The 197,667-nt window shown below is 71.2% G+C and carries 185 protein-coding genes, 5 tRNA genes and 4 pseudogenes; 96 read left to right on the top strand and 98 right to left on the bottom strand.

The genetic code is table 11. The features are described from left to right. Positions 1 to 94 precede the first annotated feature (94 nt). Positions 95 to 466: a DUF488 domain-containing protein gene (locus EYQ95_RS27170; RefSeq protein ID WP_132327657.1), complete on the top strand. Its 372-nt coding sequence runs from the start codon at positions 95 to 97 to the stop codon at positions 464 to 466. A gap of 831 nt (positions 467 to 1,297) precedes the next feature. Here EYQ95_RS27170 and EYQ95_RS13120 read toward each other — a convergent pair. The 3 genes from EYQ95_RS13120 to EYQ95_RS13110 all read right to left on the bottom strand — a co-directional run bounded on the left by EYQ95_RS13120 (position 1,298) and on the right by EYQ95_RS13110 (position 3,942). Next, positions 1,298 to 2,107: a hypothetical protein gene (locus EYQ95_RS13120; protein ID WP_132327656.1), complete on the bottom strand. Its 810-nt coding sequence runs from the start codon at positions 2,105 to 2,107 to the stop codon at positions 1,298 to 1,300. A gap of 2 nt (positions 2,108 to 2,109) precedes the next feature. Beyond that, positions 2,110 to 3,033 (bottom strand): hypothetical protein, encoded by a 924-nt coding sequence (locus EYQ95_RS13115; protein WP_132327655.1) that lies wholly within the window; start codon positions 3,031 to 3,033, stop codon positions 2,110 to 2,112. A 183-nt stretch (positions 3,034 to 3,216) separates the two neighbouring features. Continuing rightward, positions 3,217 to 3,942, bottom strand: coding sequence for a transposase (locus EYQ95_RS13110; RefSeq protein WP_132327654.1), 726 nt, complete (start codon positions 3,940 to 3,942; stop codon positions 3,217 to 3,219). A gap of 218 nt (positions 3,943 to 4,160) precedes the next feature. Between EYQ95_RS13110 and EYQ95_RS13105 the strand changes: the two genes are divergently transcribed. Continuing rightward, a complete protein-coding gene (locus EYQ95_RS13105) occupies positions 4,161 to 6,221 on the top strand; it encodes a bifunctional diguanylate cyclase/phosphodiesterase (RefSeq protein ID WP_132327653.1) in 2,061 nt (686 codons plus the stop codon). 153 nt (positions 6,222 to 6,374) lie between these two features. Here EYQ95_RS13105 and EYQ95_RS13100 read toward each other — a convergent pair whose 3' ends face one another. Beyond that, on the bottom strand, positions 6,375 to 7,010 hold the full coding sequence (locus EYQ95_RS13100) for a hypothetical protein (RefSeq protein WP_132327652.1): 636 nt from the start codon (positions 7,008 to 7,010) through the stop codon (positions 6,375 to 6,377). A gap of 300 nt (positions 7,011 to 7,310) precedes the next feature. Between EYQ95_RS13100 and EYQ95_RS13095 the strand changes: the two genes are divergently transcribed. From EYQ95_RS13095 to EYQ95_RS13085, 3 genes are all read left to right on the top strand, one after another. Then, on the top strand, positions 7,311 to 8,165 hold the full coding sequence (locus tag EYQ95_RS13095) for a PA4780 family RIO1-like protein kinase (RefSeq protein WP_132327651.1): 855 nt from the start codon (positions 7,311 to 7,313) through the stop codon (positions 8,163 to 8,165). 988 nt (positions 8,166 to 9,153) lie between these two features. Further along, the gene (locus EYQ95_RS13090; protein ID WP_132327650.1) at positions 9,154 to 9,423 is read left to right on the top strand and encodes a hypothetical protein; all 270 of its coding nucleotides are present in this window, start codon (positions 9,154 to 9,156) and stop codon (positions 9,421 to 9,423) included. A 114-nt stretch (positions 9,424 to 9,537) separates the two neighbouring features. After that, entirely contained in the window at positions 9,538 to 10,248 is a 711-nt protein-coding gene (locus EYQ95_RS13085; RefSeq protein WP_370451243.1) for a hypothetical protein, read from the top strand. An 81-nt stretch (positions 10,249 to 10,329) separates the two neighbouring features. Here the strand turns inward: EYQ95_RS13085 and EYQ95_RS13080 are convergent, their stop codons facing one another. Together EYQ95_RS13080 and EYQ95_RS13075 are read right to left on the bottom strand one after the other, a co-directional pair. Then, complete coding sequence (locus tag EYQ95_RS13080; RefSeq protein ID WP_132327649.1) at positions 10,330 to 11,187, bottom strand: restriction endonuclease; 858 nt, start codon at positions 11,185 to 11,187, stop codon at positions 10,330 to 10,332. A gap of 22 nt (positions 11,188 to 11,209) precedes the next feature. Continuing rightward, positions 11,210 to 12,061 carry a DUF3883 domain-containing protein gene (locus EYQ95_RS13075; protein ID WP_207916416.1) on the bottom strand — a complete coding sequence of 284 codons (852 nt, stop codon included), beginning with the start codon at positions 12,059 to 12,061 and terminating at the stop codon, positions 11,210 to 11,212. A 454-nt stretch (positions 12,062 to 12,515) separates the two neighbouring features. On the opposite strand from EYQ95_RS13075, the gene EYQ95_RS13070 reads away from it, so the two are divergent. From EYQ95_RS13070 to EYQ95_RS13045, 6 genes are all read left to right on the top strand, one after another. Further along, positions 12,516 to 13,382: a helix-turn-helix domain-containing protein gene (locus EYQ95_RS13070; protein WP_165924726.1), complete on the top strand. Its 867-nt coding sequence runs from the start codon at positions 12,516 to 12,518 to the stop codon at positions 13,380 to 13,382. A gap of 160 nt (positions 13,383 to 13,542) precedes the next feature. Next, positions 13,543 to 13,821 carry a hypothetical protein gene (locus EYQ95_RS13065; RefSeq protein ID WP_132327647.1) on the top strand — a complete coding sequence of 93 codons (279 nt, stop codon included), beginning with the start codon at positions 13,543 to 13,545 and terminating at the stop codon, positions 13,819 to 13,821. A gap of 493 nt (positions 13,822 to 14,314) precedes the next feature. Next, positions 14,315 to 15,298 (top strand): GGDEF domain-containing protein, encoded by a 984-nt coding sequence (locus tag EYQ95_RS13060; RefSeq protein WP_132327646.1) that lies wholly within the window; start codon positions 14,315 to 14,317, stop codon positions 15,296 to 15,298. 210 nt (positions 15,299 to 15,508) lie between these two features. Then, a complete protein-coding gene (locus tag EYQ95_RS13055) occupies positions 15,509 to 15,988 on the top strand; it encodes a FecR domain-containing protein (protein WP_132327645.1) in 480 nt (159 codons plus the stop codon). A 3-nt stretch (positions 15,989 to 15,991) separates the two neighbouring features. Further along, a complete protein-coding gene (locus EYQ95_RS13050) occupies positions 15,992 to 16,606 on the top strand; it encodes an OmpA family protein (protein WP_132327644.1) in 615 nt (204 codons plus the stop codon). 55 nt (positions 16,607 to 16,661) lie between these two features. Next, positions 16,662 to 18,719, top strand: a complete 2,058-nt coding sequence (locus EYQ95_RS13045) for a CHASE2 domain-containing protein (protein ID WP_132327643.1) — start codon at positions 16,662 to 16,664, stop codon at positions 18,717 to 18,719. A 158-nt stretch (positions 18,720 to 18,877) separates the two neighbouring features. Here the strand turns inward: EYQ95_RS13045 and EYQ95_RS13040 are convergent, their stop codons facing one another. Further along, on the bottom strand, positions 18,878 to 19,741 hold the full coding sequence (locus EYQ95_RS13040; protein ID WP_243699917.1) for a sensor domain-containing diguanylate cyclase: 864 nt from the start codon (positions 19,739 to 19,741) through the stop codon (positions 18,878 to 18,880). 997 nt (positions 19,742 to 20,738) lie between these two features. Between EYQ95_RS13040 and EYQ95_RS13035 the strand changes: the two genes are divergently transcribed. Beyond that, positions 20,739 to 21,311, top strand: a complete 573-nt coding sequence (locus tag EYQ95_RS13035; RefSeq protein WP_165924725.1) for a hypothetical protein — start codon at positions 20,739 to 20,741, stop codon at positions 21,309 to 21,311. Positions 21,312 to 21,504: 193 nt separating this feature from the next. After that, entirely contained in the window at positions 21,505 to 22,413 is a 909-nt protein-coding gene (locus EYQ95_RS13030; RefSeq protein WP_132327642.1) for an acyltransferase, read from the top strand. A 191-nt stretch (positions 22,414 to 22,604) separates the two neighbouring features. Here EYQ95_RS13030 and EYQ95_RS27085 read toward each other — a convergent pair whose 3' ends face one another. From EYQ95_RS27085 to EYQ95_RS27070, 4 genes and pseudogenes are all read right to left on the bottom strand, one after another. Continuing rightward, a complete protein-coding gene (locus EYQ95_RS27085) occupies positions 22,605 to 22,748 on the bottom strand; it encodes a hypothetical protein (RefSeq protein ID WP_343142195.1) in 144 nt (47 codons plus the stop codon). A gap of 45 nt (positions 22,749 to 22,793) precedes the next feature. Then, positions 22,794 to 23,120 (bottom strand): annotated as a pseudogene (locus EYQ95_RS27080) (TonB-dependent receptor); the annotation flags it as partial. A 286-nt stretch (positions 23,121 to 23,406) separates the two neighbouring features. Further along, positions 23,407 to 25,233: pseudogene (locus tag EYQ95_RS27075) on the bottom strand (TonB-dependent receptor plug domain-containing protein); the annotation flags it as partial. Positions 25,234 to 25,281: 48 nt separating this feature from the next. Continuing rightward, on the bottom strand, positions 25,282 to 25,467 hold the full coding sequence (locus tag EYQ95_RS27070; RefSeq protein WP_343142182.1) for a hypothetical protein: 186 nt from the start codon (positions 25,465 to 25,467) through the stop codon (positions 25,282 to 25,284). A 436-nt stretch (positions 25,468 to 25,903) separates the two neighbouring features. Here EYQ95_RS27070 and EYQ95_RS13020 point away from each other — a divergent pair, with 436 nt between their 5' ends. Both EYQ95_RS13020 and EYQ95_RS13015 read left to right on the top strand, forming a co-directional pair. Continuing rightward, the gene (locus EYQ95_RS13020) at positions 25,904 to 26,281 is read left to right on the top strand and encodes an STAS/SEC14 domain-containing protein (RefSeq protein ID WP_132327641.1); all 378 of its coding nucleotides are present in this window, start codon (positions 25,904 to 25,906) and stop codon (positions 26,279 to 26,281) included. Between the two features lie 75 nt (positions 26,282 to 26,356). Next, the gene (locus EYQ95_RS13015; RefSeq protein ID WP_132327640.1) at positions 26,357 to 27,388 is read left to right on the top strand and encodes an NAD(P)-dependent alcohol dehydrogenase; all 1,032 of its coding nucleotides are present in this window, start codon (positions 26,357 to 26,359) and stop codon (positions 27,386 to 27,388) included. A 6-nt stretch (positions 27,389 to 27,394) separates the two neighbouring features. On the opposite strand, the gene EYQ95_RS26990 is transcribed toward EYQ95_RS13015, so the two are convergent. Genes EYQ95_RS26990 through EYQ95_RS13000 form a run of 4 tightly spaced genes read right to left on the bottom strand, consistent with a single transcriptional unit; the run spans position 27,395 to position 28,924 of the window. Beyond that, complete coding sequence (locus EYQ95_RS26990) at positions 27,395 to 27,526, bottom strand: hypothetical protein (protein ID WP_256432822.1); 132 nt, start codon at positions 27,524 to 27,526, stop codon at positions 27,395 to 27,397. Between the two features lie 11 nt (positions 27,527 to 27,537). Next, a complete protein-coding gene (locus EYQ95_RS13010; RefSeq protein WP_132327639.1) occupies positions 27,538 to 27,771 on the bottom strand; it encodes a hypothetical protein in 234 nt (77 codons plus the stop codon). Beyond that, positions 27,768 to 28,094 (bottom strand): YkgJ family cysteine cluster protein, encoded by a 327-nt coding sequence (locus EYQ95_RS13005; protein ID WP_132327638.1) that lies wholly within the window; start codon positions 28,092 to 28,094, stop codon positions 27,768 to 27,770. The genes EYQ95_RS13010 and EYQ95_RS13005 overlap by 4 nt, the downstream gene beginning before the upstream one ends. Continuing rightward, the gene (locus EYQ95_RS13000) at positions 28,091 to 28,924 is read right to left on the bottom strand and encodes a methyltransferase (protein ID WP_370451242.1); all 834 of its coding nucleotides are present in this window, start codon (positions 28,922 to 28,924) and stop codon (positions 28,091 to 28,093) included. Before EYQ95_RS13000 ends, EYQ95_RS13005 begins: the two co-directional genes overlap by 4 nt. Before the next feature lie 77 nt (positions 28,925 to 29,001). On the opposite strand from EYQ95_RS13000, the gene EYQ95_RS12995 reads away from it, so the two are divergent. After that, entirely contained in the window at positions 29,002 to 29,775 is a 774-nt protein-coding gene (locus EYQ95_RS12995) for a DUF2189 domain-containing protein (RefSeq protein WP_132327637.1), read from the top strand. Positions 29,776 to 29,790: 15 nt separating this feature from the next. Here EYQ95_RS12995 and EYQ95_RS12990 read toward each other — a convergent pair whose 3' ends face one another. Then, positions 29,791 to 30,903 (bottom strand): alkene reductase, encoded by a 1,113-nt coding sequence (locus EYQ95_RS12990; protein WP_132327636.1) that lies wholly within the window; start codon positions 30,901 to 30,903, stop codon positions 29,791 to 29,793. A 178-nt stretch (positions 30,904 to 31,081) separates the two neighbouring features. Between EYQ95_RS12990 and EYQ95_RS12985 the strand changes: the two genes are divergently transcribed. After that, a complete protein-coding gene (locus EYQ95_RS12985) occupies positions 31,082 to 31,639 on the top strand; it encodes a DUF3228 family protein (protein ID WP_132327635.1) in 558 nt (185 codons plus the stop codon). A 6-nt stretch (positions 31,640 to 31,645) separates the two neighbouring features. Here EYQ95_RS12985 and EYQ95_RS12980 read toward each other — a convergent pair whose 3' ends face one another. From EYQ95_RS12980 to EYQ95_RS12970, 3 genes are all read right to left on the bottom strand, one after another. After that, positions 31,646 to 32,263, bottom strand: a complete 618-nt coding sequence (locus EYQ95_RS12980; protein ID WP_132327634.1) for a trimeric intracellular cation channel family protein — start codon at positions 32,261 to 32,263, stop codon at positions 31,646 to 31,648. Positions 32,264 to 32,320: 57 nt separating this feature from the next. Then, the gene (locus EYQ95_RS12975; protein WP_132327633.1) at positions 32,321 to 33,061 is read right to left on the bottom strand and encodes an NAD(P)/FAD-dependent oxidoreductase; all 741 of its coding nucleotides are present in this window, start codon (positions 33,059 to 33,061) and stop codon (positions 32,321 to 32,323) included. A gap of 613 nt (positions 33,062 to 33,674) precedes the next feature. Then, the gene (locus EYQ95_RS12970; RefSeq protein WP_207916419.1) at positions 33,675 to 34,556 is read right to left on the bottom strand and encodes an SAM-dependent methyltransferase; all 882 of its coding nucleotides are present in this window, start codon (positions 34,554 to 34,556) and stop codon (positions 33,675 to 33,677) included. Between the two features lie 67 nt (positions 34,557 to 34,623). On the opposite strand from EYQ95_RS12970, the gene EYQ95_RS12965 reads away from it, so the two are divergent. The 3 genes from EYQ95_RS12965 (at position 34,624) to EYQ95_RS12955 (ending at position 37,178) form a co-directional block, all read left to right on the top strand. Continuing rightward, positions 34,624 to 35,550, top strand: a complete 927-nt coding sequence (locus tag EYQ95_RS12965; RefSeq protein ID WP_132327631.1) for a M14 family metallocarboxypeptidase — start codon at positions 34,624 to 34,626, stop codon at positions 35,548 to 35,550. Between the two features lie 113 nt (positions 35,551 to 35,663). Continuing rightward, positions 35,664 to 36,176, top strand: coding sequence for a hypothetical protein (locus tag EYQ95_RS12960; protein ID WP_132327630.1), 513 nt, complete (start codon positions 35,664 to 35,666; stop codon positions 36,174 to 36,176). Positions 36,177 to 36,260: 84 nt separating this feature from the next. After that, positions 36,261 to 37,178, top strand: a complete 918-nt coding sequence (locus EYQ95_RS12955) for a dienelactone hydrolase family protein (protein ID WP_132327629.1) — start codon at positions 36,261 to 36,263, stop codon at positions 37,176 to 37,178. A gap of 65 nt (positions 37,179 to 37,243) precedes the next feature. Here EYQ95_RS12955 and EYQ95_RS12950 read toward each other — a convergent pair whose 3' ends face one another. Then, entirely contained in the window at positions 37,244 to 37,552 is a 309-nt protein-coding gene (locus EYQ95_RS12950) for a hypothetical protein (RefSeq protein ID WP_132327628.1), read from the bottom strand. Positions 37,553 to 37,864: 312 nt separating this feature from the next. On the opposite strand from EYQ95_RS12950, the gene EYQ95_RS26800 reads away from it, so the two are divergent. The 4 genes and pseudogenes from EYQ95_RS26800 (at position 37,865) to EYQ95_RS12940 (ending at position 40,471) form a co-directional block, all read left to right on the top strand. Continuing rightward, positions 37,865 to 38,128 carry a hypothetical protein gene (locus tag EYQ95_RS26800; RefSeq protein ID WP_243699916.1) on the top strand — a complete coding sequence of 88 codons (264 nt, stop codon included), beginning with the start codon at positions 37,865 to 37,867 and terminating at the stop codon, positions 38,126 to 38,128. 51 nt (positions 38,129 to 38,179) lie between these two features. Next, a pseudogene (locus EYQ95_RS26985) lies at positions 38,180 to 38,539 on the top strand (M13 family metallopeptidase N-terminal domain-containing protein); the annotation flags it as partial. A 56-nt stretch (positions 38,540 to 38,595) separates the two neighbouring features. Then, a complete protein-coding gene (locus tag EYQ95_RS26980; protein WP_256432823.1) occupies positions 38,596 to 40,002 on the top strand; it encodes a M13 family metallopeptidase in 1,407 nt (468 codons plus the stop codon). 130 nt (positions 40,003 to 40,132) lie between these two features. After that, the gene (locus tag EYQ95_RS12940) at positions 40,133 to 40,471 is read left to right on the top strand and encodes a zinc ribbon domain-containing protein YjdM (protein WP_132327627.1); all 339 of its coding nucleotides are present in this window, start codon (positions 40,133 to 40,135) and stop codon (positions 40,469 to 40,471) included. Here EYQ95_RS12940 and EYQ95_RS12935 read toward each other — a convergent pair. Next, a complete protein-coding gene (locus EYQ95_RS12935) occupies positions 40,428 to 41,285 on the bottom strand; it encodes an alpha/beta hydrolase (protein ID WP_132327626.1) in 858 nt (285 codons plus the stop codon). The two genes, EYQ95_RS12940 and EYQ95_RS12935, sit on opposite strands and share 44 nt — an antisense overlap. Here EYQ95_RS12935 and upp point away from each other — a divergent pair. The 5 genes from upp (at position 41,284) to EYQ95_RS12910 (ending at position 44,232) form a co-directional block, all read left to right on the top strand. Further along, positions 41,284 to 41,916: a uracil phosphoribosyltransferase gene (gene upp, locus EYQ95_RS12930; protein ID WP_132327625.1), complete on the top strand. Its 633-nt coding sequence runs from the start codon at positions 41,284 to 41,286 to the stop codon at positions 41,914 to 41,916. The genes EYQ95_RS12935 and upp overlap by 2 nt on opposite strands. A gap of 47 nt (positions 41,917 to 41,963) precedes the next feature. Further along, the gene (locus EYQ95_RS12925) at positions 41,964 to 42,452 is read left to right on the top strand and encodes a YciI family protein (RefSeq protein ID WP_132327624.1); all 489 of its coding nucleotides are present in this window, start codon (positions 41,964 to 41,966) and stop codon (positions 42,450 to 42,452) included. Positions 42,453 to 42,522: 70 nt separating this feature from the next. Beyond that, complete coding sequence (locus EYQ95_RS12920; protein ID WP_132327623.1) at positions 42,523 to 42,723, top strand: hypothetical protein; 201 nt, start codon at positions 42,523 to 42,525, stop codon at positions 42,721 to 42,723. Positions 42,724 to 42,788: 65 nt separating this feature from the next. Next, entirely contained in the window at positions 42,789 to 43,160 is a 372-nt protein-coding gene (locus EYQ95_RS12915; RefSeq protein WP_165924724.1) for a response regulator transcription factor, read from the top strand. A gap of 73 nt (positions 43,161 to 43,233) precedes the next feature. Beyond that, positions 43,234 to 44,232 carry an SDR family oxidoreductase gene (locus EYQ95_RS12910; protein WP_132327621.1) on the top strand — a complete coding sequence of 333 codons (999 nt, stop codon included), beginning with the start codon at positions 43,234 to 43,236 and terminating at the stop codon, positions 44,230 to 44,232. 192 nt (positions 44,233 to 44,424) lie between these two features. Here the strand turns inward: EYQ95_RS12910 and EYQ95_RS12905 are convergent, their stop codons facing one another. Continuing rightward, entirely contained in the window at positions 44,425 to 46,230 is a 1,806-nt protein-coding gene (locus EYQ95_RS12905; RefSeq protein ID WP_132327620.1) for a DUF885 domain-containing protein, read from the bottom strand. Positions 46,231 to 46,437: 207 nt separating this feature from the next. Here EYQ95_RS12905 and EYQ95_RS12900 point away from each other — a divergent pair, with 207 nt between their 5' ends. Continuing rightward, positions 46,438 to 47,154 carry an SOS response-associated peptidase gene (locus EYQ95_RS12900; RefSeq protein WP_132327619.1) on the top strand — a complete coding sequence of 239 codons (717 nt, stop codon included), beginning with the start codon at positions 46,438 to 46,440 and terminating at the stop codon, positions 47,152 to 47,154. Positions 47,155 to 47,202: 48 nt separating this feature from the next. Here the strand turns inward: EYQ95_RS12900 and EYQ95_RS12895 are convergent, their stop codons facing one another. From EYQ95_RS12895 to EYQ95_RS12885, 3 genes are all read right to left on the bottom strand, one after another. Further along, complete coding sequence (locus tag EYQ95_RS12895; protein ID WP_243699915.1) at positions 47,203 to 49,002, bottom strand: DUF4105 domain-containing protein; 1,800 nt, start codon at positions 49,000 to 49,002, stop codon at positions 47,203 to 47,205. A 15-nt stretch (positions 49,003 to 49,017) separates the two neighbouring features. Continuing rightward, positions 49,018 to 49,311 carry a DUF2388 domain-containing protein gene (locus EYQ95_RS12890; RefSeq protein ID WP_370451247.1) on the bottom strand — a complete coding sequence of 98 codons (294 nt, stop codon included), beginning with the start codon at positions 49,309 to 49,311 and terminating at the stop codon, positions 49,018 to 49,020. 88 nt (positions 49,312 to 49,399) lie between these two features. After that, positions 49,400 to 49,696, bottom strand: coding sequence for a hypothetical protein (locus EYQ95_RS12885; RefSeq protein ID WP_132327668.1), 297 nt, complete (start codon positions 49,694 to 49,696; stop codon positions 49,400 to 49,402). A 162-nt stretch (positions 49,697 to 49,858) separates the two neighbouring features. On the opposite strand from EYQ95_RS12885, the gene EYQ95_RS12880 reads away from it, so the two are divergent. Next, positions 49,859 to 50,551, top strand: coding sequence for an ion channel (locus EYQ95_RS12880; RefSeq protein WP_132327617.1), 693 nt, complete (start codon positions 49,859 to 49,861; stop codon positions 50,549 to 50,551). A 212-nt stretch (positions 50,552 to 50,763) separates the two neighbouring features. Next, a complete protein-coding gene (locus EYQ95_RS12875) occupies positions 50,764 to 51,657 on the top strand; it encodes a GGDEF domain-containing protein (RefSeq protein WP_165924723.1) in 894 nt (297 codons plus the stop codon). A 7-nt stretch (positions 51,658 to 51,664) separates the two neighbouring features. On the opposite strand, the gene EYQ95_RS12870 is transcribed toward EYQ95_RS12875, so the two are convergent. Further along, positions 51,665 to 52,777, bottom strand: a complete 1,113-nt coding sequence (locus EYQ95_RS12870; RefSeq protein ID WP_132327667.1) for a DUF1615 domain-containing protein — start codon at positions 52,775 to 52,777, stop codon at positions 51,665 to 51,667. A gap of 67 nt (positions 52,778 to 52,844) precedes the next feature. Further along, positions 52,845 to 54,524, bottom strand: a complete 1,680-nt coding sequence (ybaL, locus tag EYQ95_RS12865) for a YbaL family putative K(+) efflux transporter (RefSeq protein ID WP_132327615.1) — start codon at positions 54,522 to 54,524, stop codon at positions 52,845 to 52,847. A 397-nt stretch (positions 54,525 to 54,921) separates the two neighbouring features. On the opposite strand from ybaL, the gene EYQ95_RS12860 reads away from it, so the two are divergent. Then, positions 54,922 to 55,188 carry a DksA/TraR family C4-type zinc finger protein gene (locus EYQ95_RS12860; protein ID WP_132327614.1) on the top strand — a complete coding sequence of 89 codons (267 nt, stop codon included), beginning with the start codon at positions 54,922 to 54,924 and terminating at the stop codon, positions 55,186 to 55,188. 15 nt (positions 55,189 to 55,203) lie between these two features. Here the strand turns inward: EYQ95_RS12860 and EYQ95_RS12855 are convergent, their stop codons facing one another. From EYQ95_RS12855 to trxA, 17 genes are all read right to left on the bottom strand, one after another. Further along, entirely contained in the window at positions 55,204 to 55,677 is a 474-nt protein-coding gene (locus tag EYQ95_RS12855; RefSeq protein ID WP_132327613.1) for an NUDIX domain-containing protein, read from the bottom strand. A gap of 61 nt (positions 55,678 to 55,738) precedes the next feature. Further along, the gene (locus EYQ95_RS12850) at positions 55,739 to 56,146 is read right to left on the bottom strand and encodes a hypothetical protein (protein ID WP_132327612.1); all 408 of its coding nucleotides are present in this window, start codon (positions 56,144 to 56,146) and stop codon (positions 55,739 to 55,741) included. A 21-nt stretch (positions 56,147 to 56,167) separates the two neighbouring features. Beyond that, positions 56,168 to 56,650, bottom strand: a complete 483-nt coding sequence (locus EYQ95_RS12845; RefSeq protein ID WP_243699914.1) for a YaiI/YqxD family protein — start codon at positions 56,648 to 56,650, stop codon at positions 56,168 to 56,170. After that, positions 56,647 to 58,029: an ATP-dependent RNA helicase DbpA gene (dbpA, locus tag EYQ95_RS12840; RefSeq protein ID WP_132327611.1), complete on the bottom strand. Its 1,383-nt coding sequence runs from the start codon at positions 58,027 to 58,029 to the stop codon at positions 56,647 to 56,649. The genes EYQ95_RS12845 and dbpA overlap by 4 nt, the downstream gene beginning before the upstream one ends. 43 nt (positions 58,030 to 58,072) lie before the next feature. Beyond that, a complete protein-coding gene (locus EYQ95_RS12835; RefSeq protein WP_132327610.1) occupies positions 58,073 to 58,468 on the bottom strand; it encodes a hypothetical protein in 396 nt (131 codons plus the stop codon). Between the two features lie 76 nt (positions 58,469 to 58,544). Next, the gene (locus tag EYQ95_RS12830; RefSeq protein ID WP_207916410.1) at positions 58,545 to 59,447 is read right to left on the bottom strand and encodes an SDR family NAD(P)-dependent oxidoreductase; all 903 of its coding nucleotides are present in this window, start codon (positions 59,445 to 59,447) and stop codon (positions 58,545 to 58,547) included. A gap of 66 nt (positions 59,448 to 59,513) precedes the next feature. Further along, the gene (locus EYQ95_RS12825; protein ID WP_132327608.1) at positions 59,514 to 60,509 is read right to left on the bottom strand and encodes an MBL fold metallo-hydrolase; all 996 of its coding nucleotides are present in this window, start codon (positions 60,507 to 60,509) and stop codon (positions 59,514 to 59,516) included. Between the two features lie 62 nt (positions 60,510 to 60,571). Then, a complete protein-coding gene (locus tag EYQ95_RS12820) occupies positions 60,572 to 61,420 on the bottom strand; it encodes an NAD-dependent protein deacetylase (RefSeq protein WP_165924722.1) in 849 nt (282 codons plus the stop codon). 165 nt (positions 61,421 to 61,585) lie between these two features. Beyond that, entirely contained in the window at positions 61,586 to 62,386 is an 801-nt protein-coding gene (locus EYQ95_RS12815; protein ID WP_132327607.1) for a glucose 1-dehydrogenase, read from the bottom strand. An 18-nt stretch (positions 62,387 to 62,404) separates the two neighbouring features. After that, complete coding sequence (locus tag EYQ95_RS12810; protein ID WP_132327606.1) at positions 62,405 to 62,728, bottom strand: HPF/RaiA family ribosome-associated protein; 324 nt, start codon at positions 62,726 to 62,728, stop codon at positions 62,405 to 62,407. 33 nt (positions 62,729 to 62,761) lie between these two features. After that, entirely contained in the window at positions 62,762 to 63,547 is a 786-nt protein-coding gene (locus EYQ95_RS12805; RefSeq protein WP_132327605.1) for an alpha/beta hydrolase-fold protein, read from the bottom strand. Positions 63,548 to 63,680: 133 nt separating this feature from the next. After that, a complete protein-coding gene (locus tag EYQ95_RS12800) occupies positions 63,681 to 65,480 on the bottom strand; it encodes a DUF885 family protein (RefSeq protein ID WP_243699913.1) in 1,800 nt (599 codons plus the stop codon). Between the two features lie 78 nt (positions 65,481 to 65,558). Then, positions 65,559 to 66,332: a queuosine precursor transporter gene (locus EYQ95_RS12795; RefSeq protein ID WP_165924721.1), complete on the bottom strand. Its 774-nt coding sequence runs from the start codon at positions 66,330 to 66,332 to the stop codon at positions 65,559 to 65,561. Continuing rightward, positions 66,329 to 66,988: a DUF502 domain-containing protein gene (locus EYQ95_RS12790; protein ID WP_132327602.1), complete on the bottom strand. Its 660-nt coding sequence runs from the start codon at positions 66,986 to 66,988 to the stop codon at positions 66,329 to 66,331. The genes EYQ95_RS12795 and EYQ95_RS12790 overlap by 4 nt, the downstream gene beginning before the upstream one ends. Positions 66,989 to 67,018: 30 nt before the next feature. Then, entirely contained in the window at positions 67,019 to 68,989 is a 1,971-nt protein-coding gene (locus EYQ95_RS12785; RefSeq protein ID WP_132327601.1) for a bifunctional serine/threonine-protein kinase/formylglycine-generating enzyme family protein, read from the bottom strand. Between the two features lie 59 nt (positions 68,990 to 69,048). Then, entirely contained in the window at positions 69,049 to 69,504 is a 456-nt protein-coding gene (locus EYQ95_RS12780) for a DUF4442 domain-containing protein (RefSeq protein ID WP_243699912.1), read from the bottom strand. Positions 69,505 to 69,709: 205 nt separating this feature from the next. Continuing rightward, entirely contained in the window at positions 69,710 to 70,576 is an 867-nt protein-coding gene (gene trxA, locus EYQ95_RS12775; protein ID WP_132327599.1) for a thioredoxin, read from the bottom strand. A gap of 74 nt (positions 70,577 to 70,650) precedes the next feature. Between trxA and EYQ95_RS12770 the strand changes: the two genes are divergently transcribed. Further along, on the top strand, positions 70,651 to 71,235 hold the full coding sequence (locus tag EYQ95_RS12770) for a DUF998 domain-containing protein (RefSeq protein WP_132327598.1): 585 nt from the start codon (positions 70,651 to 70,653) through the stop codon (positions 71,233 to 71,235). Here EYQ95_RS12770 and EYQ95_RS12765 read toward each other — a convergent pair. Continuing rightward, the gene (locus EYQ95_RS12765) at positions 71,226 to 71,480 is read right to left on the bottom strand and encodes a SemiSWEET transporter (protein ID WP_132327597.1); all 255 of its coding nucleotides are present in this window, start codon (positions 71,478 to 71,480) and stop codon (positions 71,226 to 71,228) included. The genes EYQ95_RS12770 and EYQ95_RS12765 overlap by 10 nt on opposite strands. Before the next feature lie 124 nt (positions 71,481 to 71,604). Beyond that, positions 71,605 to 72,906, bottom strand: a complete 1,302-nt coding sequence (locus EYQ95_RS12760; protein WP_132327596.1) for an amidohydrolase family protein — start codon at positions 72,904 to 72,906, stop codon at positions 71,605 to 71,607. Positions 72,907 to 73,082: 176 nt separating this feature from the next. On the opposite strand from EYQ95_RS12760, the gene leuS reads away from it, so the two are divergent. The 6 genes and pseudogenes from leuS to rlmH all read left to right on the top strand — a co-directional run bounded on the left by leuS (position 73,083) and on the right by rlmH (position 79,274). Continuing rightward, positions 73,083 to 75,851, top strand: a complete 2,769-nt coding sequence (gene leuS / locus EYQ95_RS12755) for a leucine--tRNA ligase (RefSeq protein WP_132327595.1) — start codon at positions 73,083 to 73,085, stop codon at positions 75,849 to 75,851. A gap of 61 nt (positions 75,852 to 75,912) precedes the next feature. Continuing rightward, on the top strand, positions 75,913 to 76,461 hold the full coding sequence (gene lptE, locus EYQ95_RS12750; RefSeq protein WP_132327594.1) for an LPS assembly lipoprotein LptE: 549 nt from the start codon (positions 75,913 to 75,915) through the stop codon (positions 76,459 to 76,461). A gap of 10 nt (positions 76,462 to 76,471) precedes the next feature. After that, entirely contained in the window at positions 76,472 to 77,557 is a 1,086-nt protein-coding gene (gene holA / locus EYQ95_RS12745) for a DNA polymerase III subunit delta (RefSeq protein WP_132327593.1), read from the top strand. Further along, positions 77,557 to 78,213 carry a nicotinate-nucleotide adenylyltransferase gene (nadD, locus tag EYQ95_RS12740; protein WP_132327592.1) on the top strand — a complete coding sequence of 219 codons (657 nt, stop codon included), beginning with the start codon at positions 77,557 to 77,559 and terminating at the stop codon, positions 78,211 to 78,213. The genes holA and nadD overlap by 1 nt, the downstream gene beginning before the upstream one ends. A gap of 46 nt (positions 78,214 to 78,259) precedes the next feature. Beyond that, a pseudogene (rsfS, locus tag EYQ95_RS12735) lies at positions 78,260 to 78,658 on the top strand (ribosome silencing factor); the annotation flags it as partial. Between the two features lie 145 nt (positions 78,659 to 78,803). Next, complete coding sequence (gene rlmH, locus EYQ95_RS12730) at positions 78,804 to 79,274, top strand: 23S rRNA (pseudouridine(1915)-N(3))-methyltransferase RlmH (RefSeq protein ID WP_132327590.1); 471 nt, start codon at positions 78,804 to 78,806, stop codon at positions 79,272 to 79,274. A gap of 238 nt (positions 79,275 to 79,512) precedes the next feature. Here rlmH and EYQ95_RS12725 read toward each other — a convergent pair whose 3' ends face one another. From EYQ95_RS12725 to EYQ95_RS12715, 3 genes are all read right to left on the bottom strand, one after another. Beyond that, complete coding sequence (locus EYQ95_RS12725) at positions 79,513 to 80,184, bottom strand: energy transducer TonB (RefSeq protein ID WP_132327589.1); 672 nt, start codon at positions 80,182 to 80,184, stop codon at positions 79,513 to 79,515. 148 nt (positions 80,185 to 80,332) lie between these two features. Then, on the bottom strand, positions 80,333 to 80,560 hold the full coding sequence (locus EYQ95_RS12720; RefSeq protein WP_132327588.1) for a hypothetical protein: 228 nt from the start codon (positions 80,558 to 80,560) through the stop codon (positions 80,333 to 80,335). A 3-nt stretch (positions 80,561 to 80,563) separates the two neighbouring features. Beyond that, complete coding sequence (locus EYQ95_RS12715; protein ID WP_132327664.1) at positions 80,564 to 81,313, bottom strand: SIMPL domain-containing protein; 750 nt, start codon at positions 81,311 to 81,313, stop codon at positions 80,564 to 80,566. A 137-nt stretch (positions 81,314 to 81,450) separates the two neighbouring features. Here EYQ95_RS12715 and EYQ95_RS12710 point away from each other — a divergent pair, with 137 nt between their 5' ends. The 4 genes from EYQ95_RS12710 (at position 81,451) to tldD (ending at position 89,016) form a co-directional block, all read left to right on the top strand. Continuing rightward, positions 81,451 to 82,038, top strand: coding sequence for a nucleoside triphosphate pyrophosphatase (locus EYQ95_RS12710; RefSeq protein WP_132327587.1), 588 nt, complete (start codon positions 81,451 to 81,453; stop codon positions 82,036 to 82,038). Continuing rightward, positions 82,035 to 83,525 (top strand): ribonuclease G, encoded by a 1,491-nt coding sequence (gene rng / locus EYQ95_RS12705; RefSeq protein ID WP_132327586.1) that lies wholly within the window; start codon positions 82,035 to 82,037, stop codon positions 83,523 to 83,525. Before EYQ95_RS12710 ends, rng begins: the two co-directional genes overlap by 4 nt. 141 nt (positions 83,526 to 83,666) lie before the next feature. Further along, on the top strand, positions 83,667 to 87,500 hold the full coding sequence (locus tag EYQ95_RS12700; RefSeq protein WP_165924720.1) for a YhdP family protein: 3,834 nt from the start codon (positions 83,667 to 83,669) through the stop codon (positions 87,498 to 87,500). A gap of 61 nt (positions 87,501 to 87,561) precedes the next feature. Continuing rightward, positions 87,562 to 89,016: a metalloprotease TldD gene (gene tldD, locus EYQ95_RS12695; RefSeq protein ID WP_132327584.1), complete on the top strand. Its 1,455-nt coding sequence runs from the start codon at positions 87,562 to 87,564 to the stop codon at positions 89,014 to 89,016. Between the two features lie 65 nt (positions 89,017 to 89,081). On the opposite strand, the gene yjgA is transcribed toward tldD, so the two are convergent. Then, complete coding sequence (gene yjgA, locus EYQ95_RS12690; RefSeq protein ID WP_132327583.1) at positions 89,082 to 89,663, bottom strand: ribosome biogenesis factor YjgA; 582 nt, start codon at positions 89,661 to 89,663, stop codon at positions 89,082 to 89,084. An 82-nt stretch (positions 89,664 to 89,745) separates the two neighbouring features. On the opposite strand from yjgA, the gene pmbA reads away from it, so the two are divergent. Together pmbA and EYQ95_RS12680 are read left to right on the top strand one after the other, a co-directional pair. Beyond that, on the top strand, positions 89,746 to 91,125 hold the full coding sequence (gene pmbA / locus EYQ95_RS12685; RefSeq protein WP_165924719.1) for a metalloprotease PmbA: 1,380 nt from the start codon (positions 89,746 to 89,748) through the stop codon (positions 91,123 to 91,125). Between the two features lie 171 nt (positions 91,126 to 91,296). Further along, positions 91,297 to 91,644 carry a DUF4870 domain-containing protein gene (locus EYQ95_RS12680; protein WP_132327663.1) on the top strand — a complete coding sequence of 116 codons (348 nt, stop codon included), beginning with the start codon at positions 91,297 to 91,299 and terminating at the stop codon, positions 91,642 to 91,644. A gap of 222 nt (positions 91,645 to 91,866) precedes the next feature. On the opposite strand, the gene EYQ95_RS12675 is transcribed toward EYQ95_RS12680, so the two are convergent. From EYQ95_RS12675 to rpsB, 20 genes are all read right to left on the bottom strand, one after another. Next, complete coding sequence (locus tag EYQ95_RS12675; protein ID WP_132327581.1) at positions 91,867 to 92,742, bottom strand: polyprenyl synthetase family protein; 876 nt, start codon at positions 92,740 to 92,742, stop codon at positions 91,867 to 91,869. Beyond that, complete coding sequence (locus EYQ95_RS12670; RefSeq protein ID WP_132327580.1) at positions 92,735 to 92,998, bottom strand: exodeoxyribonuclease VII small subunit; 264 nt, start codon at positions 92,996 to 92,998, stop codon at positions 92,735 to 92,737. Before EYQ95_RS12670 ends, EYQ95_RS12675 begins: the two co-directional genes overlap by 8 nt. Before the next feature lie 32 nt (positions 92,999 to 93,030). Continuing rightward, on the bottom strand, positions 93,031 to 94,386 hold the full coding sequence (gene tilS, locus EYQ95_RS12665; protein ID WP_132327579.1) for a tRNA lysidine(34) synthetase TilS: 1,356 nt from the start codon (positions 94,384 to 94,386) through the stop codon (positions 93,031 to 93,033). Positions 94,387 to 94,414: 28 nt separating this feature from the next. Beyond that, positions 94,415 to 95,374, bottom strand: coding sequence for an acetyl-CoA carboxylase carboxyltransferase subunit alpha (locus tag EYQ95_RS12660; protein WP_132327578.1), 960 nt, complete (start codon positions 95,372 to 95,374; stop codon positions 94,415 to 94,417). 288 nt (positions 95,375 to 95,662) lie between these two features. Continuing rightward, positions 95,663 to 99,187: a DNA polymerase III subunit alpha gene (gene dnaE / locus EYQ95_RS12655; RefSeq protein WP_132327577.1), complete on the bottom strand. Its 3,525-nt coding sequence runs from the start codon at positions 99,185 to 99,187 to the stop codon at positions 95,663 to 95,665. Positions 99,188 to 99,232: 45 nt separating this feature from the next. Beyond that, a complete protein-coding gene (locus EYQ95_RS12650) occupies positions 99,233 to 99,925 on the bottom strand; it encodes a ribonuclease HII (RefSeq protein ID WP_132327576.1) in 693 nt (230 codons plus the stop codon). Then, positions 99,918 to 101,231, bottom strand: a complete 1,314-nt coding sequence (gene lpxB, locus EYQ95_RS12645; RefSeq protein ID WP_132327575.1) for a lipid-A-disaccharide synthase — start codon at positions 101,229 to 101,231, stop codon at positions 99,918 to 99,920. Before lpxB ends, EYQ95_RS12650 begins: the two co-directional genes overlap by 8 nt. Beyond that, positions 101,231 to 102,013 (bottom strand): acyl-ACP--UDP-N-acetylglucosamine O-acyltransferase, encoded by a 783-nt coding sequence (gene lpxA / locus EYQ95_RS12640; protein WP_165924718.1) that lies wholly within the window; start codon positions 102,011 to 102,013, stop codon positions 101,231 to 101,233. Before lpxA ends, lpxB begins: the two co-directional genes overlap by 1 nt. Before the next feature lie 2 nt (positions 102,014 to 102,015). Further along, on the bottom strand, positions 102,016 to 102,483 hold the full coding sequence (gene fabZ / locus EYQ95_RS12635; RefSeq protein WP_132327573.1) for a 3-hydroxyacyl-ACP dehydratase FabZ: 468 nt from the start codon (positions 102,481 to 102,483) through the stop codon (positions 102,016 to 102,018). Positions 102,484 to 102,571: 88 nt separating this feature from the next. Further along, positions 102,572 to 103,591 (bottom strand): UDP-3-O-(3-hydroxymyristoyl)glucosamine N-acyltransferase, encoded by a 1,020-nt coding sequence (gene lpxD / locus EYQ95_RS12630; protein WP_132327572.1) that lies wholly within the window; start codon positions 103,589 to 103,591, stop codon positions 102,572 to 102,574. 7 nt (positions 103,592 to 103,598) lie between these two features. Next, entirely contained in the window at positions 103,599 to 106,064 is a 2,466-nt protein-coding gene (gene bamA, locus EYQ95_RS12625) for an outer membrane protein assembly factor BamA (protein ID WP_132327571.1), read from the bottom strand. Between the two features lie 81 nt (positions 106,065 to 106,145). Continuing rightward, positions 106,146 to 107,504 carry an RIP metalloprotease RseP gene (gene rseP / locus EYQ95_RS12620; RefSeq protein WP_132327570.1) on the bottom strand — a complete coding sequence of 453 codons (1,359 nt, stop codon included), beginning with the start codon at positions 107,502 to 107,504 and terminating at the stop codon, positions 106,146 to 106,148. A gap of 113 nt (positions 107,505 to 107,617) precedes the next feature. Next, positions 107,618 to 108,799 (bottom strand): 1-deoxy-D-xylulose-5-phosphate reductoisomerase, encoded by a 1,182-nt coding sequence (dxr, locus tag EYQ95_RS12615; RefSeq protein ID WP_132327569.1) that lies wholly within the window; start codon positions 108,797 to 108,799, stop codon positions 107,618 to 107,620. After that, positions 108,799 to 109,635 carry a phosphatidate cytidylyltransferase gene (locus EYQ95_RS12610; protein ID WP_132327568.1) on the bottom strand — a complete coding sequence of 279 codons (837 nt, stop codon included), beginning with the start codon at positions 109,633 to 109,635 and terminating at the stop codon, positions 108,799 to 108,801. The genes dxr and EYQ95_RS12610 overlap by 1 nt, the downstream gene beginning before the upstream one ends. Next, positions 109,632 to 110,360: a polyprenyl diphosphate synthase gene (gene uppS / locus EYQ95_RS12605; protein ID WP_132327662.1), complete on the bottom strand. Its 729-nt coding sequence runs from the start codon at positions 110,358 to 110,360 to the stop codon at positions 109,632 to 109,634. Before uppS ends, EYQ95_RS12610 begins: the two co-directional genes overlap by 4 nt. Before the next feature lie 105 nt (positions 110,361 to 110,465). Beyond that, positions 110,466 to 111,023, bottom strand: a complete 558-nt coding sequence (gene frr, locus EYQ95_RS12600; protein ID WP_132327567.1) for a ribosome recycling factor — start codon at positions 111,021 to 111,023, stop codon at positions 110,466 to 110,468. A 60-nt stretch (positions 111,024 to 111,083) separates the two neighbouring features. After that, positions 111,084 to 112,040 carry a cation diffusion facilitator family transporter gene (locus EYQ95_RS12595; protein WP_132327566.1) on the bottom strand — a complete coding sequence of 319 codons (957 nt, stop codon included), beginning with the start codon at positions 112,038 to 112,040 and terminating at the stop codon, positions 111,084 to 111,086. A gap of 6 nt (positions 112,041 to 112,046) precedes the next feature. Then, positions 112,047 to 112,772: a UMP kinase gene (pyrH, locus tag EYQ95_RS12590; RefSeq protein WP_132327565.1), complete on the bottom strand. Its 726-nt coding sequence runs from the start codon at positions 112,770 to 112,772 to the stop codon at positions 112,047 to 112,049. Between the two features lie 120 nt (positions 112,773 to 112,892). Further along, complete coding sequence (gene tsf, locus EYQ95_RS12585) at positions 112,893 to 113,762, bottom strand: translation elongation factor Ts (protein WP_132327564.1); 870 nt, start codon at positions 113,760 to 113,762, stop codon at positions 112,893 to 112,895. A gap of 130 nt (positions 113,763 to 113,892) precedes the next feature. Further along, positions 113,893 to 114,714, bottom strand: a complete 822-nt coding sequence (rpsB, locus tag EYQ95_RS12580) for a 30S ribosomal protein S2 (protein WP_132327563.1) — start codon at positions 114,712 to 114,714, stop codon at positions 113,893 to 113,895. A gap of 487 nt (positions 114,715 to 115,201) precedes the next feature. Between rpsB and map the strand changes: the two genes are divergently transcribed. From map to xth, 6 genes are all read left to right on the top strand, one after another. Beyond that, positions 115,202 to 115,978, top strand: a complete 777-nt coding sequence (gene map, locus EYQ95_RS12575; RefSeq protein ID WP_132327562.1) for a type I methionyl aminopeptidase — start codon at positions 115,202 to 115,204, stop codon at positions 115,976 to 115,978. Then, complete coding sequence (gene glnD / locus EYQ95_RS26785) at positions 115,975 to 118,611, top strand: [protein-PII] uridylyltransferase (RefSeq protein WP_132327561.1); 2,637 nt, start codon at positions 115,975 to 115,977, stop codon at positions 118,609 to 118,611. Before map ends, glnD begins: the two co-directional genes overlap by 4 nt. Then, entirely contained in the window at positions 118,587 to 119,510 is a 924-nt protein-coding gene (gene dapD, locus EYQ95_RS12565; protein WP_370451246.1) for a 2,3,4,5-tetrahydropyridine-2,6-dicarboxylate N-succinyltransferase, read from the top strand. Before glnD ends, dapD begins: the two co-directional genes overlap by 25 nt. Position 119,511: 1 nt before the next feature. Next, a complete protein-coding gene (locus tag EYQ95_RS12560) occupies positions 119,512 to 119,871 on the top strand; it encodes an arsenate reductase (protein WP_132327559.1) in 360 nt (119 codons plus the stop codon). Positions 119,872 to 119,973: 102 nt separating this feature from the next. Beyond that, positions 119,974 to 121,107, top strand: coding sequence for a succinyl-diaminopimelate desuccinylase (gene dapE / locus EYQ95_RS12555; RefSeq protein WP_132327558.1), 1,134 nt, complete (start codon positions 119,974 to 119,976; stop codon positions 121,105 to 121,107). Between the two features lie 41 nt (positions 121,108 to 121,148). Next, positions 121,149 to 122,057, top strand: coding sequence for an exodeoxyribonuclease III (gene xth, locus EYQ95_RS12550; protein WP_132327557.1), 909 nt, complete (start codon positions 121,149 to 121,151; stop codon positions 122,055 to 122,057). 148 nt (positions 122,058 to 122,205) lie between these two features. Here xth and EYQ95_RS12545 read toward each other — a convergent pair whose 3' ends face one another. After that, the gene (locus tag EYQ95_RS12545) at positions 122,206 to 124,434 is read right to left on the bottom strand and encodes a M3 family metallopeptidase (RefSeq protein ID WP_132327556.1); all 2,229 of its coding nucleotides are present in this window, start codon (positions 124,432 to 124,434) and stop codon (positions 122,206 to 122,208) included. 173 nt (positions 124,435 to 124,607) lie between these two features. Here EYQ95_RS12545 and EYQ95_RS12540 point away from each other — a divergent pair, with 173 nt between their 5' ends. Both EYQ95_RS12540 and EYQ95_RS12535 read left to right on the top strand, forming a co-directional pair. Then, positions 124,608 to 125,033, top strand: coding sequence for a CBS domain-containing protein (locus EYQ95_RS12540; RefSeq protein WP_132327555.1), 426 nt, complete (start codon positions 124,608 to 124,610; stop codon positions 125,031 to 125,033). Between the two features lie 143 nt (positions 125,034 to 125,176). Further along, complete coding sequence (locus EYQ95_RS12535; protein ID WP_132327554.1) at positions 125,177 to 127,213, top strand: amidohydrolase family protein; 2,037 nt, start codon at positions 125,177 to 125,179, stop codon at positions 127,211 to 127,213. A gap of 118 nt (positions 127,214 to 127,331) precedes the next feature. Here EYQ95_RS12535 and EYQ95_RS12530 read toward each other — a convergent pair whose 3' ends face one another. The 4 genes from EYQ95_RS12530 to EYQ95_RS12515 form a co-directional block, all read right to left on the bottom strand. Next, a complete protein-coding gene (locus tag EYQ95_RS12530) occupies positions 127,332 to 128,126 on the bottom strand; it encodes a ferredoxin--NADP reductase (protein ID WP_132327553.1) in 795 nt (264 codons plus the stop codon). Positions 128,127 to 128,156: 30 nt separating this feature from the next. Further along, entirely contained in the window at positions 128,157 to 129,416 is a 1,260-nt protein-coding gene (locus tag EYQ95_RS12525) for an App1 family protein (RefSeq protein WP_132327552.1), read from the bottom strand. A gap of 91 nt (positions 129,417 to 129,507) precedes the next feature. Beyond that, the gene (locus EYQ95_RS12520) at positions 129,508 to 130,272 is read right to left on the bottom strand and encodes a murein L,D-transpeptidase catalytic domain family protein (RefSeq protein WP_132327551.1); all 765 of its coding nucleotides are present in this window, start codon (positions 130,270 to 130,272) and stop codon (positions 129,508 to 129,510) included. Between the two features lie 131 nt (positions 130,273 to 130,403). Beyond that, positions 130,404 to 132,092, bottom strand: coding sequence for an AarF/ABC1/UbiB kinase family protein (locus EYQ95_RS12515; RefSeq protein WP_132327550.1), 1,689 nt, complete (start codon positions 132,090 to 132,092; stop codon positions 130,404 to 130,406). A 79-nt stretch (positions 132,093 to 132,171) separates the two neighbouring features. Between EYQ95_RS12515 and EYQ95_RS12510 the strand changes: the two genes are divergently transcribed. Beyond that, positions 132,172 to 132,720 carry a DUF488 family protein gene (locus tag EYQ95_RS12510; protein WP_132327549.1) on the top strand — a complete coding sequence of 183 codons (549 nt, stop codon included), beginning with the start codon at positions 132,172 to 132,174 and terminating at the stop codon, positions 132,718 to 132,720. A gap of 145 nt (positions 132,721 to 132,865) precedes the next feature. Here EYQ95_RS12510 and EYQ95_RS12505 read toward each other — a convergent pair whose 3' ends face one another. The 3 genes from EYQ95_RS12505 to EYQ95_RS12495 all read right to left on the bottom strand — a co-directional run bounded on the left by EYQ95_RS12505 (position 132,866) and on the right by EYQ95_RS12495 (position 138,526). Next, positions 132,866 to 135,211 (bottom strand): Tex family protein, encoded by a 2,346-nt coding sequence (locus EYQ95_RS12505; protein WP_132327548.1) that lies wholly within the window; start codon positions 135,209 to 135,211, stop codon positions 132,866 to 132,868. A gap of 197 nt (positions 135,212 to 135,408) precedes the next feature. Next, positions 135,409 to 136,584: a PQQ-dependent sugar dehydrogenase gene (locus tag EYQ95_RS12500; RefSeq protein ID WP_132327547.1), complete on the bottom strand. Its 1,176-nt coding sequence runs from the start codon at positions 136,582 to 136,584 to the stop codon at positions 135,409 to 135,411. 85 nt (positions 136,585 to 136,669) lie between these two features. Next, positions 136,670 to 138,526, bottom strand: a complete 1,857-nt coding sequence (locus tag EYQ95_RS12495) for an ABC transporter ATP-binding protein (RefSeq protein WP_132327546.1) — start codon at positions 138,524 to 138,526, stop codon at positions 136,670 to 136,672. Between the two features lie 170 nt (positions 138,527 to 138,696). Between EYQ95_RS12495 and EYQ95_RS12490 the strand changes: the two genes are divergently transcribed. Together EYQ95_RS12490 and EYQ95_RS12485 are read left to right on the top strand one after the other, a co-directional pair. Further along, the gene (locus EYQ95_RS12490; RefSeq protein WP_132327545.1) at positions 138,697 to 141,978 is read left to right on the top strand and encodes an EAL domain-containing protein; all 3,282 of its coding nucleotides are present in this window, start codon (positions 138,697 to 138,699) and stop codon (positions 141,976 to 141,978) included. Between the two features lie 117 nt (positions 141,979 to 142,095). Beyond that, positions 142,096 to 143,685: a fumarate hydratase gene (locus tag EYQ95_RS12485; RefSeq protein WP_132327544.1), complete on the top strand. Its 1,590-nt coding sequence runs from the start codon at positions 142,096 to 142,098 to the stop codon at positions 143,683 to 143,685. A 115-nt stretch (positions 143,686 to 143,800) separates the two neighbouring features. Here EYQ95_RS12485 and EYQ95_RS12480 read toward each other — a convergent pair whose 3' ends face one another. The 4 genes from EYQ95_RS12480 to EYQ95_RS12465 all read right to left on the bottom strand — a co-directional run bounded on the left by EYQ95_RS12480 (position 143,801) and on the right by EYQ95_RS12465 (position 147,998). Beyond that, entirely contained in the window at positions 143,801 to 144,757 is a 957-nt protein-coding gene (locus tag EYQ95_RS12480) for a patatin-like phospholipase family protein (protein ID WP_132327543.1), read from the bottom strand. 59 nt (positions 144,758 to 144,816) lie between these two features. Then, positions 144,817 to 146,136 (bottom strand): mechanosensitive ion channel family protein, encoded by a 1,320-nt coding sequence (locus tag EYQ95_RS12475; RefSeq protein ID WP_132327542.1) that lies wholly within the window; start codon positions 146,134 to 146,136, stop codon positions 144,817 to 144,819. A gap of 7 nt (positions 146,137 to 146,143) precedes the next feature. Then, positions 146,144 to 147,409 (bottom strand): phosphatidylserine/phosphatidylglycerophosphate/cardiolipin synthase family protein, encoded by a 1,266-nt coding sequence (locus EYQ95_RS12470; RefSeq protein ID WP_132327541.1) that lies wholly within the window; start codon positions 147,407 to 147,409, stop codon positions 146,144 to 146,146. Positions 147,410 to 147,491: 82 nt separating this feature from the next. Continuing rightward, complete coding sequence (locus EYQ95_RS12465; protein ID WP_132327540.1) at positions 147,492 to 147,998, bottom strand: DUF456 domain-containing protein; 507 nt, start codon at positions 147,996 to 147,998, stop codon at positions 147,492 to 147,494. Between the two features lie 216 nt (positions 147,999 to 148,214). On the opposite strand from EYQ95_RS12465, the gene EYQ95_RS12460 reads away from it, so the two are divergent. Beyond that, positions 148,215 to 148,421, top strand: a complete 207-nt coding sequence (locus EYQ95_RS12460) for a cold-shock protein (protein ID WP_132327539.1) — start codon at positions 148,215 to 148,217, stop codon at positions 148,419 to 148,421. Positions 148,422 to 148,488: 67 nt separating this feature from the next. On the opposite strand, the gene EYQ95_RS12455 is transcribed toward EYQ95_RS12460, so the two are convergent. From EYQ95_RS12455 to EYQ95_RS12445, 3 genes are all read right to left on the bottom strand, one after another. Further along, the gene (locus EYQ95_RS12455; RefSeq protein ID WP_243699910.1) at positions 148,489 to 149,601 is read right to left on the bottom strand and encodes a M35 family metallo-endopeptidase; all 1,113 of its coding nucleotides are present in this window, start codon (positions 149,599 to 149,601) and stop codon (positions 148,489 to 148,491) included. A gap of 161 nt (positions 149,602 to 149,762) precedes the next feature. Beyond that, entirely contained in the window at positions 149,763 to 150,224 is a 462-nt protein-coding gene (locus tag EYQ95_RS12450; RefSeq protein WP_132327538.1) for a glycine zipper 2TM domain-containing protein, read from the bottom strand. A 133-nt stretch (positions 150,225 to 150,357) separates the two neighbouring features. After that, positions 150,358 to 150,813: a hypothetical protein gene (locus EYQ95_RS12445; protein WP_132327537.1), complete on the bottom strand. Its 456-nt coding sequence runs from the start codon at positions 150,811 to 150,813 to the stop codon at positions 150,358 to 150,360. Positions 150,814 to 150,900: 87 nt separating this feature from the next. Here EYQ95_RS12445 and EYQ95_RS12440 point away from each other — a divergent pair, with 87 nt between their 5' ends. Continuing rightward, positions 150,901 to 151,716, top strand: coding sequence for a ThiF family adenylyltransferase (locus EYQ95_RS12440; RefSeq protein ID WP_132327536.1), 816 nt, complete (start codon positions 150,901 to 150,903; stop codon positions 151,714 to 151,716). On the opposite strand, the gene EYQ95_RS12435 is transcribed toward EYQ95_RS12440, so the two are convergent. Together EYQ95_RS12435 and EYQ95_RS12430 are read right to left on the bottom strand one after the other, a co-directional pair. After that, positions 151,700 to 152,500 (bottom strand): TatD family hydrolase, encoded by an 801-nt coding sequence (locus EYQ95_RS12435; RefSeq protein ID WP_132327535.1) that lies wholly within the window; start codon positions 152,498 to 152,500, stop codon positions 151,700 to 151,702. The genes EYQ95_RS12440 and EYQ95_RS12435 overlap by 17 nt on opposite strands. Beyond that, entirely contained in the window at positions 152,497 to 152,706 is a 210-nt protein-coding gene (locus EYQ95_RS12430; RefSeq protein ID WP_132327534.1) for a DUF6116 family protein, read from the bottom strand. The genes EYQ95_RS12435 and EYQ95_RS12430 overlap by 4 nt, the downstream gene beginning before the upstream one ends. A 177-nt stretch (positions 152,707 to 152,883) precedes the next feature. On the opposite strand from EYQ95_RS12430, the gene EYQ95_RS12425 reads away from it, so the two are divergent. The 4 genes from EYQ95_RS12425 to EYQ95_RS12410 all read left to right on the top strand — a co-directional run bounded on the left by EYQ95_RS12425 (position 152,884) and on the right by EYQ95_RS12410 (position 158,034). Further along, complete coding sequence (locus EYQ95_RS12425; RefSeq protein ID WP_132327533.1) at positions 152,884 to 153,723, top strand: glycine zipper 2TM domain-containing protein; 840 nt, start codon at positions 152,884 to 152,886, stop codon at positions 153,721 to 153,723. A gap of 125 nt (positions 153,724 to 153,848) precedes the next feature. Further along, positions 153,849 to 155,012, top strand: coding sequence for an acyl-CoA dehydrogenase family protein (locus EYQ95_RS12420; RefSeq protein ID WP_132327532.1), 1,164 nt, complete (start codon positions 153,849 to 153,851; stop codon positions 155,010 to 155,012). A 140-nt stretch (positions 155,013 to 155,152) separates the two neighbouring features. Beyond that, on the top strand, positions 155,153 to 155,695 hold the full coding sequence (locus tag EYQ95_RS12415) for a GNAT family N-acetyltransferase (RefSeq protein ID WP_132327531.1): 543 nt from the start codon (positions 155,153 to 155,155) through the stop codon (positions 155,693 to 155,695). A gap of 62 nt (positions 155,696 to 155,757) precedes the next feature. After that, positions 155,758 to 158,034 (top strand): thiamine pyrophosphate-dependent enzyme, encoded by a 2,277-nt coding sequence (locus tag EYQ95_RS12410; RefSeq protein ID WP_132327530.1) that lies wholly within the window; start codon positions 155,758 to 155,760, stop codon positions 158,032 to 158,034. Positions 158,035 to 158,040: 6 nt separating this feature from the next. Here EYQ95_RS12410 and EYQ95_RS12405 read toward each other — a convergent pair whose 3' ends face one another. Then, positions 158,041 to 158,889 (bottom strand): folate-binding protein YgfZ, encoded by an 849-nt coding sequence (locus EYQ95_RS12405; protein ID WP_132327529.1) that lies wholly within the window; start codon positions 158,887 to 158,889, stop codon positions 158,041 to 158,043. Between the two features lie 29 nt (positions 158,890 to 158,918). On the opposite strand from EYQ95_RS12405, the gene EYQ95_RS26975 reads away from it, so the two are divergent. The 21 genes from EYQ95_RS26975 (at position 158,919) to EYQ95_RS12300 (ending at position 175,820) form a co-directional block, all read left to right on the top strand. Next, positions 158,919 to 159,089, top strand: coding sequence for a DUF1674 domain-containing protein (locus EYQ95_RS26975; RefSeq protein WP_132327528.1), 171 nt, complete (start codon positions 158,919 to 158,921; stop codon positions 159,087 to 159,089). A gap of 53 nt (positions 159,090 to 159,142) precedes the next feature. Continuing rightward, entirely contained in the window at positions 159,143 to 159,538 is a 396-nt protein-coding gene (gene sdhC / locus EYQ95_RS12395; RefSeq protein ID WP_132327527.1) for a succinate dehydrogenase, cytochrome b556 subunit, read from the top strand. Beyond that, entirely contained in the window at positions 159,535 to 159,942 is a 408-nt protein-coding gene (gene sdhD, locus EYQ95_RS12390) for a succinate dehydrogenase, hydrophobic membrane anchor protein (protein ID WP_132327526.1), read from the top strand. Before sdhC ends, sdhD begins: the two co-directional genes overlap by 4 nt. 19 nt (positions 159,943 to 159,961) lie before the next feature. Continuing rightward, positions 159,962 to 161,755 carry a succinate dehydrogenase flavoprotein subunit gene (gene sdhA / locus EYQ95_RS12385; RefSeq protein ID WP_132327525.1) on the top strand — a complete coding sequence of 598 codons (1,794 nt, stop codon included), beginning with the start codon at positions 159,962 to 159,964 and terminating at the stop codon, positions 161,753 to 161,755. 105 nt (positions 161,756 to 161,860) lie between these two features. After that, positions 161,861 to 162,643 (top strand): succinate dehydrogenase iron-sulfur subunit, encoded by a 783-nt coding sequence (locus EYQ95_RS12380; RefSeq protein WP_132327524.1) that lies wholly within the window; start codon positions 161,861 to 161,863, stop codon positions 162,641 to 162,643. A 19-nt stretch (positions 162,644 to 162,662) separates the two neighbouring features. Continuing rightward, positions 162,663 to 163,088, top strand: coding sequence for an MAPEG family protein (locus EYQ95_RS12375; RefSeq protein ID WP_132327523.1), 426 nt, complete (start codon positions 162,663 to 162,665; stop codon positions 163,086 to 163,088). After that, the gene (locus tag EYQ95_RS12370; RefSeq protein WP_132327522.1) at positions 163,085 to 163,330 is read left to right on the top strand and encodes a succinate dehydrogenase assembly factor 2; all 246 of its coding nucleotides are present in this window, start codon (positions 163,085 to 163,087) and stop codon (positions 163,328 to 163,330) included. The genes EYQ95_RS12375 and EYQ95_RS12370 overlap by 4 nt, the downstream gene beginning before the upstream one ends. Before the next feature lie 16 nt (positions 163,331 to 163,346). Next, complete coding sequence (locus EYQ95_RS12365) at positions 163,347 to 163,727, top strand: hypothetical protein (protein ID WP_132327521.1); 381 nt, start codon at positions 163,347 to 163,349, stop codon at positions 163,725 to 163,727. A 23-nt stretch (positions 163,728 to 163,750) separates the two neighbouring features. Then, complete coding sequence (locus EYQ95_RS12360) at positions 163,751 to 164,995, top strand: lipoprotein-releasing ABC transporter permease subunit (protein ID WP_132327520.1); 1,245 nt, start codon at positions 163,751 to 163,753, stop codon at positions 164,993 to 164,995. After that, entirely contained in the window at positions 164,988 to 165,692 is a 705-nt protein-coding gene (gene lolD, locus EYQ95_RS12355; protein WP_132327519.1) for a lipoprotein-releasing ABC transporter ATP-binding protein LolD, read from the top strand. Before EYQ95_RS12360 ends, lolD begins: the two co-directional genes overlap by 8 nt. 6 nt (positions 165,693 to 165,698) lie before the next feature. Further along, positions 165,699 to 168,035 carry a DNA internalization-related competence protein ComEC/Rec2 gene (locus EYQ95_RS12350; protein ID WP_132327518.1) on the top strand — a complete coding sequence of 779 codons (2,337 nt, stop codon included), beginning with the start codon at positions 165,699 to 165,701 and terminating at the stop codon, positions 168,033 to 168,035. 18 nt (positions 168,036 to 168,053) lie between these two features. After that, positions 168,054 to 168,674 carry a MotA/TolQ/ExbB proton channel family protein gene (locus EYQ95_RS12345; RefSeq protein ID WP_165924717.1) on the top strand — a complete coding sequence of 207 codons (621 nt, stop codon included), beginning with the start codon at positions 168,054 to 168,056 and terminating at the stop codon, positions 168,672 to 168,674. Positions 168,675 to 168,677: 3 nt separating this feature from the next. Beyond that, positions 168,678 to 169,112 carry a biopolymer transporter ExbD gene (locus tag EYQ95_RS12340; RefSeq protein ID WP_132327517.1) on the top strand — a complete coding sequence of 145 codons (435 nt, stop codon included), beginning with the start codon at positions 168,678 to 168,680 and terminating at the stop codon, positions 169,110 to 169,112. Between the two features lie 77 nt (positions 169,113 to 169,189). Beyond that, positions 169,190 to 170,869: a lipid A export permease/ATP-binding protein MsbA gene (gene msbA / locus EYQ95_RS12335; RefSeq protein WP_243699919.1), complete on the top strand. Its 1,680-nt coding sequence runs from the start codon at positions 169,190 to 169,192 to the stop codon at positions 170,867 to 170,869. Beyond that, entirely contained in the window at positions 170,869 to 171,867 is a 999-nt protein-coding gene (gene lpxK / locus EYQ95_RS12330; protein ID WP_132327516.1) for a tetraacyldisaccharide 4'-kinase, read from the top strand. Before msbA ends, lpxK begins: the two co-directional genes overlap by 1 nt. Beyond that, positions 171,864 to 172,628, top strand: a complete 765-nt coding sequence (gene kdsB, locus EYQ95_RS12325) for a 3-deoxy-manno-octulosonate cytidylyltransferase (protein ID WP_132327515.1) — start codon at positions 171,864 to 171,866, stop codon at positions 172,626 to 172,628. Before lpxK ends, kdsB begins: the two co-directional genes overlap by 4 nt. A gap of 120 nt (positions 172,629 to 172,748) precedes the next feature. Further along, on the top strand, positions 172,749 to 174,656 hold the full coding sequence (gene uvrC, locus EYQ95_RS12320) for an excinuclease ABC subunit UvrC (RefSeq protein WP_132327514.1): 1,908 nt from the start codon (positions 172,749 to 172,751) through the stop codon (positions 174,654 to 174,656). A gap of 3 nt (positions 174,657 to 174,659) precedes the next feature. Next, positions 174,660 to 175,256, top strand: a complete 597-nt coding sequence (gene pgsA, locus EYQ95_RS12315) for a CDP-diacylglycerol--glycerol-3-phosphate 3-phosphatidyltransferase (protein WP_132327513.1) — start codon at positions 174,660 to 174,662, stop codon at positions 175,254 to 175,256. Between the two features lie 38 nt (positions 175,257 to 175,294). Further along, positions 175,295 to 175,370: transfer RNA gene (locus tag EYQ95_RS12310), tRNA-Gly, on the top strand. A 103-nt stretch (positions 175,371 to 175,473) separates the two neighbouring features. Then, positions 175,474 to 175,547 (top strand) — tRNA-Cys (locus EYQ95_RS12305). A 186-nt stretch (positions 175,548 to 175,733) separates the two neighbouring features. Continuing rightward, positions 175,734 to 175,820: transfer RNA gene (locus tag EYQ95_RS12300), tRNA-Leu, on the top strand. Between the two features lie 21 nt (positions 175,821 to 175,841). On the opposite strand, the gene EYQ95_RS12295 is transcribed toward EYQ95_RS12300, so the two are convergent. After that, positions 175,842 to 176,192, bottom strand: a complete 351-nt coding sequence (locus tag EYQ95_RS12295) for an ArsC/Spx/MgsR family protein (RefSeq protein WP_132327512.1) — start codon at positions 176,190 to 176,192, stop codon at positions 175,842 to 175,844. A gap of 101 nt (positions 176,193 to 176,293) precedes the next feature. Here EYQ95_RS12295 and EYQ95_RS12290 point away from each other — a divergent pair, with 101 nt between their 5' ends. Both EYQ95_RS12290 and ligD read left to right on the top strand, forming a co-directional pair. Continuing rightward, positions 176,294 to 177,199, top strand: coding sequence for a Ku protein (locus EYQ95_RS12290; RefSeq protein ID WP_132327511.1), 906 nt, complete (start codon positions 176,294 to 176,296; stop codon positions 177,197 to 177,199). A gap of 3 nt (positions 177,200 to 177,202) precedes the next feature. Next, the gene (gene ligD, locus EYQ95_RS12285) at positions 177,203 to 179,896 is read left to right on the top strand and encodes a DNA ligase D (RefSeq protein WP_132327510.1); all 2,694 of its coding nucleotides are present in this window, start codon (positions 177,203 to 177,205) and stop codon (positions 179,894 to 179,896) included. A 66-nt stretch (positions 179,897 to 179,962) separates the two neighbouring features. Here the strand turns inward: ligD and EYQ95_RS12280 are convergent, their stop codons facing one another. Continuing rightward, positions 179,963 to 180,322, bottom strand: coding sequence for a hypothetical protein (locus EYQ95_RS12280; RefSeq protein ID WP_132327509.1), 360 nt, complete (start codon positions 180,320 to 180,322; stop codon positions 179,963 to 179,965). 177 nt (positions 180,323 to 180,499) lie between these two features. Here EYQ95_RS12280 and EYQ95_RS12275 point away from each other — a divergent pair, with 177 nt between their 5' ends. Continuing rightward, positions 180,500 to 182,362 carry a BON domain-containing protein gene (locus EYQ95_RS12275; RefSeq protein WP_132327508.1) on the top strand — a complete coding sequence of 621 codons (1,863 nt, stop codon included), beginning with the start codon at positions 180,500 to 180,502 and terminating at the stop codon, positions 182,360 to 182,362. A gap of 67 nt (positions 182,363 to 182,429) precedes the next feature. Here the strand turns inward: EYQ95_RS12275 and EYQ95_RS12270 are convergent, their stop codons facing one another. Further along, a complete protein-coding gene (locus EYQ95_RS12270; RefSeq protein WP_165924716.1) occupies positions 182,430 to 183,746 on the bottom strand; it encodes a sigma-54 dependent transcriptional regulator in 1,317 nt (438 codons plus the stop codon). Positions 183,747 to 184,237: 491 nt separating this feature from the next. Further along, positions 184,238 to 184,312, bottom strand: a tRNA-Val gene (locus EYQ95_RS12265). A gap of 149 nt (positions 184,313 to 184,461) precedes the next feature. On the opposite strand from EYQ95_RS12265, the gene fabA reads away from it, so the two are divergent. Next, positions 184,462 to 184,977: a 3-hydroxyacyl-[acyl-carrier-protein] dehydratase FabA gene (fabA, locus tag EYQ95_RS12260; RefSeq protein WP_132327506.1), complete on the top strand. Its 516-nt coding sequence runs from the start codon at positions 184,462 to 184,464 to the stop codon at positions 184,975 to 184,977. Positions 184,978 to 184,979: 2 nt separating this feature from the next. Next, positions 184,980 to 186,194, top strand: coding sequence for a beta-ketoacyl-ACP synthase I (gene fabB / locus EYQ95_RS12255; protein ID WP_132327505.1), 1,215 nt, complete (start codon positions 184,980 to 184,982; stop codon positions 186,192 to 186,194). Between the two features lie 3 nt (positions 186,195 to 186,197). On the opposite strand, the gene EYQ95_RS12250 is transcribed toward fabB, so the two are convergent. Both EYQ95_RS12250 and EYQ95_RS12245 read right to left on the bottom strand, forming a co-directional pair. Further along, on the bottom strand, positions 186,198 to 187,145 hold the full coding sequence (locus EYQ95_RS12250; RefSeq protein WP_132327504.1) for a restriction endonuclease: 948 nt from the start codon (positions 187,143 to 187,145) through the stop codon (positions 186,198 to 186,200). 52 nt (positions 187,146 to 187,197) lie between these two features. Beyond that, positions 187,198 to 187,479, bottom strand: coding sequence for a polyhydroxyalkanoic acid system family protein (locus EYQ95_RS12245; RefSeq protein ID WP_132327503.1), 282 nt, complete (start codon positions 187,477 to 187,479; stop codon positions 187,198 to 187,200). 63 nt (positions 187,480 to 187,542) lie between these two features. On the opposite strand from EYQ95_RS12245, the gene EYQ95_RS12240 reads away from it, so the two are divergent. Continuing rightward, on the top strand, positions 187,543 to 188,346 hold the full coding sequence (locus EYQ95_RS12240; RefSeq protein WP_132327502.1) for an FHA domain-containing protein: 804 nt from the start codon (positions 187,543 to 187,545) through the stop codon (positions 188,344 to 188,346). On the opposite strand, the gene msrQ is transcribed toward EYQ95_RS12240, so the two are convergent. Together msrQ and msrP are read right to left on the bottom strand one after the other, a co-directional pair. Then, a complete protein-coding gene (msrQ, locus tag EYQ95_RS12235; RefSeq protein WP_370451245.1) occupies positions 188,315 to 188,935 on the bottom strand; it encodes a protein-methionine-sulfoxide reductase heme-binding subunit MsrQ in 621 nt (206 codons plus the stop codon). The genes EYQ95_RS12240 and msrQ overlap by 32 nt on opposite strands. A gap of 38 nt (positions 188,936 to 188,973) precedes the next feature. After that, a complete protein-coding gene (gene msrP, locus EYQ95_RS12230) occupies positions 188,974 to 189,942 on the bottom strand; it encodes a protein-methionine-sulfoxide reductase catalytic subunit MsrP (protein WP_132327501.1) in 969 nt (322 codons plus the stop codon). A gap of 121 nt (positions 189,943 to 190,063) precedes the next feature. On the opposite strand from msrP, the gene serC reads away from it, so the two are divergent. From serC to aroA, 3 genes are all read left to right on the top strand, one after another. Continuing rightward, entirely contained in the window at positions 190,064 to 191,149 is a 1,086-nt protein-coding gene (serC, locus tag EYQ95_RS12225; RefSeq protein ID WP_132327500.1) for a 3-phosphoserine/phosphohydroxythreonine transaminase, read from the top strand. Positions 191,150 to 191,275: 126 nt separating this feature from the next. Further along, entirely contained in the window at positions 191,276 to 192,406 is a 1,131-nt protein-coding gene (gene hisC, locus EYQ95_RS12220) for a histidinol-phosphate transaminase (RefSeq protein WP_132327499.1), read from the top strand. Then, complete coding sequence (gene aroA, locus EYQ95_RS12215) at positions 192,403 to 193,704, top strand: 3-phosphoshikimate 1-carboxyvinyltransferase (RefSeq protein ID WP_132327498.1); 1,302 nt, start codon at positions 192,403 to 192,405, stop codon at positions 193,702 to 193,704. The genes hisC and aroA overlap by 4 nt, the downstream gene beginning before the upstream one ends. Here aroA and EYQ95_RS12210 read toward each other — a convergent pair whose 3' ends face one another. After that, positions 193,705 to 194,385: an energy transducer TonB gene (locus EYQ95_RS12210; RefSeq protein ID WP_132327497.1), complete on the bottom strand. Its 681-nt coding sequence runs from the start codon at positions 194,383 to 194,385 to the stop codon at positions 193,705 to 193,707. Positions 194,386 to 194,474: 89 nt separating this feature from the next. On the opposite strand from EYQ95_RS12210, the gene serS reads away from it, so the two are divergent. Then, positions 194,475 to 195,755, top strand: a complete 1,281-nt coding sequence (gene serS, locus EYQ95_RS12205; protein ID WP_132327496.1) for a serine--tRNA ligase — start codon at positions 194,475 to 194,477, stop codon at positions 195,753 to 195,755. 6 nt (positions 195,756 to 195,761) lie between these two features. Here the strand turns inward: serS and EYQ95_RS12200 are convergent, their stop codons facing one another. Then, the gene (locus EYQ95_RS12200; protein ID WP_132327495.1) at positions 195,762 to 196,337 is read right to left on the bottom strand and encodes an FMN-dependent NADH-azoreductase; all 576 of its coding nucleotides are present in this window, start codon (positions 196,335 to 196,337) and stop codon (positions 195,762 to 195,764) included. Positions 196,338 to 196,448: 111 nt separating this feature from the next. Between EYQ95_RS12200 and EYQ95_RS12195 the strand changes: the two genes are divergently transcribed. Both EYQ95_RS12195 and EYQ95_RS12190 read left to right on the top strand, forming a co-directional pair. Further along, on the top strand, positions 196,449 to 197,441 hold the full coding sequence (locus EYQ95_RS12195) for a LysR family transcriptional regulator (protein ID WP_132327494.1): 993 nt from the start codon (positions 196,449 to 196,451) through the stop codon (positions 197,439 to 197,441). Positions 197,442 to 197,468: 27 nt separating this feature from the next. After that, positions 197,469 to 197,558 (top strand) — tRNA-Ser (locus EYQ95_RS12190). The last annotated feature ends 109 nt before the right edge of the window (positions 197,559 to 197,667 follow it).

Here is a 197,667-nt window from a genome sequence, read left to right as displayed (position 1 = left end):
AACGACAGCTGCATCGCACTCACCCCGATCACGGTGAGGCATTGTCGCGCAATCGGGCGGAGTTGTTCAGACCTTCCTTAGGCAAAGGCGCGGAATGCGCGGGAGCGCGTACGCATTTCTGAATGCGACTGCGCTCGAGGCCGAATTGGGAAGGCGAGGAATTGCATACCTCCATTTGAAAGAGTTGGCGCCGACCAGTGCCATAAGGGATGCTCAACGAGAAGCCGATCGGACCTCAGGTGCCACGAAGCGAAGCCGCGAGGGTCTTTCGGAGTTGTTCGAAGCGAAGTACATGGCAGAAGTGGTAGCCAGAGCCAGTTTGGAATCCATCCTCGGCAGACTTGCGCGATATGAGCACGTGTGCTTCTTCTGCGTTGAACGGGAAGCTCGCGCGTGTCATCGATCCTTAGTGGCTACTTGGATTTCTGAGCAGATGGGAGTGTCGGTAGTCGATATAGCGGTCTGAATTGACGAGCCAAGGGGGGGGCTTATGGAAGTGCTGATTGTCGGTCGTACACGAATGGCTGGGAATGCGCGCTGCATTGGAGGCATTGCGAGCGACGGAACATCCATACGCCTACTGCGTGCAGATGGGTTGCAATGGGACGCCTCGATAGATTTCCAGGTCGGGCAGGTGTGGGATTTGACATACACGGTTGCCCCGAACCGGGTACCTCCGCATCTCGAGGACGTTGTGGTGACAGGCGGTAGACATTTGCGTGACCTCTCCGATGTTTCCCGACGTCTGTGTGAGGGGATTCAACCTTGGCGTGGAGGAGTGGATCAGCTATTCGATGGGCTAGTTCGATTCACCGGAAACGACAACGGCTATATCTGTCACCGAGTGGGAGTGCCCACTCGCAGCACTTGGTTTTGGGTGCCGGATAGGGATCTCGTTCTTAGGTCGGACGGCAGGCACTACGATTATCCCGTCGGCGTCGGGATGTCACGTGGTCTTGCTTACGTGGGCGAGCCGCCAGCACCTGCCCGACTGCCGGCGGGCACACTTACAAGAGTCTCACTGGCGCGTTGGTGGTCGCCGGAGGACACGGATGTGGAGGAGCGCTGCTATGTGCAGCTTTCCGGATGGTTCTGATCGTCCAGCAACGGGGTCGGGTTGGACTGCCCCATCTTCCACAGACAGGTGGTCAAAAAAAGGGTCAGGTTGGACTGCCCCGCATTCCACAGACAGGTAGTCAGGATACAGGCCTGACTGATAAAGCGGGTCAGGTTTACTTCTGAAAGTGAGCCTGACCCTTTTAATGGGGGAATTGAACCTAACCCGTTTCGTTTCCAGTTAGACCTTTAGCATTTGGCCGCGCGGCGCGCGACTGTTAGCAACAATCGAATCGCGGCCGAACATAATCGCTTGTGTGGTGGTAGGCACTTCAAGAGTCAGCTCGTGCGAGACGGGCGCGAGATCAACCATGACGTCCACCACGTCGTCGGGACTCGACGTGGGGTAGGTGACAAGGTCGCGGTAATCCAATTGCCAGTTGTTCTCAGGCATCCAGACCGCGAAGGCGAGTGGATAGAACTTCATCAGCCAATACGTGGCTTTCCCACCATTGCCAATGTCCAAAGAAACCGCGTCCCGGACCAGCGCCTGCCGGCGATAGGGGTATATCCAGTAATGGAAGTTGACGTTTACCGGGACAGGCAGCGTCTCGTCGAGGAAGAAGTCACGCCATTCCTCTGTGCGCGGTCCCTTCAAGTAACGGTCCACGCCCACCGCCGCCAAGTGTCCCCAGACAGAGCGCATCAAGAGCGCAGGCTTCGTGGGCACTGGCATCGTGCTAGGTAAAACTAAGTCGGAAGCGAGGAAGTCGCTCACGCGCTTGGTGAAGTCGATTAGCACCGGGTCATATCGGCCGCCAAGCAAAGCGTTGTTGCAGCGTGCGCACAGGGAACGGTACTTAACGCCATCGTGGGCTTTCGTCTTGATCGCCTTTTCCGCATCGAGGCGATGTGTGACGTGCTGAAGCTCCATCGCTGTGGGGCGGACACAGCCCTTAGGTGGGGTGTGATCCTCAGTCAGTGGGCCGTCGTTGCCGCAGATGTTGCAGATTCCTGACTTTGCACCTCGAGTGATCATCTGCAGGGGCATCGCTAGGCCTCTTGCTCAGGAAGGTCGCGCAGGAAAAGGTCGAATTGCTTCTCTTCCGCCCGGTTGGTAGCGAAACGCAATAGTTGCGCGATGTTCTGCCGCACCAACAACCGTCTCCCCGCGGCAATGACGGTGCGCAGTCGCTCAAGGTTCGGCTCGAGCTCTCCTGCGACCTTGGACAGTTCACGCAGTTGCTTGTCCGACAGACTGTCAATGTCCGCGTCGGCAAGGGTCGAGAGGAAAGGCTCGATCGCGCCGAGAGCGTCACGGAGTCCATTGCCGGGTGCGAGGGCAGCGAACCCGTCCAATTGACCCACGCGCTCCTCAATGAAGCTGACGTTGCGGCGCATGTGCTCCAGACCCTTCACGTCGGGAGAGGCAGTGGCACGCTCCGCCTCGGTTGCCGCACGCTCAGTCAGCAACACACCGTCACCGCGCCGCATGGCTTTGCGGACCGCATTGACGATGGGAGTCGGGAGCGAGCTGGACATTCCAGTTAGCTGACTGATGCGAGGGTAGATCCACCCGGCACCGTCAGGGGCGGTACGAAGCGCGCTGACCTCCGTCGCAATTGAGGGAAGTCGGCTCTTGAGCTCGGTTAGGAACTCGCGGTTCCGCTGCGCGCGCTCCGCTGCGACGAAGACCTTGCTCAACGCTTGGAAGTCGGTACCGAACTCCCGCTTTCCGCAAACACGTCCAAGATTAGTCTCCCGCCCATCGATCGCGACAACGAGGAACCCGTGCTTATGTGGAGTGCGGCAGTTAGACAGGCCGCATGGAATGTCGAATGGGAAGCTGTATCTGCCGATGATCTCTCTGAGCTTGATGGCTTTCGGGTCGACCACCGGCGCGAAGCCGGGCCGGGACTCGATGTCATCCCATTGATCAATGCGAACAAGACCTTTGTCGGTGTTGAGTGTGATCATGCGCGCCCCGTATCGGCCCCCCCTGCCGCCCCCGGCGACTCTGGCTCACTATTGGGGTTCGCCTGGGCCGACTCAAGGCGAAAATGTCGCCCCATTCCAGTAACCAAAAGCAGGGGTCAGAGTCGAATTTCCGCTTGCCCCGCGGTGGTCGTCGCTTTCCTCGGCCGCCCCGCCTTCTGAGAATCAGGGGTCAGAGTCGAATTGCGCTTGAGCCGCGGTGTTCGTGGCTTTCCTCGGCCGCCCCACCTGCTGCGGCCCGGCCGCCCTCGAAAGCTGCGCCTCGATCATCAAGCGGAACCGGTCCGAGCCCAGCGCGTGCTGGCGCTGCAGGCGTTGGCGGATGAGGGTTAGTTCGTCCTCGGAGATCGCCTGATCCACGGACGTGCGATACGCCTGCTGGCGCGAGGCGGGCGTGTCGCCGAGTGCCAGGTACTGAGGGTGTGGCGTGAGCAGCGGGTCGGGCCGGCCGAGGGCGCTGGCGTGGTAGCTGGAATGCGCGTGATCGGCGGGGGTGGCCACCATGGCCGCGCGCACCGGGTTGAGCTCGATGTAGCGATGGCAGCGCAGCAGGTGCTCGTCGCTCTCGACTGGACACGATTTGTAGCGGCCTTCCCAAAGCGTGCCGGTGCGGCGATAACGGTCGTTGACGTAGCGCACGTAGCGCCGCCCGAGTGCTTGCATCACGTGGCCCACCTGGCCGGCTGCGGTGGGCGTGACCAGCAGGTGCACGTGATTGGTCATCAGCACGTAGGCGTGCACGGCGCAGCCGGCGCGGCGAGTGATCTCGCGCAGGTCGTCGAGGTAGCGCAGCCGGTCGACGGGCTGGAAGAAGCAGGGCTGGCGGTCGTTGCCGCGTTGCACGACGTGCTGCGGCACATGGGGCAGGTCGATTCGCAAGGGGCGTGGCATGGGCGGCTCTCGGAGGCCGCTCCATCGTCGTTTCGCGGCAGCGACCCGCCTGCCCGCCAGCGTCCCGGCGTGATGTCGGGGAAATGCCACTCTGACCCCGGTTTTACCCTGGCGACGCCGGGTGAACGCCGGTTTTTCCAGGCGATTGGCGGCTGACTGGTGGTCAATCGCCTGTGGCATGATCCGCGCGATGAGCCCCGGCAACGCCCCATGGGTGCGTGAACGGCAAGGGGCGGGAGGACGCTACGCAAGCGCTCGAATGGGCCCTTGGTGCAAGCCCGAGTGCGGTTTTCGCCGCCTCTGCGGACGGCTGCATCTCGTATCTCAACGCAGCGGCGCGCGAGCGCTGGCCCGCGGCGGAAGCGGGATCGCCCATCGGGTCGCTGTTTCCGGAAGAAGCGCAGGCTGAACTCGGCTCCATTGTGGCGGCTGTCGTCGCGAACGGCGCGCCCGGACAGTTCGAGTGCGCCCAGTGCGGCGCGGGGGGTGTCCGGGGCTGGGCACGGTTCGTGCTGTCGCCCCTGCGGGAAGCCGGCAGGCCGAACGCGATCCTCTGCATCGCCACCGACCTGACCGAACTGAAGCTTTCCCAGCAGCGCCTGCGGCGCAGCGAGCAGCTGATGGTCGATACCCAGGGGGTGGCGCACCTGGGGACCTGGGAGTCGACCCTCAGCGAGCCGACGGCGGTCTGGTCCGAGGAGCTGTATCGGATCTACGGCCTGACCCCCGAGACCTACACGCCGAGCTACGAGGGCTACCTGGCGATGGTGCACCCCGAAGACCGGCAGCGCGTGATCGACGCGACGAACCGTGTCTTCCACGAGCACGTTCCGTACTCGCACGACGAGCGGATCTTCCGACCCGACGGGTCCGTGCGCTACCTGCACACCTGGGCCCACCCGGTGCTGGACGATGCCGGCAACCTCGTGCGGCTTCTTGGCGTATGCCAGGACATCACCGACCAGAAGCTCGCCGAGATCGAACGGCACCGCATCCAGACCGAGCTTGCGTACCGTGCGGCGCATAACGCGGTCACGGGCCTGGAACTGTACTCCGTGGTCCAGCCGCGGCTGGACCGGATGATTTCCGAATGGGACGGTTCCGCCGCGGTCCTGCTGCTCGACATCGACGGATTCCGCGGCATCAACGAGTCCCTGGGTCACGAATGCGCGGACCGCGTGCTGCGCACGGTCGCGGACCGGTTGCGCTCCTGGAGCAGCGATTCGGTCGAAGTCTCCCACCTGGCCGGGGACGAATTCGCCATCGGCATCGCGGGCTGCGACGAGCCCTCGGCCGTCGCCGTCGCCGAAGCGATGCGGGCGGCCGTCGCGGAGCCGATCGACGAAGGCGGATTCCACCTGGTGCTGTCCGCGACCGTCGGCGTGAGTTGCGCCGGCGCGCATGGCAACAGCTCGACGGAGCTGGTTCGCCGCGCGCAAGCGGCCAAGGAGCGTGGCAAGGTGCTCGGCGGCGACTGCGTCTCGGTCTTCCTCACCGAGCAGATGCAGGACATCGAGGACCGGATGACCCTCGGAGGCGGGCTCCGTTCGGCGGCGCGTGCCGGTGAGTTCGAGTTGCATTACCAGCCGCAGGTCGACGCCAACACCGGCGTGCTGACGGGCTTCGAGGCCCTTCTGCGCTGGAACAGCCCCACGCTCGGCCCGGTCGCGCCCGCGCGTTTCATCCCGGTTGCCGAAAGCCTCGGCCTGATGACGGAAATCGGGACGTGGGTCATCCGCGAGGCCTGCCGCCAGGCAAGGCATTGGCTCGACGCCGGCCATGCCGGATTCATCGTGGCCGTCAACGTATCGGCGCACCAGTTGCATCGGCCCGGTCTCGTGGCGGTGGTGGGGGCGGCGCTGTCGGAATTCCGGATTCCCGCGGGCGTGCTGGAACTCGAGCTCACGGAGTCTTCGCTGCTGGAGAACGTCGCGCGCGTACAGGCGACGCTGGCCGAGCTGAAGGCCTTGGGCGTCCTGCTGGCCCTGGACGATTTCGGTACGGGCTACTCGAGCCTTGCCTACCTGAAGAACTTCTCGCTGGACAAGTTGAAGATCGACCAGAGTTTCGTGTCCGGCTTGCCCGGGCATGCGGATGACGCCGCCATTACGCGCGTCATCGTCGCCATCGGCCACCAGTTCCGCATGTCGGTCGTTGCCGAGGGCGTGGAGTCACCCGAACAGGCCGACTTCCTCCGCCAGATCGGCTGCGATCAGCTGCAGGGCTACCTTTACGGGCATCCGAGCGTTTCGACGATCGCCGCGCGGAAGCTCAGGTGAACCAGGTGAACCAGGGGTCAGAGTCGAATTTCCTCTGTTGCATGGTCGATGCCAGCCTGCGCGGCCTCTCCAGCTTCTGCAGGCCCGCCGCCCTCGACAGCCGCGCTTCGATCATCGCGCGGGACCGGTCCGAACCCACTGACCCTTTCCGCGCTATCTGCCGATGCCCGGCATCACCCCGAATCGGAACCGCGCCGACTGTTCCGTACCGGCGTCGCCCGTCAGCTGCGCCATGCGCATCGTCGACAACAGCGCGAGCCCGGTGCTGAAGTTGAGGCCGTCGACGACGTCGTCCAGCGTCGGCACCAGGTGCACAGTCGCGGCGCGGCCGGCACCGGCGTCTTCACCGGAAGCCATGAGCGCAGGGTGGTGGAACAGGGGTGAGCGTTCCCATGCCGCCAGCAGGGCATCGCTTTCGCCGAGGCGCGACGCCTTGCGCAGCAGGCGCAGCAGGGCTTCGATGTCCGGCGTGTCGGGCCCGGTCAGGAAGCTCTCGATCGCGGTGACCGACAGCCGTTCGACCCACAGCGCGCGCAGATGCCGGTCCACCATCGGGCGCACCAGCGACAGCATCGGAGCGAACAGGTGCGCCTCGGCCAGGGCGACGACCCCCATGTGGTGCTCGATCACCTGGTGGTGCAGCGCAAGCGCCGGCCTACTGCGCCGGACCTGCGGTGGGACCGGCAGCGCACGCCCCACCCACAGCGCGATCTTGCGTGCGTGATCGAGCGCCGGCTGGTGCGGCAGGGGCGGGGCGTGGCCGACAGCCCCGGGGTCGGTCGTCCTCATGGCGTGGGTCTGCAGGCATCGACAGGCCGATGGTGCACGCTGCGGGGGCGGGTTCGTAGTGAGGGACGACGGGGCGAGTACCGACTCTTGCCCGCGGTCACGGATTCGGCGGCAAACCGGGGTCGGGGCGCGATTCCCCGGTCGCCAGGCGTGGAAGAAGGGGCAGGTTCACTTCCCGCAAGTTGAACTGGCCTTTTCTTAACGGGCCCGTCCCGGCCCGACCGGGAATCCGGCAGCGACCGCCCCGACCTGCAACACTTGCCACCCCCCGCCGCCCTCCCGCGTGGCGACCGGAGCGCGGTGAAGACCCCAGCCAGCCTGCAGACGCTGATCGAAGACGGCGTCATCGACGAAGTGCTCAGGCCGCTCAAGAGCGGCAAGGAAGCCGCGGTGTACGTAGTGCGTGCCGGCGACGAGGTGCGCTGCGCGAAGGTCTACAAGGACATGGCGCAGCGCAGCTTCAAGCAGCGCGTGCAGTACCAGGAAGGCCGCAAGGTGCGCGGCAGCCGCGAGGCCCGCGCGATCGGGAAGGCCAGCAAGTACGGCAAGAAGCAGCAGGAGACGGCCTGGAAGAACACCGAGGTCGACACGCTGTACCAGCTGCGCGACGCCGGCGTGCGCGTGCCCGCGCCCTACGGCTACTTCCACGGCGTGCTGGTGATGGAGCTGGTGACCGACGCCGAGGGCTACTCCGCGCCCCGGCTCGGCGAAGTCGAGCTGACGGCCACGCGGGCGCGCGAGTTCCATGCGGTACTCGTGCAGCAGGTGGTGCGGATGCTGTGCTGCGGGCTCATCCACGGCGACCTGTCCGAGTACAACGTGCTCGTGGGCCCGGACGGCCCCGTGGTCATCGATTTCCCGCAGGTGGTGAGCGCCGCCGGCAACAACGCCGCGCGCACCATGCTGCTGCGCGACGTCAACAACCTCACCGCGAGCCTCGGCCGCTGGGCGCCGGAGCTGCTCGACACCTGGTACGGCGAGGAGATGTGGGCACTGTTCGAGGCAGGCGACCTGCAGCCGGACACCCGGCTCACGGGCCGCTTCACGCCCGACCTGCGCAGCGTCGACCTCGACGCGGTGCGCGAGGCCATCAACGACGCGCGCGAACTCGCCCTGATCCGCCAGCAGGGCCGCGAGGCGGTGGACGAGGACTGAGCGGAGAAGCCCGGCTCGCGATCGCAGGTGAGGTCCTCGGAAGCCGTAGGCAACAAGGAAAACGCGGGTCAGAGCCGAATTCCCATGATCCGCTCGTGGTGGCGGCTTCCCCGGCCGCCCCGCTTTGGGTGGCCCCGCCGCGTTCGACAGCTGCGCCTCGATCGCCGCGCGGAATCGGTCCGAGCCCTGCGCACGCTGACGGTGCAGGTGCTGGCCGATGAGGTCATTTCGTCTTCGCAGATCGCTTGGCCGATGAAGGCGCGGTAGGCGCCGCTGGCGCAAGACAGGCGTGGCGCCCAAGTCGGGCTCCTCCGCATGTGGCTGCATGGTGGGTCCCGTACGCCCGGCGCATTAGCACGGTAGCTGGAGTCGGGATGATACGGGTGCGTGCCGGTGCGGCGATGGCGGCCGCTGACGCCGCGCACGTCGCGCCGGACAAGCCTGCGTCACATGGCCGACCTCGCCCGGTGAGGTGGGCGTGACCCGCAGGAGCACGTGGTTGTCATCAGCAGGCGGGCGTGTACCGCGCAGCCGGCGCGGCGACTGACGTCGCGCAGGTCGTCGAGACAGCGACGCCGGTCCGCGGGCTGGAAGAAGCAGGGCTGGCGGTCGTTTCCGCGTTGCATGAGCTGCTGCGGGACGTGGGCAGGTCGAATCGCAAGGGCGTGGCACCGGCGGCTCTCCGTGGGTGCTCCATCGTCGATCGGCGCCGCGCACCCGCACGCCGGGCAGGTACGCATCTCCACGCCGCGAAATGCCACGGCGACGCAGCTTCCGCACAGGCTGCCTTGCGTACAGATCGTCGGCCCGAAGGCCGCGCGCCTGCCCGCGGAGCCCGCGCCGCAACGCGTGAAAACACCACTCGGACGGGATGGCGATTGCTGCGTTTAACAGTCCGTCCACGCATTTCGACGTCACCTGTCGCGGGGTCACGAGCAGGGTGAGAGGGGTGCTGTTTTTCGATTCCCCCACAGCAAGGAGTATCGGTATGTGTCCGACGAAGCGGGATCTGGGATGGGTTCGTGCGCTGGGCGTGGCGCTCGTCGCCGCCATGGGCCTTTCGGCCTGCGCGACCTATGACGACGAGTTCGCAGCGGTCAACTCGCGCCTCGACCAGATCGAAACGAGGGTGCAGAGCGCGGCGCAGAGCGCCGAATCGGCCAATCAGTCCGCGCAGCGCGCCAACCAGCGGCTGGACCAGCTGGAAAGCCGCGTCCAGCAGCTCGAGCGCGCGCCGGGCCGCAGGCCGCGCGGCTGATCACTCTTCGCACTACCTGGCAACGACCGACATGAGCCGGGACCCGGTGGCCGTTGCCGGCCACCGGTCTTCCTGTTCCGTCTCGCCACCGGTCCGAGGACTCGTTCTATCCGTATGTGTGCACACCCTGCCATTCGCGCCGCTTTGGGTGCTCTGACGCTGGCATTCGTCGCGAGTATCGGCGTGGCGGGCGCCAAGGACGTCGCTACGCAACCGGTCGCTGCGGTCGACCAGCTTCCGCCAGGCCAGGACGTATCCCCCACGGTGATCGAGCTCGCGGGCTGGGTGGTCGCGTCCGAGGACAGCCAGGGCTACCCCTTCGCGGTCATCGACAAGGCCGCCGCGCAGGTCCTCGTGTTCGGGGGCGACGGCCGGCTTCGCGGCGCGGCACCCGCGCTCTTCGGCTCGGCGATCGGCGACCACACGGCCCCCGGCATCGCCGGACTCGCACTTCGCGAAATTCCGGGCCGGGACCGCACGACACCCGCGGGTCGCTTCGTGGGCGGCTTCGGTCCGTCGGTCGACGCCGGGCGCGTGCTGTGGGTGGACTACGAATCGGCGGTCGCCATCCACCCGACCGCCACCGGCGTTCCGGCCGAGAGGCGGGCCGAACGCCTGGCATCGCCCTCGCCGGACGACAACCGCATCACGCATGGCTGCATCAACGTCTCGCCGGAGTTCTTCGAGCGGATCATGCAGCCGACGTTCGAGCGTGGCGGGGTGTTCTACATCCTGCCGGACAAGGCGCCGCTGGCCGAGACCTTCCCGGAGTTCGCGCAAAGCCGGGCGAGTACGCCGAGAACGGGGTTGGGTTCGCTTCGTTGAGTGGCAAACAAGCAAGCACGGGTCAGTTGGATCTGCATTGGTAGTGGGTAGGCTGGTTCAGATCGCCTGTCGGGCCGTGAATCAGCTGTGCGATGCCTCTCCCGCCGCACGCGTGCCCCGGCAGCGGGGATAGGCAGCGCAGCCCCAGAAGGCGGCTCCCGTCTGCCGGTTCGTGCGAGGCGTCATGGGTTCGGAGCACTTCGGACACGCAGGTGGTGCGGCCTGCTGCCGTGGCGGTGCTGGCGATGGCGCGGCGCGTGTCCCGATGGGCACGACCGGCAGTCGTCCATGCGGGCCTTCCCGGCGCGCCCCGTCCACCATCGTGAGGAGCTGTTGCCCGGTGATCAGCTCGATCGCCTTGCCTGACGCGAAGCGCCGCGCGTCCGGAGTGAAGTCGCCCACGCAGACGATCTTGATCCCGTCGGCCCGGTGGTGGGCGAGCAGGCCCCACATTTCGCGCACCGTCGCCACCGGCACCTGCCGCTGGCGCCAGCGCTTGCACTGCACCAGCCATTTGCGGCCCTCGCGTCGCAGTACGAGATCGACGCCGCCGTCCGCACCACCGAGCCCGGTCTCCTCGACCGAGTAGCCCTGCCGCCGGAAGGCCTCGCCGACCAGCTGCTCGAACTCGCGCCAGTCGAGTGCCGTGATGCTGTCGAGGCCGGCACGGGTGTCGAGCAGGCGGGCGCGCTGGCGGGCGCGTAGGTAGGAAGCACCTGCGGCCATCCAGCACATGGTCAGCACCGCCCACGCGAGGGGCGTCAACGCGCCGGAACCGAGTTGCCGGCCAAACGCTGCCGCCAGTTCGCCTTCGCGACTGCCGAAGTACCACCCGGCGCCGTACCGCACGGCCCAGAAACCGACCAGGCCGGCCACGATGCCGACGGGCCAGGGAAGGGCCGCCAGAATGTCGAGCGCGCTTTCGCGTCTGCGTGCCATGTGTTCCGTTGTCTTTCGTGGGTTACCCGGCCAACCGGGCCAGGTAGGAAACCGGCTCCAGCTGGCAACGAACGGAGATGCTTCCCGGCAGGTCGAACAGGCGCGGGTGGTCGCGGAAGTCGAACAGGCGGTAGAGGTGGTACTGGTCGGCGTCCGCCTCGGAGCGCGCGAGCTCGTTGCGGGTGACGTAGAAGGGCGTGAGCTCGCCGAACGCCGTCGTCTTGACCTCGATGAGGCGCTCGCGACCGTCGTCCTCGAAGGAAAGGATGTCGTATCCCAACCCGTCGCCCTTGGTCGCCGCGACGTGTTCGACCCGCTCGGCGAGCCGTTTCCTGCCGGCCGAGTGGAGCCGGCGCGTCTCCAGTTCCGCCACGAAGAGTTCACCTGCGCGGCCGAGCGAGCGGTTGCGCGACTCCTGCGCGAGGTAGTCGCGGCGCGCGGCCGAGAAGCGTGGTGCGTAGGCAGCGCGTTCTTCCGAAATGCGCTGCGGGCGAGGCGGCGGAACCCAGATCGAACTGGCGTCGCCCGGCGTTGCGGCCACCGCCGGCCGAAGCACGGCGGCCTGCGCTGCCTCCTGAAGGGCCACGTTCGCCTGCAGGTGGCTTTCGACGACATCGAGCAGCAAGGACTGGAAGTTGCCGCGCGGCTTGTAACCGTCGATGTACGGATACCCGAGCGCCACCATGACGGCGCTGATGTTGCAGTGCTTGAACTCGACGGAGGGCCGGCTGCGACCGTCGAGTTGCGCCAGCAGCGCCCGTGCGTGCCCGGTCTTGCTGTAGCGCTGGCCGTTCAGTTCCATGGTGAGCATGCGCATGTAATCCGCCACGCAGGCTTCCACTTCCTCCCGTGACCAGTGCTGACCTTCCGCCATTCCGCGCCCCCATGGTTGGTCGCGCCAGGGTAGCCAACCCACGCACGGCGGTCAGCGGGCTTTTTCCTAGGAAGGGAGGCAGGCAGCGTCGAGCCCTCGCCGGCTCGACTCGTGCATTGACGGCTCTTCGAGGGGTTTCATTGTCGGACCACGGCCCGAACCCCACCCTCGGGCACGCCCGCGCCGGGCTGCCGGGAAACGCCACTCTGACCCCGGTTTTCGTTTCCGGCGCCGGCCAGCAGACCTCTCCCGCGACCACATCGGCGGCCGTACGGCGCGCTTGAACGGGCCGATTGCGGCAGGCGCAGGCGTGCATAGCCTGATGCCGGCCCGATGCCTGCGGGTTACGCGACGGTGACATCGCCGCGATTCCGGACCCGCGTCACACGGAAGGGACCTCCGGGGCCGCCACGTGCACCGCGGCCGTGCGCTGCGTCACGTTCCGGTGGGTGGCATGGATGATCCGGATCGTGACGCAGCGCACGCGATGCGCGATGTGCCCAAGGCCGCGGCGACCGCGGAGTCTCCGCATGCGTCCTGCGTCGTGGCGGCGAAGGACGCCTCGTGGCTGCCGGACAAGGCCACGGGCCGCGGGTTCCGCCCTGCGACGGATGGCGCGACACGTGCCCGTGTCGCGTCCCTGTCGTGCCCCTGTCGTTGGCGCGGCCGGTCACAATCGCGACTCTTGCAGCGCCTCGAAGGCGCACACGGTGAATCGATGATCGTCAGGAAGCTCAGGCTGCAGCGCGGCTGGTCCCAGGCCCAGCTGGCCGAAATGGTCGGCGTGGCCACGCGCACCATCCAGCGGATCGAGCAGGGCCAGCGGCCCAGCCTGGAAACCGCCAGGGCCCTGGCGTCCGTCTTCGGGGTGGACTTCTCAACCTTCCAACCGGACGAGCCCGCCATGCCCACCGAATCCGAACGACCCGCCGACTACGCCGACGCCGGCCCGCGCGACGCAGTGCGCCCTGCCTCCCATGCGGATGCCGACACGCAGGAAGCCCTGCGCCAGGCGCGCATGGCCAAGGAGTTCCTCGACTCCGTGCCCGAGCTGCGGCGCGACGAGCAGGAGGCGATGGTGTACGCCAAGCGCGTCAAGGAGTTCTACGAGTTCCTCGCCACCTGGCTGGTGATCGCGCCCGTCTTCCTGATCGCCTTCCACGACTCGCACCGGGCCAGCATCGTGTACATCATCCTCGGCGCGCTGGGCCTGGGCGTGGTCATCCAGGGGCTGCTGGCCTTCGAGGTGGTCAACCTGCCGTTCTTCGGGCCGGGCTGGGAGCGGCGGCTGGTGGAGCGGCGGCTGCGGCGCAGGTTGTGACGCCGCGGCCGGCCGATGCGTAGGGCAAAAGGTCGCCGGGCCTTGGAGCGCGGGGTATCAGGTGCGGCGCTTCAAGGCCCGGGCCGCTGCATCCGGCCGCCCTCCCGCGGAGCGCCCCGCCGGGCTAGCCTTGCGAGGTTCCGTACGCGGGGAGACAGGGATGAACCAGACCGTCGTAGACCTTGTGACGCCCCACCTGCTGCGCATCGTGGACCTTGCCAGCCAGGCCGACAGGGGCGTGAACGTGGACTGGCACCTGCGCGGCGCCGTCGAGGCGACCATGCGCGAGCTGGGCGACCTGTGGAACGCGCAGGCGCTCGTGGCGGCCTACGTCCACGGGCTCGAGACCGCCGCGGCCCAGGCGCCGAAGGCCCGCCCGGTCTACGTGCGCGTGCTGCAGACCGCCGCCGCCACGGCCCGCGGCCTGCGGCGCGACTGATCGGGCCTGCGCGGCAGAGTCCGCGGGCCGGCCCGGCGCTTGCCGGGCGCATCCGCGCCAGCGTTCGGCGGTCCAGGACACCGGCCAGGCCGGCGCCGGCCGGACAGGGACGGAAACGCGCGCGGCGGCAGGTCGTCGCCCATGGACGGTCGCGATGGATCCTGCGGCGACCTACCAGCCGCTCGCTCCTCGGCAAGCCAGGATGTGAGGGCGGACGCGGACGGGGGCCCCGGGCGGGTTGTTAGGATCCAGACGGACGCCCAAGGGGCCAGCGGAGCGCGTCGATTCGCGCAGGCAGGGGGCTTGTGGTCGAAGATCGTCGGGATCGGCCCGCCTCACCGGCCGCAGCGGGGCGCGGCCTGCCGGCCGCGGCACCGCCATCGGCCGGCGCATCCGCGCGTCACCGCCTGCGGCATGCGCTGGCAGCCGGTCTCCACCCGTACCGGCGCGCGGACGGCGCGCTGCAGGACCTTCCGCCCGGAGCCCGCCGCCCATGAGCACGACGACCGACCCGCAGAGCGCCGACGTGCGCGAGCGCGAGCGCGACCTTCCCGCCGACCCGGGCGTCTACAGGATGCTGCTCGAGTCGACCAACGCGATTCCGTGGAAGCTGGACTGGCCGGATCTGCGTTTTTCCTACATCGGGCCGCAGATCGAGGCCGTGCTCGGCTGGGCGCCGGACAGCTGGCGGACCGTCGAGGACTGGGCCGCGCGCATGCACCCCGAGGACCGTGAGCGCGTGGTGGCCTTCTGCGTGGCGCAGTCGCAGGCGGGCGCCGACCACGAGGCCGACTACCGCGCGCTGAGGAAGGACGGAGGCTATGTGTGGATCCGCGACGTGGTGCACGTGCAGCGCAACGCGCGCGGCGAGGTGAGCAGCCTGGTCGGCTTCATGTTCGACATCAGCGAGCGCAAGCAGGCGGAGGAGGAACTGCTGCGCCTGCACCGCGAACTGGAGGCGATGTCGATGACCGACGCACTCACCGGGATCGCGAACCGGCGCCTGTTCGACCAGCGCCTGGACATGGAATGGAGCGAGTCGCGCCGCAGCGGCACGCCCCTGTCGTTGCTCCTGCTCGATGTCGATTCGTTCAAGCAGTACAACGACTGCTACGGGCACGTGGCCGGCGACGAATGCCTCCGGGCGGTGGCGGGCGTGCTGCGCGGCGCCGCGCGCCGGCCACGCGACGTGGCCGCGCGCCTCGGCGGCGACGAGTTCGCGTTGCTGCTGCCCGACTGTGACGCCGGCTCCGCGGCCGCGGTCGCGCGCGAATGTGCCGAGGCGATCCGTTCGCTTCGCCTGCCGCACGGCGTAGGCGGTGCCGGCGATCTGGTCAGCACGAGCATCGGCGTGGCGACGCGCCGGGCCGAAGGCCGCGACGGGCCGCGCGCGTTCATCCAGGCCGTGGACGACGGAATGTATGCCGCGAAGCGGCGTGGTCGCGGCCGGGTCGAGGTGCTCGACGCGGAGGCATGAGCGCCGCGGGCGGGCCACGGCGCCACTGCGCTGGATGCTGCGGTGCGCGCAGTTGCGCACGACTACGACGCTGAACGGATTCACCCTGTCGTCACGCCGTCTGGGCACCGGTGTACGGGAGTCACGTTTCCGCACACCGGTTACCCGGGCCGCGTGGAATGGGCTATACATCGTGGCACCGGGTCGCCCAGGCATGCGGCGCGACCGGCGATGACCGACTCCGTCACCGGCCTACAGGGGGACTCAGTGACCAGGTATTCCGCTCCGTTCATCGCGGCATTACTGCTCTGCATCGCGGCACCGCTCCCGGCCGGCGACGGCCACGTGGCGCTGATCAAGAGCGTGTCCGGGCGCATCAGCATCATGCAGGGCAGCGCGACGCGCGAGGCGGCGGGCGGCATGCGCCTGCGCGTGTCCGACCGCATCGTGGCCTCGCCGGGTTCGACCGCGGCGATCGTGTTCCGCGACGGGACCATGCTCACGCTGGGCGGCGGCGCCGACATCCGCGTGCGCGACTACGTGTTCGAGCCGAAGGCGAACCGCTATTCGTTCGACGTGTACATGCAGAAGGGCACGGCCATCTACGAGTCCGGCAAGATCGGCAGGCTGGCGCCCGAAGCGGTGAAGCTGGAAACCCCGCGCGCGACCGTTGGCGTGCGCGGTACGCGTTTCGTGATCGAAGCGGGCTGAACCATGCAGGCATCGGCTTCGTGCCGCCGCGGGCGTGCCGCGGCCGCGCTGCTGTCGGCCGTGCTGGTGGCGGCGTGCTCCGTCGCTCCGACCCGCGTCACGCTGCTGCCGGACCACGACGGCCGCGTGGGCGCCGTGGTCGCTTCCAACGCGCATGGCCGGCAGCAGCTCGATCGGGCGTACACGGGCGTCGAGATCGACGCGTCGGGCGCACCGCGGCTGGTCGGGCCCGCGCGCCGGGAGGCCTTCGAGAACAGGCATCGCGCACTGCTCGACGCGCAGCCGTCGCCCCCGCGCAGCTTCGTGCTGCATTTCCTGTTCGACAGCATGGAACTCACGCCGGAGTCGAAGCGGCGCCTGCCCGAAGTGCTCGAGACGGTGCGCGAGCGGCTGCCGACGGAAGTCACCGTGTTCGGTTACACCGACTCGGTCGGCACGCCCGAGTACAACCTGGCGCTGTCGGCCGAACGCGCGCGCGCCGTCGCGGCGATGCTGAAGAAGATCGACCCCGACCTGCCCGTGGAAGTGCAGTACTTCGGCGACAAGGCGCCGCTGGTGCCCACGCGCCCCGGAGTACCCGAGCCACGCAACCGCCGCGCGGAGATCGTCATCCTGTGAACGCGGCGGGCGCGCCACCGCACACCGCCCGCGCCGGCAGGGCAGGGAGGGCGACGTGATCCCACCCCTGGTCCCTGCGGCACGGCCGTCGCGCGCGCAGGCGCTGACGTTCCTGCTCGCCGGCTTCCTTCTCGCGCTGGCCATCGGCATGGCCGGGGCCCAGCGCCTGGGGCCCATCGCACGGCTGGACCACGCGATGCTGGACGTGCTGCTGCGCGTCACCGCGTCGAATACGCCCGCGCGCGGGACGGCGGTCGTCGACATCGACGACGTCAGCCTCGCGGCCGTGGGCCAGTGGCCGTGGCCCAGGTACCGGCTGGCCGCGCTCATCGAACGCATTGCCGCCGAGCGCCCGGCCGCAATCGCGCTCGATGTCCTGCTGCCCGAGGCCGACCGCACCTCGCTGGCCGATGTGCGCAGGACGTTCAAGCGCGACTTCGGCATCGACCTGGCGTTCTCGGGCGTCCCCGATGGCCTGCTCGACAACGACGGCTACCTGGGCCACCGCATGGCGGAGGCCGGCGTCGTCGGTGCGCGCTATTTCTATTTCGACCACGTCACGCGCAATGCCCGGCCCGCGCGGCCCGGCGTCGGATTCCCCGGCGCGCCCGAGCACCTGCGGCTGGACCGGGCTCCGGGCGTGCTCGAGAACGTCGACGCGATCGCGTCGCGGACGCGCAGCACCGGTTTCGTCAACATGCAGGCCGACGCCGACGGCGTGCTGAGGCGGCTGCCGCTGCTGATCGAACACCGCGGCGTGGTGCATCCGAGCCTGGCACTGGCGGCGACCATGCGCGCCCTGGGTACGTCGTCGGCGACGGTGGTGGACGGGCGCGACGGCGCGTCGATCCGCATCGGCCCGCACACGGTGCCGGTCGACCGCGCGGGACGTGCGCTGCTGCGTTTCGACGGCCCGCCATCGACGATACCCGGCGTGGCCGCCGTGGACGTGCTGGCCGGCAGGCACGATGCCGGCAGCCTGAGCGGACGCATCGTCTTCATCGGCTCGTCGGCCGTGGGCCTCAACGACCTGCATGCGACGGCGCTGAGCCGCAGCTTCTCGGGCGCCCGCATCCACGCGGTGCTCGCGCAGAGCATCCTCGACGGCCGCGTGCCGCGCCTGCCCGACTGGGCCGGCAGCGCCGCGCTGGTGGCAGGCCTGCTGCTGGCGGTCGGTCAATGCAGCCTGTTCATGGCCGGCCGGAGCCTGCTGGTGCTGGGCCTGGCGACGGCGGCAGCCGCCGTGGCGCTCGCGGTTCTCGCCTGGGCGGCGTTCGCGGGGCTGGGCGTGGTTCTTCCCGTCGCCACGCCGCTGCTGGTGCTGGCCGCACTGCTGGTGATGGGCTTTGCGACCCGCTTCGTCATGCACCAGCGGCACGCGCAGCGCTGGCGGCGCCAGCTGGAGAACGCCCGGCAGGTCACCATCGAGTCGATGTCCGCCGTTGCGGAGACGCGCGACCCGGAGACGGGAGCGCACATCAAGCGCACGCAGCACTACGTCAGGGCCATCGCGCGGCAGCTGCGCGCAGGCGGGCATTACACCGAGATCCTCACCGACGAGTACATCCACCTGCTGTTCCTGTCCGCGCCGCTGCACGACATCGGCAAGGTGGGGGTGCCGGACCACATCCTGCTCAAGCCCGGCCCGCTGACCGCGGACGAATGGGTGATCATGCGCAAACACGCCGAGTTCGGGCGGCAGATCATCCTCAGCACCTCGCGCCACATCGACGGCGACAATTTCCTCACGATCGCCAGCGAGATCGCCGCCACGCACCACGAGCAGTGGGACGGCTCCGGCTATCCGGCGGGCCTGGCGGGGCAGGCGATCCCGCTGTCCGGGCGCATCATGGCCGTGGCCGACATCTACGATGCGCTGATCAGCCGCCGCTGCTACAAGGAGCCGTTCCCGCATGCCCAGGCGATGGACATGATGCGCGCGCTGCGAGGCCGCACCTTCGACCCGGTGGTGCTGGATGCATTCCTCGCGATCGAAGGCGAGATCACGCGCATCGCGGGCATCTTCCGCGACGAGGACGAGCCCGAGACGGTGATCCGCGTGCGTGCTTCCGGCCGCGCGGAGCGGGTCCTGCCGGAGGCTGTCGGCCCCTGACCGGAACGGTCGTACGGTTCGCATCGGCTGCGTGCGCGGGCCGTCGCGCGATCAGGCGCCGGATGTGGCGGGTGCGGGTGCGCCGTCGCGTCGCAGCGTCGCGGCCCGTGGATGTGGCGTCCGCCGGGCCGGCGGAGGAGGCCGACGCATCACCGTCATCATCCCGGGTCGCGCGCATGCATGCTCGCGCGCTTGGCCGCGTACATGGCCGCGTCCGCATGGTCCAGCAGCACGTCCGCCGTGCAGCCGTCGGCAGGACATGCGGCGGCGCCGATGCTGGCGGCAATGCGCCGTGGGCCGCCGTCGAGTTCCACCGGAAGCGCGAGCTGGGCGTGCATGGCCTCGACCAGGGTATGCGCGGCGTCGGCATCGCAGCCGGGGAGCAGGGCGACGAACTCGTCGCCGCCGATGCGCGCGACCACGTCGCCATGCCGCAGGCCGGCCTGCAGGCGCCGTGCCACCTCGACCAGCACACGGTCGCCGGCGTCGTGGCCACGTTCGTCGTTGATGGCCTTGAAGCCGTCGAGGTCGACATAGAGCAGGGCGAGCGCCTCGCCGGTGCACGCCGCGCGCGCCAGGGCCTGCTCGAGCAGTTCGCGCAGGCGCCGGCGGTTGACCAGGCCGGTGAGCGCGTCGTGGTTGGCGCGATGCTCCAGGTCCTGCTCGGCGCGGCGAAGCTCGCTGATCTCGCGCGCCACGGCCACGCGCACGCCGTGCTCGGGCAGCCACTGGGCGGACCACAGCAGGTCGACCGCATGACCGGCGCTGTGCAGGTAGCGGTTGCGGAAGTGGCGGTCGCCCAGGCCCTGCATCAGGCGCGCGGCCTGCTGGCGGGTGGCGTCGCGGTCGTCCGGATGGACAAGGTCGAACATGCGGCGGCCCAGCAGCGTGTCGCGCGGGTAGCCCAGGATCCGCTCGAAGGCCGCGCTGGCGTAGAGCAGCACGCCGTCGGCATCGACCACGCAGAGCGCGTCGGGCATCAGGTCGAGCAGCTCGGTCAGGGGCGGCAGCTTGCCGGTCATGCCCGCATTGTGACCGGTTGCGGCGCGTGGATTTGAACGGACGCGAAGGGGGCATCAACCGCGTGCGAGGCGGCTTCAGGACGAGGCCGGGTGCGCCTTACTGCAGCCGGGTCTGCGAATGCGGCCGGATCCACCCTGTCCGGTCGAGGACGTCTGCCGGCGCGCGGCTGCCATCGCTGCCGGTGCAAGCACGTCGCGATCGGCGGTTGGCATCGCCGCCTTGTTCTTCCGCACTCCGCAATGAACACAACAGGTGCGAATCGCGACATTCCGCCCCGATGCGGGCAGAGTAGGTGTCGCCCGAGGAAGCAGTGATCGGGCGCTGCACGCGTCCGGCCGGCCCGGCGGCACCGGGCCCGGTATCTGCGAGAGCCTCGGCGTGGGAGGAGTCATGAACGCCTTGATCCGCACATTGCTGCATCCGATGCAGCACAGGACCGGGCACGCACCGCCATCGCCACGACGCGCTCCGCTGAGGACGGGGTGGCCTTCGCTGTCGGTGCCGACCGGAACACACCGCCGCAGCAGCGATGCCAGGGACTGGTATCCCGACGGGCCTTACGACCCGTGGAAGCGCTGAAGTCGAGGAGACGCCGGGGCGGCAGTCCCATTCCCGGGACGTCGATTGACCGGTGGCGTGGTGGCAAGCGCCGATCGGTCTGCCGGTGCCGCATCGTCCTGGCGCGGAGCGCCTGCGGTCGAACAGCCATTTCTGCTGGTGATGGCTCGATGCGACTTCGCGGCGCTCTGTCGGCCAGCCCGCACGAGGCGGCCGCACCCGCTCGCAGGCAGCTACGAAGCGGCCGGCAAGTGGTTCGGCCGCTTCGGGAGCATGCACTTCAACGCCGCTTCGTTTCGTATCCCGCTCGTCATCATGCAGGCATGCGGGCCGACGGATGGTCGCGTATGAGGCGCGGCGCAAACGCGATGGGCGGATAGTGGCGTCGCGGCGTGCCCACGGGCGCGGCCGCTTGCGTGCACGATGGAGGACATCCCCATGAACCGATACGGCAGCCTCTGCATCCTGGGAATGGCAGCGGGCCTCGCGGCCGCAGTCGCGGTGGCGGCACCCCCGACGAAGAAGAAACCCGCTTCCGCCGATGCGACGCTCGTCCGCAGCGCCATGTCGGCCGCACCGCGCAAGGTCGCCGAGACCGCGACGATCGTCGTGGCGAACAAGGACGGCAGCATGCGGACGCTGCGCACCGGCAGCGGAAACTTCACCTGCATGCCCGACAACCCCACGACACCCGGGCCGGATCCGATGTGCATGGATGCAGCCGGGATGGAATGGGCGCATGCATGGATGACGCGCGGGATCCCGAAGACGGGACGGGTGGGGCTGATCTACATGCTCGGCGGTGGCACCGATGCCAGCAACACCGATCCGCACGCGAAGGCGCCCACGGCCGGCAATCACTGGGTCAAGACCGGGCCCCACATCATGATCGTAGGTGCCGACCCGGGGTTCTACGCGGCCTATCCGCGGGACGCTTCGCCCGACACGTCGGTTCCCTACGTCATGTGGCCGGACACGCCCTACCAGCACCTGATGGTGCCGGTGAAGTGACGCGCCGGGGTGCGTGACCACGTGGCCACGCACCGGAACCCGGCGTGGCGGCGCGGCATGCCCCGCGTCCGCCCCGTTTCAGGCGCCGTACGGATCGGGTCGGCGGCGGGGAATGTGCGGCGCGGTCCGTCGCGTGACGGCGCATGCAGCGGGAGCCGGCACAATGTGCGCCCCACGGTGCCCGCGCGCGTCCATGTCCCTGCTGCGTCTGTCCCTGATCTTCCTGCTGATCGCCCTCAATACCGTCGTCCACGTGGGACCGCTGCTGGCCGTGGCGCTGCTCAAGGCGCTGCTGCCCTCCGCGCGGTTGCGCCGCGCGAGCGATCCGCTGCTGACCGGCATCGCCGAGAGCTGGATCAGCGTCAACAGCTGGGCGCTGGGGCAGCTCACCGCCACGCGCATCGACGTGGCAATGGACGCCCGCCTCCACGCGGACGGCCATTACCTGATGCTGGCCAACCACCAGAGCTGGGTGGACATCATCGTGATGCAGAAGGTGTTCAACCGGCGCATTCCGCTGATGCGCTTCTTCCTCAAGCGCCAGCTGTTCTGGGTGCCGCTGCTGGGGCTTGCGTGGTGGGCACTGGATTTCCCTTTCATGGGCCGCTACACGAAGAAGCAGATCGCACGCCGCCCCGAGCTGGCCGGGCGCGACATCGAGGCCACGCGGCGCGCCTGCGAGAAGTTCCGGGCGATCCCGGTGTCCATCGTGAACTTCGTCGAGGGCACGCGCTTCACCCCGGCCAAGCATGCGCGCCAGGGCGCGCCCTACCGGCACCTGCTGAGGCCGAAGGCCGGCGGCGTGGCCTTCGTGCTCGACGCGATGGGCAGCGGTCTGCACGCGATCCTCGACGTCACCATCGCCTATCCCGGCGGACGCCCGTCGCTTGCCGACCTGCTCGGCGGGCGCGTGCGCGAGGTGCGCATGCACGTGCGGGAGCGGCCGATTCCGCAGGAACTGCTCGGCGGCGACTACCAGAACGATCGCGCCTTCCGCGTGCGCTTCCAGCAATGGATGAACGGCCTGTGGGAGGAGAAGGACGCCATGGTCGAGCGCCTGCTGGCGGGCGGTGACGGCACGCCAGAGGCCACGCGCGCCTGAGCGGGCGATCGTGGCTGCATGTTGCCCCGCTCGTGCTCGTGGGGGGGCGGCATTGCCGCGGATGCGAACAGGAAAAGGCCCCGCCGCGGACGGCAGGGCCTTTCGAGGTCGAACCATGGCTGCGGCGTCGTGACGCGCCCCGCCGGGAGAGAGAGGGGCGACGGGGCGCGCCCCGCCGCCTTGCCATGGGCTTACCTGGCGCCGAACTCCCAGCGCGCCTCGAGGTACAGCGCACGGCCGTACGGATTGAACTGCGCGCTGTTGTAGGGCTCGTCGGAGCTACCGGGGTAGCTCGCGTCCAGCGGCGGCATCTCGTCGAGCAGGTTGTTGACCATGAGCGACAGCGACAGCGCGTCCGTCGGGCGGTAGTCCATGCTCAGGTTGTACAGCGTGAACGGCGCCAGCTTGCGCGCGGCCGGATCCTCGTACGAATCGTCGACGCGGGCCCGGTAGTTCGGCGTGTGGCCGATGCGGTTGGCGTAGAGCGTCGCACCCCAGTTGCCACGGCTCCAGGTCACCGACGCGTTGGCCTTGCTCTTGGGGTCGCAGCTCCAGCCCGGGCTGCGCAGCAGGTCGATGGGCTCGTCGCCCGCGAACTGCGTGAACTCGTGCTTGAGGTTGTTGGTGTAGGAGCCGCGGAAGAGCAGGTCGCCGAAGCTGCCGATGCCGACGCGGTAGCTGGCGTTGAGCGTGAGCGCGCTCAGCACCTCCAGCGCCTCGTTCACCTTGGGCGTGCAGATCTCGACGATGGCACCCGTGCTGTCGCGGACGATCTTGGAGATCGCGTCCTGGCAGACCGGCGAATTGATGTCGTAGCCGGCGGTGCCGGTACGGCAGTAGATCTCGCGCAGCGCCAGCCCGGCGGCGCTCTGCTGGCCCACCTCGTCGGTGATCTCCCAGTGGTGCAGGTCCGCGCCGACCGAGAACTTCGCCGTCTGGAGCCCAGACCACGCCCGCGCTCCAGACGTCGGCGTTCATCGGGCGCAGGTCCAGGCTGCCGGACGTGGTGCCGAAGTACTGCACGCTGCTGTAGCGCGCCGGGCAGTTGTCGATGTCGGACGGACCGTAGCCCTGCTGCTGGCAGGCGTAGTAGTCGGGCACGAACGAGTAGTAGCCGCTCTCGCCTTGGAACTGGTCGGCCAGGGTGGGCGCCTTGAACGCCGTGCCGTACTTGCCGCGCAGCAGCAGGCTCTGCACCGGGCGGTACTCCAGGCCCAGCGAGTAGGTGGCCTTGCCGACGCTGTCGGCGCCGTCGGGCGCGAACCGGTCGTAACGTGACGACAGCGACACGGTCAGCGGCTCCAGCACCGGCAGGCGCAGCTCGCCGATGCCCGCGTAGCGATCGCGGCTGCCGCCGCCGCTCACCGCGGTGGTGCCCCAGATCTCGCCGTTCAGGAGGCGTGCGTCGGGCGTGTAGTCCCAGGTCTGGTGTCCGCCTTCGACGGCGAGCGCGACGCCGGTATCGCCGCCCGGCAGCGCGAACAGCGCGCTGTTGGTCAGCTGCACGCGGCTGAGCACGTCCGAGGTGCTGCTGCGCGAGCGGATGTAGCCGGTGAAGCTGGCCAGGTCGGCGGGCGAGATGGGCGAGTCGAAGCGCCCGTAGTCGGGCGTGAACACCGGGTACTCGCCGAAGTACGGGTCGACGCCCAGCTGCGGGCCGAGCACGTTCTGCTCGAACCAGTCGTTGATGGGATCGGCCAGGCGCGCGAAGCCGTGCTCGTCGAGCGCGTAGCGCGTGCCCGAGACGAACGCGTCGTAGCCCCAGCCGGTCTCGCCGACCACGCCGCGCGCACCGAGCGTGGCGGGCCAGGAGCGGCTCTTGGCGATGTCCATGGCGTCCTCGTAGCCGCCCTCGCCGAACTCCTCGGGCGCGAAGCCGCGCTGCAGGTTGACGAAGCCGTCGACCGCCGGATCGTAGAAGTAGCCCCACTTCACGCCCGTGCCCCACCCGTTATAGCCCGCGCCGGCGTGGTAGCGCACGTTCTCGCGGCTGTAGAGCACGTCGCCGTAGAGCTGGTGGTTGGCCCCGAGGTCGTAGGTGGCATGCACAGAGGCCTGCGCGGCCTCCTTGCCGTTCATCAGCGTGCGATAGCCCGGGGTGAACAGCGAGCCGCAGTACTGCCCGTAGCCCGGGCGTGTCTGCAGGGCTTCGGTGCCGCCGAAGAAGCCGGTGACGTTGGAGCAGGTCGCGCCCGTCGGGAACACGTAGCCGTAGTCGTCGAAGCCGGCCGTGCCGATGTTGCGGTAGCCGTAGACCAGCAGGTCGCGGCTGGCCAGGGCGGGCGTGGTCCCGTTGCGGTTGTACTGCCGGGTGATGTCGCGCTCGAAGCCCCAGATCGGCTCGCGCTTTTCGTACTGCGTGCCGACGAGCAGGTTGAAGCGGTCGTCCAGCGCCGAGAAGGTGGTCGCCGCGCTGACGCGCGCGCTCTCGCCGCCGCCTTCGCTGTGGCCGCCGACGCGCGCGCTGAGCACCGGCGCGTCCAGGCGCTTCTTCAGGATGACGTTGACCACGCCCGCGATCGCGTCGGAGCCGTACAGCGACGACTGGCCGCCGGGCAGGATCTCGATGCGCTCGACGAGGTCGATCGGGATGCCGCGGATGTTGTTGAACGTGTCGCTGCCGTTGTACAGCGCCGGATAGTCGGCCATCGGGCGGCCGTCGATCAGGTACTTCGTGTAGCCCACGGAGAGGCCGAACAGGCTCATCGTCTCCGCGCCCTGGGTGAAGCCCGCGGACGTCTGGCCACCCTGCACGCCGCCGGTGGAGAACGAGCTCTGCTGCAGCGCGTCCGACACGCTGACGAAGCCACGCGCCTTCATGTCCTCGGCCGAGAGGACGGTGACGGGGGTGAACGTTTCCTTGGCGGTCTACGGAATGAGCGAGCCGGTGACGACGACGCGTTCGAGTTCCTGCTGCGGCTCGGCTTCGGCGGCGGGCGTGTCGTCCGTGGACGAGGTGGCTTCCTGGGCCCACGCGGCGGCGGGCATGAACATGGCAATGAGCAGCGCGCCGGTCAGGCGGCTGCGGACCATCGTGACTTGCTTGAGCGACATCTAGTGGATAACCCCGATTGGGAAAGAGATAACAGCCTCCGTGCTGCATGGACGTCAGGTCATTGACCAACGGAAACCTAACATCCGCACGACGCTCGCATCGCACGTCAAATGGAACGCTTGCTGAAGCGCACGGCGTTCGCTTAACCGCTCACGCGACCTGTCGTATTCGCATCTTCCGTCTCGCCATGTGCTCATGCGCGATGCGTATATGCGTGGCGTACGAAACTGCGACGCATGCAGTCGGCAACCGTGCAGTCGTGTGCTAACGGCGATGCAGGTCGTGCCGGCCCGCCATCCGTGTGGTGGCGCGTGCGTGCACGCACGAACAGGGCCTCTGGCCCGCGCGAAAGAAGGCCCGCAGCCGCTGCGAAGGCCACGCGCAGTCGACAGCGCATGGGAGACCATGCGGACCTCGCAACTTCCGGAGATCGCCATGCTGCAGGTCATCGACAGTGCAGACGACACCGTGGCCGTGTGCGTCGCCGAGCGGATCACGAGCGCGGACCTCGACGCCGTGCTCGAGCGCCTCCAGGCCGCGCTGGCCCGGCATGGCACGGTGCATGTCTACCTGGAGACGCGCGGTATCGACGGCCTGGAACTCGACGGGCTGCGTGCGCACACGGCACGTGCGACGCCGCTGCTCGGGCGGCTCGGCCAGTTCGGGCGCATCGCCGTGGTGGCCGACCAGGCATGGGTTCGCTGGCTCACCCGCGCCGAAAGCGCCCTGCTGCCGTTCGTGAGCTACCGCGTCTTCGAGCCGTCGCAACGCGAGCAGGCGCTGGCCTGGGTGGGTGCGGGCGCGCGCGGCTGAGCGCGCCGCGCACGACGCCGGCAACCAACGATGCGGAATCGCCACGTGCGGTGCATCCAGCGGAGGAGGACCGAGATGAAGGCCGTTCGTTTCATCGCCCCCGGGCGACCCGCGGAAGTGGTGGACCTTCCGGTACCCGCACCTGGCCCGGGCCAGGTGTTGCTGCGCGTGGCCGGCGCCGGCGTCTGCCACTCCGACCTGCACATCCTCGAGCACGACTTCGGCTTCCAGGGGCCGTTCACGCTGGGCCACGAGAACGCGGGCCACGTGGCGGCGCTGGGCGAGGGCGTGCAGGGCTTCAAGGAGGGCGATGCGGTGGCGGTGTACGGCCCCTGGGGCTGTGGGCGCTGCCGCACCTGCCAGACATCGGCCGAGAACTACTGCGAGAACCACGCCGCGATCGTGTCCTTCGGCGGCGGGCTGGGCTCGGACGGCGGCATGGCCGAATACATGCTGGTGCCGTCGCCGCGGCTGCTGGTGCCTCTGGGCCCGCTGGACCCGGTGGCGGCGGCGCCGTTGAGCGATGCGGCGCTCACGCCCTATCACGCGATCCGCAAGGCCCTGCCGGAGCTCACGCCGGACACCTGCGCGGTGGTCATCGGAATCGGCGGACTGGGCCACATGGCGGTGCAGCTGCTGCAGGCGCTCAGCGCGTGCACGCTGATCGCCTGCGATGTCGACCAGGCCAAGCTGGCGCATGCGCGAGAGCTGGGCGTGCGGCATACGATCGACACCCGCGATGCGGAGAGCGCATTCGAGGCCATCCGTGCGATCACCGGCCCGCGTGGCGCGAAGGCGGTGTTCGACATCGTCGGCTCGCAGGCCACGGTCGATCTCGCCGCGCGCGTGGTCGGCCGCGACAGCCGAATCGCGATCATCGGCCTGGCCGGCGGCGTGCTGCGCTATGCGGCCAACAACCCGCCTTACGGATGCACCGTGGAGGTGCCGTACTGGGGCTCGCGAACCGAGCTGATGGAAGTCATCGCGCTGGCGCAGGAGGGCCGCATCCGTGCGCAGGTCGAGCGATTCCCGCTGGAGCAGGCGCCCCAGGTGTACCAGCGGCTGGCCGCGGGCGGCATCCGCGGCCGCGCCGTGCTGACGCCCTGACTCGGGTCAGCGCGCGGGCGCGGGCTCGGTCGCCTTCGCGGCGCGGGCTTCGCGCTTGCGGGCGTCCTTCTCGTCCTTCTGCTTCTTCTTGGCGATCTCGCGCTGACGCTTCTCGAAGGCGTAGTTCGGCTTGGGCATGCGATTCTCCGTCAGGGGGTGCGGCGCGTGCCACGCGCGCGAACGACCGGTGCGACCGCATCCGCCACGGGCTCGGCCGGCTTGATGTTCTTGAGCATCGGCGTGTTGCCGAGCACCTCCACGGTGCCGCCGGCCGCCCTGAATGCCGCCATGTGCGCGCTGATGTGCTCGCTGGTGATCTGCCGCGAGACATCGGCGCGGCGGTTGAACGGCGCGGACGCCGGCGTGCTGGTCTTCGTGCTCACAGTGCTCCTCCGAGCAGGGTGGATTCGATGCGGCTGCGGCCGTCGCGCTGGTAGTCCTCGCGCACTGCCTCGCAGTACGGGCCGCCCATGCGGAAGCGTCGGCAGACCTCGGGGCGTGCGTCGTAAATCGAGCAGCACATGCGCGCGGCGTCGATGGCCACGCACCAGCCCTCCTGGTCGCGCGCCATCACGCGCAGGCCTCCGAGCTCCGTGGTCAGGTGCTCGGCGATGCCGTCCTCGGGCTGCACGACCACGGTCAACCGGCAGCAGACTGCGTCGCAGCGCGCGCAGTCGGCAACGGGCTCGGCCAGGACGGCGCTCATGCGGCCACCCGTTCGCGGCGGAAGGAACGCGTGCGCATGCGGGCCTCGCCACTGGCCCGCAGGGGCACGAAGCCGTGTGCGGCCAGGGCGCGCGGCAGGTGCGCGCCCGGTCCGCGGCCGGGGTCGACCACCACGGCTTCCGCCTCGTCGTCGGCATAGCCCGCGATGGCATCGGCCAGCAACTCCGCCTGGCCGGGTTCGTACATCACGTCGCTTGCGATCACGAGGTCGAAACGCCCGAGCGTGGGGAGGTGTCGCGTCCAGTCCACGCGGCGGTAGTGCAGGGCCGGCAGTCCGTTGAGCGCGGCGTTGTATGCGAGGAAAGGCTCGGCGAGCGGATGCACGTCGGAGGCGACGACGTCAGCGCCGCGGCGCTGCAGCACCAGGCTCGCCAAGCCGATGCCGCAGCCGAGTTCGAGGATGCGCTTGCCGGCGACGTCGTGGTCGTGCATGGCGTGGGCAAGCTGCTCGCCTGAGGCCCAGAGCTGACCGAACAGGGGCCATTGCGCACTGGAAGTGCCGGCATCGGCGGCATGGCCGTCCGGATCGGCGAACTGCTGGCGATCGCTCAGAACGCGCAGCTTCCAGACGTCGCCGTGGACGGCGACTTCCTGGATGCGTGTGGAATAACCGGGAATGACGCTGCTCCCGAAGGGGCGTCCGCGAAAGGCGGGTGCGCGTGGAGAGAGCGAGACGGGCGGCCGGGGCCGGCGAAGCGCGCGTATGGAACCGAGACCCCATCCTACGCCGATCGGGCGCCGCGCGGGTCGTGGACATGGCGCCCGGCTGAACGACACCCGGCGGAATCGGCTCATGTCGCGGCCGTCCATGAAGCGTTTTCCGCTTGACGCCGGCGAGCCGCGCAGCGCAGCGTTGGGACGGTAGCCAGGGCGTCGGGGAGGGCGCGATGGACCGGATCGGGGTGGATTCCGCGGCGGAGCGGCCCTTCCTCGTGCCCTGCCGGCACGTGCCCTGGCACGCGCCCTTCGCCTGGCTCGCCGCGGGCTGGCGCGACCTGCGACAGGCGCCCGGGCTGAGCGCGGCCTTCGGCCTGGTGGTGGCGCTGGTGAGCCTGCTGGTCGCGGCCATGGGCTGGTGGCTGGGCCGCTTCGCGTTGCTGGCCGCGCTGCTGTCGGGCTTCGTATTCGTCGCGCCGCTGCTGGGGGCGGCGCTCTACGGCGTCAGTCGCGCGCTCGAACGCGGACACCCGCCCCGTGCCGCCGACTGCGTCGGGCGCGCGCGGCGCATCGCCGGGCAGGCCGCGGTATTCGGCATCGTGCAGATGATCGTGCTGCTGCTGTGGTCACGCGCCGGCATGGTGGTGAACGCGCTGGTGACTATCGAGGACGGCAGCCTGCGATCGCTGGTGGAATTCCTGGCGATAGGCTCGGCCATCGGCGCCGTCTTCGCCGCGCTCACCTTCGCGGCGAGCGCGTTCTCGCTGCCCATGGTGGCCGACCGCGACGTCGACATGGTCACGGCGCTGCTGTCGAGCGTGAACGCGGTGCTGCGCAACAAGCCCGCCTGCGCGGTATCGGCGGTTCTGATCGCGCTGCTGACGGCGCTGGGAATCGCGACCGCCTTCGTCGGCCTGGTGCTGGTGATGCCATGGCTGGCCTATGCGGCCTGGCACGGCTACCGCGCCATCCTCGATTCGGAAGGATGGCCGGCGCTGGACTGAGCGCCGGCCGCCGGCTCAGGGCGCCGGGTCGAGCGCGGGATAGTCGGTATAGCCCCTGGCTCCACCGCCGTAGAACGTGTCGCGGTCGGGCGTGTTGAGCGGCGCGTTCTCGCGCAGGCGGCGCACCAGGTCGGGGTTGGCGATGAAGGCGCGGCCGAAGGCCACGGCGTCGGCCCGACCCTCGCGCACCGCGGCTTCCGCCATGTCGCGGTCATAGCCGTTGTTTGCGATCCACGCGCCGCGGAACTTCGCGCGCAGGGCGGCATAGTCGAAGGGCAGGTTGTCCCGCGGCCCACCGGTGGCACCCTCGATGACGTGCACGAAGGCGATCCCGAGCGCGTCCAGGCGCTCGACCGCGCGTTCGAACAGCGCCTGCGGGTTGGAATCGTGCATGTCGTTCACCGGCGTGACGGGCGCCAGGCGCACGCCGGTGCGTTCCGGCCCGATCTCGCGCGCCACCGCCTCCACCACTTCGAAGAGAAGGCGCGTGCGGTTCTCGATGCTGCCGCCGTAGGCGTCGTCGCGCCGGTTGCTGCCGTCGCGCAGGAACTGGTCGATGAGATAGCCGTTGGCGCCGTGCACTTCCACGCCGTCGAAACCGGCATCGATCGCATTGCGCGCGGCCTGGCGGAACTCCTCGACGACGCCGGGGATCTCGTCGATGCCGAGCGCACGCGGTTCGGAGACGTCGACATAGCCTTCCGGCGCGAAGGTCTTGGTGGACGCGCGGATCGCGCTCGGAGCCACCGGCACTTCGCCGGGCGGCAGCAGCGAGACGTGCGAAACGCGGCCGACATGCCAGAGCTGCACCACGATGCGTCCGCCGCGGCGATGCACCTCGTCGGTGACGCGCCGCCAGCCCTCCACCTGCTCGCGCGTGTAGATGCCGGGGGTGGCGATGTAGCCCTGGGCCAGCGGCCCCACCTGCGTGGCCTCGCTGATGATCAGCCCCGCGCTGGCGCGCTGGCCGTAGTACTCGGCCGCGAGCGGCGACGGCACCAGGCCTTCGCCCGCGCGGCTGCGGGTCAGGGGCGCCATCACGATGCGGTTGGACAGCTCGAGGGCGCCGATGCGCACGGGGTCGAACAGGGAAGGCACGGCGGGAACGGGCGACGGAGATACGGCCATGGCGTCATCGCATGTCGGGGGAAGCACGAAGATGGGGGCGGCCGGGTTAGCCACAGCTCAAAGCGGCCGCGACGCAGTGTTGCGCGGGCATGCATGTGGGCGACACGGCGGCCGGCGGACGCCCGGCGCGCATGCCATGGTCGCTCGATAATGCGCGTTTTCCGCCCGTGCCCGCGCCATGTCCATCGTCCTGACCGACTTCGCCCGTCCACGCCTGTTCCCGCGCGAGCCGCGCCGCAACACCATCCAGGACATCACGCCCGCGCAGTTCGTCGAGCATCTCAACACGGTGCCGCCGCTGCGGGTGCTCGATGGCTATGCGCCGTTCTGCAAGCTGCACGTGCACCGCAACTGGACTTCCACCCGCTGCCTGGCCGTGCCGATCACCGAAGGCAACCGCCACCTGCTGCGCTCGGACTACGAGGCCCGCACTACCGACGAGCTGCCCGTACTGGTGCGCTGGTTCGAGGGGCTGGAGCCGCCCGTGGCGAACTTCCTTATCCCCATCCTCTACAGCCGCGCGCAGCTGGCCAGGGAGGGCACGGCGATCGATGCCGACTGGGGCGTGGTGGGTTGCATGTACACCATGGAGCCGGAGGAGACGCCGATGGCGCCGATCACCATGATGCGCAATGCGCTGGGCGTGGAGGAGGGCGGCTCGGGCGTGCCGATCGATCGCGAGGCCTATCGCCGCAGCGTGGAGTTCTGGCGCGGCCACGCCAACTGGCGCGGCTGAGGCGGTTCAACCCCGCGGTCGCGCGACGGGCAGCTGCCAGCCGCGCCGGATGGCGAGCACGCGCAGCGCGATGCAGGCCAGCGCGCCCGCCCCGGCCACGGGGGCGGGCGGCAGGTCGAGGGCGCGTCCGCACACCACCACCAGGGCGCCGAGCAGCGCGGCGACGGCGTAGAGCTCGCGCTGCAGCACGCCGGGAATCTGCATGACGAGCACGTCGCGCACGATGCCGCCGCCCACGCCGGTCAGCACGCCGAGCAGCACGGAACCCACCGGCCCGACCCCGTGGTCGAGCGCCTTGCCCGCACCGATCACGGCGAACAGGCCCAGGCCCACGGCATCGGTGAGCTGCACCGGGTTGCGCAGCCGCTCGATGGTTTCGTAGCGATAGAACGTGAGGAGCCCGGCGACGGCGGCGAGCGCGGGATAGCGCCAGTCCAGCAGGGCTGCGGGCGGGGTCGCGCCCAGCAGCGCATCGCGCAGGATGCCACCCGCGCTGGCGGCCGCGAAGGCGAGCACGAGCACGCCGAACAGATCCAGGCCGCGGCGCACGCCCGCCGTCGCCCCGCTGATGGCGAAGGCGAAGCTGCCGATGAAGTCGATCGCGGTGACGAAGCCGAATGACATGGGACGCGGCGCGGAGGGACGCGGCATGGTAGCGGCGCGGACACGGCGCGGCAGCCTTCAGCGACGGCCCGCGTGGAAGTAGACGCGCTCGGCCGCCCAGCGCAGGGGCGGGGAGTGCAGCAGCAGGTCGAAGGGCCAGTCGAACTGCAGGCGGTCGTAGGCCCAGCGCAGCGCCCGCTTGGTGCGGAAGCGCGGCGCGGCGTCGATGGCCGCCGGTTCCGGCGCGGGGCCGCCGTCGCGAAGATGCGCCGCGAGCGCCCGTCCCACGGCCCAGCCGTGCTCCCAGGCCGAATGGATCCCGCCGGCGGTCAGCGGCGAGACGATGCCGGCGGCGTCGCCGACCAGGATCGCTCCGTCACGGGCCATGTCGAACACCGGCCCGCTGCACGGAATGAGGCCGGCACGCGTATGCCCGGGTCGCAGGTGACGAGGCAGCCCGCCGGCCTGCCCGACGCGCAGCAGGAAGCCGTCGATGTCGGGCACGCGGGCGCGGGCGGGGTCGTGACGCAAGGCCAGCCCGGCCTGGATGCCGGCCGGGCTCTGCGCGATCCAGCCGATGTAGCCGGGCGCGTAACGCTTGCTGATGAAGCAGTGAAGCGCGTCGGGCTGCGCGATGCGGCGCGCCCCGGTGAAGGCGGAGCCGAGGCGCAGGTCGACGCCCTGGGCGCGCATCCGTTCGGCCAGCCAGCGCATCACGGCGGGCGTGTCGGTGGTGAGGAAGTAGTAGCCCGGCGCGGCGAGCGCGACCTGCGCGAGGCTGGGCGCGTACAGGCGCACCTGCTCGATGCGCCGGGTCATCGGCGCGGGCAGTTCGTTGAGCAGCGTTCGCTCGGCCGCCTCTGCGAAGTGGCGGCCGTCTGGCGCGTGCTCGGGGCGCGACCTGGGCTCGCGTGCCGCAGGCCGCGCGTGGTCCCCGGGCTTTCCAGCCGGAACGTCCCATGGGGGTCGAAGCTGCGCCGCTTCGTGAGCGATCGCGGGCGCTGCGCCGTCGGCGCACAGCAGTCGAACTTGCCGGCGGTGGCGACGCTGGCGCGGGCGAGCGCGGTCGGGCTGTCCAGGGGACATGCGCGCGGAATGCCGGGCTTCTTTGTGGGGCACTTCGCTGGTGACGTGGAGTTATCCCGACATCCGCCGTGGCGACAGTCCCTTCAGGCGTGTGCACGGCGCCGTGTTCCTTGCCGCTTTCGCGGCACGGAAGCTCTCGGGCTGTAGGCTCACCAGATGATGAGCGCGACGTTCAGTGCGAGCAGCCCGACAAGAAGAAAGGCGGCGGAGCGTTCGGCTTGGCGCGTGTTCACAGGTCTCCCCTCCAGCCCACCGTCCGGGCTGCAGGGCGATGCTCGGCAGGCACGGGTCAGCTCCGCGTGATTCCTGCGGGTACCGTTAAGCGACCGTTGCGGAAGCGGCGCCGTCAGCGTCGTATCGCGAACACGCCGTCGAGTTCGGGGCGCGCCTCGAAGCCGACGGTGGCCAGGCGTCGCGCCACCTCGCGCGGAACATCGCGGCCGCTGGTAAGCCGGTTGGGGCTGCCGGTGTAGTGGAAGAGGCGGCCACCGCGTCGCAGCACGCGCGCCAGTTGCGCGTAGAAGGCCTGCGAATACAGCTCGCCCGCGATGCCGAAGCGCGGCGGGTCGTGCAGGACCGCGTCGAACGAGCCGCTCGCCAGGCCCGCGATTTCCTTGGACACGTCGCCCTGCGATAGGCGGAGTCGCCCACCGGCTTCCGGCGCATCCGGATCGGGCGACCAGGGGTTGAGGCTGCGCAGCCACAGCACGTCGGGATTCTTCTCGAACGAGCGCACGCTGGCCGCGCCGGCCTCCAGGCAGCCGGCGGCGAAGTAGCCCAGGCCGCCGCAGGTATCGAGCACCGCCTTGCCACGCGGCTGCACCAGCGCCACCTTGCGCCGCGCATCCTCCAGCGGCGACGCCTTCGACGTGGGCAGCATCTTGATGCCGTCGATCTCGAAGGTGGGCACGCCCCATCCGGTCGGCACCAGCTTGATCAGCGAGCCGGCGTAGCGCGCGACCGGCGCGAAACCATCCCCGGTCCAGTAGTACAGCGTGCGGTCCTTCAGGCCCTCCGGGTAGGGATAGGCGACGCCGCGCCATTCCCAGGCCTCCGCGTGGAGGCGTGCGATGTCCGTGGAGCGTCCCAGATCCAGCGAACCTTCCCACGAGGCTTCGCGGCGATCGCGGGCGGTGCGCAGCGCGGCCGCATCGTGGTGCGTCAGCAGGGGGGCGGAGTAGCGGGGCACGGAGACGCCTCGTCGGGTTCGCGGCGCGGATGGTCGCATGCGCGGCGCGCGGCAGCGCGCCTCGTGCCCGGTGCTAGAGTCGGCGCCCCATCCGAGTTGCCACGCCATGAACGCGATCGCCCGTTTCTATCCCATCGGTGAGCCGGGCCGGCCCTGGGGCCCGGCGGAACGTGCCGCGTGGCGTGCCCGCCAGGTACGCCAGCGCAGCTATGCCGACGATGTCCTGCGCGCCGTGGACGCGCTGCGCGGGCAGCTGGACGTCGTCGAGTACGGGCGGCTGGACTATGGCGACGACGGCGTCTTCCCCCTGGTCGCGATCCGCAGCCGCAACTGGAGCGGCGACCGTCCGATCGCGCTCGTCACCGGCGGCGTGCACGGCTACGAAACCAGCGGCGTGCACGGCGCACTGCGTTTCGCGGCAGAGCACATGCACGACCATGCCGGGCGCATGGACGTGCTGGTGGCGCCCTGCGTGAGCCCCTGGGCCTACGAACGCATCCACCGCTGGAACCCCGATGCGGTGGACCCGAACCGTTCCTTCCGCGAGAACAGCCCCGCGCAGGAGTCGGCCGCGCTCATGGATCTGCTGGCGCCGCTGCGCGCGCGCGTGCTGGTGCACGTGGACCTGCACGAAACCACCGACACGGACGAGAGCGAGTTCCGGCCCGCGCTGGCGGCGCGCGACGGCAAGCCCTTCGAGCCCGGCGGCATTCCCGATGGCTTCTACGTCGTCGGCGACGCCGCCAATCCGCAGCCGGGTTTCCAGCAGGCCATCATCGAGGCGGTGTCGCGCGTCACCCACATCGCCCCGCCGGATGCGCAGGGCCAGATCATCGGCTCGCCGGTGGTCGCGCCCGGCGTCATCCACTACCCGGTGCGCGAACTCGGCCTCTGCGCCGGCATTACCGATGCGCGTTACGTGACCACGACCGAGGTCTATCCCGACAGCGCGGCCGCCACGCCCGAGCAGTGCGTGCAGGCCCAGGTGGCCGCGGTACGTGCGGCGCTGGATTACGCGTTGGCGCAGGGCTGAGGATCGGGCCCCGGCGCGGGCGGTGGCCGAGGCTGCCGGCGCGGCGGCCCACCCCGTCCACGCCATGCAGGCAGCTGGCAGGCGACAGTGGCCGCTCGCCGTGGAGAACGCCTGTGAGAAACCCCGTCGCCTGCGCCGCCTTCCTCTGGCTGCTCGCCGCATGCTCGGCACCGGACGACGGGCGCATGCAGGACACGGCGCCTTCGGCCGCCCCGGCGCGCGGGCAGGTGGCCGGCAACGGCCCCGCGGCGGCAGCGCAGGGGGACGGGGCCGCGGCCGACGCCCCCGCGGCGCCCGGCCCGGTGGCGGAGATGCGGGACGAACCGTTCGACGGCGCGACGATCCCCGCGCGCTTCCACGGCCTCTACGCGGCCCAGGGTGCCTGCGAAAGCAGCGGCGAGACCAGCCGGCTCCTCATCGCGGCCGACGCGGTGGGGTTCCACGAAAGCCGCGGACGCGTGCTGCGGGCGCGGGGTGAGGGCGATGCGCTGGTGGTAACGCTCGCCCTCGCCGGCGAGGGCGAAACCTGGGAGCGCGACTACCGCTTCGGCCTGGCGGACGGCGGGCAAGGGCTGGTCGATGCCGACAGCGGGCTCGTGCGGTTGCGCTGCGCGAAGGCGGGCTGAGCGGCAGCGGGGCGGCGGGGCATGCGCGCGCCGCGCCGTCGGTCAGGGAGTATCGTCGCCGGATGCCTGGACGGAGCCGCCCCCATGGCCACGCGAAAGACCGCCGACGATTTCCACCCCGAAGTCCTCCGCCTTTTCGACCGCTACGTGCACGGGCTGATCGACCGGCGCGAGTTCCTGTCCGGCGCGGCGCGCTTCGCCGTGGGTGCGACCACCGCCGCCGGCCTCCTGGCCGCACTGAGCCCGCGGTTCGCCGAAGCGCGCCAGGTGGCGCCCGACGATGCGCGGCTGGATGCGCGCTACGTCCGGTTCCCCTCGCCCAAGGGATACGGCACGGGTCGCGGGTATCTGGTGCGACCGGCGAAGGCCCGCGGCAGCCTGCCCGTGGTGCTGGTCGTGCACGAGAACCGCGGGCTCAATCCGCACATCGAGGACGTGACCCGACGGCTGGCGCTGGAGGGCTACATCGCCTTCGCACCCGATGCGCTGTTCCCGCTGGGCGGCTACCCGGGCGACGAGGACGAGGCCCGCGGCGCGTTCGCGAAACTCGACCAGGCCAAAACCCGTCAGGACTTCCTGGCCGCGGCGGACATGCTGGTGAAGATCCGGGGCGGGAATGGGCGCCTGGGCGTGATCGGCTTCTGCTACGGTGGCGGCATGGCCAATTTCCTTGCCGTGCAGCGTCGCGACGTGCTGGCCGCGGCGCCCTTCTACGGCAGCGCCCCGCCGGTGGAAGACGTGCCCAGGATCCGCGCCGAACTGCTGGTGGTGCTGGCGGCCAACGACGAGCGCATCAATGCCGGCTGGCCGGCGTATCGCGCGGCACTGGAGCGGGCGGGGGCGCGCTATGCGCTCTACCAGCCACCCGGCACGCAGCATGGCTTCCACAACGACACCACGCCCCGCTACGACGAGGCCGCCGCCCGCGAGGCCTGGAAGCGCGCGATGGCATTGTTCGACCGCGCGCTGCGCGGCGGGCGCACGGATGGTCGCGGCGGCTAACGCGGCGCGCGCCGACCCCGCGCGTCGCGACGACCCTCCCGCAGCCGCGTGTCGCGAACCGCTCCTCAGCGCGGCGGTTCTTCCTCGTCGTCGTCCGACACGTCGCGCGACGTTCCCGAATCGCTGCCTGCCATGGTGGCCCGGCCGCTGAGCTGCGAGGCGCTGCTGGAACTGGTGCGGCCGCGGACATCGTCGGACGTGCCGACCGCGCCATAGGCGCCGACGGCGCGGCTGCCGGCCGCCGCGGCCGCCGCCGCCCCTGCGGGCGCATTCGAGGTGGTGCCCACGCGGGCCGGGGGCGGCTCGTCGCCGGAGGTGGCGCAGGCGGTCAGCGCGAGGGCGAGCAGGGCAACGAGGGGCGGGAGGGCGTTCATCGGTCGTACTCCGTGGCTGCGGGCGCGTGGTGCGGCCGGCGGACGGGCCGCGCGCAGGGATCCGGTTCGATGCGGCATCCGGAAAGGGCGCCGTGCGCGGGTCGCAGGTCGCGCCGGCGATATCCGCCTTATGCGGCCGCCCCGGTGAGGGACGCGTGCGCGCCACCGGGCCGGGGCACCGGGAACGCGCCGTCCGCCTGAACCGTTGGCGCGCCGGCAGCCGTCCGGGACTTCCGGCCCAGGTCTACGGGCGGCGCGGCGCCGTATCCTCGACGGTCGTCACGCGCCACTCACGGCGCCGGGAGAACCGACTTGAAGAAGACCCTGCTCGCACTGGCCACCGGCGCCGCGCTCGCGCTCGCCGCCCCGCTGCATGCCGACGAGTCCGAGGGCTGCCTCGACGCCGCCTGCGACCTGCGCGCGCTCTACGCCGACGACAGCGGTGCCGGCTCCGGTGCCGCGACCGCCACCGCCATCGAAGCCAAGCGCCTGGGCCGCTGGGGCATCGACACCGACGGCATGGACACCCGCGTCAAGCCGGGCACCGACTTCTTCGGCTACGTCAACGGAACCTAGGCGAAGACCACGCCGATCCCGGCCGACCGCTCGAGCTACGGCGGCTTCGCCGTGCTGCGCGACCTGTCCGAAGCGCGCGTGCGCCAGCTGGTGGAGAGCTACCCGCCGGCCGACCCCGCCACCGGCGGCGACCAGGCCAAGATCTCCGCGCTCTACCGCGGCTTCATGGACGAGGCGGCGATCGAGAAGCTCGGCGCCAAGCCCTTGCAGCCCGCGCTCGACGCCATCCGCAAGGCGAAGTCGAAGGAGGACATCGCCGCGCTGATGGGCCGCTCCAATGCCGGTTTCGGCCGCAGCTTCTTCGGCATGGGCGTCTCCGACGACCAAAAGGATCCGGACCGCTACACGCTCTACATGAGCCAGTCCGGCCTGGGCCTGGGCGACCGCCAGATGTACCTGGACGAGAAGTTCGCGCCGCAGCGCGAGCGCTACCAGGCCTACATCGCGCAGATGCTCGGGCTGGCGGGCTGGCGGGCTGGCCGAAGCCGGCCGAGAACGCCGCCGCCATCCTCGCGCTGGAGACCAAGATCGCCGAAGCGCACTGGACCCGCGCCGAGAGCCGCAACCGCGACAGGACCTACAACCCCGTCGCCACCGCCGAGCTCGCGACGAAGGCCCCGGGCTTCCCGTGGGCGCGCTTCCTCGCCGAGGCGGGCGTGGAGTCGAGCCCGCGCGTCGTCCTGCGCCAAGACAGCGCATTTCCGAAGATGGCCGCGATCTTCGCCGCCGCCGACCTCGACACGCTGAAGGCCTGGCAGGCCTTCCACACCACCGACCAGGCCGCGCCGCTGCTGTCGAAGGCCTTCGTGGATGCCGAGTTCGAGTTCCGCTCGAAGTTCCTCTCCGGCCAGCCGGAGCAGCGCGAGCGCTGGAAGCGCGGCGTGGCCTTCGCCGAGGCCGCGATGGGCGAGGCCATCGGCCGCGACTACGTGCAGCTCTACTTCAAGCCCGATGCCAAGGCGAAGATGGACGCGCTGGTGGCCAACGTGAAGGCGGCCATGCGCACGCGCCTGAACGCGCTGGAGTGGATGGGCGCCGACACCCGCAAGGAAGCGCTGGCCAAGCTCGAGGGCTTCGGCCTGAAGATCGGCTATCCGGACAAGTGGCGTGACTACAGCGGCCTGAAGATCGTCGCCGGCGACGTGTTCGGCAATGCCGAGCGCGCCGCGAAGTTCGAGTGGGACTACGACCGCGCGCGCATCGGCCAGCCGGTCGACAAGGGCGAGTGGGGCATGACGCCGCAGACGGTCAATGCCTACTACTCGCCCGTGAAGAACGAGATCGTGTTCCCGGCCGCGATCCTGCAGCCGCCGTTCTTCGACCCCGACGCGGACCCGGCCGTGAACTACGGCGCGATCGGCGGCGTGATCGGCCACGAGATCATCCACGGCTTCGACGACCAGGGCCGCAAGAGCGACGGCGCCGGCCTGCTGCGCGACTGGTGGACGGCCGAGGACGCGGCGAAGTTCGAGGCGCAGGCCGCGAAGCTGGGCGCGCAGTACGAGAGCTACGAGTTCCCGCAGCTGCCCGGCATGCGCATCAACGGCCGCGTGGCGATGGGCGAGAACATCGGCGACCTCGGCGGCATCACGATCGCGCTGGAGGCCTACCGGCGTTCGCTGGGCGGCAAGCCCGCGCCGGTGCTCGACGGGTTCACCGGCGAGCAGCGCTTCTTCATGGGCTGGGCGCAGGTCTGGCGCACGCTGTGGCGTGACGACGCGCTCCGCCAGCAGCTGGTCAACGGCACGCACTCGCCGGGACAGATCCGCGCGTTCGCGCCGCTGCGCAACGTCGACGCCTGGTACGAGGCCTTCGGCGTGACCGAGAAGGACCCGCTGTACATCGCGCCGCAGGATCGCGTGCGCATCTGGTGATCGGCGCGGGCTCCGGCCCGCCATGCGACACGACGACGGCGGCCATGTGCCGCCGTCGTCTTCTCGGCGGCGTGCACGGGATAGCGTGAACAGGCCCTAGACTGCGCACCCGTTCCGGCGAGCGCCCGCGATGTCCACGTACCCGTCCTGCCCGGCCTGCGGCTCGGCCCATACCTACGAGGACGGCGCCGTGTTCGTCTGCCCCGACTGCGCACACGAATGGGCGGCGGGCGATGCGGCGGCCGAGGGCGTGGCGGTCGTTCGCGACTGCAACGGCAACGCACTCGCCGAGGGCGACAGCGTCGTCGTCATCAAGGACCTCAAGGTGCGTGGCAGCTCGATCCCGCTCAAGCAGGGCACGCTGATCCGCGGCATCCGCCTCGTCGAGGGCGATGCCGGGCACATCGAGGGCAACTCCGACCGCATCAAGGGCCTGGTGCTGAAGACCTGCTTCCTGCGCAAGGCCTGAGGTCCGGGACGCCGGCGTCGGCGCGCATCCACGGACGATCCTGCGAGGCGTACCAGGCGGCGATGTCCCGCTCCATGGCGGCGGTGAGCTCGTGACCCGCCTCGTGCAGCCGCAGTTCCCGCGCGATGCCGAGCCCGGTGAGCAGGTCGACGGCGCGCGTGGCCCAGTCCACCGGCAGCACCTCGTCATGCCGTCCGTGGACGACGAGCGCATGCAGTTCCGCCGGCATGCCGGCGTGCGGAAGCCGCGGTGCGAGTTCCGGCATGATCCGCCCGCCCGCCATCGCGAAGCCGGCAACCAGCCCGGGTCCCGTCAGCGCGGCCGCCGCCGCCAGCATGCCGCCCTGGCTGAAGCCCGCCAGCACCGTGCGCGCGGGCGGCACGTCGAAGCGCTCCTGGAGCCGTTGCACGAACTCGACCAGCCGCGCGCGGGCCTCCTCGGCCTCGTCTTCCACCACCTGCGGGCCGTCCTCGCTCAGCCCCTCGCGGAACCAGCCGAGGCGATCGCCGCTGATCGTGCGCTGGCCGCGCGGCATGGCCACCAGCGCGTCTTCCGGCAGGCGGTCGCCGAGTGCGGCGAGCTGCGTCTCGTCGCCGCCGACGCCGTGCAGGAGCACCGCCAGCGTGCGCGGCGCTTCGGGGCGCGGCTCGAGCGTCACGAAATCGAAGGCATAGGACTGCCCGCGTACGGGCTCGCCGGGTGTCCGCATCGCGCGTCTCGCATGGGCCGGGCATCCTGTGTAGCGCGCGGCGCGCCTGCAGGGGATCAAGGCGATCGTGCAGACTTGTGCGGTTTCCGCCGCGACGCCCGCCATGAAAGTCACCGAAGTGCGCCATCCCCTCGTCCAGCACAAGCTCGGCCTGATGCGCCGGGCCGGGCTGAGCACCAAGGAGTTCCGCGACCTCGCCTCCGAGGTGGCTACGCTGCTCACCTACGAGGCCACCGCCGACCTGCCCACCGAGGAGCACATCGAGCAGGGCTGGGCGGGCCCCGTGCGCGTGCGGCGCATCAAGGGCCGCAAGGTCACGCTGGTTCCCATCCTGCGCGCCGGCCTGGGCATGCTGCCTGGCGTGCTCGAGCTGGTGCCGGCCGCCAAGGTGAGCGTGGTGGGCCTGCAGCGCGACGAGGAGACGCTGGCGGCGGTGAGCTACTACGAGAAGCTGGTCGGCGGCATGGGCGACCGCATCGCGCTGGTGCTCGATCCCATGCTCGCCACCGGTGGCACGCTGGTGGCGACCGTCGACATGCTCAAGGCCGCCGGCGCGCGGCGCATCAAGGCCCTGTGCCTGGTGGCCGCGCCCGAGGGCCTGCGCGCGCTGGAGGCGGCGCATCCGGACGTGGAGGTCGTGGTGGCATCGGTGGACGAGCGCCTCAACGAGCAGGGCTACATCCTCCCGGGCCTGGGCGATGCGGGCGACCGCATCTTCGGCACGCGCCTGCGCTGAGCCACGGCGCTATCGTTTGAGCCAGTCTCCCCGAAAGGCGCCCCGCCATGCCGCGACCGATTGCCTTCACCGGCCTTGCCGTCCTCCTCGCCGGCGCGATCGCCGCGCATGCCGGCGCCGCCGAGCCGGCCAAGGCGCCTCCCGGCCCCGCCACCTTCGACGAGGCGCTGGCCAGCCGCCTGGGAGCGGACGCGAACGGCATGCGCCGCTACGTGCTCGTGGTGCTCAAGACCGGCCCGCGGCGGATGCCGGACGGCGAGGCGCGCAAGGCGATGTTCGCCGGCCATTTCGCCAACATGGAACGCCTGACCAAGGAGGGCAGGCGGGTGCTGGCCGGGCCGTTCGTCTCCGATCCGGCCGGCTGGCGCGGCCTGTTCGTGCTGGCCGTCGAGGATGTCGAGCAGGCGCGGCGGCTCACGGAGTCCGACCCGGTCATCCGCGAGGGCGAGATGGTGGCCGAGTACCACCCGTGGTACGGCTCCGCCGCCACGATGATGCTCCCGGAGATCCACGAGCGCCTGACGCCCGCACGCTGACCCGGCGCGCACACCGGCGCGTCACGGCGGCGCTGACAGGCTGCGCGCCACCGCGATCCGGGGGCTCCACTTGCTGTCCACCTTACTGCCGGTCATTGCCGGCCTGCTTCTCTTCGCGCTTGCGCTCGTGCTGTTCAGGGTCGGCCGCCGTCCGCATACCGTTCCATCGATCTGGAAACAGGGCAGCCTGCCGGCCCGGATCGGCCTGGTGGCATGGTGGGCGGCATTGCTGCTGGTGCTGACGGGCCTGGTGACGGCGGTGCGCGGCTAGGCCGGCCTCACGCGCGTTGAATAGTTCCTGCGCTACCAATGGAGCATCCCAACCGGCCGTGCCCCATGGAAACCAAGATCCTCGTCGTGGACGACAACGCGCGCGTACGTGAAATGCTGGCGGACCTGCTCGAGCTGGAAGGCCACACGGTGTTCCAGGCCGAGTCGGGCGAGGTCGCGCTGCGCATGATGCAGTCCGGCCTGCGGCCCAACCTGGTCGTTTCCGACCTGATGATGCCGGACGTGGACGGCTGGGGAATGCTGTCGGCCATGGACCAGATGGACGAGCGTCCGCGCGTCATCGTGTTCTCCTCGCTGGGCGACCTGGCCTCCATCGAGCGGCTGCAGGAGCGCTACGGCTGCACGGTGCTCAAGAAGCCCGAGCAGCTGCGCGAGGTGGTCGACGTGGCCGAGAGCCTGCTCACGCGCCCGAACTGAGTGCGGTTCCTCACGGCGCCTTGGATGCCTGCGACGCAAGCTGCGCGGTTCCACAGGTGGACAGGAGGACAGCATGGGCAGCAGCCGAGCCGATGACGCCCGCCGCGATGCCGAGCGCGCGGCCGATCGACAGCGCGCGATCCAGCGGGTGATCGACGAGAAGGATGCCCGGTCCGGCGGCGGCAGTGGCGAGGGCAAGTCGCCCGTGCAGGCCGGCGACCGCGAACAGCCCGAACGCATGCCCAAGCAGCACCTGGAAAAGCCGGGCAACGAGCACGAGCTGGAACTTCAACCCCGCTTCCTCGCGCCCGGCTACGTCGGCAGCGACAAGCTCAGGGACATGGTCGCCATCGTCACCGGCGGCGACTCGGGCATCGGGCGTGCCGTGGCCGTACTGTTCGCGCGCGAGGGCGCCGACGTGGCCGTGATGTACCTCGACGAGCACGAGGACGCCGAGGCCACGCGTCGCCACGTGGAAGCCGAGGGCCGCCGCTGCATCACCATCCCGGGCGACGTGAAGGACCCGGCCTTCTGCGAGCGCGCGGTGCGGCAGGTGGTGGACGAGTTCGGCCGGCTCGACATCCTGGTCAACAACGCCGCCTTCCAGCAGCACACCGATTCGCTGGAGGACGTGAGCGACGCGCTGCTCAAGGAGACGCTGGAAACCAACATCGGCGGCTACTTCCACATGGCGCGCGCGGCGCTGCCGCACATGAAGCGCGGCGCCTGCATCATCAACACCTCGTCCGAGACCGCCCGCTTCGGCAATGCGAAGCTGCTGGCCTACTCGGCGACCAAGGGCGCGATCGACGCGTTCACGATGTCGCTGGCCAGCAACCTGCTCGAGCGCGGCATCCGCGTGAATGCCGTGGCGCCCGGCCCGGTCTGGACGCCGCTCAACCCGGCCGACCGCCCGGCCGAGGAGGTCGCGCATTTCGGCGAGGACAGCGACATGGGGCGGCCCGCGCAGCCCGAGGAGGTCTCGCCGGCCTACGTCTTCCTCGCATCGCCGGTGACGGGCTCCTACGTCAACGGCGCCATCCTGCCGGTGATGGGTGGGCCGCGTGGCTGAACGCGCGTGGCCCGGGCGGTGCCCACGGCCGCGGTCCGCGCGGGTCCCGGAAAGGTGAAGGCCCGGCGGCGCATTGCGCGCCAGTTCCGGGCCTTCTTCGTCAGGGACTCGCTCCGGACCTCAGCCCTTCGCTTGGTTCCCTGGCGGCGCGAACATACCGCCGCGCGCGTTCGCGGGGCGTGACACCGGCCGTCAGCGGATCGGCTCGCCGAGCATGAGCTGGCGCACGAAGCGCACGCGTGGCGCGCCGTGCGAGAGCACCCTGTCGTGGTAGGCCTTCAGGTCGAAGCGCTCGCCCAGCCTGGCCTCCACCGCGCGACGCATGTCGAAGTGCTCGGCACTGCCTACGAAGTAGGTCGGCAGCTGCGCGCTGGTGAGCTGCGCGCGCACCCACTTGCCGGCGGCCTCGCGCTCCTGCTGGAAGGTGTCGTGCATCATCAGGTGCATGGCCTGCTCGCGCGTCCAGCCGTCCACGTGCACGCCCTGGTCGAGGATCGCGTTGGCGATGGTGCGCAGGTAGAACTTCAGCTGCACGAGCCGGAACAGCGGGTCGCCGTCGAGGTAGCCGGCGTCGGCCATCATGTCCTCGGTGTAGACCGCCCAGCCTTCGGCGAACAGCCCCGAACGCAGCACGCCGCGCAGGATCGACGGATGGCGCGCCGAATGCGCGCCCTCCAGGTAATGGCCCGGCATGGCTTCGTGGATGCTGAGCAGGTGGATCATCCGCGAGTTGTATTCGCGCAGGTACGAGTCGGTCTGCGCGTCGGTCCAGTCCTTGGGGATGGGCGAGATGGCGTAGTAGGTGTCGAGCCCCTTGTCGAGCGGGCCGGGCGAGTCGGCATAGGCCACGGCCACGCCCTGCTGGAACTCGGGCATCAGGATGATCCTGACCGGGTCCGGCGGCACGGTGACGAGGTACCTGGCCTTGACGAACGCGGTGGCCTGCTCGAGCGCGGCGCGCGCCTCGTCCACCACGCGGTCGCGGGCAGGGCGGTCGGCATAGGCCAGTTCCAGCGCGGCCTCGATGGCCTTCTGGCGCTGCCCGTCGCTGGGCTTTTCCGGCGTGGCCGGCGCGCCCCTGCGGCCGGCGAGCACCTGCCGCGCGATGCCGTACATCTCGTCGCGCACGCGCGCCAGTTCGGCGCGTGCGCGCTGCCCGATCTCCGCGCGCGAGAGCGAGGACATCAGCGCGAACTGCAGCTTCTGGTCGTAGAGCGCAGCGCCGATGCGCCACTCGCCCTTCGCATTCGGCACCAGCGTGCCGTCCAGCCATTTCTGGTGCTCGGCGACGGCCGTGCGCAGGTTGGCGACCGCGGCGTCGAGGCGCTGGCGGTCGGCGCCCTGGAGCTGGCCGGCATTGGGCAGGATGAACTGCTCGATCAGCTGGAGGATGCCGGCGTGCTGCTTCGCCACCGTCTCGGCATGGATCTTCGGCACGCGCGCGGGGTCGAGGTTCCCGCGCATCTGCGCGAACAGCTGCGGCAGCTTCTCCATGCGCGCGGTCGCCGACTTCAGGCGCTGCGGCATGGGCGCGAACTCGCGCGCCATCAGGTTGTAGATGGCGCCGCCGGCCAGGCCCGTATAGACCTGCGGGTCGCGTGCCCAGCCCTGGAACGTTTCCAGATGCCAGAGGTCCGAGCGCAGCTGGTTGCGCAGGATCAGCGCGTCGACCTGGTTCTCGCGCGACAGCGTCGAGGCGTCGAGGGCCTCGAGTTCCGCGAGCAGGGCGCGGCTGAAGTCGGCCTGGCGCTTGCGGCCGGCCTCGCCGAGGTCGTCGATGCGGTCGTCGAAACGGTGGTCGCCGAGCTGCGTGGCCGCGACCGGGTTCAACTGCATCCAGCCATCGAGCCAGCGCCGGGAAATGTCGGCAAAGCGCGCGTCGGCGCCGGCCTGTGGAGACTGCGCGGATGCGCCCGCCGGGGCGTCGGGCGCGGCCACGGTCTGGCAGCCGGCGAGGGCGAGGGCGAGCAGGGCGGTGGCGGGCATCAGGCGATGCATGGGCGGCTCCCGTGGAAAACGCCGAGCATACGGCGGCGGGCGCGCCACTGCCGGCATGGCGGCGCCGGCATCGCCTTCGCGCGGTCAGGGTGGAACGGACGACGCACGCCTCACCCGCGCGGTGCTATCCCGCCCTGCATGCACATCCCCGGGCGAGGCTTGCGCAATCTGCCACCGGCCACCCCATCCCGGGCGGCAGGCTGAGGCATGCGGCGGTTCGTGCAGGCTTTCGTGCCGGAGGCGCTACCCGCGATGCTCGGGCCGTCTGTCGTGGATGCGCTGGCGGCCGCGCCGGAGCGCTACAACATCGCCGTCCGCAAGCCGGCGGCGGTGATCCTCGACCGCGGCGAGGGGCTGGCGGTGGAGGACTTCGACTGGGGCCTGGTGCCCAGCTGGTCGAAACGTCCCGAAACCAAGTACACGACGGTGACCGCGCGGCTCGAGCGCGCGCCGTCGAGCCGCATCTACCGCCGTGCCTGGGAATCGCGACGCTGCGTGGTGCCGATGACGGGCTACTACAAGTGGGACCGCCAGGCGCGGCCGGCACGCCCCTACTTCATCCAGCCGCGCGACGGCGGCGTGCTGTTCGCCGCGGGGCTCTGGGATCGCTGGCCTGCCGACGCGCCGCAGCTGCACACCTTCACCGTGCTCACCGCCCCGAACGCCGCGATCCCGCCACCGCTGGTGGCCGATGGCCCCGTGTTCCTGCCTGCCGACGAGGTGCGCGCCTGGATCGCCGGGCCGCTGCTGCCCTCGCGCTTCCTCGCACGCATGCGCCAGCCCGGCCTGGAGGCCTATCCGGTCTCGCGCCGTATCCGCAGCCGGGATGTCGACGACTACACGCTGCTGGAGCCCGCCGACCCGCGCGAGGAGGCCGACGTGGCGATGCTGGACGAGGACGGGGCCTTGGACGAGGACGACTAGCGCGCGCGTGCATCGCCCACGGCCGGACGCGACGGGGCTTCGATGCGGCTACCGCGCCTCGCGCCCGAGTTCCATGCCGCCGGCCTGTCGATGCAGGGTGCGGATGCGGGCGCCCAGCTGGGCGAGGTTCGATTCCGAAGCCTCCAGCGCCTCGCGCTCACCGCGCGGCAGCCAGTCGCGCGCCCGTGCATGCAGGCGTGCGCTGGCGTCGCGCCACTGCGCCGCCAGGGCGACCGCGTCGCGCGCGAGCTGCTCGCGCTCGCGCTGCTGGGGAAGGCCATAACCCCCGGGCAGCAGCGCGGCGGGCCGGGTGAGCCGGTCGGCGATGCGCAGCGCTTCCAGTGCATCGCCACGCCCCGCGGGCGCGGCCTGCGCCTTCGCCAGACGTCGGCGCACCGCATCGCGCGCGCGCAGCTCGGCGCGCCGCAGGGCCGCGCCTTCGAGCACCAGCAGCGCCGCGGCCGCGCGCAGGTCGGCCTGCGCGATCCAGGGCGCGCGGTGCCGTGGTGGCATGTCGAGCCAAGCCTGCACGTCGCGTGCGGGCAGCGGCAGCGAGGCGCGCGCGGCCTCGAACATCGCCTGGTACTGGGTCGCCTGCGATTCGAAGTAGTGGCCGCGTGCCAGGGCCGAGCCGCGGTCGGCCAGCACCGAGGCATCGGCGACACCTGCGCGCTCCAGGCGCGCCACGAGGCCGGTGGGCGTCAGGCTGGCCAGACGCAGCGCGCCCAGCCGCGGCACGCCGTCGCGCAGCAGCCGCCAGGTTTCGGTGGCGCAGTTGTCGGTGACGAAGCGGTAGCGCCCGTCGTGGCTCCAGTGCACCTGCGCGGCCTGCTCGAGCAGGCCTTCGACCTCGTCCTTCGATAGCCGCAGCGGCACCGAGCGCAGTCCGCGCAGCTCCACCTTCGTGTACTCGTCGACCACCTGCGAGAGCGGCAGCACGAACAGCCGCGAGGGATACGAGCCCACCAGGCCGCGCCAGCCCGAGACCTGCACGTCGTCGACGAACGCGCGGAAGGACAGCACCCGATGATGCGTGAGGTCGAGGCGGCAGTCCGGCCCCGGCGCGCGGCCCGGCGCGCACACCACCAGGCGCAGCATGACGTGGCCCCAGCGGCTCATCACCGCCGCGGCCGGCTCGGCCAGCAGCACGTCCACGCCGGCGACGCGCGAGGCGTCGATCCCGACCAGCGGGGAGGCCTCGGCGGGCGCACTGTCGGCCTGCACGAACACCTGGCCCGGCGCGCAGTTGCGCGCTGGCGCCGTGGCCCCGAGGCGCGCTGCGAGATGGCGCGCGAGCGCCGGGCGGCGGCAGGCGTATTCGGGATCGAGCACGAAGTGCTCGAGGTTCACCGCGACGAACTCGCGCGGGTTCGTGGCCTCGTAGGGATCCGGCGAGCGGTCGCGGTACGTCGTGCGCGCCTTGCGGCCCACCAGGGCACTCCGCTGCCAACCGCCGAGGTCCAGCAGGCGCGAGTCGCGCGAGAAGCCACCGGCGGGGCTGCGGTCGAGCACATGGGCGAGCTCGTGCACCAGCGCCGCCGCGGCGGGATGGGGCGTGCCGTTGGAGGGCGTGGCGTCGAGCAGTGCCCGCCGCAGCAGCACCCGGCCGGGCAGCGTGCGGCCGTGCACGCCCGGCGGCAGGTCGTCGCGCCAGTGCAGCTCGATGCGCGGGCCCAGCGCCTCGTGCCATCGCGTGGGGAGCCGGGCGAGGACCTCGGACACGAGCGCATACGCGGCAGCGCGTTGCGGCTGCGTCAGCGTGCCTTCGTGATGGACGTCGACCGCATGTGCGCAGCGGGGCGCGAGCGCCAGCGCGAACGCCACTGCGGCGGTCGGCAGCAGCCGCACGGCCGGCGCGTGCCGTCAGCGCGCGAGGATGGCGCGCGCCAGTTCCATGTCGGACGCCTCGCGCGCTTGCGCGTGGCCCTCGCGCAGCGTGCGCAGGGCGGCCTCCAGGCGCGCGCCGCGCACGCGGCCCTGGCTGGCGACGAAGGCCGCGGCGTCGTCGCGGGCCTCGCGGACGATCTTGTCGTCGCCCGAGGTACTGCCGGAGGTGTTGGAGGCGCCGTTGGCCGTGGTGCCCCCCGTGGTGCCGGCGAAGCTGCTGCCGTGGGCGGGCGTGACCGAGGCGGCGGCGAAGGCGAGGGTGAGGAGCAGGGCGGTGCGCAGCATCGAGATCTCGCGTGGGCCAGGCGGGGCCGCCAAGGTTACCGGCAGCGCGCGCCGCGTCCGCTGAACCGGGGCCTCAATGGCGGCCTGCGGCATCCGGTGTGCCGTCGCGGGGGTCGAGCACGGCGAACTCGGGCAGTTCCGCGTCGTGCACGTGGCGCAGCGCCTCCAGCACCGGCGCGTCGAGCTTCTGCAGGTCGAGCACCACCTTGCCGTCGTGCACGTCGCGCACGGCGCTCATCGGCAGCACGAAGTCGCCCGCGTTCTGGATGTTGACGACCATCTCCGACCCGCGCACTTCGCGCACGCCGCCCACGCCCATCTCGCCGTCGGCCACGAAAACCATGTGGCCGGGCTGCACCTGCTCGCGCATGACGCTTCCTCGACGACGTTCCAGCATCCGATCATCGACGCCGGCCGTCCCGGCGGGGTGAAAGGCGGCCGCGAGCCGGCCGGGTAGCGCGGCGCCGCCCGACTCACGCGCCTGGCGCGCCGCCGAGGCCATCATGCATGCGGTCCAGGCGGTCCCTTCCCGATGCCATCCCACGTTCGACGCTCCCTCATCGCGCGCGCGGCGCGCCATCCCTCCGCCCTCCTGCTGGCGGCGCAGCTGCTGAGCCTGCTGCTGTATCCGCTGGTCGACGGCACGCCGTCCGGGCGCGTGCTGCTCGGTGCGGTGGCCGTGGTGGTCGTGCCGCTGGCGGTGTGGGTGGTCAGCCGGAGCGCGGCGGCCAACTGGATCGCCTGGACGCTGGCGACGCCGGCCATCCTGCTCTCGGCCGTATCCATCGCCAGCGACCGCCCGGAGCTGGTCGCGTGGGCCGCGCTGCTGGAGGCCGCGCTGTACTTCTATGCAGCCGGCAGCCTGATCGCCTACATGCTGGCCGATCACCGCGTCACCCGGGACGAGCTGTTCGCCACCGGCGCCACCTTCACCCTGCTGGCCTGGGGCTTTGCCTACGCGTACTTCGTCTGCCAGGCCTGGTACCCGGGCAGCTTTGCCGGCGCGGTCGAGCCGGAGCGGGCGCGAAGCTGGCTGGAGCTGCTGTTCCTGAGCTTCTCGACGCTCTCGGGCGTGGGCAATGGCGACATCCTGCCGCTGTCGGCCCCCGCGCGGGTGCTGGTCATGCTCGAACAGGCCGCGGGCATCGGCTACGTGGCGATCGTGGTTTCCCGCCTGATCGGCCTTTCGGTGACGCGCGGGGCACGGCCGGGCCGGTCTCCATGAATGGCCGGCATCCGGCGCTGCGGACGCCGTCCCAGTCCCGCGCGCGCGTCTGCGGTGCGGCAGGCGGGGGCGGATAACCTCGCCTCGATGCGCGTCGCCGTGTCGGCTGCGCACCGCGGCGAGGAGCCCCCCTGAATCCGTCCACCATCCGCGAGATCGACTCGGCCTTCCGCGGCGCCCTGCGCCTGCGGCTGGGCCTGCTCGGCATCGTGGTGCTGTCGGGCTTCGGGCTGCTGCGCTTCGCGGCGGGGCAGGACGCCATCGGCGCGATCGACCTGGGCTGGGCCCTGGCCTTCGTCGCAGCGCTCGCCTGGCGGCGGGTCCGCGGCGATTCGACCGCCGTTGGCATGTTCATGGCCGCGGTGAGCATGGCCTGCTCGCTGGCGCGCATCCACCTGCTGGGCGCCTCGGGCATCCCCTGGCTGTTCCCGATCATCCTCGGCACCTTCGCGGTGACCGCGCCGCGGCCGGCCTCGGTAATCGCCGGTACGGGCGTGGCCTACGCGTCGATCCTGCTGTTCGCCGGCGCCGACCGGGAAACGGCGGCTTCGGCGTCGATCTCGCTGGTGCTCACCTTCATGGTCGCCCGGGTGACCACGACCCATGTCGAATCGCTGCGCCTGCGCCTCGAAGGGCTTGCCAGCCGCGATCCGCTCACCGGCGCGGGCAACCGGCGGGGCCTCGACGAAGCGCTGCTTCCCCTGCTGGCGGCCGATGCCGGCGAGTCGGCGGTCGCGTTGATGGACCTGGACCACTTCAAGGTCGTCAACGACCGCCACGGCCATGCGACGGGAGACCGCGTGCTGGTGGAGTTCGCGGCGCTGGTGCGCCGGCTGACGCGTCCACAGGACCGCCTCTTCCGTTACGGCGGCGAGGAATTCGTGCTGGTCATGCCGGCCACCAGCGAGCAGGAGGCGCGCGATGTGGCCGAACGGCTCGGCCGCGCCGTGCGCGAAACGATCCGGGTGCGGCATTCGCCGGTGACCGTGTCCATCGGCGTGGCGCTCGCGCGCAGCGGCGAGGCGGTGGCCACGCTGCTGGGGCGTGCGGACGAGGCGCTCTACGCGGCCAAGAGCGGCGGGCGCGACCGTGTGGTGATGGCCTGAGCGCGCATCAGCCCCAGAGCGGCGCGGCCCGGGCGATGCAGCGCCGGTAGCGCGCGTCCACGCGGGTGGCGAACCACTCGGTGGTGAGGCGCCGGCTGATCTTCGGGCTCTGCAGGCGGATGTGCGGGACATGCGCGCGCTCCAGCGCCCTGCCGCCGATGCGCTCGGCCATGGCATAGACGCGCTCGTACAGGTCCGTCCGCTCGAAACGCTGGCTGTCGGCCCGTTCCAGTGCGCGGCGGATCGCGCCATGGCTCATGTCGATCTGCGTGGAGATCGCGCGCGCGGCTGCCTCGGTGGCCCCGACGGCATCGCTGCCGTGCACGATCAGGTCGCCGTCGAGGTCGAGCGGAATCCCCGACGCGATCGACAGGGCGCGCTGGAAGGCCGCGTTGCGGCTGGCGTACCAGCCGGCATTGAAGTCGGCGAAGCGGTAGAGCATGCGCTCGTAGGACGCCGGGTAGCCCAGCAGGTGGGCGATGCCGAAGTACATGCCGCCCCGGCGGGTGAAGACCTCGCGCCGGATCGAGCCGTCGGGCACGTAGGGATAGGGCCGGTCGCGCGCGTGCGCCTCGGCGAAGGCGATGCTGACCTGCATGGGGCCGCCGGTGCGGACGGGGTTGGAGTCGCCCAGCAGGCGTCGTCCCAGCGGCACGGAATCGACCAGCTCCTCGAACATCTCGCTGAGCTCGCGCTCGGTGCGCGCCGAGGCCAGGCGCTGCTCCCAGGTGCGTCCGTCCGGCGAATCGAGCTTGAGCGCGCCGCGCACCACCAGGCTCGGCACGCCTACGCGCGCGGCGCGCTTTTCGATCTCGGCGACCGCGATGCGGCCGAGGCCGGGCACGGGCGGGTCCGGGTTGAAGGTCGATTCCTGTTCGGTGACCGCGAGCACCGCGCAGATGTTCTCCTTCGAGGGCTCGATCTCCAGCGCGGCGAAGGCGGCGTAGATGTCGGTGGCCCAGCCGGCGCGGTCCGGAATGGCCACGGGCAGCAGGCGGACGATGCGCGCACGCACCGTGGCCGGATCCGGCGGGGGCGGGCGGTCGTCGCGGCAGGCCGCCAGCGCGAGGACCATGAGGACGGCTGCGACGACGGGGCGCAGGGAACGAAGGGCAGGCATCATGCGCGCCAAGATAACCGGCGGATGCACCATGGCGCGCAGGCTGCGCGCACGCGCGACCGGGCCGTTACGCGGGGACCTCCGGAGCGGGCGGCAGCGGGCGACGCCCGCGCCGGGCCGGCGTGGCTTCGATCATCGCGACGATGCTGTGCGCGAGCTCCTTTTCGGCCATCACCGTCGCGTCGGCCCCGTGTGCGATCAGGTGGGCCGCGCCTTCATCGCTGTGCGTGCGCGCGATGATCGTGATCGCGGGCGCCTCGGCCCGCAGGCTGTCGACCACGGCCCCGGCCTCGAGCGTCATCGGCAACGCGACGATCGCGAAGCCGGCGGCGGCCGCGCGCGCCTCCTGCAGTGTCCTCGCGTCGGCGCCATTTCCCATCACGGCGAAGTGGCCGTCGCGCCGCGCCTCGTCGATCCGGTGCGCGTCGGCGTCCACCACCACCGTGGTCATGGTCGCGCCGAGCAACCGGGCGAGTTCGCGCCCCACGCGCCCGTAGCCCACGACCAGCACGTGCCCCGACGTGCCGTCGGGGACAGGCGCCAGGGCGTCCGCGGCGGCGCGCGCGCGGCGTTCGTGCCTTGCCTTGCGGCGGTCCAGGAGGGTGAACAGGAACGGGTTGACCACGATCGAGACGATCGCGCCGGCGAGGATGAGGTCCTGGCCTTCCCGTGGCAGGACGCCAAGCTGCAGCCCGAGCGTGGCCAGGATGAAGGAGAACTCGCCGATCTGCGCAAGGCTCGCGGCGATGAGCAGCGCGGTGCTGGTGTCGCGGCCGAAGGCCCGGACGATGGCGAAAGCGGCGATCGACTTGCCGAGAATGATGATCAGCGCCGTCAGGAGCACCTCGCCGGGCCGCTCGAGCAGGATCGCCGGATCCAGCAGCATGCCCACGGAGACGAAGAAGAGAACGGCGAAGGCATCGCGCAGCGGGAGCGTTTCGTTGGCGGCCTCGTGGCTGAATTCCGATTCGTTGAGCACCACGCCCGCGAAGAAGGCGCCCAGGGCGAAGGAGACGCCGAACAGGCTGGCGGAGCCGAACGCCACGCCGAGCGCGATGGCGAGGACGCACAGCGTGAACAGCTCGCGATTGCCCGTGCGCACGACACGCGCGAGTAGCCAGGGAATCACGCGCCGTCCGACCACGAGCATGAACGCGACGAATCCTCCGACCTTGGCGCAGGTGAGCGCCAGCGCCTGCCAGAGCGGCATGCGCGCATGGTCGGTTGCGTCGCCCGCCAGGACCGGCAGCAGTACCAGCGCCAGCACCATCGCGATGTCCTCGACGATGAGCCAGCCGACGGCGATCTGCCCCCGGGTGGTGTCGACGAGGTGGCGTTCCTCCAGCGCGCGCAGCAGCACCACGGTGCTCGCGACCGAGAGCGCCAGGCCGAACACGACGCCGGCCACGTGGGACCAGCCCAGCCATCGGGCCAGCGCCCAGCCCATCGCGGTCGCCACGGCGATCTGGACCGCTGCACCCGGCACCGCGATGCGCCGGACCTTCATCAGGTCGGCCAGGGAGAAGTGCAGCCCCACGCCGAACATCAGCAGGATCACGCCGATCTCGGCAAGCTGCGGCGCGAGTTCGGCATCGCCCACGAATCCGGGCGTGAACGGGCCGATGGCGACGCCGGCCAGCAGGTAGCCCAGCAGCGGTGGCAGCCGCAGGCGCTGCGCGAGTGCGCCGAACACGAAGGCCAGCACGATGCCGCCGACGAGCAGGGTAATGAGCGAGGTGTGGTGCACGCAGGGACCTCCGGAAGGCAGCGGCCGGCGCTGGCGAGCCGCGTTGCGATTATGGAGGCGCCGCCGCGCGCGCCAGTGGGCCGCAGCGTTGCGTTGCCGCGGCAGCGACGCAGGTGGCGCGGCGCCTGGCGCACGGCCCGCCGCGGGGAACGTGAGTCATCGCCACGTGCAGGCGCGCGGTAGCGCCGGTGCGGTCGCGTCGCCATGCACCGCGGCCGTGCAGGCGTCCTGGTGGCGCATCGGGTGGCTGCCCATGCATCGGCAGCGCATCGGCAAGGCGGCGATGGACACAGCCCCACGCGAACGGCGACCCGCGCTGTCCGTACGCGGCGCAGCCGGCCGACACGCGGTTCAGATGGCCGCCGCTAAGCTGGCCGCGCGATACGGAGGGCATCCCATGGCGACCGGATGGGCTGGAGACGGGGCGGTACAGGACCAGATCGACGCCACCGTCGACGATGCGATCAGGCGTGCACGCGCGCGCCTGCCGAGCGGGCCGGGGCGCTCGCGCTGCGAGGAATGCGATGCGCCGATTCCCGAGGCACGGCGCCGCGCGGTGCCGGGCGTGCGCCTGTGCGTGGCCTGCCAGGAGCTGCGCGACGCTGAGGAGGCCGCGTTCACCGGCTACAACCGCCGCGGCAGCAAGGACAGCCAGCTGCGCTGATGCACGCCTCCGCGCTCAGATCAGCGGCCCGCCGTTGATGAGCGTGTCGAGGCGATCCAGCAGCGGCGACTGGCTTTCGAGGATCTTCGCGCGCGCCTGGTCGAGGTCGAACCAGGCGGCGCGGTCGACCTCCGGGAACTGGCTGAAGCGCCCGCTTCGCGGCGGCCATTCCATGCGGAAGGAGTTGCTGTAGAGGCGGTCGGGGTCGAAGTCGCCTTCCATCGCGAAGGCCTCGACCCATTTGCCGCCCTTCTGCCGCAACCGGCCGAGCGGCTGCAACGCGCCCGAAGCCGGCGCGCCGAGTTCCTCCTCGAATTCGCGCCGCGCGGCCTGCTCGGGCGTCTCACCGCCTTCGATGCGGCCCTTGGGGATGCACCATGCGCCGGCATCGCGGGAATGCCAGAACGGACCGCCCGGATGCGCGAGGAGCACGCGCAATCCGTCCGGGTCCCGTCGATAGAGCAGGATGCCCGCGCTCTGTTCGGCCATGGCCATCCACGCTGCGAAATCGGCGGAACGATGCCGCAGCGGGCGCGCATCGCCCGTGAAATCAGGCGCTGTGGACGTCGCTCCCGCCGCGATCGCGGGCGAGCTCCGCGCGCTCGGCTTCGAGGTAGGCGAGGTAGTCGTCCAGCGACTTGCCGGCGGCCGCGCCTTCCTCCGTCGCGCGTGCGCGCAGTGTCTCGGAGGTGTCCACGCGCACGGCGTGGCCCGCGCCCGACAGCAGGGTGGCGGTGTGCCGGAGCATGGCGATGGCCAGGCCCGCGCTCTCGGTGGCGGCGACCACGCGGCCCTGGAGCACCACCACCCATTCCTCGTCGCGCAGCGCGATGCCCACCATCACGCGGTCGGTGGCGTCGAGCAGGTGCGCATGGGCGGGCATGGAGCGGGCGGCGCCGTCGCCGGCGGACGTGCGCGCGGGCTTCTTCGGATGGCGGCGGGACTTGGAAACGGGCATGGGGACGATTCCGGTTCGGGTTCAGTCGGCCACGCGCGGGCGGTGCGCGAGCCAGCGGTCGAGCGCGGCCGCGAAGGCCTGGCGGTCGCGGGCATGCAGCGCCGGCGGGCCGCCGGTCTGCACGCCGGCACCGCGAAGCTCGTCCATGAAGTCACGGATGGACAGGCGCTCGCGGATGCTGTCGCGCGTATAGCGCTCGCCACGCGGATGCAGCGCGTCGGCGCCACGCTCGATCGCCAGCGCCGCGAGCGGGATGTCCTGCGTGACCACGAGGTCGCCCGCGGCGAGCCGCTCGACGATGGCCTGGTCGGCGACGTCGAAGCCGCCCGGTACCTGCAGCGAACGCAGCCACTTCGAGGCGGGGAGGCGTATCCACTGGTTGGCGACGAACGTGGTGTGGATGCGTGCGCGCTCGGCCGCGCGGACGAGGATGTCGCGGATCACGCCGGGGCAGGCATCGGCGTCGATCCAGATGCGCGGTGCGTGGACCTCGCTCCCGCTCACAGCCTGCGCACCCGGAACCGGCGGCCCTTGATGCGCCCGGCCTGCAGCCGCTCGAGCGCCCTGGTCGCCAGGCCTGCGCGCACCGCGACGTAGGTGCGGGTGGGAAAGATGTCGATCCTGCCAATGGCCTCGCCGGGCAGGCCGGCCTCGCCGGTGAGCGCGCCGAGCACGTCGCCGGGGCGCAGCTTGTCCGACCGGCCGGCGTCGATGCGCAGGGTGGCCATCGCCGCGCGCGGGGCCAGGCCGGGGCGCAGCTGCACCTCCGGCGCACGCCTGGCCGCGGGCAGGGTGCCGAGCCGTTCCTCCAGCGCCCGCAGGCGGCCGGCCTCGCGCGAGGACACCAGCGTGGCCGCGCGCCCGGCCCGGCCCGCGCGGCCCGTGCGTCCCACGCGATGGATATAGGTGTCGGCATCGGACGGCACGTCGTAGTTGACCACCAGCGCGACGTCCTCCACGTCGAGCCCGCGCGCGGCGACGTCGCTGGCCACCAGCACCGTGCAGCTGCGGTTGGCGAAGCGCACCAGCACCTCCTCGCGGTCGCGCTGTTCCATGTCGCCATGCAGCGCCAGCGCGGAGAAACCCAGGTGCGCGAGCGAGCCGGCGACCTCGTCCACGTCGCGGCGCATGTTGCAGAAGACCACGGCGCTGCCTTCGCCCTGTTCCAGCAGCAGCCCGGCCAGGGCGGCGAGCTTGCGCTCGGGTTCGGCGGCGATGAAGCGCTGCTCGATGTCGGGAGCCTGCGCCGCGTCGTCGACGCGGATCTCCACCGGCTCGGACATGGCCGCGCGGGCCATCTCGCGGATGGGCTCGGGGTAGGTGGCGGAGAACAGCAGCGTGCGCCGCTGTCGCGGCGTCGCGGCGAGGATGGCGCGGAGCGGTTCCTCGAAGCCCATGTCGAGCATGCGGTCGGCTTCGTCGAGCACGACCGTGGACGCGCCGGAGAGATCCAGCGCGCCCTTCTCGACGAGTTCCAGAACCCGCCCCGGCGTGCCGACCACGACATGGGGCGGGTGCACCAGCGAGGCCAGGTGCGGCGCCAGCGGCACGCCGCCGGTGAGCGTGAGCAGTTTGACGTTCGGCAGGCCGGTGGCCAGCCGGCGCAGCGTGCGCGCGACCTGCTCGGCCAGCTCGCGCGTGGGGCACAGCACCAGCGCCTGCACGCCGCTGCGCGAACTGTCCAGGGCGTGCAGCAGGGCCAAGCCGAAGGCGACCGTCTTGCCGCTGCCCGTGGGCGCCTGCACCAGCGCGTCGCGGCCCTCGAGCATGGGCGGCAGCGCGCGTGCCTGCACGGGCGTCATGCGCACGTGGCCGGCGGCATCGAGGCCCTGGAACAGCGCGGGCGCGAGGGGAAGATCGGTGAATTCGACGGCGTCGGTCATGCGCCATTCTACGCGGCGCCACCACGGCGCCCGCCGGTGGCGATCAGCCGTCGAGGCTGTTGCCGTGGTCGCGGGAGGACCGGTTGGCGTCGTCGATGCCGGCCGACGCGCGCTCGCCCCCGCTGGTGCCCGCCATCTGGCCCCGGTTCATCGGCGAGTCGGCGCCCGCCGAAAGATCGCTGCCCGGCGAGTAGTTGTTGAGGCCGGTGGTCCCGCTGCCGATGCGGCTCACGCCCTGCGGCGTCGACGTGCCCGGGCCGCCGGCGAACGTGGCGTCGCCGCCTTCCGCGCCGTTTCGTGCGTCGCGCTCGCGGGCACGCTCCTTGAGCGCCTGGCCTTCGGGGCCGGCCTCGATGCCGGTGTCCAGGCTGCCGATAAGCCCGGCGCCGGTATGGCCGGAGGTCTCGCGGCCGGGATGCGGATGCGGGTTGGTGCTCATCGGGGCGTCCTCATGGGAATCGCCCCGATGCTGGCGCGGCGCCGGTGAGCATGCGGTCGATGCGCGGGCGCGGCGTTCAGTGTCCGCGCGGCGCCTGCCGTTCCATGTCCAGCCGCTGGAGGATGCTGCCGTGAACGCCCGCGCCGATCATGACGGGGCGGTGGAGGTTGCCGGCTTCGATCGGCGCATCCGGGGCCTCCTCCATCTGCAGCAGCTGCGTCAACGCTCCCGTCATGCCGTGGGTGACGGTCTGCGAGAGGCGCTCGGCGATCACCGCGGCGGTGGCCGACATGCCCACCGTGACCTCGTCCTGCGGCGCCTCGACCACGCCCACGATCGCCTCGACCACTTCCTCCGCGTCGGTGATCGGGAACGGCTGCAGCGTGTGTCCGGTGTAGTTGGCCGCATGGTCGAAGAAGGGCGTGTCCGCCGCCATCGGCAGCACGGCGCAGACGCGTATCTCGGGCTGGTCCTGCGCGGCCAGTTCCTGTCGCAGCGCATCGCACAGGCCGATGACGCCGTACTTGGTCGCGCAGTAGGACGCGTAGTAGGGCGCCGGCGTGCGCCCCAGCATGGACGCGATGTTGACGAGCGTGCCCGACCCGCGCTCGCGGAAGTGGCGAAGTGCAACGTGGCTTCCGGCCACGGCGCCGCCCAGGTTGGTCTGCACCACCCGCATGTGGTCCTCGAGCGGTATCGCGTCGAAGGGGCCCAGGGCGGCGACGCCCGCGTTGTTGATCCATACGTCGAAGCGGTTGAACTTCGCGATCGCGGCACGCGCGATCTTCTCCACGGCGTTGGGGTCGCCGACGTCGGCGGTCACCGCGATGGCGTTGCCGCATTCGGCGGCCAGCGAGTCGAGCAGGTGCCCGCGGCGCGCGGCGAGCACGAGGTTGTAGCCCAGTTGCGAAAGGCGCAGCGCCACGCCGCGGCCGAAGCCGCTGGATGCGCCGGTGATGACGACGGTACGGGCGAGCATGGAGGCTCCTGGCGGATCGGTCGCCGTCATCCTGGGCGACGGCGCGTGGGCGCGGCGTGGCGGCGCTCAGTGGGGACGGCGCGTGGGCGCGTCCTGGTCGTCGCGCGTCCACCAGGAACCCACGCCGGTGCCGCCAGCGAACGGATCGGGCACGCCGGTGGCGCGGAGCGCATGCGCTGCGCGGGGCATGTCGCCGGCCCGCGCGCGCCTGTCGGCCGGCACGCCGGCGGCGCGACCGGACAGCCGCTCGAACTCCAGCACGTCGTGCGAGCAGAAGACTTCCACTTCGCCGGCATGGGTGCGTCGCAACTCGCGCAGGCGCTCCTGGTTGCGCAGGCGCAGCGGGCGGTCCTTCTCCATCATCCACTGGTAGAAGCGCAGGCCCGGCGTGCAGTGGGGGCGGAGCGGATCCATCTCGGCGTGGTGGAAGTACGCGTCGCCGGCCAGCAGGCGCCAACGCCCTTCGGCGCGGATCGCCACGCCGGCATGGCCGTGGGTGTGCCCGCCCAGGGGCACGAGCAGGATGTCCGCCTCCATGCCCTCCAGCCCACGTACGCAGTCGAAGCCCATCCAGCGCTCGCCCGACGCGCCGGCATAGGTGTGCCAGCGGCCTCGCGAGGACCACTGCTGGGGACGGAAGCGCTGGCGGTCGAGCCAGGTCTTCTGCAGCTCGGCATGCTCGCGCTCGCGGGCGAGCAGGTGCACCCGGGCGCGCGGGAAGTCGTCCAGGCCGCCCGCGTGGTCGAAGTCCAGGTGGGTGAGGACGATGTCGGTGACGTCGTCGGCCGAAAAGCCCATGCGCTCGATCTGGCGCACCGCGGTCATCTCCTCGCGGAACTCGGGGCTGACCAGGCCGAGGAAGAACGGGCTGAGGCGACCGCGGGGATCGCGCACGTCCTGCAGGCCCAGGCCCGTATCGATGAGCACGAGGCCGCGTCGCGTCTCGATCAGCAGGCAGTGGCAGGCCAGTCGGCCGCGCTCGAGGATCGACGGCGTGAAGCCGTCCATCAGCCGCCCGCCGAGCGGGCAGGTCGAAATGCAGTTCAGGTGGTGGATCCGCATGGCTCCTCCCTAGTCCGGCGAGTCATGCCAGTGCAGGGGTCGTGGCGCAGTGACAGCGGCGGTCAGGCCAGCGCCTTCGGCAGCACGTCCAGGCAGTCGGCCTCGAGCTTGAGCGAGGCGATCGCGTCCGCCCGCGTCACGCCGCGGGTCAGGATGGCGACCGGGAGCCCGGCCTCGTGCGCCATCCGCGCGAAGCGGAAGCCGGAGTAGACGACCAGCGAGGAGCCGACGACGAGCAGGCCGTCGCTGGCCGCGAGAGCCTCCTGCGCACGCTCGACCCGCTCGCGCGGAACCGTCTCGCCGAAGAAGACGACATCGGGCTTGAGCATGCCGCCGCAGGCGGGGCAGGGCGGAACGCGGAAGGCGTCGAAGTCCGCGTCGGTGAGGTCGGCGTCGCCATCGGGGCCGGCGATGGCGTCGAGCCCGCGCCAGGCCGGGTTGTCGCGCCACATCCTTTCCTGCACGGCATCGCGGGGCAGGCGATGCGCGCAGTCGAGGCAGCGCACCGCGTCGAGGCGGCCGTGCAGGTCCAGCACGCGCCGGCTGCCGGCTTTCTGGTGCAGCGCGTCGACGTTCTGGGTGAGCAGGATCGAGAGCATGCCGCCGGTGTGCTCCCAGGTGGCCAGGGCCTCGTGGGCCGCGTTGGGACGCGCGCAGCGGAATCGCGGCCAGCCGACGAAGGCGCGGGCCCAGTAGCGCGCGCGGGCGGCCGGATCCTTCACGAAGACCTGGTAGGTCACGGGTGCCGGACGCTTCCACGCGCCCGTGGCGTCGCGGTAATCGGGAATGCCGGAGCCCGTGCTGATGCCCGCACCGGTGAGCACGAAGACGCGCCGCCGCCGCGCCAGCCACTCGCGCAGGGAGTCCGCGGCGTTGGCGGGGCGGGTGCAGGGCATGGGGACGTGATGCATGGCGTATCGAGCCTAGCCTGCGACGCGCCGCGGCCGGAAGGCGCGGCACAGCGCCCGCGCCGGAGCTGAAGCCGGCAAGCCCGTGTCGCGTGGAGGTCGCGAGCCGCCGGTGCGCCGGCGACGGCCAAAGCCCGTGCGCCACGCCGGGGCCCGCGCCGGTAGGCCTCAGTCGTAGCGCATCCGCCGCGACATTCCGCCGTCGACCACGAACTCGGCCCCCGTCGTGAAACCCGCGGCGGGCGACAGCAGATGCACCGCGAGCGCGCCGATGTCCTCGGGCGTGCCGACGCGGCCTGCCGGATGCTGGGCCGCGTCCTTGCGCGAGAGGGTCGGACGGCGACGCGAGGCGGGCTTGCGCCATGCGTCCGTGGGCACCCATCCGGGGCTGATGCAGTTGACGCGCACGTCGGGCCCGAGGCTCACCGCGAGCGCATGCGTCAGCGCCACCACGCCGCCCTTGACCGCGGCATAGGCCTCGGTACCGGGCTCGGACTGGTGGGCGCGCGTGGACGCGATGTTGACGATGGCGCCGCGGGCTTCGCGCAGCGCGGCTGCGGCCTGCCGCGTGCAGAGAAAGACGCTGGTCAGGCCGGTGGCGAGGTGCCGGTTCCATTCGGCCAGCGCCAGCGTCTCCACCGGCCCCGTTCCCGGATCGGCGATGGCCGCGTTGTTCACGAGGCCGTCGATGCGTCCGTAGGCCTTCAATGCCGAGTCGACGAAACGCCGGACCGAGGCCTCCTTCGCCACGTCGGTGCGCACGAACATCGCGGCGGCGCCGGCGTCCCAGTCGTCGAGGCAGGCGTGGCCGGCATCCTCGTCGCTGTCGCCCACCACCACCGCGCCGCCGGCCCGGAGCACCGCCTGGGCGATGCCACGGCCGATTCCCTGCGCGCCGCCGGTGACGAGCACCACGCGTCCGGCGAGCGGTTGCGCCGGATGCGGCTCGACCGGCGGAACCAGCGCCATCGCCCGCGTCTTTTGCGGTCAGGCGCCGCGCTGGTCGGCCAGGCGGCCCAGGTCGGTTTCGAGCACGCGCTGCAGCTTCTTCGCCGCGCCCGTGATCGCCGCCGCCAGCGTGGCGGCATCGTCGGAGGCGGCCAGCGGCGGGCGGCCTTCCACTTTCGCCTCCAGGAGGCAGTGCTTGTCGTTGTCGCCCTTCTTGTCGGCGTTGCGGTCGTGCAGGTGTACTTCGACGCGGGTCACCTGGCGGTTGAATCGCGTGAGCACGCCATCGAGCGTCTGGTGCACGTGCCGGACGACGGATTCGTCGGTCTGCAGGTGGTTGTCGGTATTGATCTCGATGTGCATTGAACCTCCTCGATTGAAACCTTCTGCACGACCTTAGCCACCGGCGCGTGCAGGCGCGGGCAACGCGGCGGCCGTCGCGCGCCTTGCATCGACTTGGCGCAGCACTTCCTCCGTGAGCGGTGTCCACGTGCTCCAGGCATGCTTGCCCGGCGCGACGTGCACCTGGCCCTCCGGCAGCACGGGCTCGAGCAGCGGCATGCTGTCGCGCAGGTAGTCGCCATCGCCGTAGGCCAGCCAGACCTCCCGGGTGCGCTCGGGCTCGCGCGACCAGGTCTTGAGATGGCGCCAGAGCTCTCGCTGCCAGACGTCGTCGGGGCCGAGGCCGACGCCGGGCTCCCAGCCCGCCACGCCGCCCGCCGCACGGATCTCCTCGTGGATGCGGCGTTCGGCCAGGTACGGCGCGAGCAGCACCATGCCGTCGACCTGGCCGGGGTAGTCGCGGTCGTACAGGATCGCGCCCATGCCGCCCAGCGATGCGCCGACCAGCCAGATCTCGGTGTACGCGCGCCGCCGCGCCGGCAGCAGCACCTCCTCGTGCAGGCGGCGCGTGGCGCTGCGGTCGAGGTAGTAGGGCATCGACAGCTCGGCGAACAGCACGTCGGCATCGGGCCAGACGCGCTGGATCGCCTCGCCCACGCCACTGCGGCGCATGGATTCCAGGCGGTCACGGCGGCCGGGCAGCACGACCACCAGCCGGTGCGAGCCCTGGTCGGAGGGCAGCAGCGCCGTCGGCACGGGGCCGTCCGACCTGCCGCGTGGCACGCAGGCGAGGGCGGCGCTTGCGGCCAGCAGCAGCAGGGACCAGCGGATCAGGCGCATGCGAACGTCCGGTGGGAGCGTCCTGCGAGTCTTGGCGGCGCGCCGTGACCGGCCCGTGCACGTGCAGCGGGCGGGCGCGGGCACGGCCCGGCGAAAACGGAAAGGGCCGCGCGTGCGGCCCTTTCCCCGACCACTAGCCCTTGCGCGTGGCGATCCAGCGGTCGATCTTGCGCTCGAGGACCGACAGGGGCACGGCGCCGTCCCTCAGCACCTCGGCGTGGAACTCACGGATGTCGAACTTCGGCCCGAGTTCGCGCTCGGCGCGCGCGCGCAGCTCCTTGATCTTGAGCTCGCCGATCTTGTACGCGAGCGCCTGGCCCGGCCATGCGATGTAGCGCTCGGCCTCGGCGGTCGCCTGCGTTTCGCTCTCCGCGGAGTTGTCGAGCATGTACTTGATCACCTGCTCGCGGCTCCAGCCCTTGCTGTGCAGGCCGGTGTCCACGACCAGGCGGATCGCGCGCCACAGCTCGTTCTGGAGGTAGCCGAAGTAGTTGTACGGGTCGGTGTAGACCCCGAGGTCCTTGCCCAGCGACTCCGCGTACAGGCCCCAACCTTCCGCGAACGCCGTCTCGCCGCCGAAGCGGCGGAACTTCGGCAGGCCGGTGAGCTCCTGCTGCAGCGCGATCTGGAAATGGTGGCCGGGGATCGCCTCGTGCAGGTAGAGGTCTTCGGCGTCCCAGCTCTTGCGGCTGGGCAGGTCGTAGGTATTGACGTAGAAGATGCCCGGGCGCGAACCGTCCTCGCTGGGCGACATGTACGAGCCGCCGGCGGCCGACTTGGCGCGGAAGGGCTCGACCGGCCGGATCTCGAAGGGCGACTTCGGAATCAGCGAGAAGAGCTGCGGCACGCGCTCGTTGATCTTCGCCTCCAGCCCGCGGTAGTGCTTGAGCAGGTCTTCCTCGGTGGCGTACTCGAAGCGCTTGTCGGTGCGCATGAACTGGAAGAAGTCCTGCAGCGAACCCTTGAAGCCGGTCTCCGCCATGATCTTCCTGATCTCGCCGTGGATGCGCGCGACCTCGCTCAGCCCGATCTCGTGGATCTGCGCCGGGGTGAGGTCGGTGGTGGTGCTGTTCTTCGCGTTGAACGCGTACCAGGCCTGGCCGTCGGGCAGCTTGTCCAGGCCATAGGTCTCGCGCGTGGCCGGCAGGTATTCGTCGTTGATGAAGGCGCGCAGCTTGCGGTAGGACGGCATGATCTGCTTCTCGATCATGTCGCGGTAGGCCGCGGTCAGGCGCGTGCGGTCGGCGTCGGAGAACTCCTTCGGCATGTTTGCCACCGGGCCCCAGAACATCGTCTTCTCCGCCGAGTCCCGGATCAGCGCGTCGAGCTGCGGCACCACCTTCACCATCAGCGCGCGCGGCTGCACCACGCCGGCCTTCATGCCCTCGCGCATGTTGGCGATGGAGGTGTCGATGAGCACCGGCAGCCTGTTGCCGCGCGCCAGCCAGTTCTCGTAGTCCTTGATCGTCTTGAAGGGCTGCGCGCCGGTGCCCGAGCCCATCTGCACGGCGAACATGGGGATGCTGCCCATCTGGTTGACCGGCATCATCCAGCCCGGGAAGCGCTCGCCTTCGAGCGAGTTCTTCGCGTCGCGCACGAAGATCTCGTAGCTGAGCAGGTCCTGGCCGGACAGCCCGTCCGGGCCGACGGACTCGATCGTCTTCAGCCAGCGCTCGGTGAACGCGCGGGCCTCGTCGCGGAACTGCTTGCTGCCGAAGTCGGGCAGCTGGTCGTTGTAGCGCGGGTCGCCCTGGAAGGTGGCCTGCAGCGGGTTGAGCTTGAGCGACTCCTCCCAGTACTGCTCGTAGAGCGCGTTCAGGCGCTGGGCCTTGGACTCCTGCGTCGCCGCGGCCGCCTGGCCTTGTGCGAACGCGGGGGTGGCAGCCACGCCCAGGGTGAGGGCGACGGCAAGGACGAGCGGACGCAGGGACATGGCGAACTCCGTGTCGGGATGTCGCCCAAGCATCGCCCACCCGGCCGCGCTTCCCACCGGCCGGAAGTCACGGTGGGCTCAGTGCGCGGCCGCTGCGCGGAGTTCAGCGGCGCGGGCGGGGCCGAGGTAGCGCGTGATCGCGGCGCGGACGAGGTAGATCAGCGGAACCAGCGCGACGGCCGCGAGCATCTTGTAGGCGTAGTTGACGCTGCTCACCGCCAGGAAGAGCGACCACGGCCACTTCTGCGGCCCGAGCACGAACGCGATGTAGAGCACGACGAAGCTGTCGACCAGCTGCGACACGGCTGTCGATCCCGTCGCGCGCAGCCACACCCAGCGCTCGCCGGTGGCGCGCCGGATGCGGTGGAAGACCGCGACGTCGATGAGCTGGCCGAGCACGAAGGCCACCAGCGAGCCGGCGATGGTCCACAGCCCCTGGCCGAACACGGCGGCGAAGGCGGCCTGGTAGTCCTCGACGCCCTGTGGCCGGGCAGCTTCCACCCACCAGCCGGCGGGCGCCAGTGCGATGGCCGCGAAGGCGAACAGGAAGCCGTAGACGATCAGGCCCGCGGCGAGCATCGAGACCATGCGCACGCCGCGCCGCCCGTAGAACTCGTTGACGATGTCCGTCATCAGGAACACGACCGGCCACAGCAGCGTGCCGGCGGTGAAGCTCAGCGATCCGGTCTGCCCGAACAGGTGCCATTCCAGCGGCGCCAGGCCGAGCGTGTCCTCGAGCGCGAAGATCTTCACGCCGATGAACTCGGCGAGCACCGTGTTCACGCAGAACAGCGCGGCCAGCGCGACGAACAGGCGGACGGCGCGGTCGCCCAGCGGACCGCCTGGCGTCACGCCGCGGGCTCCTCGCGCGGTGGCGAGAACGGGATGCTTTCCGGCGATACCGCGCCGCCGGAGATGATGAAGCTCATCGCCTGGTCGACGGACCAGTCGGTGGGCGTGATCTTCTCGACGGGCACGATCTCGAGGTAACCGGACGTCGGGTTCGGCGTGGTCGGAACGTAGACCGCGGCCAGCTCGCGGCCGGTGCCCTGTTCCTTCAGCACGCGCGTCACGAAGCCGATCGACTTCATCTCGGTATGCGGGAAGTCCACCAGCACCACGCGCTGGGTGCCGTCAGGTTTCGTCTGCAGGATGTCCAGCAGCTGCCGCGCGCTGCCGTAGATGATGTTGGCGAAGGGAATCTTCTGGATCAGCGCCTCGAACCAGCGCAGCAGGCGCTGGCCGAAGACGCGGCGCGCCATGATGCCCGACAGCAGGATCACCGCCAGCGTGGCCAGCAGGGCGAGCGCGTTCTGCACCCATGCATCGGCCAGCCAGGCGAATGCCGCGTCGGTGGCCGCCAGCCGCTGCAGCCCGGGCCCGATGAAGGGCCGGCTGATGTCAGACAGCAGCACGAAGACGAACTTGACGACGACCCAGGTCAGCCAGATCGGCAGCAGGGTGAGCAGGCCCGTGAGGAAGAGCCGCTGCAGGGTGGGTTTGCGCATGCGGCGATTCTACGCGCGGCGATGCGGGCCTCAGCGCTCGCGCACCAGGCGGAAGCCCACGTCGTCGTAGCCGCGGCCGGCGGGCAGCGGGCGACGCGCGGCCTGACCGCGCCACGAGGTGCCTGCGACCTGGCGTTGCTGGCAGTTCACCGGCCCGCAGTCGCGCAGCCACAGCGCGACGCCGCGCGAGGGCAGTTGCGGCGCGACCGTGGCCGATTCGGCGGCCGTCGGCAGCCGGTAGCGGCCGCCCTCGCGCGCGCCGAGCCAGTGCGCATAGGCCTCGGCATCCTGCGCCGACACGCAGACGACGGGGTCGGCCGCCGATTGCGCGAACCCCGGGTTGCGCCAGTCGCGCGGGGCGAACACGCGCAGGACGGAGGCGCGCTCGCGGCAGATGGAGGCCTTGCGGCCGGTGGCTTCGACGAAGCGCTCGTACTCGGCACGGCTCACCGGCCGCGCCGCGACGCGCGCGCCCGGAACGGCGGCCTCGCCACCCGTGTCCTCGACCACGGTCGCGATGCGCCGCTCGAGCCGGGTGGCATCGGCGCGGGGCAGGCCGAAGTCGCGCGCCAGGGCGATCGCGCGCCTGGCCGCATCGCGGCGCCCCTTCTTCGCCTCGTCCTCGGCCCGGTCGACCGCTGCCTTGCGGGCGCCCTCGCGCAGCGCCTTCTGCGCCGGGGAATCGACCTGCGCGGTGGCGCGCGCCAGCTCGTCGGCGCGGCGGAACAGGGCGCGCGCGCGCGCGTCTTCCCCGGCGCGCACGTCGGCGGCGATGCGCTCGCCCATCGCGCGCGCCAGCGTGTCCAGCGCCTCGGGCACGCCGGGCGCGGCCGGATCGGCGTGCCAGGCGGCGAGCACGGAGGTCGCCGCGTTGTCGCCTTCCGGCAGCGTGAGTTCGCCGCGCTCGATCTGCGCACGCGCCTTCTCGAGTGCGAGCGCGGCGGCGTCCTGCGTGGGCGGCGCCGTGACGGCCTGCTCGACCGGGGCCGGCGCGGGCTCGGGCAGCGCGGGTGGCGGCGGTGCGGACGCACGGAAAAACCCGTCGCCAAGATTGCGGGGCCAGAGCACGAAGCCCAGCACCACGCCCGCGACCACCGCCGCCGCGGCCAGGCCGCGACGCCCGTTGCGCGAGGCCGCCAGCGCACGCGCCCTGCCCAGGGCCGGCTGCCAGGGGGCGGGGCGCACGGCCAGCATGGCCTGACGCATCTCGGCCGCATTCTGGAAGCGCTGGTCGGCATGCTTGGCCAGCGCGCGGTTCATGAAGCGCTGCCAGTGGCGCAGGTGCGCCGGCAGCTTCGGGATCGGGTCGCGCGCGTGCATCAGCGCCATCGACAGCGCGTCCTGCGCCTCGTAGGGCAGCCGGCCGGCGAGCATTTCCCACAGCACCACGCCGAGGCTGTAGAGGTCGGCGCGGCCGTCCACCTCCTCGCCGCGCGCCTGCTCGGGGGCCATGTAGGCGGTGCTGCCGACCGCCAGCCCGGCGGCGGTCACGCGCGGGCCGAAACCGCGCCGCAGGGCGATGCCGAAGTCCGCCAGCAGCGGCCGGCCGGCATCGTCGAAGAGCACGTTCTCGGGCTTGACGTCGCGGTGGACCACGCCGCGGGAATGCGCGTACTCCAGCGCCGACAGCAGCGCGGTGGCCATCTCGACCGCGCCCTTCTCGTCGTTCGTGAAGTCGCGTCCGCCCAGGTGCCCGCGCGCCAGGTGCGGCATGGAGTAGTACGGCAGCCCGTCGCGCGTGCGGCCCAACTCGTGGATGCGCACGATGTGCGGATGCTCCAGGCGCGCGATCGTGCGGACCTCGTTCTCGAAGCGGCGCCGGCTGATCTCGTCGCCCAGTACCTGCGGCGCCATGACCTTCAACGCCACCTCGCGCCCGAGCGCGAGCTGCCTGGCCAGGTACACGGTGGACATGCCGCCGCGACCGACCTCGCGGATCAGCTGGTAGCCGTCCACCCGGGGCAGCGGCGGTGCGTCGTTCGGGTCGGTGGGCTCGCTCATGCGCGGTCGAGCATACGCCGAGCGGCAGAACGCGCGAAGCCGGGGAAGCGTGACCGGGGTCAGCGCCCGGGCTTGCGGCGCACGTAGATCTGCTTGCGCACCACCGCGACCGTTTCGCCGCCGGCGTCGTACACCGGCGTCTCGAACCAGTGCAGCACCTTGTCGCCGCCGAGGGTGGCCTCGCGCAGCATGGCGACGGTGGGCTCGTCGAGATCGAAGCGCGCATGCACCACGCCGCGCCCGGGCTTGCGGAAGTCGATCGTGGCCGAGCGGTCCCAGACGTAGTAGTCCGGCCCGAGGCTGCGCATGACCAGCAGCATCCAGAACGGATCGGTCATCGCGAACAGGCTGCCACCGAAGTGGGTCCCGACGGCATTGCGGTTCCAGGGGCGCAGGCGCAGCTCCACGCGTGCGTGGCGCCAGTCATCGGTGAGATCGGTGACGTGCACGCCGGTGGCGAGGAAGGGCGGCCACAGGTTCAGGCCGTGGCGGAACGTGGTGGCGCTGAGCTTCAACGGCATGGTCGGGCAAGGATGATGGCCGCCCGTGTGGGGGGCGGCAGGCGCGCGGGGGTTCGGGCACGGGCTGCGACGCGTCGCGGCCGGCGCATCGCGCGCCGGAGGGTCGCAACCACGCCGGTGCGCGAGGCGACGCCCGCCGCATGGGCGCGCGCAGGCTTCGATGCGGGCCGGAGGCGGGCGTGCCTCCGCCCATGGCGGGTCAGAACAGCAGCGAGGACATCCGGCGCCGGTAGCGGCCGACGAGGTCTTCGTCCTCGATGACGCGGAACGCGTCGATCAGCGTGCGTCGCGCCAGGGCGTCCTCCCAGGCACGGTCGCGGCGCAGCAGGTCCAGCAGATGTTCGAGCCCGTCCTCGTGCCGGCCCTGCAGCAGCCGCTGCACGCCCAGCAGGTGGCGTGCGCGCAGGTCGCCGGGGTCCGCGGCCAGCGCGGCTTCCAGCACCTCGGTCGGGGGGGCGTCCTTGGCCGCGGCCACCAGGCGCAGGTGCGCACGCGCCCGCTCGGCACGATCGTCCGTGGCCAGGTTGGCGGGCAGCTGGTCGAGGATCTGTTCGACTTCGGCGGTCCCGCCCACGCGCAGCAGGGCGAGCGCCAGGTCCAGGCGCAGGGCATCGTCATCGGGCTTGGCCGCCACCTCGCCACGCAGGCGCACGACTTCCGCATGCGGATCGGCGGCCGCGGCCCGCGTGCCCGCGGCAGCCTCGACCGCGGCGGCCGGCTCGATGCCGTGCGCGCGCAGGAATTCGCGGAGCTGGCCCTCCGGCAGTGCGCCGGGGAAGCCGTCGACCAGCTGGCCGTCCTTCACCAGGAACACCGTGGGCACCGAGCGCACCTGGAACGCGGCGGCCAGCTGCTGTTCGCGGTCGACGTCCACCTTGGCGAGCAGGAACGCGCCGTTGTACTCGGCGGCGAGCTTTTCCAGCATCGGCCCGAGCGTGCGGCAGGGCCCGCACCAGGTGGCCCAGAAGTCGACCAGTACCGGGACATCGAGCGAGCGCTGCAGGACGTCGGTCTGGAAGCGGTCGGCGGTGGCGTCGAAGACGTGGGGCGTGGCGTCGGCGGTCATGGCGGCTCCTGTTCGTCGACTGCAGATGGGGATGCGGCGGCGTTCGCGCAAGGCCGGCACGCTAGCATGCAGGGATGCATGGACTCGTACGCCACGCCGCGGTCGTCGCGGCGACCGCCTTCGCCGTCGCGCTGGCCGCTTTCGGCACGCGCTTCGACGCCTACTCGCAGATCGCGCACCCGCCGGCGCTGCTGGGCGCCAGCGAGGTTCCACGCGCCGGCGCGTTCAACCTGTTCGCGTTCCTGCTGCCCGGCCTGCTCGCCACGCTGCCGGCACTCGCCCTGCGCGCGCGGCTGGGCGCGGCGGGCTGGGCGACGCGCGTCGGAGCGCAGGCATTGCTGCTGTCGGCCCTGGCCTTCGGCGCGCAGGGCCTGCTGCCGCTGGATTCGCTGGACCTCGATGCCACGGCCAGCCGCCTGCACGCGGCCGCCTGGACGGCCTGGTGGATCGCATTCGGCGTGGCCGCCGCGCTCCTGGCGTGGGGCGGTGGTTGGGGCCGCGGCGGCCCCGTGGGGGGAAGGCGCATCGCGGCCTGCGCGCTGGCGTCGCTGGCCTTCGCACTGCTCGCCCCGGCCGTGATGCCGGTGGGCATCGCCCAGCGACTGGCCTTCGGCTTCTGGTTCCTGGGCCTGTGGTTCGCCGGGCGGCCTCAGCCGTAGCGCAGCTTCATGGCGAGGATGGTCGAGGACAGCACGAGCGTGACGATGTTCGACAGGATCATCGGCCAGGAACCCAGCGCGATGCCGTAGGCGAGCCAGCAGGCGACGCCCACGGTGAACACCGAGTACATCCCGAGCGAGATGCCGCGCGTGTCGCGGGTCCGTATGGTCATGACGGCCTGCGGAATGAAACTCAGGGTGGTGAGCGTGGCGCCCACGTAGCCGAGCAGTTCGCCCGTGCTCATTGCGTGTTCTCCATGACGGCGGGGCCGCGACACGAAACGGAACCTTCCATGATGCCGGATCCCGCGCCATCCGGGGCGAGGGCAGGCACGCGCGCCCGCGCGACGGCGACCCGCGCACCCCGGCTCAAGGTTGGCGGTAGACCACGCCGTCCTTCATGACGAAGTCGACCTTGAGCGTCGCGCCGATGTCCTGCAGCGGGTCGCCCGGCACGGCCACGATGTCGGCCCGCTTGCCCGGTTCGATCACGCCCTGGTCGTCGACGCCCAGCACCTGTGCCGCGAAGTAGGTCGCCGACTGCAGGGCGTAGGCCGGCGGGATGCCGGCGTCGACCATGTAGCCGAACTCGCGCGCGTTGTCGCCGTGCGGCCCCACGCCCATGTCGGTACCGAACGCGATCCGCACGCCGTTGCGGTAGGCGCGCCCGGCCGTCTGCTGGATCAGCGCACCGATGCGCTCGGCCTTCGGGCGCACCACGGGCGGGAAATAGCCTTCCTGCTTCGCCTTCTCCGCCACGAAGCGCCCGGCGTAGATGGTCGGCACGTACCACGTGCCCTTGCGCTTCATCAGCGCCATGACCTCGTCGTCCATGTAGGTGCCGTGCTCGATGCTCGTAACGCCGGCCTCCACCGCCCGGCGCATGCCTTCGGCGCCGTGCGCGTGGGCCGCGACACGGTAGCCGTAGTCGCGCGCGGTATCGACGATCGCCTTCGCTTCCTCGACGGTGAACTGGGGCGCATCGCCCGAGCGCGCGTACGAGAGAACGCCACCGGTGGCGGTGATCTTGATGAGGTCGCTGCCTTCCTTGTAGCGCTGGCGCACGGCCTGGCGGGCGTCCTCGACGGAATTGACCACGCCCTCGGTCGGGCCGGGCGGGCCGACCAGGTGCGAGAGCGCGCTGTTGTAGCCGTTGGTGGGGTCGGCATGGCCACCGGTGGTCGCGATGGACTTGCCGGCCGCCCATATGCGCGGGCCGGGCACCAGGCCCTGGTTGATCGCATCGCGCAGGTGCGGTGCGACGGTGCCGCCCAGGTCGCGCACGCTGGTGAACCCGGCCATCAGCGTGCGGCGCGCGTACTCGACCGAGCGGAAGGCGAAGTCGACGGGGTCCAGCCGGAAGTCCTCCTCGTAGCTTTCCGGGCTGGATTGCTCGGCGATGTGCACGTGCAGGTCGGTCCAGCCCGGCGTGCAGGTATGGCCGGCGAGGTCCACCGTGCGGGTACCGGGCACGTCCACGCGCCCTGCGCGGACTTCGGTCACCTTGCCCTCGCGCGTCACCACCGTATGGGCGCCCAGCATGCGCCCGTTGCGCGCGTCGAACAGGCGCTCGCAGTGCAGGGCCAGCGGTTCGGGCGCGGCCGCATGCGCCCAGGGGATGGCGCCGAGGGCGAGTACGAGGCCGAGCGGGGCGGTGGCGGGACGACGCATGGCGGCTCCTGTCGAAGCGTCCGATTGAAGCACAGGCCGCCGCTGCCCCGGATCGTACGAACGGGAAGTGTGACCCCGGGCGCGCCGGCGCCTGCCGGCCGACGGCGGCCGTGCGCATGGCGGTGAATGGTGCGCTGCGGTAGGCTCAGCGGTCTTCCCCTGCGTTGCCTGAAGCCGTGTCCACGCCCGCCGAAACCGTCGACCCCCGCGCCTACGATCCCCGCTCCGTCGAGGCCGCCGCCCAGGGCTACTGGAACCGCACGCGGGCCTTCGAGGTCGACGAGTCCTCGGCCAAGCCCAAGTACTACTGCCTGTCGATGCTGCCGTACCCGTCGGGCGCGCTGCACATGGGCCACGTGCGCAACTACACCATCGGCGACGTCATCAGCCGCTACAAGCGCATGACCGGCCACAACGTCCTGCAGCCCATGGGCTGGGACGCCTTCGGCCTGCCGGCCGAGAACGCCGCGATCAAGAACCGCACCGCGCCGGCGAAGTGGACGTACGCCAACATCGAGCACATGAAGGCCCAGCTGCAGCAGATGGGCTATGCGATCGACTGGTCGCGCGAGTTCGCGACCTGCCAGCCTTCGTACTACGTGCACGAGCAGCGCATGTTCGTGCGCCTGATGAAGAAGGGCCTGGCGTACCGGAAGAACTCGGTGGTGAACTGGGACCCGGTGGACCAGACCGTGCTCGCCAACGAGCAGGTGGTGGACGGCCGCGGCTGGCGCACCGGCGCGCTGGTGGAGAAGCGCGAGATCCCGCAGTGGTTCCTGCGCATCACCGACTACGCGCAGGAACTGCTCGACGGCCTGGACACGCTTCCGGGCTGGCCCGAGGCGGTCAAGACCATGCAGCGCAACTGGATCGGGCGCAGCGAAGGGCTGGAGATCCGCTTCGACGTGCGCGACGCCCGGGGCGAGGCGACGCAGCCACTGACGGTCTTCACGACGCGCCCGGACACGCTGATGGGCGTGACCTTCGTGTCGATCGCCGCCGAGCATCCGCTCGCGCTGCAGGCCGCCGCCGCGAACCCCGCGCTGGCCGATTTCATCGCCGGGCTGCGGCAGGGCGGGGTGTCCGAAGCCGAGCTCGAGACCCAGGAAAAGCGCGGCATGGACACCGGCCTGCGCGCCGTGCACCCGCTCAGCGGCGAGGAACTGCCGGTGTTCGTGGCCAATTTCGTGCTGATGAACTACGGCACCGGCGCGGTCATGGGCGTGCCCGGCCACGACGAGCGCGACTGGACCTTCGCGAGGAAGTACGACCTGCCGATCCGCATGGTCGTGGTGCCGGCGGAAATCCGCGACGCGATCATCGAGGCCGCGCAGCACCTGAGCCACCAGGACGACCCGATGAGCGCGGCGCTGGGCGAGCACGCGCGCATCGACCCCTACGAGACGCGTGCCGCCGTGGAGGTGGTGGACGAGTTCGAGCGCAAGGTATTCGACGAGGGCGCCTGGACGGAAAAGGGCTGGATCGTCAATTCCGACGAACTCGACGGCATGGAATACGCCGAGGCCTTCGAGTACCTGGCGTCGAAGCTCGAGGCCGAGGGTCGTGGGCGCCGACGCGTGAACTTCCGCCTGCGCGACTGGGGCGTGAGCCGCCAGCGCTACTGGGGCTGCCCGATCCCGGTGATCCTCTGCCCGCGCTGCGGCGACGTGCCGGTGCCCGAGGAGCAGCTGCCCGTGCTGCTGCCCGAGGACGTGGAGTTCTCCGGCGTCGCCTCGCCGATCAAGGCCGACCCCGAGTGGCGCAGGACCACCTGCCCGCAGTGCGGCGGCGCGGCCGAGCGCGAGACCGACACCTTCGACACCTTCATGGAGTCCAGCTGGTACTACGCCCGCTACTGCTCGCCCGGCGCGGCGGAGCAGGTCGACGAGCGCGCCAGGTACTGGCTGCCCGTCGACCAGTACATCGGCGGCATCGAGCACGCGATCCTGCACCTGCTGTATTTCCGCTTCTACCACCGCCTGCTGCGCGATGCGGGGCTGGTGGACGGCGACGAACCGGCGACCAACCTGCTCACCCAGGGCATGGTCATCGCCGAGACCTTCTACCGTGAGCAGGACAACGGCGCGAAGGACTGGATCAACCCGGCCCTTGTTGAGATCGACCGCGACGAGCGCGGCAAGATCGTGGGCGCGCACAGCAGGGTCGATGGCGGGCGCGTGCAGATCGGCGGCATCGAGAAGATGTCGAAGTCCAAGAACAACGGCGTCGATCCCCAGATCATGGTGGGTAAGTTCGGCGCCGACACCGTGCGCCTGTTCTCCATGTTCGCCGCGCCGCCGGAGCAGTCCCTGGAGTGGAACGAGGCGGGCGTGGAGGGCATGGCGCGTTTCCTGCGCCGCTTCTGGCGCGAGGTCACCACGCATGTCGCGCAGCCGGACCATCCGGACGTCGCTGCGATCCTCCGGTCCGGCGCGGTCCTGACTCCCGCGCAGAAGGCCCTGCGGCGCCAGCTGCACGAGACGATCCAGAAGGTGGGCGACGACTACGGCCGCCGCCATTCCTTCAACACGGCGATCGCCGCGCTGATGGAGCTGCTCAACGCGGTGTCGAAGTTCGACGACATGAGCGACGCCGGCCGCGCCGTGCGCCACGAGGCGCTGGAGGCGATGGTGCTGCTGCTCAACCCGGTCACGCCGCATGTCTGCCATGCGCTCTGGCAGGCGCTCGGACATCCCGAGACGCTGCTGGAGGACGTGCCCTTCCCGCAGGCCGACCCGGCCGCGCTGGTGCGCGATGCGGTCACGCTGGCGGTGCAGGTGAACGGCAAGCTGCGCGGCACCATCGAGGCCGCGGTCGACGCCACGCGCGAGGCCATCGAGGCCCAGGCGCTGGCCGAGCCTGCGGTGGCGAAGTTCCTCGAGGGCCAGGCGGTGCGCAAGGTGATCGTCGTGCCCGGCAAGATCGTCAACATCGTGGCGGGCTGAGGGCGCGCGTGCTCACATCCCCGCTATTGCCGCCACCTGCCGCCTCGGCCAGACTCCCCGCATGATCCGACGCCTGCTGCCCGCCGTCCTCCTCGTGGCCCTCTCGGGCTGCGGCTTCCACCTGCGCGAGCGCATCACGGTGCCGACCCAGTTCGGGGCCGTGCGCGTGGTGTCCGTGGACCGCTACAGCCCGCTCGCCGAATCGCTCGCACAGTCGCTCGAGCGCGGCGGCGCGAACGTGGCGCGCGACGGCAGCGAAGGCGCGGTGCTCGACATCCTCGCCGAGCAGTGGGGTGATACCCCGATCAGCGTGGACCAGCTCGGCCGCTCGCAGGAGTTCAGCCTGCGCTACGCGGTCATCTTCGAGCTGCGGCGCGCCGACGGCACGGTGGTGGTGCCACGCCAGACCATCGAGCTCGCGCGCGACTACGTGTCCAACCCCGTCAGTTCCATCGGCACCGAAGGCGAGCGCGAGATCCTGGCGCGCGAGCTGCGGCGCGAGATGGCCGCATCCGTGCTGCGCCGCATCGACGCGGTGTTCAAGGCGGGCGTGGCGACGGGGTCTGGTTCCCAGCCGGCCGCCGCGGCCCCGGGCAGCACCGGCGGCTGAAGGCCGCCCGATGGACCTCGCGCCCGACCAGCTTGCGGCCCAGCTCGAGACCGGGCCGCTGCAGCCTGCCTACCTGATCGCCGGGGCGGAACCGCTGCTGGTGCTGGAAGCCGCGGACGCCGTGCGCGCGGCGGCGCGGCGCGCGGGCATCACCGAGCGCGAGGTCTTCGAAGCCGGCGCCGGCCAGCGCGAGCCGGACTGGGACGGCCTGGTCGCGACTTTCAACGCGCCCGGCCTGTTCGCCGCGCGCCGCCTCGTCGAGGTGCGCCTGCCCAGCGGGAAGCCCGGCAAGGAGGGCGGGGCGGCGATCGTCGATTTCTGCGCGAATCCGTCTCCCGACGTCGTGCTGCTGGTGACCGCCGAAGACTGGAGCCGCCAGCACGGCGGCGCCTGGAGCGAGGCGATCGGGCGGGTCGGACGCGTCGCCATCGCCTGGCCGGTCAAGCCGCATGAACTGCCGGGCTGGATCGACCGCCGCCTGCGCGCCCGCGGGTTCTCGCCGGACCGCGACGCCATCGCCTTCCTCGCCGAGCGCGTGGAGGGCAACCTGCTCGCCGCGGCACAGGAGATCGACAAGCTCGCCCTGCTGCTGCGCGACGTGCCAACGGCGGCACCCGCCAGGGGGCCGGGCGCGCGCGGTGGCCGGCCGCTCGATGCGGCCACGTTGCAGTCGCTGGTCGCCGATGCCTCGCGCTACGACGTCTTCCGCCTGATCGACGCGGCGATGAACGGCCAGCCGGCGATGGTCCTGCGCGTGACCGCCGGGCTGCGCGCCGAAGGCGAGGCCGTCCCCGCGCTGCTGGGCATGATCGTCATGGAACTGCAGCGCGGTGCGGCACTTTCGCGCGTGCAGGCGCGGGGCGGGAACCTCGTGGCCGCGTTCAAGGCGCAGCGCGTCTGGGACGCCAAGCAGCCCATGTACCGGCGTGCACTGCAGCGCCACCTGCCGGAGTCCTGGGACGCCATGCTCGTGCAGGCCGGCCTGGTCGACCGCATCGCGAAGGGCCGCGCGCCGGGCGACGCCTGGCTCGCGCTCGAGCGCCTGATGCTGGGCCTGGCCGATCGCGACGCGCTGCGGATGCTCGCCGCCGGCTGATGGCCTGGGTCGGCTACGGCGGCACGTTCGATCCCGTGCACCTGGGGCACGTGGCGGTGGCCTGCGCGGTGCGCGATGCACTGGACGCGGTCGTCCACCTCGTTCCTGCCGCCGATCCGCCGCACAAATCGGCCACGCACGCCGATGCAGGCCACCGCCGCCGGATGCTGGAGCTGGCGATCGCCGGCGAGCGCCGCCTGCGGGTGGACCCGCGCGAGCTGGACCGGCATGGGCCGTCATACAGCATCGACACGCTCGCGCAGGTGCGGCGCGAACTCGGCGCCACCGTGCCGCTGGTCTGGGTGATCGGCGCCGATTCGCTGGGCCAGCTGCATCGCTGGCACCGCTGGCAGGCGCTGTTCGACGTCGCGCACGTGCTGGCGGTCGGGCGGCCGGGGCATGCGCTGGACGCGGGTGCGCCGGCCGAACGGGAGGCCGTCGACTTCCTGCGCTCGCGCCTGTGCACGCGCGAAGCGTTGCACCGGGCACCGGCCGGCGGACTCGCGCTGCTGCCGATGGAGCCGCCGCGCGGGGAATCGTCCACCGCGATCCGAGCCCTCATCGCCGCCGGCGGGCCGTGGGAGTCCTACGTGCCACCGGCCGTTGCGGGCTACATCCGCCGTCACCGGCTGTATGCAGCGGGCGACGCAGCCTAGCCCCCTATACTGGCGTCCTTTCCCCGGCCACCGGAGCCCGCCCCCCTTGAGCACGCAAGCCCACGTCATCAAGACCCGCCTTCCCAGCCCGCCTCCGTCGCTGGAGACCCTGCTGGGCACCGTGCGCGACGCGGTCGAGGAGCTGAAGGCGCGCGACGTCGTGGAGATCGACGTGCGGGGCAAGAGCAGCGTCACCGACTACATGGTGATCGCATCCGGCACCTCCACTCGGCACGTGAAGTCCATCGCCGACGAAGTGGTCAAGTTCGCGAAGCAGAAGCTCGACGTGATGCCGCTGGGCGTGGAGGGCGAGCGCGAGGCCGAGTGGGTGCTCGTGGACCTGGGCGACGTGGTCGTGCACGTGATGCTGCCGCGCGTGCGGGAGTTCTACGCGCTCGAACGCCTGTGGACCGTGGGCGACGAGCCGCCGCGCGAGCAGGTCGACGAGCTGGCCAGCGGCACGCTGGGCGAGGACGACGACGGCTACGGCGAGGACGAGGAGCCGTTGAGCTTCGAGGACGACGCCGACGAGTTCGACGTGGAGCGCCGTCCGCGTCCCTCGCTCTGAACGTGCCGCGGTCGCCGGCGCGATGAAGGCGCGGCTTGTCGCCGTCGGCGAGCGGGCACCGTCGTGGGTGGCCGAGGGTTTCGCCGAATACCGCAAGCGCCTGTCGCACTGGCTGCCGCTCGACCTGGTCGAGGTCGAGCCCGGGCTGCGCGGCAAGGGACGCGACGCGGCGCGTGCCATGACGGACGAAGGCCAGCGCGTCATCGCGGCGCTGCCCCGCAACGCCTGGGTCGTGACGCTCGATGGGCGCGGGCGGGCGTGGAGCTCCGAGCAGCTCGCCCAGCGCCTGGAGCACTGGCGCGGGCAGGGGCGGGACCTCGCGTTCCTGATCGGCGGGCCCGAGGGCCACGGCGCCGAGGTGATGGCGCGCGCCGACGAGAGCTGGTCGCTGGGCCCGCTCACGCTGCCGCACATGCTGGTGCGACTGGTCGTGGCCGAACAGCTCTACCGGGCCGCGGCCCTGCTGGCGAATCATCCCTATCACCGCGTCTGACGACCGGCGCGGGCGCGCAGGCGCCGGCATTGGTCGTCGAAAGCCTGGATGCGCCGGAGCCGACGTCCATGGCTTCCGCTTGCGCGGGAATGGCGGGCCTTTCGATGGATGTGTCGCGTGCAGGCGTGGGCGTACTGCCCGCACCGGAAACGACGTCACGTCCGATCCCACCCACGGGCTTCGACGTGCAAACCCCGGCGGACAGGCCCGGGCGCGGCCGGCGCGCCCGGGCATCGGCTCAGTCCAGCTTGAACTCCACCGGCACCACGCCGATCGCCTGCACCGCGATGCCATTGCGCATCGCGGGATGGAAGCGCCATTTCGACAGCACCTGCCGGCGTGCCGCGGCATCGAGCGCGCGGTGCCCGCTGCTGCGTTGCACGCTCACCTCGAGCGGCCGGCCGTCGACGTCCACCAGCACGCGCAGCATCACGGTGCCCGTGATTCCCTCGACCAGCGCCTCGCGCGGGTAGGCCGGCGGCGGTGCGCTGGCGTACTGGAGATGGGCGCCCTGCAGGGGGCCGCCGGTATCGGCGGGTGGCTGCGGATCGGCCGGGATCTCGATGACGTGCTCATCGCCCGGGGGAACGACCAGGTCACCGGGCTGCGGCATGTCCGTGGTCTCGCTGGGCGGCTGCGTGACGGCTTGCCGGACCGGGCGTGGCTCGGCCTGCTCGCGGGGAGGCTGCCGCGTCACCGGCACCTCGACCGGCTCGGGCGGGGGCACGGGCCTGGGCCGCACCGGCACGAAGTCGATGAGTTCGGTTTGCTCCCTTTCGAGCACCGGCGGCGCGGCGATCGGCACCATCAACAGCATGAGTAGCGCGGCATTGAGCGCGATGGCGCCTGCGCCTGCCGTGATGCGGCCGGGGTCGAGTTGGAGATGTCGGGCTGCTGCGATCGTGGTCATCACCGGCTCCGTCTGGGGTGTGCCGGTACGAACGCATGGCGCTGCGCAGTGGGGTTGAGCGGGTCAGCCCGATGGGTGCCGCGTGTTGCCGTCACGAAAAAACGCCCGCGCTGGGCGGGCGTTCTTCGTCGGAGGCCGGGCCGGATCCTCAGGCCGTGTCGGATGCCGGGTCCGGGCTGGCACCCGGCGGACGCTCCAGTCCGCCGGCCTCGGGATTGGGCAGGTTGCCGAAGTCGGCGCCACGCGAATCGGGCGAATGGCGCGGCACGTCCACCGGGCCGCGCGGGTTGGCATCGTCGTAACCGGGATTGCGGCCCGGGCGCGGATCCACCTGCGGATGCGTGCCGGGCTCGGGACGGGGCTCGTGCGTGTTCATCGCTTACCTGCCGAGTTCGAAGACGACGTTGAGCGTAAGCCCCAGCACGTTCTCGCCGGGCGAAATCGGCGTCGACGCGTCCGCCGCCATGGCCTTGGCCTCCATGCGCACCAGCGGGCGCGGCATGTCCATGCCCGTCTCGTCGATGCTCACGATGCGCCGCACGCGCAAGCCGAGCGACTGCGCATACATCTGCGCGCGCTGCTGCGCCTTCTTCAGCGCGTCGCGGCGTGCCTCGTCGAAGGCCTCGTCCTTGCGGTCCACGTCGAACGACGGGCCATTGATCTGGTTCGCGCCGGTGGCGACGAGCGCGTCGAGGATGCGGCCGAGCCTGTCGATGTCGCGCACGACCACGTTGACCGTGTTCATGGCCTGGTAGCCGGTGATGGCCGGGGGCTGGTTCTCGGCATAGCGGTACTGCGGATTGAGGTTGACGCCCGCGGTCTGCACGTCGCGCTCGGCGATGCCGGCGGCCCGCAGGGCGGCGACCACCTTCGCCATCTGCTCGGCGTTCTGGCGCAGGGCGGCGTTCGCGTCGGCGGCCTGGGTGACCACGCCGGCGGAGATCGTGGCGATGTCCGGGACGCGGCGGGCCTCGGCGCTGGCGGCGACGGTGAGCAGCGTGCCGTCGGCGGGCACCTGCACCGTCGTGGCCGGCGTCTGGGCGGAGGCGGTCATCGCCGCGCCTCCCGCCAGTGCGAGGGCGAGCGCGAGGACGAAGGGGCGGAGGCGGGCAGGGCGGGGCGCATGCATGGGGGTCATCGGGAGCTCCTGGTGGCGCGAGGGTTGGCCGCTGCAGGTGAACGGCCGGTGAGGCGGCGCGGGGTTGGCCGGGGCGCCGAAGCGTTCAGTGGACGGTTGGCCGCGTGCCGCGGGTTATTCTTCGATCGATGCTCTATCTCGCCTCGAAATCCCCGCGCCGGCGCGAACTGCTGGCCCGCCTCGGCCTGTCTCCCGGCCTCGTCGACCTCGATCTTCCCGAAGTCCGCCAGCCGGGCGAGCCGGCGCTGGACTACGTGCGCCGCGTCGCGCGCGAGAAGGCCGGTGCCGGGCTGCTGAAGGTGGTGTCCACGCCCGGTGCTCTGGTGCTGGCCGCCGATACGGAGGTGGTGCTGGACGACGAGGTGTTCGGCAAGCCGCGCGACGCCGACGACGCGCGCGCGATGCTGGCGCGGCTGTCCGGCCGCACGCACCAGGTCGTCAGCGTGGTCTGGGTGATGGACGCCAGCCGCGAGGCACAGGCGATCAGCACCACCGACGTCAGCTTCGCGGCGCTGACGCCGGCGCAGCTGGACGGCTACGTGGCCAGCCGCGAATGGGAGGGCAAGGCCGGCGCGTACGCGATCCAGGGCCTGGCCGAGGCCTTCGTGACGCGCATCGAGGGCAGCTACTCCGGCGTGATGGGCCTGCCGGTGCACGAGACCGCCGCATTGCTCGCCGACTTCGGGCTGGACGTGTTCGCGGGGCGCGGCGCATGAGCGAGGAGATCCTGATCAACGTGACCCCGCGCGAGACGCGGGTGGCCGTGGTCGAGAACGGGATGTTGCAGGAGCTGCACATCGAGCGCGGCTGGAACCGCGGCGTGGTGGGCAACATCTACAAGGGCAAGGTTCAACGCGTGATGCCGGGAATGCAGGCCGCGTTCATCGACATCGGGCTCGACCGCGCCGCGTTCCTGCACGCTGCCGACATCGTCCGGCCCGCGCCGGTGGCCGAGGGGCCCGGCGGCGAGGAGGCACCGCTGCCGCCACAGCCCACGCGGCCGATCGGCGAGCTGCTGCGCGACGGCCAGGACATCGTCGTGCAGGTGGTCAAGGACCCGATCGGCAGCAAGGGCGCGCGGCTCACGACGCAGCTTTCGATTCCCTCGCGCTACCTGGTGCTGTTGCCGCGCACCCGCGTGGTCGGCGTGTCGGCGCGCATCGAGGACGAGGCCGAGCGCGCCCGCCTGAAGGCGATCGTCGGCGCGCAGTCGCCCGGCGGCGCGCAGCACGGCTACATCGTGCGCACCAATGCCGAGGGCCAGCCCGAGGAGGCGCTGGCGGAGGACGTGGCCTACCTCAACCGCGTGTGGGCGCTGATCGAGGAACGGTCGAAGTCGGCGAACGTCGGCGAGCGCGTGTACGAGGACCTGTCGCTGCCGATGCGTGCGGTGCGCGATCTGCTGCGCCGCGACGTCGAGAAGGTGAAGGTGGACTCGCGCGAGACCTGCGACCGCCTCAAGGCCTTCGCCGCGCAGTACATGCCGGGCCTGAACGAGAAGATCGAGCACTACACCGGGGCGCGGCCGATCTTCGACCTCTACGGCGTCGAGGACGAGATCCAGCGCGCCCTGGAGAAGCAGGTACCGCTCAAGTCCGGCGGCTACCTGGTCATCGACCAGACCGAGGCGATGACGACGATCGACGTGAACACCGGTTCATTCCTCGGTCAGCGCAATCTCGAGGAAACCGTCTATCGCACCAATCTCGAGGCCGCCCAGTCGGTCGCCCGTCAGCTTCGGCTCCGCAATCTAGGCGGGATCATCATCATCGACTTCATCGACATGACGGACGCCGAGCACAAGCGGCAGGTGCTCCGCCAGCTCGAGAAGGCGCTCGCCCGCGACCACGCCAAGACGACCGTGTACGACTTCTCCCCGCTGGGTCTTGTCGAGATGACCCGCAAGCGCACCACCGAGAGCCTGCAGCGGCAGCTGTCCGAGCCCTGCCACGAGTGCGGCGGCCGCGGGTCGCTGAAGACGCCGGAGACGGTGACCTACGAGATTTTCCGCGACATCGTCCGCCAGGTCCGGCAGTTCGAGGCGCAGCGGCTGCTGGTGATCGCCTCGCCGAAGGTGGTGGCCCGCATCACCGACGAGGAGTCGGCCGCGGTGGCCGAGCTCGAGGAATTCCTGGGCAAGTCCATCCGCTTCCAGGCGGACGAGCAGTACTCGCAGGAGCAGTTCGATGTCGTGCTGCTTTGAGCCCTGATCCGTGACGGGTGATTCCGTGATTCGTAGGAGCGACAGCGACGAGCGATACGGCCGGCCAGGCAGCGTGCGGGGGAAGGTCCCCTCGCGTGCATTGCTGCTTTTCCCAGTCACGAACGGCCAATCGCGAAGCACGTGCTCCTGAGACACGCCAGGCGCGCGCACGTCGGCGTCGGCTATCTGGCCGCGGCGGCGGTGATCGCGGTCGCGCTGCTGCTGGGCATCGTCAGCCAGGCGATGTCCTGGGCGGCGCGCAATCCCGCGCGCGCGGATGCCTGGCTGGAGCACCGGGTCGGACGGCCGGTCTCGTTCGCCGCCATGCACACCCGCTGGACGCGGCGCGGGCCGCTGGTGGAACTCCAGGACCTCAGGATCGGCGACGGTGCCGATGCCTTCCGCGTGGGTGACGCCCAGCTGCTCGCCTCCATCTATTCCGGCGTGCTGCCGGGCCGCTCGTTCTCCGAGCTGCGCCTGCGTGGGCTGGACATGACGCTGGTGCGTGGCGATGACGGCACCTGGAAGGTGCGTGGCCTGCCCGGGCAGGACCGCCCCGATGGCGACGCGTTCGCCGCGCTGGAGCGACTGGGCGAGCTGCACGTCATCGGCGGCCGGCTCGGCGTGGACGCGCCTGCCTATGGCCTGCAGGCCAGCATTCCGCGCGTGGACCTGCGCCTGCGGGTCGACGGCGACCGCGTGCGCGCCGGCCTGCGCGCCTGGCCCTCGGCGGATGGGCAGCCGGTCGACGGCGCGCTCGACTTCGACCGGCGCACCGGCGACGGCCGCGTGTATGCGGGTACCCGGCAGGTGGCGCTTTCGCGCTGGGCCAGCCTGCTGCAGGGTGCCGGCGCCCGCGTGGCGGGCGGGCAGGGCAGCCTCCGCGCATGGGCGCAGCTGCGCGGGCATCGCGTGGTGGGTGCGACCGCCGAGGGCGACCTGCGCGGCCTCGCGGTGCTCGGCGCGCCGCTGGATGGCGACGTGCCGGCGCTGAAGTTCGAGCGCGTCGACCTGCTCGCCCACTGGCGGCAGGACGGCGCGCGGTGGCAGGCGCGCATGCCGCGCCTGCGCCTGGTGCAGGCCGGCGCGCAGCAGACGCTGGACGGCCTGGCGATCGACGGCGGCCGTCGCTTCGCGCTCGCGGCCGAGCGCGTGGACGTCGCGCCGCTGCTCCAGGCACTGGCGCTCACCGACCGCATCGCCCCCGGGGCGCGGCGCTGGATCCGTGCCGCGGCGCCGGTCGGCATGGTCGAAAGCCTGCGCGTGGACGGCACGCGCGTCGACGCACGCGTCGCGGCGGTCGGCTTCGCGCGCGTAGGCGGGTCGCCGGGGCTGCGCGGCATCGCCGGCCGCGTTTCCGGTGACGCCGACGGGCTGGCCATCGACTTCGACCCCTCGTCGCTGGTGGGCCTGAGCTGGCCGCGTGCCTTCGGGCCGGACCACGTGGTGCGCCTGACCGGCAGCGCCGGGGCGTGGCGCGATGGCCCGGGCTGGAGCGTGGGCACGCGCGCGCTGCGCATCGACGGCGAAGGCTACGGTGCCGACCTGCGCGGCGGCCTGCGCTGGCAGGGTGACGGCACGCGCCCGTGGATCGACCTTGCCGCGGCCGTCCGCCCGGCGCAGGTTCCGGTCGCCAAGCGCTTCTGGGTGCGCCACCTGATGCCGCCGACGGTGGTGAAGTGGCTCGACGACGCACTGGTGGGCGGCACGGTGCGCAACGGTCGTGCGGTGGTGACGGGCGACCTCGACCACTGGCCGTTCACGCATGGCGAGGGCCGCTTCGAGGCGCGGGCCGAGATCGCCGGGGCCACCCTGCGCTTCCAGCCCGACTGGCCCGCGGCCGAAGCCGTGGATGCGCAGGTGGCCTTCATCGGCAACGGTTTCTCCATCGACGGCCGTGGACGCGTCGGCGGCGTGGCGCTGACGTCGCTGCGCGCCGGCATCGACGACTACGGCAAGGGCAGCCTCACCGTCGATGCCAGCGCGCGCACCGACGCGCGCGAACTGCTGGAAGTGCTGCGGCGCAGCCCGCTGCAGCGCCAGCAGCCGGAAACCTTCGCCGCGCTGGGCGCCACCGGCCCGGCGCGCGTGGACTTCGGCCTCGTGATGCCGCTGGGTCGCGGGCTGCCGGCGGAGATCGGCGGCGTGGTCGACCTCGAAGGCGCGCGGCTCTCGGACTCGCGCTGGAACCTGCGCTTCGACGGCGTGCGCGGGCGGGCGCGCTACGACCGCGACGGATTCACCGCGGCCGATCTCGCGGTGCGGCACGAGGGCCAGCCCGGACGGCTGGCGCTGCGCGCGGGGCCCGGGCACGTGCGTGATGCCGCCAATGCCTTCGAGGGCGCCGTGGACGCGAGCTTCGACATCGACGAGCTGCTCGCCCGCGCGCCCGAGATGGGCTGGCTCGCGCCGCACGTGGAGGGCCGCTCCACCTGGAGCGTCGGCGTGGTGGTGCCCCGCGCGGCCAATGCGGCCACGCCCGCCGCGCGCCTGCAGCTGCGCTCGTCGCTCGCGGGCACGGCGCTCGATCTTCCCGCTCCGCTGCGCAAGCCGGCATCGCAGCCCTTGCCGGCCTTCGTCGACACGCCGCTTCCGCTCGGCAGCGGCGAGATCTCCGTCGCGCTGGGCCAGCTCGTGGCGGTGCGTGCCCGCAGCGCGCAGGGGCGGACGGGCGTGCGCATCCAGCTGGGCAGTGCGCGCGTGGACGAGCCGCCGCCGCAGGACGGGCTGGTGGCCACGGGACGCGCGGCTCAGCTCGACGCGCTCGATTGGATCGCCTTCGCCCAGGGCGGCAGCGGCTCGGGCTCGGGCGGCCTGCGGCTCCAACGCGTGGACGTATCGACCGGGCGCCTGGCGATGCTGGGCGGCCAGTTCGGCGAGGCCCGGCTGCAGGTGCAGCCGGCCGCGGGCGGTGCGACGTCGATCCGCGTGGACGGCGCCGCACTCGCGGGAACACTGTCCATCCCGGCAGGCGATGGCGGCATCAGCGGGCGCTTCGCGCGCGTGCACTGGAAGCCCGCGCCGACGCAGGCGGCGACGGCCTCCGCCACGCGCACGGGTACGGGTCCGGTGCCGGCATCACGCGGCACGGGCCGCGCGTCGGGCGCCGACGACGCCTCGATGAGCCCGTCGGCCATCCCGGCGCTCGCCCTCGACGTCGACGACCTGCGGCTGGGCGATGCGCGCCTGGGCACGGCGCGGCTGCGTACGCGCCCGACGGCCTCCGGCCTGCGGCTGGAGCAGTTCACGGCACGCGGGCGCGGCCAGCAGCTGGACGCGACGGGCGAATGGACGGGACGTGGTGCGGCGGCGCGCACCCGGGTGGAGGCCAGCGTGGCCAGCGACGATTTCGGCACGCTGCTCGCGGGTTTCGGCTTTGCCGGTCGCGTCGGCGGTGGCAAGGGCAGTGCGCGGCTGCAGGCGGCCTGGGCGGGCAGCCCGGCCGAACTGCGCATCGACGCGCTGGAAGGTGCGTTGTCGCTGGACGCGCGCGATGGCCGGCTGCTGGAAGTCGAGCCCGGTGCCGGCCGCGTGCTGGGGCTGTTGAGCGTGGCCGAGCTGCCGCGCCGCCTCACGCTGGACTTCCGCGATTTCTTCTCCAAAGGCTTCGCCTTCAACCGGCTGCGAGGCAACGTGCGCTTCGGTGAAGGCGAAGCGCGCAGCGACGACCTGTCCATTCGCGGGCCGGCGGCCGACATCGACATCCGCGGCGCCGCCGACCTGCGCCGCCAGACCTTCGACCAGACCGTCGAGGTGCGCCCGAAGTCCGGCAACCTCCTGACCGCGGTGGGCGCCCTGGCGGGCGGCCCGGTCGGCGCCGCCATCGGCGCGGCCGCCAACGCCGTGCTCAAGAAGCCGCTGGGGCAGGTGGGCGCGCGCACCTACCGGGTCACCGGCCCTTGGGCCGAGCCCCGCGTCGAGGTCATGAGCCGTGAGCAGAGCCGTACCGCCACGGCCCTGCGTCCGGCCGGTTGAAGGCCGTCACGGCAGCTCGCCTATAGTCGCCCGGCGCGTTCCGCGTCCCCATGGAACATCGATGAGCCCCACGCTGCAGTCCGCCGAAAACCGCCTCCTTGCTCCCGCCGGTCTCGACCTGGCCGGGCTCGATCGTGCCCTCGGCGCGCTGATCGGCCCCGGCGTCGATTTCGGCGACCTCTATTTCCAGCACACGCGGCGCGAGAGCTGGACGGTCGAGGACGGCATCGTCAAGGACGGCGCGCATTCGATCGAGCAGGGCGTGGGCGTTCGCGCGATCAGCGGCGAGAAGACCGGCTTCGCGTACTCGGACGAGATCGACGCGCGCTCGCTGCTGGAGGCCGCGCAGTCGGCCCGCGCGATCTCCAAGGGCACGGTCACGCCCGACGGGCTGATGGGTCATCGTCCGCTGGTGCGCAGCACCGGGCGGGCGCTGTACGCGCCGGTGGATCCGATCGACGTCCTGGGCAACGAGGACAAGGTGGAGGCGCTGCGCCGCGTCGACCGGCTGCTGCGCGCCGCCGATCCGCGCGTGAAGCAGGTGGTCGTCAGCCTCTCCGGGGGCGTGGACACCGTGCTCGTGGCGCGAAGCGATGGCCTGATGTCGGCCGACGTGCGCCCGCTGGTGCGGCTGAACGTCCAGGTGATCGTCGAGCAGGGCGGTCGCCGCGAGCAGGGCTACGCGGGCGGCGGCGGGCGCTACGGCTATGCCGAGCTGCTGGGCGGCGACCGGCCGGAACACCTGGCTCGCGAGGCGCTGCGGCAGGCGCTGGTCAACCTCGAGGCCGTCGATGCGCCCGCGGGCGTCATGCCCGTCGTGCTCGGCAGCGGCTGGCCCGGCGTGCTGCTGCACGAGGCGGTGGGGCACGGCCTGGAAGGCGACTTCAACCGCAAGGGCACGTCGACCTACGCCGGCCGCATCGGCCAGCGCGTGGCCTCGCCGGGCGTCACCATCGTCGACGACGGCACCCTGCCGGGCCGCCGCGGCTCGCTCAACATCGACGACGAGGGCACGCCGACCAGCTGCACCACGCTCATCGAGGACGGCGTGCTGGTGGGCTACATGCAGGACACGCTCAACGCGCGCCTGATGGGCATGGCGCCCACCGGCAACGGCCGTCGCGAGTCTTTCGCGCACCTGGTCATGCCGCGCATGACCAATACCTACATGCTGGCCGGACCGCACGATCCCGAGGAGATGATCCGGTCGGTGAAGCGCGGTCTGTACGCGGTGAACTTCGGCGGCGGGCAGGTGGACATCACCTCGGGCAAGTACGTGTTCTCGGCCACCGAGGCCTACCTGATCGAGGACGGGCGCGTCACCGCGCCGGTGAAGGGCGCCATGCTGATTGGCAACGGCCCGGAGACCATGCAGCGCGTGACCATGATCGGCCACGACCTCGCACTCGACGAGGGCGTGGGCGTCTGCGGCAAGGACGGGCAGAGCGTGCCCGTGGGCGTGGGCCAGCCGTCGCTGCTGATCGAGGGCCTCACCGTCGGCGGCACGCAGGCCTGATGCGGCCTGCCGCCGCCCGGGCAACCCATGCGCCGGAGGGTCGATCCGGCGTCGGGCATGCGGGCTCAGTCCGCGCCGGCGTCGTCCAGGCCGTCGTCGAAGGCCATGTCGTCGGCATCGGCCGACGCATGGGGCAGCACGGTGCCGCGCAGCTCGCGGAACAGCTCACGGAACGCGTGCGGCGGCTTGCCGCGCTTGCGTTCGTCCAGCGTGTTGCGCACCAGCTGCCGCAGGCGCTGCCGGTCGGCCTCGGGGTGCGCGTCGAGGAATTCGGCCAGCGCCTCGTCGCCCCCGTCGATCAGCCGCTCGCGCCAGGCTTCCAAGCGATGCAGCGCGGCCGCCTCCGTGCGCGACGCGGCGCTCTTCTCGTCCAGCGCGTCGCGCATCGCCTGCAGCTCGGCTTCGTCGAGCTTGCGCATCTGCTTGGCCAGGTAGGCCAGCTGGCGCTTTCGCGCGATGTTCGACGTGATGCGGCGCGTGTCTTCGATGTGCGGAAGCGTCTGTTCCGGCACCGGAACACGCGAGAGCTGGGCCGGCGTGAGCGCCACCAGCGCCTCCGCGAGCTCCAGCACGCCCAGCGCCTCGCGCCGCTTCTGGCTCCGGCTGGGGCTGAGGAATTCACCCGTTTCTTCGTCGCGACCGCGCATGCACCGTGCTCCGCACGGCCTGCGCCGCGCCCGAATCCCGCGTCCGCACCCGCTGCCGACGCCTGCAGCAAAGGATAAGACATTGAACGCGACCACCCTGAAGCCCGGCCTTTTCGACGACAGCCGCGAACGCCTCGACGTGCTGGCGAGCCTCTCGCAGCGGCTGCTGGACGCCGCGCGCGAGCGCGGCGCGACGCAGGCGGAGGTGACCTGCTCGGAGGACGCGGGCCTGAGCGTGAGCGTGCGCATGGGCGAGGTGGAAACCGTCGAATCCACGCGCGACCGCGGCATCGCCGTCACCGTCTACTTCGGCACGCGCAAGGGCAGCGCCAGCACCGCCGACCTGCGCGACGAGAGCCTGGAGGCGACCGTCGACCAGGCCTGCGCGATCGCGCGCTACACCGAGGACGACCCGGCGGCGGGGCTGGCCGACGCGGCGCTCATGGCGCGCGAGCTCCGCGAGTTCGACAGCTGGCATCCGTGGGCGATCGACGCCGACCGCGCGATCGACATCGCCCTGGCCTGCGAGCAGGCCGGCCGCGACGCCGAGGCGCGCGTGGAGAATTCCGACGGGGCAACGGTCAGCACGGGGCGCAGCGTGTCGGTCTATGCCAACTCGCATGGGTTCCTAGGCGCCGAGCGCGGCACGCAGCACTCGCTGGGTTGCGCGCTCATCGCCGGCCGCGGCGACGGCATGCAGCGCGATGGCTGGTACACCTTCGGCCTCGCCGCGGAGGACCTGGAAACGCCCGCATCCGTGGGCCGGCGCGCCGCCGAGCGCGCGGTCGCCCGCCTCTCGCCGCGCCAGGTGCGCACCGGCGAGTACCCGGTGGTTTTCGCATCGGAAGTCGCGCGCTCGCTCGTCGGCCACCTGCTCGCGGCGGTGTCCGGCGGCGCGCTGTACCGCGGCGCGAGCTTCCTGGTCGACAGCGTCGGCACGCAGCTCTTCCCCGCATGGCTGTCCATCCACGAACGCCCCTTCCTCATGCGCGGGCTGCGCTCGGCCTCGTTCGATGCCGAGGGCGTGGCCACGCGCGAGTCGGCGCTGGTCGAGGACGGCATCCTGCGCCGCTACGTGCTGGGCAGCTACTCGGCGCGCAAGCTCGGGCTGCAGACCACCGCCAATGCGGGCGGCGTGCACAACCTCGAGGTCGCCGCGAACGCAGGCGATCTCGCCTCGCTGCTGGCCTCGATGGGCCGCGGCCTGCTGGTCACCGAGCTGATGGGTCACGGCGCCAATACCACCACCGGCGACTACTCGCGCGGCGCGGCTGGATTCTGGGTGGAGGACGGGCAGGTGCAATACCCCGTCGACGGCATCACCGTGGCCGGCAACATGCGCGACATGTTCCGCGCGATCGAAGCGGTGGGCAATGACATCGATCCGCGTTCGCACATCCGCGTCGGTTCGGTCCTCATCGGCCGGATGACGGTGGCGGGCGACGCGACCGGCGGAGATTGACCCGGGCTTCACATGGCGCGAGAGTGCGCGCAACGGCATGTGCCGTCAGCGCAGGAGCCCGCCATGAGCGACGTCCCCGAGTCTCCGAACGGCGCACCGCCGCCGCCGCCGTACACCCAGCCGTCGCCGCCCGCGGCCAGCGGCTATTCCGCCGAGGAGCGGCAGTGGGCGATGTTCGCGCATCTGTCCGCGCTCGCGGGCGGCCTGCTCACGGCCGGCTGGGCTGCCAGCCTGGGCTGCTTCATCGGCCCGCTGGTGATCTGGATGGTGAAGAAGGACACCATGCCCTTCGTCGACGACCAGGGCAAGGAAGCACTCAACTTCAACATCACCGTGGGCATCGTCTTCCTCGCGCTCGCGGCGCTTTCGGTCGTGACGCTGGGCATCGGCCTGATCATCGCCATTCCGGCGTGGATCATCATCGGCATCGCCTGGCTGGTGCTGACGATCATCGCGGGCATCAAGGCGAACGAGGGCGTGGCCTACCGCTATCCCTTCACCCTGCGCCTGATCAAGTAAGCCGCGCCTGCACGAGGCGACCGCGGAGCCCGGGGAAGCCCGGGCTTCGTCGTATGGGACGCCGGTGGCGATGCATTGCCGAATGGACGCGCGACGCCGTGGCGCCGCATGCACCGTGGCGCGGGCAAGCCAGGCGCACCCGGGAACGGCTCGCGTCGAAACCCCGGGCCGGGTGCGCTGGGCCGATCGGGGGCCATGCAGCGCTGCACCAATCGTGCGGCGTTACGCCGTGCGTTCGACGGCCAGGCGCGCGAGCTCGCGCAGGGCGTCGGCGCGGGAGCCGAAGCGTTCGAGCGCGGCGTCCATGTCCACGCGCAGGGCGGCCAGCCGCTCGCGCGACGCGTCGAGGCCGAGAAGCGCCGGGAACGTGGCCTTGTCCTGCGCCGCATCCTTGCCCGCGGTCTTGCCGAGCTGGGCGCTGTCGCCCTCCACGTCGAGCAGGTCGTCGCGCACCTGAAAAGCGAGGCCGAGAGCGGTGGCGTAGCGGTCGAGCGCGTCCAGGGCGGAACCGTCAGCACCGACGGAAAGCGCGCCCATGCGCACGCAGGCGCGGATCAGCGCCCCGGTCTTGAGGGCGTGTAGGCGCTCCAGGCCGGCCAGCGAGGTGGCGGCGCTGCGCCCGGTGGCCGCCAGGTCCAGCGCCTGGCCGCCGCACATGCCCGCGCCGCCTGCGGCACGCGCGAGCGTGGCGACGAGGGCGACGATCCGCTCGGGCGCGAGATCGGCGGCGGCCAGCACGTCGAAGGCCAGCGCCTGCAGGGCGTCGCCGGCGAGCACCGCCGTGGCCTCGTCGAAGGCGACGTGCACGGTCGGCTGGCCCCGGCGCAGCGCATCGTCGTCCATCGCCGGAAGGTCGTCGTGCACCAGCGAGTAGGCATGCACCAGCTCGACCGCCACCGCGGCAGGAACGGCCGGCTGCTCGTCGGCGAACATCGAGGCCGTGGCGAGGGTGAGCAGCGGGCGCATGCGCTTGCCGCCCAGCAGCACCGCATGGCGCATCGCGGCGTCCAGCGGTGCGGGCACGTCGGCGGAATCGAGCGCCTGCGCCAGCGCCGCGTCGATCCGCGTGCGCCAGCCGGCGAGGCGGGCCTCAGGCATCGGCGCCGGGCATGTCCGGGTAGGGCTGCGCGCCGGCGGGGTCCTGCGGGTCGGTCAGCAGCCGCACGCGCATCTCGGCCTCCTCGAGCGCGGTCTGGCACCGGCGGTAGAGGCCCACGCCACGCTCATAGGCCGCGAGCGATTCCTCGAGCGACAGGTCGCCCTGTTCCATGCGTTCGACCAGTTGCTCGAGCGCGTCCAGCGACTGCTCGAAATCGGCGACGGGCGAGGGCTGCGGCGGGTCTTTGCGTGGCATGCCGCCAGTGTGGCCGGCTGCGCGGCGGAGGGTCAACCGGAGCGATGCGGGCCCGGCCGCGGCGCGGGCGGCGTCCAGCGCAGCGCAAGGCCGTGCTCGCGCAGCCAGCCGGCGAGCCTCGCGCCGACCACGACGTCGCCCGCGGCCAGCACCTCGTCGCCGTCGACCAGCAGCGGCAGGCGTTCGCGCCGCCACGGCGGGATGCGCGCCTCCTGCAGCAGGTGCTTGAGTGCATGGTGATGCCCGCGACCCGGCAGCCGGATGCGCTCGCCGCCCCGGCGCGAGCGCACGCGCCAGGCACGCGGAACGGATGCCGCGGCGGGCGCCGCGTCGCTGCCTTCGATCCCCGCGCCCTGCATGCCTGCCGGTTCGAGGGCGAGCCGGCCACCGTCGGGCAGCGCGAGCACCCGGGTGCCGTCCCAGGCCACGTCGAAAGCGGCCGGCGGCGGTCCGGCGGTCGCGGCATGCAGCAGCCCGCCCCAGGCGCGCAGCGTCGCGCCGCTCCAGTCGAATCGGGGCGAGGCATCCGGCCGCGCCTGCAGAAGGTCGCGCTCGGCCGCCGCCAGGCCGCGCGCGGGAAGCGGCGGCAGGCCCAGCGAGGCGACCCAGGCACGCAGCACGCGGCTCCTGCGTGCGGCGGGGAGCTCGAGCAGGGGCGCGATGCGCAGCTCGTCCGGCCATCCGCCCGCGCAGGTGGCGAGGGCGCGTGCATCCTCCGACGCCAGCAACGCGGCCGCGTCGCGGGCATGCGCCGCGGACGCGGCCAGTGCCGACGCCGCGTGCGGCCAGCGCTCGCGCAGCAGGGGAAGCACGTGGCGCCGCAGGAATACGCGGTCCAGCGACGGGTCGTCGTTGGAGGGATCGTCGACCCAGTCCAGGCCCAGTGCGCGTGCGTAGGCGGCGATGCGCTCGCGCGGCTGCCCCAGCCAGGGCCGCCACATCCAGCCGGCGGCGAAGGGGCGCAGCGGCGACATCGCGCCCAGCCCGTCCACGCCCGATGCCCGCAACGCGCGGAGCAGGAAGGTTTCGGCCTGGTCGTCCAGGTGATGCGCGACCGCGAGCCACTCGCCGGGACGCAGCGCGTCGGCGAAGGCGGCATGGCGAGCCTCGCGCGCCGCACCCTCGCGGCCGAGGCCGGCGGGGTCCACGTGCACGGCGACGACGTCGCAGCGCAGCCCCAGCCGCGCGCAGGCGGCTTCGCAGCGGCCTGCCCAAGCGCGCGCGTCGGGCTGCATGCCATGGTCGACGTGCAGCGCGCGCAGGCCACGCGCGCGCACGGCCACGTCCGCCGCCAGGGCATGCAGGAGCGCCAGCGAGTCCATGCCACCGCTGAGCGCGACGCATACCGGCGCACCGGGCGCGGGATCGAAGGGTGGCGGCATCGTCATGCGGCGATGCTGCCATGCGAGGCCGGGCTCAGGCCGCCTCGTAGGCCCCGTAGCCGCGCAGCCGGCGATAGCGGCGCTCGACCAGTTCGCCCGGCGGCAGCCCGTCGAGCGCATCGAGTTCGTTGAGCAGCACCGTGCGCAGCCGCAGCGCCATCTGGCGCGGGTTGCGATGGGCGCCGCCCGTGGGTTCGCGCACGACCTTGTCGACCAGCCCCAGCGAATGCAGCCGCCGCGCGGTAAGGCCGAGCTGTTCGGCGGCGTCCTTGGCCTTGTCGGCCGACTTCCACAGGATGGAGGCGCAGCCCTCGGGCGAAATCACCGAGTAGGTGCTGTACTCGAGCATGACCGTGCGGTCGCCGACGCCGATCGCGAGCGCGCCGCCGGAGCCGCCCTCGCCGATCACCGTGCAGACCACCGGAATCTTCAGCTCGGCCATCTCCATGAGGTTGCGCGCGATCGCCTCGGACTGGCCGCGCTCCTCGGCACCGACGCCGGGGTAGGCGCCCGGCGTGTCGATGAAGGTCAGCAGCGGCAGGCCGAAGCGCTCGGCCATCTTCATCAGGCGCAGCGCCTTGCGGTAGCCCTCCGGGCGCGGCATGCCGAAGTTGCGGCGGATCTTGCTCTTGGTGTCGCGGCCCTTCTGGTGGCCGATGATCATGACGCTTCGGCCATTGATGCGGCCCAGGCCGCCGACGATGGCCGGGTCGTCCGCATAGGCGCGGTCCCCGGCGAGCTCATGGAACTCCTCGCACATGGCCGCCACGTAGTCGAGCGTGTAGGGCCGTTGCGGGTGCCGCGCGAGCTGGCTCACCTGCCAGGGCGAAAGGTCGCGGAAGATCTGCGCGGTGCGCTTGCGCACCTTGTCCTGCAGGGCGCGGATCTCGGCGTCCGCGCCAAGCGCGCTGCCGTCGCTCGCCTTGCGAAGTTCGGCGATCTTGGCTTCAAGATCGGCGATGGGCTGCTCGAAATCGAGGTAGTTCGGATTCATGCACGGCCGCGCGGGTGAAAGGCGGGCAGTGTAGCCGCTGAAGCGCGGATCCCGCCCGTCGCCGGCGTATGGTCGGCCCCGTGAGGGGATGGATCGGCCGCGGATGAACACGGATGGGCACGGATCCGGAGCAGCACGAGACGGAGGACGCGATGCCTCGCGTTCCGGTAGCGCGACGCGACCCGGCGTGGCGCGGCCGGGAGCGAATCCGGGGTCGAGGCCTGGATTCGCGCCAATCCGGGTTCGTCGGTGGCCCACGACGCGCCAGCCACCGAACGGGCCGCGCCCTCAATGCGCCCAGGGCTTGGCGAACGCGAGCTTCACCGCACGTACGCCGGGCGTGGCGCGCAGCGTGGCCACGAGCCCGGCGTCCACGCGCACGCCGTTGGCGCCGTCCAGGTCCACCATGCCCGCCGCACCGTCCACGCTCACGTGCAGGCGCAGCGGCGTCGGCCCGGGGCGGTGCGCGGCCAGGACCGCCTCGACGCGCGCGAGCGTGCCGGGCTCGCGCAGGTCCAGCCGCAGCATCAGGCGCTGCGTATGGCGGCTGCACAGCTGCGCGTACTCCCAGCAGCGCGCGGCCTTGAGCGCGAAGCCGCCGGAGAAGGCGTCCTCGCGCAGGCCGCCCTGAACGATGAGCAGCCGGTCGCGGCCGATGAGCGAGGCGTGCTCGGCATAGGTTTCGGCGAAGAAGGCGCATTCCAGGCGCCCGCGGCCGTCCTCGATCTGCACGAAGACCTGCGAATCCCCCTTCTTGCGCAGGCCCACGACGAGGCCGGCCACCGTCGTTTCCATCTCGGGCCGCCAGCCGCCGCGACCGCTGTCGGGCCGCCCGGCCCAGATGCGCTCGAGGTCGCCCAGGTGGAAGCCGATGAGGCCGTGCACGTCGTCGCGGAAGGGGTCGAAGGGATGGCCGCTGAGGTAGTGGCCCAGCGTGTCGCGCTCGTGCTCGAGCAGCTTGCCCAGCGGCCATTCGTCGCATTCGGGCAGGTCGATGCGAAGCGCCGGCGCGGCGGTGTCGAAACCGCCGAACAGCGAGGCCTGGCCTGCCGCGAGCTCCTTCGACATCTGGTCGGTGGCGCGCAGCACCTCGGGGATCTGCAGGAACAGGCTCGCCCGGTTCTTCCCCAGGGCGTCCAGCGCGCCGGCCTGCGCCAGTGCTTCCAGCGCACGCCGGTTGAGCTTGCCGTCGTCCACGCGCTGGCCGAGGTCGAGCAGGTCCTTGAACGGCCCGGCGCGGCGGGCCTCGCAGATCGATTCGCAGACGCCGCGGCCGACACCCTTCACCGCTCCCAGGCCGTAGCGGATGGTGTCGGGCGTGCGGGCCTCGAACATGTAGGCCGATTCGTTGACGTCCGGCGGCAGCACGGTGAGGCCGATGGCGCGCGCCTCGTCGAGGAAGCCGGTCACCTTGTCGGTGTTGTCCATGTCCGAGGACAGCACCGCGGCCATGAACTCCGCCGGGTAGTGCGCCTTGAGCCAGGCCGTCTGGTAGGAGACGAGCGCGTAGGCGGCGGCGTGCGACTTGTTGAAGCCGTAGCCGGCGAACTTCTCCAGCAGGTCGAAGATCGGGCCGGATACCGCGGGCTCGATGCCGTGGTGCTCCTTCGCGCCGGCCTCGAACTTCACCCGTTCCTTGGCCATCTCCTCGGGCTTCTTCTTGCCCATGGCGCGGCGCAGAAGATCCGCGCCGCCCAGCGAGTAGCCGGCCAGGATCTGCGCGGTCTGCATGACCTGCTCCTGGTAGACCACGACGCCGTAGGTCGGGGCGAGCACCGGCTCGAGGAGCGGATGCGGGTACTGCACCTCCTGCCGACCGTGCTTGCGCTCGATGAAGTCCGGGATCAGGTCCATCGGGCCCGGGCGGTAGAGCGAGACCAGCGCGATCAGGTCCTCGAAGCGGTCGGGCTGCGCGCGCTTGAGCAGCTCGCGCATGCCGCGGGATTCGAACTGGAACACCGCCACCGTGTCGCCGCGCGCGAACACCTCGTAGGCCTTCGCGTCGTCGAGCGGCAGGGTCGAGATGTCGAGCGGCGCCGTGCCTTCCTTCGCGCGCCGCGCGTTGATCGCCTTCACCGCCCAGTCGATGATCGTGAGCGTGCGCAGGCCGAGGAAGTCGAACTTCACCAGGCCCACGGCCTCGACGTCGTCCTTGTCGAACTGCGTGACCGGGTTGCGCCCGCGGCCCTGGCCGTCGTGTTCGGCGAACAGCGGGCAGAAGTCCGAGAGCGGCGAAGGCGCGATCACCACGCCACCGGCGTGCTTGCCGGCGTTGCGCGTGAGGTCCTCGAGCTGCAGCGCGAGGTCCACGAGGTCGCGCACGTCGTCCTCGGCGTTGTAGCGGGTGATGAACTCGCCGATCGCGCGTTCGGGGTCCTTCTTCGCGCGCTCGCTGCGGCCCAGCACGTCGTCGAGCGAGAGCGGGTCGGCCGGGATCAGCGGCACCAGCTTGGAGATGCCGTCCACGAAGCCGTAGCCATGGCCGAGGACGCGCCCGCAGTCGCGCAGCACGGCCTTGGCCGACATCGTGCCGTAGGTGATGATCTGGCTGACGCGGTCGCGGCCGTACTTGCGCGCGACGTAGTCGATCACCTCGTCGCGGCGGTCCATGCAGAAGTCGATGTCGAAGTCGGGCATCGACACGCGTTCGGGGTTGAGGAAGCGCTCGAACAGCAGGTCGTAGGGCAGGGGATCGAGGTCGGTGATGCCCAGCGCCCAGGCCACCAGCGAGCCGGCGCCCGAGCCGCGGCCGGGGCCGACGGGAATGCCGTTCTGCTTGCCCCAGTTGATGAAGTCCGCAACGATCAGGAAGTAGCCCGGGAAGCCCATCTTGATGATGACGTCGAGCTCGCGCTCCAGGCGCTCGGCGTACTGCTCCTGCGTGCGCCCGCCCGATGGCGGCGCCTTCTCCAGCCGCGCGGCCAGGCCTTCGCGCGCGGTGTTGCGAAGCCAGGATTCGATCGTGTGCTCGGCCGGGACCGGGAACGCGGGCAGGGCGTAGGTGCCCAGCTTCATCTCCACGTTGCAGCGCAGCGCCAGCGCGTGCGCGTTGTCGATGGCGTCCGGCACGTCGGCGAACAGCGCCTCCATCTCTTCGCAGGAGCGCAGGTACTGCTGCGGCGCGTAGTCGCGCGGGCGCTTGGGGTCGTCCAGGACGCGGCCGGTCGCGATGCAGACGCGCGCGTCGTGGGCCTCGAAGCCGGACTCGTCCAGGAAGCGCACGTCGTTGGTGGCGACCACCGGGATGTCGCGCAGCGACGAGGCGTAGAGCGCGAACGAGTTGAAGCCCCCCTCGCCCTTGCGGCCGGTGCGCGTCAGTTCCAGGTGCAGGCGCTCGCCCAGCACCTCCTTCCAGTCGACCAGCCAGGCCTCGGCCAGGTCGTGGCGGCCGCCGCCGGCCAGCTGCGCGGCCAGCGACTCGCGCCCGGCCAGTGCGAACAGCCCGCCGTTGTCCTCGCGCAGCCAGTCCGGGCGCATGGCCACGCCGTCGGTGCGATGGCCCTCCATCCACATGCGCGTGAGCAGCCGCGACAGCGTGAGGTAGCCCTCGCGGTCGCGGCAGAGCAGCGTCAGGCGCGTGGCCGCCTCGTTGCCGTCGGCCAGCGCCACGTCCGCGCCCAGGATCGGCTTGATGCCCGCGCCCTCGGCCGCCTTGTAGAACTTCACCGCGGCGAAGAGGTTGTTGATGTCGGTCAGCGCGACCGCAGGCTGGCCGAGCGAGGCGCAGCGCTTGACCAGCTCGCCGATGCGGATCGTCGAGTCGGCGAGCGAGTACTCGCTGTGCAGGTGGAGGTGGACGAAGCGGGAGGTCATGCGGACGGAACGGCCCGGCTGGCGGCCCGGCGGCCCCGCAGCCTATCAGCCGACCGTCTCAGGGTCAGGACTTGACGCGGCCGCGGCGACGATGGAATCGAGCAAGCCCGCGGCGGTGGGCTGCCCCGCCTGGCGCACGGGCGCGAAGCTGCGGCGGTGGGCCGGGCAGGGGCCGTGCTGGGCGAGCGCAGCCAGGTGCTGCGGGGTCGAGTAGCCCTTGTGCTGGTCGAAGCCGTACTGCGGCCAGCGCGCGTGCAGTTCCAGCATCAGGGCGTCGCGATGGGTCTTGGCCAGGATCGACGCCGCCATGATGGCCCGGCAGCGCGCGTCGCCGCCTACCCAGGCCTCGCCGGGGCGGCACAGGCCCTTGGGCACGACGTTGCCGTCGATGCGCGCCAGGTCGGCCGCGTCGCGCACGGCCTCCACGCATTCGCGCATGCCCTGCATGGTGGCGTGGAAGATGTTGAGCCGGTCGATGACGTCGACCTCGACGACCGCGACGTGCCAAGCCAGCGCGCGCTCGCGGATGCGCGGCGCGAGCACCCGCCGGCGCGCGGCGTCGAGCTGCTTGGAGTCGGCCAGCCCGTTGATCGGCGTGCGCCCCGGAGGGAGCACCACCGCGGCCACCACCACCGGCCCGGCCAGGGGCCCGCGGCCGGCCTCGTCCACGCCGGCGATGCGCCGCGGCGCGGGCGGTGCGGCGATGTCCAGAGCGAGTTGCGCGGCGGCGTCAGCCATGCCGCGAGGATACGACCTCGGCCACGGCCTCGGCCGCGCGCGCGGAGGCATCGCGGCGAAGTTCGCGGTGCAGGTTCATGAACCGCGGCGCGAGCGCGGCCGCGGCCTGCGGGTCGCGCAGCCAGTGAAGCACGGCGTCGGCGAGCTTCTGCGGCGTGCAGTCGCCCTGCATCAGCTCGGGCACGAGGTCGTCGCCCGCCAGGATGTTGGGCAGCGCGTAGCGGCTGACCTTCAGCATGCCCAGGCCTTTCACGAGCCGGTAGGTGGACGCGGCCACCTTGTAGGCCACCACCATCGGACGCTTGGCCAGCATGCCTTCCAGCGTGGCGGTGCCCGAGGCGAGCAGCACCACGTCGCTCGCGATCATCAGCCGCCGCGCGCGGCCGTCGATCACGTCCAGCACGCCGGCCAGCGCCTCGCGCGCCGGTGAGGCGGCCAGCACCCGCTCGAAGGCGTCGCGCGCGCGGCGGTCGGCCATGGGCGCGACCACGCGCAGCCCGGGAACGGCGGCCGCCACCCGTTCCGCGGCGGCCAGGAAATCCGGGCCGAGGCGCTCGATCTCGCCCGTACGCGAGCCGGGCAGCAGCGCCAGCACGGGCGCGTCGACGGGCAGGCCCAGGTCCGCGCGCGCGGCCGCGCGATCGGGCTCCAGAGGCATCTCGTCGGCCAGCGGATGCCCCACGAAGCGCGCGTCCACCCCATGCCGGGCGTAGATCGCCGGTTCCATCGGGAACAGGCAGAGCACGCGATCGGCCGAACGCCCGATCTTGGCCGCGCGGCCCTCGCGCCAGGCCCAGACCGACGGGCTGACGTAGTGGACGGTGGCGATGCCGCGGTCCTTCAGCCAGCGCTCGACCGGCAGGTTGAAGTCCGGGGCATCGATGCCGACGTAGACGTCGGGCCGCCAGGCGAGCAGCCGCCGTCGCAGCGCCGCGCGCAGGCGCAGCAGCCGCGGCAGGTGGCGAAGCACCTCGGCCAGGCCCATGACCGCGAGCTCGCCGGCGTCCCACCAGGCGTCCAGCCCCGCTGCGCGCATGCGGTCGCCGCCGATGCCGGCGAACTCGGCGCCGGGAAAGCGCTCGCGCAGGGCGTCGATCAGGCCGGCGCCCAGCAGGTCGCCCGAGGCCTCGCCGGCCACGATGGCGATGCGGCGGGGGCGGGAATCGCGAACCGGTGCCCCGGAATCGGCCGCTTCGCGCGGCGCTGCGTTGCCACGCGTCGAACCCGCCGCGGCGGCGGCGTCCACCGGGCCAACGCGTGCGCCACCCGCGGACTCCCGATTCCCGGTTCCCGGTTCCCGGGTCATTACCGCAGCAGCGGCCGCTCGCCCGAGTTCACGAACTCGAGCAGCAGCCGCACGTCCTCGCTGTCGCCGGCGATGTCCGCGAGCTTCGCGCGCGCCTCGTCCAGCGAGCCGCCGGCCACGTACAGCGCACGGTAGGCGCGTTTGATCGCCGCGATGCGCTCCGGCCCGAACCCGCGCCGCTTCAGGCCCTCGGCATTGATGCCGCGCGGCTTGCCGTAGTCCTGCTGCGCCACCATCACGAACGGCGGAACGTCGCCGTTGACGAACGCCCCCATGCCCACGAACGCGTGCGAGCCGATGCGGCAGAACTGGTGCACGCCCGCGAAGCCGCTGAGGATGACGTGGTCGCCCACCGTCACGTGGCCGGCGAGCGTGGCGTTGTTGGAGAACACGCAGTCGTTGCCGACGATGCAGTCGTGCGCCACGTGCACGTAGGCGAGCATCCAGTTGCGGTCGCCGATGCGCGTCACGCCGCCGCCGCCCGCGGTGCCGCGGTTCACGGTGACGAACTCGCGGAACGTGTTGCCGTCGCCGATGACCAGCTCGACCCGCTCGCCCTGGAACTTCTTGTCCTGCGGTTCGCCGCCGATCGCGCAATGCCCCACGAAGCGGTTGCCGCGGCCGATGCGCGTCGGACCGGCGACGCTGCAGTGCGGGCCGAGGCTGGTGCCGTCGCCGATCTCGACCTCGCTCCCGACGTGGCAGAACGGCCCGACGGACACGCCGTCGCCCAGCCGCGCGCCGGGCTCCACGACCGCGCTCGGATGCACGACGGCGGCCATGCTCAAGCCTGCGCCTCGGCGCAGACGATGTCGGCGCAGGCGACCTGCTCGCCGTCCACGCGCGCGATGCCCGAGTACATCGCCATGTTACGGATGTGGCGCTTGAGCTCGACCTCCAGCTCCAGGCGGTCGCCGGGCACCACCATCTTCATGAACTTCGCGTTGTCCACCTTCACGAGGTAGAACAGCTTCTCGCCGGTCTTGGACACCCCTTCGGCCTGCGCGGTCAGCTGGGTGAGCAGGCCACCGGCCTGCGCCAGCGCCTCCACCACCAGCACGCCGGGCATCACCGGATTGCCCGGGAAGTGCCCGGTGAAGAAGGGTTCGTTGCAGCTCACGTTCTTGTACGCGAGTACGCGCTTGCGCGGCTCGAACTCCACCACCCGGTCCACCAGGAGGAACGGATAGCGGTGCGGCAGCAGCGACTCGATGCCGCGGACGTCGAGGGGAAGCGAGGGGGCGTGGCTCATCGGCAGGATCCTTCCGCTGCCCGCATGCGCGGGCGGCATGTCGAAACCGTGAATGATACGGCGCGCGCGGGGCCCGCGGCCCGCCGGCTCAGGACCCGGGCGCCCGGCCGCGGAACAGCGCGTCCAGCTGGCGGAAGCGCGCGGCGCTGCGGCGCCAGCTGCGGTTGTCCATCAGGGGCGTGCCGGACGAGTATTCGCCCGGCTCGCGGATCGAATGGGTCACCAGGCTCATGGCGGTGATCACCACGCGGTCGCAGATCTCGATGTGGCCCACGATGCCGGCCGCGCCCCCGATCAGGCAGTAGCGCCCGATGCGCGTGCTGCCGGCCACCGCCACGCAGCCGGCCATGGCGGTGTGCGCGCCGATCCGCACGTTGTGGGCGATCTGGATCTGGTTGTCCAGGCGCACATCCTCCTCGAGCACGGTGTCCTCGATGGCGCCGCGGTCGATGGTGGTATTGGCGCCGATCTCGCAGTCGTCTCCCACGACCACGCCGCCGAGCTGCGGCACCTTGAGCCAGTGGCCGGCGTCCATGGCGATGCCGAAACCGTCCGCGCCCAGCACCGCACCGGGGTGCACCAGCACGCGCCGGCCCAGCCGTACGCGCGTTACCAGCGTCACGCGCGCGACCAGCTCGCTGCCGTCGCCCACCACGCAGTCATCGCCGATCACGCAGCCGGGGCCGACGACCGCACCCGCGCCCACGCTGCTCCGCGCGCCGATCGACACGTGCGGGCCGATGTGGGCGTCGGGCGCGACCTGCGCCGACGGGTCCACCACCACACTCGGGTGGATTCCGGGGGCGCGCAGCGGGCGCGGCTCGAACAGCGCCGCGATGCGTGCATAGGCCACGTAGGGATCGCGCGCCACCAGCACGGCCATCGGCGCGGCCTCGGCATCGTCCGCGCGCAGCACGACGACGCCCGCGCCCGACTCGGCGAGCTGGTTCCGGTACTTCGAATTGGCCAGGAACGACAGCTCGTCGCCGCGGGCACGGCCGAGCGTGCCGACGCCGGCGACGACGCGCGCCGCGTCGCCGCGCAGTTCCAGCCCGAAGCGGGCGGCCAGCTCGCCGGCCGTGAATCGCGGGCGAGCGTCGTCGCTCATCGCAGGATCAGAACACGCCGCCGAAGGTGAACTGCAGCCGCTCGAGCTCGTCGCTGTCGTCCTTGCGCAGCGGGAAGGCGTAGCTGATCGAGATCGGGCCCATCGGCGATCGCCACATCAACGCCACGCCCGTCGAGGCGCGCAGCTCGCCGGCATCGAAGCTGTCGGTGTCGGCGAAGACGTTGCCCACGTCCAGGAAGGCGGAGACGCGTGCGGCCGGGCTGTCCAGCAGGGTCGGGAAGATCAGCTCGACCGAACCGGTCGTCTTCAGTGCACCACCGATGGGCTGCAGATACGACGAGCCGGTCGCGGCCGCGCGCGGGCCCAGCGTGTTGTCGGCGAAGCCACGCACCGAGCGCACGCCGCCGGCGTAGAAGTTCTCGAAGAACGGCAGGCCGCCTGCGGTGATGGTGCGGCGGTAGTCCGGGGACGTTTCCAGGCAGGGCTCGCTCGGATCCGGGCCGGGCGTGAAGGTGTCGGCGATGCCGTCGTTGTTGGAATCGCTGACGGTGCCCGGCGTGAAGCAGATGTTGCGGACGAAGTCGTCGCCGTAACTGTCGCCGTAGCCCAGGTCGGCGCGCGTGTTGAGCACGAGGTGGCGGCTCAGGCGCCAGAACTTGGAGATCTCGTAGGTGAGCTTGAAGTACTCGGCCGTCGAGCCGGGCAGCGCCACTTCCGCGCCGAAGCGCTGCAGCATGCCGGTCGTGGGCGTCAGGAAGCTGTCGAGCGAGTTGCGCGACCAGCCCACCTGCGCGCGCCAGGTATGGAACGTGCGCCGGCCGACGGCGTCGATGTAGTCCACGAGCGGGGCCGGCGTCGAGCCCGAGATCGCGAAGATCTCGTTGCTGTCCACGCCCATCATGAAGTTGACGGTATCGGTCTCGGTGATCGGGACGCCCATCACCACCTGCCCGGCGCCGCTGGTCGACGAGTACTGCGCGGTGTTGAAGTCCGAGTTGTCGAACTCGCGCCACCACAGGTTGTAGCCCAGCGACACGCCGCTGTCGGTGAAGTAGGGATTGAGGAACGAGAAGTCGTAGCGCTGCAGGTAGGAGTTGCGGTTGGCCTGCACCGAAACGCGGTTGCCGCTGCCCAGGAAGTTGCTCTGCGACAGCTGGATCTGCGTCGTGAGGCCGGTGAGCTGCGAATAGCCCAGGCCGAAGACGAAGCTGCCGGACGTGGTTTCCTTGACCGCGACCTCGATGTCGACCTGGTCGGGCGAGCCCGCGACGGGCTTGCTCTCCACATCCACGCTCTCGAAGAAGCCCAGGCCCTGCAGGCGGATCTTCGAACGGTCGAGCGCGGCCTGCGAGTACCAGCTGCCCTCGAACTGGCGCATCTCGCGGCGCAGCACCTCGTCGGAGGTGCGCGTGTTGCCCTTGAAGACGATGCGGCGCACGTTAACGCGCGGGCCCGGCACCACCTGCAGGTTGATGCCGACCGTCTTCTTCTCGCGGTCGATGTCCGGAACCGTGTTGACCTGCGCGAAGGCGTAGCCGATGTTGCCCAGCGCCGCGGTGATCGAATCCGAGGTCAGCTCCAGCAGGCGGCGCGAGAAGGTCTGGCCTTCGGCGACGAGCACGCGCTTCTGGATCTCCTCCTTCGGCAGCACCGTGTCGCCGGTGATCTCCACGCCCGAGACCGTGTACTGGTCGCCCTCGGTGAGGCCGGCGGTGATGAACATGTCGCGGCGGTCGGGGCTGATCGCCACCTGGGTGCTGTCGACCGAGAAGTCGATGTAGCCGCGGTCGAGGTAGAACGCGTTGAGCTTCTCGAGGTCGCCCGAGAGCTTCTCGCGCGAGTACTGGTCGTCGCGGCGGTACCAGGAAAGCCAGTTGCTCTCGCGCGATTCCCAGTTGTCCCGGATGTCCTCTTCCCCGAACTTCTCGTTGCCGACCAGGTTGATGTGGCGGATCTTGGCCGCCTTGCCTTCCTTGATGGTGATCGTGAGGTCGACCCGGTTGCGGTCCAGTCGCGCGATGGTCGGCGTGATCTCGACGTTGTACTTGCCGCGGTTGTTGTACTGGCGGGTGAGTTCCTGGGTGACGCGGTCCAGGGCCAGGCGGTCGAAGGTGCCGCCCTCGGACAGGCCGATGTCGGCCAGGCCCTTGGTCAGGTCCTCGGTCTTGATGTCCTTGTTGCCGGTGATCGTCAGCTTGTTGATAGCCGGGCGCTCGACGACGGTCACGACCAGGATGTCGCCCTGGCGGTCGAGGCGGATGTCCTCGAAGAAGCCCGTCTTGTAGAGCGCGCGGATCGCCTCGCCCGCGCTGGCGGAGTCGACCTGGTCGCCGCGCTCGATCGGCAGGTAGGTGAATACGGTGCCGGCGGAGATGCGCTGCAGCCCGTCGACGCGGATGTCGCTCGCCGTGAAGGGCGAGAACGCCTGCGCGAAGGCGGAGGTCACCGGGGCCGCGGCGATCGCCGAGGCGAGGGCGAGGGCGAGCAGGCGGCGGGGCAGGGGTCGCGTCATCATCACGTCCGGTGGGAGCGGGAAACCGCCGTGGGCGGCAGGGTGCGGCGCGGGAGCATCGGCGGAGGGAAAGCCGGCATGTCAGCGCAGCAGGTTGTTCACGATGTCGTTGTAGAAGGCCAGGCCCATCAGCCCGGCGATCAGCGCCAGCCCGACGAACTGTCCCGCGGCCATGGCGCGTTCGCTCAACGGACGGCCCTTGACCAGCTCGATAAGGTAATACAGCAGGTGACCCCCATCCAGTATCGGGATGGGAAGCAGGTTCAGGATGCCCAGGCTCAGCGAGAGCATGGCGAGGATCGACAGGTACCAGGCCGGCCCGCGCGAGGCGTAGTGGTTGGCGGCGCGCGCGATCGTGATCGGGCCTGCCACGGTATTGCGCACGTCGACGCGGCCGGTGAAGGCGCGGCCGATCATCGCGAGCAGTTCCCGTGTCTGGTGTGCCGTCTCGCGCAGGGCGGCGGGCACGGCGGCGACCGGCCCGTAGCGGAGCAGGGCATTGGGTTGGGGGGGCGCGGCCTGGCCCAGCGAGACGCCCAGCAGCCAGCGCGACCGGCCGTCGACCTCCGTGAGGCGCGGTGTCATCTCCAGCGCCATCCGCACGCCGCCACGGTCGACCTCGACCATGGCGGAGCCTCCGCGGCGGCCCAGGCGCTGCACCAGGGGGTCGACCTCGTCGCCGGCCTGCACGGGCTCGCCGTCCACCGCCGTGATCACGTCCCCGGGCAGGAGTACGCCGGCGGCCGGCATCCCGGGCGAGGTGGCCAGCACCTGCGCCGGCGACACGCGGTGCCGCGGTGCCAGGCCCGCCGCTTCCACGGCGCGCAGCTCGTCGATCTCGGCCGGCAGGCGGGACAGGGCCAGCCGGTGCCCGACCTCGCGGCCCTCGGGGGTGCGCACGCGCAGGTCGACGTCGCGGCGGTCGAGCGCGGCGGGCATCAGCGCCAGCTCCGCCTCGGTCCAGGTGGGCGTCGTCCGCCCGTCGACGGCGAGGATGACGTCACCGCTGCGCAGGCCCGCGGCGCGGGCCAGCCCGTCGGCGGTGCCGACCTCGGCCAGGTAGTCCGGCCGGCCGATCACGAACATGCCCCACAGCAGCGCCACGCACAGCAGCAGATTGGCGACCGGGCCGGCGACCACGACCGCCATCCGCTGCCACACCGGCTTGCGGTTGAAGGCCTCGTGCAGCTGCGCGGCGGGGACCTCGCCCTCGCGCTCGTCGAGCATCTTCACGTAGCCGCCGAGGGGGATCGCGGCGATCACGTACTCGGTGCCGCCGCGGCCGCGACGCGTCCACAGCGGGCGACCGAAGCCGACCGAGAAGCGCAGTACGCGCACGCCGAAGCGCCGCGCGACCCAGTAGTGGCCGAACTCGTGGAAGGTGACGAGCACGCCGAGGCTGACGATGAGCCACCACACCGATCCGACGAACTCGTTCAAGCAGGCCTCCGCAGGCCGGCGATGCCGGCGCATGGGCTAGACCGCCGGAAGCTTCGCAGGTTCCCCGGCGGCTGGGGCAGGGCAGGCGGGCGTGGGTTCATCGCGGCTGCCGCTCAGGCCGCTCGCGCGATGGCATCTGCCACGTGCTCGCGCGCCCGCGCATCGGCCCGCCGCAGTGCGTCGAGATCCCCTGCTTCGCCGCCGCGGGCGGCAAGGGCGGATTCGACCAGGGAGGCGATGTCGAGGAACCCGACCCGCCGCGCAAGGAAGGCTTCCACCGCCGCTTCGTTGGCGGCGTTGAGCACGGCCGGTGCGTCGCCACCCGCGCGCAGGGCGGCGAAGGCCAGGCGCAGGCATGGGAAGGCCTCGAGGTCCGGCGGCTCGAAGTCCAGCCGTCCGCCCTGTGCGACGAGGTCGAGGCCGCCCACGCCGGACTCGATCCGGTCGGGCCAGCCCAGGCCGACCGCGAGCGCGGTGCGCATGTCCGGCAGGCCGAGCTGCGCGAGCGTGGAGCCGTCGACGAACTCCACCAGCGAATGCACCAGGCTCTGGGGATGGACCAGCACGTCGATGCGGTCCGCCGCGACGCCGAAGAGGTGGTGCGCCTCGATGACCTCCAGGCCCTTGTTCATCAGGCTCGCCGAATCGACCGAGATCTTCGGCCCCATCGACCAGCGCGGATGGGCGATGGCCTGCTCGGGCGTGACCTCGCGCAGCGACTCGCGCGTGCGCCCGCGGAACGGGCCACCCGACGCGGTGAGCACGAGGCGGCGCAGGCCACTGACGTCGCGCGCGCCGCGGTCGCCCTGCGCGGGCAGGCACTGGAAGATCGCATTGTGCTCGCTGTCGACCGGCACGATGCAGGCATCGGATGCGCGCGCGGCGGCCATGACCAGCTCGCCCGCCATCACCAGCGATTCCTTGTTGGCCAGCGCGATGCGCTTGCCCGCACGCACCGCGGCCAGCGTCGACGAAAGGCCCGCCGCGCCCACGATCGCCGCCACCACCGTGTCGCAGGCGTCGCCGGCAGCCAGCGCGTCGATGGCGTCGTCGCCGGCATGCGCCTGGGTGGCGAGCCCGCGCGCACGGAGCGCGTCGCGCAGCGCGCCGAAGCAGGCCGGGTTCGCGATGGCCGCGTGTTCGGGGCGGAAACGGGCGCAGAGGTCGGCGAGCGCCTCGACGTTGCGCCCGGCCACGAGCACGCTCGCGTGCAGGCGGCCGGGGTGGCGAGCGATCACGTCCAGCGCGGACGCGCCGATCGACCCCGTGGCCCCGAGCACGGCGACGCGACGCATCACAGCTCCAGCAGCGCCTTGCCCAGCGCGAAGGCGGGCAGCGCGGCGAGCACGGCGTCGATGCGATCGAGCACGCCGCCGTGGCCGGGGATCAGCCGGCCCGAGTCCTTCTTGCCCACGTGGCGCTTGAGCAGGCTCTCGTAGAGATCGCCCACCACGGAGAACAGGATCGCGATGGAAGCGACCAGGGCCACCCGGTACAGCTCGTCGCCCCGCGCACCGGCGAAGGCCGCGAAGGCGACCGATGCGATCGTGCCCGCGACCACGCCACCGACGAGCCCCTCGATCGTCTTGTTCGGGCTCACCCGCGGTGCGAGCTTGTGACGGCCGAGGTGGCGCCCGGCAAAGTAGGCGCCGGTGTCAGCGGCCCACACGGCGGCCAGCGCCGCCAGCAGCCAGCGATGCCCGTTCGGGCCGTCGGCGTGCAGCCACGTCAACGCGCACCAGGCGGGCACGACGGCGAGCGTGCCGGCGGCGAGCTTCAGCGCGCGGGCCCAGCTCTCGTGGTTGCTGCCGAAGTCGAAGCGGCCAAGCCACAGCAGCGCCAGCAGCCACCAGACGATGCCGACCATCGACGCCACCTGGTACAGCACCAGCGTGCCGCCCTCGGGGGAGCGCGAAGCCCATACGATCGCGACCATCAGCGCCAGGTTGGCCAGCAGCAGCACGCCGCGCGCGAGGCTGTCTTCGACCTCGGCGAGGTCGAACCACTCCCACAGGCCACCGAGGAATACGACCGCCGCGGCGATCATCATCCAGGGCGTGGGCAGCAGCAGGATCGCCGCGATCGCGACGGGTGCCATCACCAGGGCGGCGGCAATGCGGGTACGGGTCATTCAGGCATCTCGTCGGTGCCGCCGACCTGGGCGCTCGTGAGGCCGAAACGGCGTTCGCGGCGCGCGAAGTCGTCCAGCGCGGCCTGAAGTGTCGCCGCATCGACGTCGGGCCACAACAAATCCGTGAACCAGAGCTCCGTGTAGGCCAGCTGCCACAGCAGGAAGTTGCTGATGCGCAGCTCGCCGCCCGTGCGGATGAAGAGGTCGGGCGCGGGCAGGTCGGCCAGCGCGACGCGCGAGGCCAGGGCCGCCTCGTCGATCGCGGCCGGGTCCAGGCGGCCGGCGGCCACGTCCTCGGCCAGGCTGCGGGCGGCCTGCGCGATGTCCCAGCGGCCGCCGTAGCTCGCGGCGATCGTGAGCACCAGGCGCCGGTTTCCGCGGGTACGCGTCTCCGCGTGCGCCATCCGGTTGCGGATGGCGTCGGTGAAGCGGCTGCGGTCGCCGATGAAACGCACCTGCACGCCGCGGCGGTCGAGTTCGTCGACCTCACGCTCGAGCGCACCGGTGAAGAGCTTCATCAGGCCGCCCACCTCGTCGGCGGGCCGGTCCCAGTTCTCGCTGGAGAAGGCGAAAAGCGTGAGCGCCTCGACGCCCTTGTCCAGGCAGAAGTCGATGCAGAGGTTGACGGCCCGCGCCCCGGCGCGATGGCCGATGATGCGCGGGCGCCGGCGTCCCTGCGCCCAGCGGCCGTTGCCGTCCATGATGACGGCGAGGTGGCGGGGGATCCGGTCGGCGGTTCGTGATTCGTGATTCGTCAAAACGGGGTTCTCGCGCGTGCAGGGGCCTGCCCCTTGCAAATCACCAATCACAGATCACGTTTCGCGGCCCGCTCAGACCGCCATCAGCTCCTGTTCCTTCGCCTTCACGACCTCGTCGACGTTCTTGATCGCCTCGTCCGTGAGCTTCTGGATGTCGGCCTCGGCGCGCGTGGCCTCGTCCTCGGTGATCTTCTTGTCCTTGAGGAGTTCCTTCACCTGGTGGTTGGCGTCGCGGCGGATGTTGCGGATGGCGACCTTCGCGTCCTCGCCGCCGGAGTGGACGACCTTGGCCAGGTCGCGGCGGCGCTCCTCGGTGAGCGGAGGCAGGTTGAGGCGGATCACCATGCCCGCGGTGTTGGGCGTCAGGCCCAGGTCGGAAGCGAGGATCGCCTTCTCGACCGCGCCCACCATCGGCTTCTCCCACGGGGTGATGGTGAGCGAGCGCGCATCGCTCACGGCGACGCTGGCCACCTGCGAGAGCGGCACGTCCGAACCGTAGTAGTTGACCTTGATGTGGTCGACCAGGGCGGTCGTCGCGCGGCCGGTGCGCACCTTGACGAGGTCCTGGCGGAACGCCTCGACGCTCTTGGCCATGCGCGTCTTCGTGTCGTTCTTGATGTCGTTGAGCATCGCCGGCTCCGGTCCGATTCGAGAGGCGGCGGATTATAGCGGTCGGCCGTGGGCGCAGGCTCAGTGATGGGGCGCGCGGTCGTCGCGGTCGTGCTCGCAGCGGTCGCCGTGCTCGACCTGCAGCGTGGGGTGGTTGATGCCGAAGCGGCGGTCGAGCTCGCCGGTGACGCGGTCGAGGAAGGCGTCGTGGTCGCCATCATCCGGTCGGACCAGGTGGGCGGTCATCGCGACCTCGCCGGCACCGATGCGCCAGATGTGCAGGTGGTGCACGGCGGCGACGCCGGTTTCGCCAGCGAGGTAGGCCCGCACGGCCCCCGGGTCGATGGCCGGGGGCACGGCATCCATGGCGGCGTCGAAGCTCTCGCGCAGGAGGCCGGCGGCGCTCGCCACCACGACCAGGCTGACCAGCACGGCCATCGCCGGGTCCAGCCAGTTCCAGCCCAGCAGTGCCATGCCGGCGCCGGCCAGCACGGCGGCCAGCGAGACGCCGGCGTCGGCCATGAGGTGCAGGAACGCGGCGCGGCGGTTCAGGTCGTGCTCCTGGCCGGCATGCATCAGCCAGGCGGCACCGAGGTTCACGCCGATGCCGATCGCGGCGACGACCATGACCGGCAGGGCGGGAATCGGCGGCGGCGCCGTCAGGCGGCCGATGGCCTCCCAGACCAGTGCGCCCGAAAAGCCCACGAGCAGCACCGCGTTGGCCAGGGGCGAGAGCAACGTGGCGCGACGCCAGCCATAGGTGTGGCGCGCGGTCGGCGTGCGGCGCGCGAGCACGGCCGCGGCCCAGGCCAGTGCCAGCCCGAGCACGTCGCCGAGGTTGTGCAGCGCATCCGAAAGCAGCGCCAGCGAGTTGGTGGCGAAGCCGTAGCCAGCCTCCAGCGCGGTGTAGGCCAGGTTCGCCAGCGTGGCGATGGCGAAGACGCGCGCTGTGCCGCCGGTGTCGTGGGCGTGGTGGTGCGCACCATGGCCCGGCCCGGGGCCGTGGCTGTGTCCGTGGTGGTGGTGGCCCAGGCCCATGCCGGCTCAGCGTTCGGGCGGGCGCACCAGCGTGCCGATGGGCTCGCCGTGCAGGATCTTCAGCAGCTGGCCGGGCTGGTCCATGTCGAAGATGCGCAGCGGCAGGCCGGCGTCGCGGCAGAGTGCGAAGGCGGCGGTGTCCATCACCTGCAGGTCGCGCGAGAGCACGTCGTCGTAGGTCAGGCTGTCGAAGCGCACCGCGTCGGCGTGCTTCTTCGGGTCCTTGTCGTACACGCCGTCGACCTTGGTGGCCTTGAGCAGCAGGTCCGCGCCGATCTCGATCGCGCGCAGGGCGGCGCCGGAGTCGGTGGTGAAGAACGGGTTGCCGGTGCCCGCGGCGAAGATGACCACGCGGCCCTTCTCCAGGTGCCGGACGGCGCGGCGGCGGATGTAGTCCTCGCAGATCTGGTTGATCTTGATCGCGCTCATCACCCGGCACTTGGCGCCCAGCTTCTCGAGCGCGTCCTGCATGGCCAGTGCGTTGATGATCGTGGCGAGCATGCCCATGTGGTCACCGGTCACGCGGTCCATGCCGGTGGCGGCCAGGCCCGCGCCGCGGAAGATGTTTCCGCCGCCGATCACCAGGGCGACCTCCGCCCCGGTCTGCTGCGCCTCGATTACCTCGCGCGCGAGGCGGTTGATGATCTTGGGGTCGATGCCGTAGTCCTCGTCGCCCATCAGCGCCTCGCCGGAGAGCTTGAGCAGGATGCGGCGGTAGGCGAGGTCGGACATGGGGACTCCAGGCGTTCGGGGGCGCGGGAATTGTAGGCGACGCACCGCCGCCCGGCAGCGTCCGCGCAAAAGAAAAGGCCGCGCGGTGCGCGGCCTTTCCGGTGTCGCGGGCGGCGGCGATTACGCCAGGCCGGCCTGCTTCATGACCTCGGCGGCGAAGTCGTCGGCCTGCTTCTCGATGCCTTCGCCCACGGCGAGGCGGACGAAGTTGACCACTTCCGCGCCACCGGCCTTGAGCGCCTGCTCGACGGTCTGGTTGGTGTCGAGCACGTAGGCCTGGCCGGTGAGGCACATCTCGTTGATGGTCTTGTTGACCTTGCCCGAGATCATCTTCTCGAGGATCTCCTGCGGCTTGCCGGTGTCCTTGACCTGGGCCAGCGCGATCTCCTTCTCCTTCGCCACGAAGTCGGCCGGGACGTGCGCCGGCGAGATGTACGGCGGGTTCATCGCCGCGACGTGCATCGCAAGGCCACGGGCCAGCTCGGCGTTGCCGCCCTTGAGCTCGACGATCACGCCGATGCGGCCGCCGTGGACGTAGGCGGCGAGGGTGTTGGCGCTGTCGATGCGGGCCATGCGGCGGACCTGCACGTTCTCGCCGACCTTGGCGATGACGGCGGCGCGCGCTTCCTCGACGGTCTCGCCCGAGGGGAGCTTCGCGGCCTTCAGGCCCTCGACGTCCTGGGCCGAGAGGGCGGCCTGGCCGACGGCCTCGACGAAGCCGAGGAAGTTGGCGTCCTTGGCGACGAAGTCCGTCTCCGAGTTCACTTCGACCAGCAGCGCGGTGCCTTCGGCCTGGGCGGCGACGATGCGGCCCTCGGCGGCGACGCGGCTGGCCTTCTTGTCGGCCTTGGCAAGACCCGTCTTGCGCAGCCAGTCGGCCGCCGCCTCGATGTCGCCGTTGTTCTCGGTGAGTGCCTTCTTGCACTCCATCATGCCGGCGCCGGTGCGCTCGCGCAGTTCCTTGACCAGGGAAGCAGTGATCTCTGCCATGGGGCGTAGCCTCTGGGATTCGTGTGGGGTTCGGGCCGCGGCGCCCGCCAGCGGGCCGCGGAAGGCTGGTCGACGGATGTGACCAGCGGAAGACGGATGGCCCTGCGCGAGGGCCATCCGGTGAAGCGTCTTACTCGGCGGCCGGGGCGTCGGCCTTGCGCGGAGCGCCCTTCTTGGCCGGCGCGCGGCGCGGGCCCTTGCGGTCGTCCTTGTCGCCTTCGGCGCCGGCCTCGGCGAAGTCCTCCTCGCGGACCGAAGCGGCCTGCGGCGCGGCGGCCTTGCCCTCGAGCACGGCGTCAGCGGCGGCGCGGGCGTAGAGCTGCACGGCGCGGATGGCGTCGTCGTTGCCCGGGATCGCGTAGTCGACCAGCTCCGGGTCGTAGTTGGTGTCGACGACGGCCACGACCGGGATGCCGAGCTTCTTGGCTTCCTTGATCGCGATGTCCTCGTGGCCGATGTCGATCACGAAGATCGCGTCGGGCAGGCGGTTCATCTCCTTGATGCCGCCCAGCGAGGCCTCGAGCTTCTCGCGCTCACGGCGCAGTTGCAGGACCTCGTGCTTGACCAGCTTCTGGAAGGTGCCGTCGGTCTCAGCGGCCTCGAGCTCCTTCAGGCGCTGCACCGACTGCTTCACCGTGCGGAAGTTGGTCAGCGTGCCGCCCAGCCAACGCTGGTTCATGTACGGCATGCCGCAGCGCTCGGCCTCTTCCTTGATGGCATCGCGCGCGGAGCGCTTGGTGCCCAGGAACAGGATCATGCCGCGCTTCTGGGCGACGCCCGAGAGGAAGTTCATCGCGTCGTTGAACAGCGGAACCGTCTTCTCGAGGTTGATGATGTGGATCTTGCCGCGCGCGCCGAAGATGTACGGACCCATCTTGGGGTTCCAGTAGCGGGTCTGGTGGCCGAAATGAACGCCGGCCTCCAGCATCTGGCGCATGGTGATCTGGGGCATTGCTTGAACTCCAGGCAGTGGAATCCGGCCGACGGACAGGAAGCGGCCACCCGCTGGGCGGGCGAGGATTCCGGGGTTGGGCCTCCCTGCCGCGTCCGATGTCCGAACCCCGAAGGGCACCCCGGCATCGACGGTGGCGGCAGGTGTGTATTCGCCCGGGAACCGCGCGTGGCGGCGCCCTGCGCCCGGCGTGGGCGGCTCGCGGTGGGCTGCGTAGCCCCGCAAGTGTAGTGGGAACAGGCACTTGGGACAACCGGCGGTAGCCGGCGGCGGGGCTTGGCCACGGACGGGCACGAGTCGAAACGGCTTCACCGCCGCGGACCCCTGACTCGTCGGACCGATCCGTGTCCATCCGTGGCTGAGCCTCGACCTCAGCCTGCCGCATCGCAAGGCGCAAGGGGCGCGGTACGCGCCAAGCGGGCGACATGGCGCGGTCGGGAGGAGAGGGCATGCGGATACGCCTGCCGCGGCGCGGCATAATGCGCGGATGCCGATTTCGCTCAAGACCCCCGAAGACATCGAGAAGATGCGCATCGCCGGCCGCCTGGCCGCCGAGGTGCTGCAGGTCGTGGCCCCGCACGTGAAGCCGGGCGTGACCACCGAGGAGCTCGACCGCATCTGCAACGAGCACATCGTGAAGGTGCAGGGCGCGATCCCGGCGAACGTCGGCTACAAGGGCTTCCCGAAGACCGTCTGCACGTCCGTCAACAACGTCATCTGCCACGGCATTCCGAGCCCGGGCAAGGTGCTCAAGGACGGCGACATCATCAACATCGACGTCACCGTCATCAAGGACGGCTGGCATGGCGACACCAGCCGCATGTACTTCGTGGGCACGCCCTCGGTGATGGCCAAGCGCCTGGTCGAGGTCACGCGCGAGGCCATGTTCCGTGGCATCCGCGCGGTCAAGCCCGGCGCCACGCTCGGCGACATCGGCCATGCCATCCAGACCTATGCCGAGTCCGAGCGTTTCTCGGTGGTGCGCGAGTACTGCGGCCACGGCATTGGCCGCGTCTACCACGAGGACCCGCAGGTGCTGCACTACGGGCGCGCGGGCGAGGGGCTCGTCCTCAAGCCCGGCATGACCTTCACCATCGAGCCGATGATCAACGAGGGCTCGCGGCATACGAAGGTGCTGCCCGACGGCTGGACCGTGGTCACCAAGGACCGCAAGCTCTCCGCGCAGTGGGAGCACACCGTGGCGGTCACCGAGGACGGCGTGGAGATCCTCACGCGCCTGCCGGGCGACGACAACGAGCTGTGAGCGCCGGCCCGGCCGCCGACGGCGCGCATGACGACGCCGCCTGGGTCGCCGATGCCCGTGCCCGGCTGGCCGCGCTGGATGCCGTGCTGGCGGCGGAGTTCGACCACCACGGGCGCGAGGCCGACGTGCGGTCGCTGGTGCGCCGTCGTGCGGAAGGCATCGACGGGCTGGTGCGCGATGCGTGGGGCCGCTGCCTGGGCGCCGCGCCCGCGGCCGCGCTGTTCGCCGTGGGGGGTTACGGTCGCGCCGAGCTCTACCCGCAGTCCGACGTCGACCTGCTCGTGCTCGCCGACGAGGCCGACCAGCCGGCGCTCGCGCCGCGGCTCGCGCGCCTGATCGCGCTGCTGTGGGACGCCGGCCTGCCGGTGGGCCATGCGACGCGCTCGCCCGCGCAGTGCACCGAGGCCGCCGCGGCCGACATCACCGTCCTGACCTCCATCCTGGAGGCCCGACGGCTCTCGGGTGACGCCGCGGCCGCGGCGAGCCTGGCCGACGCCGTCGCGCCCGCACGGGCCTGGCCCGCGCGCGAGTTCTTCCACGCCAAGCGCGACGAACTGCGCGCCCGGCATGCCCGCTTCGGCGACACGGCCGACAACCTCGAGCCCAACCTCAAGGAAGGCCCCGGCGGCCTGCGGGACCTGCAGACGCTGCGCTGGATGGCCCTGCGCGTGCTCGGTACGGGCGACTTCGCCTCCCTGATCGCGCTGGGCCAGCTCGGGGCCGACGAGCACGCCACGCTCGAGCGCCAGCACGACGTGCTTGCGCGCCTGCGCTTCGGGCTGCACCTGGTGGTCGGCAAGCGCGAGGAGCGCCTGCGCTTCGACTACCAGAAGGCGCTCGCCGCGCGCATGGGCTACGCCGACGCCCCCGATGCGCTCGCTGTCGAGCAGATGATGCAGACGTTCTACCGCAGCGCCGGCCTGGTCCAGCGCATCGGCGACCGCCTGCTGCAGCGGTTCGAGGAACAGCTGGATGGCGAGGCGGCGGCCGAGCCGCTGCAGGGCGAGTTCGAGCTGCGCCGCGGCTACGTGGCCGTGTCGTCGCCCCGGTGGCCGCGCGACGCCGCCGACGTGTTCGCGCTGTTCGCCGCCTGGGCCTCGCGCCCCGGCGAGGGCGAGGGCTGCGCGCGCGGCCTGCATTCGCATACGGCCCGCACCCTGGCCGAGGCCCTGTCGCGCATGCCGGCCTTCCACGAGGCCGACGCACGGGCACGCGAAGCGTTCATGGCGCTGCTGCGCGGCCCGCGACCGGTGCGCTCGCTCTCGCGCATGGCGCGCCTGGGCGTGCTGGGCCGGTGGATCCCGGCGTTCGCCCGTGTCTCCGGACGCATGCAGTTCGACCTCTTCCACGTCTACACCGTCGACCAGCACACGCTCGCCGTGCTGGCCAACATCGAGTCGTTCGCGCGCGGCGACGACGAGCGTTTCTCGCTGGCGCACGAAGTCTGGGCACGGCTGCGCAAACCCGAGCTGCTGCTGCTGGCGGCCCTTTTCCACGACATCGCCAAGGGGCGCGGCGGCGACCACTCCGAGCTCGGCGCGGTGGACGCGCGCGAGTTCTGCGAGGCCATGGGCCTGCCCGCGGGCGATGTCGCCATCGTCGAATGGCTGGTGGCGCGCCACCTGTTGATGTCCGTGACCGCGCAGAAGCAGGACATCGCCGACCCGGAGGTCATCCACCGCTTCGCGCAGCAGGTGGCCGACCGCGACCGCCTGGAGCTGCTCTACCTGCTCACCTGCGCCGACATCGCCGGCACGTCCCCCAAGCTCTGGAACGCGTGGAAGGACCGGCTGCTCGCGGACCTGTACACCGCCACGCGGCTTGCGCTGCGCCGGGGGCTGGAGCATCCGATGGCGGCGGACGAGCGTGCGGACGAGACGCGCGCGGCGGTCGCGTCGCTGCTGCGGGCGGACGGGCTGGACGATGCGACGATCGCCGGCCTGCTGGCACGCATGCCCGACGTGGGCTTCCAGCGCAGCCGGCCCGACCAGCTCGTCTGGCAGGCGCAGGCCCTGCACGCGTTGGGTGCCGCGGACACCTGCGTACGCGTGCGGGCGCTCGCCGACGCCGGTGCACTCGAAGTGTTCGTGCATTCGCCCGACCGCGACGGCCTGTTCGCCGCCATCGTCATCACGCTCGACCGCCTGGGGCTGGCGATCGCCCAGGCGCGCGTGCTCGACGGCCCCGGCGCGCGTGTCTTCGACAGCTTCCAGGTCGTGCCCGCGGACGGCCGCGCCGCGCCTTCGCCGGACGAGGTGCGCGCGCGGCTGGAGGCCGTGCTCGCGGGTCCGCTGGACGGCCTGCGCCCGGCGCGTCGCGCCCAGCCGCGGCACCTGCGCCATTTCCGCATCGCCCCGCAGGTCGGCTTCGACCGCCTCGACGCACCGCCGTGCACGCTGCTGAGCCTGGTCTGCACCGACCGCCCCGGCCTGCTGGCCGACGTCGCCCTCGTGCTGCGCGAGCAGGGCCTGCGCGTGCACGATGCGCGCGTGGCCACCTTCGGCGAGCGCGCCGAGGACGTGTTCCAGATCACCCGCGTCGATGCCGCCGGCGTCGACCGCCCCCTCGACGAACCCCACCAGCAGGCGCTGCGCGATGCGCTGCTCGCCTGCCTCGACGGAGATTGCCCATGAGCCCGACGGCCAAGAAGACCGCCGCCAAGAAGACCGTCCGCCGCAAGGCCGCGCCCAAGGGCCCGGGGCGGGACGAGCTGAAGTTCATCATCGACAGTGCCTGGGAGCGGCGCACGATGCTCACCGTCGACGAGATCGACGGGTCCACGCGGCCGATGGTCAACCTCGTCATGGACCGCATCGAATCGGGCGAGTACCGCGTGGCCGAGCCGGACGGCAAGGGCGGCTGGAAGGTCAACGAGTGGCTCAAGAAGGCGGTGCTGCTGTATTTCCGCACGCAGGACATGGAGCTGGTCGAGGCCGAGCCCGCGCCGTTCTGGGACAAGGTGCCGGCCCGCTTCAAGGGCTTCGGCGAGGCCGACTTCCGCCGCCTGGGCGCACGCGTGGTGCCCGGCGCGATCGCGCGCCGCGGCGCCCACATCGGCAAGGACGTGGTGCTGATGCCGAGCTTCGTGAACATCGGCGCGTATGTGGGCGAGGGCACGATGGTCGACACCTGGGCCACCGTCGGCTCCTGCGCGCAGGTCGGCAGGCACTGCCATCTCTCCGGCGGCGCCGGCATCGGCGGCGTGCTCGAGCCGCTGCAGGCCACGCCCACGATCATCGAGGACCACTGCTTCATCGGCGCGCGCTCGGAGGTGGTCGAGGGCGTGGTCGTCGGCCACCATTCGGTCATCGGCATGGGCGTATTCCTCGGCCAGAGCACCCGCATCTACAACCGCATGACCGGCGAGGTCACCTACGGCTACGTGCCGCCGGGATCGGTGGTGGTGTCGGGCCAGCTGCCCGCCAACGACGGGTCGCATTCGCTGTACTGCGCCGTGATCGTCAAGCAGGTCGACGCCAGGACGCGTGCGAAGACCTCCATCAACGACCTGCTGCGCGGCCTGGCCGACTGACATGGCGACCACGCTCTACGGCCTGGCCAACTGCGACACCTGCCGCAAGGCGCGCAACTGGCTCGCGCGTTTCGGCATCGAACATGGCTTCGTCGATTACCGCGACCAGCGCCCCTCGCCCGAGATGCTGGTGCAGTGGAAGGACGCGCTCGGCGGGTGGGATGCGATGGTCAACAAGTCCTCGACCACGTGGCGCAACCTGCCGCCGGCACGCAAGGCCGCCGCGTCCGATGCCGAATGGAAGCTGCTGCTGCGGGAATATCCCCAGCTGATCCGGCGCCCGCTCGTCGTCACCGACGACGGGTCGGTTTCGCAGGGCTTCTCCGACAACGGCTTCAAGAAGCGCTTCGGCATCGGCTGAGACGTCTCGCCCGGGCAGGCCCAAGGCCCCCACCCGGGGAGGCAGGCCGTTGGTGACCCCGGCAGCACCTGGCAACCCCGGATTACGGGATCTGGAGACGACATGAGCGACGTCCTCGACCTCACCCGCGCGCTGATCGAGCAGCCCTCGCTCACGCCCGATGACGCCGGCTGCCAGGCGCTGATCGCGACGCGGCTGGAAGCGGCAGGCTTTGCCTGCGAGTCCATGCGCTTTGGCGACGTCGACAATCTGTGGGCGGTGCACGTGGGCAAGCCCGGGGGGCCGACGCTGGTGCTGCTGGGCCATACCGACGTGGTGCCGCCGGGGCCCGTGGAAGCCTGGGCGAGCGATCCGTTCCGCCCGGAGATCCGCGACGGCCTGCTCTTCGGGCGCGGCGCGGCGGACATGAAAGGAAGCGTCGCCGCGTTCGTCGTCGCCCTTGAGCGCTTCGTCGACGCGCATCCCGACCACCGCGGGCGCGTGGCCCTGCTGCTGACCTCGGACGAGGAGGGCGATGCCATCGACGGGGTGCGGCGCGTGGCCGATGCCTTCCGCGAGCGCGGCGAGCGCATCGACTGGTGCATCACCGGCGAGCCGTCCTCCAAGGCGGTGCTGGGCGACCTGCTGCGCGTGGGGCGGCGCGGCTCGCTGTCGGCAACGCTCACCGTGCGCGGCATCCAGGGCCACGTGGCCTATCCCGAGAAGGCGCGCAACCCCGTGCACGAGGCGATGCCGGCCCTCGCCGAGCTGGCGGCCCGCCGCTGGGACGAGGGCTATGGCACGTTCCCGCCGACCAGCCTGCAGATCAGCAACATCCTCGCCGGCACCGGCGCCAACAACGTGATCCCCGGCGAGCTGCAGGTGCTGTTCAACCTGCGCTACAACCCGCACTGGGATGCGGCGCGCCTGGAGCGCGAATGCGAGGCGATCGTCGCGCGCCACTGCAGCGACTACATGCTGGCCTGGCATCGTAGCGGCGAGCCCTTCTACACGCCCGAAGGCGAGCTGCGCCAGGCCTGTCGCGAGGTGCTGGCGGAGTTCGTCGGTCAGGCCCCGGAGGAGAGCACCGGCGGCGGGACCTCGGATGCGCGCTTCGTCGCGCCGCTGGGGGCGCACTGCGTCGAGATCGGGCCGGTGAACGCCAGCATCCACAAGGTGGACGAGCACGTGCGCGTGGCCGACCTCGAGCGCCTGCCCGAGCTCTACCTCGCGCTGATGCGGCGCCTGCTCGCCTGACGCTCACCGGCCGTCGACCGGCGGCCGCCGAGCATCCGGACATGGCCCGGCTCAAGCTCGCGACGTTCAACATCAACGGCATCCGCGCGCGCCTGCCGGCGCTGCTGGAGTGGCTGGAACGCGAACAGCCCGACATCGCCTGCCTGCAGGAACTGAAGGCGCTCGACGAGGCCTTTCCCGTCGCCGACATCGAGCGCCTGGGCTATGGCGCGATCTGGCACGGCCAGAAGTCGTGGAACGGCGTGGCCATCCTCGCGCGGGGCACGCAGCCGGAGGAGCGCCGGCGCGGACTGCCGGGCGATCCCGACGATACCCACAGCCGCTATCTCGAAGCGGGCGTGCACGGCCTCGTGGTCGGGGCGCTCTACCTGCCCAACGGCAACCCCTGGCCCGGTCCGAAGTTCGACTACAAGCTGGCCTGGTTCGAGCGCCTGGTCGCCCACGCCCAGGGTCTTCTCGACGCGGGGGAGCCGACGGTGCTGGCGGGCGACTTCAACGTCGTGCCCACCGACGAACTCGACATCTACGACCCCAAGTCCTGGCGCAAGGACGCGTTGCTGCAGCCCGAGAGCCGCGAAGCCTGGTTCCGCCTGCTCGGGCAGGGCTGGACGGACTCCCTGCGCAGCATCGCCGGCGATGCGAAGGTGTTCACGTTCTGGGACTACTTCCGCCGGCACTGGGAGCGCGACGCCGGGCTGCGCATCGACCATGTGCTGTTGTCGCCCGCGCTGGCGCCCATGCTCGCCGAGGCCGGCGTCGATCGCTGGGTGCGCGGGCGCAAGGGCGCAAGTGACCACGCCCCGACCTGGGTGGTGCTGGACACGGACGCCGGCGCACGCCGCCCGGCGTCGAAGAAACGCGCGGCCACCCCTGCGCGCGCGGCGGCGAAGAAGCGCAGTGCCGCGCGCAAGGCCACTCGCGCACGCAAGGCCGCGAATCCGGAGACATAGGAACGCAGCCCGCGCACGCGCGGCGCGGCCCGGTGGCCGATCGTGCGGCCACGGCGGTGCGCTTCGCATGGCCGGGCTGCGCACGAATGCAAAGAAAAAAGCCGCCCGGCGGACCGGGCGGCTCGGTGTCGAACGATGCGCGGGGCGATCAGCTGCCCGTACGCGCCGGCGCCTTGGGATCGGCGGGCGTCGCGTCCGGCGCCCTGCTGTCGTCGGCCGCCGGGGCGGTCAGGCCGCGGCGCTCGAGCAGCGGCTCGATCTTCGGCTCGTGGCCGGCGAAGTCGCGGAAGAGCTTCATCGCGTCCTGGCTGCCGCCCTGCGACATCAGCGTGGCGCGCAGGTGGTCGCCGTTGGCGCGGGTCAGGCCGCCGTTCTGCTTGATCCACTGCACCGTGTTCGCGTCCAGCACCTCGGACCAGATGTAGGCGTAGTAGCCGGCCGAGTAGCCGCCCATGATGTGGCTGAAGTACGTGGTGCGGTAGCGCGGCGGGACCGGCGCGTAGTCCAGGCCGTTCTTCTTCAGCGACGCCGCCTCGAAGGCCAGCACGCCATCGGCGTCCGGCAGCTTGTCGGCCGTCAGCTGGTGCAGGTCCTGGTCGAGCATGGTCGAGGCCAGGTACTCGGTGGTCGCGTAGCCCTGGTTGAACTTCGACGAGGCGAGCACCTTGTCGAGCAGCTCCTTCGGCATCGGCTCGCCGGTCTCGTGATGCTTGGCGTAGTTGGCGAGGACGCTCGGCCAGTCGGCCCACATCTCGTTGACCTGCGACGGGTACTCGACGAAGTCGCGCGGCACGCTCGTGCCCGAGAACATCGGGTACTTCACGTCCGACAGCATGCCGTGGATGGCATGGCCGAACTCGTGGAACATCGTGGTCACCTCGTCCCAGGTCATCAGCGTAGGCTTGCCCTCGCTGGGCTTGGGAACGTTCTGGTGGTTGGCGACGACCGGCAGCGTGCCCATGAGCCTGGACTGGTCCACGTACGAGTTCATCCACGCGCCGCCGCGCTTGGACGGACGGGCGTAGAAGTCGCCCAGGAAGATCGCGAGCTGCTTGCCGTCCTTGTCGAAGACGTCGTAGACCAGCACGTCCGGATGGTAGGTGGGCAGGTCGGTGCGCTGCTTGAAGCTGAGGCCGTAGAACTGGTTGGCGGCGAAGAACACGCCGTTCTCCAGCACGTTCTTCATCTCGAAGTACGGCTTGAGCTGGCTCTCGTCGAAGTTGTACTTCGCCTGGCGGACCTTCTCGGCGTAGTACTGCCAGTCCCAGGGCTCGAGCTGGAAGGTCGGCTGGCCCTTGGCCTTCTGCTCCTTGTCGATCATCGCCTGCAGCTCGGCGCCCTCGCGGCGGGCGTTGGCCACGGCGGCCGGCGCGAGCTTGGTGAGCATCGAGTTGACCGCTTCCGGGGTCTGCGCCGTCTCGTCCTCGAGCACGTAGTGCGCGTGCGTGGGATAGCCCAGCAGCTGGGCGCGCTCGGCGCGCAGCTTGGTGACGCGGGAGACGATGGCGCGGTTGTCGAACTCGTTGCCGCGCGCGCCGCGGGCGATCGAGGCCTTGTAGATCCGCTCCCGCAGCGCGCGGTTCTCGAGGTTGGCGAGCGCGGGCTGCTGGGTGGTGTTGAGCAGCGCGATGACGTACTTGCCTTCCAGCTTGCGCGCCTTGGCGGCCTCGGCGGCGGCGGCGATCTGCTCGTCGGACAGGCCCTTGAGCTCGTCACGGCTGTCGACCACGATCGCCGACGCATTCACCTCGGCCAGCACGTTCTGGCTGAACTTGGTGCCCAGCTGCGCCAGCTCGGCATTCATCGCCTTGAGCTTGGCCTTGTCGGCCTCCGACAGCTTGGCGCCCGCGCGCACGAGGTTGGTGTGGTAGCGCTCGATCAGGCGCACGCTCTCGGCATCCAGCCCCAGGTCGTTGCGCCGGTCGTACAGGGACTTGATGCGCGCGTAGAGCTTGGGGTTGAGGTTGATCGCATCGGAGTGCGCGGAGAACTTCGGCGCGTACTCGGCCTGCAGCTTCTCGCGCACGGGGTTGGTGTCGGCGCCGGTCAGGTTGAAGAAGACCGAAGCGGCGCGCGAGAGGATGCGGCCGGACTTCTCGAGCGCGACGATGGTGTTCTCGAACGTCGGCTTCGCCTTGTTGTTGGCGATGGCCTCGACTTCCTTCAGCTGCTCGGCCATGCCGCGGTCGAAGGCGGGGCCGAAGTCGGTGTCCTTGATCTTGTCGAACGCCGGGTACTGCAGGGGCAGCGTGCTCTCGGCGAAGAAGGGGTTCGCGGTCGCGTTCACGGCAGGTTGGGCCTTGGAAGTCTGGGCAAGCACCGGAAGGGCCGTCGTGGACAGGGCCACGGCCAGCGCGAGGGCGAGAGGATGCTTCATTGGAGAACCTCGACGGGGTGAATCCGCGAGCCTAAACCAGCGCCGCTTTACGGGCCCATGACGAAAGGCATGTCCGGGCTTAACACGGGCGCCACCCCACGGCCGTTTTCACGCCGGGGCAACCGTTTACGGCGCATTTTTCACGTTTTCCCGCACAAGTCGAAGGAGTTGCCATGAACGTCCGCAGCGTCATGACCCCCGACCCCGCCACCTGCCAGGCCTCCACGCCCGTCCGCGAGATCGCCCGCCTGATGCTCGAGAACGATTGCGGCCTCGTGCCGGTGATCGACGCGACGGGCCGGCCGCTGGGCACGGTGACCGACCGCGACATCGCCCTGCGCGTGGTCGCCGAAGGCCGCGACGTGCACAGCTGCACGGCGCAGGACTGCATGACCTCGCCGGTGACCACCGTCAGCCTGGACAGCAGCCTGTCGGAGACCACCGACCTGATGGAGCGCGAGCAGGTGCGCCGCATGCTGGTGGTCGACAGGGACGGCCGCCTCTGCGGCATCGTCGCGCAGGCCGACATCGCGCTCAGCGGTCGCGACCGCCGCACGGCCGACCTGGTGGAGAAGGTCTCGCAGCCGCAGCAGCACTGATCCCGCGATAGTGCAGTACCCCCGGATGCCGCCCATCGGGCGGCATCCGCACGTCCGGGCACGGCCCATGCGCCGCGGCGGCGGTCGAAGTAGGCTGGCGCCAGCCGGGCTTCCGGCGTCCCCGATCGTGATGGAGGTGCAGGATGAAACTGCCCGTAGCCGGCCTCGTGCTGGCCCTGTTCGCCGGACACGCCTGGAGCGCCGAGACGCTGCGCTACGTCGCGCTCGTGGACGGCGGCAAGAAGACCGGCCACCACGTGGTCACGCGCGGGGACGACGGCCTCGTCCGCACCGACTTCGTCTTCAAGGACAACGGCCGCGGGCCGGAGCTGAAGGAGGAGTACCGCCTCGCACCCGACGGCACGTACGCGAGCTACCGCGTCACCGGTACGTCCACCTTCGGCGCGAAGGTCGACGAGTCCTTCGTGCGCGAAGGCGACCGGATCCGCTGGAAGAGCACCGCCGACAGCGGCGAGCGCGTGGTGAGCGGAACGGCCCTGTATTCGCCGCTGGGCGGCACGCCCGGGACCGCGTCGGTCGCGATCGCCGCCCTGGCGCGCCGGCCCGACGGGAAGCTGCCGCTCGCGCCCGGCGGCACGCTCAGCGCCACGGAACTTGCGCGCGAGAGGGTGGCGGGCCCGGACGGCGCGAGCCGCCAGGTGCGCCTGCTCGCCCTGACCGGGCAGGGGCTGACGCCGGCCTTCGCCTGGTTCACCGCCGATGACGCGCCGCGCCTGTTCGCCTTCATCTACCCCGGCTTCCTGCAGCTGGTGGAGGAGGGCTGGGAGGGCAGCGCCGGCGCGCTGGAAGAGCGGCAGAAGGCGGCCGAGGGCGAGATGCTGGTCGCCATGCAGCAGCGCCTGGCCAGGCCGCTGCCCGGTACCACGCTGATCCGCAACGTCCGGGTCTTCGACAGCGCGCGCGCCCGCCTCGGCCCCGCGAGCGACGTACTGATCCGCGACGGAAAGATCCTCGCCGTCGCCGCCACTTCGCCGAACGCGCCCGCGGCAGACCGCACGATCGACGGCGCCGGGCGCACGCTCATCCCGGGCCTGTTCGACATGCACGGCCACGTCGGCCGCTGGGACGGCGGGCTGAACCTGGCCGCCGGCGTGACCACCGTGCGCGACATGGGCAATGACAACGCCACCCTGCAGCAGCTCATCGCACAGGAGAAGGCGGGGACGCTCATGAGCCCGCGCGTGGTCCCCGCGGGCTTCATCGAGGGCGAGAGCCCGATGTCGGCGCGCAACGGCTTCGTGATCAAGGACCTCGACGGGGCGAAGAAGGCGGTCGACTGGTACGCCGCTAACGGATACCCGCAGATCAAGATCTACAACTCGTTTCCGAAGGCGATCCTGCGCGACACGGCCGCGTATGCGCATTCGAAGGGCCTGCGCGTGAGCGGGCACGTGCCGGCGTTCATGCGCGCGCGGGACGTGGCCGAACAGGGTTTCGACGAGATCAACCACGTCAACCAGCTGCTGCTCAACTTCTTCGTCACCGAAACCACCGACACCCGCACGCTCGAGCGCTTCTACCTGCCCGCCAGGCGCACGGCCGACCTGGACCTGGACGGCCGCGACGTGCAGGACTTCATCGCCCTGCTGGTCGCGAGGAAGATCGCCGTCGATCCGACGCTGGCCACGTTCGAGTTCATCCACCAGCGCGACGGCGAGATGTCGCCCATCGTGGCGGCGGTCGCCGACCATCTTCCGCCCGACGTCACGCGCAGCCGGCTCGCCGCGGAAATGGACATCCCGGACGATGCGACGGCGGCGCGATACGACAGGTCGTTCGCGAAGATGGTCGAGTTCGTCGGTCGCATGTACCGCGCCGGCGTGCCCGTGCTGGCCGGCACGGACGAGATGCCGGGCTTCACGCTGCATCGCGAGCTCGAGCTCTACGTGCAGGCAGGCCTCACCCCGGCACAGGCGCTGCAGGTGGCGACGTTCACCGCGGCGACGCACGCGCGCACCCCCGATCGCGGACGCGTGGAGCCGGGCCTGCTCGCCGACCTGGTGCTGATCGATGGCGACCCGACGCAGGACATCACCCGTCTTCGCAACGCCATGCTGGTGATCAAGGGCGACCGGGCCTACCTGCCGGCGCAGATCCACGAGGCCATGGGCATCCGGCCGTTCGTGCCGGGCATCCCGCTTCGCCGCCGCCATCACTGAGCCTGCGCGCCGCGGCGCGATCGCGGTGCCGAAACCGGGCGAGCGGGGCGCACCCGGGTCGTGCGGGGTGCACGGCGTGTTCCCGCATGCCGTCGCGGGGCTACGGGTGTTGCGCCGGTTACTTTTCGACGAACGCGCGCTCGAAGACGTACTGGCCGGCCACGCCGATGCGCGGTGCCGCGGTGAAGCCGCGGCCGTCGAGCAGGGCGCGGAAGTCGGCGAGCATCTGCGGACTGCCGCAGATCATCGCGCGGTCGAGCGCGGCGTCGAGCGGCTCGATGCCGAGCTGCTTCATCATCCGCCCGCTGGCCATCAGTTCGGTGAGGCGGCCGCGATGGTCGTGGCCGTCGAAGACGAAGTCCTCGCGGGTCACCGCAGGGTAGTAGAGGAGCTTTTCGCGGATCTGCTCGCCGAGGAACTCATGGCGCGGGAGCTCGTTGACGACGTAGTCGCGATAGGCGAGGTCCTTCGCCTCGCGCACGCCGTGGCAGAGGATGACGCGCTCGAAGCGCTCGTAGGTTTCCGGATCCTTGACGATCGACAGCCACGGCGCGAAACCCGTGCCGGTGCCCAGCAGGTAGAGGTTGCGCCCGGGGTGCAGGTCGCTGATCAGCAGCGTGCCGGTGGGCTTGCGGCCGATCAGGATGCTGTCGCCCGGCCGGATGTGCTGCAGTCGCGAGGTCAGCGGGCCGTCGGGCACCTTGATGCTGAAGAACTCCAGCTGCTCTTCCCAGTTCGCGCTCGCGATCGAGTACGCGCGCATGAGCGGGCGGCCATCGACTTCCAGCCCGATCATCACGAACTGGCCGTTGTCGAAGCGGAAGCCGTCGTCGCGGGTGGTGGTGAAGCTGAAATACGCGTCCGTCCAGTGGCGGACGTCGAGCACGGTTTCGGTGCCGAATGGCGATGACATCGCGGTGGGGATTGCAGCGGAGCGCGAATTCTAGCCCACCGCGGACGGCAGCCCCCCCGGCCGGCGCAGGCCCTCGTCCGACGCGGCGGGGGAGGCGGTCGCGTCCTCGCCCTCGGCCGCGCCCTCGGCGGCCGCCTGCGCCAGGCTCGGGCGGTGCTCGTCGCGCTCGACTTCGCGGCGCACGTCATCGAGCCACTTCGCCTCGATCAGGCCGAGCTGGGCGGCGTGTTCGGCGATCGCGCCGCTGTCGCGCGCCAGCAGCATGGGGACCCCGCTGGCGCTGACGCGCTCGAAATGCGCGCCGACACGGCGGTCGTAGTCCGACTCCAGCTCCGGGTCGACGTCGCGAATGTAGATGGCGGCGATCCGGTTGCCGAATTCCTCGGCGGCCTGTGTGTAGAGCTCGGCATCGGCCTGGCCGGAATCGCCCAGCAGCACCCAGCGCAGCTTCGGGAAGCGCTGGATCAACTCACGCGCGCGCTCGAGCTTGTGACCATGGCCCTGGGTCTTGATGAACTTGCCGGCGTCGGTGCCGAGGTCGCGCAGGAAGATGGGGCCGGGCGGGATGGCGTTGAGCTCCATGAAATCCTCGAGCAGGTCGTAGAGGTTCCATGGCGAACTGGAGACATAGAAGACCGGCACGCGGCCCTGGCCGTCGCGTCCGGCCTGCAGGGCCTGGTAGAGCTTGGCCACGCCCTTGAGCGGCTTTCGCGTGCGCGCGTTGTGCAGGAAGGTCAGCTGCGCCGCGGTCTTCCAGTTGGTGATACCGCTGTGCAGGATGGTGTCGTCGATGTCGGAGATGACGCCGATCCCGGCGTCGGGATGCACCAGGAGGACGGGCTGCGGCGTGAGCAGGCTGCCGTCGGGCAGGCTGGCGGCCGCATTGCTCCATAGCGAGTCGACCTGCGCAGGGCCGGGAAGCGCGGCCTGGTAGTAGCCCTCGTGGTCGGTCACCACCTCCACCGCGTGCTCGCCGAACTGCACCTTCAGGGGCTGGCCCGGTACCTCGTCGCTTTCGAAGCGCTGGTAGGTATTGAGCAGGTTGTCCCACCAGCTGTCCGCTTCGCCCGGTCCGCCGACCGGCCGCTCGGCCAGCACCCGGCCGATCATCTGCACGCCGTCGGCGTCGCCCCAGCCGCGATAGGCGGCGATGTGGCGCGGGCGGTGGCTGCGGAAGACGCGGCGGAAGCGCTGGCGGGCGGCGTCGATGAAGTCGTCGGCATCGATGACCGCCGACTGCAGGTAGGTGCGGACGTACGAGGGGGGCTGGGGCCGGGAGGCGTCGGTCATCGGGGGCGGAAACGGAAACGGGCGGCCAGTGTCGGGCCGCCCGCCTCAAGCCGCCGTGCACGGGGGGTGCATGGCGCGTCCCCGGCACCCGTCAGCGCGCGGCGGTCCGCAGGCCGGTGCCGCCGCCGTTGCAGGCCAGCATGCGCGAGCTGCGCAGGAAGGCCGGATCCGGGTAGTACGAGAAGACGAACTGGCCGCCCTTGAGCGTGTCGATGATCTCGCGCGCCACCTGGGACCGCACCGCCGGGCAGCCGTGGCTGCGGCCGAGGCGGCCACGCGCCTGCGCGCCGGCCGGGTCCACGTAGGGAGCGCCGTGCATCACGATGGCGCGCTGGCGCGCCGCGTCGTTGAAGCCCGGGTCGAGGCCGTCCATGCGCAGCGAATAGCCGTTGCCGCCGTGGTAGGTCTCGGCGGTGCGGAACAGGCCGAGCGAGGTCTGGTGGCTTCCCTCGCGGTTGGAGAAGGCGCGCGCGTAGTTCTCGCCGCTGCCCTGGCCGTGCGCTACGTGCTCGGCATAGAGAAGGCGGTCGCGCTCGAGGTCGAAGACCCACATGCGCTTGGCGGTCGAGGGCTTGGAATAGTCGATGACGGCCAGCCGCTGGCCGGCGCCGGTGGCGTCACCGCTGGCGATGGCGCAGTCGCGCGCCTTGAGGGCCAGGTCGATGACCGAGGCTTCCGCCCCCGGGGCGAGGGCGGCGAGCCGCTCGGCGCGAGTGAGTGCGGGTGCCACCGCGGCGCCGGGTGCCGCGGGAAGCGGGTTGGTATTCGCCGGCCGCGCGGGCACGTTCGGCTCTGCGATGGTGATGGCGGGAAGCAGGCAGGCGGCGGTCGCGGCCGCGAGAACGGAAAGACGCATGCAAGGGACCCCCGGGTCGTTGCGGGGGCTTCATCGAGGTCGTCGCCCCGTGAAGCCGTGCGCCTACTCTAGGGGTGTGCACGCCGCGTGCAAGCGGCCGTCGATCACATGTTCAGGCTTCGACCGCCGGTTCAGCGGGGACCGGTTTCTTCCTTGGGCTTGGCGCGCCGGTCCCTGAACAGGACGCTGAAGACGACGAACAGGCCCAGCATCGCGGCCACCAGGAACAGCACGATGGCGATCGCCGGGTAGCCGAACAGCGTGGCCCCCACGTTCGTGCGCATCATGAGCGCCGAGGACACCAGCAGCGCGGCGATGATCAGGCCCACGGTGATGCGGTTGGCGATCTTCTGCATGTTCTCCATGAGCCGCGAGTCGTCCAGCCCCTCGATGCGCACCTGCAGGCGGTTGTCGGCCAGCAGCGTCAGCAGGTTGTTGAGCTTGCGGGGCGCCTCGCGGATGAGGCCCTCGACCTCGATCAGCTCGCCGGCCAGGCCCGCGGGCGAGAGCGAGCGCCGCAGCCTCTGCGTCATCACCTGGTTGAGGTGCTCGCGCACGACCTCCTTGGCGTCCATCTCCGGGTCCAGCGCGTCGCAGATGGATTCGAGGTTGAGCAGCGTCTTGCCCAGCAGGCTCAGTTCGGGTGGTGTGCGCAGCCCGCAGGCGGTGCCCACGCGCGTGAGCTCCAGCACCAGCCGCCCCTCGGAGACGGTGCGCCCGCCCGAGCGCGCGGCATACGAGGCGACCAGCTGGCCGACCTCGCGCATGTAGCGCTCCTCGTCGAAGTCTTCCAGGCGCGTGCTGATCGAGATGCCTTCGTTGGCCACGTCCTCGCCGCGGCCGTCCACCGCCGCGAACAGCAGCTTCAGCAGCCGGTCGCGCCGCTTGGGCGGGACGTGCGCGATCATGCCCAGGTCGAAGATCGCAAGACGCCCGTCGCCCGTGAGCAGCAGGTTGCCGGGGTGGGGGTCGGCATGGATCTCGCCGTGCACGAAGGCCTGGTCGAGATAGGCGCGCAGCAGGTCGGCGGCGAGTTCGCCCAGCGGCTTCTCCGTGCGTTCCAGGCCGGTGATGTCGGTGACCTTGCGGCCACGGATCAGGTCCATCGTGAGCACGCGCCGGCCCGACAGGCTCCATACGGGCGTCGGCACCACCAGGCGCCCGTAGCCTTCCAGCCGCTCGCCGAAGCGCTGCAGGTTTTCCGCCTCGAGGCGGTAGTCGAGCTCGGCGAGCAGGGTGCGGCCGAACTCGGACACCCAGTCGCCGAACTTGAGTCGGCGGCCGATGTCGGTGCCGCGCTCGATCATGGCGGCGATCGACTTGAGCGCGTCGAGGTCGGTGCGGACGCTGGCGATGGCATCCGGGCGCTGCACCTTCACCGCCACTTCGCGGCCGTCGCGCAGCACGGCGCGGTGGACCTGCGCCAGCGAGGCACTTCCCAGCGGCGCCTCGTCGAAGGACTCGAAGACCTTGTTGGTGCGCACGCCCAGCTCTTCTTCGACGACCTGCCGCACCGTCTCGATGGGCAGCGGGGCGACGTTGTCCTGCATGCGTTCCAGTGCGGCCAGGTAATCGGCGGGGACCATGTCCGGACGCGTCGAAAGCGCCTGGCCGAGCTTGATGAACGTCGGCCCCAGCGCCTCGAGGTCGCGCACGAATTCCTCCGGCTTGCCCGGGTCGATGCGCTGCTCGGTCTCCGCTTCCACCTCCTGCAGCATCGCGTCCTGGTCGAGCCCGCTGAAGACGCCGGCGCTCCTGTACTTGATCAGGAAGCGCAGGATCTGCGCCGTGCGGGCAAGGCCGGTGGTCTGCTCGGACATGGGAGGTCTCCGTGGGTCCGCGCAGCCTAGGGCCGGCGCCGTCAACGCCGCTTCATCGCAGCCGGGGCAGCATGCCGCCATGCAGGCGACGGGCACGCTCTGGACCATCGGCCATTCCACGCACGCGTGGGAGGACTTCGTCGCGATCCTGCAGGGCGCCGGCATCGGGGCGGTGGCGGACGTGCGGCTGCTGGCGGGCTCGCGCCGGCATCCGCAATTCAATGGCGACGTGATGGAGGGCGCGCTGGCGGAGGCCGGCATCCGCTACGTGCTGATGCGCGACCTGGGCGGGCGCCGTCGGCCCCGCCCGGACACCCGCAATACCGCCTGGCGCCACCCGGCCTTCCGCGGCTACGCCGACTACATGGAAACGCCGGCCTATCGCCAGGCCCGCGAGCGCCTGGCCGCGCTCGCGCTGAGCGAACGCACGGCGGTGATGTGTGCGGAGGCGGTGTGGTGGCAATGCCACCGGAGCCTGATCTCCGACGATTTCAAGGCCAGCGGGTGGACGGTGCTGCACCTGCAGGCGGGCGGACGCGTGAGCGAGCATCCCTATACCGGGGCGGCGCGGATCGTGGACGGGCGGCTGGACTACTCCGAGCCGGCCGTCCAGCCGCCGCTGCTGTAGGCGCGTCGCCACATGGGCGCGTGGGCCCCGCAGGCCAAGCGCACTCGGTTCGACGGCAGGCGGATCCCGCGTGCGCTGCGCTTGCCCGCGCAACGGGTGGCGAGGGCCGCGGCCCTGGCGGTGCGCCTGCCTGGGCCGCGGTGCTTCAGCCGCGTTTCGCGCGGGCGAACGCGTCGGCCAACGCGTTGTTCGCAGGCGCCGGCTGTGGCCTGGCTGCGTTGCGCGGGCCGCCGTCGCGGGCACCACGCGACGCACGGTCGCCTCGCGGCGGAGCCGCATCGCGATCGCCGCGTGGCGCACGCGGCGCGGCGTCGTCCAGGCGGCAGGACAGGCCGATGCGCTTGCGCGCGACGTCGACCTCCATGACACGGACCTTGACGATGTCGCCCACCTTGACCACGTCGCGCGGGTCCTTCACGTAGGTGCTCGAGAGTGCGGAGATGTGCACCAGGCCGTCCTGGTGCACGCCGATGTCGACGAAGGCACCGAACGCGGCCACGTTGGTCACCACGCCCTCGAGCACCATGCCCGCGCGCAGGTCCTTGATGTCCTCGACGCCGTCGGCGAAGCGCGCGGCCTTGAACTCCGGGCGCGGGTCGCGGCCCGGCTTCTCCAGTTCGCGGAGGATGTCGCGCACCGTGGGTACGCCGAAACGTTCGTCGACGAACTGCTCGGGCCGGAGGCCGCGCAGGAACGACGCGTCGCCGATCAGCGCGCGGATGGGCCGGCCGGTCGCGGAGACGATGCGCTCGACCACCGGGTAGGCCTCGGGATGCACGGCGCTGGCGTCCAGCGGCTGGTCGCCGTCGTCGATGCGCAGGAAGCCGGCGCACTGTTCGAAGGTCTTGTCGCCCAGGCGCGGTACCTTGAGCAGTTCCCTGCGCGAACGGAAGGCGCCGTTGGCGTCGCGGTGGCGCACGATGTTCTCGGCGACCGTCGCGCTCAGCCCGGAAACGCGGGCGAGCAGGGCGGCCGAGGCCGTGTTGACATGCACCCCCACGGCGTTCACGCAGTCTTCCACCTTCGCATCCAGCGCTCGCGCCAGCTTGTACTGGTCGACGTCGTGCTGGTACTGGCCCACTCCGATGGCCTTGGGCTCGATCTTGACCAGCTCGGCCAGCGGGTCCTGCAGGCGGCGCGCGATGGAGACGGCGCCGCGCAGCGAGACGTCGAGGTCGGGGAACTCGCGGGCGGCCAGCTCGGAAGCCGAATACACGGACGCGCCGGCCTCGCTGACCACGATCTTGGTGAGCCTGAGTTCGGGTGCGAGCCGGATCAGGTCGGCCGCGAGCCTGTCGGTCTCGCGCGATGCCGTGCCGTTGCCGATCGCGATCAGCTCGACGCCGTGCTGCGTGCACAGGCGCCGCAGCGTGGCGAGCGAGGCGTCCCACTGGCGGCGCGGCTCGTGGGGATAGATCGTGTCGGTGGCCACCAGCTTGCCGGTGCGGTCGACGACGGCGACCTTCACGCCGGTGCGCAGGCCGGGGTCGAGGCCGAGCACGGCGCGCGGGCCGGCCGGGGCGGACAGCAGCAGGTCCTTGAGGTTGTCGCCGAAGACGTTGATGGCCTCGGCCTCGGCACGCTCGCGGGCCTGCGCGATGAGGTCGAGCATCAGGTGCAGGTGGAGCTTGGCCTTCCAGGTCAGGCGTGCGCAGTCCATCAGCCAGGCGTCGGCAGGACGGCCGTCGTTGCGGATTCCGGCATGCCGCGCGACGCGGCCGGTGGCGAGCAGGTGCCCGGCCTCCGCGTCGGTGCCGGGGTCGAGGTCGAGCTGCAGGAACTCCTCGCGGCGGCCGCGCAGCAGGGCGAGCATGCGGTGCGAGGGGATCTTCGCGATCGGCTCGGCGTGGTCGAAGTAGTCGCGGTATTTCGCGCCGTCGTTCTCCTTGCCCTCGATGACCTTCGAGCGGATGACGCCGACCTGCGACAGCCAGTCGCGCAGCTCGCCGACCAGCGCGGCGTCCTCGCCCCAGCGCTCCATCAGGATCGCGCGGGCACCGTCGAGCGCGGCCTTGGCGTCGGCGATCCCCCGCTCGCCGTCGACGTATCCGGAGGCGGTGGCCTCGGGCGACAGCATCGGGTCGGCCAGCAGCGCATCGGCCAGCGGTTCCAGCCCCGCTTCGCGCGCGATCTGCGCACGCGTGCGGCGCTTGGGCCTGTAGGGCAGGTAGAGATCTTCCAGCCGCGCCTTGCTGTCGGCGGCCAGGATGTCGGCGCGCAGCTCGTCGGTGAGCTTGCCCTGCTCCTCGATGCTGGCGATCACCTGCGCGCGGCGGTCCTCGAGCTCGCGCAGGTAGCCCAGGCGCGTCTCCAGCTCGCGCAGCTGCGTGTCGTCGAGCCCTCCCGTGACTTCCTTGCGGTAGCGCGCGATGAACGGGACGGTGGCGCCTTCGTCCAGCAGGCCGACGGCGGCGGCGACCTGTGCGGGCGTGGCGCGGATTTCCTCGGCGATGCGGCGGGCGATGTGCTGCGCGGTGCTGCGGTCCTGCATGGCGGCTCGAACGGGTTCGGGCCGGCGATTGTGGCCGCGCCGGTGCGGGGCGTCACCGTTGACAGGGCCGGCGGGCCTCGCCTGGGTATGGGCCGGAGCCGGCACCGGCGATGCGCGCCGGGGTATCCGGCGGCCGCGGCCGGTGCGCTCCGCTTGGCGGGATCACGCGGGCTGTACGCGCGGGGTCGCGGGCCGGCTCAGCGCGGCGGTTCGATGCGCAGCAGCGCGCCTTCGGGCTCGTCGGTCACCACGTACAGGTTTCCGTCCGCCCCGACCCGCACGTCGCGGATGCGTTCGCCGCGATCCTCCAGCAGCCGTTCCTCGCCGGTGATGCGGTCGCCGTCCAGCGACAGCCGGATCAGTGCCCGCCCCGACAGCGCGCCCAGGAACAGCGAATCGTTCCACTTCGACTGCGGCCGGCCGATGTAGAACGCCATGCCCGACAGGGCGGGCGACTTCTCCCAGACATGGTGCGGCGCCTCCATGCCCGGCGCGGCCTCGCCGACGGCTTCCGGGATCTTCAGCCCGCTGTAGTTGATGCCGTGCGTGACGACGGGCCAGCCGTAGTTCCGGCCGGGCTGCGGCAGGTTGATCTCGTCCCCGCCGCGCGGGCCGTGCTCGGCCTCCCAGAGCTTTCCGGTACGCGGGTCCACCGCCAGCGACTGGCTGTTGCGGTGCCCGTAGCTCCAGATTTCCGGGCGCGCGCCCTGCCGCCCGACGAAGGGGTTGTCGGCCGGCACGCTGCCGTCGAGGTTCAGGCGCACCAGCTTGCCTTGCAGCATGTCGAGCTTCTGCGCGGTGGGCCGGTCGTTGCGTTCGCCCTGACTGATGAAGACGTGGCCGGCCGCGTCGAACGCGATGCGCGAACCGAAATGGTTGGGCCCCTCGAGCTTGGGCTGCTGCTGGTAGATGCGGCGGAAGCCGTCGATGCGGTCGGCACCCAGCGTGCCGTAGCCGACTGCCGTGCCCGCGGTGCCGTCCGGGCCGGGCTCGGCATAACTCAGCCAGATGCGGCGGTTGCTCGCGAAGGCCGGGTCGAGCACGACGTCGAGCAGCCCACCCTGGCCTTCGGCGAAGACCGCGGGGACGCCGGCCAGCGGTGCGGAGATCGAGCCGTCGGCGCCGACGCGGCGCAGCCGGCCGGCACGCTCGGTGACCAGGAAGCCGCCCTCGGGGAGCGGTGCCACCGCCCAGGGATGCTCGAGGCCGCGTGCGAGGGTGGTCACGCCCATGGCGCCGGCCTTCGTGGCCACGTTTTCGGCCGCGGTGGGGCCGGCCGGGCCGGCCGCGCCCGGCGCGGCTGCGGGGCGATCGCAGGCCGACAGCGCGAACACGACCGCCAGGGCGGCCAGACGGGTGTGCGTGCGATGCATGGAAATCTCCTCGCAGGGCGGCGGCCCGGCATCGTAGTCCAACGCGGCCCCGCGACGGCGCACGCCACGCCCCGGCGGTCGACCGTCAGCGGTACCCGGCGGCCTGCAGCTCGAAGAGCTCGGCGTACCGACCCCGCTGCCGCATGAGTTCGTCATGCGTGCCCGCGGCCTCCAGCCGGCCCTCGGCCAGCACGAGGATGCGGTCGGCCATGCGCACGCTGCTGAACCGGTGGGAGATCAGCACGGTGGTGCGCGCCTCGCTGAGGTCCCTGAAGCGCTGGAAGACCTCGAACTCGGCGCGCGCATCGAGCGCCGCGGTGGGCTCGTCGAGGATCACCACCTGCGCATCGCGCATGTAGGCGCGCGCGATCGCGATCTTCTGCCACTGTCCGCCGGAAAGGTCGACGCCGTCGCGGAAGCGGCGGCCGATCATCTGTTCGTACTTGAGCGGCAGCGCCTCGATGACCTCGTCGGCCAGCGCACGCCGCGCGGCTTCGCGGATCCGCGCGCCGTCGTGCATGGCCTCGACCCTCCCGACGCCGATGTTCTCGCCCGCCGTGAGGTGGTAGCGCACGAAGTCCTGGAACACGACCCCGATGTTGCCGCGCAGGTCGTCGAGGTCGTAGTCGCGCAGGTCGCGCCCGTCGAGCAGGATGCGGCCCTCGTCGGGGTCGTACAGGCGGGCGAGCAGCTTGACCAGCGTGGTCTTGCCGGCGCCGTTCTCGCCGACGAGGGCGAGCACCTCGCCCGCGCGCAGTTCGAAGGACACGCCGCGCAGCGCCCAGCGTTCGGCGCCGGGATACCGGAAGCCGACGTTCTCGAACACGAAGCCGCGGCGGATCGGCCGCGGCACGGCAACGGGGTTCGCCGGCGAGCGGATCTCGGGCTCGATCTCGAAGAAGGAGAACAGGTCGTCGAGGTACAGCGCCTGCCCCGCGATCTGGGAAAAGCCCACCAGCAGCCCTTCGAGCAGCTGCCGCAGCCGCCGGAAGCTGCCTGCGAGGAAGGTGAGGTCGCCGATGCTGAAATCGCCCCGCAGCGTACGCCAGACGATGTACGCATAGGCCACGTAGTAGCCCAGCGTGCCGAGCGCCGCGAGCACCGTGCCCCAGACCGCGCGACGCCGCGCCAGCGCGCGGTTGGCGGCGTAGAAGCGTTGGGCCAGGTCGCGAAATCGCGCGATCAGGAAGCGGTGCAGGCCGAAGATCTTCACTTCCTTGGCCGTCTCGACGCTCGCGCCCATCTGCCGCACGTACTCGAGCTGGCGGCGCTCGGGCGTCCACTGGAAGTTGAGCGAGTAGCCCAGCGCGTTGAAGTGCGATTCGCCGATGAAGGCGGGCACCAGCGCCACCGCCAGCAGCAGGATCAGCCAGGGTGCGTAGACCAGCAGCCCGATGGCGAAGGTCACCACGGTGATGGCGTCCTGCACCTGGCCGAAGAGCTGGCCCATGAGGTTCATGCGGCCCATGGTCTGGCGCCGCGCGCGGTCGAGCCGGTCCTGCAGGTCCGGGTCCTCGAAGTCCTCGAGGTCGAGCGTGGCGGCATGCTCCATCAGGCGGACGCTGGTGGCGTTCGTGAACAGCTCCGAGAGCAGCGAGTCCGCGTAGCTGACGGCGCGCCCGAGCAGGTCCGAGAACACCGCGAGACCGAACTCGAGTGCGATCAGGAAGGCCAGGTCGTCCAGCTGGCCGCTGCGCCAGAGCGAGGGCAGGTCGGCGCCCGGCGCCAGCCCGATCAGTCGCACGGCCTCGTCGATGATGAGCTTGCCGACATACAGCGTGGCCACCGGCAGCAGTGCGCGCACGAGGCGCAGGCCGAGGCTGGCCATCGTCAGCGCCGGGCTCGCGGCCCAGATCTGCCTCAGGAAGGGCGGGAGGTTTCGCAGCGCATCGAAGCGCTCGCGCAGGCTGGGCTGGGCGCGTGGGGCGGCTGTCGGCGGCATGCGGCATTCTGGGCCGCGGCGCTGCCGGCACGCGGTGAAGCGGCGGGCGGGGCGGAGATGGAGCGGGCTGCACAGATTCTTGCCGCCCGGCGTCCGCACAATGCCTCAGCTGCGCGTCCGGCGGCCGACGCGGCCCCGGGATCCCCCAACCGTGGCTCGCACGGAGTTCCATGGCACGAAGCTCGACCTCACCGGCCGCCGGCGCCGATTCGCCTTCCCGGCGAGCCGCCGCGATCGCCCGCCTGCTGAAGGCGCCCCTTGCCTTCGGTGCGGTTTCGTTCGTGTCCGCGTTGGGGGTGGCGCGCCTGGATGGCGTCCTCGCGCAGGTCCTGCTGGGTGCCGTGGCGGGCGCGTGGGCGGGACTGTGGACAGTGCGACGCCTTCCCGGCGGAGCCGACCTGCGCTGGCTGCTGCCTGCCGGCTTCTTCGTCGCGGGGCTGGTCGCCGCAGGCATGAGCCCACTGCCCGCCGCGGGGATCGCGGCCGGCCTGCTGCTGCTGGTCGGCGGCACGCGTCTGCTGCCGGACCACCTCGCGCCGGGGGACGCGGAGGAGCCGCGTGCAGTGGCCGCCGCGCTCGTGGGCCTGGGGGCAGGCTCCCCGCTGCTCGCGCTCGCGGTCTCGCTCGCCGAGGCTGGCGCGCCCGCGACGTCAGGCTGGTCGGGCATCGCCGCGGGTGCGGTGGGGGCGTTCGCGCCCGCGCTCGCCTTGACGGGCCGACGCGACGACGACTCCTTCGAAAAGGTCCCGGGTCGGCGCGGGGCGGCCCTGGCCGCGGCGCTCGGCCTGGTCGCGGTCGCGCTGTGGCTGTGGGCGCCCCATCTGGTGCCCCTCGCCGCCGTGGCCGTCGTGGCGTACGCGACGGGTGGCGGGCCGCGGGTGTCCGGGACGGTCGCAGGCCTTCTGGTCCTGTTCGTGGCCGCGGTCGCGCACCTGCGGCCCGACGCGCTGCGCGAGGCCTTCGGAGGATGGTCGACGCCCGCCGTGATGGCGCTGCTGGCGTCGGGCCTCGCCGTCGCCTTCGTCGTCAGCCTCGTGGTCCTGCAGCGGGACCGCCTGCGCGCGCGCCTGCGTGCCACCAGCAGCCACCTGCTGACGCTCGCGGAGAAGAGCCCGGGCCTGGTCGCCACGCTGGACCGCGACCTGCGCCACCGCGCGAGCAACCAGGCCTACCAGACCTGGACCGCGCGCTCTGCCGAGGCGCTTGTCGGGCTGCCGCTCGCGGACGTGCTGGGCCCCGACGCCACCGCCGCCATGCGAACCAGCCTGCAGCGGGCCCTGGCCGGTGCCTCGCAGCGCCTGCAGGCCGAAGCGCGGGGGCGCGTGCTCGATGTGCGCCTGGAGCCCTGGTTCGGCCTCGACGGCGCGATCGCCGGCGTGCACCTGCTGGCCGAGGACGTGACCTGGCGCGGTCAGCACGAGCGCGACATGCGCTCGCTCCTGGCCGCCGCCCCCGAGCCCACGCTGGTGCTGGAGGAGAACGGGCTCATCCTTTTCCACAACCAGCACGCGCTCGACCTACTGGGCGTGCAGGCGGGCGAGCTCGTGGGCACCCCGCTGACGGCCTGGCTGGCCGAGGCGCCGCACGGCGCCGTGCCGGCGCACGGCGGCATGCGCGCGCGGCGCCGCGACGGCAGCATCTTCCCGGTCGAGCTGCGCCTGGGCTCGATGCCCGGTGAACACGGGGGTCGCTCGGTCGTCTCCCTGCGGGACCTGTCGGCCCAGCACGCGCTGGAGGAGGCCGCGCGCGCCGCGCGCGAGCAGGCGCAGGCGACGCTGGACTCGATCAGCGACGCCCTCGTGGTCTGCGACCTGGCGGGAACCATCACCGCGTTCAACCCGGCAGCGGCCGAGCTCACCGGATGGGCGCGCGACGAAGCGGTCGGCCGCCGGCTCGAGGAGGTGGTCAGCCTCGTCGAGCCCGCGCGCGGCATGCCGCAGCCGTCGGTGCTGCGCGAGGTGCTGCGCACGGGCCGGCCGATGCGGCTGGAAGGCGAGCGCGAGCTCGTGCGGCGGGACGGCACGCAGCGCCCCATCGAGGAATCGGCCTCGCCCCTGTACGACCGCGACCGGCGCGCCGTGGGCGCGGTGCTGATGTTCCACGACGTCACGCATGTCCGCGAGCACGCGCAGGCGCTCTCGCACATGGCGCAGCACGACCACCTCACCGGCCTGCCCAACCGGGTGCTGTTCCAGGACCGCCTCACGCAGGCGCTGGCCACCGTGGGGCAGGGCGGCAAGGGCGCGGTCCTGTACATGGACCTCGACAAGTTCAAGCCCATCAACGACACGCTCGGCCACCCGGTGGGCGACAAGGTGCTGCAGGAAGTCGCCCGCCGCCTGCGCGAATGCGTGCGCGCCGACGACACGGTGAGCCGCCAGGGCGGCGACGAATTCGTCCTGCTGCTGGTGCGCCTGGCCGACCCGCGCGACGCCGCGCGCGTGGCCGAGAAGCTGATCCGCAGCATCGAGCAGCCCATCCTCGTCGACGGCCACGAGCTGCGCGTGGGCGCCAGTGTCGGCATCTCGCTGTTCCCGCAGGACGGCCGCGATGCGCGCACGCTGATGAAGCAGGCCGATACCGCGCTCTACCACGTCAAGGAATCCGGCCGCGGCCGCTACAGCTACTTCACCTACCAGATGGGCGAGCATGCCGACGCCCGCATGCGCATGGAGCATGACCTGCGCCTGGCCTTGATGGCGGAAGACTTCGTGCTGGACTACCAGCCGGTCGTCGACGCGCGCGACGGGCGCTTCCGCGCGGTGGAGGCCCTGCTGCGCTGGCGGCGCATGGACGGCACCGTCCTGCGCCCGGAGAGCTTCCTGTCGGCCGCGGAGGAGACCGGGCTGATCCTGCAGATCGACGAATGGGTGATGCGCAAGGCCTGCCTGCAGAACGCCGCCTGGCAGCAGGCCGGCCTTCCGCACTGCCCCGTGTCGATCAACGTCTCGCTCGCGCGCTTCGACGCCGCGCGCCTGCTCGGGCAGATCGACGCGGCCCTGGGCGAGGCCACGCTGGACCCGCAATGGCTGGAGGTCGAGTTCCGGGGCGAGCAACTGTTCCCGCTGGGGCAGGCCGGGCGCAGCCTGGTGGCGGACCTGCGTGCGATGGGGGTCAGGGTCGCCGTGGACGACGTGGCCAGCGCGCAGGCCAGCGTCGCCCAGCTCATCGACTTCGGCTTCGACGCCCTCAAGCTCGACCTTGGCGTGGTCGGCGCGCTGGGCGAGGACGAGCGCGCCCGCCGCATCGCCGAAGCCGTCTGCCGCAGTGGCGCGGCCCTGGGCTGCCCGGTGATCGCCAAGGGCGTGGAGAGCGAGGCGCATCGCGACCTGCTGCTCGCCTGGGGTTGCGACGGTATGCAGGGCGCTCTGTTCTTCCCGCCCGCCGCCTCCGACCTGCTGCCGAGCATGCTCGACCCCTCGCAGCCGACCTCGCTCGCCCGGCGCGCCTGAGGGCACCGGGCCGCGCCGCCCGGAAGCGCGTTCGGGCCCCGCGCAGGGCCAAGCCGGCGCGGGCGGGTTGCCGCGCGGCGGACCGGAGGGCCGGGCGGGCCTTCCCAGGGCGGTAAAATGGGCGACTTTCCGCCGCCGCCCACCGCCGTGTCCGCCCAAGCCGTTTCCTTCGCGCCGTCCGCGCCCGTCGTCATCCGCCAGGACGACCTGATCCAGTCCGTCGCCGACGCGCTGCAGTACATCAGCTACTACCACCCGGTCGACTACATCAAGGCGCTCACCGCGGCCTACGAGCGCGAGCAATCGCCCGCCGCGCGCGATGCGATGGCGCAGATCCTGATCAACTCGCGCATGTGCGCCGAAGGCCGCCGGCCGATCTGCCAGGACACCGGCATCGTCACCGTCTTCCTGGACGTCGGCATGGACGTGCGCTGGGACGGCGCCACGATGGGCGTGGAGGACATGGTCAACGAGGGCGTGCGCCGCGCCTATTCGCACCCGGACAACGTACTGCGCGCCAGCGTGCTGGCCGATCCCGCCGGCGTGCGCCGGAATACGCGCGACAACACGCCTGCCGTGATCCACGTGAAGCTCGTGCCGGGCAACACCGTGCACGTGACCGTGGCCGCCAAGGGCGGCGGCTCGGAAGCGAAGTCGAAGTTCGCCATGCTCAACCCGTCCGATTCCATCGTCGACTGGGTGCTGAAGACCGTGCCGACCATGGGCGCCGGCTGGTGCCCCCCGGGCATGCTCGGCATCGGCATCGGCGGCACCGCCGAGAAGGCGATGCAGCTGGCCAAGGAAGTCCTCATGGAGCCGGTCGACATCCAGGACCTCATCGCGCGCGGCCCGACGAACCGCATCGAGGAACTGCGCCTGGAGCTGTACGAGAAGGTCAACGCGCTCGGCATCGGCGCGCAGGGACTGGGCGGGCTGACCACGGTGCTCGACGTCAAGATCAAGGACTATCCGACGCACGCGGCCAACCTGCCGGTTGCCATCATCCCGAACTGCGCGGCCACCCGGCATGCGCACTTCACGCTGGACGGCTCCGGCCCGGCGATGCTCGAGCCGCCGTCGCTGGAGGACTGGCCGAAGCTCACTTACGACGCGAGTGCCGGCCGCCGGGTAGACCTCGACACCCTCACGCGCGAGGACGTCGCGAGCTGGACGCCTGGCGAGGTGCTGCTGCTCAACGGCAGGCTCCTCACCGGCCGCGACGCCGCGCACAAGCGGATCGTCGACATGCTCGACCGCGGCGAGCCCTTGCCCGTCGACCTCGCGGGCCGCTTCATCTACTACGTCGGCCCGGTGGACCCGGTGCGCGACGAGGTCGTCGGCCCGGCCGGCCCGACCACGGCCACGCGGATGGACAAGTTCACCGAGCAGGTGCTCGCGCAGACCGGCCTGCTGGGCATGGTCGGCAAGGCCGAGCGTGGCCCGGCGGCCATCGAGGCGATCCGCCGGCACCGGTCGGCCTACCTGATGGCGGTCGGTGGCGCGGCTTACCTCGTCTCGAAGGCGATCCGGGCCGCGCGCGTGGTGGCCTTCGAGGACCTGGGCATGGAAGCGATCTACGAGTTCACCGTGCAGGACATGCCGGTGACCGTCGCCGTCGACTCGCAGGGCACCTCGGTGCACGCGACGGGCCCGCGCGAGTGGCAGGCCCGCATCGGCAAGATTCCCGTGGTGGTCGAGCCGGCCTGATCCCTCCGATGCCCGGTCCGCCGGGCATCGTCGCGCAGGCGGTCCTCGTGCTGCGAACGGGCCGGCGCGGCGGGGCCTTGCCGCAAAGCGACCGGCGGGCGCGGCCTTGCCCGGGCTAAGCGCGCCGGGCGAGCTCCGACAGCATCGCCCGGGTGTCGGGCTGCCGCAGGTAGGCCTCGGCCAGGCCTTCGAGGCCGGCGAGGTTCGTGTCGCTCACGTCGTCCAGGTCGTCCAGGCCGACGGTGAGCGGCGCCTGCAGGCGGAAATAGCCGTTGCCGACCACGTGCCGCGCGATGTAGTCCACCGCCTCGGCATTGCCGTCGAAGAGCACGTCGATGATGGGCACCGCCCATTCCAGCGCGCCCCATTCGCGCGCCGAGCGCAGGTCGATCGGGCGGATGCGCTCGCCGCTGCCTACCGACAGCACCAGCAGATCCTGCGGGCAGTGCACGCGGTCGTCCTTGCGCAGGGCCTCGGCGATCGCACAGGCGGTGGGATTGTTCGCGACGACGCCGCCGTCGATGAGCGCGCGCTCGATACCCTCCACCCGCATGGGATGGGCCGGGACGTACGTGGGCGCGGCGCTGGTGGCGCGGCACACCTCGCGCACGCGCAGTTCGGCGTGCTCGGGCTTGAAGCTCTTGAAGACGACGGGCTTGCGACTGAGCGTGTCGTATGCGGTGACCAGCGTGGGCACGCGCAGGTCGCCCAGCCGCGCGTCGCCGAAGGTGTCGGCCAGGACGGCCTCCAGCCCGCGTCCGTCATAGCGCGGCGCGGACGGGCCTTCGCGGAGGAACCGCGCGGCGCGCGACCACAGGCGCCTTGCCATGCCCGGGAAGATCTCGTGGCGTCGCATGCGGTACAGCTGCGCCAGGTCTTCCGGCGCGCGGCCCAGCGCGAGGCCGCAGGCGATCAGGCCGCCGCTCGAGCTGCCCGCCAGGAGATCGAAGCTTCCCGGGATCGCAGGCTTGCCGGCTGCAGCCAGCGCAGCGTCCACCCCCGCCAGCCATCGGCAGGTCACCAGCCCGCGGATGCCGCCGCCGTCGAGCGAAAGGATGCGTCGGATGTGCATGGCCGTCCATCCCTGATGGCCCTCGATTGTCCAACCTGCCGGTCGCGCCGGTCGCGACGTCAGATCAGGCTTTCGTCGTCATGTGCCCGCCGCTCGGCATTGAGCTGGGCATCGATGTCGCGGTTGACGGATGTGTCGGCACAGGCCGACGGCTCCGGCGCGGGGCGCCGTGGCGCGAGCCCGATGTGCTCGGCTACCGTCTCCGGCATGGCCGCGGTGAGCACGTACTGCACCGGGCGGGGGCCATCGATGGCCGCCTTCTCGAAGGCCGATTTCACCGCTCGGATCGCCTCGCTGCGCGTCTTGCCGAGGTCGCTCGCGCGCTGGTTGACCCAGCCGAAGAACTTCAGCTGCACGCCGCCACCCATGTAACCGTCGACGACCGAGGAGGGCGCGGGGTCGGCCAGCACGCCGTCCACCCGGGCAATGGCCTCCAGCGCCAGCGCCTGGGACTCCCGCGCCGACTCGTTGACGTCGATCACCACGGTGAACTCGAAGCGCCGGTTGGCGTTCTGCGAGAAGTTGGTGACCACGGACTTGAACACGAGCGCGTTCGGCAGCGACACCTGGTTGCCGTCGAAGGTCATGAGCAGCGTCGAGCGCGCGGTGAGCGCGACCACCTTGCCTTCGTACCTGTCCACCAGGATGTGGTCGCCCGGGGAGAACCAGCGACGCAGGCCCAGCAGGATGCCGGCGACGTAGTTCTCCGCGATGTCGCGGAAGGCGAAGCCCACCGCGATGCCGACCACGCCGGCCGAGCCCAGCAGGGCGCCCACCACCGCGGTCGCCTCCAGCAGGTCCAGTGCGATGAGCAGCCCGACGAGCAGGAACCCCCAGCGCACGAAGCGGGCCACCAGCGAATCGATGTACGGGTTCTTGGCGCTGAAGCGCGAGAGGTGGATGCGCCGGCTGAAGAAGCGCCCGATCCACCAGGCGACCAGCACGATCAGCCCGGCGACCACGAGCAGCGGACCCTTGGCGACGAGGCCGATGAGCTTTCCGTAGACCTGCCGCAGCGCCACCTGCAGGCGCTCGGCCAGGCCCGCGTCCACCGCGATGCGGTTGTCGACGCCGGCCACTCCGGGGATCTGGCTCGCCACCTGCGCGGCATGCGCGCGCGCGGCGGCGGTGGCGACCGGGCCGTCGAGGCGGATCACGCCGCGGGTCGAAGTCGCGGTGACCTCGCGCAGGTCCGGGTCGGCCTGGAAGCGACGGGCCACCTGCAGGGCGATGCGCGCGTCGTCGGGGCCCGGGAGCGTATCCGCGGGCTGGACCGCGGCCTTGACGGGCGCCGCCGCGGCGGGCGCCTGGGCAGCCGCGACGAAGGACGTGAGGACGAGAAGGGCGGCCAGCAGGCTGGCCAGGACGCTTCGTGGCACGGATACCTCAGAGCTGGGACTTGATCGGCAGCAGGAACGTTTCCGACAGCCGCTCCACCCACGGCCGCTCCTTCCACATCGCGTAGGTGTAGGGCCTGGCCGAGCGCAGGTCGTTCTCGAACACGGCCGTCATCTGCTGCGCGAAACCACGATGGTAGACGTTCAGGCTCGCCTCGTCGTTGAGCCGGAAGGAGCGGATGTCGAAGTTGGTCGAGCCCACCGAGACCATGTAATCGTCGACCACCAGCAGCTTCACGTGCAGCATGGTCGGCTGGTAGATGTGGATCTGCGCGCCGGCCTGCAGCAGGGGTCCCCATTCGCGCTTGGACGCGATGCGCACGGTCTCCGAATCGATGTGCTTGCCCGGCAGCATGATGCGCACGCGCACGCCGCGTTTCATTGCGGCGACGAGCGCCTTGACGATGAGCTCGTCCGGCACGAAGTAGGACGCGGCAAGGTCGATCGTGCGCGTGGCCGCGGCGATGGACATCAGGTACATCAGGTGCATGCTCTCGCTTCCGCCGGCGGGCGAGGCGATGAACAGGTGCGCGTTCATGTCGCCGGCCTTCTCCAGTGGCGGGAAGTAGCGGGCTCCGTTGAGCACCGCGCCGGTCGTCTTGATCCAGTTGTCGTTGAAGGCGGCCTGCAGCTGCGCCACCACCGGCCCCTCGATGCGGAAGTGCATGTCGCGCCAGTGGGCGGGGTCCTGCGCGTGGCCGCTCCACTGGTCGGCGATGCCCACGCCGCCCGTGAAGCCGATCCGGCCGTCCACCACCAGCAGCTTGCGGTGGGTGCGGTTGTTCATGCGACCGAGGTTGTACCAGTGCAGCGGGCGGTAGCGCTGCACCTCCACGCCCGCGTCCTGCATGAGCTGGAGCAGCGAGGCGTCCATCTTGATGCTGCCCGCCCAGTCGACCGTCGTGCTCACCTTGACGCCCGCGCGGGCGCGCTCGGCCAGCGCCTCGGCGAACTGCCGGCCGATCTCGCCCGACCAGTAGATGTAGGTCTCGAAGGTGATGGTTTCCCTTGCCCCCCGGATCGCCTGCAGCATCGCCGGGAAGATTTCGTCGCCGTTGTTGAGCGGCGTGACGTGGTTGCCCGGCACGATCGCCGGCCCGAGCATCACGCTCATCTCGCGATGGAACTGCGGGTCTTCGGTCGCGTAGGCGTGCGTGATGCGGCGCTCGAGCTTCTTCTCCGGCGTGGCGAAGTTCATCGAGAGGACGACGAGCAGCAGCGTCGCCAGCGCCGTGATGGCGATGGTCCAGTACATCCGGCGTCGGCTCCATCGAAGGCGGGGGGTCATTGGGAAGCGACTGTGGCGGCCGCCCGCGCAAGCGGGCGTGAAGCGGCTGTCAGTCCAGCCACCACGACAGCGCGAACAGCCCGAGCATGGCGAACACGAGGCCGAGCTTGAGCACCGTTCCGAGCACGATCCCCATCCAGGTCCCCATGCCGACCCGGGTGGCGTGGCCCATGTCCTCCCGCCCGAGCGCGCGCCGATGGGCCAGCTCGCCCAGCAGCGCCCCGACGAAGGGGCCGATGAACACGCCCAGCAGGCCCATCAGGAGGCCCGCGAAGGTGCCGATCACCGCGCCCAGCAGCGCCAGCCGGCTCGCGCCGACGCGCTTGGCGCCCATGGCGGTGGCGAGGAAGTCGATCCCGAAGGAGAGCAGCGTCAGCAGCCCGAGCACCACGAGCACGGGCCAGCCCACCTGCTGGAAATCGCCCGCCCATGCCGCGAGCAGCATGCCGGCGAATACCAGCGGGACCCCGGGCAGGGCGGGAAGCACCGTGCCGGCGATGCCGACCAGTACGAGCAGCGCGGAGAGGAGGTACCAGAGGGTGTCGGGATCAGTCACGGGACGAGGTTCCGGAAGGTTGGCAAGTCTCGTTGAATTCTCGTTCAGCGCGCGTTACCGTTCGGACGCTGCCCTTGCCAGGGTCACCGAGAATCGTGGCCCGATGTCGACCGGCCGCATGGCCGGCTCGCTCCATCGTTGCACCCGCTTCCTCCTTGCAAGCAGCACGCGCGAACGCGCGTCCCCAACAGTAACGTTTCAGGGAGCAAGTCAGTCATGAGTCGTGAGACCGGTACGGTCAAGTGGTTCAACGATGCCAAGGGCTTCGGCTTCATCAGCCGCGAGAACGGCGAGGACGTGTTCGTCCACTTCCGTGCCATCCAGATGCAGGGCTTCAAGAGCCTGAAGGAAGGGCAGAAGGTCAGCTTCACCGTCGTCCAGGGCCAGAAGGGCCTGCAGGCCGACGCCGTGCAGGCCGTCTGACGCGAATCCGCAGCAAGGAAAAAGCCCGGCGATGCCGGGCTTTTTCTTGGGCTCATGGTGCGCGGTATCAGTTCTGCGCCGGGGTGTTCTCGGCGAAGTACTCGTGGTTGTCGGCGTTGTCGAGTGCGCGGGTCGGGTCGCTGGCGGCGAGTGACTTCGCCGCGCTCTGCCCGTATGCATGGTCGTCCGTGCCGGCCACGACGTTGAAGTGGCTCATCTCGTGCACCAGCGTGCCGGCCTTGGAATCGGTGCCCGTGAGCGGGGCGTTCCAGAACGCGCGGCAGACGAAGATCTCGTAGGGGCGGGTGGGGTAGACGTAGGCGTAGTAGCTCTGGTTGCAGCCGCAGTTGATCGTCACCTGGCCGCCGCTCTGGTCCAGCGCGGCGTCGATGTCGACGAAGTGCTGGCGCGCGGTGGCGTAGCGGGTCGAGGTATAGGCGCCGAACCACGTCGTGTAGCGCGCGCCCACGGTGCCGGCCGCGAGATAGCCCTTGCTGTTCTCGGAGTAGTTGCGGGCGGCGCTGACCGCGCTGCCCAGCGTGTTGATCTGCGTGGTCGAGCAGCCCTTGTACGAGATGCCGTTGACCACCGTCGCGCCCGTGCTCGGCTTGCGCTGGGCCTGCAGCTTCTGCGCGCCGAGCTGGTCGGTGCCGTCGACCCACAGCTTCAGCGGCGCACTCTGCGCGCGCATGGGCAGGCCCGAGGCGGTCTTGAGCATTTCGCCCGTGGACAGCGAGGCATGCTGCAGCGGGGCCGAATACGCCACGGTGTATTCGCCCGAGCGGGACATGTCGTAGAAGGCGGACAGGTCGACCGTGGCACGGACCGTCTGCCCCGGCTGCAGGATCGCGAACTCGCGCGCGCCGGGGAGGCCGCGCTTGATCATCGGCCCTTCGTAGGCCACCGGCTGGCCATCCCGCGTGACCTCGAACAGCTTGGCCTGCAGGAAGCTCCCGGGCAGCTGCCACGCCGGCACGCGGACGATGCGGTCGCTGGTATTGGTGACCTGCACCTCCACCACGCCGAGGAAGCCGGACGTGCCGGCGGCGGCGACCATGGAAACCCGCAGGGGGTTCACGCGGGCCGCGGAGGCCGCGGCGGTGGCGGGCGTGTTGACGACGGCGGCTACGCCGCCTGCCAGGACTGCGGTCGCGGCGAGCAGGGCTACGGGGTTCTTCATCGGGCGCCTCGGTGGGTGGGGGGAAGCCACGGAGGCCCGACGTTAATCCGCCGGACAGGTGAGGGCACGCCGCGCTGCAGCAAACGGAAAACCGCGACACGACCGGCCAAATGCGAACGGCCCGGGAAGCCGGGCCGTTCGCGAGTGCCGGAGCGGAGTGGTCAGCGTACCCAGGCGCGGCCGTTGTAGACCCGCACGTAGGAGCCTTCGCGGATGCCGCCGAGGTCGTTCTGCGTCACCACGGTGGTGCGCCCGTCGTTCATGCGCACGTGGAGGGTGTAGCGGGTGCCGCCACCCATGTTGCGCTGGATGGCCGCGCCCGCTGCAGCGCCGGCCGCGGCGCCCGCAACCGTCGCGGTGTTCTGGCGGCCGCGGCTCTCGTCATCGGTGAGCTCGCGACCGGCCGCGGCGCCGACCAGCCCCCCGATCACGGCGCCGGTGACGCCCGAGCCTGCCGTTCCGCGCACTGTCTCGATTCGGGTCACCGTGCCGCAGTCGTAGCAGGCGCTGCCCGAGCCCGCCGGGGGCGGCGAGCCGGCGTATCCGGGCGACGTGGTGGCGCAGCCGGCCAGGGCCAGCAGGGACGCCGTCGCGACGGCGATGAGTTTGATCTGCGTGTTCATGCGCGCTCCCGTTTCGTTGGGCGGAGGTCGCCGGCTTTCGCCATGCGGCCCGGATGCTGGGAGCGCCCTCGTGAACCAGGGATCAAGCGCGTCGGCGGTGTTCAGTCGCGGGTGCGGAACGTCGCCGGCGTGTCTATCGGCGGTAGTCGTCGTGGTAGGCCTTGCACGCGTCGCCGATCTTCGCCACGGCCGCCTGCACGCCCGCGCAATTCAGCGGCGGGCTGGCCAGGGCCGCGTCGACCGCTGCCCGCATGCCCCCGGCATGCCGTACGAATGCCGCGTCGTCGCGCAGGTCGCCGAAGGCCGGCTCGAAGTCGTTGGCCAGGTGGCGAAGCGTGGTCAGGTGCGGGATGGTGTCGGTGGCCGCGCAGCGGTTGGCGGTCACGTTGCCGCGCAGCGCGGAAACGTGCGCCTGCATCACGTACATCACCGCTTCGGGGTAATGGTCCTTCCGCGCGTCCAGCGCGCGCGTGAGCATGACGGTGGCGACCGCGCCCACCACCAGCCCCAGCATGAGCATGAAGAAGTAGCGTCCGGCGGCATTGCCGCTCAGGCGCTGCGCGGGGCGCGGCGTCGGCGTGTCGACCATGTCGGGCTCCTTGCTCGGAAACGCCGGACGATAGCATGCGCATGCGGCGTCGCCGGGCCCGCACCGCCGGCCTTCTACAATGCACGCATGGCCGACCACCCCGACATCCCGCACGACGCGCAGGCCCTCCGGCGCGACCGCTTCGCCGGCATCGACCGCCTCTACGGCGCGGGCTCGGTCGAGCGCCTGGCGCGCATGCGCGTGGCGGTCGTCGGCCTGGGGGGCGTGGGATCGTGGGCGGCCGAGGCGCTGGCACGCTCCGCCGTGGGGCACCTGCGACTGATCGACGCCGACGACATCTGCGTCTCCAATACCAACCGCCAGCTTCCGGCGCTGGAGGGGCACTACGGCGACGCGAAGGTGGCGGCCATGGCGGCGCGCTGCCGGGCGATCAATCCCACGGTCGACGTCGAGGCGGTACCCGCCTTCGCTACCGGCGCCAGCCTCGACGAGCACCTGGGCGAAGGAGTCGACCTCGTGCTCGACGCCTGCGACAGCTTTCGCAGCAAGGTGGAGATGATCGCCTGGTGCCGCCGGCGCAAGCTTCCGCTGATCGTCAGCGGCTCGGCGGGCGGGCGCACCGACCCCACGTTGCTGCGCGTGCGCGACCTGTCGCGCACCGAGCACGACGCCATGCTGGCGCTGGTGCGCAAGAAGCTGCGCGCCGAGTTCGGATTCCCCCGCAATGCCGATCGCTACTTCGGCATCCCGGCGGTCTACTCGCTCGAGAACGTGCGGTATCCGCAGCCCGACGGCAGCGTCTGCGGGCTTCGTCCGCAGGCCGATGGCTCGATGAAGCTCGACTGCGGCGGCGGACTGGGCGCGGCCACGCACATCACCGGGGCATTCGCCTTCGCCATGGCCGGCAAGGCCATCGAGATGCTGCTCAAGCCCCGCCGCTAGCCGCCGGGAGCGGTGCCGGCGGCAGGCCGAACAGGCTCCGCGCATTCCGGGTCGTGGCCGCGGCAACGGCCCCGGGTGTCTGTCCGCGCAGGCCGGCGATCGTTTCGAGCACGCGCACCAGCCGCGCCGGCTCGTTGCGGGCGCCGCGCCGGGCGCAGTCGGGCTGGTCGGGCGAATCGGTTTCCAGCAGCAGGAACTCGATGGGCATGCGCGCCACCAGCCCGCGCAGGCGCGTGGCGCGCTCGTAGGTGACCGGGCCGCCGAGGCCGATCAGGAAGCCCTCGCGCCAGAGCGTTTTGGCCTGCTGCAGGCTCCCGCTGAAGCTGTGCACGACGCCGCGCAGCCCGCCCACGCGGCGGATCGAGGCGATCACCGCGTCGACCGCGCGGCGCGCGTGGACGATCACCGGCAGGTCCATGTCGCGCGCCAGGCGCAGCTGCGCGTCGAAGATCGCCTGCTGCCGCTGCGGGTCCAGCCCCTCGACGAAGAAGTCGAGCCCGCATTCGCCGATCGCGCACGGGCGCTCGCCGGCGACCCGTTCGCGCAGCGCGTCCAGGTGCGAGTCGCGATGGGAAGCGAGGTACATCGGATGCAGCCCGTAGGCCGGATGCAGCCCGGGATACTCGCGACAGACGCGCGCCAGGCGCGGCCAGCCGGCGGCGTCGATGGCCGGCACGACCTGCTGCAGCACGCCCGCGGCGCGCGCGCGGGCGACGACGTCGGCACGGTCGGGCTCGAACTCGTCGACGTCGATGTGCGAGTGCGAGTCGACGAGCTCGATCATCGGCGCACGGGCGGAGCGCCTCCGCGGTCCTTCCAGTTGGCCAGCAGCAGCGTCGCAAGGCCCAGCACGATCTCGTCGATCAGCGGAATCGGGTCGAAGGGCCACAGGACGCTGATCGCGAACAGCACGGCCGTGAGCTTGAACAGCGTCGGATGGCGCAGGCGGCCGGCCCAACGCAGGAACGGAGCAAGGAGAAGTCGCGTCATCGGCATACCCCGGGTGTGACGCGGGACGCTAGCACGCAGGCCGGCGACGGCGCGTGCGCCTGCCGGCCTGAACGGAAATATCACGCGGCGACGCAGGCTCCCGCACTGTTCAGCTTTCCGATGATCGAATCGCTTCGCGCCGGGACACAGCCCGCCGGCACCCATTCGGAGAGCGTCATGGACAAGAACATTCTCGCGGTCGCACTCGGTTCGATGCTGCTGGGCGGCGTCGCCGTGGCGGCCTACAACAGCTTCGGCACGGACGATGCCGCACGCTTCGAGCCGCTGCGGCCCGCGCCCGCGGCAGGCACCGCGCAGCTCGACGCCGCGCGCGGCGCGCAGGCGCAGATCAGCCCGGCCGCGCTCGCGCCGGCACCCGCCGCGCAGCCCCAGCTCGAGTACGCGGAGGTGGTCGATGTCGACCCGGTGACGAAGAAGACGCCGCTGTATGCGACGGTGATCGGCACAGAGCCCATCCGCGAAACGGCGAGCACCTCGGTCCCGCGCGAGGTCTGCGAGGACGTGGTGGTGCAGGAGCGCATGCCCGAGCGCGACGGCAACGTCGGCGGCACCGTGGCCGGCGCGATCATCGGCGGCCTCGTGGGCAGCCGCGTGGGCGACGGCAATGGCCAGAAGGCCGCGACCGCCGCCGGCGCGGTGGCCGGCGGCTTCATCGGCAATCGCCTCGACCGTCGCCACGTCGGCGGGCAGGTCGTCTCGCGCACCGATCGCCAGTGCCGCACGGTCATGGACACCTCGCAGACCTCGCGCACGATCGCGTACAACGTGACCTACCGGAACCCGGACGGCACGGTGGGGAGCATGCGCACGGAGAGCCGTCCCGGTACCCGCATCCGCCTGGGCAGCGATACGCAGACCGTGGGCTACGACGTCACCTACCGCTACCGCGGGAGCGAGGAGACGGTCCGCATGAGCCAGCGCCCGGGCCCGCGCCTGCCGGTCGTGGACGGGCGGGTGATGGCCTCGGCATCCGGGACGCTCGCCAGCCGCGGCTGAGCGTCGTTCCATGCATCGCATGAAAGGGCCGGGCAACCGGCCCTTTCGCGTTGGGCGGGGTGTCGACGGAGTGTGACGGCGCCTACAATGCCCGGCTCCCGTCGCCCGAACGTCCAATTGCCCGCATGGCCCTGAATCCCTACGACCTGTACGACGTCCGTTCGCTGCTGTCCGAGGAAGAGCGGGCCGTGCAGGACACCGTCGCGCGCTTCACCGACGAGCGCGTCATCCCGATCATCGGCGAGTGCTTCGACGAGGGCCGCTTCCCGAAGGAGCTCATCCCGGAAATCGCGGAAATGGGCCTGCTGGGCTCGTCGCTGCCGGAAAAGTACGGCTGCGCCGGGCTCAACGCGGTGAGCTATGGCCTGATCTGCCAGGAGCTCGAGCGCGGCGATTCCGGCCTGCGCAGCTTCGTCTCCGTGCAGAGCTCGCTCTGCATGTACCCGATCTACGCCTACGGCACGGAAGAGCAGCGCATGCGCTGGCTGCCCGGCATGGCCGCGGGCAAGGTGATCGGCTGCTTCGGCCTGACCGAGCCGCACGGCGGCTCCGACCCGGCCAACATGAAGACGAACGCGCGCCGCGACGGGGACGACTGGATCCTCAACGGCTCGAAGATGTGGATCACGAACGGCAACCTCGCCGACATCGCGATCGTCTGGGCGCAGACCGAGGACGGCATCCAGGGCTTCGTGGTCGAAAAGGGCATGGCCGGGTTCGCCGCGCAGGAAATCAAGCACAAGATGTCGCTGCGCGCGTCGGTGACCAGCGCGCTGTACTTCGACAACGTGCGCGTCCCCGAGGCCAACCGCCTGCCGAACGTGAAGGGTCTCAAGGGTCCGCTGGGCTGCCTGACGCAGGCCCGCTACGGCATCACCTGGGGCCCGATCGGCGCCGCCATCGCCTGCCTGGACGAGGCGCTCAACTACACCAAGGAGCGCATGCTCTTCGGCCGGCCGGTCGCCGCCACGCAGAGCGCGCAGATCAAGATGGCCGAGATGGCGCGCCGCATCACCCTGGCGCAGCTGCTGGTGGTCCAGCTCGGCCGCCTCAAGGACGCCGGCGCGATGCAGCCCACCCAGGTCTCGCTGGCCAAGTGGAACAACTGCCGCATGGCCATCGACATCGCGCGCGAATGCCGCGACCTGCTCGGCGGCGCCGGCATCACCACCGAGCACGCCGCCATCCGCCATGCGCTGAACCTCGAATCGGTGATCACCTACGAGGGCACGGAAACCGTGCACCAGCTGGTGGTCGGTCGCGAACTCACGGGAATCAACGCGTTCTGAGGAACCCCGAGCCGCCTGGCGTTCCCGCGGGAAGCAGGAGCCCGGCGCTCCCGCTTTCCGCGCCTGCGGACGGGGCGCCAGGCCGCCGCGCCGGCGGGATGACCGGCCACCGCCGTCGCTGCATCCAACGGGACGTTGCCATGCCCGACATCCAGCTCGAAACCGACCGCCTCGTCCTGCGTCAGTGGCGCCTCGGGGATTTCGACCGCTACGCCGAGATGTTCGCCCACCCGGGGACCTGCCACATCGGCGGGCCGCTCGCCCTCGGCGATGCCTGGCGCCGCTTCCTGCAGATGCCGGGCGCATGGTCGCTGCAGGGCTTTGGCATGTTCGCCATCGAGGAAAAGGCCAGCGGCCTGTTCATGGGGCAGGCGGGCCCTTGGCAACCCGCCGGCTGGCCGGGCACCGAGGTGGGTTACGCCCTGCACCCGGGCGCCTGGGGCAGGGGCTATGCCACCGAGGCCTGCGCGGTTGCGATGGACTGGGCCTTCGACGTGCTCGGCTGGACCGAGATCATCCACTCGATCGACCCGGCCAACACGCCCTCGCAGAACGTCGCCCGCCGCCTGGGAGCGCGCAACCGCGGGCCGGGGCGCTTCCCGGCGCCGCTGGACACGCGCCATATCGACATCTGGGGGCAGACGCGCGAGGAGTGGCGCGCGCGTCGCCGCTCCGGGGCATGACCCGGCCCGCCTGACCCGCACCGACACCACGCCGGCGGACCGCTCCGCCCATGGAAGACCGCATGTCCACCACGCTGCCCAACCCGATCCCCGCCCGCATGAAGGGCGTCAACCGCGCCGAGATCTGCGACGCCAACTTCACCGAGTTCGTCCGGGCGTGGAACGGCCGGGCCGACGCGCGGCCTGCCCCGGACGAAGCGATCCTCGACGGCAGCGCACTGGACGCGCGGGGCTTTCGCGAGCTGTTCGAGTCGCAGCTGATCAGCCGCCACCTGGACCTCATGGCGCGCGTGCTGCGCGTGCAGAACAAGGTCTTCTACACCATCGGCAGCAGCGGGCACGAGGGCAATGCGATGGTCGCGCGGCTCACCCGCCACACCGACCCCGCGTTCCTGCACTACCGCTCCGGCGGCTTCATGGCCGAGCGCTTCCGCAAGCTGCCGGGCATGGACCCGGTGATGGACTCGGCCCTGAGCTTCGCCGCCAGCGCCGAGGATCCGGCCAGTGGCGGCCGCCACAAGGTGTGGGGAAGCAAGCCCCTGTGGGTGCTGCCGCAGACCTCGACCATCGCCTCCCACCTGCCCAAGGCGCTGGGCACCGCGGTCGCGATCGAGACCGCGCGTCGCATCGGCCATGCATTGCCGATTCCCGACGACTCCATCGCGATCTGCTCCTTCGGCGACGCCTCGGCCAACCACGCCACCGCGCAGACGGCGTTCAATGCGGCCGCGTGGACGGCCTACCAGAAGCTGCCCGCCCCCGTGCTGTTCGTCTGCGAGGACAACGGCATCGGCATCTCGGTGAAGACCCCGACGGGCTGGATCGCCAACCGCTTCCGCCAGATGCCCGGCCTGGACTACTTCTACGCCGACGGCCTCGACCTCGCCGGCGGCTACGGCGACGTGCAGCGCGCCGTCGAGCACTGCCGCCGCACGCGGCGCCCGACCTTCCTGCACCTGCGCACCACGCGCATCATGGGCCACGCCGGTACCGACTTCGAGATCGAGTGGCGCTCGATCGAGGAGCTCTGCGCGGTCGAGGCGACGGACCCGCTGCTGCGCTCGGCGGCCATCGCGCTCGAATCGGGCCTGATGTCGAAGGACGAACTCCTCGAGCTCTACGAGGCCACCCGCCGCAGGTGCTTCGCCGCTGCCGAGGAAGCCGACCGCCGGCCCAAGCTGCAGACGCTGGAGGAAGTCGTCGCGCCGCTCGCCCCGTGCACCGCGGCCGACGTGATGGCTGAAGCCGCCCGCTCGGATTACGCCGGGCGCCGCCTCGAGGTCTTCGGCAGCGAGGCGAAGCTGCCCGAGAACCAGCCCGCGCGCCACCTCGCCATTCAGATCAACAACGCCCTGCACGATCTGTTCGCCAAGTACCCGGACACCCTCCTGTTCGGCGAGGACGTGGCGCAGAAGGGCGGCGTGTACACCGTCACCAAGGGCCTCTACAAGGCCTTCGGCCCGCGCCGCGTGTTCAATACGCTGCTCGACGAGACCATGATCTTCGGCCTGGCCCAGGGCTTCGCGAACATGGGCATGCTGCCCGTGCCCGAGATCCAGTACCTGGCGTACTTCCACAACGCGGGCGACCAGATCCGCGGCGAGGCCTGCAGCCTGCAGTTCTTCAGCAACGACCAGTACCGCAATCCGATGGTCGTGCGCATGGCGGGCCTGGGTTACCAGCGCGGCTTCGGCGGGCATTTCCACAACGACAACTCGATCACCGCCCTGCGCGACATCCCCGGCCTCGTGGTCGGCTGCCCGTCGCGTGGCGACGATGCCGCGACGATGCTGCGCACGCTGATGGCGCTGGCGAAGGTGGACGGCCGCGTGTCGATCTTCCTCGAGCCCATCGCGCTGTACATGACCAAGGACCTGTACGAGCCGGGCGACGGCCTGTGGCTCACGCAGTACCCGGCGCCGGGCGAGGCGATGCCGCTGGGCGAAGGCCGCGTCTACGGCGAGGGCGACGACCTTGTCATCGTCACCTATGGCAACGGCGTGCCGATGAGCCTGCGGGCGGCGCGCCGCATCCAGCAGCAGCACGGCTGGAAGACGCGCGTGCTCGACCTGCGCTGGCTGGTGCCGCTCAACGACGCCTGGATCGTCGAGCAGGTCCGCGGGGCGAAGCGGGTGATCGTGGTGGACGAAGGGCGTCGCAGCGCGGGTGTGGGCGAGGGCGTCATCACCGCGCTGGTGGAAGGCGGCCTGGGCGCGTTGCCGGTGGAGCGCGTGGTCGGTGCCGACACCTACACGCCGCTGGCCGGCGCGGCCTTCCTGGTCATTCCGGGCGACGACGACATCGTGGCCGCCGCCGACACGCTCGCCGCACGCGGCTGAGGCGCCTCAGCGCTGCAGCCCGTCCGCCAGCGGCAGCGGCGCCAGCGCGCCGCCGCCGCATGTCAGCGAGGCGACGTCGGCATCGAGCGGAAGCACCGCCAGGGCTTCGTCGCGCAGGGCGCAGACGATCTGGCCGACCTCGCGTCCCTCGGCGTCATGCACCGGGGCGCCCGCGGCCAGCGCCTGACCGTTCACGCGCGCCAGGCCGCGCTTGGCCCGGCCCAGGAAATGCGTGCGGGCCACGATCTCCTGCCCCGGATAGCAGCCCTTGCGCACGCTGAAGGCCTGCAGGCGCTGCAGGGAGAGCTGCTGCGGCGTCCAGGCGGCCAGCGCCACGCCGGGCAGGGCCGGCCAGCCATGGGCGATGTCCAGCGCCCACCAGGCGGTGTCGTCGTCGGCAGCGGCTTCGGATCCGGCCGACAGGCGCAGCGTGCGGGCTCCCACCTCGCCCGACAGGTCCATCTCGACCGCATCGTCGCCTTCCCGGGACGCGACCGCGCCGCGTGCCGCGGCAGGCGGCGCGAGGCGGCCGCTCGCGCTTGTCGGCACGAGCTCGATCGACAGCCTGCTGCGGAAGACGAAGCGTTTCAGCGATGCGGCGAGCGCCTGCGCATCGCCCGTCGTGACCAGCCACAGGGTCTGCGCGTCCAGGCGCAGCAGCGCGAACAGCGCCTGCACCCGCCCCTTGGGCTCGAGCCAGCCGTTCCATTGCCAGGCCGCGTCGGCGAGAGCGGCCACGTCGTTCATGAACTGCGCCTGCGCGAAGGCCAGCGCATCGGGTCCGGCCAGTCGCACGACCCGTATCGCGGGCAGTGCGAGCCAGGCGCCGTCACCGTACTGCGGGTTGTCAGACATGGGGTACGGTCTTAAGCTTTCCGGCTGGAATGATAGGCCACACGCCCCCCGAAGCTCCCCGGGAATCGCCGGAAGACGGAGACACCGTACCGGCACCCGTGCCCGCGCCCCCGGCGCCGCGCGAGATCGGAGGACGCCCCGGACCCGAGCCGACGCGCTACGGCGACTGGGAAAAGGACGGCCGCTGCATCGATTTCTAGCGTCGTCCGCTTCAAGCCCGCGCGGCCGCGCCGCGATCACCGAGACCTCCCGCATGGCGTACCGCGAACGTCCATTGTCACCACACCTGCAGGTCTACCGCTGGCAGGTGCAGATGGTGAGCTCGATCCTGCACCGCGCGACCGGCATCGTGCTGTCGCTGGGCAGCCTGCTGATCGCCTGGGGCCTGGTGGCGCTGGCGTCCGGCTCCGAGGCATGGGGCACGTTCACCGGCTTCGCACGTTCCCCGGTCGGCCTGCTGGTGCTGTTTGGCTGGAGCTGGTCGATGGCCTACCACCTGCTCAGCGGCGTGCGCCACCTGCTGCAGGACATGGGCGTGGGCGTGGCCCTGCCCGTGTTCGTCAAGAGCGCCTGGCTCGCTATCGTCGGCAGCCTGCTGCTGACGGCGATGCTCTGGATCGCCGCCATCGCGCAATGGGGGAACGCATGAGCTACCGCAATCCGGGCCGCCCGCCCACGCTCCGCCATCCGCTGAAGCTCGCGCGCGGCCTCGGCTCCGCCCGCGACGGCACGGGGCACTTCTTCGTGCAGCGCATCACCGCCGTGGCGCTCGTGTTCCTCACGTTCTACGTGGTCGGGCTGCTGATCTCGCTCGTGGGCGCCGATTACGCCACCGTGCGCGCCCGCGTCGGCCACCCCGCGAACGCCACGCTGCTGGTGGCCTTCCTCATCGCCAATTTCTGGCATGCGCGGCTGGGCCTGCAGGTGATCCTGGAGGATTACGTGCACACCGCCGGGCGCTACATCACGCTGCACCTCCTCATCGTCTTCGCCTGCGTGCTCGCCGGCCTCGCGAGCGTGCTCGCGGTGGTGCGCGTGATGCTCGGCGCCTGACGGCCTCCGGGAACCTTCGATGCCTGCTGCATACCCGATCCAGGAACACAAGTTCGACATGGTCGTCGTCGGCGCCGGCGGCGCCGGCCTGCGCGCCACGTTCGGCCTGGCCCAGAAGGGCCTGAAGACCGCCTGCATCACCAAGGTCTTCCCGACGCGCTCGCACACCGTGGCCGCGCAGGGCGGCGTGGCTGCTGCGCTCGCCAACATGGGCGAGGACGACTGGCGCTACCACTTCTTCGACACGGTGAAGGGCAGCGACTGGCTGGGCGACCAGGACGCCATCGAGTACATGTGCCGCGAGGCCATCCCCGCGATCATCGAGCTCGAGCACTACGGCGTGCCGTTCTCGCGCACCGAGGACGGCCGCATCTACCAGCGCCCGTTCGGCGGCATGACCACGCGCTTCGGCGAGGGCCCGCCCGCGCAGCGCACCTGCGCCGCGGCCGACCGCACGGGCCACGCGATCCTGCACACGCTCTACCAGCAGTCGCTCGCCCACGACGCGCAGTTCTTCATCGAGTACTTCGCGCTCGACCTGATCATGGACGCCGACGGCAGCTGCCGCGGCGTGCTCGCGCTGGACATGGCCAGCGGCACCCTGCACCTGTTCCGCGCCCACGGCACCGTGCTCGCCACGGGCGGCTACGGCCGCGCGTACTTCAGCGCGACCTCCGCGCACACCTGCACCGGCGACGGCGGCGGCATGGCGCTGCGCGCCGGGCTGGCGATGCAGGACATGGAGTTCGTCCAGTTCCACCCGACCGGCATCTACGGCGCCGGCTGCCTGATCACGGAAGGCGTGCGAGGCGAGGGCGGCATCCTGCGCAACTCCAACGGCGAGCGCTTCATGGAGCGCTACGCGCCCAGCGTCAAGGACCTCGCGCCGCGCGACATGGTCAGCCGCGCGATGACCATGGAGATTCGCGAAGGCCGCGGCGTCGGCGAGTTCCAGGACCACATCCTGCTCGACCTCACGCACCTGGGCCCCGAGGTCATCCACGAGAAGCTGCCCGGCATCGCCGAATCCGCGCGCATCTTCGCCGGCGTCGACGTCGAGAAGCAGCCGATCCCGGTGATCCCGACCGTCCACTACAACATGGGCGGCATCCCGACCAACTACCACGGCGAGGTGGTGCAGCTTCGCCACGGCAACCCCGACGCGGTGGTGCCGGGCCTGTACGCGATCGGCGAGGCGGCCTGCGTGTCCGTGCACGGCGCCAACCGCCTGGGCTCGAACTCGCTGCTCGACCTCGTGGTGTTCGGCCGCGCGGTGGCCAACCGCTGCGCCGAAACCATCGGCCGGGACATGCCGCACGCGCCGCTGGCCGGCGATGCCTGCGATGCCGCGCTCGCGCGCCTGGACCGCCTGCGCAACGCCAGCGGCGGCACGCCGACCTCGGTCATCCGCGACAAGATGCAGCGCACGATGCAGGCGGACGCGGCGGTGTTCCGCACCGGCGAGTCCTTGGCCGACGGCGCGCGCAAGATGCGCGAGATCCATGCCTCGTTCGCCGACGTGCGCGTCACCGACCGCTCGCTGGTCTGGAACTCCGACCTCATCGAGACCTTCGAGCTGGCGAACCTGCTGGACCAGGCGCTGGTCACGATCGTGTCGGCCGAGAACCGCACCGAGTCGCGCGGCGCGCACGCACGCGAGGACTACCCCGAGCGCGACGACGTCAACTGGATGAAGCACACGCTGTGCTGGGTGGACGAGGCGGGCAATACCCGCATCGACTACCGCCCGGTGCATTCGTACACCCTGACCAACGACATCGCGCCGGTGCCGCCGAAGAAGCGCGTGTATTGACGGCCGGGATTCGGGATACGGGATTCGGGAACGGAGACGGCCAAGGCCTCCAGACCCGTTTTTTCGACCCCCGAATCCCCAATCCCGAATCCCGGATACAAAGCCATGGCCGAATTCACCCTCCCCAAGAACTCGAAGATCCAGAAGGGCCGCCACTTCGCCGCCACCGGCGCGAAGAAGCCGCGGGTCTTCAAGGTCTACCGCTGGAATCCGGATGACGGGCGCAATCCGCAGGTCGACACCTACGAGGTGGACCTCGCGACCTGCGGCCCGATGGTCCTGGACGCGCTGATCAAGATCAAGAACGAGATCGACCCGACGCTCACGTTCCGTCGCTCCTGCCGAGAGGGCATCTGCGGCTCGTGCGCGATGAACATCGACGGCACCAACACGCTCGCCTGCACCAAGGCGATCGACGACTGCCGCACCGGCGACGTCGCGATCTACCCGCTGCCGCACATGCCGGTGGTCAAGGACCTGGTCCCGGACCTGACGCATTTCTACGCGCAGTACGCCTCGATCAAGCCGTGGCTGCGCACCCAGAGCCCGACCCCGAGCGACCGCGAGCGCCTGCAGTCCCCGGAGGACCGCAAGAAGCTCGACGGGCTGTACGAGTGCATCCTCTGCGCCTGCTGCTCGACCAGCTGCCCGAGCTACTGGTGGAACGGCGACCGCTACCTCGGCCCGGCGATCCTGCTGCAGGCCTACCGCTGGATCATCGACTCGCGCGACGAGGACACCGGCGCGCGGCTGGACGATCTCGAGGATCCGTTCAAGCTCTACCGCTGCCACACGATCATGAACTGCGCGCGCACCTGCCCGAAGGGGCTGAACCCCGCGCGCGCGATCGGCGAGATCAAGAAGCTGATGCTGGCCCGCCGCGTCTGACGCGGCCTGCGCGGGAGGCATGATGGACATACGCGAGATCTACCTTCCGGCGCTGGCGATGGTCGTGCTGACCTTCGCCGTCTGGTGGCGCATGTACTTCGCGCGCGTCGGCCAGATGAGGCGCGAGCGCATCCATCCGCAGAAGGTCGCGACGTCGGCCCAGGCCACGGCCCTGCTGACCGACAGCCGGGCCGCCGACAACTTCCGCAACCTCTTCGAGCTGCCGGTACTGTTCTATCTGGCGCTCGTCGTGGCCGACCGGATGGACATGGTCGATGGCATCAGCGTCGCCCTGGCCTGGGCCTTCGTCCTGCTTCGCGTCGTCCACAGCGCGATCCACGTGACCTACAACCGCGTCATGCATCGCTTCGCGGCCTACGTCGCCGGCGGCATGGTCCTCTGGCTGCTGTGGGGCTACCTCGCGGTCGGCCTGCTGTCGGGATGAGCGAGGCGGAACTGCGGGCGCTGCGCTGGCGCTGCCGGCGGGGGATGCGCGAACTCGACCAGCTTCTCGAACGCTGGCTCGAGCGCGGATGGCCGCAGGTGTCCGAACATGAGCGCGGGGTTTTCCGACGGCTTCTGGATGTCGAGGATCCCAGGCTATGGCGTGCCTTCCTCGGACAGGAGCCGCTTGACGATGCCGAACTCCAGCAGATGGTCGACGCGATCGCGCGCCTGCCGCATTGAGCTGCGGTCGTCACGCATGCTCGCCGCCTTGCTGGTTGCGCTCGGTCTCGGCGGCGTGCCGGGCTGGTTCCTGAGCGATGCCGGGCCGCTGCTCGCCACGTGCGGTGCCGGCGCGGGCCTGGCCTGGGCGCTTCGGCTCGCCGCCACGGAGGCCATGCGGCCCCGGCTGGAGATCGTGCTCGGAGCCGACGGCCGCGCGAGGCTGGAAGGGCGCGAGCTGGACGCATTCGAGGTGGAACGTCGCGGCCCGCTGACGATGCTGAGCTGGCGCTGCGGCAGCCGGCTGGAGCGCCGCTTGGCCTTCCCGGACGCCATCGACGCCGCGTCGCGCCGTGAACTGCGCCTGTGGCTGCTCGCACAGCGTGAGCATGCGGCGCCGGCGGCAGTGGCACCATAGGCGACCCCCGGACGCCGAGCCGCATGTTCACACCCATCCCCGTCGCCATCGGCCTGCGCTATCTGCGCGCAAAGCGCCGCAACGGTTTCATCTCCTTCATCTCGCTCGCTTCGATCCTCGGCATCGGGCTGGGGGTGGCTGCGCTCATCACCACTCTGGCCGTCATGAGCGGATTCCAGCGCGAGATCCGCGACCGCATGCTGCAGATGGTGGCGCACGCTACCGTCAGCGCCTACGGTGATCCCCTGTACCACTGGGAGACCGCCGTCCGCCGCGCCACTGCCGACGCGCGCGTGGCCGGCGCGGCCCCGTACGTCGAGGCGCAGACGCTGCTCTCCGGCGCACGCAAGCAGCCGGCGATCGTGCGGGGCGTGCTGCCTGCCGACGAGCGCCGCGTCTCGGTGCTGGGCGACAAGATGGTGCAGGGCCGGCTGGAGGACCTCACGCCCGGCAGCTTCAACATCGTCATCGGCAAGGAACTGGCGATCTGGCTGGGCGTCGGCATCGGCGACGACGTGGTCATGATGACTTCCGAGGCGCGCGCCACACCGGTGGGTGCGCTGCCGCAGCTCAAGCGCTTCCGGGTGAGCGGCATCTTCGAGGCCGGCTACAACGAGTTCGACCGCGGCATGGCCTTCGTGCACATGCGCGACCTGCAGCGCGTGCAGCGGCTGGGCGATGCGGTGACGGGCGTGCGGCTGAAGATGCACGACATGGACCGGGCCTGGGAGGTGGCGCGCGATCTCGCGCTGTCCCTGGGCGGGCCGTTCAAGGTCAGCGACTGGACGCTCGAGAACGCCAACATGTTCCGCGCGCTCAAGATGGAGAAGGCGATCATGGCGATCCTGCTGTCGCTGATCATCGCCATGGGGGCGTTCAACCTCGTGTCCTCGCAGGTGATGCTGGTGACCGACAAGCAGGCGGACATCGCGATCATGCGCACGCTGGGCCTGAGCCCGCGCGGCGTGATGCAGGTGTTCATGGTGCAGGGCACGCTGATCGGCGTGATCGGCACGGTGCTCGGGGTGGTCTTCGGCATCCTGCTCACGCTGAACCTCGAGAACATCCTGCGTGCGATCGAGGGCGTCTTCGGCGTGCAGCTGCTGCCCGCCGACGTCTACTACATCACGGGCCTGCCGACCGATCTCCAGGCCTCCGACGTGACCTGGATCGCCGCGGTGGCGCTCGCGATGGCCTTCCTCGCCACCATCTACCCGGCCTGGCGCGCCGCCCGCACGCCGCCCGCGGAGGCCCTTCGCTATGAGTGAGCCCATGGGCGATGTCATCCGCGCCGAGCGCCTCGGCAAGACCTACGCCGAGGGCCGGCTTCGCACGCCGGTCTTCGACGGGCTCGACCTTGCCGTGCATGCGGGGGAGACGGTCGCGATCCTGGGCGCCTCAGGAGCGGGCAAGAGCACGCTGCTGCACCTGCTCGGCGGCCTGGACACGCCGACGTCGGGCGAGGTCTACGTCGGCGGGCAGAAGATGAGCGCGCTTTCCGACGCCGCGCGCGGCGCGCTGCGCAACCGGGCACTGGGTTTCGTGTACCAGTTCCACCACCTGCTGCCGGAGTTCACCGCGCTGGAGAACGTGATGCTGCCGGTGATGCTGGCGGGCGAACCGGTCGCGCAGGCCACGCAGCGCGCGCGGGCGTTGCTGGAAGCGGTGGGCCTGGGCCATCGCGTGGACCACAAGCCCGGCGAGCTGTCCGGTGGCGAGCGCCAGCGTGCCGCGGTGGCCCGTGCGCTGGTGAACCGGCCGGCCTGCGTACTGGGCGACGAGCCGACCGGCAATCTCGACGAGAAGACGGCGGCCAACGTGTTCGAGCTGATGCTCGACCTCAATCGCGAGCAGCGCACCAGCCTGGTGCTGGTGACGCACGACCGCCGCCTCGGACGCCGCCTGGATCGCGTGCTCGAACTGCACGAGGGGCGGCTGCGCGAGCTCCGGCCCGACGAGGTCTAGCCCTCGATGCACGCGGCAGGGACGCCGCCCGATATCCGCCTGGTCGCGCCGGCCCTGCTGGTCGGCGCCGTCGCTGCGCTGGCGATGCCCTGGCCCGTGCCCGCGTGGGCGGCCCTGGCGGTGCTCGCGTCCGCGGTCCTGTGCGTCGTGCGTGTTCCGGCCCTTCGGTGGCCGGCCCTGCTCGTGGCCGGGTTCGGTATCGCCTCGGCGCATGCGGCGTTCGCGCTCGATGCCCGCATTCCCGCGGTGCCGGCCCGGCATGACGCGGTGCTGGTTGGGCGGGTCGCGAGCCTGCCGCGCACGGAGCCGCGGCGCGTCGTCTTCGACTTCGATGTCGAGGACGCCGGGGCGCTGATGCCCGCAGGGCGCCGCGTGCGTCTTGCCTGGTACTACGACGCGCCCGCAGCGCCGCCGGCCGTCAGGGCGGGTGAGCGCTGGCGTTTTCCGGTCCGTCTCAAGGCGCCCCGCGGCTTGCGCAACCCCGGCGGCGCCGATGCCGAGCGGTACGCGCTCGCCGACCGGCTGTCGGCGACCGGCTACCTGCGCGGCCGCCAGGCGCGCCGCCTCGGTCCGGCGACCGGGCTGCAGGCCTGGCGCGAGCGTGCTTCGGCGCGGATCGCCACGGAGGTCCCGTCGGCGTCGGCGCGCTTCGTGCAGGCGCTCGCGCTGGGTGACACGCGCGGGCTGAACGACCGCGACTGGCGCATTCTCCGCGCCGACGGGCTGACCCACCTGATCGCCATCAGTGGCTTCCACGTCGGCATGGTCGCAGGTGCGGCGGCACTGCTGGTGCGACTGCCGTGGTGGCTGTTGCCGGCGCTCGGCCGACGCATGCCCGCACGTGTCGCCGGCGCGCTCTCGGGCCTGCTGGCCGCGCTGGCCTATGCCGCCGCCGCGGGCTTCTCGATCCCGACCGTGCGCACCGTGCTGATGATCGCGGTGGTGGCGCTGGCCTGCGCCGCGCGCCGGGCGCTGCGCGTATGGGACGCGTTGGCGCTGGCGGTGGTCGCGATCATCGTGGCGGACCCGCTCGCGCTGCTCGGCGCCGGCTTCTGGCTCAGCTTCGCGGGCGTGGCATGGCTGGCCTGGTGCCTGCCGCGCGAGCAGGGCGCCGCGCTTGGCGGCCTGGTGCGTGCGCAGGCCGTCGCGAGCATCGGCCTGCTTCCCCTGGGCGTGTTCTTCTTCGACCAGGCCTCGCTCGCCGGCCCGGTCGCCAACCTCGTGGCCGTTCCGTTGTGGAGCCTGGTGGTGGCGCCACTCGCGGTCGCGGGCGTAGTACTGGACGCGTTCGCGCCCTCGCTCGCGGTCATGGTATGGCGCGCCGGGGCAGCCGCATTCGACCTTGCCTGGCCGGCGTTCGAGCGCATCGGCGAGAGCCCGCTCGCGCTGTGGTGGATTCCGGAGTCCGCGCCCGTCGCGATGCCGCTGGCCTGCGCCGGCGCCGCCTGGCTTCTGCTGCCGCGCGGGGTTCCCGGGCGGCCGCTGGCGATCGCGCTGTGGCTGCCGCTGCTGTGGCCGGCCGCCCACCGGCCCGCGACCGGGGAGGTGGAAGTGACCGCGATCGACGTCGGGCAGGGCCTGGCCGTGCTCGTGCGCACGCGGTCGCATGCGCTGCTCTACGACGCCGGCCCGGCGGCGCCCGACGGATTCGACGCCGGCGAGCGCGCGGTGGTGCCGGTGTTGCGGGCGCGCGGCGTCGCCAGGCTCGACCGCTTCGTCGTCAGTCATGGCGACAACGACCACGCGGGTGGTGTCGATGCGGTCCGCGCCGAGATCCCCGTGCAAGCGCTGGCCGCGCCCGAGGGGGCGGGCATCGACGGCGCCCGCGCCTGCCGCGCCGGCACCGCGTGGACCTGGGACGGCGTCCGGTTCCGCGTGCTGCATCCGCCCGCGTACTTTCCGTACCTCGCGAACGAGTCCAGCTGCGTGCTCCGCATCGAGACCGGGCACGGCGCGGTGCTGCTCACGGGCGACATCGGCGACATCATCGAGCGCAGGCTGCTCGCGGATGCCCCGGGCCACGTGCAGACGGACGTGGTCTTCGCCGCGCATCACGGCAGCCGCCATTCCTCCGACCCCGCCTTCGTGGCCGCGACGGGCGCCGACCACGTGGTGTTCTCCAGCGGTCATGGCAACCGGTTCCGGCACCCGGCGGCGCCGGTGCGTGCGCGGTGGAGCGCGGCGGGCGCACGGGCCTGGAACACCGCCGAGCACGGTGCGGTGACGATCCGCGTGGGCACCCGGGGCGTCGAGGTGGCCGCCCGGCGCGACCAGGCGCCGCGGCTGTGGGACGCGGCACGGATCGAGGCCCGGAGCGCTGGGCTATCCTATCGGCGCGACTAGGGGTCGCCCGGAGGACGTGTGCTCGAACTGGTGAAGGCCGGCGGCTGGCCGATGATCCCGCTGCTGATGCTCTCGGCGCTCGCCGTCGCGCTGATCGTGGAACGGGCCGTGGCGCTGCGCCGCAGCCGCGTCATGCCGCCCAAGCTCGGCGACGAGGTGCGCGCCTGGGCCGCGCGCGGCGCGCTCGATCCCGCGCACATCGACTCGCTGCGCCGTACCTCGCCGCTGGGCACGCTGCTGGCCGCCGTGCTGGACATGCGTGCGCGGCCGCGCGAGCACATGCGCGAGCGCGTGGAGGACGTGGGTCGCCACCTCGTGCACCGCATGGAACGCTACCTCAACACGCTCGGCACGATCGCCGCCGCGGGCCCGCTGCTGGGCCTGTTCGGCACGGTGGTGGGCATGATCGAGATGTTCCTCGGCATTCTCGACCATGGCATCGGCGACGTGAACCAGCTGGCCGGCGGCATCGGCAAGGCGCTGATCTGCACGGCGACCGGCATGATCGTGGCCATCCCGGCGCTCATCGCGCACCGCTGGTACCGCGGCCGGATCGCCGAGTACATCGTGGACATGGAGCACGAGGCGATCGCCCTGATGGACGTGGTCGAGCAGCGACGCCCGGCGCAGGTGGCCTGAGCGATGCGCATCGGCGGTCATCGGCCGGTGGACGAGCCGGACATCAACCTGGTCCCGCTCATCGACGTCATCCTGGTGCTCGTGATCTTCTTCGTCGTGACCGCGACGTTCGAGGGGCGATCGGCACTCAAGCTCGAGCTGCCGCGCGCCACCGGCGAAGCGGCCCAGGCCGGGGACCCGCTGGACGTCATCGTCAACGCCGACGGCCGTTATTTCGTGGAGGATCGCGAAGTGCTGCAGCCCGGGGCCGACGCGCTCAAGGCGACGATCCGCGACGTCGGAGGCGGCGAGCACGACCGCCCCGTGATGCTGCGCGCCGATGCGAAGACGCCCTACCAGGCGGTGATCACCGCGCAGGAGGCGCTCGGGCAGCTGGGCTATCGACGGATCCTGCTGGCGGTGGCGAATCCGCCGGCCGCGGCGGCGGGGGCCGAGTGAGCGGCCCGGTCGTGACCGACGCCCCGGCCTGGGCGACGTATCGCCGCCTGCTGGCGTTCGTGAAGCCCTACCGCGCGATGCTCGTGGTCGGGCTCGTCGCGCTGGCCGTCGAGGCGGCGGCCGGTGGCCTGTTCACGTTCACGATGCAGCCGATCATCGACGAGACCTTCGATGCGACGCGCGAACGCATGGACCTGCTGCTTCCGCTGCAGATCATCGGCCTCTTCGTCGTGCGCGGGCTGGCCGGCTACGTCACCGACATGTCCATGGCCCGCGCAGGCCGCGGCATCGCACGCGACCTGCGCGTGCTGGTGCACGCCAAGTACCTGAGGCTCCCGGGCCAGCGTTTCGACAGCGAGCCGGTACCGTCCATGCTCACGCGCCTGGGCTCCGACAGCGACCAGGTGGCGCTCGCCGCGGTCGACGCCATGAAGGTGATGCTGCAGCAGTCGGCGCAGGTCATCGCCATGCTCGCGGTGATGTTCTCGCACAGCTGGAAGGTCACGCTGGCCGTGCTGCTGCTCGCCCCGCCCCTGGCCTGGGTGATGGACAGGGTGGGGCGCAGGTACCGCCGCATCGGCCATCGCATCCAGGAGAGCGGGGCGACGCTGCTGCAGCTGGGCGACCAGTCGCTCGGCAACCAGCAGGAAGTGAAGGTCTACGGCGCGCAGGCATCGGAATCGCGCCGGTATGCGGAGCAGGCCGACGGCTACCTCCGGCTCAGCCTGAAGGTGGAGTCCACGCGCAGCATCTCCTCGGCGATGGTGCAGCTGATGGGGGCGATCGGGCTGGCCGCCTTGCTGTTCCTGGCGGGCCGCGAGGCCGCCGCGGGGCGGCTCACGGCAGGCGGTTTCGTTTCGCTGATGATGTCGATGATGGCCATCATCCCGGCCATCAAGCAGCTCACGAACGTCCAGGGCATGCTGCAGCGCGGGATCGCATCCGCCGACCGCCTGTTCTCCGTGCTCGACGCGCCCGACGAGGTGGACGTGGGCACGCGGCCGGTCCAGCGCGCGCGCGGCGAGATCGAATTCCGCGACGTCAGCGCGCGCTATCCGGGCCAGTCCGAACGCGCCCTGTCGGACATCAGCTTTGTCGCCCGCCCGGGCACCGTGACCGCCATCGTCGGCCGCTCGGGCAGCGGCAAGTCGACGCTGATCAAGCTGATCCCGCGCTTCTACGATCCCGAGGCGGGCGAGATCCTGCTGGACGGGCATCCGCTTCGTGACTACCGCCTGGCCGACCTGCGCCGGCAGATCGCGCTGGTCGGCCAGCAGGTCATGCTGTTCGACGGCTCCGTGGCCGCCAACGTGGCCTATGGCGAGCTCGCCGACGCCACGCCGGAACGCCTGGCGCAGGCCATCGCGGGCGCCAACGCGGCCGAGTTCGTCGACCGGATGCCGCAGGGGCGCGATACCTCCATCGGCATCCGCGGCGGGCGGCTGTCGGGCGGGCAGCGCCAGCGCCTGGCCATCGCCCGCGCCATGCTGAAGGACGCGCCGATCCTGATCCTGGACGAGGCCACCGCCGCGCTCGACACCGAGTCCGAGCGGCTGGTGCAGGACGCGCTGGAGCGCCTCATGCCGGACCGCACCACGCTGGTGATCGCGCACCGCCTGTCCACCATCGAGCACGCCGATCAGGTGCTGGTGCTCGACCAGGGGCGCATCGTCGAGCGCGGCACGCATTCCGAACTGCTGGCCATGGGCGGCCTGTACGCGCATCTGCACCGGATGCAGTTCCGCGAGGCGGGCTGATGCCGCGCGCGCCCGGCTACTGGTACGGCGATGCTCCGGTGCCCGCGGCCGCGCGCCTGGGCGAGGCCGTCTACCGCACCGGCGTCGCGGTGCGCCGCGCCCTCTATGCCCGCGGACTGCTGCGCGCGCGCCATCCGGGCGTGCCGGTGATCGTGGTCGGCAACCTGACGGCCGGCGGTGCCGGGAAGACGCCCACCACGATCGCGCTGGTGGAGCGCCTGCAGGCGGCCGGCTGGACGCCCGGCGTCGCCAGCCGCGGCTACGGTCGCGACGGCACCGCGCCCTTGTGGGTCGACGCGGCCACGCCGGTGCATCTGGCGGGCGACGAGCCGCTGCTCATCGCGCGGCGCACGGGCGCGAAGGTGCGCGTCGACCGCCAGCGCGCCGCGGCCGCGCGCGAGCTCGCCGCCGCCGGCTGCGACGTCGTGGTCTGCGACGACGGGCTGCAGCACTATGCGCTGGCCCGCGACATCGAGATCGAGGTCGTCGACGGGCGTCGTCGCTATGGCAACGGTCGCCTGATCCCGGCGGGCCCGCTGCGGGAGCCGCCCTCGCGCGCCCGCCGCTGCGACTTCCGCGTGGTGAACCTGGGCGACGGCGGCGGCGCGCCCGAGTTCGGCGAGTGGCCCATGCGTCTGGCCGTGGCCGATGCCGTGCCGCTGTTGGGGCGCCGTCCGCGGCCACTGGCCGCCTTCGCCGGCCAGCGCGTGCATGCGGTGGCCGGCATCGGCGACCCGGCCCGCTTCTTCCACATGCTGAAGGCCCGCGGCATCGCCGTCGTGCCGCACGCCTTCGCCGACCACCACGAGTTCCGCGCCTCGGACCTGGACTTCGCCAGCCCGCTTCCCATCCTCATGACGGAGAAGGACGCGGTGAAGTGCCTGGCCTTCGCGCCCGAGCACGCCTTCGCCGTGCCGGTGCGGGCCGAGCTGCCCGAAGCGTTCTGGGCCGCGGTGCTCGACCGCCTCGCCGCCCTCGCAACGCCCCGTACGCCATGACCGGTTTCGTCGTCGCCATTCCCGCCCGCTTCGCGGCCTCGCGGCTTCCCGGCAAGCCCCTGCGCATGCTCGCCGGCGAGCCCCTGGTCGCCCACGTGGCGCGCCGCGCACTGGCAGCCGGTGCGGCGGACGTCTGGGTGGCTGCCGACGACGAGCGCATCGCGCGCGCGCTGGAGGGCCTGGGCGTACACGTCGCGATGACCTCGCCGGACCATGCCTCGGGGACCGACCGCCTTGCCGAGTGCGCGCGCATCGCCGGCTGGGCGGATGACCGGATCGTGGTCAACCTGCAGGGCGACGAGCCCTTCGCGCCGGTGTCCGGGATCCGGGCGGTGGCCGCCGCGCTGGAGGAATCGGGCGCCCCCATGGCCACGCTCGCGGTGCAGGTCGACGATGCGGCGCAGCTGTTCGACCCGAACGCCGTCAAGCTCGTGCGCGCCGCGAACGGGGATGCGCTGTACTTCAGCCGCGCCCCCATCCCCTGGGCGCGCGACGCCTTCGCCCGCGGCCGTGACGCGCTGCCGCCCGGCGGGCACTGGCTGCGCCACATCGGCATCTACGCCTATCGCGTGGGCTTCCTGCAGCGCTTCGCGGCCATGCCGCCCGGGCGGCTGGAGGGCATCGAGTCACTGGAGCAGCTGCGCGTGCTGGAGGCGGGCCACCGCATCGCGGTCGCGCTCGCGCCCGAGCCGTTCCCGCCGGGCGTGGACACCCCCGAGGACCTTGCGCGCGCCAAGGCCCGCCTGGCGCGGGCAGGCTGAACCGTCGCGCCGCCTGCGCCTGGCGCTGCGGATAATCGGCCCCATGTCACGCGCGATGTCGAGCCCCCGCCGCCCCGCCATGCCCGCCAGCCCGGCCCGCGACCCGGACGGAGCGCGGGCATGACGGGCGAGACTCCGCCGGCCTTCGATCCGAAGGACTTCGTCCGCAACCTGAGCACGGCGCCGGGCGTCTATCGCATGATCGGCGCCGACGACGCCGTGCTCTACGTGGGCAAGGCCAGCGCGCTGAAGAACCGCGTCGGCAGCTACTTCAACAACACGCCCAAGTCCGCGCGCATCGCGTCCATGGTGTCGCAGGTCGCGCGCATCGAGGTGACGGTCACGCGCACCGAGGCCGAGGCGCTGATCCTCGAGAACGAGCTGATCAAGTCGCTCAAGCCGCGCTACAACGTGCTGCTGCGCGACGACAAGAGCTACCCGTACGTCCTGCTCACGTCCGACGACTATCCGCGCATCGCCGTCCATCGCGGCCCGCGCGCGGTGCAGGGCAAGTACTACGGCCCCTATGCCAGCGTGGGCGCGGTGCGCGAGACGCTCAACCTCATGCACAAGCTGTTCAAGCTGCGCAGTTGCGAGGACACCGTCTTCCGCAACCGCTCGCGGCCCTGCCTGCAGTTCCAGATCGGCCGCTGCAGCGCGCCCTGCGTGGGGCTGGTTTCGCGCGAGGACTACGCGCAGAGCGTGCGGCGCGCGTCGATGATGCTCGAGGGGCGCAGCGAGGAGCTGACCGGAGAGCTCACCCGCGGGATGGAGGTGGCCAGCGCGGAACTCGACTTCGAGGAGGCCGCGCGCCTGCGCGACCTGGTCGCGTCCATCCGCAAGCTGCAGGCGCGCCAGTACGTCGATGGCCGCGCCGCGGACCTCGACGTGCTCGCCATCGCCATGCAGGGCGCGAATGCCTGCGTCGTGCTCATGGCCTTCCGCGACGGCCGCAACTTCGGCACGCGCTCGTTCTTCCCCAGGACCAACGGCAGCGACCAGCCCGCCGAGGTGCTCGGCGCTTTCGTATCGCAGTTCTACGTCGACAAGGACCCGCCGCGGGAAATCGTGCTCGACCGCGACATTCCCGATCGCGAGCTGCTCGAGCAGGCGCTGTCGATGGCAGGCGAGCGCAAGGTGCAGATCCGTTGCAACGTGCGTGGCGAGCGCGCCGGCTACCTCGACATCGCGGGCCGCACCGCGCAGATGGCGCTCGCGTCGGAGATGACCAGTGCCGCCGCCCAGCGCGCCCGCGTGGAGGCCCTGCGCGACCTGCTCGGGCTCGATGACGTGCCGCACCGCATCGAGTGCTTCGACATCTCGCACACGATGGGCGAGGCGACCGTCGCATCCTGCGTCGTGTTCGACGAGGAAGGCCCCGTGCGCGCCCAGTACCGGCGCTACAACATCGCGGGCGTCACCCCGGGCGACGACTACGCCGCGATGCACCAGGCGCTGATGCGGCGCTTCCGGCGCGCGGTCGAAGCGCGCGACGGCGCGGTTCCCGAGGGGAGCGAGGGGCGTCGCACACGCCCGCGTGCGGGGGAGGGCGCGGCGGTGCTTCCGGATGTGCTGCTCATCGACGGCGGCGCCGGGCAGGTGGCGCAGGCCAGGGCGGTGCTGGAGGAGCTCGGCATCGCGGACGTGCGGGTGGTGGGCGTCGCCAAGGGCCCGGAGCGGCGCCCGGGCGACGAGGACCTCCTGCTGCCCGATGGCCGCAGCGTGCACCCGGGCGCGCAGTCGCCGGCGCTGCAGCTCGTGCAGCAGGTGCGGGACGAGGCGCACCGGTTCGCGATCACGGGCCATCGCGGCAAGCGCCAGAAGGCGCGGACCACGAGCCGCCTGGAGGACATCCCGGGCATCGGCCCGCGCCGCCGCGCCGCCCTGCTCAAGCATTTCGGCGGGCTGGGCGGGCTCAAGGGCGCGGGCGTGGAAGAAATCTCACGCGTCGAAGGCGTGAACGAAGCCCTGGCCCAGCGGATCTATGACACCCTGCACGGGCTGGCGCCCACAGACGGCGCGGAGTAGGCGATGCGTCTCACTGTTCCAACCCTCCTCACGTTGCTGCGGATCGTGCTGATCCCGGTGCTCGTGCTGATGTTCTACCTGCCTTACCAGTGGTCGAACTTCGCGTCGGCCGCGGTGTTCGCGCTCGCGGCCTTCACCGACTGGCTCGACGGCTGGATCGCGCGCCGCTACCACCAGTACTCGGCCTTCGGCGCCTTCCTCGACCCGGTGGCCGACAAGCTCATGGTGGCCGTCGCGCTGTTCCTGATCGTGCAGGGCCATCCCACCCCGTGGATGGCGTTCTGGGCGGCGGTCATCGTCGGTCGCGAGATCGCGGTCTCCGCGCTGCGCGAGTGGATGGCCGAGCTCGGCCAGCGCGCCAAGGTCAAGGTGGCCGCGATCGGCAAGATCAAGACGGTCGTGCAGATGGTCGCGCTGCTGTGCCTGCTGTATTCGGTCACGCCGGAGAAACCGGCGCGTCCGCCGGCCTGGCTGGGGGAGCCGATCTTCCGCATCGGCGACTGGCTGCTGGCCGCCGCCGCGCTGCTGACGCTGTGGTCGGGCTACCAGTACCTGCGCGCGGCATGGCCGGCCCTGAGAAACGACGTCGAGACCCGTTGACATCCGCCGAAACGTCCGTAGAATTTGCAGTCTCTTCCGCGGGAATAGCTCAGTTGGTAGAGCACGACCTTGCCAAGGTCGGGGTCGCGAGTTCGAGTCTCGTTTCCCGCTCCAGATTCAACGTTCCGGTCTGACTGGAACACCTGACCGGACCCCGCCTGCGGGGTCTTGTCTTTTCCGGGCCATGTATCGATAGTGCATGCCCGGAACGCCTCCCGGCCGGGTGGCAGAGTGGTTATGCAGCGGACTGCAAATCCGCGTACGCCGGTTCAATTCCGACCTCGGCCTCCAGACGAAAGCCCCGCAGCGATGCGGGGCTTTTTTCTTTCCGGGTCGACGCCGCGCGAGCGGGTTCGAGCTCGCGATCGCGCGGTTGCACCGTCGCGAAGTGCGGGCCGCCGCATCCGTACCGCGATCCCGCCCGGCGCTGCCGTGACCTGCCGGGGCAGGGCTTCGCCCGCGCTAAGCTATGCCGCCGCCCGGATGGCGAAACCGGTAGACGCAAGGGACTTAAAATCCCTCGACCGAAAGGTCATGTGGGTTCGATCCCCACTCCGGGCACCAGCGGCGGCGCGCCCGCCGCATTCAGAGCAGCTCCAGCACCCGTTCCGGAGGGCGCGCGATCACCGCGCGCTCCCCAACGACCAGGATCGGGCGCTGCAGCAGCCGCGGGTTGGCGGCCAGTGCGGCATGGATGGCCTCGTCGGCGGTCGACGGGTCGAGCAGGCGCGCGACCTCGGGGTCTTGCGCATTCGGCCTGACCAGTGCGGCGGCGGGTACATCCAGCATGCGGACCAGCGCGCGGAGATGGTCGGCATCCGGCGGGTTGTCCAGATAGCTCACCACCTCGACGTCGACACCCCTTTCCAGCAGGAGGGCGAGCGCGGCGCGGCACTTCGAGCAGTCGGCGTTGTGGTAAAGGCGTGCGGCGGCCATGGCGGGGCTTCGTGGGGCGGGGCCCGATTATCGCGCGGCCGCTTCACCCGGAAAGGACGCCGGCTGCGCGAGGGTGGGGCAAACGCACCGGAGACGCCTCCATGGCCCGCCCGATCTGGACCGGCTCGATCTCGTTCGGACTGCTCAACATCCCCATCCAGCTGATGTCGGGCGAGCGTCGCACCGACATCCACTTCCGGATGCTGGACGCGCGCGACAACTCGCCGGTGCGCTACGAGCGCGTCAACGCCGAGACAGGCGAGGAAGTGCCGTGGAAGGAGATCGTCAAGGCCTACGAGTTCTCCAAGGACAACTACGTCGTGCTGCAGCCCGAGGACATCCAGCGCGCGGCCACGGAGAACCACGAGACCATCGCCATCGAGGCCTTCGTCGACGCGGACTCGATCTCGCCGGCCTACCTGGAGAAGCCGTACATCCTGGTGCCCGGCAAGAAGGCCGAGAAGGGCTACGTGCTGCTGCGCGAGGTGCTGAAGAAGAACAACCGCGTCGGGATCGGCCGCGTGGTGATCCGCACGCGCGAGTACCTGTCGATGCTCACGCCGCAGGGCGATGCGCTGATGCTGATCCTGATGCGCTTCCCGCAGGAGCTGGTCGACGTGTCGGAATACGAGCTGCCCGCCGGCAGCGCGCGCGCCTGGCACGTGACCCCGCGCGAGATGGACATGGCCGAGATGCTGATGGAGTCGATGACGGAGGAATGGAAGCCCGCGAACTATCGCGACGAGTTCCGCGAGCGCCTGTCGGAGGTCATCAAGCTTCGCATCAAGCAGAAGCAGACGGCGCACATCGAGGACGAGAAGGAGGACGAGGAAGCCGAGACGGCCACCAACGTCGTCGACTTCATGTCGCTGCTCAAGAAGAGCCTCGAGAAGAAGGGCGGGACGCTGGACGAGCCATCGACCGCGCGCAAGACCCCGCGCAAGGCGACCAAGCGGGCAGCCAAGAAGACGGGGCAGGGCAAGCGCTCCGGCACGAAGCGGGCCTGATCCGTGGCGCTGGACGAGTACTACCGCAAGCGCGACTTCGCGCGTACGCCCGAGCCGCGCGGCCAGGTGCGGCCGCGCAAGCGCGGCCCGCTGAGCTTCGTGGTGCAGCTGCACCATGCGCAGGCGCGGCACTACGACTTCCGGCTCGAGGTCGATGGCGTGCTGCGCAGCTGGGCCGTGCCGAGGGGGCCTTCGCTACGCCCCGGCGAGAAACGCCTTGCCGTGGAGACCGAGGACCATCCGCTGGCCTACCGCGACTTCTCGGGAACCATCCCGGAGGGGGAATACGGCGCTGGCCACATGGCCATTTTCGACCATGGCACCTGGGAACCCGAGGGCGACGAGGTGGAGGCGATCCGCAAGGGGCGCCTGGACTTCAGCCTCGACGGCGAGCGGCTCAAGGGCAGGTGGTCGCTCATCCGCACGCACCAGCGCGGCCGGCGCGCGCAGTGGATGCTCCTCAAGCGCACCGACGCATTCGCCGCGGACATCGAGGCCGACGACCTCATCGCCGACCTGCCGCCGCCACCACCGGATGCGCCCGGTGCCTCGACACGGGAAGGCCTGGAGATACGTGCGCGCAAGGGGTTCGACATGAAAGCCAAGGCATCGGAACGCAGCGCCGGGAAGTCCCGGACCGAACGTACGGGGGCGGCTGCATCGAAGACGACATCCCCGACCGGCGCCAAAGGCTCCAAACGCGCCGCGTCCAATCCCGGCCTGGCCGCACTCAAGCGCGAGGCCAAGCGCCTGGCGAAGGGCGAGGCCTATCCCATGGGCCAGTTCGTCGAGCCCATGCTCACCGTCGCGGCCGAGCAGGCACCGCCGGGTGACGACTGGATCCACGAGTGGAAGTGGGACGGCTACCGCCTGCTGGCGGAAGCCGGGCCCGAGCCGTTGATCTGGTCGCGCAACGGAATCGCCTGGAACGACCGTGCCCCCGAGCTCGTGCGCATGCTGCGCAGCCTGGGCGTGCGGGCGGTCCTGGACGGCGAGCTCATCGCCATCGACCGTTCGGGCTACAGCGACTTCAACGCCCTGCAGAAGGCGCTTTCCGAGAAAGACGCGACCTGCCTCCGCTACGTCGCCTTCGACCTGCTCTCGCTCGACGGCCACGACCTGCGGCGGGTGCCGCTGCTCGAGCGCAAGGCGCTGCTCGAACGGCTGCTCAAGGGCGCGGACAAGCGCTTCTTCTACAGCTCGCACATCGTCGGGCGGGGTAGTGAAATCTTCGACGCCGCGCGGTCGCGCGGCATGGAAGGCATCATCAGCAAGCGGGCGGACTCGCTGTATGAGCACGGACGCACGGCGCGTTGGCTCAAGGTCAAGACGGCGGAGACGCGCGATTTCGTGGTCGTCGGCTACACGACGCCCAAGGGCGGGCGGAAGGGGCTGGGCGCGCTGATGCTGGGGCAGTTCCGCGATCGCACGCTGGTCTATGCCGGCCGCGTGGGCTCGGGCATGAACAACGCCATGCTGCTGGACCTGCACAAGCGCCTGCGCGCGATGGAGATACGCGAACCGGTGGTGGACGTACCGCCGCACGTGCCGCTGCCGAAGGGCCGGATCCAGTGGGTGAGGCCCGAGCTGGTGGTCGAGGTCTTCTTCCGGGGCTGGGGCAAGGAGGGGCTGGTCCGGCAGGCTTCCTTCCATCGACTGCGCGAGGACAAGCCGGCCACGGCCGAGGCGCTCGAGCAGCCGGAGCCTGTCAATGCGCCCAGCAGCGACGCCTCGCCTGGCAAACCATCACGCACCGCGGTGGCGCGCAAGGTGACGAAGACCGCCGCCGGCGGGCCTGCGGCATCGAAACGCAAGCCGTCCGCACGCCGGTCCGCAGCTGCCTCGGGGCGCATCCCGGAACTCAGCAGCCCCGGGCGCGTGGTCTACCCGGCCGAGGGCTACACCAAGCAGGACGTCTTCGACTACTACCTCGCCGCAGCGCCCATGCTGCTCGAGGAGATCGGGGGCCGCCTGCTGTCGATCGTGCGTTGCCCGGACGGGATCGAGGGCCAGCACTTCTTCCAGAAGCACGCCCGCGCCGGTTTCGGGGACGCGGTGAGGCAGTACCGCCTGGTGGAGAACGATGGCGACGAGGCATCGTACTTCTACGTCGACGATCTCGAGGGACTGATGACGCTCGTGCAGATGAATGCCATCGAGTTCCATCCCTGGGGCTCGCGCGTCGATACGCTGGAACAACCCGACCGCATCGTCTTCGACCTCGACCCGGATCCGGGCATCGAATGGCCGCAGATCCGGGCGGCGGCGCGGGAAGTGCGGGAGCGCCTGGAACAGGTCGGCCTGGCGTCCTTTCCCAAGCTGTCCGGCGGCAAGGGCGTGCACGTGGTCGTGCCGCTCAAGCCGAGGGCGGACTGGGAACAGGTGCGCAGGTTCTGCGAGGCGTTCGCCGATGCGATGGAGCGCCAGGCGCCCGAGCGCTACGTGGCGACCATGAGCAAGGCCAAGCGCAAGGGGCGCATCTTCATCGACTGGCTGCGCAACGGGCGCGGCGCCACCAGTGTCGCCAGCTGGTCGCTGCGTGCGCGACCCGGTGCGCCGGCGGCGGTGCCGGTGACCTGGACGGAGCTGTCGCGCATCCGTAGCCCGCAGCGGTACACGCTTGCCGACGCGGCCCGGCGCGGGTTGCCCGACGAGGCAGCCGAACTCATACGCAGGGCCAAGCCGCTGCCGGTCTGAACATGGAAGCGGCGGCCCTCGGGCCGCCGCCGTGTCAGCGCATCGCGCTGTGGGTAACGCCCGCCGTCACGGCGTCGGCGGTGTCGCCTGCGTGCCGTCGGTACCGGTGGTGCCGGTGTTGTCGCTGTCGGTGGTACCGGTGGTCGGGTCGGGCTGCGTCCCCATGTCGGTGCCAGTGCCGGTGCCGGTCATGTCGCCGGTCGTGCCCACGGTGTCGCCCGTGCCCGTGGTGTCACCGGTGGTACCGGTCGTCGCGTCGGTACCCGTGGCCGGGGTCATGGTGTCGGCCGGCATCGGCTGTTCGGTCGCGGCGCCCGTGGTGGTGTCGGTCGTGGTGGACTCGTCGGGCTGACTGCCGCGGTCGCCACAGGCGGAGAGCAGCGCGATCGATGCTGCGAGCGTTGCAAGCGTGAGCGTCTTCTTCATGGTGGCGTCTCGGGAGGGAGGCGGTATGCCTCGCGCAGATCCTGGACGAGTGAGCGAGAGGCCCGTGTCAAACGGGCGTGAGCGATGCGTTGCGCAGGCGGCGACCCCACGCCATCGCGGGCGCGTGTGGATGGGACGACAAGATTCCGTTGGCCGCGCGCAACGGAACGTTCACCCATGCCAAACCTGCCATCAGGCCGTATTCGCATTCGGCGGATGACGGCGCGCCGCAGCCGGCGCGTGCACGCCGCGAAGCGAACGTCGAAGGAGGCAGCAGTGGGTGATCAACAACTGGGTCGCCAGCTCCGGGAGGTCGCGCAGGACGTGATGCGCCTCGGAGCACAGGCATTCAACGCGGGCCGGAATTGGCTCAATGAACGGAGAGACGACATGCACCACGGCAACGAACACGGCAGTCAGCATCAGGGCGGGCGCGGGCAGCAGTACGGCGCGCAGGGCGAGCACTCGATGCAGTCCGGTTACCAGTCACAGAACGCCCACGCGTCGCGCCAGGGCAGCGGCCGGGAAAGCGGGCAGTGGGAACCCGGCTATCGCAACGAGATGGACCAGGGCGGCATGTTCTCGCGTGGCAACCAGTACGGCCACAGCAACTACGGAACGTCGGAGTACGGCCAGCAGAGCTCGCCCCAGCAGGGTTTCGGCGGCTCCTTCACCTCGCAGCAGGGCCAGGGCGGGCAGGGCCATGCTTCGTCGCAGTACGGCCAGTCGCAGGGTGGCCAGTACGGGCAGGGCGGTTACGGCAGCTCGCAGCAGTACGGGCAGGGCGGCTACGGCGGCTCGCAGCAGTTCGGTCAGGGCGGCTATGGCGGCTCGCAGCAGCAGGGTTTCGGCGGCTCGCAGTACGGTCAGCAGGGTGGGATGTCCGCGCAGCAGTCGCAGGGCTTCGGCGAGAACTACGGTCGCACGCCGGGCTTTGGCGCGTACGGCGGTGAGAGCCAGGGTTCGGGCGGCCGTTCGTTCGGTCAGGGCTATGGTTCGAGCTCGGGTTATGCCCAGCAGCAGGGCGGCTACGGGCAGCAGTACGGTTCGCAGGGCCAGCACGGCGAGTTCCAGCGCGACCGCGAGTACCTCCAGGGTGGCTCGGGTGCCTCGCAGCACGGCGTGCACGGCGGCTACGCCAGCCCGTACGCCCAGCAGGCCGGCTTCAGCAGCTGGCAGGGCCAGGGCGACTACGGCAGCACGCAGATGAACCAGGGTTACGGCGCGTCCGGCCTGGGTTCCCAGCAGTCCGGCCAGCGTGGCCAGTCCGGCCAGTGGCTCGGCGCGCAGCAGGGGGGCTCGAGCCAGCAGTACGGCCAGCAGGGCAACGGCTTCGGGCACTCCCAGTTCGGTACCGGCAGCTCCCAGTTCGGTGCGCAGCAGGGTGGCTTCTACGGGCAATCGCAGCAGCAGTACGGCCAGGGCGCACAGGGCGGCATGTACGGCTATCCGCGGCCGGGTGGCACGTCCGCGTATGGTCTGGGCGGCGAGACCGGGCAGCTGCAGTCGCGGCGCGGTCGTGGCCCGAAGAACTACGTCCGCAGCGACGAGCGCATCATCGACGACCTGTACGAGCGCCTCAGCCAGGCCGACGACATCGACGCGTCCGAGGTCGAGGTGCGCTGCGAGGGTGGCACGATCACGCTCGAGGGCACGGTCGAGCAGCGCTGGATGAAGCACCGCATCGAAGACATCGCCGAGTCCTGCGCCGGGGTACGGAACATCGACAACCGCATCCGCGTGGACTCCCAGCAGGGGCGCTCGCAGTCGTCCAGCAGCTTCGGTCAGCAGTCGGGTTCGCGTGAGGGGCAGTCGCAGTCCCTGAGCGGCAGCGGCTCGTCGAGCTCGCAGTCGGGGCTGTCGTCGACGTCCTCGACCTCCTCGGGCCAGTCCTCGCAGTCGGCGTCAGGCCAGACGGGTACCGGCAGCTCGGGCTCGCAGTCGTCGGCCAGCGAGGAGTCCAGCGGTCGCCAGGGTGGCACCGGCGCCCGCAAGGACGGCGGAAGCTCGGCGCGGCCGGGGGCCTCATCGCAGCACTGAGGTCCGACGGGTGTCGAAAAGGCCGGCGAAAGCCGGCCTTTTCCGTGGTGGCCGAGGGTTACGGCCGTCAGCCGCGCACCGGCGGCGCCATGCGCGCCAGCTGGTTGTGGATGGTGCGTACGCTGACGCCGAGCATGCGTGCGGCACGCGTCTTGTCGTGCCTGACCTCCTCGAGCGTGCGCAACAGCATCTCGCGCTCGACATCGGCATAGCTCATCCCCACGCGGAACACGATCGCGCCGTTGGCGTCGGCCTGTGCGGCACGGTGGGCAACCGGGTGGACGTCGACGACAGGCCCGTCGGACAGGAAGAAGGCGCGCTGCACCGCACTGCGAAGCTCGCGCACGTTGCCGGGCCAGTGATGCGCCCGCAGTATCCGTTCGGCATCCGCGGACAGGCGCTTGCTTTCACCGTGCTCGGCATTGAGCTGGTCGACGAAATAGCGCGCCAGCAGCACCACGTCGTTGCCACGCGCGCGCAGCGGCGGAAGCGGCAGGATGAAGTCCGCGAGGCGGTAGAAGAGATCGGCGCGCAGCTGGCCCTGGTCGATGGCCTGCTGGGGATCGCGGTTGCAGGCGGCGACGATGCGCACATCTACCGGAATCGCCTCGCTGCCCCCCACGCGCGTGACCTCGCCGGTTTCGAGAACGCGAAGCAGGTAGACCTGCAGCGCGGGCGGCATCTCGGTGATCTCGTCGAGGAAGAGGGTGCCGCGGTGGGCCTGCTCGAAGTAGCCCGCGTGCCGCTGCGCCGCGCCGGTGAAGCTGCCGCGCTCGTGCCCGAACAGGTGGCTGGCCAGCAGGTCGGGCGCGATCGCACCGCAGTTCACCGCGACGAAGGCGCCCCGGCGGCGACTGCGCTCATGCACCGCGCGCGCGACGAGTTCCTTGCCGGTGCCGCTCTCGCCGGTGACGAGGACGGACACGCGCGTGGGCGCGATGCGCTCCACGTAGGACGCGACCTGCCTCATGGCCTCGCATTCCCCGATCAGGCCGCCCCAGCGCGGCGCCACGGCGCGGGCCGCCGATGCGGCACTGAGCAGCGCATCGAAGTGCTCGGGCTCGAGCGGCTTGACCAGGTAATCCAGAAGCGGCCATCGCCCCGCGCGCTCGGCGACTTCGGACGACCCGTCGTCCGACAGCAGCGCGATGCGCCGGTGCGCATCGGCGTCGAGCTCGCCGAGCAGGTCGAAGGCGTTGCCGTCCGGCAGCGATAACTCCAGCAGCGTCAGGTCGCTGGGATGCGCGTCCATGGCGCGCCGCGATTCCTGCAGCGTATGCGCGATGGCGGTGTCGAACCCGCGTTCGCGCGCGTAGTCCGCGGCGGCGTGAGCGAAGCTCGTGTCGTCGTCGACGATGAGCACCGAAGGCTGTACGTCGGCCATGGTTGTCTCGTGGTCGGCTCGCCCGGAAGGTAGTGTCGCCACGGTTAACGCGGCGTATGAGGATTGGGCTGCAAGCAGCTGTTGCCACGGGCCTCCGGTCGCTTTGTGGCGGCCGCGCGGCGTTCTCGCCTGCTTGACGCGTGCCGCGCGAGGCTGCACGTCCGGGCACGATGGCGAGGCGGACATGGCAGTCACGGACGATCGGAGTCGCGTGAGGCATGACCCGCGCCCGGGCGGGTGGACCGCCGGCGTACTGCAACAGGGCGCGCGGGCCGGCGAACGGCAGGCTGTCGAAGAAGCGGAGGACCATTGCCCCGGCGCCGCGGCCGAGCCCGGAATGCCGCGCCAGGCCGCACGCAGCACCCCGCCGATGGCCGACGTAGGAAGCGATACGGATGCGGGCGCCGGGCCGGAGAACGGCGAGCCTCTCTGAGGCCTGAAACGCGAAAACCGCCTTGCGGCGGTCTGGCGTGCGACGTGGGTCGCGAATCTGGTGGGCGGTGCAGGGTTCGAACCTGCGACCCTTGCCGTGTGAAGGCAATGCTCTACCGCTGAGCTAACCGCCCGTGAGGGGCGCGCAGTATAGAGGACTCACCGCGCTTGCGCCAATAGCGGCCGGCGCGATCCCGACACGGCGCGTGCACCATGCGCCGGCGAACTGAGAGCTTGCGGACGGAGCCGCTAGACTTGTGCGCCGTTTCCCGTGATGCCCCGCATGAACCGCCCGTCTTCGCTCGATCGCGAGCAACTGCTGGCCTGCGCCCGCGGCGAGCTCTTCGGCCCCGGCAACGCGCGCCTGCCGGCGCCGCCGATGCTGATGTTCGACCGCATTACCCACATCGCCGAGCAGGGCGGGCGCCACGGAAAGGGGGAGATCCGCGCCGAACTCGACATCAGCCCCGATCTCTGGTTCTTCGGCTGCCACTTCATCGGAGACCCGGTCATGCCGGGCTGCCTGGGCGTGGACGCCATGTGGCAGCTGGCGGGCTTCTACCTGCCCTGGCTGGGCGAGCCCGGCCGGGGCCGCGCGCTGGGCGTGGGCGAGGTGAAGTTCAGCGGCCAGGTGCTGCCGGACGCGAAGCGGGTCTCGTACGAGATCGACATCCGCCGCGTCATGCGCGGCCGCCTCGCGCTCGTGATCGCCGACGGCCGCACCTATGTCGACGGCCGCGAGATCTACGTGGCCAAGGACCTGCGGGTCGGCCTGTTCGGCTCGACGGAGGGCTTCTGAGCATGCAGCGCATCGTCGTCACCGGCATGGGCATCGCGTCCTGCCTCGGCAACGACCTCGACACCGTCGCCTCCTCGCTGCGCGAGGGTCGCGCGGGCATCCGTCGCATTCCGGAATACGCCGAGCTCGGCCTGCGCAGCCAGGTGGCGGGCGTGGTCGACCTCGACCTGGAGGCGCAGATCGACCGCAAGCTCAAGCGCTTCATGGGCGACGCAGCGGCCTATGCCTACGTCGCCGCGCGCGACGCCATCGCGCAGGCGGGGCTCGATGCCGAGCACCTGAAGGGGCCGCGCGTGGGTGTCATAGCGGGGTCGGGCGGGGGCTCGGCGCAATGGCAGATCGAGACCGGCGAGCTGCTGCGCGCCAAGGGCGTACGCCGCATTGGGCCCTACATGGTGCCGCGCACGATGTGCTCGACCGTCTCGGCCGCGCTCGCCACCGCCTTCGGCATCCGGGGCGTGAGCTATTCGATTTCCGCGGCCTGCGCGACGAGTGCGCACTGCATCGGCGCGGCCGCCGACATGATCCGCGGCGGCCTGCAGGACGTCATGCTGGTCGGCGGCGGCGAGGAGCTGCACTGGGGCATGACCTCGCAGTTCGACGCGATGGGCGCGTTGTCGACCTCGTTCAACGACACGCCCGGCCAGGCCTCCCGCCCGTACGATGCGGACCGCGACGGCTTCGTCATCGCCGGCGGCGGCGGCATCCTGGTGCTGGAATCGCTGGAGCATGCCCGCGCCCGCAACGCGCCGATCCTGGCCGAGCTGGTGGGCTACGGCGTCACCTCCGACGGCGCCGACATGGTCGCGCCCTCGGGCGAGGGGGCGGTGCGCTGCATGCGCATGGCGCTCGAGCATGTCCGCGCCCCGATCGACTACCTCAACACCCACGGCACCTCGACGCCGATGGGCGACGTCGTCGAACTGGAGGCCATCCGCCAGGTGTTCGGCGACGACGTGCCGCCGCTGTCGTCCACCAAGGCGCTCAGCGGCCACTCGCTGGGTGCGGCGAGCGTGCACGAGGCGATCTACTGCCTGCTGATGATGCGGGACGGCTTCCTGGCCGCTTCGCACAACATCGGCCGGCTGGATGATCGCGCCGAGGGCTTCCCCATCCTGCGACAGACGCAGGACGCTTCGCCGCGCACGGTGATGTCCAACAGCTTCGGCTTCGGCGGAACGAACGCCTGCCTCGTGTTCTCGCGCTTCGAAAGCTGAGCCTCAGAACACGCTGCACTGCTTGAAGCGCACCGGGCGTTCGACGCCCGGCGGCGGCTCGAGCTGCAGGCGCGAGGCACGGATCAGCTCGTAGTGGCGCACGAGCTCGCAGATCGCTTCGTCGGTCGCCAGCTCCGGGTCGGTCACGAAGATCTGCAGCGTCGACGGCGTGCTCCAGAGCGCGCGGTCCACGCCCGGCAGCTCGGACATGCGCTGGGCGAGCTCGCTGCGCTGGCCCGCCTCGTCGAGCGTCGATACCGGTGCCTGGACCGCGGGAGCGGCGGCAGGCGCAGTACCGCTTCTGGACGCGGCGGAGGATGCGGCTGCGCTCGCGTTCGACGCCGCTGGATCGGCGGCGGTGAAGCGGTGCAGCGCCCAGGTAGCGGAGAAGGCGACCGCTGCCGCGGCGGCGAGGACGAAGGCCGACTGCTGCACCGCGACGGCCCGGGCGCGACGGGTGACCTCGTCGTGCACGCTGGCGGGCAGCAGGGGATCGAGCAGGCGCCACAGTTCCTCGCCATCGGCCAGTTCGATGGCCGGCGTGACATCGCGTGCCCGGCGTTCGACGTGCCCCGGCGTCACGACGACCGCGCCTGCGGCCTGCTGCAGGCGCAGGGAGCGGTGCACTTCCTCCACGGCCTGGGCCGTCACGCGGTGGTCCAGCCCCTGCTTGCAGACGATCAGCCAGGGTTTTCCGTCGCGCAGCATCACGGGGTCGGTATGCGAGCCGCGCTCGGCGCGTGCCTCCGCCGGTTCCGGCTCGAAACCCGATGGCCCGAGGGCATCCATCACCAGGTTCGACAGCTCGCGCCAGCGCATTCCCGCGAGGATGCGGCGCCCTTCGAACACTTCGCGCCGCGGCCGCCATACACGCCAGACGTAGTACGCGCCGGCGGCGGCGAGCACGAGGCCGAGTGCGAGTCCGGTCAGCAGCGAGGCGAGGATGGGCATGGGATCATGACGCGATGCGGGGGCACGACTATACCGGCCCTGCGCGCCGTGCTCAGCCGCGGCCGAAGCGCTCCTCGAGCACGCGCCGGATCTCGTGCTCGATCGTCCCCTTCATGGCCCCCAGCAGGAAGCCGAGCCTGGCCGTGACGTGCAGCGCGCCCGGCTCCAGGGCCACGCGCCCGTCGACGCCGCTGCGCTTGAAGTCCAGCGCGTCGCCGCGCCAGGCGTAATGGACGCCGAAGCGCTGCGCGAGCGCCTCGGCAAGGCCCTGCACGGCCTCCCGCGCCTGCTGCGGGGGCAGGGAGTGCGGATGGCGGATATCGATATCGGACATGGCCCCTCCGGCCAGTGAGATACCCGTGCAGTGTGGCGCATCGCCGGGCAAGAATGCGTCGGCATGCTAGATTCCGGCGGCGTGACTGCCCTCCGAATCCGCCTGCCCGAATCGCGACGCGATGTCCTGGTCCTGGACCCGGGCGTGCACGTGCTCACGCCTGCCGCCATCGGCGCGGCCGGTGCGACGCCCGACGACCAGGCCCTCGCGACGATCTATGTGGATTCGCGCGGTGTATGGATGCAGCTTCGCGACGGCCTGCGCGGCGCGTACGTCAACGGGCGGCCCATCCGGCACATGGCCATGCTGCGTGCGGGCGACTCGCTGTTCCTGCAAGGGCGCGAAGTGCTGCTGGCCGGGCGCGAGCCGGAGCCTGCGCCCCCGCAGGAGGCGCTGGGCATGCCCGAGCGCGGCGCCATGCGCTGCGTGCTGCGCGCGGTCGGCGGGCCGCTGCACGGGCGGTGCTTTTCCCTCGCCCGCGGCCTGACGATCGGCAGCATGCCCGACTGCGAGGTGCGGATCGACGATGCCCGCGTCGCGCCGCGGCACCTGCAACTCCAGCCGCTCGCGCGCGGCATCGCGGCGGTTGCCGTGGCAGGGACTTCCGCCGTCGCCGTGAACGGCCATCGTGTCGACGATGCACTCCTGCTTCCGGGGGACCAGCTGGTGCTGGCGGGAACCCACCGCTTCGTGGTGGAAGCGCCGCGAGCCGGTCTCCAGCCAGCCGCAGCGCCGGCAGACGTCGAACCGCGGCGGTCGCCCCCGGCATCGCCTGCGAGGCGGGGCTGGCGCTTTCCCTGGCTGCTGCTGGCGGCCCTGCTGCTGGCCGCCGGGCTCAGCGCCCTGCTGCTTTACGGCGCCCGCTGAAACCACGCGAGGCGGCGCGCCACGCCCGCCAGCCGAGCAGGAGCGCCACCAGCCCGGCATAGAGCGCAGGCTCGCGGATGTCCGACTTCACCAGCCACCAGAAGTGCAGCACGGCGAGGATGGCCGCGGCATAGACCAGCCGGTGCAGCCGGCCCCAGGCGCGTCCGAGCCGGCGCATCGCGCCCTGGGTGGACGTGGCCGCCAGCGGCACCAGCAGCAGCCAGGCCAGGAAGCCCACGGTGATGTAGGGCCGTTCGACGATCTCGGTGAACAGCTGCGTCCAGTAGCCGCGCAGGTCGAGCACGATCCACGCGGTGAAGTGCAGGCTCGCGTAGAAGAAGGCGTAGAGCCCCAGCATGCGGCGAAAGCGCAGCAGCACGGTGAGGCCGGTCAGCTGCCGCAGCGGCGTCACTGCAAGGCCCAGTGCCAGCATGCGCAGGGCCCAGAGGCCGAGGAAATGCTCGATCGCCGCCACGGGGTCCGCACCCAGCGCGCCGGTGCCGCGCACGAGCTCGGCATGCATCTGCAGCGCGAGCCAGCCCGCAGGCAGCAGCGCCGCTCCATGCGCGAGGACCTTCGCGGCGCGCAGGCCGGGCGGAGCCGCCCGCGCCCCCGCGCCCCGGCGGCTCAGAACCACCTGCGCAGGTCCATGCCGGAGTACAGCGGCGCCACCTGCTCGGCGTAGCCGTTGAACAGCCGCGTCGGGATGCGCTCGGCGAACAGCTTGCTGCCGGCGCCGGCGATGCGCCGCTCGGTCTTCTGGCTCCAGCGTGGATGGTCCACGGCCGGATTGACGTTGGCGAAGAAGCCGTACTCGTCCGGCTGCATGTCGTTCCAGCTGGTGAACGGGCGCCGCTCCACGAAGTCGATGCGGACGATGGACTTGATGCTCTTGAAGCCGTACTTCCACGGCACGACCAGCCGCAGCGGCGCGCCGTTCTGCGGGGGCAGTGCGCGGCCGTACATGCCGGTGGCGAGCAGCGTGAGCGGATGCATGGCCTCGTCGATGCGCAGCCCCTCGCGATAGGGCCAGTCCAGCGAGGGCCAGGCCAGGCCGGGCATCTGCCGCGCATCGCCCAGCGTGGTGAATGCGACGTAGCGCGCCTTCGAGGTCGGGCCGAACCGCTTGAGCACGTCGCGCAGCGGTACGCCCAGCCACGGAATGACCATCGACCAGCCTTCTACGCAGCGCAGCCGGTAGACGCGCTCCTCGGGCCGGAGCCCCTTGAGCAGGTCTTCGAGGCCGATGCGGCCCGGCCGGGCGCATTCGCCGCCGACGGCGACGGTCCAGGGCGAGGTGCGCAGCGATTTCGCCCGGCGCGCAGGGTCGGCCTTGCCGGTGCCGAACTCGTAGAAGTTGTTGTAGGTCGTGGCGTCCTCGTAGGTCGTCCGTTCCTCCGTGGTCACCAGGCCGGCCCGCGCGCGTACCGGGTCGACGGGCCGCGCCGGCGGCGGAGGCGGCTCGGCGCGCGAGCACCCGGCCAGCACCGCCGCCGGGCCGCCGGCCAGGCCGGCCAGCAGCTGGCGCCGGTGCCGGTAGACCGCCTCGTCGGTGATCTGCCGCGCGGGTATGCGCAGGGCGTCGCGAAGGGACACGCGGGACCTCCCGGTCGATGGCCCATTGGACGGGGCTCATGATGAAAAGCATACAGCGGGACGGCCGCGAAGCGTGCTGCGCTGCGGCATACTCGGCCTTCACCCTGCCATGGAGCCGCCCATGCCCCGCGCGTTCAACTTCAGTGCCGGTCCTGCCACCCTTCCCGAGGTCGTCCTCGAGCAGGCGCGCGAGGAGATGCTCGACTGGCGCGGCGTCGGGGCCTCGATCGTCGAACTCAGCCACCGCGGGCCGGAGTTCATGGGCGTGGCGGCGGAGGCCGAGGCGGACCTGCGCCGCTTTCTGGGCATCCCCGACGACTACGCCGTGCTGTTCATGGCCGGTGGCGCGACCACGGTGCAGGCCCTCGTGCCGCTCAATTTCGCCGCCCCGGGCCAGCGCGCGGACTACGTGGTGAGCGGCCACTGGGGCAAGACGGCGATCAAGCAGGCGCGTCCTTACGTGGACGTCAACATCGCCGCGACCAGCGAGGCCGGCGGTTTCGTGGACGTTCCCCCCCGCGCCCAGTGGCGGCTTTCGCCCGACGCGGCCTATGTGCACATCACCGCGAACGAGACCATCCACGGCGTCGAGTTCCGCGACACGCCCGACGTGGGCGACGTGCCGCTGGTCGCCGACTTCAGTTCGAGCATCGCGTCCGAGCCCATCGACGTGTCCCGCTACGGGGTGATCTACGCCGGCGCACAGAAGAACCTCGGGCCGGTGGGCGTGACCGTCGTGATCGTGCGGCGCGACCTGCTCGCGCGCGAGGGCCAGCCCCGCGCGGACATCTTCGACTACCGCTCGCACGTCAAGGGCGAGTCCATGCTCAACACGCCGCCGACCTGGAACTGGTACCTCGCCGGGCTCGTGTTCAAGTGGATGCTGGCCGAGGGTGGCGTCGAGGAATTCGCCCGTCGCAATGCGCGCAAGGCCGCCATGCTGTACGACGCCATCGACGGCTCGGGCGGTTTCTACCGCAACGACGTGGTGCCGGCCGCGCGATCGCGCATGAACGTGCCGTTCTTCCTCCACGACGAAGCCCTGGACAAGCCCTTCCTTGCCGAGGCCGCCGCTGCCGGCCTGCTCGGCCTGAAGGGCCATCGCGCGCTCGGCGGGATGCGCGCATCCATCTACAACGCGATGCCCGAGGCCGGCGTGCGCGCGCTGGTGGACTTCATGCAGGACTTCAAGGCGCGGCGTGGCTGATTCGGCTTCCGTGTACCGCGTCGCCATGCCATTCCTGCTGCGGCTGCGCATGCGTCCGGCTGCGCACTGCACGGCGGACATTGCGCGGGTAGCAGGCAGCGGCGGCGGCTGCGTGGTCGCGATCGCATGACGCCGGCCTACGACGAGGCCTGGTTCGCATCGCGCGCGACGCCGGGCGTGCGCGGGCTGCGCGCCTACGACCCCGGGCACGACGTGGTGGCCCTGCGCGCGCGCCATGGCGCGGCGCTGGCGGAGCTCGGCTCCAACGAGAATCCGTATGGCCCTTCGCCGCGCGCGCGGCGGGCGATGCAGGATGCGCTGGAGCTGGCGCATCGCTATCCCGATCCGCGCGGCGCCGCGCTCAAGCACGCGCTGGCGTCGCTGCACGGCATCGATGCAGGTTCGATCGTGCTGGGCAACGGTTCGCACGAGCTGCTGATGCTGCTCGCGCAGGTGTTCGCCGGCCCGGGCGATGCGGTCGCCTATCCGCGCTACGGCTTCGCGGTGTTCGCTCTGGCCGCGCAGGCGGCGGGCGCGCTGGCCCAGGTGGCGGCCGCGCTGCTTTCCCAGGGCCCCATGCCGCATGGGCACGACCTCGAGGCGCTGCGCGGCGTCATCGACGACCGCACGCGCCTGGTCTACCTCGCCAATCCCAACAATCCGACCGGCACGTGGCTCGAGCACGATGCCCTCGACGCCTTCCTCGACGACGTGCCGGCGGAGGTGCTGGTCGTGGTCGACGAGGCCTACGCGGAACTGGCCGACGCGCCCGGCTACCGCAGCATGCTGCCCCGCGTGCCGCGGCGGCCCAACCTCGTGGTCACGCGCACCTTCAGCAAGGCCTACGGACTGGCCGGCCTGCGCTGCGGCTACGCCGTGGCGGCGCCCGGCCTGGTCGCCGTGATGGAGCGCGTCCGCGAGAGCTTCAACGTGAACGGGCCCGCGCTCGCGGCCTGCGCGGCCGCGGTGCAGGACCAGCCCTGGGTCGAGCGTGTGCGGGCCGAGAACAGCCGGCAGCGCGACGCGCTCGCCGGGGCGCTGCGCGCGCGTGGCCTCGGGGTCGGGCCGTCGCAGACCAACTTCCTGTTGGTCGAGTTCGGCGACGCGACGCCGGAGGTCGAGGCGCGGTTGCTGGAGCGTGGCGTCGTACTGCGGCCCATGGCCGGGTACGGGCTCGGCCGGTACTCGCGAATCACCGTCGGCACGGCGGACGAGAACGCCCGCCTGCTGCGCGCGCTGGACAAGGTGCGCGCATGAGCGCCTGGGTGGCGGGGCGGGGCGAGCCACTGCGCGGACGCGTGCGGGTACCGGGCGACAAGTCGGTGTCGCACCGGGCGGTGATGCTGGGTGCGATCGCCGAGGGAAGCACGCGCATCGAGGGCTTCCTCGAAGGCGAGGACACGCGTGCGACCGCGCGCGGCTTCTCGGCGCTGGGCGTCCGGGTCGACGCGCCGGCGCCGAACCTGCGCATCGTGCACGGCGTGGGCCTGCATGGCCTGGCCGCGCCGTCGGCCGCCCTCGACTGCGGCAACGCCGGCACCGGCATGCGCCTGCTGGCGGGGCTGCTGGCCGGGCAACGCTTCGACAGCCTCCTGGTCGGCGACGAATCCCTCTCGCGGCGCCCGATGCGGCGCGTGACCGGGCCGTTGGCCGCGATGGGCGCGCGCATCGACACCGGCGAAGGCGGCGTCCCGCCACTGCGCATCCACGGCGGGCAGGCGCTGCACGGAATGGAGCATCGAACCGCCGTCGCGAGCGCGCAGGTGAAGTCCGCGCTGCTGCTCGCAGGCCTCTATGCCGATGGCCCGACCACGGTGGTCGAGCCCACGCCGACGCGCGACTACACCGAGCGCATGCTGCGGGCCTTCGGCGCCGACATCGACTTCGTGCCGGGCCGCGCCCGGCTCGTGCCCGGGCCGGTGCTGCGCGGGCGCGAGGTGCGCGTTCCGGCGGATTTCTCCTCGGCCGCGTTCTTCCTCGTGGCCGCGTCCATCGTGCCGGGCTCGGACCTCGTGCTCGAGGCCGTCGGCACGAACCCGCGGCGCACCGGGTTGCTCGCGGCGCTGCGCCTGATGGGTGCGGACATCCGCGTCCTGGGCGAGGGCGAGGAGGGCGGCGAACCGGTGGCCGACCTGCACGTGCGCCACGCGCCGCTGCACGGCATCGACGTTCCCGCCGATCTGGTGCCGGACATGATCGACGAGTTCCCCGTGCTGTTCGCCGCCGCCGCCTGCGCCGAAGGCGTAACGCGCGTGACCGGCGCGGCGGAGCTGCGGGTCAAGGAGTCCGATCGCATCGCGGCGATGGCCACTGGCCTTCGCGCGCTCGGTGTGGAGGTGGAGGAATTTCCCGACGGCGCAGCCATCCGTGGCGGTGGCGTGCGCGGCGGGGGAATCGACAGTCGCGGCGACCACCGCATCGCCATGAGTTTCGCAGTGCTGGCGCAGCGCGCGACGGGCGAGGTGCGGGTGGACGACGTCGACAACGTCGCCACCTCGTTCCCGGGCTTCGTTGATCTGGCGCGCGGCACCGGCATGGCGCTGCGCGCGGGCTGATCATTCGACCGGCCTGAAGTCGATCGGCACCACGACGCGGCCGACCGTCGGCTGGCCGCGGTCCATCGCCGGCTCGAAGCGCCAGCGTCGCACCGCCTGCTGCGCGGCACGGTCGAGGTCGCGCGAACCGCTGCTCTGTGCGAACTCCGTGGCCGTCGGCACGCCGTCGGGGCCGACGTGCACGATCACCAGGGCGGTGCCGCCTTCGCCGCGGCGCAGCGCACGCGCGGGGTACTGCGGCGCCGGTGTCTGCCCGGGGATCGGCCGCGCTTGGCGGCTGGCGGTCTCAGCCGGGCGCGGGCGCTCGACGCGCGGTGGCTCGGCTGGCGGTGGCGGCGGCGGGGGCGGTTCCTCGATGACCACGTCCTCCGAGGGCTCCACCGGGGCCTCGATGCGGCGCAGGCCCGAGCCCTCGTCCGCCGGCATGGGCGCGGGCAGCGGCGCGTACACGCGCTCGGCCGAGGTGGGTGGAACGCCGCTGCCGCGGAAGAAATCGCGTTCGTTGTCGCGGCCGATCACCAGTGCGAACACCGCGAGACCGGCCAGGAAGGCCGCGAGGATCCACCACGGGGCGAACCGGGACGGCCGCCAGGCGTGCAGGTCGAATCCGCGCCGGCCGGGTGGCGGCGGGGCGGGCGTGGTGGGGGATGGCGTGGGAGGGAGGCTCTGCATGGCCGCCATGCTGTCGCTTCGGGCGTAAAGAAAGCGGTAACGGCACGCGGGGCGCGCAGCGGTGATAATGCCCGCTTCCCACGCCTGCCACCGCCCCGATGCTCGATTCCGCCCTGTTGCGCCAGCGTCCCGCCGAACTTGCCGAGCGCCTCGCGACCACGCGCGGCTTCGTGCTCGATGCCTCCCGGCTGGAATCGCTGGAAGCCGAGCGCAAGCAGATCCAGACGCGCACCCAGGAGCTGCAGAACCTGCGCAATACGCGCAGCAGGGCCATCGGGCAGGCCAAGGCGAAGGGCGAGGACGTCGCGCCCCTGATGGCGGAGGTGGCCGGAATCGCCGACGAGCTCAAGGCCAGCGAGACGCGCCTGGATGCCATCCGCGAGGAGATCGAGGCGATCGCGCTCGGCATTCCCAACCTGCCGCACGAGTCGGTTCCTCCGGGAACGGACGAGACCGGCAACGTCGAATGCCATCGCTGGGGCACGCCGCGCGAGTTCGACTTCGCGCCGCGCGACCACGTCGAGCTCGGCGCGCGCAACGGCTGGCTCGACGGCGACACCGCCGCCAAGCTCTCCGGCGCGCGCTTCACGGTGCTGCGCGGCCCGCTGGCCCGCCTGCACCGCGCGCTCGCGCAGTTCATGCTCGACCTGCACACCGGCGAGCACGGCTATCTGGAGGTCAACGTTCCGGTCATCGTCAACGCCGAATCCATGCGCGGAACCGGGCAGCTTCCGAAGTTCGAGGAGGACCTGTTCTCCACCGCGGTGGGCGACTCCAGGCGTTACCTGATCCCGACGTCCGAAGTACCGCTGACCAACATCGTGCGCGACGAGATCATCGAGGACGCACAGCTGCCCCTGCGCATGACCGCGCATTCGATGTGCTTCCGCGCCGAGGCCGGCAGCCATGGCCGCGACACGCGCGGCATGATCCGCCAGCACCAGTTCGAAAAGGTGGAGCTCGTGTCCGTCGTCCGGCCCGACGGCAGCGAGGCCGAACACGAGCGCATGACGCGCGCGGCCGAAGTCGTGCTCGAGCGCCTTGGCCTGCCCTACCGGCGCATGCTGCTGTGCTCGGGCGACATGGGCTTCTCGGCGTCGAAGACCTACGACCTCGAGGTCTGGCTGCCCTCGCAGGGCAGCTACCGCGAGATCTCGTCGTGCTCGAACTGCGACGCCTTCCAGGCGCGCCGCATGCAGGCACGCTGGCGCAACCCGGCCACGGGCAAGCCCGAGCCGCTGCATACGCTCAACGGCTCGGGCGTCGCCATCGGCCGCGCGCTGATCGCCGTCATGGAGAACTACCAGCAGGCCGACAGCAGCATCGTCGTTCCCGACGTGCTGCGCCCGTACATGGGCGGGGTCGAACGCCTGGCCTGACGGTCCTCAGGCCGCTCGCGGGAGGTCGACGGCATCGTCGAGCGCCGCGTCGATCGCCGCCCGGCGCTGCGCGGGCGAGAAGGCCAGGCCCTCGGCGCGCACGAAGCGCAGGTCCGTCACGCCGATGAATCCGAACACCTGGCGCAGGTAGGGCTCGACGAAGTCGCTGGGCCGGGCCGCGTGCAGGCCGCCGGCCGCCACCGCCACGATCACCGTCTTGCCCTGCACCAGGCCTTCGGGGCCGTCCGCGGTGTAGCGGAACGTGCGGCCGGCCACGGCGATGCGGTCGACCCATGCCTTGAGTGCGGACGGAATGCCGAAGTTGTACATGGGCGCGCCGATCACGACGGTGTCGGCGGCGAGGAATTCCTCCAGCACGGCGGCCGACTCGGCCGCGCCGGCCGGGTCCTCGCCGCCGAGGATCGCGCCGTCCAGGTGGGGCAGCGGCTGCGCGGCCAGGTCGCGATGGACGACCCGCGTGGCGGAGTCGCGCTGCAGCTGGCGGGCGACGATGGCCGCCGTGATCTCGCGGGTGGCGGAGTGGGCGCCGAGCGCGCTGGAGTCGAGGTGGAGCAGCTTCATGGGGATCGTCCTGTTTATGGCGTGATCGGGATGGACGAAACCTATGGCGTTGCACGAGTGTTGGTAATGTGGTCAAATGTCACTCTACGTTGCGTCCGTGGAACTGCCGCCATGCACGACCTCAATGACCTCTATTACTTCGCCGCCGTCGTCGAGCATTCGGGCTTCGCCGCCGCCGAGCGCGCGCTGGGCATTCCCAAGTCCCGCCTGAGCCGCCGCATCAGCCAGCTGGAGACGGATCTGGGCGTGCGTCTGCTGCAACGCTCCACGCGCCGCTTCGCCGTCACCGACGTGGGACAGAGCGTTTACCGGCATGCGCAGTCGATGCTGGAAGAGGCCAAGGCCGCGCGCGAGGTGGTCGACCGCCTGAGCGCCGAGCCGCGCGGTGTCGTGCGGGTGAGCGTGCCGGTGGGCATCGCGCAGCAGCACATGCCCCGGCTTCTTCCCGAGTTCCTCGCGCGGTATCCGCAGGTGCGCCTGCAGATGGCCATCAGCAACCGCCGCGTCGACGTGATCAACGAGGGCTTCGACGTCGCCCTGCGCGTGCGCACGCGGCTGGACGACGACGGCAGCCTGGTGATGCGCAGCTTCGGGCAGATCCAGGAGCTGCTTGTCGCAAGCCCGCAGTACCTCAAGCGCATGGGTCGCCCCAGGACGCCGGACGAGCTCGCCGAGCACGTGACCATGTCGATGAGCGAGGACGAGGCGCGGCAGCGCTGGGAACTGCACGGCCCGGACGGGCAGGTGAAGCGCGTCGAGCTCAAGCCGCGCATCATGGGTTTCGACTTCCCCATGCTCATGCAGCTCGCCAAGCAGGGCATCGGGATCACGCTCCTGCCCGAGACCATCTGCGGCGAAGCCGTGCGCAGCGGGGAACTGGAGGTGGTGCTGCCGGAATGGCGCCTGCCGCAGGGCATCTTCCACGCCGTGTTCGCCTCGCGCCGCGGCATGCTGCCGGCGGTCCGCGTCTTCATCGACTACCTCGCCGAGAAGGCGCCGTCGCTGGTCGAAGCCGCGCGCCTGCAGTGTTCGGAAATCCACGGCCGGCCGTGCACCGAGCTGGAAGCCGGCCGCGCCCGCGTGGGCGACGCGGTACCCGCCTGAGGCGCGTGCGACAATCGCGACCGACACGGAGAGGTGGCCGAGTGGTTTAAGGCAGCGGTCTTGAAAACCGCCGTGGTAGCGATACCACCCAGGGTTCGAATCCCTGTCTCTCCGCCAGACGAGGGGCTCCCCGCCGGGAGCCCTTTTCTTTTGGTTCTTCGCGGATCAGCGGGGAGCGTCTGACAGGTGTCGCTACGCTTGAGGCCTGCCTTTCAGGACTCAGGTG

Source organism: Lysobacter sp. N42, from assembly GCF_004344885.1.
This window is presented reverse-complemented; position numbering and strand designations above follow the sequence as displayed.

What these genes read in the sequence shown, in the direction of transcription:
- EYQ95_RS27170 (WP_132327657.1), top strand. Translation starts at nt 95, where the DNA reads ATGCGCGGGAGCGCGTACGCATTTCTGAATGCGACTGCGCTCGAGGCC.
- EYQ95_RS13120 (WP_132327656.1), bottom strand. Translation starts at nt 2,107, where the DNA reads ATGCCCCTGCAGATGATCACTCGAGGTGCAAAGTCAGGAATCTGCAAC.
- EYQ95_RS13115 (WP_132327655.1), bottom strand. Translation starts at nt 3,033, where the DNA reads ATGATCACACTCAACACCGACAAAGGTCTTGTTCGCATTGATCAATGG.
- EYQ95_RS13110 (WP_132327654.1), bottom strand. Translation starts at nt 3,942, where the DNA reads ATGCCACGCCCCTTGCGAATCGACCTGCCCCATGTGCCGCAGCACGTC.
- EYQ95_RS13100 (WP_132327652.1), bottom strand. Translation starts at nt 7,010, where the DNA reads ATGAGGACGACCGACCCCGGGGCTGTCGGCCACGCCCCGCCCCTGCCG.
- EYQ95_RS13090 (WP_132327650.1), top strand. Translation starts at nt 9,154, where the DNA reads ATGTGTCCGACGAAGCGGGATCTGGGATGGGTTCGTGCGCTGGGCGTG.
- EYQ95_RS13085 (WP_370451243.1), top strand. Translation starts at nt 9,538, where the DNA reads ATGTGTGCACACCCTGCCATTCGCGCCGCTTTGGGTGCTCTGACGCTG.
- EYQ95_RS13080 (WP_132327649.1), bottom strand. Translation starts at nt 11,187, where the DNA reads ATGGCACGCAGACGCGAAAGCGCGCTCGACATTCTGGCGGCCCTTCCC.
- EYQ95_RS13075 (WP_207916416.1), bottom strand. Translation starts at nt 12,061, where the DNA reads ATGGCGGAAGGTCAGCACTGGTCACGGGAGGAAGTGGAAGCCTGCGTG.
- EYQ95_RS13070 (WP_165924726.1), top strand. Translation starts at nt 12,516, where the DNA reads ATGGATGATCCGGATCGTGACGCAGCGCACGCGATGCGCGATGTGCCC.
- EYQ95_RS13065 (WP_132327647.1), top strand. Translation starts at nt 13,543, where the DNA reads ATGAACCAGACCGTCGTAGACCTTGTGACGCCCCACCTGCTGCGCATC.
- EYQ95_RS13060 (WP_132327646.1), top strand. Translation starts at nt 14,315, where the DNA reads ATGAGCACGACGACCGACCCGCAGAGCGCCGACGTGCGCGAGCGCGAG.
- EYQ95_RS13055 (WP_132327645.1), top strand. Translation starts at nt 15,509, where the DNA reads ATGACCGACTCCGTCACCGGCCTACAGGGGGACTCAGTGACCAGGTAT.
- EYQ95_RS13050 (WP_132327644.1), top strand. Translation starts at nt 15,992, where the DNA reads ATGCAGGCATCGGCTTCGTGCCGCCGCGGGCGTGCCGCGGCCGCGCTG.
- EYQ95_RS13040 (WP_243699917.1), bottom strand. Translation starts at nt 19,741, where the DNA reads ATGACCGGCAAGCTGCCGCCCCTGACCGAGCTGCTCGACCTGATGCCC.
- EYQ95_RS13035 (WP_165924725.1), top strand. Translation starts at nt 20,739, where the DNA reads ATGAACCGATACGGCAGCCTCTGCATCCTGGGAATGGCAGCGGGCCTC.
- EYQ95_RS13030 (WP_132327642.1), top strand. Translation starts at nt 21,505, where the DNA reads ATGTCCCTGCTGCGTCTGTCCCTGATCTTCCTGCTGATCGCCCTCAAT.
- EYQ95_RS27085 (WP_343142195.1), bottom strand. Translation starts at nt 22,748, where the DNA reads ATGGTCAACAACCTGCTCGACGAGATGCCGCCGCTGGACGCGAGCTAC.
- EYQ95_RS27070 (WP_343142182.1), bottom strand. Translation starts at nt 25,467, where the DNA reads ATGTCGCTCAAGCAAGTCACGATGGTCCGCAGCCGCCTGACCGGCGCG.
- EYQ95_RS13020 (WP_132327641.1), top strand. Translation starts at nt 25,904, where the DNA reads ATGCTGCAGGTCATCGACAGTGCAGACGACACCGTGGCCGTGTGCGTC.
- EYQ95_RS13015 (WP_132327640.1), top strand. Translation starts at nt 26,357, where the DNA reads ATGAAGGCCGTTCGTTTCATCGCCCCCGGGCGACCCGCGGAAGTGGTG.
- EYQ95_RS26990 (WP_256432822.1), bottom strand. Translation starts at nt 27,526, where the DNA reads ATGCCCAAGCCGAACTACGCCTTCGAGAAGCGTCAGCGCGAGATCGCC.
- EYQ95_RS13005 (WP_132327638.1), bottom strand. Translation starts at nt 28,094, where the DNA reads ATGAGCGCCGTCCTGGCCGAGCCCGTTGCCGACTGCGCGCGCTGCGAC.
- EYQ95_RS13000 (WP_370451242.1), bottom strand. Translation starts at nt 28,924, where the DNA reads ATGGACGGCCGCGACATGAGCCGATTCCGCCGGGTGTCGTTCAGCCGG.
- EYQ95_RS12995 (WP_132327637.1), top strand. Translation starts at nt 29,002, where the DNA reads ATGGACCGGATCGGGGTGGATTCCGCGGCGGAGCGGCCCTTCCTCGTG.
- EYQ95_RS12990 (WP_132327636.1), bottom strand. Translation starts at nt 30,903, where the DNA reads ATGGCCGTATCTCCGTCGCCCGTTCCCGCCGTGCCTTCCCTGTTCGAC.
- EYQ95_RS12985 (WP_132327635.1), top strand. Translation starts at nt 31,082, where the DNA reads ATGTCCATCGTCCTGACCGACTTCGCCCGTCCACGCCTGTTCCCGCGC.
- EYQ95_RS12980 (WP_132327634.1), bottom strand. Translation starts at nt 32,263, where the DNA reads ATGTCATTCGGCTTCGTCACCGCGATCGACTTCATCGGCAGCTTCGCC.
- EYQ95_RS12975 (WP_132327633.1), bottom strand. Translation starts at nt 33,061, where the DNA reads ATGACCCGGCGCATCGAGCAGGTGCGCCTGTACGCGCCCAGCCTCGCG.
- EYQ95_RS12970 (WP_207916419.1), bottom strand. Translation starts at nt 34,556, where the DNA reads ATGCGACCATCCGCGCCGCGAACCCGACGAGGCGTCTCCGTGCCCCGC.
- EYQ95_RS12965 (WP_132327631.1), top strand. Translation starts at nt 34,624, where the DNA reads ATGAACGCGATCGCCCGTTTCTATCCCATCGGTGAGCCGGGCCGGCCC.
- EYQ95_RS12955 (WP_132327629.1), top strand. Translation starts at nt 36,261, where the DNA reads ATGGCCACGCGAAAGACCGCCGACGATTTCCACCCCGAAGTCCTCCGC.
- EYQ95_RS12950 (WP_132327628.1), bottom strand. Translation starts at nt 37,552, where the DNA reads ATGAACGCCCTCCCGCCCCTCGTTGCCCTGCTCGCCCTCGCGCTGACC.
- EYQ95_RS12940 (WP_132327627.1), top strand. Translation starts at nt 40,133, where the DNA reads ATGTCCACGTACCCGTCCTGCCCGGCCTGCGGCTCGGCCCATACCTAC.
- upp (WP_132327625.1), top strand. Translation starts at nt 41,284, where the DNA reads ATGAAAGTCACCGAAGTGCGCCATCCCCTCGTCCAGCACAAGCTCGGC.
- EYQ95_RS12935 (WP_132327626.1), bottom strand. Translation starts at nt 41,285, where the DNA reads ATGGCGGGCGTCGCGGCGGAAACCGCACAAGTCTGCACGATCGCCTTG.
- EYQ95_RS12925 (WP_132327624.1), top strand. Translation starts at nt 41,964, where the DNA reads ATGCCGCGACCGATTGCCTTCACCGGCCTTGCCGTCCTCCTCGCCGGC.
- EYQ95_RS12915 (WP_165924724.1), top strand. Translation starts at nt 42,789, where the DNA reads ATGGAAACCAAGATCCTCGTCGTGGACGACAACGCGCGCGTACGTGAA.
- EYQ95_RS12910 (WP_132327621.1), top strand. Translation starts at nt 43,234, where the DNA reads ATGGGCAGCAGCCGAGCCGATGACGCCCGCCGCGATGCCGAGCGCGCG.
- EYQ95_RS12905 (WP_132327620.1), bottom strand. Translation starts at nt 46,230, where the DNA reads ATGCATCGCCTGATGCCCGCCACCGCCCTGCTCGCCCTCGCCCTCGCC.
- EYQ95_RS12900 (WP_132327619.1), top strand. Translation starts at nt 46,438, where the DNA reads ATGCGGCGGTTCGTGCAGGCTTTCGTGCCGGAGGCGCTACCCGCGATG.
- EYQ95_RS12885 (WP_132327668.1), bottom strand. Translation starts at nt 49,696, where the DNA reads ATGCGCGAGCAGGTGCAGCCCGGCCACATGGTTTTCGTGGCCGACGGC.
- EYQ95_RS12880 (WP_132327617.1), top strand. Translation starts at nt 49,859, where the DNA reads ATGCCATCCCACGTTCGACGCTCCCTCATCGCGCGCGCGGCGCGCCAT.
- EYQ95_RS12870 (WP_132327667.1), bottom strand. Translation starts at nt 52,777, where the DNA reads ATGCCTGCCCTTCGTTCCCTGCGCCCCGTCGTCGCAGCCGTCCTCATG.
- EYQ95_RS12860 (WP_132327614.1), top strand. Translation starts at nt 54,922, where the DNA reads ATGGCGACCGGATGGGCTGGAGACGGGGCGGTACAGGACCAGATCGAC.
- EYQ95_RS12855 (WP_132327613.1), bottom strand. Translation starts at nt 55,677, where the DNA reads ATGGCCGAACAGAGCGCGGGCATCCTGCTCTATCGACGGGACCCGGAC.
- EYQ95_RS12850 (WP_132327612.1), bottom strand. Translation starts at nt 56,146, where the DNA reads ATGCCCGTTTCCAAGTCCCGCCGCCATCCGAAGAAGCCCGCGCGCACG.
- dbpA (WP_132327611.1), bottom strand. Translation starts at nt 58,029, where the DNA reads ATGACCGACGCCGTCGAATTCACCGATCTTCCCCTCGCGCCCGCGCTG.
- EYQ95_RS12835 (WP_132327610.1), bottom strand. Translation starts at nt 58,468, where the DNA reads ATGAGCACCAACCCGCATCCGCATCCCGGCCGCGAGACCTCCGGCCAT.
- EYQ95_RS12830 (WP_207916410.1), bottom strand. Translation starts at nt 59,447, where the DNA reads ATGCTCGCCCGTACCGTCGTCATCACCGGCGCATCCAGCGGCTTCGGC.
- EYQ95_RS12825 (WP_132327608.1), bottom strand. Translation starts at nt 60,509, where the DNA reads ATGCGGATCCACCACCTGAACTGCATTTCGACCTGCCCGCTCGGCGGG.
- EYQ95_RS12820 (WP_165924722.1), bottom strand. Translation starts at nt 61,420, where the DNA reads ATGCATCACGTCCCCATGCCCTGCACCCGCCCCGCCAACGCCGCGGAC.
- EYQ95_RS12815 (WP_132327607.1), bottom strand. Translation starts at nt 62,386, where the DNA reads ATGGCGCTGGTTCCGCCGGTCGAGCCGCATCCGGCGCAACCGCTCGCC.
- EYQ95_RS12810 (WP_132327606.1), bottom strand. Translation starts at nt 62,728, where the DNA reads ATGCACATCGAGATCAATACCGACAACCACCTGCAGACCGACGAATCC.
- EYQ95_RS12805 (WP_132327605.1), bottom strand. Translation starts at nt 63,547, where the DNA reads ATGCGCCTGATCCGCTGGTCCCTGCTGCTGCTGGCCGCAAGCGCCGCC.
- EYQ95_RS12800 (WP_243699913.1), bottom strand. Translation starts at nt 65,480, where the DNA reads ATGTCCCTGCGTCCGCTCGTCCTTGCCGTCGCCCTCACCCTGGGCGTG.
- EYQ95_RS12790 (WP_132327602.1), bottom strand. Translation starts at nt 66,988, where the DNA reads ATGCGCAAACCCACCCTGCAGCGGCTCTTCCTCACGGGCCTGCTCACC.
- EYQ95_RS12785 (WP_132327601.1), bottom strand. Translation starts at nt 68,989, where the DNA reads ATGAGCGAGCCCACCGACCCGAACGACGCACCGCCGCTGCCCCGGGTG.
- trxA (WP_132327599.1), bottom strand. Translation starts at nt 70,576, where the DNA reads ATGACCGCCGACGCCACGCCCCACGTCTTCGACGCCACCGCCGACCGC.
- EYQ95_RS12770 (WP_132327598.1), top strand. Translation starts at nt 70,651, where the DNA reads ATGCATGGACTCGTACGCCACGCCGCGGTCGTCGCGGCGACCGCCTTC.
- EYQ95_RS12765 (WP_132327597.1), bottom strand. Translation starts at nt 71,480, where the DNA reads ATGAGCACGGGCGAACTGCTCGGCTACGTGGGCGCCACGCTCACCACC.
- EYQ95_RS12760 (WP_132327596.1), bottom strand. Translation starts at nt 72,906, where the DNA reads ATGCGTCGTCCCGCCACCGCCCCGCTCGGCCTCGTACTCGCCCTCGGC.
- lptE (WP_132327594.1), top strand. Translation starts at nt 75,913, where the DNA reads ATGATCCGACGCCTGCTGCCCGCCGTCCTCCTCGTGGCCCTCTCGGGC.
- holA (WP_132327593.1), top strand. Translation starts at nt 76,472, where the DNA reads ATGGACCTCGCGCCCGACCAGCTTGCGGCCCAGCTCGAGACCGGGCCG.
- nadD (WP_132327592.1), top strand. Translation starts at nt 77,557, where the DNA reads ATGGCCTGGGTCGGCTACGGCGGCACGTTCGATCCCGTGCACCTGGGG.
- rlmH (WP_132327590.1), top strand. Translation starts at nt 78,804, where the DNA reads ATGAAGGCGCGGCTTGTCGCCGTCGGCGAGCGGGCACCGTCGTGGGTG.
- EYQ95_RS12725 (WP_132327589.1), bottom strand. Translation starts at nt 80,184, where the DNA reads ATGACCACGATCGCAGCAGCCCGACATCTCCAACTCGACCCCGGCCGC.
- EYQ95_RS12720 (WP_132327588.1), bottom strand. Translation starts at nt 80,560, where the DNA reads ATGAACACGCACGAGCCCCGTCCCGAGCCCGGCACGCATCCGCAGGTG.
- EYQ95_RS12715 (WP_132327664.1), bottom strand. Translation starts at nt 81,313, where the DNA reads ATGCATGCGCCCCGCCCTGCCCGCCTCCGCCCCTTCGTCCTCGCGCTC.
- EYQ95_RS12710 (WP_132327587.1), top strand. Translation starts at nt 81,451, where the DNA reads ATGCTCTATCTCGCCTCGAAATCCCCGCGCCGGCGCGAACTGCTGGCC.
- rng (WP_132327586.1), top strand. Translation starts at nt 82,035, where the DNA reads ATGAGCGAGGAGATCCTGATCAACGTGACCCCGCGCGAGACGCGGGTG.
- tldD (WP_132327584.1), top strand. Translation starts at nt 87,562, where the DNA reads ATGAGCCCCACGCTGCAGTCCGCCGAAAACCGCCTCCTTGCTCCCGCC.
- yjgA (WP_132327583.1), bottom strand. Translation starts at nt 89,663, where the DNA reads ATGCGCGGTCGCGACGAAGAAACGGGTGAATTCCTCAGCCCCAGCCGG.
- EYQ95_RS12680 (WP_132327663.1), top strand. Translation starts at nt 91,297, where the DNA reads ATGTTCGCGCATCTGTCCGCGCTCGCGGGCGGCCTGCTCACGGCCGGC.
- EYQ95_RS12675 (WP_132327581.1), bottom strand. Translation starts at nt 92,742, where the DNA reads ATGCCTGAGGCCCGCCTCGCCGGCTGGCGCACGCGGATCGACGCGGCG.
- EYQ95_RS12670 (WP_132327580.1), bottom strand. Translation starts at nt 92,998, where the DNA reads ATGCCACGCAAAGACCCGCCGCAGCCCTCGCCCGTCGCCGATTTCGAG.
- tilS (WP_132327579.1), bottom strand. Translation starts at nt 94,386, where the DNA reads ATGACGATGCCGCCACCCTTCGATCCCGCGCCCGGTGCGCCGGTATGC.
- EYQ95_RS12660 (WP_132327578.1), bottom strand. Translation starts at nt 95,374, where the DNA reads ATGAATCCGAACTACCTCGATTTCGAGCAGCCCATCGCCGATCTTGAA.
- dnaE (WP_132327577.1), bottom strand. Translation starts at nt 99,187, where the DNA reads ATGACCTCCCGCTTCGTCCACCTCCACCTGCACAGCGAGTACTCGCTC.
- EYQ95_RS12650 (WP_132327576.1), bottom strand. Translation starts at nt 99,925, where the DNA reads ATGGCTGACGCCGCCGCGCAACTCGCTCTGGACATCGCCGCACCGCCC.
- lpxB (WP_132327575.1), bottom strand. Translation starts at nt 101,231, where the DNA reads ATGACCCGGGAACCGGGAACCGGGAATCGGGAGTCCGCGGGTGGCGCA.
- lpxA (WP_165924718.1), bottom strand. Translation starts at nt 102,013, where the DNA reads ATGGCCGCCGTCGTGCATCCGAGCGCGGTCGTGGAGCCCGGCGCGCGG.
- fabZ (WP_132327573.1), bottom strand. Translation starts at nt 102,483, where the DNA reads ATGAGCCACGCCCCCTCGCTTCCCCTCGACGTCCGCGGCATCGAGTCG.
- lpxD (WP_132327572.1), bottom strand. Translation starts at nt 103,591, where the DNA reads ATGAGCGACGACGCTCGCCCGCGATTCACGGCCGGCGAGCTGGCCGCC.
- bamA (WP_132327571.1), bottom strand. Translation starts at nt 106,064, where the DNA reads ATGACGCGACCCCTGCCCCGCCGCCTGCTCGCCCTCGCCCTCGCCTCG.
- dxr (WP_132327569.1), bottom strand. Translation starts at nt 108,799, where the DNA reads ATGCGTCGCGTCGCCGTGCTCGGGGCCACGGGGTCGATCGGCGCGTCC.
- EYQ95_RS12610 (WP_132327568.1), bottom strand. Translation starts at nt 109,635, where the DNA reads ATGACCCGTACCCGCATTGCCGCCGCCCTGGTGATGGCACCCGTCGCG.
- frr (WP_132327567.1), bottom strand. Translation starts at nt 111,023, where the DNA reads ATGCTCAACGACATCAAGAACGACACGAAGACGCGCATGGCCAAGAGC.
- EYQ95_RS12595 (WP_132327566.1), bottom strand. Translation starts at nt 112,040, where the DNA reads ATGGGCCTGGGCCACCACCACCACGGACACAGCCACGGCCCCGGGCCG.
- pyrH (WP_132327565.1), bottom strand. Translation starts at nt 112,772, where the DNA reads ATGTCCGACCTCGCCTACCGCCGCATCCTGCTCAAGCTCTCCGGCGAG.
- tsf (WP_132327564.1), bottom strand. Translation starts at nt 113,762, where the DNA reads ATGGCAGAGATCACTGCTTCCCTGGTCAAGGAACTGCGCGAGCGCACC.
- rpsB (WP_132327563.1), bottom strand. Translation starts at nt 114,714, where the DNA reads ATGCCCCAGATCACCATGCGCCAGATGCTGGAGGCCGGCGTTCATTTC.
- map (WP_132327562.1), top strand. Translation starts at nt 115,202, where the DNA reads ATGCCGATTTCGCTCAAGACCCCCGAAGACATCGAGAAGATGCGCATC.
- EYQ95_RS12560 (WP_132327559.1), top strand. Translation starts at nt 119,512, where the DNA reads ATGGCGACCACGCTCTACGGCCTGGCCAACTGCGACACCTGCCGCAAG.
- dapE (WP_132327558.1), top strand. Translation starts at nt 119,974, where the DNA reads ATGAGCGACGTCCTCGACCTCACCCGCGCGCTGATCGAGCAGCCCTCG.
- xth (WP_132327557.1), top strand. Translation starts at nt 121,149, where the DNA reads ATGGCCCGGCTCAAGCTCGCGACGTTCAACATCAACGGCATCCGCGCG.
- EYQ95_RS12545 (WP_132327556.1), bottom strand. Translation starts at nt 124,434, where the DNA reads ATGAAGCATCCTCTCGCCCTCGCGCTGGCCGTGGCCCTGTCCACGACG.
- EYQ95_RS12540 (WP_132327555.1), top strand. Translation starts at nt 124,608, where the DNA reads ATGAACGTCCGCAGCGTCATGACCCCCGACCCCGCCACCTGCCAGGCC.
- EYQ95_RS12535 (WP_132327554.1), top strand. Translation starts at nt 125,177, where the DNA reads ATGAAACTGCCCGTAGCCGGCCTCGTGCTGGCCCTGTTCGCCGGACAC.
- EYQ95_RS12530 (WP_132327553.1), bottom strand. Translation starts at nt 128,126, where the DNA reads ATGTCATCGCCATTCGGCACCGAAACCGTGCTCGACGTCCGCCACTGG.
- EYQ95_RS12525 (WP_132327552.1), bottom strand. Translation starts at nt 129,416, where the DNA reads ATGACCGACGCCTCCCGGCCCCAGCCCCCCTCGTACGTCCGCACCTAC.
- EYQ95_RS12520 (WP_132327551.1), bottom strand. Translation starts at nt 130,272, where the DNA reads ATGCGTCTTTCCGTTCTCGCGGCCGCGACCGCCGCCTGCCTGCTTCCC.
- EYQ95_RS12515 (WP_132327550.1), bottom strand. Translation starts at nt 132,092, where the DNA reads ATGTCCGAGCAGACCACCGGCCTTGCCCGCACGGCGCAGATCCTGCGC.
- EYQ95_RS12510 (WP_132327549.1), top strand. Translation starts at nt 132,172, where the DNA reads ATGCAGGCGACGGGCACGCTCTGGACCATCGGCCATTCCACGCACGCG.
- EYQ95_RS12505 (WP_132327548.1), bottom strand. Translation starts at nt 135,211, where the DNA reads ATGCAGGACCGCAGCACCGCGCAGCACATCGCCCGCCGCATCGCCGAG.
- EYQ95_RS12500 (WP_132327547.1), bottom strand. Translation starts at nt 136,584, where the DNA reads ATGCATCGCACGCACACCCGTCTGGCCGCCCTGGCGGTCGTGTTCGCG.
- EYQ95_RS12495 (WP_132327546.1), bottom strand. Translation starts at nt 138,526, where the DNA reads ATGCCGCCGACAGCCGCCCCACGCGCCCAGCCCAGCCTGCGCGAGCGC.
- EYQ95_RS12490 (WP_132327545.1), top strand. Translation starts at nt 138,697, where the DNA reads ATGGCACGAAGCTCGACCTCACCGGCCGCCGGCGCCGATTCGCCTTCC.
- EYQ95_RS12485 (WP_132327544.1), top strand. Translation starts at nt 142,096, where the DNA reads ATGGGCGACTTTCCGCCGCCGCCCACCGCCGTGTCCGCCCAAGCCGTT.
- EYQ95_RS12480 (WP_132327543.1), bottom strand. Translation starts at nt 144,757, where the DNA reads ATGCACATCCGACGCATCCTTTCGCTCGACGGCGGCGGCATCCGCGGG.
- EYQ95_RS12470 (WP_132327541.1), bottom strand. Translation starts at nt 147,409, where the DNA reads ATGTACTGGACCATCGCCATCACGGCGCTGGCGACGCTGCTGCTCGTC.
- EYQ95_RS12460 (WP_132327539.1), top strand. Translation starts at nt 148,215, where the DNA reads ATGAGTCGTGAGACCGGTACGGTCAAGTGGTTCAACGATGCCAAGGGC.
- EYQ95_RS12455 (WP_243699910.1), bottom strand. Translation starts at nt 149,601, where the DNA reads ATGAAGAACCCCGTAGCCCTGCTCGCCGCGACCGCAGTCCTGGCAGGC.
- EYQ95_RS12450 (WP_132327538.1), bottom strand. Translation starts at nt 150,224, where the DNA reads ATGAACACGCAGATCAAACTCATCGCCGTCGCGACGGCGTCCCTGCTG.
- EYQ95_RS12445 (WP_132327537.1), bottom strand. Translation starts at nt 150,813, where the DNA reads ATGGTCGACACGCCGACGCCGCGCCCCGCGCAGCGCCTGAGCGGCAAT.
- EYQ95_RS12440 (WP_132327536.1), top strand. Translation starts at nt 150,901, where the DNA reads ATGGCCGACCACCCCGACATCCCGCACGACGCGCAGGCCCTCCGGCGC.
- EYQ95_RS12435 (WP_132327535.1), bottom strand. Translation starts at nt 152,500, where the DNA reads ATGATCGAGCTCGTCGACTCGCACTCGCACATCGACGTCGACGAGTTC.
- EYQ95_RS12430 (WP_132327534.1), bottom strand. Translation starts at nt 152,706, where the DNA reads ATGACGCGACTTCTCCTTGCTCCGTTCCTGCGTTGGGCCGGCCGCCTG.
- EYQ95_RS12425 (WP_132327533.1), top strand. Translation starts at nt 152,884, where the DNA reads ATGGACAAGAACATTCTCGCGGTCGCACTCGGTTCGATGCTGCTGGGC.
- EYQ95_RS12420 (WP_132327532.1), top strand. Translation starts at nt 153,849, where the DNA reads ATGGCCCTGAATCCCTACGACCTGTACGACGTCCGTTCGCTGCTGTCC.
- EYQ95_RS12415 (WP_132327531.1), top strand. Translation starts at nt 155,153, where the DNA reads ATGCCCGACATCCAGCTCGAAACCGACCGCCTCGTCCTGCGTCAGTGG.
- EYQ95_RS12410 (WP_132327530.1), top strand. Translation starts at nt 155,758, where the DNA reads ATGTCCACCACGCTGCCCAACCCGATCCCCGCCCGCATGAAGGGCGTC.
- EYQ95_RS12405 (WP_132327529.1), bottom strand. Translation starts at nt 158,889, where the DNA reads ATGTCTGACAACCCGCAGTACGGTGACGGCGCCTGGCTCGCACTGCCC.
- EYQ95_RS26975 (WP_132327528.1), top strand. Translation starts at nt 158,919, where the DNA reads ATGATAGGCCACACGCCCCCCGAAGCTCCCCGGGAATCGCCGGAAGAC.
- sdhC (WP_132327527.1), top strand. Translation starts at nt 159,143, where the DNA reads ATGGCGTACCGCGAACGTCCATTGTCACCACACCTGCAGGTCTACCGC.
- sdhD (WP_132327526.1), top strand. Translation starts at nt 159,535, where the DNA reads ATGAGCTACCGCAATCCGGGCCGCCCGCCCACGCTCCGCCATCCGCTG.
- sdhA (WP_132327525.1), top strand. Translation starts at nt 159,962, where the DNA reads ATGCCTGCTGCATACCCGATCCAGGAACACAAGTTCGACATGGTCGTC.
- EYQ95_RS12380 (WP_132327524.1), top strand. Translation starts at nt 161,861, where the DNA reads ATGGCCGAATTCACCCTCCCCAAGAACTCGAAGATCCAGAAGGGCCGC.
- EYQ95_RS12375 (WP_132327523.1), top strand. Translation starts at nt 162,663, where the DNA reads ATGATGGACATACGCGAGATCTACCTTCCGGCGCTGGCGATGGTCGTG.
- EYQ95_RS12370 (WP_132327522.1), top strand. Translation starts at nt 163,085, where the DNA reads ATGAGCGAGGCGGAACTGCGGGCGCTGCGCTGGCGCTGCCGGCGGGGG.
- EYQ95_RS12365 (WP_132327521.1), top strand. Translation starts at nt 163,347, where the DNA reads ATGCTCGCCGCCTTGCTGGTTGCGCTCGGTCTCGGCGGCGTGCCGGGC.
- EYQ95_RS12360 (WP_132327520.1), top strand. Translation starts at nt 163,751, where the DNA reads ATGTTCACACCCATCCCCGTCGCCATCGGCCTGCGCTATCTGCGCGCA.
- lolD (WP_132327519.1), top strand. Translation starts at nt 164,988, where the DNA reads ATGAGTGAGCCCATGGGCGATGTCATCCGCGCCGAGCGCCTCGGCAAG.
- EYQ95_RS12350 (WP_132327518.1), top strand. Translation starts at nt 165,699, where the DNA reads ATGCACGCGGCAGGGACGCCGCCCGATATCCGCCTGGTCGCGCCGGCC.
- EYQ95_RS12340 (WP_132327517.1), top strand. Translation starts at nt 168,678, where the DNA reads ATGCGCATCGGCGGTCATCGGCCGGTGGACGAGCCGGACATCAACCTG.
- msbA (WP_243699919.1), top strand. Translation starts at nt 169,190, where the DNA reads ATGCTCGTGGTCGGGCTCGTCGCGCTGGCCGTCGAGGCGGCGGCCGGT.
- lpxK (WP_132327516.1), top strand. Translation starts at nt 170,869, where the DNA reads ATGCCGCGCGCGCCCGGCTACTGGTACGGCGATGCTCCGGTGCCCGCG.
- kdsB (WP_132327515.1), top strand. Translation starts at nt 171,864, where the DNA reads ATGACCGGTTTCGTCGTCGCCATTCCCGCCCGCTTCGCGGCCTCGCGG.
- uvrC (WP_132327514.1), top strand. Translation starts at nt 172,749, where the DNA reads ATGACGGGCGAGACTCCGCCGGCCTTCGATCCGAAGGACTTCGTCCGC.
- pgsA (WP_132327513.1), top strand. Translation starts at nt 174,660, where the DNA reads ATGCGTCTCACTGTTCCAACCCTCCTCACGTTGCTGCGGATCGTGCTG.
- EYQ95_RS12295 (WP_132327512.1), bottom strand. Translation starts at nt 176,192, where the DNA reads ATGGCCGCCGCACGCCTTTACCACAACGCCGACTGCTCGAAGTGCCGC.
- EYQ95_RS12290 (WP_132327511.1), top strand. Translation starts at nt 176,294, where the DNA reads ATGGCCCGCCCGATCTGGACCGGCTCGATCTCGTTCGGACTGCTCAAC.
- EYQ95_RS12280 (WP_132327509.1), bottom strand. Translation starts at nt 180,322, where the DNA reads ATGAAGAAGACGCTCACGCTTGCAACGCTCGCAGCATCGATCGCGCTG.
- EYQ95_RS12275 (WP_132327508.1), top strand. Translation starts at nt 180,500, where the DNA reads ATGCCAAACCTGCCATCAGGCCGTATTCGCATTCGGCGGATGACGGCG.
- EYQ95_RS12270 (WP_165924716.1), bottom strand. Translation starts at nt 183,746, where the DNA reads ATGGCCGACGTACAGCCTTCGGTGCTCATCGTCGACGACGACACGAGC.
- fabA (WP_132327506.1), top strand. Translation starts at nt 184,462, where the DNA reads ATGAACCGCCCGTCTTCGCTCGATCGCGAGCAACTGCTGGCCTGCGCC.
- fabB (WP_132327505.1), top strand. Translation starts at nt 184,980, where the DNA reads ATGCAGCGCATCGTCGTCACCGGCATGGGCATCGCGTCCTGCCTCGGC.
- EYQ95_RS12250 (WP_132327504.1), bottom strand. Translation starts at nt 187,145, where the DNA reads ATGCCCATCCTCGCCTCGCTGCTGACCGGACTCGCACTCGGCCTCGTG.
- EYQ95_RS12245 (WP_132327503.1), bottom strand. Translation starts at nt 187,479, where the DNA reads ATGTCCGATATCGATATCCGCCATCCGCACTCCCTGCCCCCGCAGCAG.
- EYQ95_RS12240 (WP_132327502.1), top strand. Translation starts at nt 187,543, where the DNA reads ATGCTAGATTCCGGCGGCGTGACTGCCCTCCGAATCCGCCTGCCCGAA.
- serC (WP_132327500.1), top strand. Translation starts at nt 190,064, where the DNA reads ATGCCCCGCGCGTTCAACTTCAGTGCCGGTCCTGCCACCCTTCCCGAG.
- hisC (WP_132327499.1), top strand. Translation starts at nt 191,276, where the DNA reads ATGACGCCGGCCTACGACGAGGCCTGGTTCGCATCGCGCGCGACGCCG.
- aroA (WP_132327498.1), top strand. Translation starts at nt 192,403, where the DNA reads ATGAGCGCCTGGGTGGCGGGGCGGGGCGAGCCACTGCGCGGACGCGTG.
- EYQ95_RS12210 (WP_132327497.1), bottom strand. Translation starts at nt 194,385, where the DNA reads ATGGCGGCCATGCAGAGCCTCCCTCCCACGCCATCCCCCACCACGCCC.
- serS (WP_132327496.1), top strand. Translation starts at nt 194,475, where the DNA reads ATGCTCGATTCCGCCCTGTTGCGCCAGCGTCCCGCCGAACTTGCCGAG.
- EYQ95_RS12200 (WP_132327495.1), bottom strand. Translation starts at nt 196,337, where the DNA reads ATGAAGCTGCTCCACCTCGACTCCAGCGCGCTCGGCGCCCACTCCGCC.
- EYQ95_RS12195 (WP_132327494.1), top strand. Translation starts at nt 196,449, where the DNA reads ATGCACGACCTCAATGACCTCTATTACTTCGCCGCCGTCGTCGAGCAT.